Origin of the sequence: Sneathiella aquimaris, assembly GCF_026409565.1 — a bacterium.
Classification (GTDB): domain Bacteria; phylum Pseudomonadota; class Alphaproteobacteria; order Sneathiellales; family Sneathiellaceae; genus Sneathiella; species Sneathiella aquimaris.
In genome coordinates, this window is the sequence record NZ_CP112881.1 from 2,242,032 (window position 1) to 2,472,717 (window position 230,686).

General features: G+C 48.0%; 197 protein-coding genes and 4 tRNA genes (2 of these 201 only partly in view). 80 read left to right on the forward strand and 121 right to left on the reverse strand.

From position 1 onward, the window contains the following. From OIR97_RS10625 to OIR97_RS10710, 18 genes are all read right to left on the reverse strand, one after another. On the reverse strand, positions 1-101 hold the 5' portion of the coding sequence (locus OIR97_RS10625) for a type III pantothenate kinase (RefSeq protein ID WP_169545606.1). It extends 670 nt beyond the left edge of the window; only the first 101 of its 771 coding nucleotides appear in the window; the start codon lies at positions 99-101; its stop codon lies beyond the left edge, outside the window. 11 nt (positions 102-112) lie between these two features. Continuing rightward, positions 113-892 carry a biotin--[acetyl-CoA-carboxylase] ligase gene (locus tag OIR97_RS10630; protein ID WP_169545607.1) on the reverse strand — a complete coding sequence of 260 codons (780 nt, stop codon included), beginning with the start codon at positions 890-892 and terminating at the stop codon, positions 113-115. Next, positions 889-2,334: an NADH-quinone oxidoreductase subunit NuoN gene (gene nuoN / locus OIR97_RS10635; protein WP_407696655.1), complete on the reverse strand. Its 1,446-nt coding sequence runs from the start codon at positions 2,332-2,334 to the stop codon at positions 889-891. The genes OIR97_RS10630 and nuoN overlap by 4 nt, the downstream gene beginning before the upstream one ends. A gap of 7 nt (positions 2,335-2,341) precedes the next feature. Further along, positions 2,342-3,853, reverse strand: a complete 1,512-nt coding sequence (locus OIR97_RS10640) for an NADH-quinone oxidoreductase subunit M (protein WP_169545609.1) — start codon at positions 3,851-3,853, stop codon at positions 2,342-2,344. A gap of 3 nt (positions 3,854-3,856) precedes the next feature. Continuing rightward, positions 3,857-5,788: an NADH-quinone oxidoreductase subunit L gene (gene nuoL / locus OIR97_RS10645; RefSeq protein WP_169545882.1), complete on the reverse strand. Its 1,932-nt coding sequence runs from the start codon at positions 5,786-5,788 to the stop codon at positions 3,857-3,859. Between the two features lie 14 nt (positions 5,789-5,802). Then, on the reverse strand, positions 5,803-6,111 hold the full coding sequence (gene nuoK / locus OIR97_RS10650; protein ID WP_169545610.1) for an NADH-quinone oxidoreductase subunit NuoK: 309 nt from the start codon (positions 6,109-6,111) through the stop codon (positions 5,803-5,805). 9 nt (positions 6,112-6,120) lie between these two features. Beyond that, a complete protein-coding gene (locus tag OIR97_RS10655; protein WP_169545611.1) occupies positions 6,121-6,735 on the reverse strand; it encodes an NADH-quinone oxidoreductase subunit J in 615 nt (204 codons plus the stop codon). Positions 6,736-6,800: 65 nt separating this feature from the next. Next, positions 6,801-7,289, reverse strand: a complete 489-nt coding sequence (gene nuoI, locus OIR97_RS10660; RefSeq protein WP_169545612.1) for an NADH-quinone oxidoreductase subunit NuoI — start codon at positions 7,287-7,289, stop codon at positions 6,801-6,803. A gap of 18 nt (positions 7,290-7,307) precedes the next feature. After that, a complete protein-coding gene (nuoH, locus tag OIR97_RS10665; RefSeq protein ID WP_169545613.1) occupies positions 7,308-8,396 on the reverse strand; it encodes an NADH-quinone oxidoreductase subunit NuoH in 1,089 nt (362 codons plus the stop codon). Further along, the gene (gene nuoG / locus OIR97_RS10670; protein ID WP_169545614.1) at positions 8,389-10,452 is read right to left on the reverse strand and encodes an NADH-quinone oxidoreductase subunit NuoG; all 2,064 of its coding nucleotides are present in this window, start codon (positions 10,450-10,452) and stop codon (positions 8,389-8,391) included. The genes nuoH and nuoG overlap by 8 nt, the downstream gene beginning before the upstream one ends. A 26-nt stretch (positions 10,453-10,478) precedes the next feature. After that, positions 10,479-11,759, reverse strand: a complete 1,281-nt coding sequence (gene nuoF / locus OIR97_RS10675) for an NADH-quinone oxidoreductase subunit NuoF (protein WP_169545615.1) — start codon at positions 11,757-11,759, stop codon at positions 10,479-10,481. Beyond that, the gene (gene nuoE, locus OIR97_RS10680; protein ID WP_169545616.1) at positions 11,759-12,361 is read right to left on the reverse strand and encodes an NADH-quinone oxidoreductase subunit NuoE; all 603 of its coding nucleotides are present in this window, start codon (positions 12,359-12,361) and stop codon (positions 11,759-11,761) included. The genes nuoF and nuoE overlap by 1 nt, the downstream gene beginning before the upstream one ends. Next, entirely contained in the window at positions 12,358-13,536 is a 1,179-nt protein-coding gene (locus OIR97_RS10685) for an NADH-quinone oxidoreductase subunit D (protein WP_169545617.1), read from the reverse strand. The genes nuoE and OIR97_RS10685 overlap by 4 nt, the downstream gene beginning before the upstream one ends. Then, positions 13,536-14,144: an NADH-quinone oxidoreductase subunit C gene (locus tag OIR97_RS10690; RefSeq protein WP_169545618.1), complete on the reverse strand. Its 609-nt coding sequence runs from the start codon at positions 14,142-14,144 to the stop codon at positions 13,536-13,538. Before OIR97_RS10690 ends, OIR97_RS10685 begins: the two co-directional genes overlap by 1 nt. 21 nt (positions 14,145-14,165) lie before the next feature. Further along, a complete protein-coding gene (locus OIR97_RS10695) occupies positions 14,166-14,735 on the reverse strand; it encodes a NuoB/complex I 20 kDa subunit family protein (RefSeq protein ID WP_169545619.1) in 570 nt (189 codons plus the stop codon). Next, a complete protein-coding gene (locus tag OIR97_RS10700) occupies positions 14,705-15,070 on the reverse strand; it encodes an NADH-quinone oxidoreductase subunit A (RefSeq protein ID WP_169545883.1) in 366 nt (121 codons plus the stop codon). Before OIR97_RS10700 ends, OIR97_RS10695 begins: the two co-directional genes overlap by 31 nt. Before the next feature lie 214 nt (positions 15,071-15,284). Further along, positions 15,285-15,361: transfer RNA gene (locus OIR97_RS10705), tRNA-Asp, on the reverse strand. A 1,251-nt stretch (positions 15,362-16,612) separates the two neighbouring features. Next, positions 16,613-17,101: a MarR family winged helix-turn-helix transcriptional regulator gene (locus OIR97_RS10710; RefSeq protein ID WP_169545620.1), complete on the reverse strand. Its 489-nt coding sequence runs from the start codon at positions 17,099-17,101 to the stop codon at positions 16,613-16,615. Between the two features lie 76 nt (positions 17,102-17,177). Between OIR97_RS10710 and OIR97_RS10715 the strand changes: the two genes are divergently transcribed. Beyond that, positions 17,178-18,038: a DMT family transporter gene (locus tag OIR97_RS10715; RefSeq protein ID WP_169545621.1), complete on the forward strand. Its 861-nt coding sequence runs from the start codon at positions 17,178-17,180 to the stop codon at positions 18,036-18,038. 87 nt (positions 18,039-18,125) lie between these two features. Here the strand turns inward: OIR97_RS10715 and OIR97_RS10720 are convergent. From OIR97_RS10720 to OIR97_RS10775, 12 genes are all read right to left on the reverse strand, one after another. Further along, positions 18,126-18,202 (reverse strand) — tRNA-Val (locus tag OIR97_RS10720). Between the two features lie 115 nt (positions 18,203-18,317). Beyond that, complete coding sequence (locus OIR97_RS10725; protein ID WP_169545622.1) at positions 18,318-18,593, reverse strand: HU family DNA-binding protein; 276 nt, start codon at positions 18,591-18,593, stop codon at positions 18,318-18,320. 152 nt (positions 18,594-18,745) lie between these two features. Further along, positions 18,746-21,157 carry an endopeptidase La gene (gene lon, locus OIR97_RS10730; RefSeq protein ID WP_169545623.1) on the reverse strand — a complete coding sequence of 804 codons (2,412 nt, stop codon included), beginning with the start codon at positions 21,155-21,157 and terminating at the stop codon, positions 18,746-18,748. A gap of 109 nt (positions 21,158-21,266) precedes the next feature. Next, entirely contained in the window at positions 21,267-22,532 is a 1,266-nt protein-coding gene (gene clpX / locus OIR97_RS10735; RefSeq protein WP_169545624.1) for an ATP-dependent Clp protease ATP-binding subunit ClpX, read from the reverse strand. Between the two features lie 221 nt (positions 22,533-22,753). After that, positions 22,754-23,392: an ATP-dependent Clp endopeptidase proteolytic subunit ClpP gene (gene clpP, locus OIR97_RS10740; protein WP_169545625.1), complete on the reverse strand. Its 639-nt coding sequence runs from the start codon at positions 23,390-23,392 to the stop codon at positions 22,754-22,756. A gap of 78 nt (positions 23,393-23,470) precedes the next feature. Beyond that, complete coding sequence (gene tig, locus OIR97_RS10745; RefSeq protein ID WP_169545626.1) at positions 23,471-24,937, reverse strand: trigger factor; 1,467 nt, start codon at positions 24,935-24,937, stop codon at positions 23,471-23,473. A 78-nt stretch (positions 24,938-25,015) separates the two neighbouring features. Next, positions 25,016-25,100: transfer RNA gene (locus tag OIR97_RS10750), tRNA-Leu, on the reverse strand. Between the two features lie 213 nt (positions 25,101-25,313). Next, positions 25,314-25,550, reverse strand: a complete 237-nt coding sequence (locus OIR97_RS10755; protein ID WP_169545627.1) for a hypothetical protein — start codon at positions 25,548-25,550, stop codon at positions 25,314-25,316. 116 nt (positions 25,551-25,666) lie between these two features. Continuing rightward, entirely contained in the window at positions 25,667-27,133 is a 1,467-nt protein-coding gene (locus OIR97_RS10760) for an NAD(P)H-hydrate dehydratase (protein ID WP_169545628.1), read from the reverse strand. A 6-nt stretch (positions 27,134-27,139) separates the two neighbouring features. Beyond that, on the reverse strand, positions 27,140-28,555 hold the full coding sequence (locus OIR97_RS10765; RefSeq protein WP_169545629.1) for an amidase: 1,416 nt from the start codon (positions 28,553-28,555) through the stop codon (positions 27,140-27,142). 517 nt (positions 28,556-29,072) lie between these two features. Then, positions 29,073-29,149: transfer RNA gene (locus tag OIR97_RS10770), tRNA-His, on the reverse strand. A 54-nt stretch (positions 29,150-29,203) separates the two neighbouring features. Continuing rightward, a complete protein-coding gene (locus OIR97_RS10775; protein ID WP_219821730.1) occupies positions 29,204-30,418 on the reverse strand; it encodes an aminotransferase in 1,215 nt (404 codons plus the stop codon). Positions 30,419-30,459: 41 nt separating this feature from the next. Here OIR97_RS10775 and OIR97_RS10780 point away from each other — a divergent pair, with 41 nt between their 5' ends. The 7 genes from OIR97_RS10780 (at position 30,460) to OIR97_RS10810 (ending at position 35,654) form a co-directional block, all read left to right on the forward strand. Further along, positions 30,460-31,638: a pyridoxal phosphate-dependent aminotransferase gene (locus OIR97_RS10780; protein WP_169545630.1), complete on the forward strand. Its 1,179-nt coding sequence runs from the start codon at positions 30,460-30,462 to the stop codon at positions 31,636-31,638. 7 nt (positions 31,639-31,645) lie between these two features. Continuing rightward, entirely contained in the window at positions 31,646-31,858 is a 213-nt protein-coding gene (locus tag OIR97_RS10785; RefSeq protein ID WP_169545631.1) for a SlyX family protein, read from the forward strand. A gap of 176 nt (positions 31,859-32,034) precedes the next feature. After that, positions 32,035-32,349: a DUF3253 domain-containing protein gene (locus tag OIR97_RS10790; RefSeq protein WP_169545632.1), complete on the forward strand. Its 315-nt coding sequence runs from the start codon at positions 32,035-32,037 to the stop codon at positions 32,347-32,349. A gap of 244 nt (positions 32,350-32,593) precedes the next feature. Beyond that, positions 32,594-32,932 (forward strand): P-II family nitrogen regulator, encoded by a 339-nt coding sequence (locus OIR97_RS10795; RefSeq protein WP_169545633.1) that lies wholly within the window; start codon positions 32,594-32,596, stop codon positions 32,930-32,932. A gap of 84 nt (positions 32,933-33,016) precedes the next feature. Beyond that, positions 33,017-34,426, forward strand: a complete 1,410-nt coding sequence (glnA, locus tag OIR97_RS10800; RefSeq protein WP_169545634.1) for a type I glutamate--ammonia ligase — start codon at positions 33,017-33,019, stop codon at positions 34,424-34,426. A gap of 99 nt (positions 34,427-34,525) precedes the next feature. Beyond that, on the forward strand, positions 34,526-35,221 hold the full coding sequence (locus OIR97_RS10805) for an SDR family oxidoreductase (RefSeq protein WP_169545635.1): 696 nt from the start codon (positions 34,526-34,528) through the stop codon (positions 35,219-35,221). Positions 35,222-35,348: 127 nt separating this feature from the next. Then, complete coding sequence (locus OIR97_RS10810) at positions 35,349-35,654, forward strand: 2TM domain-containing protein (RefSeq protein ID WP_169545636.1); 306 nt, start codon at positions 35,349-35,351, stop codon at positions 35,652-35,654. Between the two features lie 25 nt (positions 35,655-35,679). Here OIR97_RS10810 and OIR97_RS10815 read toward each other — a convergent pair whose 3' ends face one another. After that, complete coding sequence (locus OIR97_RS10815) at positions 35,680-37,284, reverse strand: SAM-dependent methyltransferase (protein ID WP_169545637.1); 1,605 nt, start codon at positions 37,282-37,284, stop codon at positions 35,680-35,682. Positions 37,285-37,332: 48 nt separating this feature from the next. Further along, positions 37,333-37,710, reverse strand: coding sequence for an acyl-CoA thioesterase (locus OIR97_RS10820; RefSeq protein ID WP_169545638.1), 378 nt, complete (start codon positions 37,708-37,710; stop codon positions 37,333-37,335). Between the two features lie 122 nt (positions 37,711-37,832). Here OIR97_RS10820 and parE point away from each other — a divergent pair, with 122 nt between their 5' ends. Then, the gene (gene parE / locus OIR97_RS10825) at positions 37,833-39,794 is read left to right on the forward strand and encodes a DNA topoisomerase IV subunit B (RefSeq protein WP_169545639.1); all 1,962 of its coding nucleotides are present in this window, start codon (positions 37,833-37,835) and stop codon (positions 39,792-39,794) included. A gap of 23 nt (positions 39,795-39,817) precedes the next feature. Here the strand turns inward: parE and OIR97_RS10830 are convergent, their stop codons facing one another. Together OIR97_RS10830 and OIR97_RS10835 are read right to left on the reverse strand one after the other, a co-directional pair. Then, entirely contained in the window at positions 39,818-40,579 is a 762-nt protein-coding gene (locus OIR97_RS10830) for a molybdopterin-dependent oxidoreductase (protein WP_169545640.1), read from the reverse strand. Positions 40,580-40,808: 229 nt separating this feature from the next. Beyond that, complete coding sequence (locus OIR97_RS10835; protein WP_169545641.1) at positions 40,809-41,519, reverse strand: alpha/beta fold hydrolase; 711 nt, start codon at positions 41,517-41,519, stop codon at positions 40,809-40,811. Between the two features lie 250 nt (positions 41,520-41,769). Here OIR97_RS10835 and OIR97_RS10840 point away from each other — a divergent pair, with 250 nt between their 5' ends. From OIR97_RS10840 to OIR97_RS10880, 9 genes are all read left to right on the forward strand, one after another. Then, entirely contained in the window at positions 41,770-43,179 is a 1,410-nt protein-coding gene (locus OIR97_RS10840) for a DEAD/DEAH box helicase (protein ID WP_169545642.1), read from the forward strand. Between the two features lie 137 nt (positions 43,180-43,316). Next, positions 43,317-43,559 (forward strand): Lrp/AsnC ligand binding domain-containing protein, encoded by a 243-nt coding sequence (locus OIR97_RS10845; protein ID WP_169545643.1) that lies wholly within the window; start codon positions 43,317-43,319, stop codon positions 43,557-43,559. Between the two features lie 371 nt (positions 43,560-43,930). Further along, positions 43,931-44,965, forward strand: coding sequence for a GGDEF domain-containing protein (locus OIR97_RS10850; RefSeq protein ID WP_169545644.1), 1,035 nt, complete (start codon positions 43,931-43,933; stop codon positions 44,963-44,965). Positions 44,966-45,121: 156 nt separating this feature from the next. After that, positions 45,122-45,907, forward strand: a complete 786-nt coding sequence (locus tag OIR97_RS10855) for an enoyl-CoA hydratase-related protein (RefSeq protein WP_169545645.1) — start codon at positions 45,122-45,124, stop codon at positions 45,905-45,907. Between the two features lie 4 nt (positions 45,908-45,911). Further along, positions 45,912-46,379: a hydroxyphenylacetyl-CoA thioesterase PaaI gene (gene paaI / locus OIR97_RS10860; protein ID WP_219821731.1), complete on the forward strand. Its 468-nt coding sequence runs from the start codon at positions 45,912-45,914 to the stop codon at positions 46,377-46,379. Positions 46,380-46,381: 2 nt separating this feature from the next. Beyond that, positions 46,382-47,584, forward strand: a complete 1,203-nt coding sequence (gene pcaF, locus OIR97_RS10865) for a 3-oxoadipyl-CoA thiolase (RefSeq protein ID WP_169545646.1) — start codon at positions 46,382-46,384, stop codon at positions 47,582-47,584. A 33-nt stretch (positions 47,585-47,617) separates the two neighbouring features. Further along, on the forward strand, positions 47,618-48,919 hold the full coding sequence (gene paaK, locus OIR97_RS10870; protein ID WP_169545647.1) for a phenylacetate--CoA ligase PaaK: 1,302 nt from the start codon (positions 47,618-47,620) through the stop codon (positions 48,917-48,919). Positions 48,920-48,933: 14 nt separating this feature from the next. Continuing rightward, on the forward strand, positions 48,934-49,632 hold the full coding sequence (locus OIR97_RS10875; RefSeq protein WP_169545648.1) for a DUF2461 domain-containing protein: 699 nt from the start codon (positions 48,934-48,936) through the stop codon (positions 49,630-49,632). Between the two features lie 133 nt (positions 49,633-49,765). After that, on the forward strand, positions 49,766-49,987 hold the full coding sequence (locus OIR97_RS10880; RefSeq protein ID WP_169545649.1) for a hypothetical protein: 222 nt from the start codon (positions 49,766-49,768) through the stop codon (positions 49,985-49,987). A gap of 74 nt (positions 49,988-50,061) precedes the next feature. Here the strand turns inward: OIR97_RS10880 and OIR97_RS10885 are convergent, their stop codons facing one another. Next, entirely contained in the window at positions 50,062-51,111 is a 1,050-nt protein-coding gene (locus tag OIR97_RS10885) for an alcohol dehydrogenase (protein ID WP_169545650.1), read from the reverse strand. Between the two features lie 265 nt (positions 51,112-51,376). On the opposite strand from OIR97_RS10885, the gene OIR97_RS10890 reads away from it, so the two are divergent. Continuing rightward, positions 51,377-52,264: a LysR family transcriptional regulator gene (locus OIR97_RS10890; protein ID WP_169545651.1), complete on the forward strand. Its 888-nt coding sequence runs from the start codon at positions 51,377-51,379 to the stop codon at positions 52,262-52,264. Positions 52,265-52,301: 37 nt separating this feature from the next. On the opposite strand, the gene OIR97_RS10895 is transcribed toward OIR97_RS10890, so the two are convergent. The 3 genes from OIR97_RS10895 to OIR97_RS10905 are packed head-to-tail and all read right to left on the reverse strand — an operon-like array spanning position 52,302 to position 54,399. Beyond that, positions 52,302-52,547, reverse strand: coding sequence for a CDGSH iron-sulfur domain-containing protein (locus tag OIR97_RS10895; RefSeq protein ID WP_169545652.1), 246 nt, complete (start codon positions 52,545-52,547; stop codon positions 52,302-52,304). A gap of 17 nt (positions 52,548-52,564) precedes the next feature. Next, positions 52,565-53,542 carry a glutathione S-transferase family protein gene (locus OIR97_RS10900; RefSeq protein ID WP_169545653.1) on the reverse strand — a complete coding sequence of 326 codons (978 nt, stop codon included), beginning with the start codon at positions 53,540-53,542 and terminating at the stop codon, positions 52,565-52,567. An 11-nt stretch (positions 53,543-53,553) separates the two neighbouring features. Further along, positions 53,554-54,399, reverse strand: coding sequence for a pirin family protein (locus OIR97_RS10905; protein WP_169545654.1), 846 nt, complete (start codon positions 54,397-54,399; stop codon positions 53,554-53,556). A gap of 111 nt (positions 54,400-54,510) precedes the next feature. On the opposite strand from OIR97_RS10905, the gene OIR97_RS10910 reads away from it, so the two are divergent. After that, the gene (locus OIR97_RS10910) at positions 54,511-55,422 is read left to right on the forward strand and encodes a LysR family transcriptional regulator (RefSeq protein WP_169545655.1); all 912 of its coding nucleotides are present in this window, start codon (positions 54,511-54,513) and stop codon (positions 55,420-55,422) included. Here OIR97_RS10910 and OIR97_RS10915 read toward each other — a convergent pair. The 3 genes from OIR97_RS10915 to OIR97_RS10925 are packed head-to-tail and all read right to left on the reverse strand — an operon-like array spanning position 55,419 to position 58,099. Beyond that, entirely contained in the window at positions 55,419-56,198 is a 780-nt protein-coding gene (locus OIR97_RS10915; protein ID WP_169545656.1) for a glucose 1-dehydrogenase, read from the reverse strand. The genes OIR97_RS10910 and OIR97_RS10915 overlap by 4 nt on opposite strands. A 60-nt stretch (positions 56,199-56,258) precedes the next feature. Further along, positions 56,259-57,218, reverse strand: a complete 960-nt coding sequence (locus OIR97_RS10920; protein WP_169545657.1) for a hypothetical protein — start codon at positions 57,216-57,218, stop codon at positions 56,259-56,261. 20 nt (positions 57,219-57,238) lie between these two features. Continuing rightward, a complete protein-coding gene (locus OIR97_RS10925) occupies positions 57,239-58,099 on the reverse strand; it encodes a TauD/TfdA dioxygenase family protein (RefSeq protein WP_169545658.1) in 861 nt (286 codons plus the stop codon). A 142-nt stretch (positions 58,100-58,241) separates the two neighbouring features. Between OIR97_RS10925 and OIR97_RS10930 the strand changes: the two genes are divergently transcribed. From OIR97_RS10930 to OIR97_RS10950, 5 genes are all read left to right on the forward strand, one after another. Beyond that, entirely contained in the window at positions 58,242-59,132 is an 891-nt protein-coding gene (locus OIR97_RS10930) for a LysR substrate-binding domain-containing protein (protein WP_169545659.1), read from the forward strand. Between the two features lie 88 nt (positions 59,133-59,220). Further along, complete coding sequence (locus OIR97_RS10935; RefSeq protein WP_169545660.1) at positions 59,221-60,477, forward strand: MFS transporter; 1,257 nt, start codon at positions 59,221-59,223, stop codon at positions 60,475-60,477. A gap of 266 nt (positions 60,478-60,743) precedes the next feature. Continuing rightward, complete coding sequence (locus OIR97_RS10940) at positions 60,744-61,589, forward strand: ImuA family protein (protein WP_169545661.1); 846 nt, start codon at positions 60,744-60,746, stop codon at positions 61,587-61,589. Then, on the forward strand, positions 61,480-63,078 hold the full coding sequence (locus OIR97_RS10945) for a Y-family DNA polymerase (protein ID WP_169545662.1): 1,599 nt from the start codon (positions 61,480-61,482) through the stop codon (positions 63,076-63,078). The genes OIR97_RS10940 and OIR97_RS10945 overlap by 110 nt, the downstream gene beginning before the upstream one ends. Beyond that, positions 63,078-66,323, forward strand: a complete 3,246-nt coding sequence (locus tag OIR97_RS10950) for an error-prone DNA polymerase (protein WP_169545663.1) — start codon at positions 63,078-63,080, stop codon at positions 66,321-66,323. Before OIR97_RS10945 ends, OIR97_RS10950 begins: the two co-directional genes overlap by 1 nt. Positions 66,324-66,361: 38 nt before the next feature. Here OIR97_RS10950 and OIR97_RS10955 read toward each other — a convergent pair whose 3' ends face one another. Together OIR97_RS10955 and OIR97_RS10960 are read right to left on the reverse strand one after the other, a co-directional pair. Further along, on the reverse strand, positions 66,362-69,238 hold the full coding sequence (locus OIR97_RS10955; RefSeq protein ID WP_169545664.1) for an ATP-binding protein: 2,877 nt from the start codon (positions 69,236-69,238) through the stop codon (positions 66,362-66,364). A 187-nt stretch (positions 69,239-69,425) separates the two neighbouring features. After that, positions 69,426-70,064, reverse strand: coding sequence for a hypothetical protein (locus OIR97_RS10960; protein ID WP_169545665.1), 639 nt, complete (start codon positions 70,062-70,064; stop codon positions 69,426-69,428). A gap of 86 nt (positions 70,065-70,150) precedes the next feature. On the opposite strand from OIR97_RS10960, the gene OIR97_RS10965 reads away from it, so the two are divergent. From OIR97_RS10965 to OIR97_RS10985, 5 genes are all read left to right on the forward strand, one after another. Next, the gene (locus tag OIR97_RS10965) at positions 70,151-70,828 is read left to right on the forward strand and encodes a helix-turn-helix transcriptional regulator (protein ID WP_169545666.1); all 678 of its coding nucleotides are present in this window, start codon (positions 70,151-70,153) and stop codon (positions 70,826-70,828) included. A gap of 140 nt (positions 70,829-70,968) precedes the next feature. Next, on the forward strand, positions 70,969-72,252 hold the full coding sequence (locus OIR97_RS10970) for an imelysin family protein (protein ID WP_169545667.1): 1,284 nt from the start codon (positions 70,969-70,971) through the stop codon (positions 72,250-72,252). Between the two features lie 46 nt (positions 72,253-72,298). Then, positions 72,299-73,828, forward strand: coding sequence for a di-heme oxidoreductase family protein (locus OIR97_RS10975; RefSeq protein WP_169545668.1), 1,530 nt, complete (start codon positions 72,299-72,301; stop codon positions 73,826-73,828). A gap of 10 nt (positions 73,829-73,838) precedes the next feature. Further along, a complete protein-coding gene (locus OIR97_RS10980) occupies positions 73,839-74,939 on the forward strand; it encodes an imelysin family protein (RefSeq protein WP_169545669.1) in 1,101 nt (366 codons plus the stop codon). Then, positions 74,929-75,993, forward strand: a complete 1,065-nt coding sequence (locus OIR97_RS10985; protein ID WP_169545670.1) for a DUF1513 domain-containing protein — start codon at positions 74,929-74,931, stop codon at positions 75,991-75,993. The genes OIR97_RS10980 and OIR97_RS10985 overlap by 11 nt, the downstream gene beginning before the upstream one ends. Positions 75,994-76,006: 13 nt before the next feature. Here OIR97_RS10985 and choV read toward each other — a convergent pair whose 3' ends face one another. Genes choV through OIR97_RS11000 form a run of 3 tightly spaced genes read right to left on the reverse strand, consistent with a single transcriptional unit; the run spans position 76,007 to position 78,860 of the window. Further along, positions 76,007-77,035 (reverse strand): choline ABC transporter ATP-binding protein, encoded by a 1,029-nt coding sequence (gene choV / locus OIR97_RS10990; protein ID WP_169545671.1) that lies wholly within the window; start codon positions 77,033-77,035, stop codon positions 76,007-76,009. Between the two features lie 5 nt (positions 77,036-77,040). After that, positions 77,041-77,874: a choline ABC transporter permease subunit gene (gene choW / locus OIR97_RS10995; RefSeq protein WP_169545672.1), complete on the reverse strand. Its 834-nt coding sequence runs from the start codon at positions 77,872-77,874 to the stop codon at positions 77,041-77,043. 53 nt (positions 77,875-77,927) lie between these two features. Continuing rightward, entirely contained in the window at positions 77,928-78,860 is a 933-nt protein-coding gene (locus OIR97_RS11000; protein WP_169545673.1) for a choline ABC transporter substrate-binding protein, read from the reverse strand. 247 nt (positions 78,861-79,107) lie between these two features. Between OIR97_RS11000 and betI the strand changes: the two genes are divergently transcribed. Next, a complete protein-coding gene (gene betI / locus OIR97_RS11005) occupies positions 79,108-79,710 on the forward strand; it encodes a transcriptional regulator BetI (RefSeq protein WP_169545674.1) in 603 nt (200 codons plus the stop codon). Beyond that, positions 79,700-81,376, forward strand: coding sequence for a choline dehydrogenase (betA, locus tag OIR97_RS11010; protein ID WP_169545675.1), 1,677 nt, complete (start codon positions 79,700-79,702; stop codon positions 81,374-81,376). The genes betI and betA overlap by 11 nt, the downstream gene beginning before the upstream one ends. A 111-nt stretch (positions 81,377-81,487) precedes the next feature. Here the strand turns inward: betA and OIR97_RS11015 are convergent, their stop codons facing one another. From OIR97_RS11015 to OIR97_RS11025, 3 genes are all read right to left on the reverse strand, one after another. Continuing rightward, positions 81,488-82,048, reverse strand: coding sequence for a hemerythrin domain-containing protein (locus OIR97_RS11015; RefSeq protein WP_169545676.1), 561 nt, complete (start codon positions 82,046-82,048; stop codon positions 81,488-81,490). A gap of 110 nt (positions 82,049-82,158) precedes the next feature. Beyond that, positions 82,159-85,230, reverse strand: a complete 3,072-nt coding sequence (locus OIR97_RS11020; protein ID WP_169545677.1) for an efflux RND transporter permease subunit — start codon at positions 85,228-85,230, stop codon at positions 82,159-82,161. A gap of 28 nt (positions 85,231-85,258) precedes the next feature. After that, complete coding sequence (locus OIR97_RS11025) at positions 85,259-86,347, reverse strand: efflux RND transporter periplasmic adaptor subunit (RefSeq protein WP_169545678.1); 1,089 nt, start codon at positions 86,345-86,347, stop codon at positions 85,259-85,261. 209 nt (positions 86,348-86,556) lie between these two features. Between OIR97_RS11025 and OIR97_RS11030 the strand changes: the two genes are divergently transcribed. Then, positions 86,557-86,898, forward strand: a complete 342-nt coding sequence (locus OIR97_RS11030) for a helix-turn-helix domain-containing protein (protein WP_169545679.1) — start codon at positions 86,557-86,559, stop codon at positions 86,896-86,898. On the opposite strand, the gene OIR97_RS11035 is transcribed toward OIR97_RS11030, so the two are convergent. Both OIR97_RS11035 and OIR97_RS11040 read right to left on the reverse strand, forming a co-directional pair. After that, the gene (locus OIR97_RS11035) at positions 86,888-88,012 is read right to left on the reverse strand and encodes a methyl-accepting chemotaxis protein (RefSeq protein WP_169545680.1); all 1,125 of its coding nucleotides are present in this window, start codon (positions 88,010-88,012) and stop codon (positions 86,888-86,890) included. The genes OIR97_RS11030 and OIR97_RS11035 overlap by 11 nt on opposite strands. Continuing rightward, on the reverse strand, positions 88,009-88,536 hold the full coding sequence (locus tag OIR97_RS11040; protein WP_169545681.1) for a PAS domain-containing protein: 528 nt from the start codon (positions 88,534-88,536) through the stop codon (positions 88,009-88,011). Before OIR97_RS11040 ends, OIR97_RS11035 begins: the two co-directional genes overlap by 4 nt. Positions 88,537-89,036: 500 nt before the next feature. Here OIR97_RS11040 and OIR97_RS11045 point away from each other — a divergent pair, with 500 nt between their 5' ends. Both OIR97_RS11045 and OIR97_RS11050 read left to right on the forward strand, forming a co-directional pair. Further along, on the forward strand, positions 89,037-90,197 hold the full coding sequence (locus OIR97_RS11045) for an iron-containing alcohol dehydrogenase (RefSeq protein ID WP_169545682.1): 1,161 nt from the start codon (positions 89,037-89,039) through the stop codon (positions 90,195-90,197). A 3-nt stretch (positions 90,198-90,200) separates the two neighbouring features. Continuing rightward, on the forward strand, positions 90,201-90,638 hold the full coding sequence (locus OIR97_RS11050; protein WP_169545683.1) for an acyl-CoA thioesterase: 438 nt from the start codon (positions 90,201-90,203) through the stop codon (positions 90,636-90,638). 12 nt (positions 90,639-90,650) lie between these two features. On the opposite strand, the gene OIR97_RS11055 is transcribed toward OIR97_RS11050, so the two are convergent. From OIR97_RS11055 to OIR97_RS11075, 5 genes are all read right to left on the reverse strand, one after another. Continuing rightward, a complete protein-coding gene (locus OIR97_RS11055) occupies positions 90,651-91,433 on the reverse strand; it encodes a crotonase/enoyl-CoA hydratase family protein (protein WP_169545684.1) in 783 nt (260 codons plus the stop codon). A 74-nt stretch (positions 91,434-91,507) separates the two neighbouring features. Continuing rightward, positions 91,508-92,029: a DUF3299 domain-containing protein gene (locus OIR97_RS11060; protein WP_169545685.1), complete on the reverse strand. Its 522-nt coding sequence runs from the start codon at positions 92,027-92,029 to the stop codon at positions 91,508-91,510. Next, positions 92,026-93,213: an ABC transporter permease gene (locus tag OIR97_RS11065; RefSeq protein WP_169545686.1), complete on the reverse strand. Its 1,188-nt coding sequence runs from the start codon at positions 93,211-93,213 to the stop codon at positions 92,026-92,028. The genes OIR97_RS11060 and OIR97_RS11065 overlap by 4 nt, the downstream gene beginning before the upstream one ends. Then, positions 93,210-93,860 (reverse strand): ABC transporter ATP-binding protein, encoded by a 651-nt coding sequence (locus OIR97_RS11070; protein WP_169545687.1) that lies wholly within the window; start codon positions 93,858-93,860, stop codon positions 93,210-93,212. The genes OIR97_RS11065 and OIR97_RS11070 overlap by 4 nt, the downstream gene beginning before the upstream one ends. Positions 93,861-93,863: 3 nt before the next feature. Further along, complete coding sequence (locus tag OIR97_RS11075; RefSeq protein WP_169545688.1) at positions 93,864-95,009, reverse strand: zinc ABC transporter substrate-binding protein; 1,146 nt, start codon at positions 95,007-95,009, stop codon at positions 93,864-93,866. A 165-nt stretch (positions 95,010-95,174) separates the two neighbouring features. Here OIR97_RS11075 and OIR97_RS11080 point away from each other — a divergent pair, with 165 nt between their 5' ends. From OIR97_RS11080 to OIR97_RS11090, 3 genes are all read left to right on the forward strand, one after another. After that, a complete protein-coding gene (locus OIR97_RS11080; RefSeq protein WP_169545689.1) occupies positions 95,175-96,344 on the forward strand; it encodes a porin in 1,170 nt (389 codons plus the stop codon). A 74-nt stretch (positions 96,345-96,418) separates the two neighbouring features. Next, complete coding sequence (locus tag OIR97_RS11085) at positions 96,419-97,009, forward strand: TetR/AcrR family transcriptional regulator (RefSeq protein WP_169545690.1); 591 nt, start codon at positions 96,419-96,421, stop codon at positions 97,007-97,009. Between the two features lie 12 nt (positions 97,010-97,021). Beyond that, positions 97,022-97,879, forward strand: coding sequence for an alpha/beta hydrolase family protein (locus OIR97_RS11090; protein WP_169545691.1), 858 nt, complete (start codon positions 97,022-97,024; stop codon positions 97,877-97,879). A gap of 8 nt (positions 97,880-97,887) precedes the next feature. On the opposite strand, the gene OIR97_RS11095 is transcribed toward OIR97_RS11090, so the two are convergent. Next, positions 97,888-99,030 carry a YbfB/YjiJ family MFS transporter gene (locus OIR97_RS11095; RefSeq protein ID WP_169545692.1) on the reverse strand — a complete coding sequence of 381 codons (1,143 nt, stop codon included), beginning with the start codon at positions 99,028-99,030 and terminating at the stop codon, positions 97,888-97,890. Between the two features lie 119 nt (positions 99,031-99,149). On the opposite strand from OIR97_RS11095, the gene OIR97_RS11100 reads away from it, so the two are divergent. After that, a complete protein-coding gene (locus tag OIR97_RS11100; RefSeq protein WP_169545693.1) occupies positions 99,150-100,031 on the forward strand; it encodes a LysR family transcriptional regulator in 882 nt (293 codons plus the stop codon). A 41-nt stretch (positions 100,032-100,072) separates the two neighbouring features. Here the strand turns inward: OIR97_RS11100 and OIR97_RS11105 are convergent, their stop codons facing one another. Continuing rightward, entirely contained in the window at positions 100,073-101,176 is a 1,104-nt protein-coding gene (locus OIR97_RS11105; protein ID WP_169545694.1) for an NADH:flavin oxidoreductase, read from the reverse strand. A 105-nt stretch (positions 101,177-101,281) separates the two neighbouring features. Next, positions 101,282-102,478 (reverse strand): acyl-CoA dehydrogenase family protein, encoded by a 1,197-nt coding sequence (locus OIR97_RS11110; protein WP_169545695.1) that lies wholly within the window; start codon positions 102,476-102,478, stop codon positions 101,282-101,284. Between the two features lie 92 nt (positions 102,479-102,570). Between OIR97_RS11110 and OIR97_RS11115 the strand changes: the two genes are divergently transcribed. Then, a complete protein-coding gene (locus OIR97_RS11115) occupies positions 102,571-103,548 on the forward strand; it encodes an AraC family transcriptional regulator (protein WP_169545696.1) in 978 nt (325 codons plus the stop codon). A 22-nt stretch (positions 103,549-103,570) separates the two neighbouring features. Here OIR97_RS11115 and OIR97_RS11120 read toward each other — a convergent pair whose 3' ends face one another. From OIR97_RS11120 to OIR97_RS11145, 6 genes are all read right to left on the reverse strand, one after another. Continuing rightward, positions 103,571-104,155 (reverse strand): uracil-DNA glycosylase family protein, encoded by a 585-nt coding sequence (locus OIR97_RS11120; protein WP_169545697.1) that lies wholly within the window; start codon positions 104,153-104,155, stop codon positions 103,571-103,573. Between the two features lie 117 nt (positions 104,156-104,272). Continuing rightward, positions 104,273-105,559, reverse strand: a complete 1,287-nt coding sequence (locus OIR97_RS11125) for a TRAP transporter large permease (RefSeq protein ID WP_169545698.1) — start codon at positions 105,557-105,559, stop codon at positions 104,273-104,275. Then, positions 105,559-106,092: a TRAP transporter small permease gene (locus tag OIR97_RS11130; protein WP_169545699.1), complete on the reverse strand. Its 534-nt coding sequence runs from the start codon at positions 106,090-106,092 to the stop codon at positions 105,559-105,561. The genes OIR97_RS11125 and OIR97_RS11130 overlap by 1 nt, the downstream gene beginning before the upstream one ends. 14 nt (positions 106,093-106,106) lie before the next feature. Further along, on the reverse strand, positions 106,107-107,105 hold the full coding sequence (gene dctP, locus OIR97_RS11135; protein WP_169545700.1) for a TRAP transporter substrate-binding protein DctP: 999 nt from the start codon (positions 107,103-107,105) through the stop codon (positions 106,107-106,109). 32 nt (positions 107,106-107,137) lie between these two features. Next, on the reverse strand, positions 107,138-108,076 hold the full coding sequence (locus OIR97_RS11140) for a hydroxymethylglutaryl-CoA lyase (RefSeq protein ID WP_169545701.1): 939 nt from the start codon (positions 108,074-108,076) through the stop codon (positions 107,138-107,140). Beyond that, the gene (locus tag OIR97_RS11145) at positions 108,073-109,212 is read right to left on the reverse strand and encodes a CaiB/BaiF CoA transferase family protein (protein WP_169545702.1); all 1,140 of its coding nucleotides are present in this window, start codon (positions 109,210-109,212) and stop codon (positions 108,073-108,075) included. The genes OIR97_RS11140 and OIR97_RS11145 overlap by 4 nt, the downstream gene beginning before the upstream one ends. A gap of 109 nt (positions 109,213-109,321) precedes the next feature. Between OIR97_RS11145 and OIR97_RS11150 the strand changes: the two genes are divergently transcribed. Together OIR97_RS11150 and OIR97_RS11155 are read left to right on the forward strand one after the other, a co-directional pair. After that, positions 109,322-110,251: a LysR family transcriptional regulator gene (locus OIR97_RS11150; protein ID WP_169545703.1), complete on the forward strand. Its 930-nt coding sequence runs from the start codon at positions 109,322-109,324 to the stop codon at positions 110,249-110,251. Between the two features lie 68 nt (positions 110,252-110,319). Next, positions 110,320-110,727, forward strand: a complete 408-nt coding sequence (locus OIR97_RS11155) for a GFA family protein (RefSeq protein ID WP_169545704.1) — start codon at positions 110,320-110,322, stop codon at positions 110,725-110,727. 2 nt (positions 110,728-110,729) lie between these two features. Here the strand turns inward: OIR97_RS11155 and OIR97_RS11160 are convergent, their stop codons facing one another. Next, positions 110,730-111,302, reverse strand: coding sequence for a helix-turn-helix domain-containing protein (locus OIR97_RS11160; RefSeq protein ID WP_169545705.1), 573 nt, complete (start codon positions 111,300-111,302; stop codon positions 110,730-110,732). A gap of 153 nt (positions 111,303-111,455) precedes the next feature. On the opposite strand from OIR97_RS11160, the gene OIR97_RS11165 reads away from it, so the two are divergent. Then, complete coding sequence (locus tag OIR97_RS11165) at positions 111,456-112,619, forward strand: benzoate/H(+) symporter BenE family transporter (RefSeq protein ID WP_169545706.1); 1,164 nt, start codon at positions 111,456-111,458, stop codon at positions 112,617-112,619. Positions 112,620-112,626: 7 nt separating this feature from the next. Here the strand turns inward: OIR97_RS11165 and OIR97_RS11170 are convergent, their stop codons facing one another. Both OIR97_RS11170 and OIR97_RS11175 read right to left on the reverse strand, forming a co-directional pair. Further along, positions 112,627-113,325, reverse strand: coding sequence for a transglutaminase-like domain-containing protein (locus OIR97_RS11170; protein ID WP_169545707.1), 699 nt, complete (start codon positions 113,323-113,325; stop codon positions 112,627-112,629). A 74-nt stretch (positions 113,326-113,399) separates the two neighbouring features. Beyond that, positions 113,400-114,035: a glutathione S-transferase family protein gene (locus OIR97_RS11175; RefSeq protein ID WP_169545708.1), complete on the reverse strand. Its 636-nt coding sequence runs from the start codon at positions 114,033-114,035 to the stop codon at positions 113,400-113,402. A 111-nt stretch (positions 114,036-114,146) separates the two neighbouring features. Between OIR97_RS11175 and OIR97_RS11180 the strand changes: the two genes are divergently transcribed. Both OIR97_RS11180 and OIR97_RS11185 read left to right on the forward strand, forming a co-directional pair. Further along, positions 114,147-114,641, forward strand: coding sequence for a MarR family winged helix-turn-helix transcriptional regulator (locus tag OIR97_RS11180; RefSeq protein WP_219821732.1), 495 nt, complete (start codon positions 114,147-114,149; stop codon positions 114,639-114,641). A 21-nt stretch (positions 114,642-114,662) separates the two neighbouring features. Continuing rightward, positions 114,663-115,334 (forward strand): glutathione S-transferase family protein, encoded by a 672-nt coding sequence (locus tag OIR97_RS11185; protein ID WP_169545709.1) that lies wholly within the window; start codon positions 114,663-114,665, stop codon positions 115,332-115,334. A gap of 29 nt (positions 115,335-115,363) precedes the next feature. On the opposite strand, the gene OIR97_RS11190 is transcribed toward OIR97_RS11185, so the two are convergent. The 4 genes from OIR97_RS11190 to OIR97_RS11205 are packed head-to-tail and all read right to left on the reverse strand — an operon-like array spanning position 115,364 to position 119,677. Further along, positions 115,364-116,275: a haloalkane dehalogenase gene (locus tag OIR97_RS11190; RefSeq protein WP_169545710.1), complete on the reverse strand. Its 912-nt coding sequence runs from the start codon at positions 116,273-116,275 to the stop codon at positions 115,364-115,366. 59 nt (positions 116,276-116,334) lie between these two features. Further along, on the reverse strand, positions 116,335-116,916 hold the full coding sequence (locus OIR97_RS11195) for a TetR/AcrR family transcriptional regulator (protein WP_169545711.1): 582 nt from the start codon (positions 116,914-116,916) through the stop codon (positions 116,335-116,337). 53 nt (positions 116,917-116,969) lie between these two features. Continuing rightward, positions 116,970-119,027, reverse strand: a complete 2,058-nt coding sequence (locus tag OIR97_RS11200) for a 2Fe-2S iron-sulfur cluster-binding protein (RefSeq protein WP_169545712.1) — start codon at positions 119,025-119,027, stop codon at positions 116,970-116,972. 29 nt (positions 119,028-119,056) lie between these two features. Beyond that, positions 119,057-119,677: a glutathione S-transferase family protein gene (locus OIR97_RS11205; RefSeq protein ID WP_169545713.1), complete on the reverse strand. Its 621-nt coding sequence runs from the start codon at positions 119,675-119,677 to the stop codon at positions 119,057-119,059. 715 nt (positions 119,678-120,392) lie between these two features. Here OIR97_RS11205 and OIR97_RS11210 point away from each other — a divergent pair. Both OIR97_RS11210 and OIR97_RS11215 read left to right on the forward strand, forming a co-directional pair. After that, positions 120,393-120,959 (forward strand): TetR/AcrR family transcriptional regulator, encoded by a 567-nt coding sequence (locus tag OIR97_RS11210; protein WP_169545714.1) that lies wholly within the window; start codon positions 120,393-120,395, stop codon positions 120,957-120,959. Positions 120,960-121,060: 101 nt separating this feature from the next. Further along, complete coding sequence (locus OIR97_RS11215) at positions 121,061-121,756, forward strand: hypothetical protein (RefSeq protein WP_169545715.1); 696 nt, start codon at positions 121,061-121,063, stop codon at positions 121,754-121,756. A 74-nt stretch (positions 121,757-121,830) separates the two neighbouring features. Here OIR97_RS11215 and OIR97_RS11220 read toward each other — a convergent pair whose 3' ends face one another. The 4 genes from OIR97_RS11220 to OIR97_RS11235 form a co-directional block, all read right to left on the reverse strand. After that, positions 121,831-122,622: a 3-hydroxybutyrate dehydrogenase gene (locus tag OIR97_RS11220; RefSeq protein ID WP_169545716.1), complete on the reverse strand. Its 792-nt coding sequence runs from the start codon at positions 122,620-122,622 to the stop codon at positions 121,831-121,833. A gap of 334 nt (positions 122,623-122,956) precedes the next feature. Then, positions 122,957-123,652, reverse strand: a complete 696-nt coding sequence (locus OIR97_RS11225; protein WP_169545717.1) for a DUF1045 domain-containing protein — start codon at positions 123,650-123,652, stop codon at positions 122,957-122,959. A 797-nt stretch (positions 123,653-124,449) separates the two neighbouring features. Further along, the gene (locus tag OIR97_RS11230) at positions 124,450-126,483 is read right to left on the reverse strand and encodes an ATP-binding protein (protein WP_169545718.1); all 2,034 of its coding nucleotides are present in this window, start codon (positions 126,481-126,483) and stop codon (positions 124,450-124,452) included. Between the two features lie 86 nt (positions 126,484-126,569). Beyond that, positions 126,570-127,820: an MFS transporter gene (locus tag OIR97_RS11235; protein ID WP_169545719.1), complete on the reverse strand. Its 1,251-nt coding sequence runs from the start codon at positions 127,818-127,820 to the stop codon at positions 126,570-126,572. A 232-nt stretch (positions 127,821-128,052) separates the two neighbouring features. Here OIR97_RS11235 and OIR97_RS11240 point away from each other — a divergent pair, with 232 nt between their 5' ends. After that, a complete protein-coding gene (locus OIR97_RS11240; protein ID WP_169545720.1) occupies positions 128,053-129,288 on the forward strand; it encodes a hypothetical protein in 1,236 nt (411 codons plus the stop codon). Here OIR97_RS11240 and OIR97_RS11245 read toward each other — a convergent pair. Beyond that, positions 129,285-130,478 (reverse strand): MFS transporter, encoded by a 1,194-nt coding sequence (locus tag OIR97_RS11245; RefSeq protein ID WP_169545721.1) that lies wholly within the window; start codon positions 130,476-130,478, stop codon positions 129,285-129,287. The genes OIR97_RS11240 and OIR97_RS11245 overlap by 4 nt on opposite strands. Positions 130,479-130,487: 9 nt before the next feature. Continuing rightward, positions 130,488-131,255 (reverse strand): SDR family oxidoreductase, encoded by a 768-nt coding sequence (locus OIR97_RS11250; protein WP_169545722.1) that lies wholly within the window; start codon positions 131,253-131,255, stop codon positions 130,488-130,490. A 157-nt stretch (positions 131,256-131,412) separates the two neighbouring features. On the opposite strand from OIR97_RS11250, the gene OIR97_RS11255 reads away from it, so the two are divergent. Further along, positions 131,413-132,060: an alternative oxidase gene (locus OIR97_RS11255; protein WP_169545723.1), complete on the forward strand. Its 648-nt coding sequence runs from the start codon at positions 131,413-131,415 to the stop codon at positions 132,058-132,060. A gap of 4 nt (positions 132,061-132,064) precedes the next feature. On the opposite strand, the gene OIR97_RS11260 is transcribed toward OIR97_RS11255, so the two are convergent. The 9 genes from OIR97_RS11260 to OIR97_RS11300 all read right to left on the reverse strand — a co-directional run bounded on the left by OIR97_RS11260 (position 132,065) and on the right by OIR97_RS11300 (position 141,709). Beyond that, positions 132,065-132,721, reverse strand: coding sequence for a class II aldolase/adducin family protein (locus OIR97_RS11260; RefSeq protein ID WP_169545724.1), 657 nt, complete (start codon positions 132,719-132,721; stop codon positions 132,065-132,067). Positions 132,722-132,723: 2 nt separating this feature from the next. Then, positions 132,724-133,794, reverse strand: a complete 1,071-nt coding sequence (gene mtnA, locus OIR97_RS11265; RefSeq protein WP_219821733.1) for an S-methyl-5-thioribose-1-phosphate isomerase — start codon at positions 133,792-133,794, stop codon at positions 132,724-132,726. Positions 133,795-133,875: 81 nt separating this feature from the next. Next, entirely contained in the window at positions 133,876-134,931 is a 1,056-nt protein-coding gene (locus OIR97_RS11270) for a sugar ABC transporter substrate-binding protein (protein WP_169545726.1), read from the reverse strand. A gap of 35 nt (positions 134,932-134,966) precedes the next feature. Beyond that, positions 134,967-135,947: an ABC transporter permease gene (locus tag OIR97_RS11275; protein WP_169545727.1), complete on the reverse strand. Its 981-nt coding sequence runs from the start codon at positions 135,945-135,947 to the stop codon at positions 134,967-134,969. Positions 135,948-135,957: 10 nt separating this feature from the next. Beyond that, positions 135,958-137,493 carry a sugar ABC transporter ATP-binding protein gene (locus OIR97_RS11280; RefSeq protein ID WP_169545728.1) on the reverse strand — a complete coding sequence of 512 codons (1,536 nt, stop codon included), beginning with the start codon at positions 137,491-137,493 and terminating at the stop codon, positions 135,958-135,960. After that, on the reverse strand, positions 137,490-138,764 hold the full coding sequence (gene mtnK / locus OIR97_RS11285) for an S-methyl-5-thioribose kinase (protein WP_169545729.1): 1,275 nt from the start codon (positions 138,762-138,764) through the stop codon (positions 137,490-137,492). The genes OIR97_RS11280 and mtnK overlap by 4 nt, the downstream gene beginning before the upstream one ends. 27 nt (positions 138,765-138,791) lie before the next feature. Beyond that, the gene (locus tag OIR97_RS11290; RefSeq protein ID WP_169545730.1) at positions 138,792-139,511 is read right to left on the reverse strand and encodes a GntR family transcriptional regulator; all 720 of its coding nucleotides are present in this window, start codon (positions 139,509-139,511) and stop codon (positions 138,792-138,794) included. Positions 139,512-139,801: 290 nt separating this feature from the next. After that, positions 139,802-140,770 carry a M14 family metallopeptidase gene (locus OIR97_RS11295; protein ID WP_169545731.1) on the reverse strand — a complete coding sequence of 323 codons (969 nt, stop codon included), beginning with the start codon at positions 140,768-140,770 and terminating at the stop codon, positions 139,802-139,804. Between the two features lie 24 nt (positions 140,771-140,794). Then, complete coding sequence (locus OIR97_RS11300; protein ID WP_169545732.1) at positions 140,795-141,709, reverse strand: LysR substrate-binding domain-containing protein; 915 nt, start codon at positions 141,707-141,709, stop codon at positions 140,795-140,797. Positions 141,710-141,909: 200 nt separating this feature from the next. Between OIR97_RS11300 and OIR97_RS11305 the strand changes: the two genes are divergently transcribed. The 6 genes from OIR97_RS11305 to OIR97_RS11330 all read left to right on the forward strand — a co-directional run bounded on the left by OIR97_RS11305 (position 141,910) and on the right by OIR97_RS11330 (position 148,356). After that, positions 141,910-143,574, forward strand: a complete 1,665-nt coding sequence (locus OIR97_RS11305) for an ABC transporter substrate-binding protein (protein WP_169545733.1) — start codon at positions 141,910-141,912, stop codon at positions 143,572-143,574. Positions 143,575-143,641: 67 nt separating this feature from the next. Next, positions 143,642-144,616, forward strand: coding sequence for an ABC transporter permease (locus OIR97_RS11310; RefSeq protein WP_169545734.1), 975 nt, complete (start codon positions 143,642-143,644; stop codon positions 144,614-144,616). Continuing rightward, complete coding sequence (locus OIR97_RS11315; protein ID WP_169545735.1) at positions 144,616-145,512, forward strand: ABC transporter permease; 897 nt, start codon at positions 144,616-144,618, stop codon at positions 145,510-145,512. Before OIR97_RS11310 ends, OIR97_RS11315 begins: the two co-directional genes overlap by 1 nt. Continuing rightward, positions 145,509-146,492, forward strand: a complete 984-nt coding sequence (locus OIR97_RS11320) for an ABC transporter ATP-binding protein (RefSeq protein ID WP_169545736.1) — start codon at positions 145,509-145,511, stop codon at positions 146,490-146,492. The genes OIR97_RS11315 and OIR97_RS11320 overlap by 4 nt, the downstream gene beginning before the upstream one ends. After that, positions 146,485-147,495 (forward strand): ABC transporter ATP-binding protein, encoded by a 1,011-nt coding sequence (locus OIR97_RS11325; protein ID WP_169545737.1) that lies wholly within the window; start codon positions 146,485-146,487, stop codon positions 147,493-147,495. Before OIR97_RS11320 ends, OIR97_RS11325 begins: the two co-directional genes overlap by 8 nt. 3 nt (positions 147,496-147,498) lie before the next feature. Continuing rightward, positions 147,499-148,356: an N-formylglutamate amidohydrolase gene (locus OIR97_RS11330; protein ID WP_219821734.1), complete on the forward strand. Its 858-nt coding sequence runs from the start codon at positions 147,499-147,501 to the stop codon at positions 148,354-148,356. Positions 148,357-148,668: 312 nt separating this feature from the next. On the opposite strand, the gene OIR97_RS11335 is transcribed toward OIR97_RS11330, so the two are convergent. The 4 genes from OIR97_RS11335 to OIR97_RS11350 all read right to left on the reverse strand — a co-directional run bounded on the left by OIR97_RS11335 (position 148,669) and on the right by OIR97_RS11350 (position 152,521). Further along, positions 148,669-149,046, reverse strand: a complete 378-nt coding sequence (locus OIR97_RS11335) for a DUF427 domain-containing protein (protein WP_169545738.1) — start codon at positions 149,044-149,046, stop codon at positions 148,669-148,671. Positions 149,047-149,131: 85 nt separating this feature from the next. Next, positions 149,132-149,497: a YdbL family protein gene (locus OIR97_RS11340; RefSeq protein WP_169545739.1), complete on the reverse strand. Its 366-nt coding sequence runs from the start codon at positions 149,495-149,497 to the stop codon at positions 149,132-149,134. Position 149,498: 1 nt separating this feature from the next. Further along, on the reverse strand, positions 149,499-149,720 hold the full coding sequence (locus OIR97_RS11345) for a YnbE family lipoprotein (protein ID WP_219821735.1): 222 nt from the start codon (positions 149,718-149,720) through the stop codon (positions 149,499-149,501). After that, positions 149,717-152,521 carry an intermembrane phospholipid transport protein YdbH family protein gene (locus tag OIR97_RS11350; protein WP_169545740.1) on the reverse strand — a complete coding sequence of 935 codons (2,805 nt, stop codon included), beginning with the start codon at positions 152,519-152,521 and terminating at the stop codon, positions 149,717-149,719. The genes OIR97_RS11345 and OIR97_RS11350 overlap by 4 nt, the downstream gene beginning before the upstream one ends. A gap of 788 nt (positions 152,522-153,309) precedes the next feature. Between OIR97_RS11350 and OIR97_RS11355 the strand changes: the two genes are divergently transcribed. Together OIR97_RS11355 and OIR97_RS11360 are read left to right on the forward strand one after the other, a co-directional pair. Further along, positions 153,310-153,963: a Crp/Fnr family transcriptional regulator gene (locus OIR97_RS11355; protein WP_169545741.1), complete on the forward strand. Its 654-nt coding sequence runs from the start codon at positions 153,310-153,312 to the stop codon at positions 153,961-153,963. Positions 153,964-154,034: 71 nt separating this feature from the next. Continuing rightward, on the forward strand, positions 154,035-154,223 hold the full coding sequence (locus OIR97_RS11360) for a YgaP family membrane protein (protein ID WP_169545742.1): 189 nt from the start codon (positions 154,035-154,037) through the stop codon (positions 154,221-154,223). A gap of 210 nt (positions 154,224-154,433) precedes the next feature. Here OIR97_RS11360 and OIR97_RS11365 read toward each other — a convergent pair whose 3' ends face one another. From OIR97_RS11365 to OIR97_RS11385, 5 genes are all read right to left on the reverse strand, one after another. Further along, the gene (locus OIR97_RS11365; protein ID WP_169545743.1) at positions 154,434-155,612 is read right to left on the reverse strand and encodes a CaiB/BaiF CoA transferase family protein; all 1,179 of its coding nucleotides are present in this window, start codon (positions 155,610-155,612) and stop codon (positions 154,434-154,436) included. 160 nt (positions 155,613-155,772) lie between these two features. Continuing rightward, complete coding sequence (locus OIR97_RS11370; RefSeq protein WP_169545744.1) at positions 155,773-156,354, reverse strand: NAD(P)H-dependent oxidoreductase; 582 nt, start codon at positions 156,352-156,354, stop codon at positions 155,773-155,775. A 65-nt stretch (positions 156,355-156,419) separates the two neighbouring features. After that, positions 156,420-157,232, reverse strand: a complete 813-nt coding sequence (locus OIR97_RS11375) for an SDR family NAD(P)-dependent oxidoreductase (RefSeq protein ID WP_169545889.1) — start codon at positions 157,230-157,232, stop codon at positions 156,420-156,422. An 18-nt stretch (positions 157,233-157,250) separates the two neighbouring features. Beyond that, the gene (locus tag OIR97_RS11380; protein WP_169545745.1) at positions 157,251-158,348 is read right to left on the reverse strand and encodes an alpha/beta hydrolase; all 1,098 of its coding nucleotides are present in this window, start codon (positions 158,346-158,348) and stop codon (positions 157,251-157,253) included. A 130-nt stretch (positions 158,349-158,478) separates the two neighbouring features. Next, entirely contained in the window at positions 158,479-159,093 is a 615-nt protein-coding gene (locus tag OIR97_RS11385) for a TetR/AcrR family transcriptional regulator (RefSeq protein WP_169545746.1), read from the reverse strand. Between the two features lie 223 nt (positions 159,094-159,316). Between OIR97_RS11385 and OIR97_RS11390 the strand changes: the two genes are divergently transcribed. Both OIR97_RS11390 and OIR97_RS11395 read left to right on the forward strand, forming a co-directional pair. Continuing rightward, positions 159,317-160,642: a DEAD/DEAH box helicase gene (locus tag OIR97_RS11390; protein WP_169545747.1), complete on the forward strand. Its 1,326-nt coding sequence runs from the start codon at positions 159,317-159,319 to the stop codon at positions 160,640-160,642. A 136-nt stretch (positions 160,643-160,778) separates the two neighbouring features. After that, complete coding sequence (locus OIR97_RS11395) at positions 160,779-162,119, forward strand: PAS domain-containing protein (protein ID WP_169545748.1); 1,341 nt, start codon at positions 160,779-160,781, stop codon at positions 162,117-162,119. A gap of 99 nt (positions 162,120-162,218) precedes the next feature. Here the strand turns inward: OIR97_RS11395 and OIR97_RS11400 are convergent, their stop codons facing one another. Together OIR97_RS11400 and OIR97_RS11405 are read right to left on the reverse strand one after the other, a co-directional pair. Beyond that, on the reverse strand, positions 162,219-162,767 hold the full coding sequence (locus OIR97_RS11400) for a thioredoxin family protein (protein ID WP_169545749.1): 549 nt from the start codon (positions 162,765-162,767) through the stop codon (positions 162,219-162,221). A 77-nt stretch (positions 162,768-162,844) separates the two neighbouring features. Beyond that, entirely contained in the window at positions 162,845-163,411 is a 567-nt protein-coding gene (locus tag OIR97_RS11405) for a carboxymuconolactone decarboxylase family protein (RefSeq protein WP_169545750.1), read from the reverse strand. A 212-nt stretch (positions 163,412-163,623) separates the two neighbouring features. On the opposite strand from OIR97_RS11405, the gene OIR97_RS11410 reads away from it, so the two are divergent. Beyond that, positions 163,624-164,226, forward strand: coding sequence for a TetR/AcrR family transcriptional regulator (locus OIR97_RS11410; RefSeq protein ID WP_169545751.1), 603 nt, complete (start codon positions 163,624-163,626; stop codon positions 164,224-164,226). 167 nt (positions 164,227-164,393) lie between these two features. On the opposite strand, the gene OIR97_RS11415 is transcribed toward OIR97_RS11410, so the two are convergent. From OIR97_RS11415 to OIR97_RS11430, 4 genes are all read right to left on the reverse strand, one after another. Next, on the reverse strand, positions 164,394-165,428 hold the full coding sequence (locus OIR97_RS11415) for a TRAP transporter substrate-binding protein (RefSeq protein WP_169545752.1): 1,035 nt from the start codon (positions 165,426-165,428) through the stop codon (positions 164,394-164,396). A gap of 64 nt (positions 165,429-165,492) precedes the next feature. Further along, the gene (locus OIR97_RS11420) at positions 165,493-166,815 is read right to left on the reverse strand and encodes a TRAP transporter large permease (RefSeq protein WP_169545753.1); all 1,323 of its coding nucleotides are present in this window, start codon (positions 166,813-166,815) and stop codon (positions 165,493-165,495) included. Beyond that, complete coding sequence (locus OIR97_RS11425; protein WP_169545754.1) at positions 166,816-167,322, reverse strand: TRAP transporter small permease subunit; 507 nt, start codon at positions 167,320-167,322, stop codon at positions 166,816-166,818. It abuts the gene before it with no gap. After that, positions 167,322-168,095, reverse strand: coding sequence for an N-formylglutamate amidohydrolase (locus OIR97_RS11430; RefSeq protein ID WP_219821736.1), 774 nt, complete (start codon positions 168,093-168,095; stop codon positions 167,322-167,324). The genes OIR97_RS11425 and OIR97_RS11430 overlap by 1 nt, the downstream gene beginning before the upstream one ends. Positions 168,096-168,238: 143 nt before the next feature. Here OIR97_RS11430 and OIR97_RS11435 point away from each other — a divergent pair, with 143 nt between their 5' ends. Next, positions 168,239-169,105 carry a MurR/RpiR family transcriptional regulator gene (locus tag OIR97_RS11435; RefSeq protein WP_219821737.1) on the forward strand — a complete coding sequence of 289 codons (867 nt, stop codon included), beginning with the start codon at positions 168,239-168,241 and terminating at the stop codon, positions 169,103-169,105. 21 nt (positions 169,106-169,126) lie between these two features. Here the strand turns inward: OIR97_RS11435 and OIR97_RS11440 are convergent, their stop codons facing one another. Then, complete coding sequence (locus OIR97_RS11440; RefSeq protein ID WP_169545756.1) at positions 169,127-170,122, reverse strand: cupin domain-containing protein; 996 nt, start codon at positions 170,120-170,122, stop codon at positions 169,127-169,129. A 177-nt stretch (positions 170,123-170,299) separates the two neighbouring features. On the opposite strand from OIR97_RS11440, the gene ggt reads away from it, so the two are divergent. Continuing rightward, positions 170,300-172,048: a gamma-glutamyltransferase gene (ggt, locus tag OIR97_RS11445; protein WP_169545757.1), complete on the forward strand. Its 1,749-nt coding sequence runs from the start codon at positions 170,300-170,302 to the stop codon at positions 172,046-172,048. A gap of 2 nt (positions 172,049-172,050) precedes the next feature. Here ggt and OIR97_RS11450 read toward each other — a convergent pair whose 3' ends face one another. From OIR97_RS11450 to OIR97_RS11465, 4 genes are read right to left on the reverse strand one after another with little or no spacing between them, the layout of a single operon-like run. Next, positions 172,051-172,815: an SDR family NAD(P)-dependent oxidoreductase gene (locus tag OIR97_RS11450; protein ID WP_169545758.1), complete on the reverse strand. Its 765-nt coding sequence runs from the start codon at positions 172,813-172,815 to the stop codon at positions 172,051-172,053. Continuing rightward, complete coding sequence (locus tag OIR97_RS11455; RefSeq protein ID WP_169545759.1) at positions 172,812-173,750, reverse strand: SDR family oxidoreductase; 939 nt, start codon at positions 173,748-173,750, stop codon at positions 172,812-172,814. Before OIR97_RS11455 ends, OIR97_RS11450 begins: the two co-directional genes overlap by 4 nt. Beyond that, positions 173,747-174,649, reverse strand: coding sequence for a bile acid:sodium symporter family protein (locus OIR97_RS11460; RefSeq protein WP_169545760.1), 903 nt, complete (start codon positions 174,647-174,649; stop codon positions 173,747-173,749). The genes OIR97_RS11455 and OIR97_RS11460 overlap by 4 nt, the downstream gene beginning before the upstream one ends. Beyond that, positions 174,646-175,962, reverse strand: coding sequence for a flavin-containing monooxygenase (locus tag OIR97_RS11465; protein WP_169545761.1), 1,317 nt, complete (start codon positions 175,960-175,962; stop codon positions 174,646-174,648). Before OIR97_RS11465 ends, OIR97_RS11460 begins: the two co-directional genes overlap by 4 nt. A 73-nt stretch (positions 175,963-176,035) precedes the next feature. On the opposite strand from OIR97_RS11465, the gene OIR97_RS11470 reads away from it, so the two are divergent. Together OIR97_RS11470 and OIR97_RS11475 are read left to right on the forward strand one after the other, a co-directional pair. Continuing rightward, positions 176,036-176,701: a TetR/AcrR family transcriptional regulator gene (locus OIR97_RS11470; RefSeq protein ID WP_169545762.1), complete on the forward strand. Its 666-nt coding sequence runs from the start codon at positions 176,036-176,038 to the stop codon at positions 176,699-176,701. Between the two features lie 84 nt (positions 176,702-176,785). Further along, positions 176,786-180,607, forward strand: a complete 3,822-nt coding sequence (locus OIR97_RS11475) for a DNA topoisomerase (protein WP_169545763.1) — start codon at positions 176,786-176,788, stop codon at positions 180,605-180,607. Positions 180,608-180,662: 55 nt separating this feature from the next. Here OIR97_RS11475 and OIR97_RS11480 read toward each other — a convergent pair whose 3' ends face one another. Next, positions 180,663-182,924: a DEAD/DEAH box helicase gene (locus OIR97_RS11480; protein WP_169545891.1), complete on the reverse strand. Its 2,262-nt coding sequence runs from the start codon at positions 182,922-182,924 to the stop codon at positions 180,663-180,665. Positions 182,925-183,462: 538 nt separating this feature from the next. On the opposite strand from OIR97_RS11480, the gene OIR97_RS11485 reads away from it, so the two are divergent. Next, on the forward strand, positions 183,463-185,160 hold the full coding sequence (locus tag OIR97_RS11485) for a hypothetical protein (RefSeq protein WP_169545764.1): 1,698 nt from the start codon (positions 183,463-183,465) through the stop codon (positions 185,158-185,160). 306 nt (positions 185,161-185,466) lie between these two features. On the opposite strand, the gene OIR97_RS11490 is transcribed toward OIR97_RS11485, so the two are convergent. From OIR97_RS11490 to OIR97_RS11510, 5 genes are all read right to left on the reverse strand, one after another. Next, the gene (locus OIR97_RS11490) at positions 185,467-186,183 is read right to left on the reverse strand and encodes a PDC sensor domain-containing protein (RefSeq protein WP_169545765.1); all 717 of its coding nucleotides are present in this window, start codon (positions 186,181-186,183) and stop codon (positions 185,467-185,469) included. A 19-nt stretch (positions 186,184-186,202) separates the two neighbouring features. Then, the gene (locus OIR97_RS11495) at positions 186,203-188,383 is read right to left on the reverse strand and encodes an ATP-binding protein (RefSeq protein ID WP_169545766.1); all 2,181 of its coding nucleotides are present in this window, start codon (positions 188,381-188,383) and stop codon (positions 186,203-186,205) included. Positions 188,384-188,642: 259 nt separating this feature from the next. Further along, positions 188,643-193,019 (reverse strand): translocation/assembly module TamB domain-containing protein, encoded by a 4,377-nt coding sequence (locus OIR97_RS11500; RefSeq protein WP_169545767.1) that lies wholly within the window; start codon positions 193,017-193,019, stop codon positions 188,643-188,645. A 2-nt stretch (positions 193,020-193,021) separates the two neighbouring features. Continuing rightward, a complete protein-coding gene (locus OIR97_RS11505; RefSeq protein ID WP_169545768.1) occupies positions 193,022-194,854 on the reverse strand; it encodes an autotransporter assembly complex protein TamA in 1,833 nt (610 codons plus the stop codon). Positions 194,855-195,206: 352 nt separating this feature from the next. Further along, complete coding sequence (locus tag OIR97_RS11510; protein ID WP_169545769.1) at positions 195,207-197,741, reverse strand: methyl-accepting chemotaxis protein; 2,535 nt, start codon at positions 197,739-197,741, stop codon at positions 195,207-195,209. Between the two features lie 412 nt (positions 197,742-198,153). Here OIR97_RS11510 and OIR97_RS11515 point away from each other — a divergent pair, with 412 nt between their 5' ends. The 14 genes from OIR97_RS11515 to OIR97_RS11580 all read left to right on the forward strand — a co-directional run bounded on the left by OIR97_RS11515 (position 198,154) and on the right by OIR97_RS11580 (position 220,388). Continuing rightward, positions 198,154-198,774: an invasion associated locus B family protein gene (locus OIR97_RS11515; protein WP_169545770.1), complete on the forward strand. Its 621-nt coding sequence runs from the start codon at positions 198,154-198,156 to the stop codon at positions 198,772-198,774. A 157-nt stretch (positions 198,775-198,931) separates the two neighbouring features. Continuing rightward, complete coding sequence (locus tag OIR97_RS11520) at positions 198,932-202,042, forward strand: autotransporter outer membrane beta-barrel domain-containing protein (RefSeq protein WP_169545771.1); 3,111 nt, start codon at positions 198,932-198,934, stop codon at positions 202,040-202,042. A gap of 189 nt (positions 202,043-202,231) precedes the next feature. Beyond that, entirely contained in the window at positions 202,232-203,098 is an 867-nt protein-coding gene (locus OIR97_RS11525) for an alpha/beta fold hydrolase (protein ID WP_169545772.1), read from the forward strand. A gap of 344 nt (positions 203,099-203,442) precedes the next feature. Then, positions 203,443-204,669: an APC family permease gene (locus tag OIR97_RS11530; RefSeq protein ID WP_169545773.1), complete on the forward strand. Its 1,227-nt coding sequence runs from the start codon at positions 203,443-203,445 to the stop codon at positions 204,667-204,669. 293 nt (positions 204,670-204,962) lie between these two features. After that, the gene (locus OIR97_RS11535) at positions 204,963-206,024 is read left to right on the forward strand and encodes a type 2 periplasmic-binding domain-containing protein (RefSeq protein WP_169545774.1); all 1,062 of its coding nucleotides are present in this window, start codon (positions 204,963-204,965) and stop codon (positions 206,022-206,024) included. Positions 206,025-206,060: 36 nt separating this feature from the next. Continuing rightward, entirely contained in the window at positions 206,061-208,262 is a 2,202-nt protein-coding gene (locus OIR97_RS11540; RefSeq protein ID WP_169545775.1) for a hybrid sensor histidine kinase/response regulator, read from the forward strand. 222 nt (positions 208,263-208,484) lie between these two features. Beyond that, positions 208,485-209,075: an ANTAR domain-containing protein gene (locus OIR97_RS11545; protein WP_169545892.1), complete on the forward strand. Its 591-nt coding sequence runs from the start codon at positions 208,485-208,487 to the stop codon at positions 209,073-209,075. A 12-nt stretch (positions 209,076-209,087) separates the two neighbouring features. Continuing rightward, positions 209,088-210,326, forward strand: a complete 1,239-nt coding sequence (locus tag OIR97_RS11550; RefSeq protein WP_169545776.1) for a CmpA/NrtA family ABC transporter substrate-binding protein — start codon at positions 209,088-209,090, stop codon at positions 210,324-210,326. 338 nt (positions 210,327-210,664) lie between these two features. After that, positions 210,665-212,026, forward strand: coding sequence for an ABC transporter substrate-binding protein (locus OIR97_RS11555; protein WP_169545893.1), 1,362 nt, complete (start codon positions 210,665-210,667; stop codon positions 212,024-212,026). 61 nt (positions 212,027-212,087) lie between these two features. Then, complete coding sequence (locus OIR97_RS11560; protein WP_169545777.1) at positions 212,088-213,167, forward strand: ABC transporter permease; 1,080 nt, start codon at positions 212,088-212,090, stop codon at positions 213,165-213,167. A gap of 9 nt (positions 213,168-213,176) precedes the next feature. Further along, on the forward strand, positions 213,177-214,940 hold the full coding sequence (locus OIR97_RS11565; RefSeq protein WP_169545778.1) for an ABC transporter ATP-binding protein: 1,764 nt from the start codon (positions 213,177-213,179) through the stop codon (positions 214,938-214,940). A 5-nt stretch (positions 214,941-214,945) separates the two neighbouring features. Beyond that, entirely contained in the window at positions 214,946-217,393 is a 2,448-nt protein-coding gene (gene nirB, locus OIR97_RS11570; protein WP_267177714.1) for a nitrite reductase large subunit NirB, read from the forward strand. Continuing rightward, complete coding sequence (gene nirD, locus OIR97_RS11575) at positions 217,390-217,734, forward strand: nitrite reductase small subunit NirD (RefSeq protein ID WP_267177715.1); 345 nt, start codon at positions 217,390-217,392, stop codon at positions 217,732-217,734. Before nirB ends, nirD begins: the two co-directional genes overlap by 4 nt. Beyond that, a complete protein-coding gene (locus tag OIR97_RS11580; protein WP_169545779.1) occupies positions 217,731-220,388 on the forward strand; it encodes a nitrate reductase in 2,658 nt (885 codons plus the stop codon). The genes nirD and OIR97_RS11580 overlap by 4 nt, the downstream gene beginning before the upstream one ends. Before the next feature lie 88 nt (positions 220,389-220,476). Here OIR97_RS11580 and OIR97_RS11585 read toward each other — a convergent pair whose 3' ends face one another. Continuing rightward, the gene (locus tag OIR97_RS11585) at positions 220,477-221,676 is read right to left on the reverse strand and encodes a cupin domain-containing protein (RefSeq protein WP_169545780.1); all 1,200 of its coding nucleotides are present in this window, start codon (positions 221,674-221,676) and stop codon (positions 220,477-220,479) included. 320 nt (positions 221,677-221,996) lie between these two features. Between OIR97_RS11585 and OIR97_RS11590 the strand changes: the two genes are divergently transcribed. Beyond that, positions 221,997-224,168: an OsmC domain/YcaO domain-containing protein gene (locus tag OIR97_RS11590; RefSeq protein WP_169545781.1), complete on the forward strand. Its 2,172-nt coding sequence runs from the start codon at positions 221,997-221,999 to the stop codon at positions 224,166-224,168. 220 nt (positions 224,169-224,388) lie between these two features. Here OIR97_RS11590 and OIR97_RS11595 read toward each other — a convergent pair whose 3' ends face one another. The 7 genes from OIR97_RS11595 to OIR97_RS11625 form a co-directional block, all read right to left on the reverse strand. Further along, positions 224,389-225,165, reverse strand: coding sequence for a LamB/YcsF family protein (locus tag OIR97_RS11595; protein ID WP_169545782.1), 777 nt, complete (start codon positions 225,163-225,165; stop codon positions 224,389-224,391). Next, positions 225,162-226,229, reverse strand: coding sequence for a 5-oxoprolinase subunit C family protein (locus OIR97_RS11600; RefSeq protein WP_169545783.1), 1,068 nt, complete (start codon positions 226,227-226,229; stop codon positions 225,162-225,164). Before OIR97_RS11600 ends, OIR97_RS11595 begins: the two co-directional genes overlap by 4 nt. A gap of 1 nt (position 226,230) precedes the next feature. Then, positions 226,231-226,971: a 5-oxoprolinase subunit PxpB gene (gene pxpB / locus OIR97_RS11605; protein ID WP_169545784.1), complete on the reverse strand. Its 741-nt coding sequence runs from the start codon at positions 226,969-226,971 to the stop codon at positions 226,231-226,233. Between the two features lie 64 nt (positions 226,972-227,035). Further along, positions 227,036-228,319 carry a TRAP transporter large permease gene (locus OIR97_RS11610; protein ID WP_169545785.1) on the reverse strand — a complete coding sequence of 428 codons (1,284 nt, stop codon included), beginning with the start codon at positions 228,317-228,319 and terminating at the stop codon, positions 227,036-227,038. A gap of 4 nt (positions 228,320-228,323) precedes the next feature. Then, positions 228,324-228,986: a TRAP transporter small permease subunit gene (locus tag OIR97_RS11615; protein ID WP_169545786.1), complete on the reverse strand. Its 663-nt coding sequence runs from the start codon at positions 228,984-228,986 to the stop codon at positions 228,324-228,326. A gap of 28 nt (positions 228,987-229,014) precedes the next feature. Next, a complete protein-coding gene (locus OIR97_RS11620) occupies positions 229,015-230,079 on the reverse strand; it encodes a TRAP transporter substrate-binding protein (protein WP_169545787.1) in 1,065 nt (354 codons plus the stop codon). Positions 230,080-230,115: 36 nt separating this feature from the next. Continuing rightward, a protein-coding gene (locus tag OIR97_RS11625; RefSeq protein WP_169545788.1) for a putative hydro-lyase crosses the window boundary here: on the reverse strand, positions 230,116-230,686 show its 3' portion. The gene runs 254 nt beyond the window's last position; only the last 571 of its 825 coding nucleotides appear in the window; its start codon lies off the right edge, out of view; its stop codon occupies positions 230,116-230,118.

The following is a 230,686-nucleotide window of genomic DNA, read 5'->3' on the forward strand; positions in this document are numbered from 1 at the left end:
CGCGTTCCGGATGTCGCAATACGCCATTCATTTACAAGGCTTTTTCCTGAAAAAGCAGCGAAGGTGATATTCGTATTTCCAACGTCAATTGCCAACAGCATGAGACCCTCACTTAATCATTGGGCAGAAAAAAAACCTCTCCTGCCGTTACCATTCTTTGTGATCCATCTTCTAACTGAAGCACAAGTGCCCCCGCTGTATCAAGATCTATAAATGTTCCATTAAACGTTTCATTGGGCAAGCGGACGGTAATTTTTTCGTTGATCCCAGATGCATATTGTAGCCATTCCCGGCGAATAGGGTCAAAACCTTCTTTTTGCCAAACCCGATAAAGCGCCAGAAAATGATCCGCATACAAAGCCAAAACCTGTTCGATAGAACAATCACTTCCCTGCTTTTGGAACGATGTCGCTGGCAATCCGTCAGTATGCTCGGGAAAGAAAGCAATATTAACACCCGTACCAACAACCAGCCATTCAAGATTGCCGTCAGATGCGCTTTTACTTTCAAGCAGGATCCCCGCCACTTTATGACGGTTAATTAATAGATCGTTGGGCCATTTTAATGAAAGATCCGCATCGTTTGGCAGGACCTCTTTCGCCGAACGGTATAATGCCAACGCAATGAGAAAGGAAAGTTTGGCGCCTTCCTGAACGGAACAATTTGGTCGAAGCATCAAAGAGCAATAAAGATTGCCTTCCGGGCTGCTCCAGCCTCGGCCCCTGCGACCGACACCCTGATTTTGAGAACGCGCCCATACTAGCTGACCTTCAACGGCCCCTTTATCAGCAAGTACCCGCGCTTCTTCATTTGTACTGCCTATACTGTCAAAGGCATGAAGGGTAAAAAAGGGCGGCAGGCTAATCTGTCGGCCGCCCTGATCCTTGGTCACTGAAACAGGGCTCCAGCGGCTGAAGCTGCGCCCGCCAACAATGGAGCAGGATACACAAAGAACAGCATCGTGAAGACACCAGACGCCCCCATAATAACAGCCAATGTTTTGTTGAGAGGTTCAAAGCCTTCTGCTTCATCATCAAAATACATGATTTTAACGATACGAATATAATAGAAAGCACCCACGACCGACGCCAACAAGCCGATAATCGCAAGGGCATACAGGCCAGCATTGATTGCCGCTACGAAGACATAGAATTTACCGAAGAACCCGGCCAACGGCGGAATGCCCGCCAGGCTAAACATAAAGATCATCAACAAGAAGGCCATCATCGGACGGGATTTACCCAGACCAGCCAACTGCGAGATGTCTTCCACCATACCATCTTTCTGACGCATGGACAGTATAATGGCAAACGTTCCGATATTCATCACAACGTAGATGGTCAAGTAGATCAGGACCCCTTTAACACCTTCTTCGGTGCCAGCGGCAAGACCAACAAGCGCATATCCGATATGACCGATCGACGAATAGGCCATCAGGCGTTTGATATTCTTCTGGTTTATGGCGGCAAACGCCCCAAGGACCATGGAAAGAATGGACACAAAAACAATGATCTGCTGCCACTGATCGACCATGTCACCAAATGGTGTCAGGAACGCCCGCATAAACAATGCCATACCGGCGACCTTGGGCGCGGCTGCAAAGAAAGCCGTTACAGGAGTTGGAACCCCTTCGTAAACATCTGGTGTCCACATGTGAAAAGGAACCGCAGAAACCTTGAAACACAGTCCTGCAATCAGGAAGACCAAACCAATCAACAAGCCGATATTTGGACCGTCATGCCCTTCAGTCAATGACTGTGCAATCAGATCAAAATTCGTAGTCCCGGTGAAGCCATATATCAGGGAACAGCCATAAAGCAGCATTCCTGAAGAAAGGGCACCCAAGACGAAATATTTCAGACCCGCTTCTGTCGAACGCAAGCTGTCTCTTCTGAAGGCCGCTGTTACGTAAAGCGACAGGCTCATCAATTCAATACCCAGATAAAGTGACATCAGGTCATTGGCCGAGATCATCAGCAACATACCCAGTGCCGCGATAACGATCAGTACCGGGAATTCAAACCGGTCAATCCGCTCCCGCGCATTGAAATCCATGCTCATGATGATCGCCAATGCCGACGCGCCAAGGGCAAGAACCTTCATGAAAGAACCAAAAATGTCGACCTGAAACAAACCATTAAAGGTTACGGCTGAATTGCCATTGCCCAGTAGCACCAGAACGGCTGCTATGATCAGGGAAATCGTTGCCATCCAGGAAACGGGCTTTGTCGCCCCCTTCCCTTTATACACACCGAACATCAACAAGGCCATTGAGGCCAAGGCCAGAAAGATTTCCGGAAGCGCGATTGAAAAGTCATGCAAATCCATTGTCAAATCCTACCTATTTAGCCGCTTGAACGGCTGTTTTGGCGGCATCTAGCGCCAGTTGATGCTGTTCCATGAGGTTCGTCACAGAAGCATGCATGATATTAAGAAACGGTTCCGGGTAAACGCCGATCCACATTGCGACAACAATCAAGGGCGCGAAAATCAGAAGTTCGCGTTTATTGACGTCCAGAATGTTTTTCAGGTCTTCTTTAACCAACTCACCAAAAACAACCCGGCGATACAGGTACAGACTATAAGCGGCCCCCAGAATTACACCGGTGGTCGCGAAGAAAGCCGTCCATGTGCTGACTTGATAGGTTCCAACCAGAATAAGGAACTCGCCAACGAAGCCACTTGTTCCGGGAAGACCAATCGTCGCCATCGTAAAGATCATGAAGATTACAGCGTATTTCGGCATCCGATGAACCAGTCCGCCATAGCGAGAGATTTCACGAGTATGAATACGATCGTAGATCACACCCACACATAGGAACAAAGCGCCGGAGACAATACCGTGACTGATCATTTGCAGTATGCCGCCTTCAAGCCCCTGTTGGGTGAAAGTGAAAATACCGATTGTGATGAACCCCATATGCGCGACAGAGGAATAAGCAATCAGCTTCTTCATGTCTTTCTGCACCAAGGCCACCAGGGATGTGTAAATGATGGCCACCACACTCAGGGCGAAGACCATCGGTGCAAAGTAATCTGATGCTTCTGGGAACATCGGGATTGAGAACCGTAGGAAGCCGTACCCACCCATTTTCAGCAAAACACCTGCCAGGATCACAGAACCGGCCGTTGGGGCCTGAACGTGCGCATCGGGCAACCATGTATGAACTGGCCACATCGGCACTTTCACAGCAAAGGATGCGAAGAATGCAAGCCACAACCAAGTCTGCAATTCACTGGCAAACTGAGTTTCCATCAGGACCTGAATATCCGTTGTACCAGCGATCTGATACATGGCGATCATCGCTGCCAGCATCAAAACCGACCCGACCAACGTGTACAGGAAGAATTTGAAACTTGCATAAACCCGGTTCGCACCGCCCCAGATACCAATGATCAGGAACATAGGGATCAAACCGGCTTCAAAGAACAGATAGAACAGCACCATATCCAACGCACAGAACACACCGATCATCAGTGTTTCCATGATCAGAAACGCAATCATATATTCGCGAACCCGAACCGTAATGGCATCCCAACTGGCGAGAATACAAAGGGGCATCAGGAAGGTTGTCAGGATGATGAACAGCATCGAAATACCGTCAACGCCCATCCTATACCGAATGGTTTCACCGAGCCAAGCCGCATCTTCTACGAGCTGGAAGCCCGCTTGAGAGGGGTCAAAGTAAACCCAGATCAAAAGAGAAACAGCGAAAGTCGCAACGGTTGTCCAAAGGGCAACATGCCGCGCATTCCGGTTGGCATCTTCTTTTTTACCGCCGGTAAGCAGGATCATTAACGCCCCTGCTAACGGAAAGAAGGTCACAAATGAGAGTATATTCCAATCAGCCATGACTTAGTGTCCACCTGCGAGGAAAAAGAAGGAAACGAACGCTGCAACACCGATCAGCATTGCAAATGCATAATGGTAAACATATCCGCTTTGAAGAACCGATGCCCGCTTGGCAAGGTCAACGACACGGGCCGCAACACCATTGGGTCCCAGTCCGTCGATAATTTTGCCATCACCGAAGGTCCAGAATTTATTGCCAAGCCAACGGGCGGTTTTGACAAACAAGACATCATAAAGTTCATCAAAATACCATTTGTTGAGCAGGAACTGGTACAGGGCAGAATGGGTTTTTGCCAATTGAACGGGAATGTCTGTACGGCGAATATACATATTGAACGCCACCAGCAAGCCAAGGAAGCCTGCGATAATCGGCAGAGCAATCACCCAGGTTGGAGGATGATGGAAGTCCGCCATTACAGTATTGGCTTCTGCGATAAAGATCGCATCTCCCCAGAATTCCTTATATCCGTCGCCAACCATCGGGCCATAGAAGAAGAAACCTGCAAACAAAGCGCCAATTGCCAACACATAGAGCGGGAACAGCATGACAAACGGGCTTTCATGCACATGTGACATAACTTCTTTATCAGCCCGTGGTTCACCATGGAATGTAAGAAACGCCAGACGCCAGGAATAGAAAGCTGTCAAAACCGCGGCAGCCACACCACACCAGAAAGCATATTCACCAACACCTGTTCCAGCAGCATATGCGGCCTCAATGACAGCATCTTTGGAATAGAAACCAGACAGGAACGGAAAGCCGGTCAAAGCCAGAGTACCGATAAGCATCATGGCATAGGTGATCTTGATGTGTTTTCCAAGGCCGCCCATTTTCCGCATATCCTGTTCATCAGACACGGCATGAATAACCGAACCGGACCCCAAGAACAGCAACGCTTTAAAGAAAGCGTGGGTGAACAGATGGAAAATCGCAATCGGATAAGCACCAACGCCAATGGCAAAGAACATATAGCCAAGCTGTGAACAGGTTGAATAGGCGATCACCCGTTTAATGTCATTTTGAACCAGACCAACGGTTGCTGCAAACAACGCTGTCGACGCACCGACAACCGTTACAACCTCCAGAGCGATTGGCGCAAATTCAAAGATCGGCGAGCAACGCGCAACCATGAAGACACCCGCCGTCACCATCGTCGCCGCATGGATCAGCGCAGACACAGGGGTCGGGCCTTCCATCGCGTCTGGCAACCAGGTGTGCAGACCAAGCTGGGCTGATTTACCCATTGCACCCAGGAATAACAGCAAACAGATTGTCGTCAGAACATCAACGTCATAGCCAAGGAAACCAAAGGTTTGGCCAACCATATCCGGCGCTGCCGCAAATACAGTATCGAAACTGATGGATCCGAAAGCCAGATAAATGCCCATGATACCAAGGGCGAAGCCGAAGTCACCAACACGGTTCACAACAAACGCCTTGATAGAGGCCGCGTTGGCTGAAGGTTTTTTATACCAGAAACCGATCAGCAGATAACTTGCCAAGCCAACGCCTTCCCAGCCGAAATACATCTGCAGGAAGTTGTCAGAGGTGACCAGCATCAACATGGCAAACGTAAACAGTGACAAATACGCCATGAAACGTTGTCTGTGCGGATCGTGGCTCATATAGCCCACGGAATAAATGTGAACCAGAGCGGAAACCGTATTAACAACAACCAGCATCACTGCTGTCAGGCTGTCAATACGCAGGACCCAGGACACATCGAACGTACCCGAAGAAATCCATGTAAAGAGCTGAACCGTCTGCGGATCACTACCAAAAGCCACCTGTATAAGGGCGACCCAAGACAGGATGGCACTGATGGCAACAGCACCGCAGGTAACGATCTGACTTCCCTTTACGCCAATCTGACGGCCAAAAAAGCCTGCCAGCATTGCTGCGATCAGAGGAAGGAATACAATGAGGACGTACATCATTTTCTCTAGCCTTAGCCTTTCATGTGATGGATGTCCTCAACCGCAATCGATCCACGGTTTCGGAAGTAAACAACGAGAATGGCAAGACCGATCGCAGCCTCACCCGCCGCGACAGTCAGGATAAAGAGGGTAAATACCTGCCCCACCATATCGCCAAGGAAAGAAGAAAACGCAACCAGATTGATATTCACCGCGAGGAGCATCAACTCCACAGACATCAGAATAACAATCACGTTCTTTTTATTCAGGAAGATCCCGAAGATACCAAGTGTAAGCAATATCGCTGACACAGTAAGGTAATGGGCAAGTCCGATTTCCATCTCGCTCTCCTAAATGCCTTGGCCGGGTTCGACTTTACGAACCGCCATTGACTCTTCTGGACGACGATAAACCTGATCGGCAATCACCTGTTTCTTAACACCTTCACGTTGACGGTGTGTCAAAACGATCGCCCCGATCATTGCAACAAGCAGGATCATGCCCGCAGCCTGAAACAGGTAGGCATAATCTGTATAGAGCAGCGACCCCAATTGCTCGGTATTGGTAAGGTTGCTATCCGCTGTCACCTTCGCTGTCGCAAGCTCGATGGCTTCGGGCGACAGTGACCAGCTACCAACAACCAGAAGCAGCTCTACAAGCAGAATAAGCCCGATCAATGCGCCGATTGGAAGATACTGAAGGAAGCCCTGCCGAAGTTCAGAGAAGTTGATATCCAACATCATCACAACAAACAGGAACAGGACAGCAACGGCACCGACATAGACAACCACAAGGATCATCGCCAGGAATTCCGCGCCAAGCAGAACAAACAGACCTGCTGAATTAAAGAAAGCCAAGATCAGAAACAGTACCGAATGGACCGGATTTTTTGACGCAATCACCATGAAGGCGGCGGCAACTGTCAATATGGCAAAAAGATAGAAAGCAAGAGTAGCGATTATCATTACTTTCCCCCCCCTGTTGATGAAGTCAACATTTTGATCACTGGAGACACAGCGTTCATCCTACCTTATCTGTATGGTGTGTCGGCGTTCAGGTTTTGAGCGAGCTCTTGCTCCCACCGATCACCGTTGGCAAGTAGTTTTGCCTTGTCATAGAAAAGTTCTTCGCGTGTTTCAGTCGCAAACTCGAAATTTGGGCCTTCCACAATGGCATCCACCGGACAGGCTTCCTGACAGAAGCCGCAATAAATGCACTTTGTCATATCAATGTCATACCGTGTCGTCCGGCGGCTACCGTCTTCACGAGGTTCGGCATCAATGGTAATCGCCAGTGCAGGACAGGCCGCTTCGCACAGTTTACAGGCGATGCAACGCTCTTCCCCATTGGCGTAACGGCGCAACGCATGCTCGCCCCGGAAACGCGGACTCAATGGCCCTTTTTCATAGGGGTAATTGATGGTCGCTTTTGTCCGAAACATATACCGAAACGTCATGGCAAACCCGGAGACAATTTCCCCAAGAAGCAGACTACGTGCCTGTTTATCTATAAAGCCCATTATGACAAGCCTTTACCGTTAAATTTTCTTTTCCAGCGTCTGCTCAATAACAACAGACACCTTCTCATTCATTCTATCACTGTCCTTTGGCGCTTTATCAAACGCCACGAGGAAACCTGCTGTCGCAACAACCCAGAACAGGGACAGGGGGAGGAATACTTTCCAACCCAAACGCATCAACTGGTCATATCTGTAACGGGGCAGCGCAGCCCGCGCCCAGATAAAGACAAACAACAGGAACGCAACTTTCAGACCGAACCAGACAACGCCTGGAATCCAATTGAACGGCGCAATATCCACGATCGGCAACCAACCGCCCATGAACAGGACAACACAGATACCGCACATCAGGATCATGTTCACATATTCGCCAAGGAAGAACAGTGCGAACGCCATGGACGAGTATTCTGTTTGATACCCTGCCACCAATTCTGCTTCCGCTTCAGGAAGGTCAAATGGGTGCCGGTTTGTTTCTGCCAGAATTGAAATGAAAAACACGATGAACATTGGGAACAGGGGTACAAAGAACCAACTGAACAGTCCAAAATCACCCTTCTGAGCCAAGACAATGTCCGTAAGGTTCAACGAGCCCACACATAGCAACACGGTAACAATGACAAAACCAATGGAGACTTCGTACGATACCATCTGAGCCGCAGAGCGCAGAGCACCAAGGAAAGGATACCGAGAGTTTGACGCCCAACCAGAAATGATAATGCCATACACACCAAGAGAGGAAATCGCAAACAGATACAGAACGCCCACATTGATGTCAGACAGAACCATGCCTTCATCAAACGGGATAACCGCCCATGCAATCAGTGACAGGAAGAACGTAATCATCGGAGCCATCAGGAACAAAACCTTGTTCGCGCCGGATGGAATGACAGTTTCCTTGAAGAAAAGTTTGGCACCGTCGGCAAAAGGCTGCAACAGACCAAAAAGACCAACAACGTTCGGTCCGCGGCGCAATTGCATGCCCGCCATGACTTTCCGTTCGTACAGGGTCAAATAAGCCATCGCAACCAGCATAGGCACAACAATCAGCAGGATCTTACCGATGATAATCAATGTCGGTAAAAGATATGTATCCCAGAACTCAACCATTGGTGCCGGTCCCCTCTTCGCTGTCCGCTGCAAAAGCAGCACTACATTCGGCCATGATACCGCTGGCCCGTGAAATGGAATTGGTCAGGTAGTTGTCTTTAACTGGATTGACAAACGGTGCATCATCCACGTTACCGGCTTTACCAAAATCACCCCATTCCGCTGAAGTAATTTCGTCAATCTGCGCAAAATGAGGAGCCGCTTCCACCATCTTACCCCGCAATTCAGCAAGGGAATTGTAGGGAAGTGTTTTGCCAGCTTCTTCAGACAACGCCCGAAGGATCGTCCAATCTTCCCGCGCATCGCCAGGAGGGTAAACCGCCCGGTTGCCAAGTTGCGGCCGACCTTCTGTATTAACCCAAAGGGCATCTTTTTCAGTATAGGCAGCGCCAGGCAGGATCACGTCAGCCACATGAGCACCCGCATCACCGTGGCTACCCTGATATATCACGAAGGCTTTTTCCAGTTTCGACGTTTCAATTTCGTCTGCACCCAGCAGGTAAACAACGTCGAGGTCCCCGCTCGCTGCTGCCTCCAGCATTTCGGCCACTGATTTACCGCCTTCACCCGGTGTTAATCCAAGATCAAGACCTGCAACACGGGCTGCGGCTGTATGAAGAACGTTAAATCCGTTCCAATCATCAGAAATGAGACCGAAATCATCCGCAACCTTTTTAGCCAATGCCAAAACCGCTGCGCCGTCTGCTCTGTTCAGTGCGCCCTGACCCAAGATAATCATTGGCCGCTCGGCTTTTTTCAGAACCTCTGAAAAGGAATGTTTGCCATCGGCAACTTCCTGCAACGTAGACGCACCGGCTCCCAGATACTCGTGATTGTACGTGAGGTCGACCTGCTCGCCGATCAATGCGATGGGGAAGTTCCCTTTTTTCCAACGTTTGCGGATGCGGGCATTCAGAAGTGCCGCTTCAACCCGTGGGTTTGAGCCGACGATCAACAGAGCATCTGCCTCTTCAATTCCGGCAATTGTTGTATTGAAAAGATAAGAGGCCCGGTTTGACGGATCCAGAGCAGCACCATCCTGACGACAGTCAATATTTTTGACATCAAAGGCATCCATCAGATCTTTAAGCGCCTTCATGCTTTCTGCGCAAGCCAGATCTCCCGCAATGGCACCGACTTTTGACGCCTCTGTCGCATTCAGCTTCTCAGCAACGACGGACAATGCCTCGGACCAGCCAACAGCCTGCAATTTACCTTCTTTGCGGACATATGGTGTATCAAGACGCTGACGTTTCAAACCGTCATATGAAAAACGGGACCGGTCAGACAGCCATTCTTCGTTCACATCTTCGTTCAGACGCGGAAGAACTCGCATTACTTCCTGACCTTTGGAGTCAATCCGGATATTGGCACCGACGGCATCGAGAACGTCAATGCTTTCCGTTTTGCGAAGTTCCCAAGGCCGGGCGGTAAACGCATAGGGTTTCGACGTCAGCGCACCGACGGGGCAAAGATCGATGATGTTCCCGGACAGTTCTGAATTCAAAGCCTGTTCAAGATACGTAACAATTTCAGTATTTTCACCGCGGTTCAGAGCGCCCAGATCATCGACACCGGCAACTTCCGTTGCAAAACGAACGCAACGCGTACAGTGAATACAGCGGGTCATGGTGGTTTTCACCAATGGCCCCATATTCTTTTCTTTAACAGCGCGTTTATGTTCCAGATACCGGCTGTTGCCTGAACCATACGCCATGGACTGATCCTGAAGATCACATTCACCACCCTGATCACAAATCGGGCAATCCAGCGGGTGATTGATCAGCAAGAATTCCATCGCGCCTTCGCGACCGTTCTTTACCTTTTCTGTGTTGGTGTGAATAACCATACCATCGCCGGCAGGCATCGCACAGGAAGCCACCAGTTTCGGGGCTTTCTCCATTTCGACAAGGCACATGCGGCAGTTACCGGCAATCGATAACCGCTCGTGATAACAGAAGCGGGGGATTTCTGCGCCTGCTTCTTCGCAAGCCTGCAGAATTGTCGCTCCGTTCTCGACTGTGACTTCTACACCATCAACTGTAAGTGTCGGCATGTTTCGCTCCTTAAGTAGCGTGCCAATCAGGCCGCTTTCACGGCTTTCTTGTTTTTGATTCGCTCTTCCACCAAGGGGCGGAAATGACGGATCAGACCCTGAATTGGCCATGCAGCCGCGTCACCAAGGGCGCAGATTGTATGACCTTCAATACGTTTCGAAACGTCGATCAACATATCGATTTCTTCAATTTCCGCATCGCCTGACACAAGCCGCTGCATCATGCGCCACATCCAGCCGGTTCCTTCCCGGCACGGTGTGCACTGGCCACAGCTTTCATGCTTGTAGAAATGCGACAGGCGTTCGATTGCCTGAATAACGTCCGTAGATTTATCCATCACAATAACGGCTGCGGTTCCAAGACCACTTTGCACTTCGCGCAGGCTATCAAAGTCCATCAGCACATCATCGCAGATGCTTTTAGGCAGAAGAGGAACGGAAGAGCCGCCCGGAATGATTGCCAGCAGATTATCCCATCCACCGCGCACACCACCGGCATGCTTTTCAATCAATTCACGCAGCGGAATACCCATCTCTTCTTCAACATTACAAGGGGTGTTCACATGCCCGGAAATACAAAACAGTTTTGTTCCAGTGTTATTCGGGCGGCCAAGACCGGCAAACCAGTCAGCACCGCGACGCAGAATTTCAGGACCAACGGCAATGCTTTCCACATTATTCACAGTGGATGGGCAACCCCAGGCACCAACATTCGCTGGAAAAGGAGGTTTCAAGCGTGGCTGGCCTTTATTGCCTTCAAGGCTTTCAATCAGGGCTGTTTCTTCGCCGCAGATATACGCACCGGCTCCGCGATGAACATAAATGTCGAAATCGTATCCGCTGCCGCAGGCGTTTTTACCGATCAGGCCGTCTGCATAGGCTTCCTGAATGGCTTCGTTCAGATGAATGGCTTCATTGACGAACTCGCCCCGAATATAGATGTAGGCGGCCACTGCCCGCATGGAGAAACCAGCGACCAGACACCCTTCAAGCAACCGATGCGGATCAAAACGCATAATTTCCCGATCCTTACAGGTACCAGGTTCAGATTCGTCCGCATTAACGATCAGATAATTCGGACGACCATCTGATTCCTTGGGCATGAAAGACCATTTCAGGCCGGTCGGGAAACCCGCACCACCGCGGCCCCGAAGACCACTGGCTTTCACCTGTTCAATGATTTCGTCCTGCCCCATTTCCATGAGTTTTTTAGTATTGTCCCAAACACCTCTGGCTTTAGCCCCGGCCAAACGCCAGTCCTGCTGTCCATAAAGGTTGGTAAAAATACGATCCTGGTCTTTAAGCATCAGGCATCTCCCGCTTTTTCAAGCAACGTCGTTGGACCGCCCACTGGTGCAGAATTGATCCGATCAATCTGCGGTCCGTGATCCGGCACGTCGCCTTTAGCAAGTTTATCAAGCAGAGTTTCGAAATTCTCGGCGTTCAAATCTTCGTAGAAGTCATCGTTTACCTGAATGACCGGCGCATTTACACATGCCCCCAGACATTCCACTTCCAGAAGCGTGAATTTTCCGTCTTCTGTCGTTTCTCCGTTTCCAATACCAAGCTTGTCTTTACAAACCTTCTCAAGATTATCGGACCCGCGAAGCCAGCATGGGGTTGTCCGGCAAAGCTGCAGGAAGAACTTACCAACAGGTTTCAGGTTATACATGGTGTAGAAGGACGCAACCTCCAGAACACGCATATATGGAACATCCAGATACTGACCGACATACTCGATCGCTTCTTTTGACAGCCAATTTTCGTTTTGACGTTGCGCCAGATCCAAAAGCGGCATGACAGCACTTTGCTGCCGACCTTCCGGATATTTTGCGATAAAGACATTGGCCTTTTCAATATTCTCTGGCGTAAACTCAAACGCCTTGCCAGTTTTAATGACCTGACTCATCGATCCACCTCGCCAAATACAATATCCAAACTACCCAGAATAGCTGATGCGTCAGCCAGCATATGCCCCCGTGTGAGGAAGTCCATGCCCTGCAGATGGGCAAATCCTGGCGCCCTCACCTTGCAGCGATAAGGCTTGCTGCTGCCATCTGCGACCAGATACACGCCAAGCTCGCCTTTCGGCGCCTCAATGGCCGTGTAAGTCTCTCCAGCAGGCACCCGAACACCTTCGGTATAATGCTTAAAGTGATTGATCAAAGCTTCCATGGAGGTCTTCATATCGGACCGCCGCGGAGGAGCAATCTTCGGATCTTCGCTCAAAACAGGTCCTTCAGGCATTTTATCCAGACACTGTTCCATAATTTTCAAAGACTGACGCATCTCTTCCAGACGCATCAGGTACCGGTCATAACAGTCACCGTTCAGCCCCACCGGAATATCAAAGTCCAATTCACCGTATACATCATACGGTGTCGCCTTACGAATATCCCAAGCCAGACCTGTTGACCGCAGCATGACGCCTGAGAAGCCCCAAGCCATAGCTTCTTCCTGGCTAACTACGCCAATATCAACATTCCGCTGCTTGAAAATCCGGTTTTCAGTCAGCAGTGTTTCAATATCGTTCAAAACCTTTGGAAAGCCTTCGATAAAGGTACGAATATCGTCGTCAAGACCTGCAGGCATGTCCTGATGAACGCCGCCAATCCGGAAATAGGCGCCATGCATCCGGGCACCGCAAACACGCTCGTAGAATTCCATCAGCGTTTCACGCTCAACAAACCCCCACAGCATCGGGGTTGTTGCCCCAACGTCCATGGCCTGTGCGCAAACATTCATCAAGTGATTCATCAAGCGAGAAATTTCCGCATACAGAACACGAATGAACTGGCCCCGGCGAGGCACATCACATCCGAGCAACCGCTCGGCGGCCAAAACAAAAACATGCTCCTGCGCCATCGGTGCGGAATAATCCAGCCGATCAAAATACGGCATGGCCTGCATGTAGGTTTTGTTTTCGATTAGTTTTTCGGTGCCGCGATGCAGAAGACCGATATGCGGGTCAACCCGCTCAACGATCTCGCCATCCAGTTCCAGAACCATCCGCAAAACACCATGGGCGGCTGGATGCTGCGGACCAAAGTTCAACGTATAGTTTTTAATCTGTACTTCAGCCATTAGCCCTGCTCCGTCGCTTTTTCATCACCCGGAAGAACATAATCGGTCCCTTCCCACGGGCTCTGGAAGTCAAATTTACGGAATTCCTGAACCAGGGAGACAGGTTCATAAACAACGCGTTTTTCATCTTCACTATACCGCACCTCAACATGGCCGGTGAGCGGGAAATCCTTACGAAGGGGATGGCCTTCAAAACCATAATCCGTCAGCATCCGTCGTAGATCCGGATGGTCTGAGAACATGATGCCGTACATATCCCATGCTTCACGTTCAAACCAGTTGGCTGTCGGGAAAATCGGAACGACGGTTGGCACAGGCGTGCGCGCGTCCGTTTGAACTTTCACAGTAATCCGCTGGTTGTTGCTGAGGCTTAACAAATTGTAGACCACATCAAAACGCAGTGGGCGTTCAGGATAGTCGACGCCACAGACATCACACAATACCTGAAACTTACATGTCGAATCATCACGAAGGAAAGCCAGCACTTTATCAATCACGTCCGCACGAACTTCAATAAAAAGTTCATTATGAGCGACGTCAGTCGATATCACCTCGGATGACAATTCACCTGCGATGTGGGCGCCAAGTTCCTTTAAAGCGTTTTCCATTTGTTTTCCGATCTTCGCGCTTTATCTGACGAAAGTACCGGTCCGGCGAATCTTCTTCTGCAATTGGAAGATACCGTAAACCAGGGCTTCTGCTGTTGGAGGACAACCCGGAACATAGACATCAACCGGAACAATCCGATCACATCCACGAACCACCGAATAAGAATAGTGATAATAGCCGCCACCATTTGCACAGGATCCCATTGAGATCACATACCGAGGCTCAGCCATCTGATCGTAAACTTTACGAAGGGCTGGCGCCATTTTATTGGTCAGCGTTCCGGCGACGATCATGACGTCAGCCTGACGCGGTGACCCCCGCGGCACAACGCCCAACCGTTCCATATCGTACCGAGGTTGCCATGCATGCATCATTTCAACAGCACAACAGGCCAGACCAAAAGTCATCGGCCAAAGAGATCCGGTACGGGCCCAATTCACCAATTTGTCAACTTGAGTAACAACATACCCTTTATCGTCAAGCTGGCTGCTCAAATCCCGGAAAAAATCGTCTTGATCATCTCCTGGGATTGCTGTTGGCATTCCCGTTGTTGAAGGATTTACTCCCATTCCAGGGCTCCCTTCTTCCATTCATAAACAAATCCGATCGTCAGGATGCCCAAAAACACCATCATCGACCAGAAGCCAAACATACCAACATCGCCCAAGGACACAGCCCATGGGAAAAGGAAGGCAACTTCCAGATCAAAAATAATGAAAAGAATGGCAACCAGGTAAAACCGAACGTCAAACTGATTCCGCGCATCATCGAAGGGTTCAAAACCGCATTCGTAAGGAGAAAGTTTTTCCGCATCAGGATGCTGAGCCGCTACAATCATCGAAGCGATAACGATAACGGCGGACAAACCGACGGCGATTCCCAAGAAAATCAGGATCGGCAAGTATTCTAAAAGTAGTGCTTCCATATCAACGACAATGACAATTTCCAGCAAATGGACGCTGGTTTACGTCACTCCCTCTAGCTCAATTTCGGGCGCATTATAGTGCTGGGTTATACGGAAAAATAGCCGCTTGGCAACATAATTTCGCCAAATTCTTTTAACGCATAAATCCAAGCATACCAATACTTGGGGCGCATTAATTATGTATTAACTATCGGAAAATTCACAGCGGGGAAAGTGGCGGGAGTGACGGGACTCGAACCCGCGGCCTCCGGCGTGACAGGCCGGCGCTCTAACCAACTGAGCTACACCCCCGCTGTGAGGCCGTGTTTTATTGAAGGAGGGCCCACCTGTCAAGCAACATAAACAGAATAATGAAAGAAAAATTACATCGCGGTTTCTCGAAGGCGAAAATCGCAGTTTTAAAGGTGTCCAGAATAGTTTACTTTTCTGATATGGGGGCCTTCTACAAATTATATTGGTCTTCAAAAGATTTTATTTCCGTCGATATAGAAAGAAAGTCTCGATTTTTTTGAATCACACACAAATCCAATTGAATCAGTTTTCTTCAAACCCGGTTTTATGAAAAATAAGAAATCTGCAAAACAGGTCAAAATGTGATTTTTCTAATAGAATCCGAGCGTTGCTATTTAGACACACATGGTTAACGTTCCCGTTCATTTTGGCAGTCAGTAAACCCGACCCGATTCAAATTTGAAGTCAGCACTCGAAACGACCCCTGCTTTTTCGCTCCGTTTTATTTCATTCAGCAATAACCCCCCAAACACCAAACCGGATTGAGAATGACATAAACGGATCAGATGGTCCTTATTCCGGCGCACGGTCTGACATCGACCTTTTTTATTGTAAACCTAATGACCTGGAACGACGTTCAGGCAAAATAAGGCTGCTGGGGATTACCCTCAAGGGGAGTGTATGATCACCCTATCGATTACACCGAACAGAAAATGTTGCAGACCAGATAGGACCTTTCCCAATTCCGGGATATCCGGGAAATTCGAGCCCATGACAGATAGGCCCGTACTGTAAAGCCCCATTGTTATAAAGGTGGACCTGACCAATACCGTTCTAGGTGCCCTTCACTATATCGGTGAATTCACGAACCCAGATGCCCCGCCCTGCTCTTCACTTCACCCTTCATTGAGCATACTGGTCGAATAGCGGGATACCCACTGACGCGGCGGCCGAAGTCATGCTTACCGTTCTCATGACGTCATGCACAACAGAATATGGTCTATCGGGGTTGGGATAGGATACACTCCAACCCGGTATCCCCTGACACCAACGGGAGGCGCCAGGGCGGCGAAGATTGACTTTAAATCACAGACCACAAAGCCGCAGATCTTCAGCCACAGGGTCCAACCACAAGAGAATGCCAGCATCGCATCGTTTCAGGCGGGCGGAGCGTCCAGCTTCAAGACCGATCAATCGCTTTTATCGGCGGTGGTTTTTCGATCTTGATAGATACCTGCCACATAATAGAGGGCGGCCCCTAAAAACGGGTCCGTCTCATCTTGTCTATTGGCCGTTCTACACAACAGATCCCTATGGAATTTGCGAACCTTTCTGCCATTCTTTCAACAGACCCGTGAGCCTCCCTCTCTGCTCTATATTTAGAGTTGAGACAAGGGATGCCTGCGTAATCAAATGATCTTCAAGCGTCGCATTGATGACAGTCAGGCCTTTTTCCGTCAAGGTCACGACCACGCTTCGCCTGTCCCTGTCACTTCGTTGACGTCTCACCAACCCTTGCTTCTCAAGCTGGTCTATCCGGTTGGTCATCGTTCCCGAAGTGACCATCATGCGCGCAAGCAACCCGTTAGGTGTCAGCGAATGCGGGGGCCCTTCCCTGACAAGAGTCGCAAGGACATCAAATCCTGCCTGGTTCAAGCCGTGTTTTGCAAAGGTGTTTTCCATTTGCTGAGAAACAAACTGAGAGACCCGCAACAAGCGACCAATTAATTCTGTCGGCTTGGTATCAAACTCTGGTCTTTGATCTGCCCATTGTTGTTTTATGTGATCAATATCATCCATTCGGTGATAGGTAGTGGCTTTTATCTTGATGTCAAGATATTCTGGTTTTTTGACATGAAAAGTTAGTGTGGACCCAATGAATAAAAACAGCACTCTTCTGATTACGGCACTCGCACCTATGATCTGGGGCAGCAGCTATATTGTTTCCACACAGTTTTTAATCAATCTAAGCCCTTTGACCATTTCGTTTTTCAGGGCTGTTCCAGCCGGCCTGTTGTTGCTGTTACTTGTGCGTGAACTCCCGAAGGGTATCTGGATCCCCAGAATGTTTTTGTTAGGAGCCTTAAACTTTTCAATTTTCTGGTCCCTGCTCTTTTTCGCAGCGCACCGTCTTCCAGGAGGCGTAGCCGCAATTCTTGGCGCACTTCAACCCTTTATCGTCATTTTTGCAGCGCGGTATTTTTTAGGAAGCCCCATCAGAATATGGTCATTGGTTGCTGTATTAGCGGGGTTTATCGGAGTTGCTCTTTTGATACTAACGCCAGATGCCACACTAAACTTTTCGGGTGTCATTGCCGGAATCCTGGGATCAGTTTCAATGGCTTTGGGCACTGTTTTAAGCCGTAAGTGGCATCCGCCGGTATCCTCCCTAACGTTTACCGCTTGGCAGTTAACTGCCGGGGGCCTTTTATTGCTCCCTTTCCTTCTTCTAAATCCCTCCGAATTAACCGAAATAACGACGAGAAATATCTGGGGATTAGCCTATCTCGGGTTGATCGGTGGGGCTATCACCTATGTCATCTGGTTGCGGGGTGTTAAACTCATTCACCCATCAGCCGTCTCTATTTTGGGATTTCTGAGCCCCACAACAGCAACTCTTCTGGGCTGGCTTCTGTTAGAAGAAGCATTAAGCGGCATACAAATCGTAGGAATACTTACTATTCTAAGCAGCGTATTCTGGGGTCAGTATACCTTGCGGGAAAAGAGCCCCGCGTAAAGGAACACTCGGTGCGATGAACCTTCATCCATGATGGGAGCCGTAGAATCAAAAAGGCCCGCAAAGAGCGGGCCTTTTTTGAAAGAATGGTGGGTGATGAGAGATTCGAACTCCCGACCCCCTCGGTGTAAACGAGGTGCTCTAACCAGCTGAGCTAATCACCCATCGTACGGTGCGAGGCAGTGTATAACAGGCCCGAAACACAAAGGGAAGATAAAAAAAGAGGCCAGCACCATTTTTTTTGGTCTGGCCTCATTTTATCGGAAAAAACGGGAGTTTTTAGCCGTTTACAGAGTCTTTCAGAGCTTTACCAGCTTTGAATTTTGGCTGCTTTGACGCAGCGATCTGGATAGTTTCGCCTGTACGTGGGTTACGACCCTCGGAAGCTTTACGTTCAGCAACGCTGAATGTACCAAAGCCAACCAGACGAACGTCATCCCCTGATGCCAGAGCTTTTGTTACTGCTTCCAGTACAGCGTCAACACCTTTACCTGCATCCGCTTTACCAAGACCAGAAATTTCAGCCACCGCGGCAACGAGATCGTTCTTATTCACTATAAGCCCCCTTTAGTTTTAATGACGTTTTTTACGTCGCATGTATTCCAACAAAAGACCGATGAATACTAGAGCGCACATTCCATTCGGTCAAAGGGAAAATGAAAGATATCCCCAGCTTTTCTGCGCATTTCAGAGAATTTTATTAAAACTTAGTGCGTTGTCAGGCCGTCTGTTCCTTTTTGTGCAGATGCAGCACTGGCCAGCTCCTGAGCAAGACGCTCTTCGCTCCAATTAAGAGGCTCTAACGGCTTAGTCAAAGCGACTTTTAACACCTCACTAACGTCAGATACCGGAATAATTTCCAACCCTTCTTTTACGTTATCGGGAATCTCTGCCAGATCTTTCTCATTATCATGAGGAATAAGAACTGTTTTGATACCGCCGCGTAACGCTGCAAGCAGTTTTTCTTTCAAACCACCGATCGGAAGAACACGGCCCCGAAGAGTAACTTCGCCCGTCATCGCCACGTCTTTATGTACAGGAATATCTGTTAGCACAGAGATGATGGAGGTAACCATCGCGATACCGGCAGACGGTCCATCTTTGGGGGTTGCCCCTTCAGGAACGTGAACATGGAAATCGTGTTTGTCGAAATCTGTTGGCTTAACACCCATTTCAAGACAACGAGATTGCACGAAGCTTTTCGCTGCCTGAACAGATTCCTGCATTACATCGCCAAGCTTACCCGTGATTTGCATCCGGCCTTTACCATAAAGCTTTACCGCTTCAATTGTCAGCAATTCGCCGCCAACTTCTGTCCAGGCAAGTCCTGTTACCAGACCAACGCGATCTTCTTCTTCGATTTCACCGAACCGATGACGACGAACGCCAGCATAGGTTTCAAGATTTTCCGGTGTAACCGTGATGGATTTGGTTCCATCGGTGATGATCTCTTTAACGGCCTTACGCGCCAGTTTCGCAATTTCACGCTCCAAATTACGAACGCCCGCTTCACGGCAATAATAGCGGATCAAATCCCGAACGGCTTCATCCGTCAGCGTCCATTCACCTTCTTTCAGGCCATGGTTCTTACGTTGTTTCTTGATCAGATGGCGTTTTGCAATCTCTACTTTTTCATCTTCCGTGTAACCGGACAGATTGATAATTTCCATACGGTCGCGAAGCGGTCCGGGCATGTTCAGCGAATTTGCGGTGCAAATGAACATAACTTCTGACAGATCGTACTCAACTTCGAGATAATGATCTGCGAAATGTGTGTTCTGCTCCGGATCGAGAACTTCCAGCAATGCAGAAGATGGATCGCCGCGGAAATCATTCCCCAACTTATCGATCTCATCAAACAGGAAAAGTGGATTTATCGACTTTGCCTTCTTCATGGACTGGACGACTTTACCTGGCATAGAGCCAATATAAGTCCGTCGATGACCGCGGATCTCCGCTTCATCCCGCACACCGCCCAAGGCAACACGCACGAAATTACGTCCTGTCGCCTTCGCAACAGATTGCCCCAATGAGGTTTTACCAACACCGGGAGGGCCAACAAGGCAAAGAATGGAACCTTGAATTTTACGAACCCGCTGCTGAACAGCAAGATATTCCAAAATCCGTTCTTTTACTTTTTCCAGGCCATAATGGTCGTCATTCAGGATTTTCTCTGCAAGCGCAAGATCCTTTTTAACACGGGTTCTTTTGCCCCACGGAATTCCCAGAATCCAATCCAGATAATTACGAACAACCGTAGCCTCGGCTGACATAGGGCTCATGCTCCGCAGCTTTTTCATTTCCTGCTGACACTTCTCACTCGCCTCTTTTGTCAGTTTGGTTTTACTGATTTTTTCTTCAAGTTCAGACAGCTCATCCCGGCCATCTTCGCCTTCGCCCAGCTCCTTTTGAATGGCTTTCATTTGCTCATTCAAATAATACTCGCGCTGAGTTTTTTCCATCTGCCGTTTTACACGGCTGCGGATTTTCTTTTCTACCTGAAGAACACCGATTTCGTCTTCCATCAAACTATAGACACGCTCCAAGCGCTCAGAAGTTCCTTCAATTTCAAGGAGTTCCTGCTTCTCAGAAATTTTCAGCGCCATGTGGGACGCCATTGTATCAGCAAGTTTAGACGGGTCATCGATCTGATTTAGAGAAACCAGGACCTCTGGCGGGATCTTTCGGTTTAATTTCACATATTGCTCAAACTGAGCAATAACGGAACGAGCCAATGCTTCCAGTTCCGCGGATTCATTTTCTTTATCGTCGATAACTTCCGCATGCGCCTGAAAGAATTCTTCGTTCTCTGTAAAGTGATGAATACGAGCGCGTTCGACACCTTCGACAAGAACCTTCACTGTTCCATCCGGCAATTTCAACAATTGCAGAACGGAAGCAATGGTTCCGACGCGGTGAATATCATCTTCGCCCGGATCATCCTGATTGGCATTTTTCTGCGCGACAAGAAGGATCTGTTTGTCATCCTTCATCACGTCTTCCAGAGCCCGAACAGATTTATCGCGGCCTACAAAAAGCGGAACAATCATGTGAGGAAACACCACGATGTCCCGAAGAGGCAGCACTGGAAAAGATTGAGTATGAGGTGTGTCGATCATTATGTTGCCTTAAAAGACACCATCGCCATTCTTTGCAAATGGGCAAATGATGGTCGTCCGAAGTGGAAAAATTGACTAAGGGACAGGAACGCCCCTTAGTCGAAAATAGTTAAGCACTACTGGTTGCGTCTTGCTTCTCAGCATAGATATAGAGCGGCTGTCCTGTTCCTTCAACAACATCACCACTAATCACGATCTCTTCGACGCCTTCCAGTGTTGGAAGATCATACATTGGATCTAGCAGGATATTTTCAAGGATTGAACGAAGTCCACGGGCACCAGTTTTACGTTCGATCGCTTTCTTCGAAATCGCGGACAAAGCATCTTCGCTAAATGTCAGCTTAACATCTCCCATTTCAAAAAGGCGTTGATACTGTTTTACAAGCGCATTTTTGGGAGTTGTCAAAATTTCTACGAGCGCGTCTTCGTCAAGATCTTCAAGCGTCGCAAGAACTGGCAAACGACCAACAAATTCCGGGATCATTCCAAATTTTGTCAAATCGTCAGGCTCAACGCCTTTTAGCAATTCACCAACATTGTGATCTTCTTCGCCGCGCACATCGGCGCCGAAACCAATAGACGTGTCTTTTCCGCGCGATCCGATAATTTTATCAAGACCGGCAAACGCACCACCACAGATAAACAGAATATTGGTTGTATCGACCTGCAGGAATTCCTGCTGAGGATGTTTACGGCCGCCTTGCGGTGGAACAGATGCAACTGTTCCTTCCATAATTTTCAACAAAGCCTGCTGTACGCCTTCACCGGACACATCCCGTGTTATGGACGGATTGTCTGATTTACGACTGATCTTGTCGACCTCATCGATATAGACGATACCCCGTTGAGCCCGTTCAACATTGTAATCCGCTGACTGCAACAGTTTCAGGATGATGTTTTCAACATCCTCACCCACGTAACCAGCTTCGGTCAGGGTCGTTGCATCTGCCATCGTAAAGGGTACATCCAGTATCCGCGCCAATGTTTGCGCCAGAAGTGTTTTACCACACCCGGTTGGCCCTACCAGCAGGATATTGGATTTCGCCAGTTCGACATCATCCGACTTAGCACTATGGTGCAAGCGTTTGTAATGATTATGAACTGCAACCGACAAAACCTTCTTCGCATGCTTCTGACCAATAACATAGTCGTTCAGCACTTCACTGATTTCAACGGGAGTCGGTACACCATCACTAGACTTAACCAGGGTACTTTTATGCTCTTCGTGAATGATATCTTTGCAGAGTTCAACGCACTCATCACAAATGAATACGGTAGGCCCTGCTATCAGTTTGCGCACTTCATGCTGGCTCTTGCCACAGAAGGAACAATACAGGGTATTATTTTTCGAATCTCCGCCACTCGTTTTGCTCATAGGCACTCCAATTATTCTTTGGGCAGTTCCATATTAGCCGCCGACCAGACAGTGGACAACAAGAATGTGTAATTCTTGTCACGAAGTACTGAAAATGACGACTTCCTTGCCCATAGAGGCCATCATATTACAGACGGCCTCAACATTTCGTTAACATCTAGATAATATCGGCCCTTGAAAGGCACAAGCTCACAAAAATAAAATAATGTGTGAAGCAACAATTATGATGATGTATCAGTCGCGAGAGAATCCGGGCGCTTGGAAACCACCTCATCGATCAAACCAAAATCTTTGGCTTCGTCGGCGGTCATAAAGTTATCACGCTCCATCGCATTTTCGATAACGTCCAAGGCTTGGCCTGTGTGATGAACATAAAGGTCATTCAGGCGGGCCCGGACTTTAAGAATTTCCCGAGCCTGAATTTCAATATCGGTCGCCTGCCCTTGTGCACCGCCTGAAGGCTGGTGAATCATGACACGGGCGTTCGGCAGCGCATACCGCTGGCCCTTTGTGCCTGCTGTCAGCAGGAAAGAGCCCATTGAAGCGGCCTGACCAATACAAACCGTTGCAATATCAGGTTTGATATATTGCATGGTGTCATACATCGCCAAACCAGAGGTAACGACACCCCCCGGTGAGTTGATATACATCGAAATCGGTTTGTTTGGATTTTCCGCTTCAAGGAAAAGGAGCTGCGCGGTGATCAGGCTTGCCATGCCATCATGAACTTGCCCGGTGATAAAGATAATTCTCTCTTTCAACAGACGTGAGAAAATATCATATGCCCGCTCTCCCCTTGCGGATTGCTCCACAACCATCGGGACCAGAGTGTTCATATAAGTATCAATCACATCGACCATCACGCATCTTCCTCAAAATAATAAGTGGTTATTTCAATTTGCATATCGTTTCAGAAATTACCACCCAAAATCCGAAATTTATTTTTCGGATTTTTTAGCTGCTGCTTTTTTAGGGGCTGCTTTTTTGGCAGCTGGCTTATCGCCATCCGCTTTTTTCTTAGCAGGCGCCTTCTTTGCAGGTGCTTTTTTAGCCGCAGCTTTTTTCTTTGGCTTCTCTTCTGTCGCTTCATCTGGATCCGCTGTCAGTTCCTCTACAGAAACTTTCTTTTCGGAAACAGTTGCAAGCTCAGCGATGAAATCGACAACTTTGTCTTCAAAGATCGGTGCGCGAAGTGAATTCTGCATCTCAGGATTTTTCTGGAACATTTCAAAAATCTGCTGTTCCTGTCCTGGGAAATTACGAGCCTGTACAAGCATTGCCTGCTGTACTTCTTCGTTGCTTACATCAATGTTGTTCAAACGACCAACTTCCGCAAGTAGCAATCCCAAACGAACACGACGCTCTGCGATTTCTGTGTATTCCGCTTTCAGCTCTTCTTCAGACTGGTCCTGATCTTCCATTTTCTGGTTAGACCGTTCCAGTTCCTGTTTGAACTGATCCCAAATGTTGTTGAATTCGGACTCTTTCATTCCAGGAGGAACTTCGAAAGAATGACCGTCAGCCAACGCATCCAGCATGTTACGCTTCAATGTCTGACGTGAAAGCTGGTTGTATTCGTCTTCCATCCGACCCCGCACGGCATCTTTCAATGCTGCCAGATCATCAAGGCCAAGTTTCTTAGCGAAATCGTCGTCGATCTCAACCGGAGCCGCTTCCTGTACTTCGTGAACAGTCACGTCAAACACAGCGTCTTTGCCGGCAAGATCCGCAGAACCGTAATTTTCAGGGAATGTCACATTAACAGCAACTTCGTCGCCGCCTTTTTGACCAATCAGCTGCTCTTCAAAGCCAGGAATGAATTGTCCTGAACCGAGCTCAAGCTGGTGTCCTTCTGCTGTACCGCCATCAAACGCAACACCATCCACTTTACCGACAAAATCGATCAGGACGGCATCGCCTTCTTTGGCTTTACGGTTACGGGCTACTTTTTTGAAGTTTTTCTGCTGACCAGCAATCTGCTCCAACGCTTCTGCTACTTTTTCGTCAGCAACATCGGCAACAAGCTTTTCAAGCTTCAGCTTGGAAAAGTCCATTGGTTCGAATTCAGGCATGATTTCTACTTCAATCGTGAATTCGAGATCCTCACCTTCATCAAATTTGGTGATTTCGATTTTCGGCTGCTGCGCAGGACGAAGTTCGTTGTCTGTCAAAGCTTTCTGGCTGGTTTCATTAACCGTTTCTTCCAGAATTTCACCCATGACTGAACGGCCAAAACGCTGACGCAGAATGTTCATGGGAACTTTACCTGGACGGAAACCAGGTAGTTTTACCTGCTGACCAACTGTGGTCAGTTTTTCTGTCACTTTGCTTTCAATTTCTGCCGCCGCAACAACGACTGTGAAATCCCGTTTCAGCCCCTCGGAGCTAGTCTGTGTAACCTGCATGAACGATTACCTGTCAATTCTGTTAAAAGATCTATTTTGGCACCGGCGGCCGACACATTCGTCAGCCGCGAAAATTTTTGGTGCGGGTAGAGGGAGTCGAACCCCCACGCCTCTCGGCACCAGAACCTAAATCTGGCGCGTCTACCAATTCCGCCATACCCGCATTTTTGTCCACACAGCCAACTGAAAAACAGCCGTTTCCACATGGAGCGGCAGTCTATAGCACAACATTTCTTCAATTGACTAGGGGAATTGTGGACTTCTGGAAAAGAAATCTGAAAAAAGCAACCGCGGCCGATTAAAAACCGCAGTTTTCTGCCAACTCATAAAATATGAAAATCGGAAAAAAATTACAGGAAAACAGGAATAGACCGTCTCAGTTGGTTAACCGGAAGTCTTTAACAAACGTATCCAGTGCCAAAACGCGCACGCCCTGTGGATCCTTATACCCACTTCCAAGAAGCGTTCTTTCAAAGTGAACGTGCGGAATGCCAAAATCATCGTCACTGACATACAGCACTTTTGCTTCTTCCTGAGCGTTAATCTGCATTGCTCTATAATAGATATCGCCTTGAACGATTTTCTCTCTTAAATCTATCTTCTTAAACAACATGGCCAATCCAAACGTTCAATGTAATCCGGTATTCTTTTGTAATATAAAGGAAAATCGTAAATAAACCCTTTATACGACAAAAACCGGTTTTTTGGTTGGATATACAGAACCCTTTATTATAGAGACTGGAGGATTGCAGGAATTTCCTTTTCGATGTCTTCAGCAATCAGTCCGGGCCCAAACCGATAGCCCGCCTGACCATGCACCCAGGTTGCTGCCATCACCGCCAAAAAGGGCTTCATCCCACCCGAGATAAAGCCTGCAATAATCCCGGCAAGGGCATCGCCTGAACCTGCCGTTGCCATCCACGGCGGTGCATGAACATTCAAGGCAACCGTTCCATCCGGGTCCGCGATTACGGTTGTCGCTCCTTTCAACAAAACAATTGCGCCAGACAGACGGGCCGCAGCCCGGACTGAAGCAATTGCATCGGTCTCTTTTTTGAACAAACGGGCAAACTCTGCACTATGCGGTGTCAAGACAACGGCACCGATTTTCTTTTTCTTAATGGCCGCAAACAGACGGTCAGGTTCTTCCTGAAAGACAGTCAGGGCGTCTGCATCAAGAACAACCTCTACATCTGATGAAACTGCCGCCAAGGCATTTTCTCTCGTCTTTTCAGTTACCCCATTCGCAGGCCCGACAACAATTGTCCCCAATCGTTTTTCTTCGATAATCTGTTCAAGCGGCTGATTGTCCTGCTTTAATAACATCACCGCTTCCAATGCTGCGCTATAAGTCATTATTGCAGACGGCGGCGATATAACAGAAACAGCTCCCGCTCCGGCTCTAAGCGCACAGCGGGCCGTTAATCGTGCCGCACCAGTATGGGTCATTCCACCGCCGCAAATTCCAGCATGTCCTCGGTCATATTTATGGCCGCTTCGCTGCGCAACGGGCATGGCATCAACCCATAAGCCAGGCTCGTTCAACCAACACAAATCGTCCAGCTTGTCGAGCACATCCTCCGGGATTCCGATATCAATCAGCTTCAAAAGGCCAATATGATCTTTGCCAGGATCCAGATAATGCCCACGCTTAGCCCGAAAAAAACTGACCGTCAAAACCGCTTCCGGGGTACCCGGACTGATCGCCCCTGTATTACCATCCAATCCACTGGGAACATCGACAGCAATAATGTCAGCCTTCTCGCGACGGATATGCTCAAAAGCTTCCACGACCTCAGCGGGGAGCGTTCCTCGAAACCCTGTCCCGAAAAGAGCATCGACAAAAACACCCGCTTCAAACTGCCCAATCTCAGAGAGGGGTGCTGTTGCAACAGAGCATTTTTCGTACATTTCCAACGCATCACCCGACAGTTTGGAAACATCCCCATAGACGAAAACCTGAACAGGCCAGCCAGCATCAAAGAGCGCCCGGGCAACGACATATCCGTCCCCCCCGTTATTGCCTGGCCCGCATAAAATTCCGATCGGGCAGAGATCCCAGCCTTCCTCAATGAATGCTGCAACCCCCTGCCCTGCATTTTCCATCAACTCTCGGCCCGGAACGCCTTTTTTTATTGCCCAGCTATCACACTGGTACATTTGTTCAACCGTTAATATTTCAGGACCAAGAGTCATTTTATATTACACCAGTCTGGAAAGGTCCGGGCGCGCGCCACGTGCCGGAGACATTTCTTCAAAAGCCGCAGCAGCAGCCAGCACCACGTCATCACGGTGCATAGGACCAACGATTTGTAATCCGACCGGCATTCCATCATCTCCGAACCCACAAGGGACAGAACAGGCAGGCTGCTGTGTCAGGTTAAAAGGATAAGAGAACGGCGTCCAGTCAACCCATTGCCCCCCTTCTGGACGAACGTCCGGCGTAAGCTGTGAAACCGGGAACGCGGTGACGGAAAGGGACGGCGTTAACAGCAGGTCATATTGTTGATGGAATTTACGCATCTTAATGCCCAGCTCAGTGCGGGCGACAGAAGCATCCATCACATCATTTATGCCATACCCTGCCGCTTCTTCAATTACTTGTTTAAGTCCGGGATCCAGCATATCCCGTTTATCTTCAGGAACATCTTTCATGGCGTAGGCCGCGCCGGAATACCAAAGTGTTTTGAACATTTCGATCGGATTTTCAAATCCCGGATCGACTTCCACAACATCCACGCCAGATGCCCGGATTAAATCGACCGCCTTATCGACGGCTCTGGCAACATCGTCATTAACAGAGGCATAGCCAAGATTTCGACTATAGGCCACTTTGCGACCTTTAAATCCGTCCTTGAGGGATGTTCGATAATCCACATCCGTGGCAGGAAGGGAAAACCAGTCGCGATAATCAAATCCGATCATACTTTGCAGCATTAACGCTGCATCAGCAACGGAACGGGTCATTGGCCCAACATGTGAGACAGTCCCAAAAGCCGACGCTGGCCAGACGGGCACCCGACCGAAGCTTGGCTTTAGACCAAATATCCCTGTAAATGCGGCTGGAATGCGAATGGATCCCCCGCCATCGCTTCCCGTATGAAGAACCCCCATACCCGCGGCACAGGCCGCGGACGCACCGCCACTGGAACCACCTGGCGTCATTGCCGGATTCCATGGGTTTCTGGTCGCTCCGCTTAACGGACTATCCGTAACGCCCTTCCATCCAAATTCCGGAGTTGTCGTCTTCCCCAATAAGACAGCGCCCTGCTCGCGCAGTCTTTGAACCGCTGGCGCATCGTCATCCCAGGGGCCTGCAGGATCAACGATGCAGGATCCCTTCAATGTAGGAAAGCCTTTCATCAGCATTATATCTTTGATGGTTGTTGGAATACCGTCAACTAACCCCTGAGGCGCGTTATTTTTCCATCGACCTTCCGACTGTTTTGCAGCAGCCAGCGCCCCTTCTTCATCAACAAAGACAAACGCATTTAACGCACCATCATACCGCCTGATTTGATCCAGTGCGGCTTGTGTCGCCTCAACCGGAGAGATATCTCCGGATGCATATCCTTCTAAAAGTTCTGTCGCCGATGCATAGGCCAATTCTTCCGACATAACGCCCCCATATTTGTTTTTATTTGCCATTTTCAAAGAAGAATAGAATTCAACACGGTCACATGCAATGGAAGAGACGTTGGCAAAAGAATATTCTTGGGAAAAACGTCGAACGGTTATATATGCAGGGGGTTAGTGACTTACCCAATTATGGCCTTATGAAAAATTTCAGAGAAAAATTTAAAATACCGAAAAAGAAGTCTCACAGGCTTCTCTTGGGCTGGGCTCTTATGTTTGGCGGGATTTTCGGCTTTATGCCGATTGCCGGCTTCTGGATGTTACCGCTTGCCATTATAGTATTGTCTGTTGATATCCCGTTTGCTCGGCGCTTGCGCCGCCGGATAGAGGTATGGTGGGGCCGCAGAAAACAGAATAAAACGAAACTTCACTGAACCAAATTGACACGTAAGGCCCGGAAACGGGCACAACAATCAAGGCAAATTGGACCTAAAGAGTAAACCTACACTTCCCGGAAGCAAAAAACCCCCGAAAAACCGAAGCTTTTCAAGGGGTTGTTTGGGGCGAGTGACCGGGATTGAACCGGCGACCTCCTGAGTCACAGTCAGGCGCTCTAACCAACTGAGCTACACTCGCCATCGGGTGGCGCTTTATTTACCGATCATATCCCTACCGGTCAAGCAGGTTTCTTCAATTGTTAGAAAAAAAATCATTCAGTCGGGACACTGCATCTGACAAGACTTGCTCTTTCTTACAGAAACAAAAGCGGACAAAATGATCAACCGCGTTATCGGACGTATAAAAAGCGCTCACAGGCAGGGCTGCGACACCGGCCTGCTCGATAATCAACTGACAGAATTCAGCATCCGTTCCCTTAAAACCTGACGCCCTGATATCCGCATTGATAAAATAAGTTCCGTCGCAATCTGCTGTTTGAAGACCCGCAGATTCCAAACCAAACTTCATAAAGTTCCGTTTCGCCTGCATATCTTCTCGCAACGTTTCGTAATAATCATCATCTTTGTTCAAGCCATAGGCAACCGCATGCTGTAAAGCAGGTGGGGTTGTAAAGGTCACAAACTGATGGGCCTTCGCAATCCGTGCGATCATTTCGGTGCAGCCGGTCACATATCCCACCTTCCATCCGGTCAACGAAAAGGTTTTGCCCGCCGAACCAATACGAACAGTTCTCTCTCCCATCCCAGGAAGGGTCGCAATCGGAATATGGCGGGTCAATCCAAAGACGATATGTTCATACACTTCATCACAGACAACATAGGCATCATTTTCAAGCACCCGGTCCGCGATCATCTGCAATTCATCCAGATTAAACACTTTGCCAGTGGGGTTCATGGGAGTATTCAACAGAACAAGTTTGGTTTTTTCAGAAAACGCCCCTGCAAGCCGGTCCGCATCCAGAGTCCAATGAGGAGGATCCAGACGGACAAATTTTGGAATACCCCCGGCCCGCAGGACAAGCGGTAAATAGCAGTCATATAAGGGCTCGAATAAAACAACTTCATCGCCCGGCTCGATCAATGCCATCAGACTGTCATTCAATGCCTCAGTCGCGCCAGACGTGATCAGAATATCTGTTTCAGGATTAACGGCGATTCCATAAAAACGGTGATTATGATCGGCAACAGCTTGCCGCAACTCCATTGTACCCATCATCGGCGGATACTGATTGGGGCCGTCCATTAAGGCTTTTGCGGCGATGGCACGAATGTCTTCGGGCCCATCCTCATCCGGAAATCCTTGCCCCAGATTAATCGCCCCTTTTTCATTTGCGAGCGCGGACATGACTTCAAAAATTGTTGTCCCGAAACCTGATAAGGCACTGTTTGTCTGTTTAACCATTGCTGCTCTCAATCTTCCCTTGCGGTCATTGATTTCAACAGGCATATCTTTCCCTGTCAATGGACGCAAGCAATAAGGACACAGGAATGGGCATCTCATCAAAAATCTCGCTTTTGGGTACTGAAACGGCTTTTGATGTCCTGGCAAGGGCTGCAAAGCTGTCCGCCTCGGGCATGGATGTTATCAATCTGGGCATCGGGCAACCCGATTTTCCTACGCCCGATGCGATTGTGCAGGCCGGCATCGACGCCCTGAAAAATGGTCACCACGGTTATACGGCGGCCAATGGCACTCAGGAACTTCGCGAAGCAGTGGCGCAAGACATTTTAAAATATCGCGGCGTCCCTGTCTCTGCGGACAATATCCTGATCATGCCCGGCGGAAAGCCGACCATGTCCTTTGCCATTGAGCTTTTTGGCGAAGCCGGCGCAGAAATTCTATACCCCAATCCGGGCTTTCCCATTTATGAAAGCATGATCCGATATTCCGGGGCAAAGCCTGTCCCCATTCCACTTCTGGAAGAACAGGGTTTCTCCTTTGATGCAGACCAGGTTCTCTCTCTTGTGAATAACAATACAAGACTGATCATCCTGAACAGCCCGGCGAACCCCACCGGCGGTATTGTCGACAAAAGACAACTGGAAAAGTTGGTGGATGGCCTTAAGAGATGGCCAGATGTCTATATTCTTTCGGATGAAATTTACAGCAGGATGACCTATGATGGGCAGCAACATGTCAGCCTTCTGTCCTTCAGTGATCTTCGAGAAAGATTGATCATTCTGGATGGCTGGTCAAAAACCTACGCCATGACAGGATGGCGTTTGGGTTGGGGACTCTGGCCTGAACATCTGGTGCCGGAAGTCACTAAACTATGCGTCAACTATCATTCCTGCGTGAATGCCGCAGCCCAAATGGCGGGCATCACGGCGCTGACCATGGACCAATCCCCAGTTAACGAAATGATGTATGCTTTTAATGAACGTCGTTTGCTTATCCATCAACGGCTCAATGATATGCCGGGTATCTCCTGTGTGCTCCCAAAAGGCGCCTTTTATGCCTTTCCCAATATACAAGGAACCGGAAAAACCGCTAAAGAGTTGCAGGATATCTTATTGAACGAACAAGGTGTGGCCAGTATTGCCGGAACGAGTTTTGGATCTTTCGGTGAAGGATATCTCCGTTTTTCATACGCCAACTCGCTGGATAATATCAATAAAGCCATGGATCGTGTCGATGCCGTCGCCCGGCAGCTTGCAAAAGGATAAATACATAATGTCAGAGATTGAAAAACGCCTTATGACCCTTGAACTCAGCGTTGCTGAGCAGGATCAGGTCGTGCAGGATTTAAGCGATATGGTCAATAATCAGTGGCAGGAAATAGAACGACTGCGCGCTAAACTCACAACCGCTCATCAACGGATCGTTTCTCTGGAAGAAAGTGTCCCAACGCAGGGCGGCCAACCTGAAAAACCACCCCATTATTAATGTCGGACCGTGAACCGGGCCCTGCCACACGATTTTTGAACCTCGGACTCTCTCTCGGTATCTGGATTATGTAGGCTGAAGACCCCACCTCTATTTCAGCATATGCTTGCTTTTCTTGACAGTTGGACGTACAAGCCCATCTACTTTTAAATGGATGAAATGGCAGGTGAAACGCAATGGCATCAGATAAATCAAACAATACTTCTGATCAGGATCAGGAAAACGCTCCCGAGGATCCGGTGGTTACCTACATTCTGAATGCCGTGGACGGCGGCGGAGAAGTATCCCCCAATCACATCGCTCAGAAAATTGCATCCGACCGGTCTAAACCAACGGATCCCAATGATATCTGGCGGAAATACATGACCGCAGTTCGCCAGCAGGCAATCCATCTCGCCCGTACAGGCCGGATTGAAATCGTAAGAAAAGGTGTGGCCGTAGATCCAAACGATTTTAAGGGTCTCTATAAATTGAGACTGCCTCAAAAATAGTCGTTTCGCTTCGGTTTACCAACGCATCGAGACCCTTTCATTGCACATTATTTAGGCGATTGATGAAATTTTGATCAATTTTTTTGACCAACTTTTAGTCATTCGTAGTATCCAAGGGGAAAATTTCGCAGTTTTCTGCCTTTGTATTTTTTTTAAAACAACCGACAAAACTGGCACGCCTCATGCTATATAGAAGGTAGTTTTGAAAATATCCCCTTTGCGGCACCAACTGAAGAAGTGAACGATGAAAAAAATTGAAGCGATCATTAAGCCCTTCAAACTGGACGAAGTTAAAGAAGCCCTGCATGAAGTAGGCCTTCAAGGCATTACTGTCACGGAAGCCAAAGGCTTCGGTCGTCAGAAAGGGCATACTGAACTCTACCGCGGTGCTGAGTATGTGGTAGATTTTCTACCCAAAGTTAAGATTGAAATCGTTCTGGAAGAAGAACTTGTAGAACGGGCTTTGGAAGCCATTCAAACCGCTGCCCGAACCGGCCGAATTGGTGACGGAAAGATCTTCGTATCTTCCGTGGAAGAAGTCATCCGTATTCGTACGGGCGAAAAAGGCCCTGAAGCAGTTTAATCTTAAAAATAAAAAGGCTGTCCGATTCAGGTTAGCCAATGAATAAGTTCGTCAAACTCTCAAATCAGAAAGAAAGACATAGATATGAGCACGGTTTCTGAAATTCTCAATGCTATTAAAGAAAATGAAGTCGAATATGTAGACCTTCGTTTTACCGATCCAAAAGGTAAATGGCAGCATCTTGCAATGCATGTGGATGCCGTTGACGAAGACATGTTCGAAGACGGCGTGATGTTTGACGGCTCTTCCATTACAGGGTGGAAAGCAATTAATGAGTCAGACATGACACTGATGCCAGACGTTACTTCTTTTGTAATGGATCCGTTCGCAGCCCGTCCAACAATGATTGTCTTCTGCGACATTCTCGATCCAACAAGCGGCGAAAGCTATGAGCGCGACCCACGGTCTGTTGCTAAAAAAGCAGAAGCCTATCTTGCAAGCACAGGTATCGGTGACACTGCCTATTTCGGCCCTGAAGCTGAATTCTTTATGTTCGATAACGTTCAGTTCTCAAATGACAGCCACAACACATTCTTCAAACTTGAAGATGTAGAAGCACCAATCAGTTCAGGTGAAGAGCTGGAAGGCGGAAATACAGGACACCGTCCTCGTGTTAAAGGTGGTTACTTCCCAGTGCAGCCTGTTGACCAAGGCGCAGACATCCGTTCAGAAATGGTTTCTGTTGCTAAAGAAATGGGTCTTTCTGTTGAAAAGCATCACCATGAAGTTGCTCCTTCACAGCACGAACTTGGTTTTAAATTCGGTACGTTGGTCGGCGCCGCCGATGACATGCAGAAGCAGAAATATGTAACGCACAATGTTGCACATGCTTATGGCAAAACAGCAACCTTCATGCCGAAACCAGTCGCCGGTGATAACGGCTCTGGCATGCATGTTCACCAGTCAATCTGGAAAGATGGCAAACCTACTTTCGCAGGCTCAGGTTATGCGGCGCTTTCTGATACAGCCCTTTTCTACATCGGCGGTATCATCAAGCACGCAAAAGCAATCAACGCCTTCACAAACGCTTCTACAAACTCCTACAAGCGTTTGATCCCTGGTTTTGAGGCACCGGTTCTTCTGGCATATTCAGCCCGCAACCGTTCCGCATCATGCCGTATTCCGTTTGCACCAAGCCCGAACGGCAAGCGTGTTGAAATTCGCTTCCCAGACTGTACTGCCAACCCATACCTTGCTTTCGCAGCAATGATGATGGCTGGCCTTGACGGCATTCAGAACAAAATTCACCCTGGTGATGCAATGGACAAGGATCTGTATGATCTTCCAACAGAAGAATTGGCAGACATCCCGACTGTTGCCGGTTCACTTCGTGAAGCTTTGGAAGCCCTCGATGCAGACCGCGAATTCCTGAAAAAAGGTGGTGTTTTCACTGACGACATGATCGACGGTTACATCTCCATGAAATGGGAAGATGTTTACAAATTCGAACATGCACCTCACCCAGTAGAATTCGATATGTATTTCAGCGTCTAAGCGTTCGAAACAAATAAAAGAAAAGGGCTGCCATCTGGTGGCCCTTTTTTTATGGGCTCGCTATACTCGAACAAACAATAAGCTGGAGGGATAGCAACAATGCAAACAGCACTTATCACGGGCGCCAACCGGGGAATTGGATTAGGCATGGCAACCAAATTCCTTGAAAGCGGGCAGTGGAATATACTGTGCTGCTGTCGAACACCGGAAACCGCTGACAAACTACAGTCATTGAAATCATCCGCACCGGATCGAATTGAAATTTATCAACTGGATGTATCCGATCCTAAATCAATCAATGCTTTGAAACAGGCATTACACGGCAGGCCGATCAACCTACTCCTGAACAATGCTGGCATTATGGGCGGGCGGTCGTCCTCAATTCAGGAAGTTGATTTTGACGCTTGGGAAGATGCCCTTCGCATTAATACCATTGGTCCCTTTCGAATGGTTCAGGCATTTGTTGATAATTTGAAGCAAAGCCATAATCCGCGGGTAGTTACAATTTCAAGCCAAATGGGGGCGCTGAACCTTCATTCCACGGGTGCCTTTGCCTATCGCTCTTCCAAGGCTGCGGTCAACAAAATAATGCAGACCCTTTCATGCGAACCCGAACTAACGGGCATCATTTTTACACTGTTTCACCCGGGGTGGGTTCAAACTGATATGGGCGGTGCCTCCGCTGACATCACCATTGAACAAAGCACATCAGGTCTGTTTGACAAAATCATGTCTCTTGCAAAAGAGGATAATGGAAAGTTCTTCAAATGGAACGGTGAGGAACATCCCTGGTAACAAAATCCAGACATAAAAATTACGCATTATCGGGCAATTTATCGTAATTCCCGTCACAAAATAGTGAACTTGATACTGACCTTCTACCATCACCGCACTAACGTGACAGCCGTTGAGGAGGCGTATTATGGAACAGAACACCGTTGACCAGGACTATCGGGACGCACAACGCCGGGTTAGAAGGCTCCGGCATTTTCTGCAACACCTTACGACCTACTTTGTGATGATTGCCTTCCTGCATATCATTAACCTTCTCACCTCAGATTATTACTGGGCCAAGTGGCCGGCGCTGGGTTGGGGTTTGGCCGTGGTTTTACATGGTATCCGGCACGCAAGATACTTTCCGTTCTTTGATAAGGAATGGGAAGAGAAAAAAATTCAGCAGATACTGGAAAAAAAATCAGCTGATCGCGGAACATCAACGCACAGGTAAGGAAGGATCTGTTCTACCCAGATAATCAGGAAATCTGCGCTTGATACAACGTTAAACGCTCAGTTGCCTGTGTGAAGTCAGGCTCCTTGATCAAAGCCTCTTTCAGGCTTTCTACTGCGTCCTCTTTCTGGCCCACTTCCCAATATAGAATACTCATCAAATACTGGACTTTGGCCGTCAAACCAAAATGACTGGCCGATATTTCAAAAAGTCGCAACGCCTCATGATACTCACCCATTTTTCCAAGCAGATGACCACATTGCAGATGGATATCAGTTTCCTGATCGGCTCTGTAAAAAAGAGTTATGACGGAGTGGATCACCTGTTTTAAATACTCTCTCTCCGTCGTTTTCATCGTAGGGACAGCCGCGTTCAACTGATCGAAGATCATAAGAAAAACTCTTGAATCAAATTGGCTCAAACGTAGAAAAGACATCATATGCTTTAAATCAAGCGTTTCGTTCGGCGCCTCCAGCACCTCTTTCATCAAATTGAAATCATCCGGACTAAAATCATCAATATAATCCTGATAAGCCTGTAGAAGATTTGGGTAAGCATCATCGTGATTACCGAAAAGATAACCCACGGTGGCAATGGCACTTGGTTTGCAGGCAGGTTTCAGAAAAATTCCGTTCCCTTTCTCGCTCAGTCGGCCGATGAAATCAAAATTCGCGGGCACAGTGTAGGCTTTGTTCATCACGACTTTAATCTGACTGTTATGTTCCTGCATCGCTTCTTTGGATAAGGGCCCAAAATCACTGGCCAGCACAAACAGGGGACCACTTGTAAAGGATTTCAATGTTTCAAGGCACCGGATAAATCCGATGGGTACCGCGAACCCAAAGTCATTTTCCCCCTCAACATACCCCTCCAATATCTCTTTCAGATGTTCATTACCATACCAGTCTGACGGACAGGGTGTGTCCTTATAGGCAATAAAAGTCTGATCCAGAACCTTTTGAATATCTGGTTCGTTCTCGTTTATTCTGGCTGCCGCCAGTCTTTGATGAAGCTGGTTGTTCCTTATCTGAAACAGATCTGACGGTAACGTATCGATCAAATAATTCGCGACAACAATGATTGGAACCCGCCCACAATCTGACGTCAAACATTCCCCGGCTTCGATCAATTCGATCTGGCGCTGCTCGCTGGCATCGAAGTAAGCAAAATCAAGTTCTCCTGACGTTACAAAGGGTTTTAGTTTCTCGTGTTGCCGCCAAAAGTTAATGTTCGCTTCGCTGATATCAGTCATTACGTAGCGAAAGGGTTGGGTTACGCTCAGTTCTGACAAAGCCTGTTGAATGTGATGCAGGAAAAAGTGCGCAAAACGTCCAGACCCGGCGCCCAGTTCAAGGATATTAACGGGCTCGTCTTTATTCCCGTGCTTCAGGCACCAGTCTCTGATCATCGCCGCGACAACCCGGGCATAGCGATGCGCGATGAAAGAATTTGTCGTTATAAAATTGGGCACCTGTTGCGGACGCCAGGCATCCATGCCCAGTTTTTTATAGAAATCCTGCTGGAACTTCCAAAGCGGAGACTGTGAAAGAGGCTTAAACTCAGAAGCTTTAAAATCAGAAGTCTGATAGGGCACCGCCGTGACGTTGGCCGCTGATTTGTCATCTTTCACAGGACACACTCATTGTTGTTCAATTGCTTCGCCGTTTATCTTCAGGCCTTATTCTGCAGGAACTTCCCGGGGATTCCCCTCGTCATCAATCGCGACAAAAATATAGGTTCCCTCAGTCACCTTGATTTCCGCTGGATCCAGCTTGCGGGCAACAATTGTTGTCAGCTTGATATGCATGGACGTTCTTCCAATTTTTATGATGTCGCCGTAAATACTCACCACATCCCCGGTTTTGATCGGTTGATGAAAGGTCATCGCTTCGACAGCGACAGTGACAACTCTTCCCTTTGCCCGCCTTGCCGCAATGACACCGCCTGCAATATCCATTTGGGATAAAACCCAGCCACCGAAAATGTCTCCATTGTTATTACAATCACGGGGCAATGGGGCTGTTCTGATAATTGGGTCACGGAATTCCGCAGTCATATTTTTTACATCCTGAAATAACTTAAACACTTAATCTGAAATTATACACTTTCCTTGAGCGTAGAGAACAGTATTCTATAGTCTGCAATTTTCAGTTCTTCAGAGTAGTGATCGCATAATCAATGTCAGACCTTTTTCAGACGCCAAAATCAGAAACTTCCGATTATTCAGCAAAGGATATTGAGGTTCTCGAAGGGTTGGAGCCTGTCCGTAAACGCCCTGGCATGTATATTGGCGGCACGGATGAACGGGCCCGGCATCATTTGGCTGCCGAAGTCCTCGACAATTCCATGGACGAAGCTGTGGCCGGTTTTGCAACCCGCATCGATGTTGAACTCTTTGCCGACGGGTCTCTTTGCATTCGCGATAATGGCCGAGGCATACCGATCGACCCGCACCCGAAATACAAAGATAAATCTGCTCTGGAAGTTATTCTGACGACCCTGCATTCGGGCGGTAAATTTTCCAACAAAGTATACCATACAGCCGGTGGCTTACATGGTGTGGGTGTTTCTGTCGTCAACGCGCTTTCTTCCAAAACGATTGTCGAGGTTGCGCGCGATAAGGTTCTTTGGCGGCAGGAATATTCTCGTGGTTTACCACAAACCCCACTTGAAAAAGTCGGCGCCGCCCCCAATCGCCGAGGCACGTCCATCCATTTTCATCCGGACGAAGAGATTTTCGAAGCAGGTACGGCCTTGCGCCCAAACCGGCTTTATAAACTGGTCAGGTCCAAAGCGTATTTGTTCCGCGGTGTAGAAATTCGCTGGAAAGCCGCGTCTGAGCTGATTAAAGATGAAACCCCGGCAGAGGCGACCCTTCATTTTCCGGGCGGATTGTCGGACTTTCTATCGGCCACGATAGAAGGCCGTCAAACAGTAACAGCGGAACCCTTTTCCGGACGGGTCGAAATCGAAGGTGATCGGGGCCGTGTTGAATGGGCAATTGCTTGGCCAGCTGACAACATTTCTTTTTTGAATTCATATTGTAATACAGTTCCAACACCAGAAGGTGGCACCCACGAGGCCGGTTTCCGTATGGCACTTGTGCGCGGTCTGAAAGCATACGGCGAACTTATTAACAATAAAAAAGCGACCCAGATTAATGCCGATGATATTCTGAACGGCGCAACCTCGGTTTTGTCGGTTTTTATTCCGGAACCGCAGTTCCAAGGGCAGACGAAAGAAAAACTGGCGACGCCGGAAGCATCTCGTGTGGTTGATCTTGCCATCAAAGACCATTTTGATAATTGGCTCGCCTCTGCCCCGGATCAGGCAAATAACCTGCTGACCTGGATTATCAACAAATCTGAAGAAAGACTGCGCCGCCGGGCAGAGAAAGAAACAAGTCGTAAAACCGCGACAAGCCGCATAAGGCTGCCAGGAAAACTGGCCGACTGCTCCCAAAATGGGAAAGAAGGCAGCGAACTGTTTATTGTGGAGGGTGACAGTGCGGGCGGCTCTGCCAAACAAGGGCGCAATCGGAAAACGCAGGCTATTTTGCCATTGCGCGGTAAAATCCTGAACGTCGCGTCCGCTGTTTCTTCAAAAATCAAGGCAAACCAGGAACTTTCCGACCTGATGCAGGCCTTAGGCTGTGGCAGCCGCGACAAGTATCGTGAGGAAGACCTTCGGTATGACAAAGTCATCATCATGACGGATGCGGACGTTGACGGCGCGCATATCGCATCGCTGCTTATGACGTTCTTTTATCAGGAAATGCCTCAGCTAATCACGGATGGCCATTTATATCTGGCCCAACCTCCCTTGTACCGGATCAGCCAGGGTGCGAAGACGTTGTACGCCATGGACGATCCGCACCGTGAAAAGCTGTTGGCAACGGAATTTACGGGCCGCGGGAAAATCGATATCAGCCGATTTAAGGGTTTGGGGGAAATGCCACCAGCCCAATTAAAAGAAACCACAATGAACCCGGAAAAAAGAACGCTATTAAAAGTGCAGGTTCCGATGGAAGAATATGCAGAAACGTCTGAGCGGGTTGAAAGCTTGATGGGCAAAAAACCAGAACTACGCTTCACATTTATTCAGGAAAATGCCCGTTTCGCGGATAATCTGGATATCTAGCGCGGCGCAGTACAGCGTCGTTTTCAAGACCCTGTAACAACAGTTTGAACGGCGGAGGCCACGGCTGGTATCAGTTGTGGTTTTCCTGTGTCGCTATGATAATTGGTTTGGGCTCTGCCGTGGAGAAGATCAAGGATAATATGCGGTGCATTTTCACCATCAATAGCCGGTCGATCCAACGGCTTACGCGAGAAAAACCGCCCTTCCCTTGCGCCCATTTCCTCTGCCAGCAGCGGCCCCAGTCCAAACAGGATTGCACCATAAATCTGCGCCCGAACCTGCCCAACGAACTCAACACGTCCACATTCTGCAACACAAAGAATTTTTTTAATCTTCAGGACCTCGCCCTCAAGTGACACGTCGGCAACCTGGCCAAAAACACATCCATTTTGTTCAATCAGCGCAACCCCGGCGGAGGCTGAAAAAAATTCATTCTCCAGCTCGCCTTTTAATGTTTCAAGCCGGTCCAAAACGGTTTTATGCCGGATTGACGTGGGTTTCAGGCGTGATTTACGAAATGAAATCGGATCCACCTGTAATGATGCCGCCCTGCGATCCATCAGGCTTTCAATACTATAAGGATTATCAAACCGCCCCATCGTGGTCCAAAACCAGGTAAGTACAGCACTGTCCCGCCCAAGATCATCAATTTCATCTGCTGACAGGGAATAAGGGCATGCCTGCTGGGGGAAATGTTTAAAGACATATGCCGACAGGTCACTCTGATCCGCTTGACTATTGCCGTTTTCGTTTTTTTCAGGTGTATATGATCGTAACGTTGTCACTGTAGCCTACCCTCGCCCTCGTCCGGTTTGTTGCGCCAAAGCTTTGCAAAAGGGAAGATCCCATTTGACCTTCCTAATGCATTAAACCGGCTTTGCTCGTTATTCCGTCGCAATAAATCGTTGAGCGCATCTCCATCAAGTCATGGATCACTTTTATCAAAGACGTTTGAACAGATCAGTGGCAATTAATACAATTGGTAAAGAATTAAGCGGGATATAAGACCTGTGATCAGCTTGTCCAGCTTAACCATTCACGAAACAGAGTATTGACCTCAAACGGGCGCTCCATCGACGGCAGGTGGCCACATTCGGCAATCAGATGAAATTCTGCGTCTGGAATGGCATTGGCCATTTTTTCTTGCAGATCCGGGGAAATCAAGGCGTCTTCATTCCCTGAGATAACGATAGTTGGGCATACGATTTTACCCAGTTCAGCGTTCCGATCCTTTCGGTTCATGATTGCCGTTTCCTGACGGATGAACCCTTCCTGACCGATATCTTCAGCCATCTGATAAATCCGCGAGGTCAAAGCATCATCCTGAAAACGACTTGGATGGATCAACATCGGCAACAGACTTTCAGTCACGCCTTTAAAGGTTTTACCCCGTTGAACGAGCCGAATGAAATCTTCACGGCGCTTCCGGTCTTGCGGAGAGTCCGCATCTGCGCGAGTATCCACCAAAGCAAGATGCGTCACCCTGTCTGGTGCCTGAAGCACAATTTCGAGTGCAATATAACCGCCCATACTGAGCCCTGCGAGCGCAAATTTTTCTGGTGCATCCTTTAAAATCCTGTCCGCAATAAGCGAAATATCATCATCCAGATGATGCTTCGGAATTGAAACGTCGGAAATGTCGGATAACGCCTGAATCTGATCACGCCAGAGTTCATCCGTGCATAACAGGCCAGGAATTAAAATCAGGGGATGTTTATCACTCATACTGCCAAAAACTTTCGCTTAAACAGGTTCAAATAAAAAATTAACCATAATAAAAGAACGAATTACTTACTTCATATCGAATAATCACGTAACTTCAAAGTCACCATTTTGAAACAATTTCGCTTTATATTGCTTCTGGAACACTTGGAAATCCTTGAAAAATAGAGGAAACGTTTGACAGGGCAGGTTATTTCACTAAATTGCCTTTTTGTTTTAAGCATTTTAAAATATTGGTGGTAGCGCTTTACGCATGACTTTTGCAAATCTAGGCTTGAGCCCTGAAGTTCTAAAAGCAGTTGAAGATTCTGGTTATAACACCCCTACTCCTATCCAGGAAAAAGCGATCCCGGTCGTTTTGATGGGACGGGACGTGTTGGGAACAGCACAAACCGGAACCGGTAAAACTGCAGGCTTTACACTTCCAATGATTGACATTCTGGCATCCGGACAGACAAAAGCCCGCATGCCTCGCTCACTCATTCTTGAGCCAACCCGCGAATTGGCGGCCCAAGTCTCAGAGAACTTTGAAAAGTATGGCAAATACAGCAAACTTTCCATGGCATTGCTTATTGGCGGCGTCTCGTTCGCCGATCAGGAAGCAAAACTGGACAAGGGCGTTGATGTGCTGATCGCAACACCAGGCCGTCTGCTGGATCATTTCGAACGGGGCAAAGTCCTGCTCAATGGTGTTAAAACCCTTGTGATTGACGAAGCTGATCGCATGATGGATATGGGTTTCATCCCGGATGTCGAGCGGATTGTCTCTTTAATGCCGCCCATACGCCAGACATTGTTCTTTTCTGCAACCATGTCAAAAGATATGCGCAAACTCGCTGATCAATTCTTGATGAACCCTAAAGAAATTGAAGTTGAAGCCCCTTCTTCTGCGGCGCTCACTGTAACGCAGGGGTTGGTCACCGTTAATAACAAAAATGAAAAACGGCCGGCTTTGCGCAAAATGCTGGCAGAAGAAAACGTGAAAAACTCGTTTATTTTCTGCAATCGGAAAAAAGACGTGGATATCCTTTTGGGATCCCTGACAAAACATAAATTTAATGCCGGTGCACTTCATGGCGATATGTCCCAGTCTCACCGGATGGAAACTCTAGAAAAATTTAAAAGCGGCGAGATTCGGCATTTGGTCTGTTCTGATGTCGCCGCCCGCGGTATCGACATTTCAAATGTCAGCCATGTTTTCAATTTTGACGTTCCTATTCATTCAGAGGATTATGTTCACCGGATTGGTCGTACGGGCCGTGCCGGTCAGGAAGGCCACGCCTTCACACTCGCCACTAAAATGGACAAGAAATATCTTGCTGCCATCTACAAAACCATTGGTCGGGAAATCCCAGCCATTGAAATTGACGGTATGGATGAGATTGCTGAGGAAGCGCGTGAAATCGAAAGCCGTTCCAAACGCGTCTCAAAAGACGATGGCCCTAAACGCCGTGGTCGAGGTCGCCAGCAATCAAATGCGCCGGTAGAAAAAACCGATAGCGCGAATGCCAAACCGGAAAATGATGATTGGAAGTCAAAAAAGAATACGCGTCCAAAACGTTCGCGATATTCCAAGGACGAAGACGACGTCCCTGTCATGGGATTGGGCGAACATGTTCCCGCCTTCTTCAATATTCCTTTCCGGAAACCAGCCACCAAATAAAAAGAGAGGCTTCGGCCTCTTTTTTTTGCCCAATTCAGTCTGATTTTCAGACAATAAGGTTGTGTTTGGGCCGTTCAAAGAACTGTAGTATGCTTTCAGGCATGTTGCATTAGGATTAATCTGAAAGGGATCTTACAGTGAAAACAATCTTTATCATGGTCAAATGCCAGCTTGGAAAAGCCTATCATGTGGCGAATGAAGCAGTGGAAAAGGTTGAGAAGGTCTCCGAAGTATATTCTATTTCGGGAGACTATGATCTGATGATGAAGTGTTATCTCGATGACGATCAGGATATCGGTCATTTTGTAAACGAAGAGATTCAAACGCTGAACAACATCAAAGACACTTTTACTATGATCACCTTCAAGGCCTTTGCCTAAATCCTCTCACCCCAACCGTTGAACCTTTAACAGGGAACCTTTCAGAGATTCTCTGTTAAAGAAGTGTGTGCGGCGATCAAAACGAACCTTAAAAATGCATATTAATATTCCTAATATAATTAAATAAAAGAAACTTTATTATTACGATATTATAATAATAACCAGAATCGGTTACTAAAACACACCTATAACAAGAAAATATACACTTCCTTATCCCAATATACCTAGTACTCACACTAGAAATACGACAGTTTGTAACATTTTTATATGTTAGGTAATACGAATTAACGCGTTGGTAAGTATTTTGTTGTCTTTTAGGGGCCAGTAAAGAACCCCTCGTAAAATGAATTTTAAAGGACATAGCCGTGAGAATGGACGATAGCTTTAAAAAAGCTTCTCTCAACGCTTTAAAAACCATGGCATTGCTTGATGACCGGCAAATCAAGAAAGTTCCGCAGAACTATACGATTTGGTACGAATATCTAAGTGAAGAAAACCCGGCCATTAAAGAAGCTGTTAACAGGCTGATGAAAGAAAACGGCAAATTCTCGGAAGAGGTCGCCAATCAGATTTACAATGAGTTCTTCTCTCATGAAAAAGAGGGAAAAGCCATTCGTGAGACCAATAAACTTGTCCAAAAATCCATGGAAGCCGTCCTGAGAGAGATCAGGGCCTCGTCAACCGGGCTTGAAGCATATGGAAACAAGTTGGAGAATTTTGCGGATAACGCGAATGACATGACCTCCGACGATTTTACGACAATCGTGCAGCAGATCATCGGTGAAACCCGAGATATGTCGCAGCGGTCCTTTCACCTTAATGAAAGCCTGAGTAAAGCGTCTGCTGAGATCGACGAATTAAGAAAACGTCTCAAAAATGTTGAACAGGAAGCATTGACAGACCCACTAACCGGCATTGCCAATCGCAAGCGTTTTGATCGCGAACTTCAGGTTGCTTCTTTGCATGCGAAGGAAAACCAGTCCAAGCTTTGCCTGATTATGTCAGACATTGATCATTTCAAGCTGTTCAATGATACCCATGGCCATTTGTTTGGCGATCAGGTCCTAAGGCTGGTTGCCCATACGCTCAACAATGAAATTGAAGAGACGGCTACGACCGCACGTTACGGCGGGGAAGAGTTTGGTATCATTCTGCCAAACACATCGATAGCAAACGCCATTCAGATTGCGAATAAACTCCGTAAAAGCGTGTCGTCGAAAAAACTTGTGAAACGCAATTCAGGGGATGATGTCGGACGGATCACCATGTCCTTTGGTGTTGCTCAGTTTGATCATCGGGAACATCCGACCAACCTGGTCTCTCGTGCAGACGATGCGTTATACAATGCCAAAGCAAGTGGACGTGATCAGGTTAAGTTCGAAATGCCGGAACTGGCCTCTGCATAATTCTTTTTTATTCGAATTCTCAACAAAAACAGCTACCCTCGGGCTAGCTGTTTTTTTATTACCCAAAACGATACAAAAATCACAACATTACCGATAATTTTGTGTTATTTAGACAATGAATAAATACAGAAGATCGGGAAAAGGGAGAGATAAATAATGACAACGAGCGACCATACCTACAAAACAATCCGTCTTGATCTCAGTGAAAAAGTGGCAAAAATCACTTTGAATCGCCCAGAAAAACTGAACGCTTTCAGCGTCGAGATGCATGAAGAACTCAGGGCGATCATGCCAATCCTTGAAAGTGATGACGTCAGATGTGTGCTTATTACAGGGGAAGGCCGGGCGTTCGGCGCGGGTGCCGACCTCAGCGATGACGACACGAACGATGCTGGCGATACTCTTGAAAAGAATTATAACCCGTTGATCCGGTTTCTGCGCAACCTGGACAAGCCGGTCATTTCTGCGGTGAACGGGATTGCAGCAGGCGCAAGCATGTCCCTCGCCCTTGCTGCCGATATCTGTCTGGCTGCGCGCTCTGCGTATTTTTTACAGGCCTTTTGCCATATCGGCCTTATACCAGATGCGGGAAGCACCTATTTTCTGCCGCGCCTGGTCGGATCCGGAAAAGCAATGGGGCTTGCCATGCTCGGTGATAAAGTTCCTGCGGAAGAAGCCGAAAGGCTTGGCCTGATCTGGAAAGTTTATGACGATGATGCGCTCATGAACGAAGCTGAATTGCTGGCTAAAAAGATGGCGTCCGGCCCTACCCTTGGCTTTGCATATATAAAACAGGCAATGAATGCCAGCCTTTCCAACACACTGGATCAGCAACTGGATGTTGAACGCGACCTTCAAAGCAAGGCAACAAAGACATCTGATTTTGCAGAAGGTGTTGCCGCTTTCACGGAAAAACGGCCCGCGACCTTCAAGGGGAAATAATTAAGTGACAGATATTCCAGAACTTGGTCCACAGGAAGTTGCGAATGCAGTTTCCGAAACCATGTACAAAAAAGATAAAGCAGCTCAACATCTTGGCATTGCACTGAAGTCCATCAGTCCTGGCGAGGCAACCATGACAATGCGCGTTACAGATGAAATGTTGAACGGGCATAACATCTGCCACGGGGGTTATGTCTTTACTTTGGCAGACACCGCTTTTGCTTACGCGTGTAATGCTTATAATCAGAGCACGGTGGCCCAGGGAGCACAGATTGATTTTCTGAGACCCGTGGCACCGGACAGCCTGCTTACTGCCACTGCTATTGAAAGATCGCGGTCTCGGCAGACAGGTGTTTATGACATAACTATAACGGATCAGGATGATCGGACCGTCGCTTTGTTTCGTGGGAATTCCCATACAATAAAGGGGCAGATGATCCCTGGCCTTAATGCCAATAAAGAAGAAGAATGAAAATGAAAAACGTTTTTATCTGCGATGCTATCAGAACCCCAATCGGCCGTTACGGCGGCTCACTTTCTTCTGTTCGTACAGACGATTTGGGTGCGATCCCCCTAAAAGCACTGATGGACCGCAACGCCAATGTCGATTGGACGAAAGTCGATGATGTCATTTATGGCAATGCCAATCAGGCTGGTGAGGACAACCGGAATGTCGCCCGCATGGCCTCGTTACTGGCAGGTCTTCCGCAAGACGTCCCAGGCTCCACGGTAAATCGCCTGTGTGGATCAGGTTTGGATGCCACGGCCTCTGCCGGTCGCCAAATCATGACAGGAGAAGCCCAACTGACGATATCAGGGGGTGTTGAAAGCATGAGCCGCGCTCCTTTTGTTATGGGTAAAGCAACGACAGCTTTTTCCAGAAATGCTGAAATTTTCGACACAACAATCGGTTGGCGTTTCGTCAATAAATTGATGAAAGAAAAATACGGTACAGACAGTATGCCTGAGACGGCCGAAAATGTAGCCGATGACTTTGGTGTAAATCGGGAAGACCAGGATCTATTTGCGCTTCGCAGTCAGGAAAAAGCAGCGCAGGCACAGGCCAACGGGAACCTGGCAGAAGAAATTGTTGCTGTCAGCATCCCGCAACGTAAGGGCGATGCCATTATCGTTGATAAGGATGAGCATCCGCGGGCAACTTCCCTCGAAAAACTAGGCGCACTGAGACCAATTGTCCGCCCTGACGGGACCGTTACGGCCGGGAATGCATCGGGTGTCAATGATGGCGCCTGCGCGTTGTTGTTGGCCTCTGAAACGGCAGCAAAAGATTTTGGCCTGACCCCTAAAGCCCGGATCATTGCGACGGCTACAGCCGGTGTCGCACCGCGCGTAATGGGAATTGGTCCGGCCCCTGCGTCGAAAAAAGCGCTGGCCTTGGCAGGTCTTTCGATTTCAGACATGGATGTAATCGAATTGAACGAAGCCTTCGCCGCACAAGGACTGGCGGTCACCCGTGAGCTTGGCATCGCTGATGATGACCCCCGGGTTAATCCGCAAGGCGGCGCAATCGCGCTTGGTCACCCACTGGGAATGTCCGGCGCCCGTCTTGCGACAACAGCAATGTATCAATTGCAAAGAACAGGTGGCAAATACGCTTTATGCACAATGTGCATTGGCGTCGGCCAAGGAATTGCCATGGTTATAGAAAGGGTCTGATAAAAGACCCAGGTTACAAATATCGGAGGAAAAATGTCACGCTTAACACCGCCGCGAAAATCAGATCTTGATCCGATCGAGATTGCAAGTCGCGACGAAATAACAGATCTGCAAACGACCCGTTTGAAATGGTCAGTATCCCACGCCTATGAAAATGTGGAATTGTTCCGAAAACGGTTTGATCAGGCAGGCGTGCATCCCGATGATATTAAATCTCTCGAAGATCTTGCCAAACTGCCCTTCTGTAACAAGCAGGATCTTCGGGACAATTATCCCTTTGGCATGTTTGCCGTCCCCCGCTCTGAAGTTGTTCGACTTCATGCCTCCTCCGGGACAACGGGGCGCGCAACTGTCGTCGGATACACAAAAAATGATATCGACAACTGGGCCGATCTTGTTGCCCGTAGCATTCGCGCCTCGGGTGGCACCCGGGACCATATGGTTCATGTGACCTATGGGTATGGACTGTTTACTGGTGGTCTGGGCGCCCATTATGGTGCTGAACGTTTAGGATGTACGGTTGTCCCCATGTCCGGCGGACAAACCGAACGTCAGGTTCAAATCATTCAGGATTTTCAGCCTGACATTATAATGGTCACCCCCTCCTATATGATGGCACTGGCAGAAGAATTTGATCGACAAGGCATTGACCCCCGCAGCTCATCCCTGAAAGCTGGGATTTTCGGCGCCGAACCCTGGAGTGAAGCCATGCGCGACCAAATCGAAAGCCGATTTGATATCGATGCATTGGATATCTATGGCTTATCGGAAGTCATGGGCCCTGGTGTTGCAAATGAATGTCTCGAAACAAAAGATGGCTTGACCCTTTGGGAAGACCATTTTTACCCGGAAATTATTGACCCTGAAACCGGCGTTGTTTTGCCTGATGGTGAACAGGGAGAGCTGGTCTTCACCTCCCTGACAAAAGAAGCGTTCCCGGTTATTCGCTATCGAACGGGCGACCTGACCCGGTTGCTACCCGGCACCGCCCGGTCCATGCGGCGCATTGAAAAAATCACCGGCCGCGCCGATGATATGCTGATCATTCGTGGGGTTAATCTTTTCCCAAATCATGTTGAAGATCTTGTTGTCGCCACGGACGGGCTAACGGCTCATTATTTGATTGAGGTTACCCGTGAAGGTATTCTGGACGAACTGACGGTCAAGGTGGAACGTGATCCCACAAAAAACACAGATGAAAGCGCCGCGGCCTACCTTCAAAAGCGAATTAAAGGTGTTCTTGGGGTTTCCACCAAAGTCGTCATCTGTGAACCCGGCGAAATTGAGCGTTCCGTTGGCAAGGCGAAACGCGTTATAGATCACCGAAAACTTTGAGCGAAGGGCCAATAATGAGCCAGAATTTCAGTGGTTTTTCTGAGGATTTCCAAGTTTTCTTCAAGGAACTCAAAGAAAATAATAATCGGGACTGGTTTGCAGCCAACAAAAAACGCTATCAGGATATCGTTCAATATCCAATCAGTGATTTTGTCGCCGATCTAGGCCCTAAACTGGAAGAAATTGCCCCTTGTTATGTGGCCGATCCCAGACCAAACCGGGGGTCCATGTTCCGCATTTACAGGGACATACGCTTCTCCAAGGATCAACGCCCTTATAAAGATCACGCGGCCTGCCAGTTTCGTCATCAGGCGGGAAAAAATGCCCACGCACCCGGTTTTTACATTCATCTTGCTGACGATGGTGTTCATTACGGCGGCGGTATCTGGATGCCACCCTCTCCAAAACTGGCGCTCATCCGGCAGGCAATCGATGAAAATCAGGATAAATGGCTTTCCATTACGCAGGATGAAACATTTTTAAAAACCTTTGGCGCCCTAAATTCGGAGGGTGCCTTAAAGCGTCCGCCAAAAGGCTTTTCAGAGGACCACCCTCTGATTGACGATTTGAAGAAAAAATCCTTTTTCGCCATGCATCGTGCGCCAGCCGCCAATTTACAAAAGGCATCCCTTGTGGATGATGTGATTGAAACCTATGAAAAAGCGGTTCCCCTGATGCGGTTTTTAACCAACGCCGTTGGTTTACCCTTTTAGGTTTTCGTCTTTTTTGTCGCCTGACCATCCTGTGCATAACTAAAATTTCGCCCTGTTTAAATCTACTTACGAGTTATTAATAATTTTCCTCTAAGTTGAGGATCAGGACATTAATTGCGTAAGGAGTGGTATCATGATGAATGTTGTTGAATTTCAGCCAGAGTCTGCTGTCGATCTATACAGCACGGCCCATTACATGATCATGCACCAAGGAGAAAACGCTGTTGAGCTTCTGGACGACGAGGCAAACAGCCTTCGTCAGCTAGGCGCAGAAGACGAGCTAAACGCTTGCCTGCATCTGCTGCGCGTTGTCAAAGAACTGATCCAGATGGAATATAAAGGTCCTATTCACTAAAAAAGCGGCCCTGTTTCCAAGTCCGCTTTTTTATTCGATCAGGTGGGTTTCGGGGAAGAAACACCAGCTTTCGATCAGTTCTTAAGCACAACACGCCCTACGACATTTCCTTTTTGAAGATCTGTCAGCGCATTATACGCTTCGTTCATTGGGCGTTCATCCAAAGTAAGGGCATTCAATTTGCCCGCTTTGGCAAGCTCCATTAATTCATGCATCTCGGCAAGGCTTCCGACCATGGAACCTTCAATCCCGATTGCCTTAATGGGAAACATGGGAAGCGGAAGAGAAAAATTCCCACCGAACAAACCGACGATCACCAATCTGCCTGCTTTTGCCAGAATGCTGGCGCCAAATCGGGCACTGCTTTCTGCACCCACAAAATCAATGGCCGCATTGACGCCGCCATCTGTCAGGCGCATGATTTCCTTGAACTGATCCCGGTCATTTGGATCAAACGCTGCTTCTGCACCGGCATCAAGGCCTGCCTGGCGTTTCTCTGGATCAATATCGGCAACATATACTTTTGCGTTGGTCACTGATTTGACAATGGCCATACCCGCCAGCCCGACACCGCCACAACCAATGATCATCAATGTGCCATTATCAGCCAAAGGTTTTACCTTTTTAATCGCGCTATACGCGGTCAAACCCGAACAGGTGTAGGTACAAGCAAGTTCTTTAGGAAGATCACCATAATCCAGAAGATATTTTTCATGTGGCACAAGCAAATGATCGCTATATCCGCCGTCCACATCAACGCCCAGTGCCCGCGGGCGATTACACAGATGACCGTTCCCGGCGTCGCAAGTTGGACATTCATCACAACCGATCCACGGATAGACAACATGTTGCTCGCCAACCTTGACGGACGTCACATCGGGACCAACCGCAACAACCTCTCCTACAATTTCATGTCCAAGAGTAAAAGGGAGTTTGCGCTTCCCTTTAATATCTAGTTTCTTGTCTCCTCCAAGGCCGAAATATCCCTCCCAAATATGGATATCACTATGGCAAACTCCACAAGCTGAAATTTTTATAAGAACCTGTCCCCCGGCGACAGACGGCTCTGCGGCTACATTTTCAACCAGTTCTTCGCCATATTCCTCGAATTGATAGCTTTTCATTATTATTGCCCTTTTTTATAATGTCAGATAAGAATCATTCCGACTTTTTTTTCTTCTTGTTGTCAGCATACCCAATACAACATTTGAGGGAAAGACCTAGTTCCATCTCCCGATCGTTTCAGGGAGAATTCAGTAGCTTAATCTGTTTCTAATTTCTGGTTTTCTTTTACAAGAATGCCAGTAAGCGTTTTCTCTTGTATGGCCCCCATACACCTTATCGAACACACAAGCTGAATAAGCAATCGAACAACAGGCAGAGCATTGTATGGCTGAAAATCTTAGTATTACACAGTTGAGAACCTTTTTATGGGTCGCAACACTGGCAAGTTTTAACAAAACTGCGGAAAAAATGAACACGACACAGCCAGCCATTTCCTCGCGTATTGCCAAGCTTGAGGAAGTTTTGGGTGCCCGTTTGTTCGACCGCGATACAGGCAACATACAGATTACACCAGCCGGAGAAGCCCTTCGCCCCTATGCAGAAAACATAATTGCAACAGCAGAGCAACTTCCCGTCATTGTGCAAGGAGATGTATCCAGTTCTGGTCGTATTCAAATGGGAATTACCGAATATGCCGTCGCAACCTGGTTTCCTGAATTTTGGGAAAGTCTTTCAACAGTTTTTCCAAATGTCCAAATACAGCTTCATGTGGATGCTTCCCGTAACCTGCAAATTGGACTTGAAAAAAAATCACTGGATGTTGCGTTCCTGATGGGACCTGTTCAGGACCATCGGATCAATAATCTGGATTTTGCCACCTATAAACAATCCTGGGTCGCCGCACCCTCCACCGGATTACGCAATGACCTCCCCTATAATCTTGTTGATCTGAAAAAATACCCGTTGATTACCGGCGCCAAACTCTCTCAACAGTATCTGGAAGTATCGGGGCATTTGAAAAAGAACCGTCTCGATCAGTTGACCCTTTTCCCGTGTAATTCGTTTGTTGCCACCATGGAGCTTGCCAAGCAAGGCGTTGGTATCGGAATATTGCCTGAACATTATACGGATCAGGAAGTTGCAAAAGGCTCCTTGATCCGACTGACATGCGACTGGACACCGGCGCCCCTCATTTTTACGGGCTCTTACACAGATGGCCCCAATTCAGAGCTGACCAAAAAGCTTATAAATTTCGCTAAATCACTGATATGAAAAAGGCCGCTGAAATAGCGGCCCTTTTCTTTAAATTTCACTTTCTTAATTCCTTGTGAGTGCCATCGCACAAGGGTTGCTTCGACGTCTTCTTGCAAGTGCAAAAATAAGCAAAACCATCTTTTTTGGCTTCATATTGAACGGGTGTAAACTCGGTTCCACTGTGAGAGCCATCGCAAAAAGGTTGCTTGCTTGAACGACCACAAGCACACCAAAAATAGGTCTTTCCTTTTTTTACATCAACGACTGCCGGGGCCGTTCCTGCTACTAATGGTTCACTCATCGCACACTCCAGAAATTTTATATTTTTTCGCGGTTATGGCGGGCACTCAAATCCATCAACGGTCCCATTGGCACTACCCGCGTTGGGTTGATTGTATCATGACTTTCGTAATAATGCTTTTTGATATGGTCCATATGAACCGTTTGGGCAATATTTGGACGTTGATAAAGATCCCGCAGATAATTGGACAAATTGGGATAGTCGGCAATACGCTTCAGGTTACATTTAAAATGTCCGACATAAACCGGATCAAATCGCACGAGTGTCGTAAACAAACGCCAGTCGGCTTCGGTCAGGCGATCACCGGTCAGATACCTTTGCCTGGAGAGTTTTTCCTCTACCCAATCCAGTGTTTCAAATAACGGAACGACCGCTTCATCATAGGCTTCCTGCGTTGTTGCAAAACCGGACCGGTAAACACCATTATTCAGGGTTTCATAAATCCGTTCGTTAATGGCATCGATTTCAGATCGAAGATCTTCCGGATAATAATCACCTTCCAAAGCACCAACCTGGTCAAAGGCCGAATTAAACATCCGAATGATTTCAGAGGATTCATTGGACACAATTGTATTCAACTTTTTGTCCCACAGAATAGGAACCGTAACCCGACCAGAATATTTCGGATCGGCTGCTGTATACACCTGATGCAAGAATTCTGCACGGTGGATCGGATCCTGCACGACACCTTCTGCTTCCTTAAAAGTCCAGCCATTTTCTGCCATATACCAATGTACGACGGAAAGGCTGATCATCTTTTCCAGGCCTTTCAAGGCTCTGAAAATAACGGTCCGGTGCGCCCAAGGACACGCATGTGAGATATATAAATGGTAGCGGTCAGCCTCAGCTTTAAACCCGCTCTCACCGCTGGGGCCTGCAGTCCCATCAGGCGTCACCCAGTTTCTGAAAGCAGACTGTTTTCGAACAAACCGACCTTTGCTGGATTTTGTGTCATACCACTGATCGACCCAAACACCTTCCTGAAGTAAACCCATATTCGTCGCTCCTAAAATTTATTTGACTGATAATCATGAAAGGCCTGCATGACCTCGGCTCGCGTATTCATCACAAAAGGGCCGCCTCTGGCGACAGGCTCTTTTATCGACTTCGCGGCAACAATCAGAAAACGGGCACCGGTGTCAGAAGCTTGAACGACTGCGTCTCCAGTATCACTCAGAATGCCAAGCGTGCCTTTAATTAGGGGCGCCTTCTGCTCTCCCACCAGGGCACGCCCTTCAATCACGAAGATAAAGGCAGAATGATCGGCCTTAATGAACTGTTTAAAAGTCTCGCCTGCAGGCAACGTAACATCCATAAAAGTGGGGGTTGTATTTTCGTTGGTGACGGGCCCAACCGTATGGTCAGCAAGCTCACCTGCTACCAGGCGGACCGTTCCGCCATTCTCAAGGGTCACCAGCGGAATACTTTCTGGCGGGAACTCCTGATACCCTGGGGCTGTCATCTTTTTCGATGCAGGTAAGTTGACCCAGAGTTGAAACCCTTTTAACAGGCCATTTTCCTGTTCAGGCATTTCAGAATGAACAATCCCGCGCCCGGCAGTCATCCACTGAACGCCGCCCGGAACTATCACACCTTCATTGCCTGCATTGTCCTTGTGGCGCATTTTTCCAGCGAGAAGATATGTGACTGTCTCAAAACCCCGATGCGGATGGGATGGGAACCCGCCAATATAATCATCTGGTTGATCGCTTTCAAAAACGTCCAGCAGTAGGAAAGGGTCCAGCATTTCAAGTTCCGGTGATCCAATAATCCGGGTCAATTTGACACCATCACCGTCAGAGGCCGGGATGCCTTCTGATTGATAAATGAGCCTGCGTGTCTGTTTTTTCATGGTTCGTCTATCTCCAACCGATGCCAAGGGATGCGATAAACATAATATTTCTTATAATCAGAATAAATATAAGATATTGAAAAATACTGTTCTATATTTTAGAACAATAAAATGGGACAATTTGAAGATATGTCACTGTTCATCCGCATTGCGGACACGGGCAGCATTACAGAAACCGCCTACCAGCTGAATATTGCGAAATCGGCTGTCAGTCGGCGCCTTATGAATCTGGAAGACCGTCTTGGCGTCCAGCTGCTGAACAGAACCACTCGCAAATCCAGCCTGACGGAGGCCGGGAGGCGGTTTTACCGTCAATCTCAGGTCATACTGTCCGATATGGATGAATTATCCAATTCAATGCAACAGCGCACCACAGAATTATCAGGAACCCTTAAAGTTGCGGTGCCGTTATCTTTTGGTCTGATGCATCTGTCAAAAGCGGTCATTAAATTCTCTGAGTTGCATCCTGAACTGGACATTGATCTGAATTTTGCAGACCGACAGGTTGACTTGGTGGAGGAAGGGTTCGATCTGGCGCTTAGGATTGCTGATCTAGCAGACTCGTCCCTCGTTGCCCGTAAGCTCACGACTATTCGCCACACTTTGAGTGCCAGTCCTTCATATCTTGAAAAGCACGGGGTTCCTGAAAGCTTTCACGATTTAAAAAACCACTCCTTACTCAAATATTCCAGTCCAACGGGCTTAACGCATTTTCTGATGGATGGAGATGGCAACCGTCATGAAATTAAAGGTAAAACAATCATGACTGCCAACAACGGAGACTTTTTAAGGCAAGCTGCTGTTGAAGGCTGCGGTCTGGTTTTTGGGCCAACCTTTATTGTCTGGAAGGACATTCAGGCAGGATCCTTGATCCCTGTCCTTCAAGAGTATGAATATTTGGAATTAGGGGCATTTGCCGTTTACCCACAAACCCGCTTTTTATCCGCACGCGTCCGACAATTTATAGACTTTCTGGTCGATTATTTTGGCCCGGAACCCTATTGGGATGCCGCTATTCCCTAGCTGACCCGGATCGCCATTCCACCGTCTACCATCAATTCCGCCCCATTTGTATGGCGGGCTTCATCGGAGGACAAAAACAGAATAGAACGGGCGACATCATCGGGCTCTCCAGCGCCGCCATAACCTTTCACCTTCTCAAATTCACGCCAGCCTGCGACGGGATCGCCACCGCCCATTTGGCTCATCAATTCATCCCCCATGGCCGTTTTGATCGGGTTTGGATGAACCGAATTACACCGGATGGGGTAACCTTGGTATAAACAATGACTGGCGACAGATTTGGTAAGATGAGCGACCGCGGCTTTTGAGGCGCCATAGGAAATCAGGTTTGGTGTCGATTGGTTTGCCGCCACGGACGCGATATTAACGATCACACCGCCCTTTTCCTTCATATGCCTGACCGCCGTCTGACATCCCAGAAAGACGCCTTCCACATTCACACTATTCACGGCCCTCCAATGGGCGAGGTCCGTCGTCATAAGCGTTTGCGTAGGAGCGGTTTTCAGCAATCCAGCATTATTCACAAGTATATCGATCCGGCCAAATTGTTCGATAGTCTGTTCGAAAACAGACTTCCATGCATCTGGTGACGTCACATCATGCGACAAGAACATGGCACCTGCTTCCAGCGCGTTTAATGCAGCCTTTCCAGCCTCTGCATTTTTGTCCGTGACGACAATCTTTGCGCCTTCAGCCTGAAACAATTTTGCTGTCGCCAGACCAATCCCACCGGCACCGCCCGTTATAAGGGCTACTTTCTGATTTAACCGTCCCATACTCTCCCCTTATTTATTCTGTGTTCAGAAGAGAGTAGAATCAATTCCGCTTGAAAACAATCAATAGCGCTGACCACCTTCAGGCGGAGCGTAGTTTTCTGTGATGACTTTTTTCCATGCCAGATCTGTCGCGAAATCACCCGGTTCGCGGAAATCAATGCCACGGCGCTTCAAATCCGCAGAGAAAATATCTCGAACTCTTTCCGCCGTCAGATCGTCCGAATGATCGTCATAAATCGCAGCCAGCCGTTCATCTTTAAAGCAATGGGCTTTCCAAAGAATTGAGATCCGCACCTGTCCATAATCGAATGACGCCCGCGTTTCCCCGCCCTCTTTTACATGCCACTGATCATCCGGTCCCAATTCCAGCAAAGCGTCGTAGCGAATATCATCATATTTTCCATGCTCTGACGCGGGTCCGATAGCGCCCACTCGATGGAACATATATTCGTTATCGGCCAGTACACATCGGTTGGTAAATGGTGGGCTTTCAGTCAAGGACGGATGATCCAACCCATCCGGCCAATATTCAAACTCACCCCCTTCGCCCTCATAAAACCAGGTAACGGCGGACGCGATGGGAATTGCCCAATCCTGAAACAGGTTGGAGTACCGCATGGGCGTCAGCATCCAGCTGGGAACTTCTTTATTTTCAGCGCCCCGATAAAATGGCAGGTCCAGATGAAACGGCGCCCCTGCCGCTGGCAAATTCAGATTTGTCATCATGGCAACCGGTCGAATGACCTCCGCCCTGTAGGTTTCTTTTGCGGCATCGATAAAACGCTGGTTATTGAAATACGGCTCCGCCCCCTTAAAAACAACTTTACCACCCAGCGCCCAGAAATTTCGGAACCACCCCCCTGTCGTCTCTCCTACATTTCTGTGAACGGCAGCCAGTGTTTTATAAGGGCCGCCTTTGCGAATAAGCTTTTCTATTCCTTCCGGATTATCAAAAGCCGGCTCCATAGCGACTGGCTTGGTAAGAAATTGATCACTGCGTAATTTGACTTGTGGTTTCATTATTATTATCCGTCAAAAAATTAATAAGGTTTATCTCCAGAAACAGTTGTTCTGTTAATCACACGATAGGCATCTGGTGGTAGGGTTCGCGTCGTTGCCCGGTGCATCAGGCAACGATTATCCCACATCGCCATATCCCCCTTTTCCCAATTTAGGCTAAATTTGAACCTGTCTTGCAGACAATGCTCATACAGGGCGTCAAGGATCGGTTGGCCCTCTTTTTCAGTAAGGCCCTTTATTTTTTGTACAATTCCAGGAAAAGAAAAGATTGATCGGGTGCCCGTTTCAGGATGCGTTCGCACGATAGGATGAACGACCTCTGGTGTTGCGGCCAGTTGGGTTTTTGATAGCGTTACTGATGTACCTTTATCCTTTGATTTATTCGACCGGTAAGCATGGATGGCAAATCGGTCCTTAATTTTCTCCCGCAAATTATCCGGTAACGCCTCAAAGGCCGCCTGCATATCAACAAATTCTGTATCGGCCCTAATGTCCGGAATTTCTTTTGCATGTAGAATTGTCGCCTTGGCCGGACACTCGTTATAGGACAAGTCAGAATGCCAATAAGACCCTCCATCCGCCGCCCCGAGTGGATTTCCATTGGCATCTTTTCGATTGCTCAATCTGAAAATTTCGGGATACAGCGGGTGATTAAACTGGGAAATAACATGTATTTCCAAAGACCCAAACTGTTTGGAAAATTGAATTTGTTCCGGCTCAGACAGGTTCTGATTTTTAAATACCAACAGTTTATGGCGGAGAAATGCACGATTAACTGCGTCCTTCAATTGTTGATCAAAAGGAGTCGCCAAGTCAATTCCCCCAACTAAGGCGCCTGCCACTGGACCAAGTCTTTCAGTACTAAACAGATAATCGTGCATCGTCTCACCTTCAGACCGCTTTATGAAATACAAAATCAGTCTTCTTTTAATTTATGAGGTGAAATCAAATCGATCAAACGACTAATTCTTGCTCAAGGGTAAGAAAATGTTATGCTTCCATTAAAATACTTGTGGATTATCAATGCAACGTAAACTTCCCCCGCTCAACCAGGTTCGCTCCTTCGAAGCTGCGGCCCGCCATCAGAGTTTCTCTGTTGCGGCCAGCGAATTGGGAGTTACAGCCGCCGCAATCAGCAGTCTTGTAAAATCTCTGGAAGATTTTTTAGGGGTTCTCCTGTTTCACAGAGGCGCAAGCCATATCCGTCTGACACAATCGGGAAAGCGATATCTGTTACGCTTGACACCAGCCCTTGACGATATTGCAATTGCCACAGCGGAAGTGACGGGAGACTGGAGGAACAGTTTTACCATCGCAGCGTTTCCATCTGTCGCCCAGCGCTGGCTTATTCCAAATTGGGCTGAATTCAAAAATGAGAACCCCGAACACACCATTCACATAAAAACCGTTCTTACGGCACCGCGCAGCAATCAGGACGATATCGACGCTGCGATCCGGGTCAGGCCACCTGATGATACAACGATGATCTGGGACAAAATTCATGACGACGAATTGATACCGGTCTGTCATCCCAAATTTGCTGACGCTCACCCTGCAACAGTACAAAGCTTAATAACCCTTCCCCGACTGAAAGTAAGGACACGGCAAACAGACTGGGTAAACTGGTTTCGCCATATGGATATTGACTATGATCCGGTCCTGTTGCGCGATGACCCGGAATTTCATGACCTTCCCATGGCGATTGCTGCGGCTGTTCAGGGAATGGGGATTGTCATTGCCATCAAAAGCCTGATCCAACCCGAACTCAGTTCTGGTCTGCTGGTTCCTTTCATGAAAGATACAGCCCGGATGCTGTGCCCCTTTTACCTGACCTACCCACCGGACAAGGCCCATCATCCGTCCTTGCAGGCCTTTCATCACTGGATTTTGAACAGTAAAACAAATCAAATGTGACGGCGGGGGGATTGCTCTTGTAAAAAGGGGAGCCTAATATCGGGCCTGCTTATCTCTTTTTATCCTCCTTCTGAATTGGTCCCTGCCAATGCCACCTTCCTTCAGTACAGCCTCTCAACAGGGGGTTTCATCAACAGACTATCTGGATAGCCGGTATTCATGGGTCCGTTTGTTTGTGTCTGTCTTGCTTGCGACCCTTGGTAGTGGCGGGATGTGGTCGATCATTGTCATTCTTCCTCAGGTCCAGGACGAATTCGGAATTAACAGAGGGGAAGCCTCCCTTGCCTTTACGGCTGTGATGATCGGTTTTGGTCTTGGAAACCTGATTGTTGGAAGACTGGTGGATCGATTTGGTATTTTCATCCCGCTCTTGCTGTCCTGCCTGTTAATCTCTGGCGGTTTTTACCTGTCTACGGTGGTCAGTAGTTTCTGGTTGTTCTCGGTCATTCAGGGCACGATGATTGGCCTGGGAACCTCGACCCTGTTTGGCCCCCTGATGTCAGATATTTCCCACTGGTTTTTTAAAAGACTGGGGATCGCAATCGCAACAGCGGCCAGCGGCAATTATTTTGCCGGCTGTTTTTGGCCATTATTTATAAAGGATATCGTTGCAACAGAGGGCTGGCGAGAGGCGTATAGCCTCGTTTCCATTATTCTGTTGGCAACAATGCTGCCATTGGCGATGATGTTAAGAAGAAAGGTTCCTTCAAAGATCCCTACTGCCAGTGCCGCAGACCAGCCCACTCAAACCATGAGGGGGAAAACCGACCTTCAACCGAATATGTTACAAGGTTTGCTGGTTATTGCGGGGATTGGGTGTTGCGTTGCCATGTCAATGCCTCAGGTTCATATCGTGGCCTATTCTGATGATCTGGGATATGGGATTGAGCGAGGTGCGGAAATGCTTTCCCTGATGCTCGCCGGTGGTATTGTAAGCCGCCTTGCGTCAGGATTCCTCGCAGATTTATTTGGTGGTATCAAAACCCTCCTTCTTGGATCCGTTCTACAGTGTATCGGCCTGATCCTTTATATGCCATTTGATGGGTTAATGGCCCTATATATCATTTCTTTCATTTTTGGCCTGTCCCAAGGGGGGATTGTCCCAAGTTACGCCATCATTGTCCGTGAATATTTACCGGCCCACGAAGCTGGACAGCGTGTAGGGCTGGTTATTCTGGCGACGGTCGCAGGGATGGCTCTTGGTGGATGGCTGTCTGGCCTGATTTATGATCTGACGCAATCCTACCGGGCAGCGTTCATTAACGGCATTGGCTGGAATTTGCTCAATATTGGCATTATGACATTCGTTTTGTGGCGGTCTCGCCTGACATTACAGCCCGGCTAACCTGCAACCAGCCAGAACAGGGGCGCATATTATTGCGTCCTGTTCTGGGTTTCTGCAAAAAGGGTGATCTTACCGACACGCCTCCTGTTTTTTTGAGAAATTACAGGCAAGCCTACACCCCTTATATTGTCACGATTTTTAACAAAAAAAATCCTCTTTCTACGGAAAATCCTAACCGTTCACCTGTTCTTTTTTCTTGAAATGTTCTCTTTTTGTTCTATTTTATTATTACCCAGAACAAACACCAAAACAGAAGAAAGATTTTAATGCCCCCTTTTTCACAGCATCAAAAAACAGACCTAAAAAAGAGCCTGCGCGCTCTTGAACGCTGTTCTGATGCGCAAAAAAAGGAAAAAAGCCCGGCAACAACCTCTTTGGGATTATCTGCCCTTGATGATGCTTTGCCAGATGCCGGGTTAGAACATGGGGTTATTCATGAAATAGTTCCTCAGAACCATACGGATTTTCCGGCAGCCCTTGGATTTGCCGCAGGATTGGTAGAGCGCCTTTCCAAAGCACACAACCTTCCTGTGCTTTGGTGTAGCCTGGGGCGGGGACTGGATCACCCGCCCCGGCTCTTTCCGCCTGGATTGCCCGCCCTTGGTCTTTCACCGGATAAAATCCTGCATATTGATGTTCAGAATGAACGAGAGATGCTGTGGGTTCTGGAAGAAGCCCTTTCCTGCCCCGCGTGCCCCTTATTGATTGCCGCCCTGAATCAGCCTGAAAAATTATATGATTTTACAGCGAGCCGGCGCCTTTCTTTAAGGGCCGCCCGTCATCAGGGAACATTATTTCTGATCCGTCACCATTTGGCCAACCACCATTTGAAAGGCCGCGGGGCAACCGCAGCCGCAACCCGCTGGTCCATCGCAACCCGCCCCAGCCAGCCCTTTTTTTTTACCAATGCAAAAATGCCCGGATTTTCCCGCCCGCGCTGGCAGGTGGCACTCACCCGTTGCAAACGGGGCCGTCCCAATCTTTGGGAACTGGAATGGGATCATGAGACGTTTTCTTTCCGTTTGGCTGCCCCGTTGGCCGACCGAACGACAGCACCTGACCTCCCCGCAAGCACAGAGGCCGACATCTACAAGATCAGCGCGTTCCGATAAAACAGCCGGCCTTTCCCCCTTTGCCTTCACCACGCAGGTTGGGAACACCGTTCAAATTACAGCCGTCAATGAGACGGCCGAGAAAATGGGCGTACATCCTGATATGTCCTTAACAGATGCGCGGGCCCTGTACCCGGCGCTTGAAACACGCCAGGCCACACCAGAAGACGACCTTTCAGCGCTGCATCGTCTGACTTTATGGTGTCTGCGCTACAGCCCTTTGGTGACCCTCCATCCGCCTGATGGCTTTGCTCTGGATATTACCGGATGTGCCCACCTTTTTGGGGGCGAAAAAGCCATGTTTCTGGAAATCGAAAATCGTCTGTCAGATTTTGGATTAACCTGTAAAACAGGGGCCGCCGATACCATCGGTGCGGCATGGGCCGCTGCGCGTTATGGACGAGAAAACCAGACCCTTGTCCAATCGGGGAATCATATTGCTTTTTTATCCCCCTTGCCGCTTGGCGCCTTAAGGCTACCAAAAGCTCAGATACAGCGCCTTAATCAACTGGGATTACGGAAAATTGGTCACCTGATCAGGGCCCCGCACGCTCCGCTCACCAGCCGGTTTGGCCCTGATCTTATACGGCATCTGCAACAGGCAACAGGGGCCACGCCTGAAACGTTCAATCCACTTTCTGTTCCCCCCACCTATACAGTGCGGCATCCGTTGGTCGAACCTGTCCAGCATCTAGCGGCTGTGGAGGCCACCATTGAAATTTTAGCCCGCCAGATTGAAGAGCTTTTAAAAGCGCGTCAGGAAGGCGCTCGGCTGCTGAATGTTTTGATTTTTCGCGTGGATGGACATCTGGAAACACTAAGCGTTCAAACGAGCAGCCTGTGTCAGGAAGCGGACCATATTACCCTGCTCTTTCGGGAAAAAATTGCGATCCTTCATGACGAGCTGGATACCGGTTTCGGTATTGACCTGATCTGCATGTCAGCCTTGAAAACCGAATTTATGCCAGATCAACAATCCTCGCTTTCGGCTTCAACAACAACATCCCCGGTTGATGTAGAAACCGATCTTGCCACACTTTTGGATCGCTTTGGAAACCGTCTGGGCTTCAACCGCATTACCCGTTTTATTCCTTTTGAAAGTTATATTCCCGAAAAATCCGTTCGCTCTTGCCCGGTCACAACCCTGTCGTCACAGAAAAAATCACCCGCCTGGGAGCCACCGCACTCCCCACGTCCTTTTCTGCTGTTTTCCCCGGCGGAACCTATCACTGTTATTGCAGAAGTCCCGGATGGCCCACCCCTTCAGTTCAAGTGGCGCCGCCTGCATCATCATATTACCCGCGCCGAAGGACCAGAACGTCTGGCGCCAGAATGGTGGGATGTTGGAAACCCTCTCTCCGGGTTCAAAACACGCGATTATTATCGTGTTGAAAATGCCTTGGGGCATCGTTTCTGGTTATACAGGGATGGCCTGTATGAACGAACAGACGATCGCCCCCGCTGGTATATGCAAGGGCTGTTTCCATAATGACAATTTCCCCCGACGCTGCCCGCTATGTTGAGCTGGCGGTCACCAGCAATTTCAGTTTTCTAAGGGGCGGCTCCCATCCACACGAACTGGTTCTGACCGCCGCAACTCTTGGACATACGGCGCTTGCCATAACGGACCGCAATACATTGGCAGGCATTGTTCGGGCTCATATTGCCGCTAAAGATATGGGGATACGGCTGATTGTCGGAGTTCGGCTGGTTTTCATGAACGGTTTTGAATGCCTGTGTTTTCCAAAGAACAAAGGAGCCTATAGCCGACTGACCCGCCTCCTAACCCTTGGAAACCGCAGGGCGAATAAAGGAGAATGTCATTTATTTTTATCTGATCTTGCACATTTCTCTAAAGATCAGGTTTTTGTGGTCATGCCCCCTGCTATCCTGACACCAGTATTTGAAGAACAGCTGTCAGAATTTTGCACCCTGTTTCCTGAACAAGCCAGCCTCTCCTTATCGCGGTTATTCTCCGGGAAAGACCAGGAAAGGCTGGAACATCTATCCACATTATCTGATCAGTATAATTGCCCCATGGTCGCAACAAATGACATTCTGTATCACATTCCAAACCGGCGCCCCTTGCAGGATGTTCTGACCTGCATCCGAAATCATTGCACAATTCAGCAGGCCGGTTTTCGGCTGCAGGCAAATGCCGAGAGATATCTCAAAAAAGCTTCAGAAATGTATCGGCTGTTTTCCGGATTTGAAGCGGCTGTTCAGCGCAGTCACTTGATTGCTGAAAAATGCACCTTTTCAATGGATGAATTGGCGTATCAGTATCCGGAAGAGCCGAACGGCGAAAGTCTGACCCCGCAGGCAGAATTATCGCGGTTAAGCTGGATTGGTGCGAAAGAACGGTTTCCTGATGGCATTCCTGAAAAAGTAAAACAAGCCATTAAATATGAATTGACGCTGATTGATCAGTTAAAATACGCGCCTTACTTTCTGACGGTCCATGACATTGTTCGATACGCCCGTTCCTTAACACCGCCCATCCTGTGTCAGGGGCGCGGGTCCGCCGCGAATTCCACGATCTGTTACTGCCTTGGCATTACGGCCGTCAATCCTGCCGAAATTGATCTTCTTTTTGAACGTTTCATCTCGGCGGAGCGCGATGAGCCTCCTGATATTGATGTCGATTTTGAACATGAACGGCGCGAAGAGGTCATTCAGTATATTTATGCCAAATACGGGCGGCACCGGGCAGGACTGGCGGCCACTGTCATCACCTATCGGTCTCGTAGTGCCGTCCGTGAAGTTGGCAAAGCCATGGGGTTGTCGGACGATGCGGTCAGTTCATTAGCCGCAAGCGTCTGGGGACGCAGCTCGTCCGGTATTCAGGACCATCAGGTTACAGAAAGCGGACTTGCCGCTTCTGATCCCACGTTAAACCAGATTTTGAAACTCACACAGCTGTTGATCGGCTTTCCCCGGCATCTATCACAGCATGTCGGGGGGTTTGTCATTACCCGTGGTCCTTTGGATGAACTATCCCCCATCTCCAATGCTGCGATGGAGAACAGAACCGTTGTTGAATGGGATAAGGATGATCTGGATGCCCTTGGTATCCTGAAAATCGATGTTTTATCACTGGGAATGCTCACCTGCCTTCGAAAATCCTTCGATTTACTGGAACAGCACTATCATAAGCCCATGCAACTTGCCCATATTCCAAGGGATGACCCACCAACCTACAAAATGATCCAAAAGGCTGATACCGTCGGTGTTTTTCAGATCGAAAGCCGGGCCCAGATGTCCATGCTTCCCAGATTACGACCTGAAAACTTCTATGATCTGGTTATCGAAATTGCCATTGTCCGACCCGGGCCAATCCAGGGGGAAATGGTGCATCCCTACTTGCGCCGCCGGCAGGGGCTGGAACCGGTTGAGTATCCATCAGAAGAATTAAAAGCGGTCCTTGAGAAAACAAAAGGCGTTCCGTTATTTCAGGAACAGGCCATGAAGATTGCGATGGTCGGTGCAGGCTTCACTGCATCTGAGGCAGATCAGCTTCGCCGGGCTATGGCAACCTTCAAAAAAACAGGCGATATTGGCAACTTTCGGGAACGGTTTATCAATGGCATGATCAATAAGCGATATGATCCGCACTTTGCCGAACTGTGCTTCAAACAGATTGAGGGGTTTAGCGACTATGGCTTTCCTGAAAGTCATTCAGCAAGTTTCGCCTTGCTAGCCTATGCATCAGCCTGGCTTAAATGTCATTACCCCGATATATTCGCCGCAGCCCTGTTAAATTCACAACCAATGGGGTTTTATTCCGCCTCCAGTATTGTCCGGGATTTTTTAAGCCATGGCGGCAAGGCGCTGCCTGTCGATATCAACGAAAGCGATTGGGATTACACGCTGGAAACACCGGGTCGTGGCGACAGATATCACGCACTGCGTTTAGGGTTCCGTCAGATTAGCGGCCTTAAAAAAGCCGCAGCCCTCACCATAACAGAACAACGCGCAACCGGTTATGACAGCGTACGGGATTTATATTTTCGTACAGGGATTGATATGAAATCTCTGGAAGATCTGGCCCATGCCGATGCGTTTCGTTCCATTGGTCTGGACCGACGAGAAGCGCTTTGGGCTGTTAAAGGGCTGGGCGGTTATTCAGGACGGCGCGCGGCGTTGGAAGAACTTCCCTTGTTTGCGGCCGCTCATGATGCGGCTTCTGAACTCCAGAATGAAGTGGAAATGCAGCTTCCTACAATGCCTCTTGGACAACATGTGGTCGAAGATTACGCAAGCCTGCGTCTTTCTTTAAAGGCGCATCCGGTTTCTTTCCTGCGCCCCCTTTTTGATCAACGAAGGGTCTTAAAAGCATCTGATTTACCGCATTGTAAATCCGGCCAAAAAATACAGATCGCCGGGTTGGTTCTGGTCCGTCAGCGCCCCGGAACGGCGGCAGGCGTAATCTTTATGACATTGGAAGATGAAACAGGCACCTCAAATGTCATTATATGGCCGAAGAAATTTGAACAATATCGTCGCATTGTCCTTTCAAGCCGCCTCCTGCTGATTAGAGGAGAGCTTCAAATGGAACAGAATGTAATTCATATCATAGCCGATCAAATCAACGATATGAGTGCACAACTAGCCACATTGACCGAAGAAGGCAACATCCAGCAATCCGACATGAAGAAAAGCCTGGAAAAGCCAAATCTGTGGCGCCATCCTCGATCGTCAAACGTCATGCCGAAAGGACGCAATTTTCATTAACGCCTGAAGAACCCCAAAGACGGACCTTCAGAAAAGCCTCAAACCTCTTTCGTGCTACCCCACCAATGGACCGTTTCCTGAATGGTCCTCTCAAAAGACGGTAAGGAGCCAGATATTTCAGCCCAGTCATCGGGCCGTCCTTCTATAAGTTGTGCCTGATTGGCCAGACGTACGGCACAAAGAGAACTCGCCACCCCTTTAATCGTATGGGCCGCTCTTCCCACCCGCTCGGTGTCACGACTAGATAGACCTTCCTTGAGGCTAACAAGCTCATTATTTATAGAGTTTGGTGCCTTCTCAAGGAGTACCGACACAACATCCGTCCCAAGCTGTCCTTGAAAGTCACTCATATTCTCATCACTTCCGATCGGATCTCGCAACGTTGCTTCGAACAATTCAGGGGCTCCCATATCATCGACGGTGCGGTCGCTCTCGATCTCATCCTGCTGGACTGATGCGCCCGCAGTATCGCGCCTGTTTCGCGAAATGATATCGTTCAACTGTTTTTCTGTAAAAGGCTTTGTCAGAACGCCATCCATTCCAATTTCGCGGAACAAAGCATGGCGTTCAGCGAAGGCTTCTGCCGTTAAGCCCACAATCGGAATATGCGCGCCCTTCTTTTGGGCCCGTATCTTCTTGGTTGCTTCAATTCCATCCATTTCAGGCATATGAACGTCCATCAGAATGAGATCGAAATGACCGGATGCCATTTTTTCAACAGCAACCTTCCCATTTTCTGTCGCCTCAAAACTATGTCCCAGCTTTGTTAAAGAGGCTTCCAAAATCGCCAAATTAACATCATTGTCTTCGGCAATCAGAATATGAAGCGGCGTAATTAGCGCCGTATCCGGTCTGGAAAGCATGTCTGCCAGTCCCACATCACCCCGTTCTAATGCAGCCGGCCCCTCCTTACAGATTTCCAAGGGAAGCAGGACATAAAACCTGCTCCCTTCTCCTTCTTTACTTTCAAGGCGGATTTTCCCACCCAATATTCCAATTAGTTTTTTTATAATTGTCAGGCCTAAACCTGTTCCTCCAAATTTCCGGGCAACCGAATTATCGACCTGAGAAAAAGAGTCAAAAATTGCAGATTGCCGATTGGCAGGAATACCCACACCCGTATCTGAAACAAGTATCTGTATGTTTTGCCTGTTTTCGTCCCCTCCCGGTTCGACAGAAACGCTCAACGTCACATAACCTACCTCTGTAAATTTAAAGGCGTTACTCAACAAATTCATTATGATCTGACGGATACGGGTTGGATCAGACTTGAATCGGGAAGCAATATTGGATGAAATTTCAGTGTTGAACTGGATATTTTTTTCACTCGCTAAAAATTCGAAGGGAGATTTTACCGTCTGGATAACTTCCAATAAATCAAATGAAATACATTCAACCTGCAATCCGCCCGCCTCGATTTTACTCATATCCAAAACATCGTTGATCAAATCAAGCAGCACATTGCCGGATCGCAAAATGGTATCCAGCATGCTCTTTTGTTCTTCATCAAGCGTCGTATCCCCCAGCATACGCGCGACACCGATAACACCGTTTAAAGGTGTCCTGATTTCATGGCTGATCGTTGATAAAAAATCTGTTTTCGCCAGATTGGCGGTATTGGCCTGTAGCAACAGGCTTTCCAGTTTTTCAGCGTCCCTCAGTCGATCGGTAATATCCATATAAGTGGAAACAAAACCGCCACCGGGCATCGGGCGCGTCGACACCTCAATCTGATGATCCGTTCCAAAATTACTTACAAAGCTTGTCACATGCGGGTTGCCGGCAAATTCCAATTGTTTGTCAAAACTATCCTGTTCGTCAAACTTGCCAAAATCCTCCCGCCCGACAAGGTACCCAAGGCAATCCTCAAAGCTGACACCAACTCTAAGCATGTCACCGGGCAGGTTAAGCATATTCTGGGCAAGTTTGTTCACAACGGTCAGTTCCAGATCTGCATTGAAAACCGTTAAGCCGACAGGCACATTTTCTTTTGTTGTTTCGAGTATTTCACGGCCAAACCGCAGCGCGTCTTCATCCGCTTTTCTTTGTGTTACATCCCGAATGATGCCCGTGTAAAGCTGCCTTCCGTCCACTTCCATTTTGCGAACCACAAGGTCCATAGGAAATAAAGTGCCATCCTTGCGGCGGCCCCTTAATTCATTAAGGGCTTCCCGTTCATTCTGTCGTGTTTCACCAAAAAATATTTCGATAAATCCATTCCAACCGCCATGCCCCAGATCCGGCATCAGCTGATTGAAATTCATGGTTTCCAATTCATATGTCTCATACCCGAATATCTTGCCAACTCTAACATTGAAACTTTCGATTTCTCCCTGGTCACCAACGGTAACAATACCATCTGCAATTGTATCCAGAAGCGTATTCAACCGTGACGTTTGCGAGACAAGAAACTTTGCATCATTTTGTAATCTGGACTGGTGAAGCTGCTGTTCAACGCTGGCACCAAAATCGTTGAGAGCAATAAATTCGTCACTTGTAAACGTGCGAGGCTTCGTATCCATCAAACAAAGTGTCCCGACAGTCAGTCCCCCGCCCACTTGCAACGGATAGCCGGCATAAAAGCGTATTTCTGACGATCCTAAAACAAATCTTCTACCCTTGAAACGTGGATCCAGTTCTGTATCGTGCACATAAAGAATGTCGTCACTCAAAATGGCTTCTGCACACAGTGAACCTGCACGTCCAACCTGCTGCACATCAATTCCCTGACAGGATTTGAACCAAAGGCGGTTTTCATCTACAAGGCTGACAAGGACAATAGGGACATCAAAATATGTTTTTGCTAATCTTGTTAAGCGATCAAACCCTTCCTCGTGAATAGTATCCAGCAATCCCAATTCCTGGAGAACCTCCAAACGCTGTTCTTCATATTCGGGGATCTCGGATACCGTCACAATCAACCCTCCCAAGGGTGTCGCAAAGTGCCAATCAAAGTTGATTAAAATAGAAATTTTGCTCGTTTATTTTATTTTTTCTTAATTACGATAACGTTAATTTAGCAAAATATCGAAAAACGTCTCAGATCCGTTCTACACCTTGCACCGGCCCGATCAAAGGCATAGTGCAAGGCGGCAAAAATGATCAGGCGACAGGAACCCAAAAATCGAATTCACTGTGTTTTTCATCAAACAGCTGAAGAAAGCCGAGGCACTGATCATTTTTCAAATATCCAAAACAAACTTCTCTGGTTTCCGCCAACGAATGACCGAAGGTAATCTCACAAAAATCAACTTCGCTTGTTTGCCCAATTACATGACTGAGTGTATTGGAGGTTTGAGACAAATACGCGCTTTCCATTCGTTCTGATTGAGACAAAACCTGCCGCTGGCCAATGAGTTTCTTGTTTTCTACAGTCATAAAACCAACTTCGATACATCCAAATTTTTCAGGGGGCTGAAACCCGTTTTGGAGGATCTTACCAGACCGAAGAACAATGCTTTCCGGATTAATTAGTGACAACAATGCCCGCGAACTATCCGCTTCGGAATATTGTTCGTGCATTTGATCAAAAGCCGATTGGTTTTCGAAAAAAATGATATCCGCAAACCCGCCCTTCATATTGGACAGCAGGGAATGAAACCCAACCCCTTCAATTGGTGCCAGAAATGATCGTTGCCATTGAAGAGAGGCAGCCAGTATCTTCTCAGTCGTCGCGGTTTCATTCATCTCAAATTTTGCAAAACCAAAAACGGAATAATCAGTTAAATTTTTGTTCAGCATCCAAGGGTCTCCTATAATGGATATCGTTATAAATCGGTGCCAAAATTAATAGATGTACACCCTGACAATTTGTGTCAGTATTGGATATGCGCTTAACGAGACTTTTTAAAATTCTGGATCTTCTTCGTACCTTGCGCCTGCCCATTTCGGCCCAAAGCCTCGGACAGAAGTTTGGGGTCTCAACACGAACCGTTTACAGAGATATCGCCACACTTCAGGAATTAGGCGCGCCGATTAGAGGCGAAAGCGGTCTTGGATATCAGATCGAAAAAGGCTATTTTCTACCACCCCTGCATTTCGATACAGACGAGCTGGATGCGCTGTCACTGGGCATCCATCTGGTGACCGCCCGCTCAGACGACAACCTGAGCAACGCAGCAAAAAGTGCGTCTGCGAAAATAGCAGACGCCCTTCCCGAGCAAATGAAAGGCCAATTCGAAAATGATCCCTTTTGGGCTTACTCCCGAGAAAAAGAGGAAAAACCCCAACAGTTTTCATATCTTACTGACATCCGTACAGCCCTTAGGAACAGAAACAAACTGGACCTTCACTACAAATCCCTCAAAGGCGTTCATAGTCGAAGAACAGTTTGGCCTTTGGGATTAACGTTTTTTGACGACGCATGGCTTCTGTGCGCTTGGTGTGAAAACAAACAGGATTTCCGGAATTTTCGGGTGGACTTAATTCAAGAGCTTACACGGCTGGAAACGCTGTTTCACCCCACTCCGGGGCGGACGTTCAACGATTATTTGCGTTTGTGGTAAGCCACCAAAAGATCAGTTTTAAAAAAGTTCATTTTTGATATTGATAATCATTCTTATTAGTAATAAGGTGCCCTCAATAGGGTATCTGCTGCTTTTGGCGATGCCTTTCTCCACATTGATTACTTTCCAACGGGATATCCATGTTTTCACTTCGCAAAACAAAACACTCGCTATTGGCGATTTCAGCTGGTTTGTTTATGGCCACTAATTCAGCTACCGCCGATCCGGTCTCTAAAGACGCCGTGTTAGAAACCTATTCAAATATTGCGCATGCCATTTTTGAAGACAGCGTGACTACGGCCAAGGCATTGGAGGCCAGCATTCACGCCCTTATTGCAAATCCGTCCAGTGCAACCCTCAACGCCGCTAAGGCGGCCTGGATTACGGCGCGGATGCCTTATCAGCAAAGTGAAGCCTATCGTTTTGGTAACCCGATTGTTGACGACTGGGAGGGTCGCGTTAATGCATGGCCTTTGGATGAAGGATTAATCGATTATGTGGATCAATCTTATGGAACCGAAGCGGACTCCAACCAGCTTTACACAGTGAATGTGATCGCCAATAAAATACTTTCCGTCAACGGAAAAAGGATAGATGCCTCCCTGATAACCCCGCAATTTCTGGCAGAGACACTGCACGAAGCTGAAGAGGTAGAAGCGAATGTCGCAACCGGGTATCACGCGATCGAGTTTTTATTATGGGGACAGGATACTAATGGTACAGGCGCTGGCGCAGGTGCCCGCCCGGCAACGGATTTTGACCTTGAAAACTGTACTGGCGGAAATTGTGAACGGCGCATTCAATATCTAACATCTGCCACGACATTGTTGATAAATGACCTGGAAGAAATGCAGGGCAACTGGTCAGAAAATGGTGCAGCGCGGGCGCATCTATTAAATAATCACGACGCCGGAATTGCCATTATATTTACCGGAATGGGGTCTCTTTCCTATGGCGAACTTGCGGGTGAACGCATGAAGCTTGGGTTATTACTGGGAGATCCGGAAGAAGAACATGATTGTTTTTCCGACAACACCCATAATTCCCACTATTTCGATCAGATTGGCATTCGCAACGTCTATACCGGACATTATAAGCGCATCGATGGCCGCGTTGTTTCAGGTGCCTCTGTTGCTGATCTGGTAAAGGCTCAGGATGCAACCGTGAATGCCGACCTTTTGGAAAAACTGGACCAAACCGTCTCCGCCATGGCCCGGTTAAAATCCCGCGCCGAAAGCATCGAAGCCTATGATCAAATGATCGGTGAAGGAAATGCCGCTGGAAATGCTGTTGTTCAAGCTGCGATTGATGGTTTGATTGATCAGACCCGATCCATCGAGCGGGCTGTATCAACATTAGGGTTAAAAGCCATTGAAATTGAAGGCTCCGATAGTCTGGATAAACCTTCCTCTGTTTTCCAATAATATCTGAGAGGGCGCATGCCCCCTTTGTTCATTCTGAGTACAGACAATGAAACCTTTAAAATTTGGAGTGTTGGGTGTCGGGATCCCTCTTGCTCTGTTGTTGGCACATACTGTAGCCGCCGCGCCTGCAAACAACCACCGGACGGATTTGTCACAGAAAGATCAAATACGCGTGTTGTCAGTGACCCGCCCCACGAATGATTTCCAAAATGCCGAAACTTTCGAGGAAAAATCTGCGGGGGCCACAACCGATACCGCTCGTCCTTCCTCAAATGCTTTTTCTCAAAGCTCTGCCAATCTTGATTTTGAAGGCCAAAGAACCTTCAAACTTGGGAACGGTCTGTTTCGTAAAATATGGGTATCATCCCCATCCTCGACACAGGCATCTGATGGCTTAGGTCCCCTTTTCAATGCGCGTTCCTGCCAACGTTGTCATTTAAAAGATGGGCGCGGGCATCCACCCGAAAATGCATCTGATCACGCCACATCCATGTTTCTGCGACTATCAGTTCCCCCCAAAACAGAACAGGAAAAAGCCGATATAGCCTCTGGGCGAAAGGCGCTTATTCCAGAGCCCACCTATGGTGGACAGCTACAGGATTTTGCAGTCTCCGGCCTGAAGGCAGAAGGTAAAATGGTTATCCAGTATACGGAGGTTCCGGTCGAGCTCGGTGATGGAACTGTTGTCTCGTTAAGAAAGCCTGCTTATTCGGTAGCGGATCCGGGATTTGGGGATCTTTCAAACGACGTTCTTTTATCGCCGCGCATTGCACCGCAAATGATCGGGTTGGGTCTTCTGGAAGCCATACATCCGATGGACATCAAATCTCAGGCCGATCCTGAAGATCAGGATGGAGATGGGATCTCTGGTCGTATCAGTGAAGTATTTGACTCCGAAAGCGAAGAGAAAAAGCTTGGGCTTTTTGGTTGGAAAGCATCAACTCCGACGGTTCTTTTGCAATCGGCCAATGCCTTCGCTGGAGACATGGGCATTTCAAGCCCGATGGCCCCGCGTCATCATGGGGATTGTACCGCCAATCAGCAAGACTGCCGTAACTTGCCAACCGGTGTACAAAGCCGGCTGGGCGATACCGAAGCCCCCGACCCTGTTTTGGAACTTGTCGCCTTTTACGCTCGTAACCTCGCTGTTCCGAAAAGGCGCAATGTCAACGACACCAGGACATTGAAGGGCAAGGAGATATTCTATACAGCCGGCTGCACCGCCTGTCACACCCCTAAATACGTGACGCGCCGAGATGCCCCGCAAAAAGAGCATCGCTTCCAACTTATATGGCCCTATACAGACATGTTATTGCACGATATGGGTCCGGGCCTTTCTGACCAACGTCCTGTTGGTAGCGCCTCCGGATCTGAATGGCGAACAGCCCCTTTATGGGGAATTGGACTAACGGAAACGGTAAACGGGCACACTTTCTTTTTGCATGATGGACGGGCGAGAAACCTGCTGGAAGCTATTCTCTGGCATGGCGGAGAAGCGCAGGCATCACGGGATGTGGTTGCCGATCTGGATCAGGAAAACCGGGAAGCTCTTCTTTTCTTTCTGAATTCCTTATAAGGAAGGCAACATGTTTTTTAGAAAAAAAGCAAGCGCGATTGTCCTTCTCGCCATATCGCTCAGCCTGACCATAAGCCCTGCGCAAGCGCAGGAAAAATTGTACAAAACCGTTATTCATAACGCGATTTCAAAGGCCATTTTGCCAGGCTATACGCGCCTGCAAAACGCGTCCCGATTGCAGGTTTCAAGCCTGAAGTCGCTGTGCACTCAAAAAACAATCGCCAATCTGGAAACCGCCCAATCTGATTTTAAAAGCCTTCTCATCGCATGGTCTAAAGTGGAACTGTATCGGTTTGGTCCCGCCCGCGTTGACAACAGACAGGAAAAATTGTTTTTTTGGCCAGACCGGCGATCCCGCGGATTGAAACAGATCAAATCCATTTTATTGCAAGAAGATAATCAGGTTCTGATCCCGGAAAATCTAATCGGGAAAAGCGTGGCTGTCCAGGGTTTAACAGCCTTGGAATATGTGCTGTTTGGAAAAGGAGCCAAAACGCTGTCAAAGTCAGAAAGTAGCCCCTACCGATGTTCATATGGTCTGGCTATCGCCAAAGTGATTGAACAGAATGCAACCTTTCTGAAAGACGGATGGCAGGAAAACGCGCGCTATCCGTCTATCCTAAGCAATCCTGGTCCGGCAAACCCGATTTATAAATCCGCAAAAGAGGTTATTCGTGACTTGCTTCAATATTCCAACGAAATCCTGCAAATTGTGGAGATGCGCAAAATCCAACCGATGCTAAAGAAGGGTTTTGACAGCGCCGCGCATAAACCGGCTCCGTTCTGGCGCAGCAATATGACCATCCAAACCCTTGTTGCAAACCTTCAGTCCGTTGCAGAACTACAAACCCTATCAGACATGCAAGTCCTACTTCCGAAAGATGAAAAGGGTCAGGTATCATCATTACATTTTGAAATTTCTCAAGCCTTGAAGATGCTCAAGGTGATTAAACAATATGGGACCTTATCCCATATTCTTCAAAATCGCGAAGCCTACGAAAAACTTGTTTATCTTAAAAATCCGATAGGCGGAGCCCAGAATATTTTGTCTGAATATTATCCTGAGGCTCTGGGGATTACGATGGGGTTTAACTCACTTGATGGAGATTAACAGGCGTCAATTTATCTGTGCATCAGTCGCCAGCCCGTTTTTTACAGGATCCGTGATAGCTGCGGGTACCCCTGCTTTCGTGTTAGCCGGAAAAGACAAAGATGGCGGTTACTATTCTGTTCTGTTGGACCAGAATGCACGGATTTTGCGTGCTGTTCCTTTGCCTGGCCGGGCTCATGGGGCCGCCTATTGCAGGCAGTCGAACACCCTCATAACATTTGCTCGAAGGCCAGATCAATTCGCCGTCGCCTACGCGGTTGAAACCACCTCCCCAATATCCGTTATTCAGTCAGCGAAAGGGCGTCATTTTTATGGGCATGGGGCATTTTCCAAAGACGGAAAATTTCTGTACGCAGCCGAGAATGATTTTGACAATGAAACTGGCGTGATTGGTATTTATGATGCGCAAGACAGGTTTAACCGTCTTGGTGAATGGCCGAGCGGTGGCATTGGCCCCCATGAAATCAGATGCTCCAACGATGGAAAAAGGCTCATTATTGCGAACGGCGGTATTCTGACCCATCCGGATTATCCCCGGCAAAAATTAAATCTGCCAGACATGAGGCCATCCCTGACGATACTGGACTTGCCCACTGGCGATCTGGTCAAACAGGTTGTCCTTGACCCTACATTGCGGCAGGTTTCTCTTCGGCATTTTGCTGAAGATCATCAAGGAACAATTTGGATTGGCGGTCAATATCAGGGACCGCTCATCGATGACGTGCCGCTTTTATTCAAACTTGGAAAAGCATCCTCTGTGCTGGAACCCCTTATCCTGCCGCGCTCCCTAGGACAGGGCATAAAGCACTATATTGGCTCGGTCGCCGTCAGCAAACAGGGATCAAAAGTTGCATTTTCCGCACCGAAGGGCAATCGAGTGTTGATTTGGAACCATCAGGAAAGTTCTTTTGAAACCGGTTATTCTGAAAGCGATATCTGTGGGTTGGCCCCAATGGGATCAGGCTTTCTCATGTCCACAGGGCCCGGTAAGCTCATTCATGAAACCACCGAGCAACTCCCCTTTCAATGGGATAACCATATCACTGCGCTATAGGGTTCAGGAACTTCTAACGGGCCAATGCTTTAAAAACATCCTGCGGAGAAATACTACCAACAGCCTGTTGGCCTTCAACCACCTGAATAGTCTCAAGCTCCCCTTCCATATGGCTAACCAGCACCTGCAAGGGCGTATCGACGGACACCGCTGCCCCGTCGCCGGCCTTCAAGCCCGAGGTCAGAGGACGCATCACGTCCTTTGCTCTCAGAACGTTCATCGGGTTCATGTGAGCAACGAAGTCTTTCACATAGTCATCTGCCGGTTTCAGAACAATTTCCTGTGGGGTCCCGAACTGAACAATGCGTCCGCCTTTCATAATCGCTATTTTATTTCCAATTTTCATGGCTTCATCAAGATCATGACTGACAAACAAAATCGTTCTTTTGGATCGCTGCTGAAGATCCAGCAATTCATCTTGCAAATGCGCCCGAATAAGAGGGTCCAACGCACTAAAAGGTTCATCCATCAAAAGAATGGGGGCTTCAGTCACAAAAGCACGGGCTAGCCCCACACGTTGACGCATTCCCCCAGACAATTCGGTTATTTTGCGATCTTTCCAGTCAGACAAGCCGACGAGCTCCAGCTGATGATCCACTTTCGCCGCACGTTCTTTCTTGGAAAGGCCGGAAAGCTCCAACCCCAGGCCAACATTCTCCGCGACCGTCCGCCAGGGCAGAAGCGCAAAATTCTGAAAGACCATGGACACAATATCGCGGCGCAAGTGCTGTAGATGCTGTTTATCCGCACAGCCGATATCAATCAGTTCATCACCATTGTGAACCTGAACATTTCCATTTGTGATCGGATTAAGACCGTTTACTGTCCGCAACAACGTCGATTTTCCGGATCCGGACAGTCCCATCAACACAACAATCTCGCCACGTTCTACAGACAACGTGCAATCAGAAACGCCCAGGACATTGCCAGTTTGCTGTTCAATTTCTTCACGTTCTTTACCGGCATTGGCAAGATCGAGCGCCGGTCCCGTATCTAGACCAAAAATCACCGAGACATTGTCAAATTGAACTGCAATATCCATCCGGATTAATCCTTCGAAGAACGGATCAGTCGATCCAGAATAATGGCAACCAACACGATAGCCACGCCGACCTCAAAGCCTTTTGCGATATTCACCTGATTAAGGGCGCGTAACGTTGGAACACCAAGACCGTCGGCACCAACCAATGCTGCAATCACGACCATTGAAAGAGACAGCATGATTGTTTGCGTAATACCGGCGCGGATTTGTGGGAGCGCATAGGGAATTTCAATTTTCCAAAGAACCGCCCAATGACTGCCGCCGAAGGCAACACCGGCTTCCTTAAGATCAGGCGGCGTGCTTGAAATCCCCAACTGTGTCAGTCGAATAGGCGCTGGCAGGGCAAAAATCACGGTTGCAATCAGTCCCGGCACCATCCCTAAACCAAACAGAATGAGCGCAGGAATGAGATAAACAAAGGTAGGAATAGTTTGCATCAGATCCAAAACAGGTCTGATTGCCGAATAGAACCAAGGCTTTCGAGCGGCATAAATGCCAAGTGGTATCCCCAGCAGCATGCACACAAAGGTAGAACCCAGGACCAACGCCAATGTTTCCGTGGTTTCTTCCCAATAGCCCTGATTAATAATCAATAACATTCCAAGCAGGACAAAAATTGAAAATCCGATCGAGCGGCGTAAATACCATGACAGGGCAACCGTTACGCCCACAATAATAAAGGGGTGCGGACCTTGAAGGATAAAAAGGATCCCTTCAATAAAGCCTTCAAGTGCGAAGGCCAGTCCGTCAAAAAACCAAGCACCATTCTCAGTTAGAAAATTCACGAAGGCCTTGGCCCACTTGCCGATCGGAATTTTCTCTTCGGTCAACCAGTCCATTCTATCACCCCAAAAGGTAAAGGCCGGTCAAACACCGGCCTTTAACGCATAAATTATAGACCCAAGCTAGCTTTAACAGCGGCAAGGCCGTCTTTACCGTCAAGGGTTTTGACTCCGGCAAGCCACTTCTCGAGGACCTCCGGATTTTTCTTTATCCACGCTTTCGCGGCTTTTTCCGGGTCTTCATCATCATTCAAAATGGCGCCCATGATCTCGTTTTCGAGCTTCAGGCTGAATTCAAGATTTTTAAGAAGCATGCCGACATTTTTGCATTCTTCTGAATATCCTTTACGCGTATTTGTAAAAACTTCGGCACCCCCAAAATTTGGACCAAAGTAGTCATCGCCCCCCGAAAGATAGGCCATTTCAAAATTCGCGTTCATTGGGTGCGGCTCCCAACCTAGGAAAACAACATGTTCCTTTTTCTTTTTGGCGCGCGCCACCTGAGAAAGCATTCCCTGTTCTGATGATTCAACCACCTTAAAACCATCCAGCCCCATGGATTTTTCTTTGATCATATCCTGAATAAGACGGTTCCCATCGTTACCAGGCTCAATACCATAGATTTTACCGTCCAGCTGATCTTTGAATTTTCCAATATCGGCAAAAGACTTAAGTCCAGCGTCGTACGTGTATTTGGGAACCGCGAGCGTATATTTGGCACCTTGCAGATTTCGGGCAACGGTCTCGACTGTGCCCGCATCCCGATACGGTTTGATATCCGCTTCCATTGTCGGCATCCAATTCCCAAGGAAAATATCAATATCGCCGTTTGCAAGGGATGTATATGTCACCGGAACAGACAATACTTTGACATCGGTTTCATAACCAAGTCCCTGAAGGACAGTTGATGCGGTTGCTGTGGTCGCAGTGATATCGGTCCAGCCAACATCAGAAAAACGCACAGTTGAACAATCTGCATAGGCAGATGCAGATAACGCGGTAAAGCCAGCAACAAATAAGGATGTTTTCAGTGTTGTATTCATTTAGCAGCCCCCCTTGAGGTCAGTTTTGTTCCGTATCGGTCCTGCGATACAGATGGTGCATGTCTTCAGCAAAATCCAAGATCGGTGTCTATCAGCGAAGAAGCGTCTCAATCATTTATACCCTGTTCCCTTATGCCAACATATTCACCCGCCAAAATCAATGTTTTATTGATTGACCAGTTAATCAAAAAAAAAGTATAAAAAATACATCATAGAATTTCTTGTTTTCAGCCACTTAAGGAACATTATGCCTAAAGTTGGAGTTGAAGATTTCCGGAAGAAAAGTCTTATTTCCGCGACGCTTCATACAATTCAGGACAAAGGAACAATCGACATTCGGGTTAGTGACGTCGCCCGACATGCTGGTGTTTCATCAGGTCTGGCACACCATTATTTTGGTAATAAAAATCAGATGATCCTGGCTGCGCTCCGATTTTTATTAACGGAGTTTCGCGGGCAAGTGAACCATGCGCTGCGGTCAACAACGACCCCTCGCGGCCGGCTGTCCGCGATCATTTCCGCCAGTCTCAATCAATGCCAGTTCAGTCAGGAAAATATTACAGCCTGGCTTATTTTCTACGCACATGCGCAGGAAAATATCGAGGCACAGAAGTTATTGCAGGTTTATGTCCGCAGACTGCGCTCCAATTTACTATATGATTTGAAAAAATTAACAGGGGAACAGGCTGGGCCTATTGCCGAAATCGTCGCTAGCCTGATTGACGGGTTTTATATCCGGCAGGCGCTTCGAATGGGCAAAGCAGATGGTGACTATGCCCGTTCATTAATTGAACATTCTCTTGATTTACATATCCTGGCAGCTGTTGAAGGACCCGGGCATGACGTATGATTACATTGTTGTTGGTGCGGGTTCTGCCGGCTGCGTCCTTGCAAACCGATTAAGCGAGGACCCCAATAATTCGGTATGCCTAATCGAGTTTGGCAGTTCAGACAGCAGCATTTTTATAAGAATGCCTACCGCTCTTTCCATCCCCATGAATATGGATCGGTTTAACTGGGGCTTTGAAACAGTGGAAGAACCAGGCCTCAAGGGACGCAAACTGGATTGCCCACGGGGCAAGGTCCTTGGCGGCTCGTCGTCGATCAACGGTATGGTTTACGTTCGGGGCCATGCATGCGATTTCGAGGAATGGAAAGAAGCGGGTGCAGACGGTTGGGGATATGCCGATACCCTCCCCTATTTCAAACGGGCAGAAGACTGGATTGATGGCCCTGACCCTTATCGCGGGCAAAAGGGTCCATTAAAGACGAATAAGGGGAACAACATGTCCATGAACCCCCTTTACAAAGCATTTATCGATGCTGGTGTCGAAGCAGGATATCCCGCAACGTCTGATTATAATGGTCAACAACAGGAAGGTTTTGGCCAGATGCACATGACCGTTGGAAACGGGAAACGGGCATCGACCGCACAAACCTATTTGAAAGCCGCGAAAAAGCGCCCGAACCTGACGATCCTGACACAGTGCCTTGCACATAAGATCGTTATTAACAACAAACGGGCCACTGGTGTCGAAATTTCTCAGGCCGGTGCAAGAAAAATCCTGAACGCCACAAAAGAAGTCATCCTGTCCGCTGGTTCGATCGGGTCACCAACACTTCTGCAACGTTCAGGGATCGGCCCGGCAGAGGATTTGAAAAAAGCAGGGGTCGATCCTATCCATGATCTGCCCGGCGTCGGCCAAAACCTGCAAGATCATCTGGAAGTATATTTTCAATTCAGATGCAAAAAACCGATTACCCTGAACAGCCGTTTAAACCCGCTTTCCAAAGGTCTGATTGGCGCGAGATGGTTGTTGTTTAAAACTGGCCTGGGCGCGACAAATCACTTTGAATCCTGCGGCTTCATTCGCTCTGACGCGGGCCAGAAATGGCCGGACATTCAATATCACTTTCTACCTGCTGCCATGCGATATGATGGCCGCACGGCCTTCGATGGGCATGGTTACCAAGTGCATGTGGGTCCCAATAAACCGAAAAGCCGGGGCTCTGTCATGATCACGTCGGACAAGGCCGAAGACAAACCTGAAATTCGCTTTAATTACCTGACCGAAAAGAAGGATATTGAGGACTGGCGCAAAGTTATTCGATTAAGCCGCGAAATATTGACGCAACCTGCATTGGATGAATTTCGGGGCGACGAAATACAGCCCGGTGACAGCATCAACAGCGATGAAAAAATAGATCAGTGGGTTCGGGAAAATGTCGAAAGCGCCTACCACCCGTCCTGCACCTGCAAAATGGGGGCAGACAGCGACCCTATGGCCGTTCTGGACCCTGATTGTTCGGTTAAGGGCATTCAAAATCTACGGGTTGTGGATTCTTCTATTTTCCCGACGATTACCAATGGAAACCTGAACGCGCCCACAATTATGGTGGCCGAAAAAGCATCCGATCATATACTGGCCAAACCGCTTCTTGCACAGTCTAATGCTGACTACTGGCTAGACCCTGAATGGCAGACCCGACAACGGCTTGGAAAACCGGCCCGATAGTAAGCCCGGGCAACTGGGTGTCTTGTGAAAGGCTTAGATGTGCCTCCCCTTCTGACGCAAACTCTGTAAAGAGCCCGGGAAGCAGGACCCGATGAAAATCAAAAAAGCCGGCTAGGTCACATGACCATGATGCCAACTTAGAATATCGGCTTTCAGTTCGTCCAGTTCATCCTGTTCCAGTTGTTCAAACTCAGGATCATGATGGTCAGCTAAATGCTTGGAAACGTTTTTCCAGTCTTCCCGCTGTAACGCTTGGCGGGCCAATGGAAAAAGAGCTATCTCCTCCATTCGCAGGTGATTTTTATGGGCCGTACTATATTCCTGAGCGACTGAGGCAAACCACATCCGGGGGATCTCGTTATCCTGTTCGATATTATCAACGGCCTCCAGCAAATGATCGGCCAGGAAAGATAATTTTTTATGCTCTATGGGAAGGTCCTCAATTTTCGAGGCTTTTTCCGGACTTCTGACTTTCACCCATTTATAAATCTCGTCTTCCGCCTTGTGGTGTTTAAACTGACTGGTGCGGGTGAGAAACTCCAAGATAGATTGCACAAGGTGATAATCCAGAACTTTGCCTGATGTAAACTGGTCGACTTCCTGATCGAGTAAATAGAGAAGCTTCGACATCGTTTTATGATCTTTGGTAAGCTGATCGATAATGACTGACATTGAACAAACTCCCATTTGTTAAGGATCGATCATCTAACCGTACCCAATGCGGTGTCCAATACATTGATTGAAATCAGCGAACGGTAAATATAAAAATAGCCGCCTGAGGATTAGCCCGTTTCTGGACGAATGTTGAAGAATACCGCATATAACGTCGGGACCACCGCCAAAGTCAGGATGGTTCCCACGCCCAGTCCAAACGCCATGGCGCTTGCCATTGCATAAAATAGTGGGTCCTGCGAGATAATCAGCGGCAACAATCCCAAAACAGTTGTCAGGGATGTAATCATGATCGGCTGCAAACGGGCAAGGCATGCCTTCACCAATGCGTCATAAGCCGACTGGCCACGGTCCCGTTCAAAATCAATCCGATCGATCAGAACAATACCATTATTAATAATAATCCCCGCCAAACTGAAAAACCCAAGAATTACCATAAAGCCAAACAAGGCGTTCAATGCAAAAAGGCCCGCCGTTGCCCCCACCAGTATCAAAGGGATCGTTAAAAAGATGATGACCGGTCGGCGGAACGAATTAAATTGCCAGACCAGCAGTAACACAATGATCCCCAGACAAACTGGTAAATTGGCAAACAGCTTTTCGTTGGCTTCTGCCTGACTTTCAACTTCACCCGCGATTTCCCAACGATGGCCGTCGGGTATATCCAATCCGGCCAGATACCCATCCAAACCGCTAAAGATTTCAGCCGCCGACAAAGTTTGATGCTTTGCCGTCACCATGATTGCTCTTTCCTGATCCCGCCGTTTGATACGCGCGGTTTCCCATTGTCCATTTATCGTGGCAATCTGATCCAACGGGACCCATTCCCCTCTTGAGGATGAGAAGACGACAACGTCAATCAAACCATTAATTGTTCCTCTTTCCTTTTCATCGGACTGGATAACAACGGGAATAACCGTGTTCCCTTCCCGAAATTCCGTGATGGCGCTTCCTGAAAAATAGATATTCAGGGCATTTGCAACATCTTCCGATGTAACACCGGCTTGCCGGGCCCGCGCCTGATCCACATCAACAATGATTTTGATAACCGGATTTTCCCAGTTTTGTTTCGCCACCAGCATTCCCGGAATTTTCTTTAGAGTTTCAACCAGGTTATCGGCCTGGGACCGCAGAAGCAGACTGTCATCGCCGACAAACCGCAACTGGAAAAGTCCAGCTTCAGAGGCCCCCATCCACATTTTTTTCGCTTCGCCGCGCGCTTCGGGCAAAGCATCCAACATATAGCGCCGTGTTTTAGCAACAAGGCCATCCACATCTTCGGTTGATTTTGTTGTCACCAGAATAAAAGCCCGATGCGGGTCAGGATCCATTGCTGCAAGCGACAAGAAAAACCGAGGGCCGCCATTGCCCACATAGGCGATATTACTTTCAATCTGGGGATTTATCTCCTGATCAGATAACCAGCCCGTCAGTCTGCCGACCACGGCATCTGTTTTTTTAACAGACGTTCCCGCAGGCAAATCCAGATAAATCAAATATTGGTTGCGATCCCCGAGCGGGAAAAATTCCTTGCCAATGAAATTAAGGAGATAACCGGACAGAAGCAACAGCCCCACCATCCCAAGCAGGAAAAGATAACGAAACTTCAATACAGCTTCCAATATAGATCGATAAAGCTGTTCAAACCCACTTTTAAAGCTGTTGGTTTGTACCTGTCCTTCTTCTTTGGGTACCGTTGACTTCGGTGTTTTCATAAACCAGACGCATAATACAGGCGTCAGAAACAGTGACAGAAACCACGATGACAACAGAACAATTGTAACAACCTGCGCCAAAGAGCCCGTAAATTCACCAGCTCCGCCTTCAGAGAGGGCCATCGGGACAAAAAACAGGATGGTTGTCAAAGATGAGGTTAGCAACGGCATCGCCAGTGTTTTTGACGCTTCAATCGCCGCCGCTCGGCGATCTTCTCCCTTCTTCAGTCGCACGCCAATATCTTCTGCGATCACAATGCCATTATCAACCAGCATCCCAAGCGCAATAATCATTGCCGCAATCGATACGCGCTGCAATTCAACATCGAACTGGCGCATAATGATGATGCTCATCAACATGGTTATGGGAACAAAAGAACCGACAATCAGCCCGGTTCGCACCCCCAGGAAAAGCATGACAATAACAAGGACGATCACCAGTGTCTGATAAAGGTTGTTAACCGCTCCTTTAACCGCATCATCCACCAATTCTGGCTGGAAAGTCGCGAAATCCAGGACATAGCCCCAAGGAAGCTGTTGTTGCAGTGCGTCCACTTTCTCAACAAGCATCTCGCCAAAGGCAACACTATTGATCCCTTCTTTAATGGACAGCGAAATAATGATGGCGGGCTTACCGTTGAAATAAACCGGATCTTTTGGCGGATCAATGTAATCCCGTTGAATTACGACTAGATCCTTTAGGCGAAAGACCTGATCCGTTTCCGGGATATCGATAAAGGTATTTTCAATTTCTTCAACCGTATCAAAATTTCCACTGGGCTCCAGAATGATATTTTGACCCGCAGCGTCGATTTTTCCGCCGGGCAGAATAATATTCTGTTCTCTCAGCGTGGCAATAACGGTATTCAGATTGATGCCCAACTGTGTGATACGAGAGCGTTTAAAATACAGATAGACCCGCTCATCCTGCTCACCAAATCGCTCTACTTTGCTGATCCCGTCCAGCGTATAAAATTTTTCACTGAGATTTTTGGCGGTCTCCTTCATTTCTGACAATGAAAAACCATCGCTCCACAAGGCAATCGTAGCGACCGCTGTTTCCCCCACCTGATCATTCACCAGTGGACCGATCGTGCCATCGGGCAGTTCAGATGTAATATCTGTCATTTTATCCCGAAGATCTGCCCAAACCGGTGCCAAATCATCGACCGAGTCATGCAGGGTAATTTTGATCAGGGAAACCCCGGTTTTTGAATCCGAGTCGATATGCTTAACTTCGGGTATCTGACGGATTTTTTCTTCCAAAGGGCGGGTCAAAAGGTCTTCAACGCGCCCCGAAGACATTCCAGGGAACTGGGTGGTTATGTTCGCATTTCGAATAACAATGGACGGGTCTTCACGGCTTGGATACGTCACAAAAGTCAAGACCCCCATGATCACAATTGCCAGAACCGACAAGATCGTAATTCGCGAGTTATTCAGCGCAAATTTAGTGATATATGCCATGCCGATATTCCCTATCCTGAACGCTGCTTTAATTCGCTACAGTGGTTATTCGTTTGACTTTCTGACCATCCGACAAAAATGAAACGCCTGCAGAAACAACCAGATCCCCGGCATCAACCCCTTTCACCGCGATCAAATTCCCCCGGACCGTTTCAGGAATAACAGGACGCCGTGACAGCGTTTGAGAAGCCGGATCAAAAATATAAACAAAACTGTCTTTTAAGTTCTCCGACGCAGAAATTGCGGTCAGGGGAATTAAAAATCCATGTTCTCCGGGCGCATTCTGGGTCACCAGTAATATCTCACCACTCATACCAGCCCGTAAAGCAGAGGGTGGTTCAATTAAACTGACTTTAACGGGAAAAACATTACCGGCACCGGCAACCCGCGAGATTTCCGTAACACGCCCCCTGACAGTTTCTCCGGGTAAGGCGCCAAATTTTGCCGTTGCGACCATCCCCATATTGAGATTTGAAATGACATTTTCAGGCACCGAAATCGATACTTCAAGAGCGCCTTCAGCATCCAGCGACAAAATCTGCTTTCCGCCGCCAACCTCTTCATTTGGTTCAGCGAATTTCTCGGCGACGACCCCTTGATAGGGAGCCGTCAACACGGCATCCGCCCGTGCCCTTTTAGCCTGATTTAACCGGGTTGTTTTAAAGTTGACCTCGCCAAGTGCAGTTTCCAACGCATATTGCGCCTGCTCTAACGCCGCCTTACTTACCCAACCTTTTTCAAACAACTGCTTGTTGCGCTTGAAATCTTCTTCCTTTTCCGCTGCCGCGGATCTGGCCTTACCAAGCTCCGCTTCAGCCGCCTCTACATCCAACTCAAACGGGACAGGATCCAACGTTGCAAGGGTCTGGCCTTTCTCGATTTTGTCACCAATATTAACCGAAATACTTTTTACCGTTCCGGCCAGCGGAAAGCTTAAATTTGCGGTATTAGCAGCAATGATCTTACCTGAAAAAGTACGTTCGTTTCCGCCCGCATTCTGCGATACGTCGAACAGTTTAACCGCTCTAATCGGTTCGGATTGGTTGATTGCGGGTTCATCACACGCACCAAGCAAAAGAGACGTAACACTGAGCAGAATAACCGACAATGACTTCATTCTTGCCTCCATAGGTAGCGTGAATAGCCGTTTGCAGGATTAAGCCACCACCCAGACGCAAGAACAAGTATAATCTGTCTGAAATTGCTGAATATCCAAGTCTGCTTTGCCCTCACACGATACTGGCGAGGCCCGTTCTTACTTTTGAAATTAACCATCAGAGCGGCATCATGAAAAACATCTGCAGCAAATGTGGGCAACCCAATTCAATGCCCCCTCAAGAAAGTGGACGCGGCAAGCACGCCCTGACCGTAGACAATGGGGTGCTCGCAGGATTTGGCCATAAAATCCGTTTATCACCGATCCTGTTTAGACTATTTCACCTGTTATACAGGTATCCGTCGAAAACAATCAGTCACGACTTCATTATGCATTCTCTGTATCAGGAAAGACTGGATCAGCCGTTTAGAAGCGCTGTAAAAATGCATATCATGAAACTGCGCCGGAAGTTGGCCCCAATCAACATTAAGATCAAATCTGATTGGGGCTATGGGTATCGATTGGAACTTCCGAAACAACCTGAAAAATCTAAAAACCGGCTTAACGACTGAGAACCTGTGCCAGTATATCGGCTTGCGCCTTTAAATCACTGGCGACATCCTGTACTTCCTTGGCACTCTCGCTCACTTGCATCACATTCTGATTAACCTCACCAACGCTGAAAGTGACTTTTTGAACGCCCGAAGCCGCCTCCTGAACGTTTCTCGAAATTTCGTGAGTCGCCGCCCCCTGTTCTTCTACCGCAGACGCGATTGCAGACGACACCTCGCTTAACTTCCCGATTGATCCACTGATACTCCCAATGGAAGAAACTGCATTCCCTGCTGCAAGCTGGATGTCCTGCACTTGTTTTTTGATGTCATCGGTCGCTTTTTCAGTTTGTGCTGACAGGCTTTTCACCTCACTTGCAACAACAGCAAACCCCTTGCCGGCATCTCCAGCACGGGCGGCTTCGATTGTGGCGTTCAGGGCGAGGAGTTTTGTTTGCCCTGCAATGTCATTGATCAGATTAACAACATCGCCAATTTTGTCAGACGCATCGGACAACCCAGAGACCAACTCATTGACCTCTTTCGATTGGGCAACGGCCTCTGCGGACATTGTCGCGGAATTTGAGACCTGCCTGTTGATTTCCTGAATGGAGGAATTTAATTCCTCTGCCGCGGATGCGACCGTCTGGGTGTTGTTGCCGGCTTCATCTGCTGCGGCCGCAACAGTTCTGGTTTTTTGGCTCGTCACATCAATTGTTTCTCCCATAACCGAGGAACTGGCGTTCAACTGCGCTGATGCACTGGCAATTGACTCAACCACCTCCGAGAAACGTTTGATTTTCTGTTCAATCCCATCGGCGGCGGTATTGATCTTTTGTGCGGCATACCCGTAAGAGCCGAGCAGGCCTTCAGGTGCAATTCGTCTAAAATACTGATTGTCAGCAATGAACCCGAGGCACGCAGTCGACTCTCGAACATAAGCGTCTGATCGATCAATCATTTCGTTGATTTTCACACATAGATGACGCTCTAAAGACATTTCGGTCGGTATGTTCTTGATCCGGCTGTCAAAATTACCCTGACAGGTATCTTCAACAACTTTGATAATTTCTAAAATTCGCTCATAGGGTATCGATGTATCACTTGATACTTCCGTTTGTGAGTAAGCATTCATTGTGGCACTCCCCACATGATTGACGAGACAAATTCGTCATAGGATTTTCCGGCCTTCGTCAGCATTCCGTTCAAATGAGCGACAGAGTTCTGAATTCCTGTTTTTCGATCAGAAGAACGAGCTTCAATGGTATTTAGCTCCTCATACAAAGGTTCAATCGTAGATTTGATCACGGTATGATCTGGAACTCGTCTCGTTGAATGATATCCATTAACGCGCCCATCGTCATAACTTGGCGTAACATGTGCGACAACCCAGTAATGATCTCCGCTTTTTGTTGCGTTGACAACATAGGCAAAAATCTCCTGTCCGTTTGCAATCTGTCGCCAAAAAAGTTCGAAAACCCCTCGCGGCATATTTTCGTGCCGGATCAGATTGTGGGGCTGGCCAATAACTTCAGCCTCATCATATCCCGCGATTTCTAAAAAAGTGTGATTGGCATATGTAATATGCCCTTTTAAATTGGTTTTGCTCACAATCAGATCATTCTGATCAAAGAAAACCTCTGTCCCCTTGTAATTCACTTTTCCATTCCCCCGATACAACCGAAACAGTCTATCAAAAACCGATCGATTACTTCAAAAACCCTGTCTTGGTAGAATTAAATTTTTTAAATTTTGTGTTTTATAGGGAGAGATTGGGAATCTATTGTTAATTAATAGTAAATCTATATTTATACAATTATAGTCTATTCTTATATAAAAATTATTGTTATTTGCTAATTATATAACCAAAACAAATAAAAATTACGACATAAAGCCTATGAAGAAAGTTAAAATTTTGGATAAAATTTTAGAAAACCGCCCCCAAAAGATCTAGTTTTTGAGTGGGTTGTCACTTTAGAAAATAAAAATAAAAAAACTTCAAAAATTACGGAGAATCTTTCAGTGCCGGTAAAAAAATACCGCTCGCACACCTCCAGAATACCAGCTGAAGAATCATCTCCACCAATTTTATAATTGATGGTTTTCGAAACCGTATAAACAGGTTAGGCTGTCTTATCCGGTTACAAGAAAAAGAGAAAATGACCCCATTTACATTTAACACCACACCGCAGCTGATTTGTAATCCTGGCGCCATGTCAGGCTTGGGTGAGCTCGTGAAATCCAGCATTGGAAACCATATCCTGATCGTAACCGATCCGGGGATTGTTAAATATGGCCTCCTCGAAACAGCTTTGAAAAGCTTAAAAGCAGCAGACATTCAGGTTTCCATCTTTGAGGATGTTGAGGCGGACCCAAAAGAAAGCATTATCCTCGCTGCGACAAAAATCGCCTTGGAGCGCAAGGTAGATGCGATCATTGGCTTGGGCGGCGGCTCATCCATGGATGTCGCCAAGCTGGTTGCCCTGCTGGCAAAGGGAGATGAACAACTCGGTGATGTTTACGGGATCGATATGATTAAGGGAAATCGTTTGCCACTTGTTCTGATACCGACGACCGCCGGAACCGGTTCTGAAGTAACACCCATTTCTATTGTAACTGTCGGTGCAGAAACCAAAAAAGGTGTGGTTTCCCGCAAACTGTTGCCAGACATAGCCATATTGGACGCTGATCTGACCTTGGGGTTGCCGCCGCATGTGACAGCCGCTACCGGGATCGATGCAATGGTACACGCCATCGAAGCCTTTACCTCTCGCGGTGCGAACAATAACCCTCTTTCGGCAACATTAGGAAAAGAAGCCCTCAGACTTCTAGGTGCCAATATCCGAACAGCCGTCAAAGAAGGTCAAAACCGCGAAGCCCGCTCAAACATGTTGTTAGGTGCCTGCCTTGCCGGACAGGCATTCGCCAATTCACCTGTCGCTGCTGTTCATGCTCTTGCCTATCCGATCGGTGGAATTTTCCATGTTCCCCATGGACTTTCGAACGCGCTGGTTCTTCCGGAAGTAATGCGGTTCAATGCACCGGAATGTGGGGAAGATTATGCGGCTCTGGCGCCGTTGGTTTTTCCGGATATCGACCAGACAGGCGGTTCACAAAAAATATGTCAGGACTTCATTGACCGCCTTGCTGACCTGTCGCGGGAACTTGGGCTCGAAACTACTTTGCGCGAAGTCGGCATTCAAGAACAGGACCTTGTTAAACTGGCGGATGCGGCGATGGAGCAAACACGACTTCTGGTCAATAATCCACGGCCCGTCACGCATCAGGATGCCCTGACCATCTATCAGAAAGCGCTTTAATTTATGAACGCCAGAAAAGATCTGAGTTCCCGCAGGGATTATCCGCATTTCCTGACCATCCCAACACGCTGGATGGATAATGACGCCTATGGACATGTGAATAATGTTCAGTATTACAGTTACTTCGATACCGCCGTGAACCAGTTTCTTGTGGTAAACGGTGCGCTGGATATTCAAAAAAGTACAGTGATTGGTCTTGTTGTCGAAACACAGTGTCGTTACTCGAAAAGCATCGTCTTCCCCGATATTGTGACAGCGGGCGTCCGAGTCGCCCATATGGGAAATAGTTCCGTACGATACGAAATCGCCTTATTCAGGGATAAGGAACAGGAAGCCGCCGCTGAAGGTCACTTTATCCACGTATATGTGGACCGAATAACCAACCGCCCTGTTCCCTTACCTCAATTTATGAGAGATATCCTCAAAACCATTGCTGTTTAATCAGGCATATCTTTATATTTTAGAAAAATCCCCGCTTCGCCCTAATCCTGAGGCGAAGCGCGCCGCCCCTGTTTGTGCTTCCTGTTTCAAGGCTTTTTCGCCCTCCACTCCTTCAAGACGAAGGGCGTCTTCCACACTCATCCCCCATTGCCGGTAAGACGTCAACCGGTCCCCCTGCAAACAGGTTTGCGGGAACGAACATAATTGTTCCGCCAATTTAACCGCTTCCGTATAAGCCTCTCCTTCCGCCGCCAGACGGTTCGCCAGGCCCATCCGTTCAGCTTCGCCTGCGTCCACTTCACGCCCGGTCAAAATCATATCAAGCGCCCTGCTATGGCCAATCAATCGAGGTAAACGAACGGTACCGCCATCAATTAACGGAACGCCCCAGCGACGGCAGAAAACGCCGAAACGGGCGGCTTCAGCAACCACTCTCAGATCACACCACAGCGCAAGTTCGAGCCCTCCCGCGACGGCATATCCCTCTATCGCAGCGATAACGGGTTTACTGAGAAGTCTGCGTGTCGGCCCCATCACCCCATCACCCTCCGGTTCGTAAGAAAGCTCACTTGAAGACAGGGATTTCAAATCAAACCCGGCACAGAAATATTTTCCCGCTCCCCGCAGGATTGCAACCGATTGGCTATCGTCGGCATCGAAATTATCAAAAGCCTCAAGCAAAAGCTGTCCCGTGCGATAATCCACTGCGTTACGCCGTTCTGGCCGATTTATTGTTACTGTGGTGATGGCACCCTTTTTTTCAACCAAAACGGTTTCGTTTTCTTGTGCTGGCATGGCGGCTTCCTGATTTTTTGTAAGTTTCGTTGCCCAGAGGATACCCCGAAGCCGAAAACCGTCAACCATACAACTTACAGCGTTGTCGCGTTTTCCAGAAAATAGAAGACACCGGTTTCCTGTTCATATCGCACAGATAACGTGCCACGGATTGTAATCGGGTCGAAGGAGAAAGCGATGCCCTTTGGCGCGATCACTTCAATCACATTTTCGGGGCCGATATGATAATGATACGGACAGCTTAATGGATACGGTCCGATTAAAAAATTCTTCTGTTCTGCTGTTTGCTCCAAGGGAAACATATATCCCATGATTGTAACCGTGGTTCCATCCAGATTTCTAACATCATCGCCATAAACTGGTTTTAAGTAACAGGTATCATATCCGTCTTTTTCGGTCTTGCAGACTTCAAAGGATTTTGTCGCTGCAAAGATCGTCCAGGGAACTGCATCCCCCGTTACCGCAAGCGGTTTCCAGTTTTGTTCAAAATCCAACCGTTCCTGCTCGGTCAGTTCCTGTTCACTTAAGGCTTGAACCTGCAACGAACCGGCAAATGAAAACATCAGGATCAGGCTCAAATAGAAAAATTGCTTCACACCTGCCCCCCCATCAAGGAATGCCGAATGTCGATTTTATAGGCCCTATAGGCCGGCACAAGGCAGATAAGCGCTGATATAACCACAACACTTCCCCATAAATAGAAAAGCTCTGCCTTGTGAAGGAGGGTTTCAACATTCAGTCCCTCTCCTTTCAGAAATACAGTTACCAAAATTTCAAAACCTACCAGCCCGCCAATACCCCCTAGGATACTACCAATAACGGCAATAAAAAGACCCTGCATCAAAACAATGGCAAAAATTTTGGAAGGCCGCGCCCCCAGAACACGATAAAGAGCCAAGTCGTATTTACGCTGCTGGATCGCGGACAATAGTCCAACAAAAACACCGCCCAGTGACAATAACAGCAACCCTCCTCCGATCCAATTCAACACCGTTTGACCGATACCGATCATGGATGAAAGTCGTGTCATCGCCAAGGAGGGACTAACCGCCTGGAACGGTGTTTGGGTATTAATTTGACGCGGCAAACCATAGGCAGCCGCCCGGGTTCGATAAAAGACCAGCAAGGCTGTGATCTCTGGCTTGGATGCCGTACCCTCCGATTGGTGAATATCCAGCACCGATTGCACGGGTGTTACAATCAAACGGTCAATGATACGGCCTGTTGGCTTTAAAATTCCAACCACACGATACGGGTGGTCGTCATGACGATGCGCGCCTTTCTGCCCGACAAGACCATGGTTCCCCGAAAAGGCAGAGCCTATGACCATCCCCGTTTCTTGCGCTACGGTAGAACCAAGAACCACCTGCATCGGATTTTGCCATATGCCGCCGTTTGCAAATTCAGATTCAAAATATTCCAGATATTCTGAGCTGGTGCCGACGATCCGCCGCCCCCTATATTGATCCCCAAGTGCGAGCGGAATGACTTTCCTGACATGTCGGTTCTGCTTTATCGCCATAGCCCGTTTATAATCGATATTTCCAGGGGGAATATCCAGATGATAAATTGACGACAGGACCAGCTGTAACGGACTTCCTTTAGCACCAACCACAAGGTCAATTTCGGCGGCTTCGTTGAGAAAGCGATGCTGCAAGTAGTCAGAAAAAAGCAGCAATAAAGTAACCATCGCCATTCCAACAGCCATGGAAACGATATGAAGGGTTGTCGCGAAAGGCCTAAAGCGTAAATACTGCAAGCAAAGCGTTACAAGGGTCATGCTTTTTCCCAAATTTTTAGATCCAGTCGCTGATCATTTGGAAACATCGCTTTCAAGCGACTGTCATGGGTGACGATGATAAGGGACGCCCCAACTTTCTCCGCCTCTGCCTTCAGTAGATTGACAGAAAGATTTGCTGAATTATCGTCCAGCGCAGAAGTTGGCTCATCACACAAGATCCATTTAGGACGCCCGATAACGGCTCTGGCAATGGCAACCCTCTGACTTTCACCGCCGCTCAATATACTGGCTTTCTTTTGCAAGAGATGGCCTATTTCCAACCGTTCAAGCAACGAAATGATCGCTCCTTCTTCGGGCTCTCTGCCGCTCATCAAGCCAGGCAGCATCAAATTCTTTTCCACAGTCAGAAACGGAACCATGTGATGGGATTGGAACACAAACCCCATATTGGTTCCGCGAAACCTGTCCACCTCAGTGGCAGACAGGTGATGAAAAGGAACACCATTAAAATGAATAGTGCCTTCAGTGACCGGGATCAGCCCCGCCAAAAGTGACAAAAGCGTAGTTTTTCCAGAACCGGACGGCCCATGAACAAGCAGATGAGCTCCCGACTCCAAGGTGACATTCACATCCCTTAATATATGTTGATTATCAAAATGATAGAATACTTTGTTACATTCCAGCATAATCTATTTCTGTGACTTAAGACAGTCCTGCAACCCGCGCGACAAGCTTTTTAACAGGTCTGTATACTGATTTTCTCCAACCGCTATTTCTGAACCGATAGGGTCCAGCGTTCCGCTTTTGGCCTCAGTCCCTTCCAAAACGGTCTTAACAAGTTTATCGGAGAATTGTGGCTCCCTGAAAATGCAAACCGCTTTGCTGTCGATCAGCTTACGACGAATTTCCCGAATGCGACCAACACCCGGCTTTTCATCCGGCTCTAACAGGATCGATCCCACAGCAGTCAGCTCATAGTGTTTTTCAAAATACTGGTAGGCATCATGAAAAACGATATAGGGAATATCCTTTATTGCTTCCAGTTCTTTTGCCAGTTGTTGATCAGTCGCGCGAATACGGGCAATCATTGCTTTGGCATTCCGTTTATACAAATCCTGATTTTCGGGATAGACAACAGACAGCTCGCGCGTAATGGTTTTTACAATTTCCACGGCATTGTCTGGATCAAGCCAAAAATGATGATCGTCACTGGTGCTGTGCATATCAGCGTCATGGCCATCAGATGAGCCGTGTTCGTGTTCGTGTTCGTGTTCGTGTTCGTCCTTATGCTCAACTTCACCAGCGTGTTTATGGTCTTCTTCATCAGCATGTTTTTTATCATGGCCGTGATTTTTCGCATGGTCTTTCTCATGATCATGACCCTCATCTTTTTGATGTTCATGCTCATGCTCTTGGCCGTGCTCACTATCGTGTTCATCTCCTTCATGCGCGTGACCCGAATGCGCGTGCGCCTCCCAAGCCCCTCCTGCCCGATTTTCCAGAACTTCCAGTCGGGCTTTATTCGCCATACTGATTTTTCGAATATGCGAGGGTAATGTTTCCAGCGTTTTAGAAAGAAACCCTTCGAAGCCGCCTCCAATGTAGAAGACAAAATTAGATTTTTGCAACTTGCGGATTTGCGAAGGCTTTAACTGATAATTGTGGGGGGACGCATATCCCTGTATTAACAATTCAGCCTCTCCCGTTTCTCCCATGACCCCTTGGACCAAAGAATGTAACGGAGCGATGGTTGTCATCACACCTTTGGTTTCTGCCGCAAAAGACAGGGAAAAGGGCGCACATGCGACGGCAACTGCCAGTACGTATTTCTTCATCACTTTACCTAAAAAATTTTGGTTATGTTATAATATAACTATTCCAAGTCAAGACTATTTAGCAACCTATTTCAAAGGGGTTCAGACCCATATTTTAAAAAAGGCGTTGACAAATTCGCCCATCTAGATTTGTTATGTTATAACATTTCATAAAGTGGACTCACAATGCAACCTTTATCTTTTAAAATCTATTCGCTCGTCACTGCACTCAGTTTTCTCCCGGCTCTGGCTGTTGCCGGTGACGGACACGATCACGATCACGGCAATGCCTCGTACTCCCCTCACGGTGCCGCTGGATTCTATGGACATCTGGATACCAAGATACACAGCGATGTTGTCTATAAAGCCGAAGAAAAAGACGAGGAAATTTCAGAAACCTATAGCCATACTCATCTGGATTTGGGGTATGTTTTCTCTACCGGCCTCTCGCTCAACAGTGTTATCGAACTGGAAGGAGAGCCTGCGGGCCATGATCATGGCGGCGGCGGAAATGCAGCGGAAGGTAACAGTCGGTTTTTTGACGATCACACCCTCAAAATCAGAGATCTGAATATTCGCTATGAAACCGACCATTTTGGGTTGTTGGCCGGTAAATTTTCTCCTGTGGTTGGTTTCGATTATCACCAGTTTCCGGGCATTTACGGATATCAGATTATTCATGAATATGCGCTACGTGAGAAAATTGGGCTCGGTGCAAATCTCAAACTTGATGCGGGAGATTTCGGACGGCATAAACTCGAAGCCAGCAGCTTTTTTGCAGATACAAGTTTCCTAAGTGGTGCGTTATTAAACCGCCAAGATCCGGTCGAAAAGCAAGATGGCGGTGTTTCAAATACAGAAGATCTGTCCTCGTTTGCAGTCTCATTAGGCGGGCAGGATTTCTATTCATTAAACAATAATATCGTACAGGGGCTATCCTATCGGATTGGTTTTGCTCATCAGGCCGCCGGTAAAAACAATGAAGAGGATGAAAACCGGTATTCTGTTTCGTTGAACTACAAACACCGCTTTACCAAGGATTTCGAAGGCAGAATGATCGGGGAGATCATGCATATTCAGCACTTGAACGGCGAAGCCGCCCACGATCGTACCTGGCATACAGCAGGTTTGGAAATCACCTACAAAAATTGGAATGTCGGCTCTACATGGAGCCATATCCGCAATGACAACCCTGTAGAAATCGACGAAGCCATTGACGGAGACATCGTACAAGCGTCGATCGGTTATGAATTCGATAGCGGGGTGTTTCTGGGAGTTGGTTACAAATATCAGGACGAAGAAAATGAAGAAAACCACCGGGTTGGTGCACTTGTAAGCTATTCACACCATTTCTAGAAGTTGACAAATGATTTGACAAATTTAGACCAGTCGGTACATTTAAACCAACTGGTCTAAATTTGGAAATCTTTGTGTATTCAAAATCATCAAAAACCCGTGAAAAATTACTCGAAGCAACATCCCTGCTCCTGCGGACAAAGGGTTATAATGCGATGGGGTTATCTGACATTATTGGTCAAAGCGGGGTCCCTAAGGGCTCGCTCTACCACCATTTTCCAGATGGGAAAGAAGGATTGACCGCTGGCGCCGTCGATTTCGCGGGTCAGAAGATGCTGATATCCTTGCAAAAACTAATCGACAAAACGGGAAGCCCGGTGGCGGGTATTCAGGCATTCTGCGATTATTATATTCAGCAGCTGGAGGAAAGCGGCTACCGAAAAGGATGCCCTCTTGCCACTGTTGCGTTGGAAACGGCTGCAGATGTTCCGATGGTACAAAAGGCCTGTGCCAATGCGTTTTCATCATACGAAAAATTACTCGCCGAGCAAATCCATGTCTTCGGCGCTCCAGAAGAGAAAGCCAATCAATTGGCAATTACAACGATATCTGCCATCGAAGGGGCACTTTTGCTTGCAAAAGCACAAAACAGTACCGCCCCCCTGCAAATCATGCGGGACCAGTTGTCAGATCTCCTGAAACCGTTTCAGTCATCTCAAAAATAAGGACATAAACCCATGACTGTTATTCAAGAGAACCTTTCGCTTCCGGCAAAAGACGGATACCCACTCAGTGCGACCCTTTTCACAGCGAATATACCGTCCTCACATTTTGTGCTGATTAACAGCGCAACTGCCGTTCCGCGTCAGTTCTACAAAAACTATGCGGAATTTCTGGTTCAGGAGGGTTTTTCCGTTTTGACATACGATTACCGTGGCATTGGCGGCTCCCGGCCTGCAAATCTTCGTGGTTTCACTGCGCGTATGAGGGACTGGGCATTGCAGGATATGGCCGGCATGGTCGACTGGCTCAGGTCCGAGAAATGCCCGGACAAAATTTTTATGATCGGCCACAGCTTTGGAGGTCAGGCCGCCGGCCTTATGGATAATATCGACAATATCGCCGGAATGCTGACCGTATCTGCACAAAGCGGTCATTGGCGCCTGCAGGGCGGGGAACAGAAATTGATGGTTCTGCTTCACAGTTGGGTTACACTCCCGGTTACCGGTTTCCTTTTGGGATACATGCCATGGAGTTGGTTCGGGGGCGAAGATTTACCGGGTAAGGTCAGTTCAGAATGGGCCGGTTGGTGTCGCCATCAGGACTATATTCTAGGCGACAAAACCCTACCCCTTGATCGTTACAATAAATTTAACATTCCTGTTCTTGCCTACAGCATTGACGACGATAAATGGGGCACTGAAAAATCTGTCGATGCCATGATGAAAGCTTACCCAAATCTTGAAAGACGCCATATCGTCCCTCAAACAGAAGGGATCAGCTCCCTCGGTCACTTTGGATATTTCCGTGCGAAATCCGAACCTCTTTGGAAGGAAGCTGTGTCCTGGTTAAAAGGACTTCAAGCAGTTTCCTGAATGCTACCTTATTTTCGAACCAGAAATGCGGTTCCGAACAAAACAGCACTTGTCAGCACGAGGGACAGGGTGAATGTACTGTTCACCTGATATAATAAACCGGCGATTAACGGGCCAAACATCTGACCGGCGGCAAATGCTGCGGTCATCGCCGCAATATGGCGAAGCGCATCCGAGGCTGGTGCCAATCGGTGCGCTTCTTTCATTCCCATCATGGTAATAATCATAAACGTACCGCCAACACATAACCCGGACAATAAAATCATCCCGATATGGCCGGATATCAAAGGCAACAATAGCCCCGCCCCCAAGACAAGCTGACTGATCCGCCAGATGGTGGCATTTGAAAAGTGACGTTGCAACCGGGCTGCAAGAATGGTCGAAACAAACGCAGCCCCTCCAAAAATTGGCCAGCTCCATCCGAAAATCAGCGGATCATTGATAACGGTGCGCGCCATTACTGGCAAATAGGTTGCCGGTATGACATACCCCACCCCCGTAGCACCATATGCTATAATATTCCGCCAATTCAAAGGGGTCTTTTCAGCGGTAAGCTCAGCGGATTTCGTCGTTTTTTTTCCAGGGATCTCTTCACCTATCAAAAGGAAAAGAAACGCTGCCGCGATCAATATGACAGCGCCGAAGATAATCCAGCTTTGTGAACTTCCAATGCCCGACTGCATAATCACCAAGGCGGCCAGGCCAGATAAGGCAATCCCCCCGCCCACGCCAGAAAAAACAACCCCCTGCATCGCCACTTGCCCGTGCCTGGCCAAATACTCGATATAAAAGCCACCGACCATCACAAGACAAAAAGCGCTCAAGGCACCGGCCAGAAATCTCAGAATTAACCAAAGGGAAATAAGGTCGGTCAGACCCATCAACAGGGTTGTCAGACCAATGATCACAAGGGATACCTTAAGGACCAGTTTTGGTGCCAGCGGAAGCCGGGAGGCAACCGTCGCGCCAATCCAGTACCCAAGAAAATGAACAGAGGCGATCCATCCCCCTTCCGATACCGTCAATAGATTTTCATTCTGCATCAACGGTAAAATCGGGGTAAACACAAAGCGGCCTATCCCCATCGCAATGACGAGGGTTGTAAAACCAATAACCGTAATTCTCAGCGAATTATCTTTTTCCATTTCCATCAACGCTACTCTTGCCCACCATACAAACCCGAACTTGATACTTGCCGATTATGCCAACCATCGTATATCTTTAAAAGTGAATAATAGTGATAGTTGGTTTCTATAAAAGAGATATTAAAATGCAAAATATAAGCCTTCAGGCCTTGGAAATTTTTCGAACTGTTGCGGCGGAGGGCAGTGTTTCAAAAGCTGCTCAAAAGCTGGGGCGTGTACAATCCAACATCAGTACGCGGATCAAACAACTTGAAGAAAACCTAGGCAAATCGCTGTTCTTACGGAAGAATAGAGGTCTGGATCTCACGGCCGACGGGAAATTGCTTTTATCTTACGCAGAACGTTTTCATTCTTTGTCTGAAGAAACCACAGAAGCATTTCGCGAGGGAAAGCCTTCCGGATCGTTCCGGATTGGCGCAATGGAAAGCACAGCGGCGGCCCGCCTGCCCGCTTATATGTCTAAATACCACGCCCTTTACCCGGCAATTGAGATTGAGTTGGTGACGGGAACCGCAGGCGCGTTGCTGACCCGCCTTCAAAAGTATGAAATTGAAGCGGCGTTTGTTGCTGAGCCACTGACGGACCCGACCCTTGATAGCCTTTCGGTTTTTGAAGAGCAACTGGTACTGATTGCCCCATCTAACTACCCTTCTTTGGAAATTGGCGTTAATTTAAATGGTCGCCCGTTGATCGCGTTTGAAGTTGGCTGCGCCTATCGACGTTATCTGGAGCGATGGTTGATGGAGAATGAAATTTTTCCGTCCGCAACACATTCGTTAAGTTCTTATCTGGCTATTCTTGCCTCCGTCTCGGCGGGAAGTGGCTTTAGTGTGATCCCCCAGTCCGTGTTGTCACGGGTGCAATTGGACGGTACATTTCAGACGCTGCCTCTAGACGGTGAGTATGCTCACATTCAGACCCTCCTAGCTTGGCGAAGGGATTTCTCTTCTCCTCGCCTTGACTGCCTGAAGGCTCTTCTTACACAACAAAATACTAGATCTCGTTGAACAGACAATACTCAACGAGATCAATAGGGTACGTTTATTTTTTAGACCAATTCTGCAAGTGATTTAGCAGAGTAATCTTCCAGTTCATCCATGCGGCCTTCGCGCACTTTCTTTGGCCATTCCGGATCCTGAATAAGGGCGCGGCCAACGGCCACCAGATCAAATTCATCTGTCTCCAGCCGGTCGCCGAGATCCTCAAAACTGCGGGTCCCGGAGTCTTCGCCCTTAAACGATGACATCATGTCTTTGGACAGACCAACACTTCCCACCGTGATAGTTGGCAGACCTGTCAGTTTTTTCGTCCATCCTGCAAGATTTAATGGGCTACCCTCAAATTCCGGTTCCCAATATCGGCGGGTTGAGCAGTGGAAAATATCGACTCCCGCCTCAACCAGTGGCTTAAGAAACGCGGCCAGCTCTTCTGGGCTTTCGGCCAAACGGGCACTATAATCCTGCTGCTTCCATTGGGAGAACCGAAAAACAATTGGATATTCATCGCCCGTTGCGGCCCGAATGGCAGCGACAATTCTGGCGGCAAATGATGTCCGTTTTACTTGGTCACCACCATATTCGTCTTCCCGCCGGTTCATCTGTTCCCAAAAGAACTGATCGATCAGATATCCATGGGCACCATGAATTTCCACGCCGTCAAATCCGATATTCTTGGCGGCCGTTGCGGCATCCGCATAGGCCTTGACCAGAAACTCAATCTCGTCTTCTGTTAAGGGCTCGGCGATTTTCTTTTCATTGTGCAAGATGCCAGAGGGACTGGCGTTCGGCAGTTCAGGATTAGGTGCCTCGTTTGCCCGCCGTGCCATTCCAACATGCCAGATTTGCGGCATAATCTTGCCGCCAGCTCCGTGAACAGCCTTTACCACATTTTCCCAGCCGGCCAATGCTTTTTCACCGTAGAAATGAGGAACATTGGGGTGTGGAGACGCAACAGGATCGTTCACCACAGTCCCTTCCGTAATGATAAGCCCGGTTCCCCCTTCTACACGGCGACGATAGTAGTCGGCCACATTCTGGCCCGGGACGCCATCTGGCGAAAAAAACCGGGTCATTGGTGCCATCACCAACCGATTGGGCAACGAAAGTTTTGGAGAAGAAAACGGCGAAAAGAGTTTGTCAAGTTTACGGGGCACAGCTTGTTCCTATTATTTATTCATCGTTAGACTGTTTTTTAATATAGCTACTAAAAACGTAGTTAAAAGTATAGCTTTTTTTCAATCCCCTATTTCACCGCCTCTTTATAGCTGGGCAGTGTTTGTTTCCACGCCGACAAATAACCTTCCGACCAACTCCAGCGTCGCGTCGCTGACCATCATATGCTGAGTCGCTACATGGACGTCTCTGAAATGGCGCTGCAACGGGCTTTTAGCATAGACAGACGTTCCTCCGCCCAACCGATACATTCGGTCAATAACCCTGGCGGCCGAGTTGGTCGCATGGGTTGTCGCCAATCTGATATCCCGGCGATCCTCAATGCTCGGCTCTTCTCCTTGCGTCGCCTTTTGCCAACTTCTTGAAATGGACTCATAGAAAAACAGGCGGGCCGCCCGCAATTCCGCTTCCGCTTTGGCCACCTGACTTTGAGTTGATGGTTTTAGAGCAAGCGGCTTGCTACTTCCCTGCGGCGTCTTCTCGCTTGCAAATCCGACCAGTTCATCCAACGACGCCCGCGCAAGACCCAAAGCAACGGCGGCAATTCCAATGCCAAGCAGTGCAAAAATAGGAAATTTATGAATGGCACCGTCTGGGGCGGACATCCGGGTGGCATCAAATGTCATGTCTTCAGGCACGAACAAATCCCGCACCCGAAAATCGGTTGAACCGGTCGCTTTCAACCCTGAAACCTGCCAGGTATCAAGCAACTCGATCTCAGTCGTTGGCATAAAGAAGGCTCGTTGATCCGGGCGGCCATCCGATGTCTTGAGAATTGTACCTTCAGAGTCAGTTACAAACCCTCCTCCCGATATATAAGCCGCATTTCGGGACCCTGACCCCCACTGCCACTGTCCGGTTAACCGATACCCTCTCCTGTCACCCTGAACCGTTTTGACAGCCCGCCCCATTGGCGCGAAGACACCAGCGGTAATGGCCTTTGGATCCGAGTGAAAAATCCGCCGGGCTGCGTCCTCTGGCAGGTTTGAAACGGATATTGCCGAGGTAATACCAATAAAAACAACCCATGCGACCGAACCATCTGCATAGGCCAGATATTCTGTGACTGCCGCATAATCTAGCGGAGATTTCTCCAATCCATGGAGGCTTTTTGGTGTGCATAATCGATAAAGACCCGTTTCTGCAATCCGATCGGCAAGATCCTGTGAGACATATCCCTGTACCTCAAACTCGCTTGCCCGCGTCCGAATTTCTTCAGAAAAGCTTTTGGCAATATTCATCACATCCTCTGACGGATTTAGCATGGTTTGAAATGCTGTCATTTAGTCCCCCGATTAATTTCTGTTTTCATAATGCGGATAAACGCGTTACACAAAAAGGGCAAAAAGGGACAACATGATAGGCAATACAGGACATGATAAAGCGCCTCGCTTTTGAAAATTCGCTTTTTTCTTTCCTTGAAAAGGAACGAATACCCACATTGCCAATCAAGCAGCAGCTTGAAACATGCAATGAGGACCGCCTTACCAGACTGAGACTTCTTGCCTATTATGCCGTTCAAGAGAGTCAGGAAAAACGCCTCGGTTTAATCGTGGGCCTTAAAACCACTACATTATCCTATGGCATCTTGGGACATGCGATATTGCATTGTGATACCCTTCTAAAGTCACAGCAGTTAATGCTGGATCATATCTGGGTTTTACAACCGACCCCGCGAAATCCTGTCAGTCTTGAACTTTCCGGGCAGCGCATGGCAATTCGCTATTTACTGCCTCCTCTCTGGCCTGAAATACCGGATTTCTTTCTGGATCTGTTTTTTTCGGCAAATCTGGCACGGGCACGCGAACTCACGGGGCATCCTTTAGACACCTGCCGACTGGAACTTACAAGGGACAAGCCCGATGATTACAGTCGCTATGAAAAACTGTTGGGGATTCCGGTCTCCTATGCGCAGCCCCATGATCGGTTAATATATGACCGGGCCTTTGCAGAACGCCCTTTGTCAGCATCCTATATTTCTCATTCGGCCGCTTATCGGGAACAATGCAAATTAATCCTGTCACGGATGCATTCTTCTTCAGGGCTCACTGAACATATTCGTAAAATAATCATGGAGGATCGTTCGCGCTCACTCACCATGCGAAACGTGGCGGATCTCCTCAATCAGGATACCAGAACCCTGCGGCGTCATCTTGAAAAAGAAGGCACCAGTTTTCGCGACATTCAAAATGAAGTGCGGTGTCATATCGCCTGCCAGTATTTAACGGATACTGATCTGTCGGTAGCCGATATTGCCGTGCTATCCGGTTATTTCGACGCCCCCACCTTTAGCCGCGCCTTCAAAGGATGGACCGGAAAAACGCCTCCTGAATACAGAAAAAATAAAAACTAATTCAATTATTTAAACAAAAACCCTAAATCAATTTCTGAATTCTCTCCTGAAGCATAGGAATGACATCAACTTCAAACCAGGGGTTGCGTTTCAGCCAAATATTATTTCGAGGACTAGGGTGTGGGAGGACAACAATATCTGGCCAGTATTCCTGCCAGTTTTTGACAGTGTCAGTCACTGTTTTTCGCTTCCGGTCCCCCAAATGCCAATCCATCGCATATTGCCCGATAACAAGCGTAAGGCGGACAGAGGATAATTTTCTCATCAGCCGCGAACGCCATGCTTCTGCACATTCAGGCCGCGGGGGAAGATCTCCTGATTTACCCGTTCCTGGAAAACAGAACCCCATTGGAACGATGTTGATTTTCGTATCGTCGTAAAATTGGTCCCGTTCTATGCCCATCCATTGACGCAGTCGATCCCCACTGGGGTCATTAAACGGGATCCCGGTTTCATGTACGCGGCGCCCGGGCGCTTGACCAACAACAAGAATGGGCGCCGAAGCGGAGGCCTGAACAACCGGCCGCGGGCCCTCTGGTAAAACAGAATGACACAGACGGCAGGCCTGAATTTGAGTAAGAAGTATGTCGAGTGTTTCTGTGCTCATTTTGGCTCCTTCGCAAAAACCATAAGCCAGAGAAACACTTTCGTCTTGCGTTTTTTGACCGCCGGACAACAGGCATAAAAATTTGCCCGGCCCGACGGAAACAAAAACCAATGGTGCTTAACGGCCAAACCCTGCGATTTCAGGAAGCCACAACGCTAAACCGGGTATCATCATTACAAGGAACAGCCCCAGCAGCATCAACAGGACATACGGCAAAGACCCCCGTATGACTTCGGCCAAGGGGGCATTGGCAATGCCTTTGATAACAAACAGGTTCATGCCAACCGGCGGGGTAATCAAGGCAAGCTCCAGATTGATCATTAACAAAATGCCGTACCAGATCAGATTAATATCCAACTGAATAAGAGCCGGTAAAATGATCGGTGTTGTAATCAGAATGATGGAAATGGTCTCGAGAAACATACCCAACACAAAGATAACCAGCATTACCACCAGAATGAAACTAAGTGGAGACAATCCAAGGGCGGTCACACTTTCCATAAGCTCAATTGGCAGACGAATAATTGTCACCGCATGCCCAAACATGGCTGCCGCTGCCAAAATCATAAACAGCATTGCGGTTGTACGAACCGTTTCATACGCCGTTTCACCCAGCTCTTTAAAACCGAAATTCCGATACACAAACGCACCGACAAGAAGCGCGTAAATACAGCCAATTGAAGCCGCTTCCGACGCGGTAAATATCCCTGAATATATGCCTCCAAGGACCAGCGGTGGCATTAATAACGACCAGATTGAACGCTTTAGGGCAGAACCACAATTTTTCCAGCCAATCCAGCTGCTATCTTTCCGTTCTTTCTGGAAATAGGCTTGCGAAATGCAATGAAAAGCAAAGATCAGGGCCATTAAAATACCCGGAACAAAACCCGCTAAAAACAAGGCGCCAATGGAGGTTTCTGTCACAATCGCATACAGAATAAGGGGCCCCGACGGCGGGATAAGAATACCCAACGTTCCGCCCGCAGCGATGACACCATAGGCATCCCTTGGTCGATATCCAAACCGTTGCATCTGCGGAATAGCACTGGAACCAATGGTCAACGCCGTTGCAACCGATGAGCCGGAAATGGCGGCAAAGATTGTGCAGGAGAGAACGGTCGCAACACCCAATCCCCCTTTAAAATGCCCCACCATCGCGTTTGCCGCTTCATAAAGATCATCCACTACTCTGGATTTGATCATTACATGGGCCATAAATGCAAACATGGGGATTGCTGTCAGCAAACCATTATCCAGTTTGGCAAAAACCGTATCTGCGACGCTGGAAATGCTGCCTTCTGTCACAAGCATGATTGCAACGGAAGCCAGGCCGAGGCCTGCAAAAATTGGCATCCCCGTTAATAAAAGAACGATCAGAAGACAGAGAATAAAAAACGTTGCCATTATTTCTGCCTCTTTCCGACAAGTAAATCAATCGCACGGGAAATCGCGAGAAGCATCAATAAACCGCCCCCAACCAACAGGAATGACTGCGGTATCCATAAGGGAGCCTCAAGATAACCATCCGAATACACGCCGATATTCCAGGAAAACTCTACAGCGGCCCAACCGCTAATTAACAGAACGCCTGCGACAAAGGCAGTAGATACGTATCCCCAAATCCCCAATATCTTCGCGGAAATACCCCGCGCTTTTGAAGACAATAAATCAACGCTGATATGCTCGCCCTTGCGCAAAGTTTCGGCCGCCCCCAACATAACAATCGCAACGACGAGAAAACCAGACAGCTCATCTGTCCAGGTGAGCGGGGTTCCAAACACATAGCGTTGAAGAACGCTATATCCTGTAATTGCCAGGGTAAAAACAATAAGGACAGCGCTCAACACCGCCGCCAGCTTTGCAAGAAAGCCTAAAGCCCTGCCGTGAAAAGAAGGGGAGTTATCCCCCCCTTCCTCATATTCATCTGACATTTTCATGAAAAGTGATCAGATTATAGTTTACTGATAAGCTCAAGCAGCTTCTTACCATCGTCACCAGAAGCTTCTCCGAACGCTTTATCGAAGGCCGGAGACATTTTTGCTTTCAAGGCTGCAATATCTTCGTCTGTCGCGATATGAACCTTCATGCCTTTTTCTTTCAACTGACCCGGTGCTTTTGCAGCAGACACTTCAGAGGCTTCAATCGCCCAGACAGCGGCTTTTTTGCCCGCTTCATCAACAGCGGCTTTTCCTTTGGCAGACAGGCCGTCATACCATTTTGGATTTACATAGCCATGGAAATAGATGCTGAACAAAGGCAACACGGTGACATGATCCTGAACTTCAAAATATTTCCGCGAAACAGCAGCAGAAACGTCGGTCAGACCGGCATCGATAACACCAGTTGACAGCGCCTGATAGACTTTACTGCCAGACATCGCAGATGGCGCGGCGCCCATTGCAACAAATCCCGCATCCGGAACCGGACCCAGTCCCCGAATTTTCACACCTTCAAAATCCGCAGGCTTGATCAGGCTTTTTCCACTGGACGTGATGGCTGTGCTGCGTGTTGTAAACAGCCAGGTAACGTTTTTAACGCCCTTCGTCAGCAATTTTTCTTCAAGGAAACCAGCAGCTTCAGAACCATCCCATTTTTTCAGGGCATCCAGACTGGATACCGCGAACGGGCCAAGCGTCACATTCATCAATGGAAGCGTTTTGCCCCACTGAGGATTAATTGAAAAAGCGCAATCGATATCACCTTTGGCAACGGCTGTTGCATTTTGTTTTGCGCCTGTCAGGCTGTTGGCACCAAAAACCTGAACGTCGATTTCACCGGCTGACAGGGTTTCAATTTCTGCCGCCCAGCGGTCAATGACCTTGGCAATATGATGGGCCGGTGGCAACTGATGGCTACAGCGCATCTCGGTTGCGGCAGTTGCTTGTGTCACATTACCAAATGAAGCGGCAACAGCTAGAATACCTGCTGTTAACCCGAGTATTTTTTTCATCGTTTCTCTCCCTAAAAAATTCGATACTGATATCAAGCCGGCCAGGATTTTGGCAGGCCTGCTTTCGCCACTGCCCCATAAAGAGGTTCTGTTGGCATTTCTTCTACAATAATTTTTCTGACTTCACGCAGGGCTTCGATATCGATCCCGGTCGCAAAACCACTACTTTCACACAAAAAGACAAGATCTTCAAAAACCACATTTCCAGTGGCATTTGGGGCAAACGGACAACCACCCAGCCCCCCCATTGCGCCGTCCAGCAACCAGACACCATTATCAAGCGCCGCTGATGCATTGGCGATGCCCATGCCGCGCGTATCATGCAAATGTACCCCGAAAGGACGCCCGTTAGAAATTCGGTTCAAATCGGCAGTGAGCGCTGCGATCTGTTTTGGTCCGGCATATCCCACGGTATCCGCCAGACTAACAAGATCGGCCCCCACTTCATAACATTTCTCTGCAATCCGCAGCGTTTCTTTTGGGTCCACCGAACCGGCAATCGAACATCCGAATGACATCGCGATCCCGACATTGACCAACGGCTTATGATCTGACTGGTCCCGCATCCGGCACAAATTCTCGACTTCAGAAAGGGTTTCGGCCCGGGTCCGCCTTGTATTTGCAAGATTATGCTCTTCAGTCGCTGAAACCACGCATCCGATTTCACCGACACCACTTGCAAGAGCATCGATGGTGCCGCGCTTGTTAAGGGCAAGAGCGGCACCATGCGCCCCGTCCAGTCGATTGATCGTGTCAATGACAGAAAGGACATCTGCAAACATGGGATATTTGGCGGCAGGTAAAAACGATCCGACTTCGAAATGCCGAACACCCGCCTGAAACTCCAGTTCAATCCAGCGTTTCTTGGCCGCGCTGTCCGGAAATGTTTTTACCATCTGAAGGCCATCGCGAAGACCTACCTCTCGAAGGCTGATGCGGTTTTCGGGATAAACCTCAAGAACATCGGTCATTTTAATGCTTCCAATTCTGCCAGTATCGCATCTGTGTCCGCGCCTAAAACCGGTACATCCAACCCTTCCCCAATTCCTCTTCCGTCCATTTCAAGGGGCAAGGCCGGACTTCTGAATATGTTGCCATCGGAATTGACAGATGAAACAAGGCCCCCCTCGCGCAATACATGAGGATCGTTAAACAGATCTTCCGGGCTGTTTATTTTCGCAAAAGGAATGCTCAGCTGATCCAGTTTCGACACAAGATCCCCGGCGTTTATTGTGGCGATCGTCTTTGCCACAACAGGAATTGTCCACGCCCGTGCTTCAATACGATCCGTCGCCGTTTTCAGCCGTTCGTCTTCCAGTAATTCGTGAAGGTCGTAACTTTCACAAAATGTTTGCCAATGTCCGTCCGTTACAACGCCGATGAAAATTTTCTGATCATCCGCCGTTGTGAAAATATCATAAACAGGCCACGCATGGGTTCTTTGCGGCATTGGTGTTGAAGGAACACCGGTCATGTCAAACTGCACCATGTGCTGGGCAACCATGAACAGGCAATTTTCAAACAATCCGATGCGAATATTCTTCCCTTTACCGGTCTTTTCCCGCTCCCATAATGCGGAAAGGATACCGATCACGCCGAACATTCCGCCCATGATATCGTTCGCGGAAGAGCCAACCCTCAATGGGCGCTCTCTGGATCCTGTCATCATGGCGAGCCCAGACATCATCTGAACCACTTCGTCCAGCGCGGGCCGATGTTCATAAGGCCCTGACAGGAACCCTTTATGCCCGGCGATGATCAGTTCGGGGAATTTTTCCTGAAGAAGCTCAGGGTCCAAGCCCTGCTTTGCCAGCAAGCCGTCTTTGAAATTCTCCAAAAACACATCGGCAGTCCCAAGAAGCGCCTGAAAAGTCGCTTGGTCTTTTTCAGTATTCAGGTCCAGAACAACACTTTTCTTTCCTCTGTTAAACAAAGGAAAAAAGGAAGTTCCCATACCCCTCAAGTCACGTGTTTTGTCCCCTTTGGCGGGCTCAACCTTGATCACTTCCGCCCCAAGCTGGACAAGGATCATACCGCATGCAGGTCCCATAACCATATGGCTCATTTCGACGACACGAATGCCGGCAAGTGGAAGGGGTGACGTCATAAGAGAACTCTACCTGATTAAGGAAATTTATATCAAATAGCCTATTGCCAGACACGCCTTCTTAAAAATATAATCTTTTGAACAATACGTTCTAATTTTTAGATATCATATGAATATTCGCCAACTTACCTATTATATTGCCATTTTTGAGCAGAAAAATCTTTCAAGGGCTGCCAGTCATTGCAATGTCGCACAATCCGCGATCAGCCATCACCTGGCCAATCTTGAAGAAAATCTGGGTGTTACGCTATTCACCCGGAAACCAAGAGGCATGGAACCAACCGCCGCCGGGATCAAGCTGTACGATCATGCAAAAATGATCCTGAAGGCAGTAAAGTCGGCCGAACAGGATATACGCGGCCAGTCTGATGCAATCGCTGGCGAAATTGCAATTGGATTACCGTTCACTGTCATGAAGGCCGTCGGACTTCCATTTATGAAGGCGGTTCTGCGGGACTATCCTGATGTGCGTCTGTCGATTGTGGAAAGCCTCTCAGGCGGTACTTTCGCGAACCTTCTTTCGTCAGAAGTAGATATCGCCCTGTTTTACAACCCTCAAAAGGATGACCGTGTGACGTCCCGTCAAATCCTGGCTGAGGAAGTGTTATGCGTTGGCAAACACTCGATTATTGGCGCATCTGACACCGTTCTTACCTTTGATGATCTCGTTAAATTCCCCATACTATTGCTCCGTCAAGGTGTCTCTGTTCGGGCTGTTGTTGACCGACCCAGCATCCTGAACCGGCTGGAAGCGCAAGTCCCAATCCATCTGAATTCTGTAAACGGAATAACGACAGGGTTGCTTGCCGGGCTGGGATGTACGCTTGCACCGCATGTTTTTGTCTCTGACTATCTAAAATCCGGTGAATTGCATGCCCGCCCGATCGAGGGCCCTCTTGTCAATCGGCGGCTGTTCATTGGACAGTTAAAAGACAGACCTGCAACCCGACTGGTTGAGGCCATGACAGATCTCCTGTTATCCCTGATTGCCGAAGAGGTGAATTCAGGACGGTGGCAGGCCGAAAGCAATCTGGGATAACAGTTTTTATTGGATACTGCCACGCGGATGGTGATAGCATTTTTACTCAACAGGCAAGGGAGAATAGCATGACAATCACAGGACGATGTTATTGCGGGGAATTGACGTATCGGGTTGAAAGCGAACCGATTATGAAAGGAAACTGCCATTGCCGGGAATGTCAGTATTTTTCAGGCGGCCACCCAAACGCATTTCTTGTTATGTCGGACAGCACTTTCCAATACACAAAAGGGAAACCTAAGACTTTCACCCGTTCTGATCTGGAAAAACCCAGAACACGTGAGTTTTGTAGCAACTGCGGGACACATATTTGCACAAAATCAGAATTTCGGCCGGGCGCAATCGTTTTAAAGGCCGGCACACTGGACGATATGTCGCTTTTCGATAAACCAGACATGGCAATCTTTACGATCGATAAGCAACCCTTTCATCATCTGGATGCCGATGTGCCATCCTATGAAAGAATGAAGCCCTGAAATCACGGATCGCCGGGATCATTGATAACGGTTAGGACCACAGCCTCATTCGCTGAACCATTCCGATATCCGTGTGGTTGGTCGCCATGCAGACGAATGGACTGACCTGCCGTTAATGGATGCCAGGTATTTTCCGACAAAACTTCCAGCCCGCCATTTATAACGGTCAGAATTTCGACAACCCCTGCCTTATGAGGCTCAGACAATCGTTCATACCCTGCTGGGAATGTGAGCTCGAAATACTCAAACTGTAACGTTGGATCATAGGGAAAAAGTGGTGCCACCAACATCGTATCATCCGCGATCTGCCGGCGCAAAGCATTTGCATCCCGAATAACAGTACCCGCCTCCCCGATAGGGGTGGATACTGGTTCCAGCAAAGACGAGAGCGACAGATCAAACCCCTTCACAATCTTCCATAAAGTTGCAATGGTTGGACTGGACTCTCCCCGCTCGATTTGACCGAGCATTGCCTTGCTCACACCCGTTTTTTCAGCAGCCTGGCTTAAACTCCACTTTTTCTGCTGACGAAACCATTTTACATTTTTCGCAATATGTTCAGTTGGATTTATCACTTTATTTCCCAGAGTCCCACACCATCCACTTATTCACAAAATACTTGTGCGCTATAACGCACGAATGTTATAGAGTGACCTGGACGTTATAACGCACAACACAATCGCAGGTCCAGCCCATCTGTCTGATCTGATTTACACAAAGGATCCGAAATGCTGAAATATTTCTCGCTTCCTCATATTTCTGCAGGGTTTGTATCCATACTGGTAGGATATAGCAGTGCGGCGGCGATTGTGTTTCAGGCAGCAGCTGCCGGCGGCGCATCACCTGAAGAAATTGGCTCATGGATGTGGGCATTGGGCATCGGACTGGGTTTAAACTGCATTCTATTATCGCTTTGGTTTAAAACGCCAATCGTAACCGCCTGGTCCACCCCAGGGGCCGCCCTGTTGGTTACAAGTCTTCCCGGCATTCCTATGGCAGAGGCCATCGGGGCTTTTCTTTTCTGTTCTGCCTTGATCACCCTTTGCGGAATCACAGGCTGGTTTGAAAAAATCATGCAAATCGTCCCGCAGTCCCTCGCCTCCGCCATGCTGGGTGGGGTATTGCTTCGATTTGGTCTGGACACATTTATCGCCATGCAAAGCGAGTTCACTTTGGTGTTTCTAATGCTGTGCGCTTATGTACTTGGAAAACTGTTCTTGCCAAGATACTTGATCCCGCTGACCTTTCTCGTTGGCATCTTATATGCGTTTGGTATTGACCTCATGACATCAATTCCCATGCATCTGAGTTTGACACCCCCCATCTTTGTCTTTCCCCAGTTCAACATAACAACACTCATTGGTATTGGCATTCCGCTCTTTATGGTCACGATGGCCTCACAAAATGTGCCCGGACTTGCCGTCTTAAGGGCTCACGGATACAAAACACCGGCCTCCCCATTGATCACATGGACCGGAATTACAGGCCTTGTTCTGGCCCCATTTGGTGGTTTTGCCTTCAACCTTGCTGCCATTACGGCAGCGATCTGTATGGGGCATGTTGTCGATCCCGACCCGACTAAACGCTATCGTGCCGCCATCTGGGCAGGCGTATTCTACATACTGCTCGGACTATTCGGGGGAACTGTCGCGAGTCTCTTTACGATCTTCCCGAAAGAGCTTGTCATGAGTATCGCTGGCTTGGCGTTGCTGGGGACCATTGCCAACAGCCTTAAAACAGCAATGGACGAAGAACAGGAAAGAGAAGCTGCCATCCTGACCTTTGCCATGACAGCGTCAGGTGTGACGCTGCTGGGCATTGGAGCCCCCTTTTGGGCACTGCTCTTTGGAATGGCACTGCATTTTACGATGCGCAGACGGCACACGGCCTAAATAACAATCAGGCAGAAAAGCCCGGATCATTTGCTTCGCGGGCCCCGCTTGCCGTTTTATGTTTCAGTTTGGGGTAAAGCTCGGCTAGATCGCTTAATATGCCTTCAATTGGCGGCTCTTCAAATATGCCCCGGTCCTTCACATATTCCATATGCTGTCGTTTTTCAGCATCAAATTCATGAAACAGAGCATCAGATTGACCATCAAATTCAATCGGTTGAACACCAAAGCGGTCACAAAGCTCCTTATTAAAGGTTGGTGTGACTTTGTATACCTTGCCGTCAAGTTTCAAAGCGACAAACCCATGATAGGAAAATAGATCGGTTTCCATTAATTCCGCCAATTTTGGCGTATTAAGATGATTTTGCACATCTGCAAAGCCGACAGCCGCCGGTATCCCAATAGAGCGCAGCGCTGCCGTTAATAAAATCGCCTTGGGAACACAATACACCGCTGGCTGCTGTGCAATATAACTGGCCTTATATGTCGGGGCGTCGAACGTCATCTGATACGGATCATATCGTAAATCGTCACGAACCGCTTTAAACAGGATGATCGCCTTTTCTGTTTCAGAGGCGTTTTCATGGCCGCTTAACGCTTTCGCCACAAACGCCTGCACTGAGGGGCTTTCATAATCCAGATATGCATTGGATGTTATCCAGTCACTCTCCAGGTCCTGCGCCGGTATACCCGTCAGATCTCTCATTTTACCCTCATTCCATCATTTTCCACCAATTATGAAACAGGTGTTGCCTGTGTCAAGCAACACCTGAAAGACAATTAATCAGCTTTCTGTGCAAAGGAGTATTCGCCCCCTTTTTCCAGCGCTTTCAAATAGGCTGGACGGGATTGGATCCGCGCAACAAAGTCAGCAATCGCAGGAAAGGCGGCTGCGGCGCCGCGTGCATTTGCAGCCTCCAGCGGAAAGGACATCATAAAATCGGCACCGGTCAGGCTATTCCCAATAAAGAACTCCCGCCCCTGCAAATGTTTGTTGATGAAACCAAAATGGTTCATCGTTTCACTGTCAATGCGCGGATTTAACGGCGCGGCAGCGTCGCCCAGACGACTTGTGTATAAACGCAGCAACAACGGCAACATGGCCGAGCCTTCAGCATAATGAAGCCATTCAACATAATGTGGGTAATCAGCGCTATCCTGTGCTGGCTCGAATTTTCCATTTCCATAACGGCGAATAAGATATTCAGTAATTGCACCGGATTCATGCAGCAGCAAATCACCATCTTCCATAAGCGGTGATTTCCCTAACGGATGCACAGCTTTTAATGTTTCCGGCGCCAGGCGAGTTTCAAGATCCCTCATATACGGGACAACTTCATAATCGACGCCCATTTCCTCTAAAAGCCAAAGTATCCGCTGAGAACGCGAGTCATTTAAATGATGAATTTTGATCACGGTTTTTTCCTTATTTAGTCTCTGACAAGAGGACATATTTTTTTGTATATCTGTAGGAGCCGACAGCCTGGCCATGGGCTTCAGTAATTATATATCATGGAATTAAATTTCATGATATATAATTGTGCAAGTGGGATGGACAGCCATCTTGCTGCCCGTTCATTGGAGAGAGATATGGCGAATAAGTCATTGGTTATTGAGTCAGAAATGGCGCTGGAACAAAAGGTGCTGACCTTGATCGGCTGTATTGCTCATGAACAAAAGGCAAGCCTTGAACGCCTGATCGCACCAATGCGCCTATCACTACTGCAGTTGAATATTCTGCATACTCTGGACAAATCCTCGACCGGCAGGCTGACTGTCAACCAGTTAAAGGCGGCCATGTTTGATGAAAACGCGAATGTGTCACGTACGCTGAATAAACTAGGCGAAAACGGCTTAATCTCTAAAGAACGCTGCCTGACCGATCAGAGAACCGTTTATGTATCCATTACACCAAACGGCCGAAAAGCGCATAGAGATGCGGACAAGTCTCTACTGACCCACTCGACCGGCTTAGATCAAAACGATTTGCAAACCCTTTATACCATTCTGAAAAAATTATAACCGATCAGCAAAGGATCCCAAATGCTGTCTGTACATCACTTGGAAAATTCCCAATCCATTCGGGTTGTCTGGCTTCTTGAAGAATTAGGTGTTGAGTATCGCTTAAAAACCTACAAACGTTGCGGCCCCCATGATCTTGCGCCAGAAGACTATAAACAATTGCACCCGCTTGGTACCTCTCCTACCATTTCAGATGGTGATCTCGTGCTGGCAGAAACAAATGCCATCATCGACTATATTCTGGATAAATACCCGGAAAGCAGTCTTCGTCCCAAAGCAAGCGCCACGGATCGAGCAGACTACCTTTTCTGGTTACACTCTGCACAAGGAACGCTAACGCCCCTTCTCATTGATCTGCTCATTTTCAAACGGGTCATCACGGGTGTACCCTTTTTTATCCGCCCGATTGCCAAAATGATCGCCGGGCAAGTAAAAGCATCCTTCATCGAGCCCCGCCTTTACCGCATTTTGGGATATATGGAAAAAACGCTGGAGAAGCGGACCTGGTTGGCAGGCAACCAGTTCACAGCGGCCGACATTGTCATGGGCTACTGTCTGGAAGTCGCTGAAGTACGGGTCGGATTTGAAAATAGGTTTCCCCACATAGCTGATTTTCTAACAAGGATACGAGAGCGCCCGGCCTACAAAGTGGCGATTTCAAAAACCGGTAAATTTACACCCCTTCTGGATTGAAACCGCCAAGTTTACAAAATTTGAACTCCTTAAATTGGGTTTTTCTGCATAAAACGGATCATGACATTGGCAATTTCAGGCCCTTGATCTTCCTGCAGAAAATGCCCGCCATTTTGGATGGTGACATGGTCCTGTCCTGCGGCGCCGGGGATCAATTTCTGTAAAATGCGATCCCCACCGCGTGTGATAGGGTCCTGATCACTGAAGGTTGTCAAAAAGGGCTTATCCCATGCCTTCAACACCTCCCAGGCATCGCGATTTGCCTGAGATTCCGGATTGTCCGGAGATGATGGGACCAACAAAGGGAATTGACGCGCCCCTTCCTTATACCGCTCCTCAGGATAAGGGGCGTTATACCCGGCGACAACATCCTCGGAAAGATCAGAAACTGTCGCACCCTTGATAATTCCCCCAGCTGGAAATTCAGGTACTGTTTGGGAAAAATCCTGCCACTTGAAAAAGGCTTCAGATGGTTTTTGATCGCCGGTGGGCAAAAACGTATTTCCAGCAACAACGCGCGCAAATCTATCCGGCCGTGCCGCCACCAAACGTAAACCTATTAAACCGCCCCAGTCTTGACAGAACAGAGTAACGTCCGAGATCAACAGCTGATCAAAAGCGTCAAGCATCCATGCAACATGACGCGCATAGGTATAATCTTTACGGTCGGCAGGCTTGTCAGATCGCCCAAAGCCGATGAGGTCAGGAGCGATCACCCGATATCCCGCATCAACAAACACGGGGATCATTGTCCGGTAAAGATAGGACCAAGACGGCTCGCCATGCATCAGAAGAATTACGTCCCCATCTGGTGCGCCCTCGTCCACATAATGCAGTCTTAGCTGTCCGCCTTCAGTATCATCAATCATCAGATAGTGCGGCTTGTATGAATAGCCGGATAGAGTGTCGAAACAACTGTCCGGCGTCCTGAGCGCGTGCATAACATCCTCCATTTTAAAGTAACCGTTCTAAAATACGGCAAAAAATTTTCTTATTGATTTTAGTTGTTTAGTAAATTTGACACCAACTCCAGTGTACCCTTATGCCAGTCTGTTTCATGGTCATAGCGCAACCTGACCAGTAACCCTGATAGCAGCATCGCCAAATGCTGGGCCACCTGATCAGGAGTCCTGTTTGTAAAAATCTGTTTATTTTCAAGCCCCCGCACAACTGTATCCTGCAGGGCTCGCGTTACTTTTTTGTGCGCTAGTTTCATTTTTTCACGCACATCTTGAGAATGCAGATGATTTTCAACGCTGGTATTCACCAGAAGACACCCTAACTCCCGCACACTGTCAGGCTTATCCAAGCAGTCTTCGAAAAAATCAAGAATGCCTCTTTTGGCATTATCCTGGTTCAGAAAAACTTCGATGCGCCGATTGATAATCGTTTCCACGTAATGGTCCAGTGCACGAACAAACAAGCCATCTTTATTGCCAAAACTATTATAGATGCTGCCTGTACTTAAGCCCGTCACCTTCTCAAGATCCCGCATACTGGTCGCCGCATATCCCTGTTTCCAGAAACACCGCATTGCACCTGCCAAAACCTTCGTTTCTTCAAATTCTATTGGACGTACCACAGGACCCTCGCTTCAATTAGAGCAAGTGTTTCAAAACGGACGCAGCGTGTCAATCAGATCTTAACAGTAATGTCGTCCGTCCCGATGGCCGGCCGGGAGCAGCATAACAAAACCTGTCCATCGTCTGGAACAGCATCTGGTTGCCGGCCATATACGACAGATCCCGATGCCATGGGAACGGCACAGGTCCCACAAACACCATTTCGGCAACTGAAATCAGGCGCAAAACCATGCTGTTCAGCAAACTCTAGAAGAGTGCCATCTTTTTCCTGCCAAAGATGTACAGTTTCTCCGCCAGAATGCTGAAACCGGACAAGCGCTTCTTCAGCCGGTGCAGGATCGCTTTTCCCCTCAACATTTCGTTTGATAGCCGCCGGGCCAAAGGCTTCTGCCTTTATATCTTCATCTTTTACGCCCATCTGAACAAGCAAATCATACACTGATTGCATAAAGCGATCAGGGCCGCATAGAAAGAATTCTGCCCCCTCGCCCGGAAGAACCTCCTGCAAAAGTTCCTGGGTTATATATCCTTGGTCATGATAGTGGATGCCCGGCTCTTCTTGCGGCGCAACCTCTTGCAACAGGGACACATATTGCAGGCTGCCATCCGCACTGTTCACCAGATCCTGAATTTCATCAAAAAAGCCACGTTCGCGGCTGTTTCTTGAAGAATGGATCAAAGTTACAGGACGCAAGGCACGCGTACGGAAACCATCCTGCAATGCGGCCCGCATCATAGATACCATGGGGGTAATGCCAACGCCCGCCGATAATAATATCGCGGGTTTGCGCTCGGACGTATTCATTGAAAACGACCCCCGTGGCATTCGCACAGCCAGCGTGTCCCCCGGCTGCAAATTGTTGTGCATAAGGCGCGACGCGCCCTGTTCCTTTTTAACGGAAATCCGAATGACTTTATCCAACGGCGAAGAAGAAACGGTATAGGTGCGAATAAGGGGCGCCCCCCCTTCCACCGGGACTTTAACCGGCAGAAACTGTCCGGCACTAAAATGCGGGACCGCCTCCCCATCTTGAGGAGATAGATAAAATGATCGAATAACCGAACTTTCATCCACACATTGTAAAATCTTGTAGTCGCGCCATTCATTTTTACGGGCGGACAATTGTTCGACCGAAGCTGCATCCTGCCAAGTACCAGTCAGGTTGGAATTTAAAGAAGCCACACCACCCGACCAGCGAACAGGAAGCACATCCTTTAGAAAAATTCCTTTTTCCAGTGTAAACACCCAACCACGTTCCGCACCCTGAAAATGCTCAAACCCTTCGTTATCCCAGCAAACTTCAACTGTGCCTGTCAATTGGACCATATCACCGGTCTGGAAATCAATGAACAATAGACCGGCTTTGGGGTTTACCAAAAAATTTCCGATTGTATTGAAATGAAAATTCCCGACAAAATCAGGAACAAAAAGACGCGTGCCGTCAATTTTTACAAAACCGGGCCGCCCCCCGCGATGCGACATATCAACGCCACCTGTAGCATCCGCAACATCATCAGAGGCACTGCTGGATACAAAGAAGGTATCAGCCTCTTCAATCAGCATTTTTACCAGACCATCAAATTCATGAAATACACGTCTCTGACTGCTCTCCACAGCGGTGCCCAACGGCCTCTCATAGGAAAGTTCCCGGGTATGAATATATTGCGGACAATTGCCAAAAGATTGATCAACGGATAATAAAAAACCGTCAGTGTCTACTTTATCAACAGTAGCATTCAATCGATTACGCCGCCTTGTATGCATTTCAAGGCCCAGCAAACCGAGCCGGGTTCTTACCTGCAGATTTTCAGACAATGGATCCAGAGGATGCGGCCGGGCATTTACCCTAAGTGCGGCAGAGGTATCACTTTGCAAAAACCCGGCCTCTCCGACCAGGGCAGTCGCCCATGGCCATCCGTGAGCATCAACATGACCGACATAAACAATCGGCAACTGACGGAAAAAGTCGCGGTGCTGATCAGGCAAATATGGGCGCACAATACGCCGGGCAAAACGACGCATTTGCTCGGCGACGCCCACTTTGCGTTGCGCTTCAATTTCACCTTTGTGAAAAGGTGTATCGGTCGCAGTCCAACCAGTATCCTGCATAACGCTCTCCGTCAATTCACACGAATTTCTTACACCGCCAGACCAACCTTGGTCTTTTTCATTCCAACAAACCCGGGAAGCCCTTCAACACGGGATAGCCAAGCGCGGATATTCGGATAACCGCTTAAATCGACATTTCCTTCCGGGGCGTGTGCCGTATAGGTGTAAACAGCAACATCAGCAATCGTTGGTTCATCCGCTGCGAGCCAGTTCCGCCCCGCCAGATGAGCTTCAAGACGATCAAAAGCCCAACTTGCGACAGCGTGTGCGCGTCCGGCATCCAAGCCTGCACCAAAGACTGTGATCAACCGTGCTGATGCAGGGCCGTAACTGATTTGACCAGCGGCCAGAGATAGAAAACGCTGAACCGCTGCAGCACCTTCAGGGTCTTCAGGAAGCCAGTTTGGCGCGTATTTTTTAGCAAGGTAAACAAGAATAGCGTTTGAATCAGACAGGACAATATCCCCGTCTTCGATAACCGGAACCTGTCCAAAAGGATTTAAGGAAAGAAATGGCTCTTTTTTGTGGGCCCCGTTCGGCAGATCAACCACAATCGCTTCATAAGGAATATTGGCAAGATTTGCGAACAGCTCCACTCTATGGGAATGACCGGATAATGGGAAACCATGGATTTTAATTGAACTCGTCACTTCTTATCTCCTGAAAATACGGACGTTAATTTTATCGATTGGAATTGGAAGGGGTTGGCATAGGTTGAGGGGAACTTCAGCCAATTTACCCCCTTCCAGAAGGAAAGAGTATTGAGCCTGTAAAGTCTGGCTGTGACCAGATTCACCTCATGACATTGGGGATTCATGCTTCGGCTTTTCATACTCTGTCCCTTCATTTTTTGATCCATTTGTATCTGACCTCATTCTCAAACGGATCCATTTTCAGTATTCAATAATGGTTTTTCATCAACTCACCTGAACAAAACAAAACTCTTTGCATAAACAAACATCAAGGCTCGGACACACGCCTGCAAACAATCAGGTGCAAACTCTTTATCCGATTAAAACCAAGAGAAACGACAAACAATCCTATCTGGCTGGATCGAACCTCAAAAATAACCACCCTTCAAACAACAACCACAAATTTTACTTGCATAGATTCTAATGAAGTTTTTTTGATTCTTGCTTAAAAAAGAAAAAACCACCGCCATCCCTCCAATTTTTAATGCCACCTTACGATAAAATATAAGATTAATATGTACAGATCAGTACATTTTGTCAATAGAATTTTTTCGAAACTGAACCAAAGAGTTTCTCCAAAAAAATAGAAAACGTTATTTTTCAAGAATTTAAAGATTGAAATTAATTCTATTTTTTTTAAATATATACGTACAAATCAGTACATGAGGATATTATGCGCGCTTCAAAAAGAGAAGAACTGGTTCAAAAAGCTCTCACCATTTTTTATCGGGACGGCTACCACAAGACAGGCATGGACACATTGGTTAAAGAAACCGGTATTTCGAAAACGTCCATGTACAAACACTTCAGAACCAAAGAAGATTTGATCCTGGCGACATTGCGCCTGCGCGATGAAGTTTTCCGAAATCATTTCGTAAGGCGTGTGGAAGAACTTGCAAAAACGCCGAAAGATCAACTTCTTGCCATTTTTGATGTTTTAAAGGAGTGGTTTGTCAGCGACGAGTTCAGTGGCTGTATGTTTGTGAAAGCTTCAGGGGAATATCCTGACGCAAGTACGCCCATTATTAACATTGCTCAAGAGCATAAAAAACTTCTTTTCAACTATACAAGAAATCTTGCAGAATCTGCGAACGCGACGGACCCCGATCTCCTTGCAGGTCAACTGATGATTCTCAAAGAGGGGGCGACGGTCCTGGCTCATATTAACGGTGCCAGCACTTACTCAGAGACCGCCAAGCAAGCCGCGCAGATCCTGATTGACTCACATTTAGAGAAATAGTCCCAACTTACTGTACAGACCTGTAAATAATAATTTTTATTGTATGTTTAAATTTTTTTAACTTCTATTTATATTAGAAATAACAATGAATAGAGGGGCTCATGAAAATACTTAAAAATTTAAAACTACTAATAAGCGTACTACTTTTCTCAACTGCATCTTTTTCTGCACACGCACTGTTAGTACCGGTTGCTTATACAGGTTCATATGACGAAGCTGGAAATGCGCCTGGAAACGATTATGATGCAATTGGGGGAAGCAGCGATGTCGCTGTCTTCGACTTGATCGGAACTCCGACAGGAACAAGTAATACCTTCACGGGTTCAGTCTACACACCGGTAGACTCTTCGGATGCTTTCTCCATCCGTTTGTCAGAGGGTCAGACCCTGACAGGCGCCCGTATTGTTTTTGGAACAAACCTGAACCCGTTCAATCCACTCTTTTCAGCACCGCCGCCGTTTTGGACCATGACTTATACATCCGGAACAAACCCGGCAATTTTCAATATTCCCGTTGCACCGGATATGGGCATTCCGAACCCTCCTCCGGGCGCGACAGCGCCGATTTCTTCGGCCTTGATCCCATTAAACCTGGGAGAGGGTGTCTATAACATCCTGCTTGGGAACGGAACCTTCGGGACAAATACTGGGGAACCGGTTGGCTACGTCATGACATTCGATGTGACTGGAAGTCCGCCCCTCTCAACAGTGCCACTTCCTGCTGCGCTGCCATTATATGGGGCTGGCCTGGGTCTGATGGCATTTGTTGGATGGCGCAAAAAACGCAAGTCTGCCTAACGGCGGGAAAATGCTAAACACATAAAATAAGGCGGCCAATGGCCGCCTTTTCTTTTTGCAAAAAGCGCCCGTTGCTAACGGGCACTCCATCCACCATCCATTGCAATGGATGTGCCTGTCATATTTGCACCGCCCGGACCGCAGAGGAACAACGCTGCTTCGGCGAGCTCTTCAGGGGTCGTAAAACGCAAGGATGGCTCTTTCTCCAACAAGAGTGCTTTAGCAGCAGCCTCAGTATCTAACTGTTCCTTTTCAGCCAACGCGTTGATCTGCTTTTCCACCAAAGGTGTACGCACCCAACCAGGGCAGATGGCATTGCAGGTTATATTGGCTTCAGCATTTTCTAACGCTGTTACTTTAGTCAATCCGATTATTCCGTGTTTCGCAGCCACATAGGCTGACTTTTCTACTGAGCCGACTAAACCATGCACAGACGCAATATTTATAATCCGACCATAATTCCGGCTTTGCATTCCGGGCAAGGCCGCTGTCGAGCTATAAAATGCACTGGAAAGGTTAATTGCCAGAATGTCTTCCCACTTCTGTGGCGGAAAATCTTCAATTGGGCAAACATGCTGAATACCCGCATTATTCACCAGAATATCAACCGACCCATGCGCGGTTTGCACATCCAACACCATCTGCTGAATGGCGCCTGCATCAAGCATGTTGGCACCGTTATAACTGACACCACACGAAGATACTGCGGAAACCTCGTCCTTGGCAGCTTGGATCATGCCTTCATCGCCTAAACCGTTCAAGACAACATGGGCACCGTTTTGGGCGAACATTTTCGCCATAGCCAGACCAATACCGCTTGTTGAGCCCGTCACCAAGGCTACCTTGCCGGACAGATTAACTGTCATCGTAAGTCTCCAGATTAAAAGAAAATTAAATTGGGTTTATGCCATGCATATTGCTTAGCGACCATTTTATCGTCAAGAACAAACTTACCCGGCTCAACCTCGCATCATTCAACAAGCAACTGAACACGATCACTGGTAAAACTGGTGCTTCCATCTTCTATGGGCCTGCCGTTTTTCATCAGCAACAACACCTTGCGTCAACAGGGTAGGCCAAGTTTTCCGCTGGCAAAAAACCGTTGAGGACGACATCGTTCAAATTGACGCTAGCGGTCCACCTGAAGGGGCTGACCAGTTCTTCATCCACCTGATTTCCGATCCATTTTAATCGACGGTGTTATGATAAACCGAACCGCCTGATCAATCGAAATGGTGACCCATTCCCCGGATCCCCAAACAAGCAGAGTTGGTCCAGAATGAAAGGCGAACGTCTCAAATCTTCAGTCTCACGCTCTAATATTTCTGTAAGCGGCTCTTTCTCGCTTTCATCGAGAATATCGGTCAAGGTCAAGTGAAACTGAAAATCCTCCAGGATGTAAGGATATCCCCACGAAAGCAGATTATCTTCCTGTCGATCAGTGAGCTTTTCTCTCCGCCTGTATTCCAATTCCTCCTGACTGAGAGGTAACCGGAATTTGTCCAGCTCCTTCACACAGGAGGCCGCCACAGTGTTCAATGCTGTCAAATCCCCCGCAGGACAAAGCGCCATGAAATCACCAATAATCTTTAACGTAAGGGATCCCACCTCGACCGCGGTTAATCGCTCAGACAAAGCCTTAAGGGCATCCTCCAGATGCCTTTGATTGAAATCCGGTTTCATAAAAAAAGGAGGCTTCAATGTCCCGTGAAAACCGTAATGTGTTGGCGCCCGGGTAAGATCCTGAATTTGTTGAAATGACAATTCAGGGATTTGGGGTCGTGGTATCATTAACCCGGTAAATGGGTCCCTACCCAGCCAGCTATTGCCAAACTCTGACAACAGCGTATCAAACTTAGGGGCATAGTATATGGCATAACGCTTATAACTGTTCATGAAGCTCCTATTCGACATCAACTCTGCGACAGGATTCCTGCGCAAATAATTCTCGAGAACCTGACAAGCGCACCCTTAGCAGGTCATGAGGCCAATACCATCATCGAATGTTTAACAGACTATCCGAACATCCTGAGAATATCGCTCTCCCATCACAGGCCTTCGGAACGCCTTTTATAATGGTATAGGGCGGTAGGTTCTTTGTGACAACCGCTGCCAACCCGGTGAACGGGCCGGTTTCCATTCGAACCCCGCCCTGTATCGTTACAGCATGCCTGATCCAGACACCATGATCAATCAAGACTTATAACAAGCGACATCTTAAAATAGTCCTGATCCCTGTCGTCCAACTCATCCATCTTACGGCGGCAATGACAATTAACGATTGGGCACGGTCTATCGCCAGTTGGCCCTGATTGCACAGGATTTCGGTCGCAAGATCAAAAAGTTTTCCGATTTGAAATAAATGGTGTCCCACCATTCACCCCATCGGAGTAGTCACCTATCGATGTTGCAATGATTTTAGCCCGCTCTCCCACGTAAGTACCAAACTCAAGATTGTCGCTGTCGACTGGAGGATCGGCACAAGGCGAGGTTTCTTCTGATTGTCTGGCAATCTATCGCTCATCGGGCACCCTGTTCTTCAAGGGGCTGAGACAGATTATTCAGCAAGTTGGTACTCCCAATAACGAGATTCATATAGAAACGTAAAGTTTGCCGCGCGGATATCTACCTTCTCCGCATTTGTCTAGACCCCTTTCGGAAAAAAAGCCCAAAGAAAAGCTGGTCGGCGAAGATTACACGGCTGTTTTTTCTGAGGCATCCAGTTCGTGTTGCCTGGATAAATAGATAAGATGCATCAGGCAATCATTACCAATGGCCATCCCGCAGAGTGACGCGCATTGTATGGCCATCAAACACGAACGTTTCTCTTCATCCGGCAACTGATTAAAGTGATCCTGAGAAACCGCCTGCCCATTAATGCCAAACCTTTCCCGTTCGGACTGACCTTCAGCCCATTCAGCATCCGCTTCTTTATCTGCCGAATATAAAATGCCTTTTTTACAGACCCGGGTGAGCAACGAAGCCGCGGCTTGCGTTTGTTCATTCGCAAGGTCAATGCCTTCATCCAGAACCAAGTAATCCGCCTGCTCAAAGCCCAAGCCATGGTTATAAATCGTATCCACACTATTTTGCAGTAAAGCGACATCGACAGACGGGTTCCAGAGAACAGCCTTAGCCGCATCAGGCGGTGTGCCCAATCCAATAAGAGGACTAGCCCCGACAAACGCATTTTCGTCGTTTTGAAGACCCACTGTTAAGCCGTGATAATCGAAAATAGCCTGCAACCAATATGAAACACGGGAAGTGCCGTTGGATAAGACCGCAACTGTCGGGATCTGAGCATCCTCCCCTTGTGGCCACATAAGTTCAAAAACCCGTTTGAACTGCTGTAGCTTTTGATCCCCCGGTCGTTCAATATCGAAAATTGCAGGCATGACATTGACTTCACAAATTCGACCTTCCGCTTCCCAATAAGGTCTGCTGATATCTTCGGTCAGGAAATCAACGCCTGCGACCTGTAACCCAATCGCAACCGCGGCCTGTTCCGCCATTGAGATATTATCCGGGTGGACCTGATCTGTGACATCGTCAAAGTTGCCCCCCTGGCTAAGGTTAGGCACTTGTTGCAAATAAATGATTTGACCATCATCGGGGATAATGGACCAGTTCAGTTCCTGTTTTTCAAGGTTGCGGGTGGTGTCTTCTGAAATGGGAATACCAAAAATCAATTTACCATCCGGCCCTTTACGCCAGTCAGCTTCATTGGCCTTTTCAACAAGCACCCGAATGCTATCCTGCCCATTCCCCGTCACATTTGCCCGGTTCCGGCGAATACATAATTGAAACTCCCCATCGACAATATGAAATCGGTAATCTTCGCCCGTAATATGCTCTTCAATCAGCACATGCTGATGAAATTTTGAAGCCCTGTGAAACGCATCCCTCACCTCCTCAAGGCTGCTGGCTTTTGGTGTTATCCCAAAGCCTTGAAGTCCAAACAAAGGTTTTACAGCAACTGGAAGACCAATTCGTTTTGCCGCCTGTAGGGCTTGTTGTTCAGATCTGACAACCTGCTGAGGCGCAACGGGCAGACCTGCAAGGCTCAATAATTTTTGAGTTTGCTCTTTGTTATTTGCGGCAGACGCCGCAATATGGCTTTCCTGATGAACAATAGACCGGTCACAACTTTTTCGGTTTCTGCCATATCCAAAAAATACCAACTTGTGATTTGCCGATACTTTTCGCCAGGGAATTGATCTTTGCTCAGCCAGTTTAATGAATTCAATAACGGGCCGACCTAAAGACAGCCGTTTGTTCAAAACTGAAGCTTCTTGCTGAATTGCCTCCAGACGTTGGGCGAATTGGGCAAGACTATTTTCAAATTCATCGGGCGTGAGTTCATTAAACAAACCGTAAAGCAGGAACATCACCCGTCTGCACACTTCGTTCACTGTAAAAGGAACATAACAGGTAAAATAACCGGTGTCTTCTTCCTGCTGAACATATCCGTCTGCGATTGGGCCGCAAACCGTCTTCATGAGCGTTGCCGATATCTGGACCAAGGCACTGCATATCAGGAAATCGGGAAATTCCTTGGCTTCTGGCCGAAAATCGACTTTTCCTGCTCCACACAGCTTTTGCGCAAAATCACCGGGTTCAGGGAATGAGCGGACATCCACATCAAACACGTATTTAAGTACCGGTCCCTTCGCAAAAAGGTTAGGGCCATCATATATCGTAACGCTTTTAGCCAGTAGAATGCTCACAGAAATCCCCCTCTTTCAGGTATAAACTACAGGGAATTTCCGTGAATGCGAACCTTATTCCACCACCGCTCTGCGACGCCACGGCATCAGGCCGGTGCAAGCGCCCTTTCGTGAATGGGTTTCTCTTTCACTGGAAGATGAATGATGGCTGAAAAGGCTCCCACACCCACGCCAACCCACCAAACCGCATCATAGGATCCAAACTGATCATATAATGTCCCACCGAGCCATACGCCCATGAAAGAGCCGAGCTGGTGTGAGAAAAACACGATCCCATAAAGCGTGCCCATATATCGAAGGCCGTAGATATGAGCCACCAATCCGGACGTCAGCGGCACTGTTGCCAGCCACAAAGCTCCCATAACAATCGAAAACAGGACAACACTTGTTGGCGTCATCGGGTAAAGAATAAACGCGGCCGAGGCAACTGTGCGCCCAACATAGATCCAGACGAGAAGGTATTTTTTCGCAAAATGCTTACCCAATGCCCCAGCGACAACAGTTCCAATTACATTTGCGGCACCAATGATGGCAATCGCAAAGGCGCCAAGGGCAGAGGTGGAACTGATCCCCAGACTGCGCATCATACTATCAGGGGCAATGGCCGCACAGACCTCGGTAATATACGCAGGAAAATGGGCTGTAACAAAAGCCAGCTGAAAACCACACGAGAAAAATCCCAGAAAAATCATACAATAAGATGGATCATAGAAGGCCTTTTTTAACACCGCCCCCATACTTTCGTGCAGCTCTGCTCGTGTCGCCATTGGCTGTTCAGCGCGCAGGAAAGGCAGGGCAAACAAGACCAAAAGAATGACCCCGGCAAATACCAGAAACACTGAGGACCAGTTCATATATTCCAACAGGAAAACCGCAGCTGGCGGTCCGATAATCTGCCCGGCCGAACCAGCGGCAGTCGCAATCCCCAAAGCCATCGATCTGTTCTCTTCAGACGCCGCCCGCCCCACAATCGCCAGAATGACGCCAAAACCTGTACCCGCAATACCAAACCCAACAAGGATTTCCAGCAGTTGATGGCTTTCCGGGGTGACAGCATAACTGCTCATTATCAACCCGATGGAATATAAAACTGCCCCCAGAATAATGGCGCGACGTTCTCCAAATTTCTCCGCAAAAGCACCAAAAATTGGTTGCCCAACACCCCATGCCAGATTTTGTATTGCAATCGCTAATGAAAATTCTGACCGTAACCAGCCAAATTCCTCAGCGATTGGAATTTGAAATACCCCAAAGCTGGCGCGAATGGCGAAACCTGTCATCAGGATAAAACATCCCGCAATCAAAACAGGCGTAAACAGATTTGAACTTTGACGCATTGGGGCCTCACAAACTGGAAATCGCTGATCCGTGAAATTCCGAAAGAGATAGAAGTTACTTTTAATAATGTACCAGTCCTTCTGTCTCACCATACCCGCAAATCGGATGCAACCTCTTCTTTGTCCTAGGGACAAAGTTGGCAGGATTTCTATTACTTTCGTCACAAAAAGTGGGCTTTCCCACATAAAATTATTAAATTATAATATACTCGTTCACTGAGGGGGAAAGCGAATGCCGGATTTTGCAACGATAAAAAAAACATCAACAAACCGAATATCCATTGTCATCGCTTTGCTCTTGCTTTGGACCTTGGGCGTCACATTCATCGTTTCGTATATCAGCCCATTGGAAGAAATCATCGCCAGCGCCCCGTTAGGCGAAGAGGAAAAGAAAACCGCTCAAAAACAACTGGATAGGCTAACCCTGCAAAGTGACAGCGCGACGGTCCTTGCAAAATACAGTGATAGCCTTCTGGTTGCCTATAGTGACGCAACTCAACAGATAAAAAAGTTTCTTAAACATGACCCCGCCGAAAGCGCTTATCATAATTACCAGACGATCGTTCACGCCGTAACCAGTATCGAAACCAACAAAAGCGTCATTTTAACTGACAGTCGCGGAAGCCGGTCAAACAAGGTCCTATCAACAGATTACCGGTACAGCAATTACGACACACAAGAAAAACCGGCAACACTGAAAGAATTATCCCTTCATGTATGGCAACCCCTCGTCACAATGGCACAACAGAAAGGAGGAACGGATAATTACAGAACCAATCCAGTGGATTTGGCGTCTCTTACACCAGTGTTGCGGGAGGGGATGGAATATAAACCCATTATTCTGGGAAACGACGCCTCTTACGCGAACCGGATCGAGGCGGCGATGATCTTTACCGAACAGGACGGCAACATTTCAGTACTCCCAAAAGGAGACAGGGAAACCCCGCTTTATGCATTTCTCGATTGGGTGTCAGAGGGAAAAACTTCAGACAACCTGAACAATAGAGCAGAGAAAAACATCCAGCAGATCGTCACGGCCCTTGAGACGCATATCGAAAAGTTACAGAAACAAAAAACACAATATGATCAGGCCAAAATCAGTTACAACAATCAACTAAAAGGCCTGCAAAGTCGTTTACGCAGCTCTGAATCCCTGTTTTTTGTCGCGACCTTTCGTGCCTTTCTCGTCACCGTCGTCATCATTTCGATCGGTTTTGTCCTTATTCGCGCATTTGCGGCGGAATTGACGCAAATGCGTAGGGTCAGTTATCTCGAAATCGCGGCTGACCTGACCTCCCAATATCCAGCGGAAGTGTTAAAACATATGCCAGACATTATTCGTGCTGTTGGCGGTGACAAAGCAGGCGCCCCGACCCTTTCAGATGGATCGCCACCGGACGCGATCACGGTCGCGGAAAAACTTGGGAACGCTGTATCAAAATTCTCAACGGCGTCAAAACCGCTCTAACCCCGTTTGGCGGCCTTCAGAAAGGAAGCCGACAGGAATAAGGCAAGTCCAACAATCGGTGCACAGATCAGCACCTTCAGGACAAGCGTATATCCGCCCACCGCCCAGATTAGCGAGGCAATCAGCCCGGCAAATGCTGATCCAATCATATAGGGGACCGATTGAGCTCCGGCCTTCAGCCCGAAGTTTTCAGCCCCGAGAATTTCACGCGTAATAATCGGCTTCATAATACTCATAACGCCGATCCCACTTCCTTGCAGGATAATGAAGGCAATCAGAAAAGCCGGCGAAAGACTTGTTCCGATCAAGGCAAGATTTCCAAGAATAACGAAGGAAAAACACAGACAGGTGACGATCAAATTTGAAACATGCCGTTCGGCGAACATCATGGCAAGGCGCCCCAATACCTGCATTGGGCCGATAAAGGTTGCAGCCAGAATGGCGAGACTGGTCTCAAACTGACGTTCTTTTAACAAAAGCAACAGGTGATTAATCACCGCGACATGGTTCATGTACAACAACGTGAAACCTGCAGCGAGTAACCAGAATGTTGGTCCCAGCAGAAAACGGTATTGGCCTTCCCGCGGGATTTCTGTTGTAGGCTCGTCTTTGTCTTGAGGAACTGCGTGGCGGTCGAGATATTGACCTCCAAACCACATAAGGGGCACGCCAATGACACAAATCAGCAACGCAAAAAACGTTGCAGCTAAGCGCCACCCTGCATAATCGGAAATCAAATGAGACACGGGAAATGAAACTGTCCCCGCAAGCCCCGCAATCAGGGTTACCAGTGTGATCGCCCGTTTTGCTTCAACACCGCGCGTGCGGATCAGAAAAGAAAAACACGGGTCATACAGGCAACACCCCATACAGATGCCAAGAACGATCCAGATCCCATAAAAGGCAGGAAGGGTCTCTATAAAGGAAAGAGAAAATAGAAACACGCCTCCCATAAAGCCGCCACTGGCCAAAATATGCGGCCCATAGCCTTTATCTATCAGGCGCCCTGCAAAAGGGGCGATGAGCGCAGAGCTTACAATCGACGCCGTTAGCGCCCCTGTCAATTCAGCTTTTGTCCATCCAAAATCTGTTTCCCAACGCACAATCAAGGCCGGGAAGATATAATAGATACCTGCCCAGAACAGTGTTTCCCCGAATGCCAGAAACAGAATAGCCCGCCGGATCGTCATCCAAATCCCCTATTGCGCCAGATATCCGCCATCGATCGGGATAGACGTTCCGGTCATGAATTTTGCTTTTTCAGAAGCACAGAAAAGAACACCTGCTGCGATATCGTCAGGTTCCCCAAAATGCCCAACAGGGTGTAGTTTTCTAAGCTTTTCGGCAAGGTAGTTTGGGTTGCCCTGTTTTTCCAGCGCGTTTTGCACCATTGGTGTATCAATATAGCCAGGCATCACTGCATTGATGCGGATTTTATAGCCATATTGCGCACAATAAAGGGCGGCTGCCTTGGTGAAATTTTTTACCCCTGCCTTTCCAGCGCAATATCCGGTTGCTCCAAAAAAGCCAACATCCGCAAGGATAGACGCGATGTTCACAATGGCTCCCCCTTCGTGCTTCATCTCGCGAATAGCGTTTCGAACCCCCAGAAAAGTACCATCCAGATTTATCGAGTTTTGAAACTGCCAGTCTTTCAATGGCATTTCTTCAAGTGGCTTATCGATCGAAATTCCGGCACTGTTGACCAGAATATCAAGGCGCCCGAAAGTCGCTTTATGAAAGGCGATTGCGTCTTCCCAGTTCTTTTCCGAAGCAACATCAAGCTTGAAAAACTGAGCCCGTAATGGCTCGTCAAGATAACCCACCAATGCCCGGCCATCTTCTTCATTGATGTCGGTCACAAGGACATTTGCGCCTTGTTCAAAAAACTGGCAAACCGTCGCTTTGCCGATACCAGATGCCCCGCCTGTTACTAACACTGATTTTCCAGAAAATTCCCCGCTCATGTGCATCCCCTCTTTCTTTTTTTATTGGGCTGAACCGTTTATCATTCACAGTAACCTGACTTGTTTGATGCGTCTACTTGCCACAGTGCGTACCCGTTTATTCTCACCATATACTCTTTATGGATGAAAACACGTTACAGTGTGAAAGGAAATCACCATGACGAAAATGGACGGTGTTAAATTGGACGTTCATGTCAAACCTTCCGGTGCCAGCGATCAGTTTGCCTTTGCTTTCGTAAAGCTTTTGCGCTTCTGCGCCGACTTGTTTTTCCGCAAACAATATGGTCACCGGGCTGTTGTTCTGGAAACAGTCGCTGCGGTCCCTGGAATGGTGGGCGGGCTGCTTCAGCATCTGAAAGCCATTCGCCATATTCAGAACGATCAAGGATGGATCAAAACCTTATTAGATGAGGCGGAGAACGAGCGAATGCATCTGATGACATTTGTGCAGATCGCAAAACCGTCTCTTTTCGAACGTTTTCTGATTATGAGTGTTCAGGCTGTATTCTATAACTGTTTTTTCTTTCTGTACCTTCTGGCACCAAAAACAGCCCATAGAGTTGTTGGTTATTTTGAAGAGGAAGCTGTTATCAGCTATACGCGGTATCTTGAAGAAATTGACGAAGGGCGGCACGAAAATGTACCTGCGCCCCAAATAGCGATCGATTATTGGGATCTTCCCCCAACGGCTCGCTTGCGGGATGTTGTGCTTGTCGTCCGCGAAGATGAAGCTGGACACCGGGACGTTAATCACAAATTCGCGGACGAACTTGCCGGTAGACTAACGCCCGCGGCATCCCAATAACCGATTAAACGGCAGCTTCTTTTTTTGTGAATTGCCCATAGCTTTGGAACTTTTCGAGGATGTGATCCATTTCAGCATCCTCGATCATATTTCCGCCACCCAGTTGCAGGACCCGCCAATAGATCTCGCAGAGCTTTTCCACCTCAACGGCCATGGCCAGCGCTTTTTTCAGACTCGGTCCAATTGCAATCATACCGTGATTAGCCATCAGGCAGGCCTTGCGGTCGACCATTGCCTCAACCACATTATCAGACAGTGCCTGGGTGCCGAACGTATGATACGGCGCACACCGAATGGTCTTACCCCCTGCAACCGCCACCATATAGTGAAAAGAAGGGACCTCTTTTCCAAGACAGGCGAGGGTCGTCGCAAAGGTGGAGTGCACATGCACGATGGCCTGTGCATCCTCACGGGCCTTATACAGATCCTGATGAAACCGCCATTCACTGGACGGTTTACGTCGACCAGAAGCGTCTCCCGACAGGGTCATTTTAGCCATATCCGCAGGAGAGCATTCATCATAAGGCATCCCTGATGGTGTAATCAGATACCCCCCATCATTTCGAACACTTACGTTTCCCGCTGATCCCTGATTGATCCCGACAGCGTTCATTTGTAATGCTGTATCCAGCAATTCTTTACGCAAGATAGTATCCGACATGGTCAGTCCTGCCCGAAAATTCTGTTGATATTTTCTGTGTAGGGCGCGGTAATGATCTGTTTTTCCGTAATCAATCCGGCAACAAGTTCGTTCGGCGTCACATCAAACGCGGGGTTGCGCACTTTGATATTTTCAGGGGCTGTCCGGCGCGCTCCGAAATTCGTTACCTCATGATCTTCCCGCTCTTCGATCGGAATTCCCGCACCTGTTGGTGTGTCATGGTCAATTGTTGAGGACGGGCAGGCGACATAGAAAGGAATGCCAAAATGTTTTGCCAAAATGGCAACCCCCATGGTTCCGATCTTATTGGCAACATCACCGTTCGCGGCAACACGGTCTGTCCCGACGATCACCATATCAATCAGTCCCTGGGACATGATATGGGCCGCCATATTATCGGTTATCAAAGTTACATCGATCCCAGATTTTTGAAGTTCCCAACTGGTCAGCCGCGCCCCTTGCAGTAAGGGCCGGGTTTCATCGGCATAGACGCGAAATTTGACACCCTGACTATGGGCGACATACATGGGTGCAGTAGCAGTCCCCAGTTCAGACGTTGCCAAAGAACCTGCGTTACAATGGGTTAGAATGCCCATACCTTCTTTGATCAGCGGGGCACCATTATTGCCCATTCCCCGGCAAAGACGCTTGTCTTCTTCGTGGATGGCGACGGCTTCGGTCACCAGCACTTTATAAAGTTCTACGGCAGAAGAAACCTTGGCGGATTTGGCAATACGAACCATACGCCGCAACCCCCATCCCAAATTAACGGCGGTGGGCCGGGAGCTGTCCAGATAAGCTGCCTGCTTTTCCATTTCAGTGATGAAGTCAGTAAGCCCCAGATCCTGGAACCCTTTCATGGCAACACATAAGCCATAGGCGCCCGCGACACCAATGGCAGGAGCACCACGCACCTTTAGCACGCGAATGGATTCCCAAACCTGTTCGGCTGTTTCCTGTTTTTCCATAACGGTTTCCTGAGGAAGCAGCGTCTGATCCAACAGATACAGTTCTCCATCGCTCCAGGTTACAGCTCTCGGTAAAGTTTCGGCTATCAATGTTGTATCAAGCACTGATGTCTCCTGCATTCATCGGACAAAAAAATAATAATATAGTATGGGGCGGTTATATCGAAACCGCCCCGCAGTCAGGCTTTAAAACAAGCCTTTTTTATCAACAGGTATCCAAGGCGCTGTCGCCCGTTCAACATGGTTGAATTTCGGGAATTTGGTCCGCAACTGTTTCATATTCTTAACACCTGCTTCTTTTAGCATATCCTGAGTAAACAGCATGGGTGGAATTGTGATATCATGTTCCAGTTCTTCACCAGCAATTTTCTTGGCAATCGCACGAACACTAACGGCCCCAATTGCCGCAGGGTTTGTTGCTGCGGTTGCTGCCCAAGGGCTCCCTGGCTTAATCATCAACTGAATATCCTGTGTTGAGATATCCGCAGTATAGACCTTAACTTTATCCGTCATGTTATTTTCTTCGAGCGCCATAATCACGCCTTTACCAAATTCATCAAACGGCGCGAAATACGCATTGATGTTTGGATTTGCCCGAAGAACGGCTTTTACCTGCTCCGCATTTTTGACGGAAAACGGAGATTCCAGTGTTCCCGTGCGTGCAACTTCCACAACACCAGGATTATCTTTTTTCACCTTCTCAAAGCTCACATGACGCTTGTCCAAGGGCAGAATACCGGCAACATAAACATAACCAACATTCGCTTTACCACTGTAGTCACGCAGCATGGCTTCGAGTGACATCGCACCAAGCTGATGGTCATCCTGTGCAATCTGATTAATTTCAGGATGCTTCAAATCCACATCAAAAGCAACGACAGGAATTCCTTTGGCAACCGCATCAGCCGCCGGTTTTTTCATGGTTTCAGTCAGACCATGATCAATGATGATCCCATCAACGCCCATATTAATGGCTTGATAGACGAAATTTGCCTGTGCCTGATTGTCCATATTCTTGCCGAATGTGGTCAATTTCACGCCTAACAAATCTGCCTGACGATCGGCACCAGCCTGATACATCTGCATAAACTCGCCTTCCACCATCTGGCGGATCAGGGCAATATGGACCTTCTTTGATCCATCAAAGGGTTTCGGAGCATCGGCGGCCCCTGCTATTCCCATCAAACCGGCGGCCAATCCACCGGCAAGACCCAGGGTCTTCAACGTGCCTTTTACTGTCATTTTTTCCTCCTCAATTGATTTTTTTAATCTTTTTACTAACGCTGTTTGGCCAGACTGAAAGTGAAGGCGAGCGCGGAAACAAGCACACAGCCTTTGATAAAGTCTTGCCAGAAATATGGTAAATTCAGCATGGTCAAGCCGTTTAGCAACATGCCCACAAAGATCGCACCAACGATGGTTCCGAAAGCGTTTGGCTTACGCGCCCCCAGTACGGCAAAGCCGATCAGAGCTGCACCGACCGCATCCAGCAAAAGACCGGACCCGCTTGAAACATCGCCGCGCCCCACACGGGCGGCCAGCAATACGCCGCCGAAAGAGGCAATCAAACCAGATAGGACATAAGCCATGATCTTATAACGATCAACATTGGCCCCAACCAGGCGGGCTGCTTCTGAATTCCCGCCAATTGCATAAAAAACGCGGCCCCAACGGGTATGCTCAAGCACAAGATAAACAACAAGCGCAAGGGCGATCATGAAAATAACCGGCGTAGGGATTAAATCGAAAACCCGTCCCTGCCCCAAATAAAGGAAGCTCTCGGAAAACTCGCCCATTGCTTCATCACCATTGGGCAGCATCATCCCTGTACCGATAGAGCGTCCCCCTGAAGGGATTAACTGCAAGCCTTGAATAAGAAACATTGTGCCAAGGGTCGCCAGCAGATCCGGGATCTTAATCTTTACGATCAGCAAGCCGTTTACCAACCCGATCAGCGCGCCAATTGCAAGGCAGGTAAATAAAGCGGACAGACCGCTCATTTCCAAAACAACCATGCAATAAGAAGCCATCATCACCGACATGGCGGCGGTTGATCCAACGGATAGATCAAGGCCATCTGTAACAAGCGTAAAAGTGACGCCCAAGGCCAGTATCCCATAAATGGTCACACCAAGCAGGATCGAAAACAAATTATGCCAGCCCCAAAACGCAGGCTCGGCCAGACCAAATCCAATAAAGGATGCGATCATAACAATAATAAATCCGTACTTGATGGAAAAGGACGTTAATTTTTCCATGATTACTCCACTAGGCCTGCAATTTGAGATCTTCGGGGGACTGAGACGTCCAGTGCAGCAACACTTCCCGATCAATTTTTGTAATATGTTGTTCGCCAACGATCTGACCGTGGTTCATCACCACAACGCGATCAGCCACCTCAAGAACCTCGTCCAGATCCGCGGCAAGCATCAGGATCGCCCGGTCGCCCCGGTTGGCATGGATATAGGCGTTGATGTCATGACGGGACCGAATGTCCACCCCTTGAAAGGGCTCGTCCAGAATGAGTAGGTTAAAATCAGTGAGCAACCACCGAGCCACAACGACTTTTTGCTGATTGCCACCGGAAAGATCCCCAATGTTTGTGGTCTCACTTTCACATTTCACCCCCATGGACTGGACCATTCGGGTTGCTTCTCGGCTTTCAAAACCATGTCGAAGCAAGCCCAACGGGTTAGAGAAAAATTTCTTTAGAAAGGGAAGCGTTATATTCTGGCGAATTGAGAAATCGGGTACGACGGCGTTGTTTGCGCGGTCCTCTGGCACCATGAAAATACCGTTTTCGATTGCTTCAGAGACAGATCGGTTTTTGATTGAAACGCCGTCAATCAGAATATCACCGGATACTGGCGCGACAAGCCCGAAAAGGACATTTGCCAGCTCGCTTTTACCCGCACCGATCAAGCCCGTAATACCGACGATTTCTCCACTGAAGATTTTGAGGTTTAGGGGCGCCTGACCTTTTTCAACAACCAGATCCCTGATTTCAAGCTTAGGCACACTTTGAGCCGAAATATCAGGCGAATGCCGCTCAATATCCTGCTCAAGCTCACCCACCATTGTGGTGACAATCTGTTTAACATTAAAGGGGCGATCCAAAACGCCACCAAACTGCCCATCCCGTATGACGCCGACCCGGTCGGCAATCCGTTCAATTTCATGCAACCGGTGGGACACATATAAAATGCTCACCCCCATCGCCTTTAGCCGGAACAGCGTCTCAAACAAAAACTCTGTTTCACGTTCCGAAATGGAAGATGTGGGCTCGTCCAAAATAAGAAGCTTGGGATCAGTTGCCAAGGCGCGGGCAATCGCAATCATTTGTCGCTCGCTTTGCTCGAGCTCTGAGACTTCCTGATCAAAATCGATCCCTTGAAGGCCCATTTTCTCGGCAATTTCGCGAGCACGGGCATCAATCTGCTTTGGTCTGTACCAGACAGAACCGCCCTCACTGGACAGCAGTTCGGCCAAGGCAAGATTTTCACGGACCGTCATTGTCTGGACAACGCCCTGATTGATGATCTGGTGAACCGTCGCAATTCCCTTGGATGTAGCATCATGCGGCGAGGAAAATCGGACCGGTTTACCGTCAATCAGGATTTCACCTTCATAGTCCGGATAATAGCCGCAGATAATCTTGATCAACGTTGATTTACCGGCCCCATTTGCACCAACCATGGCGAAAATCTCGCCCGGTTTAAAATCAAACGAAACATTGTCCAACGCCCGTGTTGCGCCAAAGCTTTTCCCGATGTTGCGGACCTGAATCCCTTTTTGATCCGTCATGACGGGGTTGCTCCCCCGGAAAGAGGAGAGATTTCAATGGCGAGCAATGCAAGCTCTTCAAACGATGCATACTCATGGCGGCGAACAACCATTTCAGCCCCCATGCGAAGGGCATTCTCTTCTGCTTTTGCCCGTTCTTCAGGATCTTCGATATCTGCTATATCCGCGACCTTGGCGAGGCCGACAATACGGCGCATCATCTTACAGGCGGCAAAACCGATCATATCAGCAAACAATCGCTTCATGAATTTCTGACGGAACGCTTCTGCACAATCGTCGTTCAAGTCTTTGCCAAAGAAACTTGTTCCCTGTTTTTCGTCATGGGCCCGCCATAACGCGAGGAATTTCTCTTCAAATCCGTTCCAAACCTGCTCGGCACACTGCAACAGCCACTGGCGATATTCAAACGGATCATTTCCCATTTTCCGTTGGCGATAATCATGGGAAAAATAAGCAAGAAACAGGTTTCCGATCATTGCCCCCAAATCAAAGCCCATAGGGCCATAAAAGGAAAATTCAGGATCAATAATGTAGGTTTCTTGTTCATTCGCCATGATCGAGCCAATATGCAAGTCACCGTGAAGCAGTGCTTCGGCTTTTGTCATAAAGGCGTATTTCATCTCGCCAACCGCGGCGCGGACATCGGGGGATCGTTGGATCCGGTCAATCGCATCTTTTGATAAAGCCGGATTATATTCGTTGGTTTCGTTGTCTTCAAATGGATGGGTAAAGACAAAATCTTCTGTGATCTTACACAGCTCAATATTGATGGTCTCGCCAACCAGTTTTTTCTTTTCATCATGTCCCAGATACAGGTCCGACGAATAAAAAAGAGTGCGCGCAACAAAAGTTGAAACGTGATCGGCAAGCTCTGGAAACACAGTTCCCTTCATGATCGACCCACGGATAATTTCATGCTCGTTCAGGTTCTGCATGATGACCAGGGACATATCATCAGACGAATGATAAATTTTGGGGACCAGACCCGGGCAAATACTTTCCTGAAATTTCAACGCCCTGACTTCAGACTGCATCCGCTCACGGGACAAGGGCCAAGACTCGCCAACAACCCGCAGAAAAGGAACCGCCTGCTTTAAAACAACTGTTTCAGAAGGGGTCTTCCGATTGGTAACAATAAACACGAAGTTGAGGTTTCCGTCCCCGACCTCCTGAATGTCCAAATCCTCAAAATCCGTAAAAAGATCCTGCATTTCCGGGAGGTCCCGCACATATTCTGCTGCAGTCTTTATGTCCAGTTGACGATATTCCATACTGAATTTTGCCTCTTAATTCTGTTGTTAACGACGACGAACAATTCGAAAATCAAAAATGTCAGCGCTGTAATAATCGTTGCTATAACAAAGCGCGACGCCCCGGCTGTCGTAAAAAACTTCATCGAAAAGCAGAAAGAGCCCTATCTCACTTTTAAGTTCGGGGAGGTCACGGCGGGTCAATACCGTGGGATGGAGGACACTTTCCGCATGGGAAACAATACGGTCGTGGTCATCGAATAACTCAAACAACGATCCCGCAAACTCTTCTTCGGTTACCTGTGGTAATAGTTTTTTGGGCACGATATCGATGCAATATGCCGCCAATGCTTTATCGGCACGGCGCACACGCTCGATTTTTGCAACTTCGTCCCCAACGTCAATCCGCAGTTTTTCAGCAATCGCTTCATCCGCCGCCAAAAACGTAACTTCCAAACGACTGGTAGAAGGGGTAGCGCCGACAGATCGGATATGCTCTGAAACGGATCGTAATTCATCCAAGCCATTTTCAAGCAGAATAGGAATTTGACGAATGAACGTGCCCTTCCCCTGAATGCGCTCAAGAATTCCCTTGGATTCCAAGTTGGCCATCGCTTCGCGCAATGTAGAGCGGCCCACGCCCAAAAGCTCCTGAAGCTCTGGTTCAGTCGGCAACCGGTCCCCACCTGTCAGCTTTTTGTCCGAGATGAAATCAATAATCGCATCCTGAACTCTTGCTTGAAGCGGTTTTTCCATATGTAAATTCATCTGATGCCCCAAGAATCACACACACATTCATCTGACTAATTTTGAACAATTATCCGCTTAAACCTTATTTTTATGTGTTTTTCAGCAGTAATTCAAAATTCATCTGATGAATATGATGCAAATTCATCTGATGAATGTCAATAATAATTCTGACAGTTTTATGAAAGTTCCCCCCCTCACCCTTTTTTAATGAGCCACAACACCCGAAAATCAGGGTGTACACCAATAAAAAAGCGGCGGGACTCTATCCCGCCGCTTGAACGCTCAACCACTCTTACTGGAAGGGTCGTTTACATATCGAGTATTTTACCATACCGAACAGCGCTTTCCCCTTTTTTGATATTCAGCGAGGGCATGACCATCACGCAATTGTCATACGGGGTTTCGACCGGGTCATTCCCATCATACCCGATCACTGTGCCGGCCTTTTCCAGAATTTCCATGCCTTCATAAGCGTCAGCATAGCGGAAATCATCTGTTTGTACCGTATAGGGACCACTTACCTCCACGAAGGTTTGTTTGGGCAGGTCGTCTGCGGTCGGGCCGAACGCGTTGAGCAGATCGTCAGAGATCATGCCAAAGACATGCAGGAACTGATAGGCAGATTTAATCGCCAGCGCGCCTGTTTCAGCGGCCCAATGAGTTCCGCACTCAACAAGCAACGCGTTTTTTGGACTATTGGGATTAATAAAGTCCCCATAATCCCGCATACGAGTACCATTTTTATGGCCCGCATCAGAAATCACGAATTTCGGCAAACCAACATCTTTAGCAAGTTTACGGCCTTTCGCGACGGGCCCCGCCATCATCAACGGGGCGGGCGAAATCAGCATCGAATGAATGTCCAGAACGAAATCTACAGCATCAACAATCGGACGCACTTCCCGTGCCCTCTTCAGCTCGACGCTATCCCGCGGTCCGTCCAGTGTCTCTGCGGTCCAAACCCGGTTAAAATCCTCATCAACAAATCGGGATTTAGTGGGATCTTCCGGATTGAAGCTATGAAAGGCCGCGACATTCATAAAAGCAAGCGTAAGCTTGCCCCGAAGCGGGCGCACCTTCTGTTTATGCAAATGATCAACCGCGATTGCGCCGCAAAGCTCGTTTCCATGAACAACGGCACTGATCATCACATGAGGACCATCCACCCCTGAATCATAGGTCGAAATATAGTCGATACCCGTATTTCCCTCTTTATAGGCACTGATATCAGGAGCCTGCAATTCAACGTCAAATTTGGGTACTTCTGTATTGCTCATGGTTCTGCTTTCTATTTTACAGTTTTAATTATTGAAGTTCTTTTTCACATATTCTTTGACATATGTGACGAATATTCGGGTGATTTCCGAGGGTGGATGTTTTGCGGGAAATCCGAAGGCGTAAGCATAATTCATGGACTGTTTAAACGGTATCAGCTCCACCCCAAACCGGCGATGCCGCGCGGCCGTAATTTCGTTCACAATTGTAATGCCAAGGCCCTGCTCCACCAAAACGCAGGCCATTTCAATGGTTGACGTTTCCAGCTTGAATTTTGGCAAATACCCCTCTGCGGCAAACAACTCTTCCAGACGGTGGCGGGAATTATGCCCCTGCATCATTGGAATAAGGTTCTCGCCGATAAGATCCTCTATCCCCACGACTTCTTTTTTTGCCAATCGATGCTCTTTGGGAACAACACAAACGGCTTTAGGAGAATCCAATATTTCCATTTTCACGCCAGGATGAGAAATCGGCATCGATACCAACGCCACATTCACCCGCTGGTTCGCCAGCATCTCAAGCGACGTCCGGCTTGTTCTTGTTTCAATCGAAATAGAGACTTCTGGATAGTCCAGAATAAATTCTTTGATCGCTTTGGGAAGGAAACTTAGGCTCAGACTGGGAACCGCCGCAATCTGAATTTTACCGCTTTGCACGGTGTCTTCATCCTGCGCATCCTTGACCACCCTTTCGATACCCATAAAGGCTTTCTTCGTTTCCGCTTGTAGCCTTAACGCAAATTTTGTCGGCACCAAACGCCCGCCCACGCGGTCGAATAACGCGAATCCGATATCATTTTCTAACTGATTAACATTTCGACTGACCGCTGGCTGCGAGATACCCAGACGAATGGCCGAGCGTGTGGTTGACCCTTCTTCAACAACGGCGTTAAAGATTTCGAGCTGGCGGAAGTTTAAACCGGCTGAAAAATCAGGCATTTTCCCTGTCCGTCTCACTTAAAATGAGACTTATTATATTGTTGGTAGTATGCACTGGATGCATAAGATAAAAAAAGGACTATACATATACGCATAATTTTGTCTAGAGTGCGGTCAGATCAATGCAGGAATTTTGATCGTCTTATAAAGTGAGACCATCCAGAAGAACTGGATTTTACTACCTGTGCAGGGAGCATAAAATGTTTAATCAAAAACGGGGCCTGGCAGCGGCTGCCTTGGCCGTTACGCTTGCGTTACCCGGCGTTTCACACGCTGAAACACTTACGATTGGGTTGCCCGCTGAGCCAAGCGCCATTGACCCTCATTACCACAACCTGGGACCCAATAATGCGGTCCGTCGCCATGTATTTGAATCATTGGTCAATCAGGACGAAAAACAGAATCTAGGCCCACTGCTGGCTGAATCCTGGAAACCAACAGGCGAAAAAACCTGGGAATTCAAACTCCGTAAAGGTGTGAAGTTCCACGACGGAACTGAATTCAAGGCAATTGATGTCATTTATTCAGCGTGCCGCATCCCAAACGTTCCAAACAGCCCTTCCAGCTTTGAAAGCTTTACCAAAGCAATCAGCGGCTTTGAAACACCTGACGATTACACACTGATTGTTAACACTGATAGCCCAACGCCTCTTCTGCCCACTTACTTTGCCAACTGGGGCATTCTGTCGGCTGCAGCAAACGGCGTTACAGGCCCGATAGCCTATGATAAAGCAGATTGCGGAATTAAAAACTTCCCAAGCACTGCTGATTTCAACAGCGGCAAAGCAACAATTGGTACAGGCGCTTTGAAATTCTCAGAATTTGTCAAAGGCGATCGTCTCGTTTATGAGAAAAACAATGACTATTGGGGTGCAAAAACCGAATGGGATAAAGTTGTTATCAAGCCGATTACCAATGCAGCAGCCCGTATGTCAGCATTGCTCGCGGGTGACGTCGACTTTATTGCGGCACCGCCAACGCAAGATCTGGACAAGCTGAAATCCAATCCAAAGTTTGAACTGTCCCAAGGACTGTCAAACCGTGTCATTTACCTACACATGGATCAGTTTGGGCCAACATCAAACGGTGTTAAAGGCACTGGTAAAGCAACGGCTAAATATGAAGGCGAAGGTCCTTGCGCTTCGAAAGAATGCGAAAAGAACCCGTTCCTTGATATCCGCGTTCGCCAGGCTTTGTCCAAAGCCATCAACCGCGATGCCATTGTTTCAAAAATCATGGGCGGCGTTGCTGTTCCTGCCGGCGAGTTACTGCCGCAGGGTTTCTTCGGCACCAATCCTGGCATGAAGCATGAAGCTTATGATCCAGAAGGCGCCAAAAAACTTCTGGCTGAAGCAGGCTACCCAAATGGATTTGAACTTGTTCTTGGCACACCGAATGACCGGTACATCAATGATGCAAAGGTTGCGCAGGTTATTGCACAGATGTTCACACGCATCGGCGTCAAAACATCCGTCAATGCCATGACAAAAAGTGTTTTCTTTAAAACACGGAACAAGTACGAGTTTTCAATCTATCTTGCAGGTTGGGGCGCCGGTACGGGTGAAATGTCGAACCCATTGCGGGCTCTCGTCGGGACACGCAGTAAAGAAACCGGCCTTGGCGGTACAAACCGTGGCCGTTACAGCAACCCTGATCTGGACAAGAAAATCCTGACTGCTCTGGCAACTGTTGACGAAGCCAAGCGCGAAAAAATTCTTCAGGAAGCCAGCCGTCAGGCAATGAGTGATTACTCTATTTTGCCGCTTCATTTCGAAGTGACGACCTGGGCGCATCGTAAAGGCCTGACCTACAAAGCGCGGGCAGACCAGTATACGATTGCTACTGGCATTACGTCTGCAAACTAATACCAAGTACTGAAAACCGGGCTCTATATCCAGAGCCCGGTTTTTATTAAAATTCAGGAGAAATCCCTTGCTCGCCTTCACCATTCGACGCCTATCGCAAAGTGTCGTCGTCCTGTTCGTGATGTCCATTATTGTTTTTGCCGGGGTTTATGCCATCGGTAACCCGGTGGATATTCTCATCAACCCTGAAGCCGATATTGCGGAACAGGAAGAAACAATGCGCCGCCTTGGGTTAGATAAACCCATATGGACACAATACGGCCTGTTTCTATCCAATGCTCTAAGTGGTGACTTGGGAAATTCGTTTGTTCATAACACACCAGCCCTGGACATAATTTTAACGCGCCTGCCAGCAACGCTCGAACTTGCTGTTGTTGCGGTCGGCCTCGCGGTTATTATTGGCGTTCCACTGGGCATGATTGCCGGTCTGAAAGACGATAGTTTTATCGGACGAACGATCATGACCGGCTCTATTCTAGGGTTCAGCCTTCCAACATTCTGGGTGGGTCTTATTCTGATTATGCTCTTCTCAGTTTCCTTGGGGTGGCTGCCGGCCTCTGGTCGTGGCGAAACAACGGACCTGTTCGGTATTCCAGTCAGTTTTCTGTCCTGGGAAGGGCTATCCCATATCCTTTTGCCCGCTTTTAATCTGGCATTATTTAAGATGTCACTGGTGATCCGTCTGGCCCGGTCCGGCACAAAAGAGGTTCTTTTGCAGGATTACATTAAATTTGCCCGCGCCAAAGGGGTCTCAGACACACGGATTATCTGTGTCCATGTGCTTAAAAACATCATGATCCCTGTTGTAACAGTTCTTGGTCTTGAGCTTGGTAATGTTATTGCCTTTGCCGTAGTTACTGAAACTGTTTTTGCCTGGCCTGGTATTGGAAAGCTATTGATCGATAGTATCAGCAATCTGGACCGCCCTGTTGTGGTGGCCTATCTGCTGCTGACGGTGACAATGTTTATTTTGATCAACTTTATCGTCGATATTCTTTATTCAGTTCTTGATCCACGCGTTCGTTTGGGAGGGTCCAACTAATGTCAGCGACCCTCACAAAAGAAAAAGGCGTAAATCCATGGCGTCAGTTTATCTCTGAGTTTGCAGAAAAAAAACTGGCCGTCGTTGGCTTCATTGTTTTTGTCAGCCTTATTTTTGCGGCTGTCTTTGCCCCTTGGATCACCCCGCAAGATCCGTATGATCTGACCCAGATTGATTTCATGGACGGCCGTTTGGCCCCCGGTTCAGAAGGCGCTACCATGACCTATTGGTTGGGAACCGATGATCAGGGTCGCGATTTGTTATCCGGCATATTTTATGGCTTGCGGACGAGTTTGGCCGTAGGGGCCCTGTCGACGTTGATTGCGTTAATTTTTGGCGGTGCCCTTGGACTGATTGCCGCTTATTTTGGTGGACGCGTGGATACGCTGATCATGCGTATTGCCGATTTGCAGCTGAGTTTCCCGGGGATCTTGATCGCACTGATCCTTGTGTCTGCCCTTGGGCAGGGGATTGATAAAATCATCATTGCACTGGTCGCGGTTCAGTGGGCTTACTACGCCCGAACAATCAGGGGAACCGCCCTTGTAGAGCGCCGAAAAGAATATATCGAAGCCGCAACCTGTCTGGCGATCGACCACAGACGTATTGTGTTCAAACATCTTATGCCAAACTGCACACCGCCGCTTATTGTCGTCGGGACAGTTCAGGTGGCGCATGCCATTGCATTGGAAGCGACACTCTCTTTCCTTGGGATCGGTGTTCCGATTACCGAGCCGTCACTCGGTCTTTTGATCAAGAACGGTTTTGACTACATGCTAAGCGGTGACTACTGGGTGAGTTTTTACCCCGGTCTTGCGCTTCTCATCACAATTGTCAGCATCAATCTTGTCGGCGATCAGCTGAGAGATGTCCTAAATCCGAGGCTGAAAAAATGAGTAATTCTGAACCAACACTTGAAGTCAAAAACCTGCAAACGCAGTTTTTTACCAAGGCCGGCATTGTTGACGCTGTTAATGATGTCAGTTTTTCAGTAGATCGCGGGGAAGTCCTCGGGCTCGTCGGCGAGTCCGGTTCTGGTAAATCCGTGACGGGCTTTTCAATATTGGGGCTTGTTGATGCGCCCGGCAAAGTGACCGGCGGACAAATCCTTTTTAAAGGAGACGACCTGACCCAGTATTCCGAAGATCAGTATCGGAAAATCAGGGGATCAAAAATTTCAATGGTCTTTCAGGACCCAATGATGACCCTCAATCCGGTATTGCGGATTGATACCCAGATGATTGAGGCCATTCGCGCCCATGAAAACATCTCAAAGAAAGAGGCTTTCAGCCGCGCAAGAGATGCCTTGGGTCAGGTTGGCATTCCTTCACCTGAAGAACGCCTCAAATCCTATCCCCATCAGTTTTCAGGGGGCATGCGTCAACGGGTGGCCTTCGCAATTGCCCTTCTGAACAAACCTGATTTGATTATCGCCGACGAGCCAACGACGGCTCTTGACGTTACCATTCAGGCCCAGATCCTGTTTGAAACACAGAAACTCTGCCGGGAAACCGGCACAGCCCTTGTCTGGATCACCCATGATCTGACAGTTGTTGCAGGTCTTGCCGACAAAGTATGTGTCATGTATGCCGGTAAAGTTGTCGAAACGGGTCCGGTGGATGCGGTTTTGGACAACCCCAGACACCCCTATAGTGAAGGGCTGATCGGATCCGTTCCAAGCCGTAACAAGCGCGGTCAGGCGCTTAATCAAATTCCGGGCATGACCCCCTCTTTGTTAAACCTGCCCGCAGGATGTGCGTTCAGCCAACGCTGCAAATACGTGCAGGATGAATGCAATATAGCGCCGGAAATCAGTATCTTGGAAGATGGCCGTAAAGTAAGATGTCATCGTGCAAAGGAGATCTCCGGTGTCTGATAAAGCTACGGAAACACCCATTCTGGAAATTAGAAACATTTCCAAGAAATTCGTTAAACCGCTCGACTTTGCAGAAAAAATTGCTCAGAAACTGGGCTCGGATATTAAAGAAGAAGTCGTTCATGCCGTTGATGATGTGTCCATCAGCATCAAAAAGGGCGAAGTTGTCAGTTTGGTCGGCGAGTCTGGCTGCGGCAAGTCAACGCTTGGTCGCATGGTTGCTGGCATTCTTCCCCAAACCGCAGGCAATATCTATTTTGAAGGCAAAAAAGTTGACGATCTAAGCGGCGCAGCGGCCAAGGAAGTGGCCCTGAAAATCCAGATGATTTTTCAGGATCCCTTTGCCTCCCTTAACCCGCGATTGAAAGTCCGCGAAATTTTGGGGGAAGCGCCCCAAATCCATGGGCTTGTCAAAAAACGAGACATTGAAGAATATCTTGATGATGTGATGATGCGCTGCGGTTTGGACCCGGACTATAAAGACCGGTATCCGCATCAGTTCTCAGGGGGTCAGCGCCAACGGATTGGGATTGCACGTGCGCTCGCGGTCCAACCTGAATTCATAGTTTGCGATGAAGCCGTTGCTGCATTGGATGTTTCAATTCAGGCACAGGTTCTCAACCTGTTCATGGATCTGCGGAAACAACTGGATTTGACCTATCTGTTTATCTCCCACGATCTGGGTGTGGTTGAACATATTTCAGATCGCATTGTCATCATGTATCTGGGGCGTGTGGTTGAATCCGCGACCACAGAAGAATTGTTTGAGAACCCTAATCATCCGTATACTCAAGCGCTCCTGCGTGAAATTCCGAGGCTGAATACCCGGCATTCCGATTTCACCCCGATCGAAGGTGAGATCCCCTCTCCGCTGGACCCACCAAGTGGGTGCCACTTCCATCCTCGCTGCCCGTTTGCAAAACCCATTTGCAAAACGGAAATCCCCACCCTTAAATCCCTCAATGTGGACCACCAGTCCGCCTGTCATTTAAACGAGAATTAACCCGTGCAAGATATCAACAAACCGGGCGTGCTTTTTTTAAACGCGCCGAAAAACACATCTGTTCCCCTTGTTTTGGACAGCCCTCATAGTGGGACTACCTATCCTGAGGATTTTAATCACGCCTCTGATTTCATGGTCCTGCGCCGGGCAGAAGATACCTATGTCCACGAACTCTATGCCAATGCCCCTAGTGCAGGCGCTGTTTTGATGGGGGCTCATTTTCCCAGAAGCTACATTGACGTTAATCGTGGTTTGAACGAGATCGACACCTCGATTATTGATGGTAGCTGGACCGGTCCTGTTACACCGAGTGAAAAAGCAGAGGCTGGGATTGGATTAATCTGGCGTGTTAATCAGCTTAATGACGCGATCTACGATCGAAAGCTTAGCGTTTCTGAAGTCCAGAACCGGATTGACCATTACTGGCAGGCCTATCATGACACCCTGAAAGGGGCCCTCGACCAAAGCGTTCAGCAGCATGGCAAAGTTTACCATATCAATTGCCATTCCATGCCTGAGATAAGCAACGAGTCCTCTAAAGAGGGTCCCGGCGTTCAACGTCCCGAATTTTGCTTGGGAGATCGCCTTGGGACAACCTGTGATGCCGCTTTTGTAGATGTGACCAAAACAACTCTGGAAACCCTGGGCTATCAGGTTGCCGTCAACGAACCCTACGCAGGTGTTGAACTTGTCAAAGCCTACAGCGATCCCTCTGAAAACCGGAACAGCCTGCAGATTGAGATCCGCCGAGATTTGTATATGGATGAAAAAACCCTCGAAAAGTCCGACAATTTCGAAAAATTGAAAAAAGATCTGGATATTCTGGTTCAAAAATTGGCTGAGTTCAGTCTGACAGCCTAATCAGTGTGGCCTTCTGCCTTCGATAAGCTAAGCGGGCGTTTCAAAAGAAGCGCCCGTTTTTTTGTTGCCGATCTGGCCCCGGATACCCCGTTGCTGAATAGCGCTTTTATAAGCTGTCAGCGGGTCCCCCCAAGTCACTTCGCAGGTTCACTGCCAAACGGGTTTCCTCCACTCTACTCTACTGCGCCCCACAAAACACAAGCCCGCCTCTTGCCCTCTGGTTCTCAACAGCCCATGGAATACATAATCAATACCGATATAGTTGGGAAATTGCCAAAGGTCAGCAGGACCCTTGCCCTTCTTTGCGATCTCTCAGTCCGCTCGAAGGTCAAGCCCTTCCAGTTCTGTATAAAAACTGACATATCCTTTTAAATCCGCACATTCCCTAAAAGGATCATCATAACCCCAGACAGCGTTCTTTATTTTCCTGCCTCCAACCAAAAGAGACCAATAACGCGCGTGCCCTTTGAACGGGCAGTAAGTTGTATGATCTGAGGGAACAAAAAAGGACTGAGTACAATCACTCAGTGGGACATAATATCGTGTCGCGCAACCACTTTCATGCAATTCAAGGGCTTTTTCTGTCGCAGCAATCCTTTGATTTTCAAAGAAAACACGCCACTTCTTTGTTGAAGGACTGATCACAATCTCATGCGCTGGATTTTTTATGAAACCAGGGGCCGATTGCATGGCACACTCCTATTCATAGGGCCTTGCACACCATCAGGCCGCGCAAGGCAATGGAGAACTCGCCGCTGAACTTCAGAAACAGCGTTTATTTTTGGCTCCAGCTTCCGTCTTCAGCAAGAAACCACGTTCCGGCAGGCGCACTTCCGGCAATTTGATTGGCATATACCCGGCCCACCTGCTCAGCACTAACGCCCTGACTTTTAGCACGGGCAACATAAATAGAACGGCGTTTGCTATTCACCTCAGACACAAACCCGGCGGCACTGTCTTTGCGGGCGCGCGCGTATCCGTCATACGCCTCTCCCACTGCGCCCGAGGCACGAAGAGTATCCAGATCATCTGCATGGGCGTTAGAAGAAGGGAATATTGCCAACCCTGCAAGGAGGACACTGACACTCAGAACAGAGGTTGCAAATTTTCTGCGGGTGATTTTAGTGTTCGTCTCACGCATCTTAGAAAATCTCCGGATTATTTTTGATGTCGCTTTTCGCATTTTCTTCAATTTTAAGGCGGACTTCCGCATCCAGCTTAATGTTCAAATTAATCGTTATGGGTTCTGAAGGCGCTTGAACTTTGACGGTTGGCGTACACGCCTGAAGGACAACCATCAGTCCAATTGCAGTCATCGACAGGGCCGCAAGTTTTGATCGTTCCACAGACTTTCCTTTGCTCATTTCCGTTTCCTGCCGACGGTAGCACGGAGTGCTTTTTCCGACAAGCGATAGCCGTCCAATACGGTATTTAGAATTTTGTCCAAATTCGTCTCCAGGTTAATATTCAAAACAACGGCTCGATTATTTTCAACATCAGGGTTGGCCCCTTTCGTATGCAGGGTTACTGTATCCGTGCCGCTTTCCTGCTTTCGAATTTTTATACTCAACTCGGAATATCGGAAATTCTCCAGAATATCGAATAACAGCTTGGTCTGCTCTCCCCCTCCTCTCAGGGCACTTCGGGCTTTTTCGGATTTCAATTGCAGGAGTCCCGGTCCCGCTGCCTCCAGATAACCAACGTCAATCAACACGCGATCTCCGTCAAACAATAACGGAACTTTGCCATTTAACGTGCCCGAAGCGGTAAAATCTTCAACGTCACCAAGGGCCATCACCTGTTCCAGATCAAGATTTGCAAGACTAACCATGACCTTGTTCTGAACCGCGCCAATATCAATCTTCTCATTTTCAATGACCGCCGTACCGCCCACCAGTCCCACATTCATCTCATCAAGATAAAGAATTGGGCGCTCCCCTTCTACCAACACCCGAAACTTCAGACGTGGATTAATGATTGTGACCGCAGAGACGATTTCCCGAGCAACAATCTGTTGTGTTTGGCGAATGGTGAACGGAAACAACTCGTCCACTTTGACGGTCCCGTTTAATCCGATCACCGACACCGCCTCCTGAGCAATATTCAGGTTACCAATTTCGAATTCTGCTTTTGAGTTTACGCCAGATTGAGACCATTTTAAGGCGCTTTTCGCACTAACAGTACCGTTCACCTTTAGGGATTTATCAATTCCGGACACGAAATCAGAAGGTTGTATCCCTTCTTCTTCAAAGCGAAGCGGCTTCAGAATAACCTGTCCCACTCCCGTTCCTGCAGAAAGATTGTGCTGCCCTTCGAAAGCCAGAAACGGTCCCAGAAAGTCGTTACTCGCCTCTATATTAACCTCGGCGGTTTCCCCGATTATGGTTGCACCGCCGGTGAATACGGTTTCCTGTTTTAATCGGGCTCCTTTTAACGGAAATAAAACCAGCTTGCCGAGGCTCAGCTTTATGGCCTCCCATCCCTTGGTGACCTCTGCTTTCAGCGTGGCGCCACGAAATCCCAGTCGCTCACCAGACGCATTTAAAAAACCTTGCAGATTTGTAACCGCCACTTGAAAGGGCTGCGCCACCGAAATATTCTTTGCCTCAACTTTTGCTGAAACAGGAGAGAGATTAATATGCCGGTCCAGATATCCCAGCTTCTGCAGTTGGGCAGTGAGAAGACTAAAACGCGGGCCCGCTTCCGCACTCCAGTTCAGAGTGAAATCCAAATCCACATTCCCACTTATTCTGCCAGGAATGTCAGCAAGATAGGCTGAAAAGTCTCCCGGCTGCAAATGGCCAGGCGCGAATGCCTTATGACGAAAACGCCCCGTCAGTTGTGCTGTATTATTTGAAAAATCATACTGCGCATCAAAAGGAAGCGATAATGTCTCTTGACGATCCTGCATCTCTCCCTTCATCGAGAAAATGTCCTCGTCGCGCTGGCCCGTCATCGAAAGAATAAGCGGTGCGAAATAAGGCGTTTTTGATTGGTGGCTGACGGTCACCCTCAATTGTTCCAGTGCCAGCTGCTTTCCGGCGCCCCCCCCCTGAACACGAAGGTCCATTCCCTGAAAGGAAAAGCGATCTGCGTTATAAACAATGTTTCCGATCTGATTCAGGCCGGTCATGGCCACCGTATGCTCATAACTTTGCAAATCCAGATGACTGCGCGCTGACAGGGCAAGGGACTTTGACTGGAATGAATATCCAGGTCCGATCACTTCGATGTTTTTAAACTGAAAATCAGACATGGCTGTGATGGTTCTGGATGACCAATCGAGCTGTGTCTGACTTGACACGATGGCATTAAGCGGAGGTATATCCTTTGCCAAAGACGAAAGGTCAGAAGGCTGCAACCCTTCCTTGTCAAAGGCAATATCCTGAATATCAAAAACCGCTTTCCCGTCCCCGGTCTGCACGTTATGCGTCCCTTGTAACCGAAAAAGAGAGGCCGTGTCTCCAAGCCCTGTCGTGACATAAAAATTCAGTGCGCCCCCAGTTGATGTTGCCTGTCCCGACAACTGAACGGCAGACCATTTGGGGACAGGAGCCTCATGCCGGATAACGCCGCTCTCAATAACCGCTTGCCCCGTCAACGATGCCAGATCGCCCCGCACATTAATCGACAGTTTTTCAAGGAGCACAGGACCGATCTGCGTCTCAATCGCCCCCATCGCACGAATTTGCCCGGCAAATCTGTTATCACTGGTCACCAGCCCATTCACGATCGCCTCAAACTGACGCCCGTCAACCCGCTGAACAATGGTTGCATTTGTCAGATTAACAAGCGGAAAGAGACGTTCTGTTTCAACCTCTACTGTGTCTGATGCTGATTGTCCGACAAGCCGCCTGATTGCCGCAAAACTGCCCCCGGCAAGTTCAGAAATATCCGCATAGATTCCGTTCAGTGAGATCCATTCTACTTTCCCATCCAGCAAAGCTGGAATAGAATATCCTGCCGCCACCTCTTTGACACTCAAGTCCGGCCCGAACTCAACGCTTGAAAGCCGAATTTCGTTAAACCCCACATCCTCAATTTCAATCTGTACCACCGGAAACCCGTTGGATTTCAGATAAGTCGTCGCCGTCAACTCAGCAATGGGAACCCGCGCCAGAAAAAACGCAAGCAGGACAACCAAAACACTGCCAACAATGATCAATATTTTTCGGATTTGCGCGATCTCTTTATCCCCTGTCTTTTAAGTCATCTCAATGAGCGGTAAAACAACCGCTCCCGCGTTGCTATGCTGCCCCATGACTAATCATTACGTCCGTCTCAAACTGGTTATTTTTGTTAAAACATTATTCCAATTCAGGAACAAACCTTCAAACGCAACCCGTTCAGTTTAGAGCAGAAATACAACCTGAATTTCAAGCTGATCAACCTTACTTCGCCGAATAATCAACGGCCACTCTTTTGCTCTTTGTTGACCTCTTGTTGGGCATAATTCCCACACATAACGAACTAAATAAGTATTGCTTCTCATCACAAAAAAACTCTATCAACAGATGACACACAGTCAAAGAAAATGCCGCATGTTGAAAAAATCCCCGTACTGTCCTTGACCGGTACAATGAAGAAACATTTTTCTCGGCCTTTGAACAAGAAACCTTTTGCAAACCCTTGATATATGGCAATTTTTTATTTTCTAAAACAATATCCTGCGACGGTATTCTGGACGTAAAATTTTCAAACGACAAACGATAATTGAATTACCTAATCCCATTAAAAATGCGTCCGCAGAAGACATTGGCAGACAGTCCGCCCACCAAATGCAATGCCCTTCACAACGCCAGAACACCAGCACAATATTCTGTTTAGATCCGCGCAGATAAACCAATATGACCCAATTATAGCGCCGTCACCTTATGGTCCGTTTTCTTGAATAAATTCCGGGACAGGCGTAATAGTGTAACTGTATCGCCATACTCAGAACGGAACAATAAAATGAATTGGGTAAAAGAGATTACACCGCTTGCTGATTTATCATCGCAGGACATGGCTTTGCTGAGCGCCCATTGTGAAACCGTCACCTTGCCAGCCGGGCAAACCATTTTTTCTCCTCAAACAACCGCCCGGCAGTTTATTATTCTCGTAGAAGGTTCGGTTCTGGTTCGGCAAACCGGTCAGCATGGGCGCGATATCATTCTGTATCGGTTGTCGGGTGGTGAAACCTGTATTCTGACAACATCCTGCCTACTTTCCGGGGAGGTTTATAATGCAGAGGCCATTACCGAAACAGAGGTCCGCGCCCTCCTCCTGCCAGAAGGTGCGTTCAATAACCTTCTCGCTGCATCCATCGAATTTCGCAAGTTTGTATTTTCCAGTTATGCCAGCCGGATTGCATCGCTTATCCATTTGATTGAAGAGGTCACATTTGAGAAAATTGAAACGCGCCTCTCCCATAAACTTTTGCAACTTTCAGATAACGGTGCCACGGTCCATGCAACTCATCAAACGCTTGCAACCGAATTAGGATCAGCCCGTGAAGTCATCGGTCGCCACCTGAAAGAGTTTGATCGCAAGGGGTGGATATCGTTGTCCCGCGGGTGCATAGAAATCGTCGACCGGGAGGCCCTGCGTCACTCCGCCGCAGATTGAAAGTGACTAAGTCACAGACCCCGCCTGCGCTTTTTCATAGAATACTCTGAGACACCTATCTGGAGGTTATTATGATAAAGAACGAAGGCTTTATTGACCGTGCATTAAGAGTAATAGTAGGACTGGGCATTTTATCACTCGCCTTTATCGGGCCGCAAACCCCATGGGCCTATATCGGCTTGGTACCCCTGCTTACCGGCCTTGTTGGCTATTGCCCGCTTTATAGCTTATTTGGGATCTGTACCCATAAAAAAGCATAGACTGTTTATCTACCCCAACTTTCTAGTGCCAGCAGAATTTGTCGGCCTAAAAAACTACATCATATCGGCTTACTCTGCTGGCAAAAAATCTGTGCTATTACCGGCTTATACCAGTCAGCAGCAGATTTAGGGCAGTGCAGGCAGTAAGATTGGCCATGACAGAAAAAGGGCCCCGCAAGAGGCCCTTTCTTCATCTTTATACTGTCCTGTTTATTTTTGCAGAACGGCACCTTTATCGATCATGGCTTTAATCTGTTCATCCTCAATTCCCAAACCTTTCAGGATTTCGGTTGAGTGTTCACCAACAATGGGGCTATGCGCCAACTCATCACCATTTTCAAAACCGGCAAACCCCGGAATGCGGGGAAGCGGGATTTTTCCAACGACGTCGTGATCAATCCAGTTATAACTGTTCACAGCTTTGACCTGTTCGTCGGCCAGATAGTCGTCATAGGTATTGACCCGGCTATGAATAACACCCGCTTCGGTCAGTGCACGACACCATTCCTGAGTGTTCTTTTTCAAAAACTCTGCGCGAATAATTTTCATAATCGCGTCTTCATTTTCGATCCGTTTATCCCGCGTATTATAATCCGGGTGATCGATCAAATCTTCCCGTCCAAGCACCTCACATAAAGACGCGTAATGCTTTTCTCGCATGACAGAGAGACCAATATATCCGTCCGATGTTTCCACAGTTCCGACAGGCACATATAATACGGTCGGCTTGCCGCCCTCCAAATGATGCTCCAGAATTTTTGCACTTTGAAAGGCAGCGGCCGTCTGCATCAGACTGGCATCGACATAAGTCCCTTTACCATTGATCCCCCGACCGATCAAAGATTTCAAAATCGTCTGATAAGCAAAAATACCGGTCAGGAAATCAATTGCGACCATTCCTGTTTTTAACGGCATTCCCTTGTCATCTTTTGTCATGGTCATCCAGCCGGAAAAAGCCTGAATAGCCCCGTCCGTAACCGGACGATCATTATACGGGCCTTCCTGACCATATCCGGTGACAGACAAATAAATGATGTTCTTGTTCGTCGCTGATACCGAGGCGTAATCAAGGCCGAACTTTGCCATAACACCGGGACGAAAAGACTCAATCAAAACATCCGCTTCCGCAGCAATCTGTTTAGCAATTTTCAAGCCTTCTGCTGTCTTCAAATCCAGTGAAATCGACTTTTTACCTAGATTGACCACGATTGAATGAGCACAATGATCATCAATCATCGTACCCAGAGTACGCGCCCAATCCCCGTCCAGTGGTTCAACTTTTGTAACATCTGCACCGCCTTGAGCGAGCATCATAGCTGAATAGGGTCCGGCAACCCCTTGGCTGAAATCAGCAATTTTTAGGCCGGATAATGGTTTACTATCGTTCACAGCACTTTCCTCTTGATGGGACCGTTATTTTAATTATTTGCCAAGTGTTCTGCCTTTTTATACTGAATGACGCAATTTTCCCACCCGAAAATCGGCCTCATAACATATGATTGAACAGAACCAATTTAATACAAGTCGCGTTATGCGCGGGCCAAAAATTCTAAAGAAACCGCCGAATTCGCATTTTAAAGCGATTGATCTTGTCCTGCGTCAGATTTTCACAGTCATACAAAGACAGCATTTCAAAATCACATCCCCGGCTACAGGCCCCAACGACGCCATATTTAAGTGCCCTTTTAATGGGTTGCCTTAAAATCAGACGATCAACCCACCACGGAGAGCCAAGCGTGGTTATCACTCTAACCTTTTTAAGCGCGTTCAATTTTGGTGAAATGGATTTGTTATCGACAGAATGCGCATAGGCAGCCCCCGGCACCCAGACTCGATCCAACCAACCCTTTAAAATAGCAGGAAGGCCGAACCACCATGTTGGAAAAATCAGAACCAGATACTCCGTTTCGCAAAGCTGTTCGATATCCTTTTGCGTCCCGGACGGAGCATATTCATTACCGTAGTAACTCGCCCGTTCATCACGAGTTAGAACCGGATCAAACGCTTCTTCATACAAATCCTTGATCCGGACTTCATGATTTTTACGTTCAAGTTCATCCGCAACTTCATCCAACAAGTCATTGCAAAGACTATCTTTTAACGGATGAGATATAACAGCAAGGCATTTCACGGTTATTCGGTGCCCCTTCTATGAAAACAAATATCGGCCGCGTAATGCCGAATGTTTACCAGACACTACTTTAAAACAAACGACAGAAACTCCGGGTATTTTTCAGGCATCAAGCGCTGAACAACATCTAGAAAGCGAGCATCCCCACCAATCAGAACCCGTTTCTTTTTACGCGTAACGGCCTTCAGGATAACGTCGGCCGCCTGATCGGCTGTTGTGCGAGCCATTTTCGCAAATCTTGTTTCCATATCTGATTTTTGAATATGCTTGCTGCCGGGATTTATGAAACGCGCATTTTTCACAATATTGGTTTTTATGCCGCCGGGATGCACACTGGTTGCATAAATTCCCGTACCTTTCAATTCTTGGCCCATGGCATCCGTAAATCCACGAATGGCAAATTTTGAAGCGTTATATGCGCTCTGCCCCGGAACGGCAACCAACCCAAACAGGCTAGACACGTTTATGATACGGCCTTGCCCCTGTTGTTGAAAATAAGGCAGAAAAGCCTTCGAGCCATAAACCATTCCCCAGAAATTGATATTCATCAACCACTCGAAATCATCATAAGAAACAGTTTCAACCCGATCAATGAGTGCCACTCCGGCATTATTAAACACAAAATCCACTTTGCCAAATTGATCCACTACCGACGCGGCCAGACTTTCAACCGCGTTCCGATCGGTAACATCCAAAGGATCAGAGCGAACCTTCACGTTATATGGGGCGAGCAGGGCCACTGTTTCTGCCAACTCGGCCTCATTGATATCACTAACACAAACCGAGCAGCCCTTGGAGGCCAGCCCAAGCGCCAAGGCCCGACCGATACCGGACCCCGCCCCCGTAATGGCGGCCACCTTACCTTCAAAAGTCATGATACAATCCTGTTCTTTTTATTATTGGGCCGCCTCAGTGTCCTGCACGTCGCCTGCCACGTATTGTGTGTGCTTATTAATAAATCTGGCCAGATCCGCAATCATCGCATCGACATCTTTAAGGATTGCGGACGCACCAATAAAACCGTGATAGAGATCTTCAAATTCCGCGAAGTCTATGAGGGCACCCAGCGTCTCCAACTGATTTGCGACCAATTGCCCATCGTCACGAAGGGGATCAAAGCCGCACACACGGATCCAGGTGGGATTTATTTTCCCTGAGATGGCGTGATCCATCGGTGACAAAAGCCTCTCCTGCCCATTTTTGGTTTGCACGACAAAATGACTGGAAAACCAGTCTAGTAGTTCTTGTGTTAAAACGATGTTTTCTTTTGCCAGGACGTCCCGGGAAACCGTTTTTGGGGTATTCATCATCGGCGGATAGACTAACGCAGTCGCCACCGGAATATGCCCCAATTCTCCCTTTGACGCCTCACTGGTGACGAGCAACGCAAGCCCAGCCCCGGCACTGTCCCCTGCCACTGAAATTTTTGACGCATCTAACCCAAGGGTTTCTGAATGCGCCTGCACCCATTTCCAACTGTCCAGAGCATCAAATTGCGGAGCCGGAAATTTATGCTCTGGCCCCAGGCGATAGTCTACAGCAATTACCGGATTTCCGGTTTCTAGTGCAATTTTCCGGCAAAACCGGTCATGGCTTTCAAGGCCGCCTATGACAAACCCGCCACCGTGGAAGTAAACAAGGCCCGGACGCTGTTGAACACCAGGATTTGGATCGTACAAACGCCCCTTGATGTCGCGTTCAGGCAAAGAAATGGATATATCTTCCACCTTTTTAAGGGGATGCTTGGGACCATCAAAAAGTTCCATGGATTTGTTATATCCACCGCGCAACATGGGCACCGTCCACTGTGACGCAGGAACGCCGAACTCACCCTGCAACTCAATCAGCGCCTGCGCCCGGGGATCAAGGGTTCGACCATCGATACACAATGCGCGCGAGCCAATCTTGCGTTTCCAGTAAGCATCGCTCGCTTTCATTAATAGAAACCGTTTATACAGGAAATACGGGACTTTAAGCACTTGTGGCAACGACATTTCCACCCCTCCATATTGAGCGCCGTTTCGGCTTCATTGGTCGGGCGTTTGCACCGCCCCTTTATTATTTTTTATGATCTACCGAGATTAACCAGAGTTTTTTTTAAGTCAATTGCCTTAAACATATCGGTCAGGCCAACAACAACCCTTCTGCTGTTATAACAAGTTCTTCCAAAAGGCGGTCTCCCTCCCATAAGGCGGATTGTCGATGATTTGTCAGCGCCATTTCCCGAATGGACAGGCTATGGAACACATATACCTGCATCAAGGACAGGCGCATTTCAATAACATCTGGCTCCAGATGCTGCATGAACGTGCGCATATAATCGAGACATCGGAAGAAAGCACCACCGGAATGGGCTTTAATCGCTTCTGATACAAGTTTGGGCTCTTCTTTAGAGGCCAGCAAAAACAATCTCACATTGCTTAAATTGCGAGGATCATCGCCGGAAACAACAGCACATTTAATGAAGATGTTGAGAATCTCGATCAAAGTGGCAGGACCTCCCTGCTTTTCCAGTTGATCGAGCAAAATCGTCCGCTCATCCTCCATTGCCTTGGAGGCATCGAGGAGGAGCTCTTTGACAAGCGCTTCTTTCGTTTTGAAATAGTAGTGCAAAGAGGCCATATTTTTTTGACCCGCCGCATGAACAATCTCTCGCACACTAACAGCTTCAATTCCATTATCTGCGAATAAAGTTTGTGCAGCGATTTTAATTTTATCAGCAGTCTTCGTCTTTTTCATATCATTCCTCTTGGCGAAGAAACATCCGGCTGTTCAAAGCGCGCGATGACAAACGACAATAAAGCGTATTCAATCAAGTGACTACCCCAACAAACCAGACAGTATGCAATCCCCCCTTAACACATCCAACCTGCACCAGTAACGGCGTTACTGCTCTCTTTTCCAACTGTGATGCCACGCGAGTTTAATTGACTTCCCCTCAAAAGACAGGTAACCGGCATCCATGACAAAAAATGAAGTACAGAAAACCGATCCGTCTCGCCTGTTTGCTGACCTTGATCTGGACCCCTCTATCCTGCGCGCCGTTGAGGAGCAGGGGTATGCGGAAATGACGCCCATTCAACAAAAAGGGATCCCCGCAATTCAGGAGGGAAAGGACCTTATCGGGATTGCCCAAACCGGCACTGGTAAAACGGCCGCTTTTTCACTTCCGATTATCCACAAAATCATTTCTGACCATCAGGAATATGTCGGAAAAACCACCCGCGCCCTGATCCTTGCCCCAACACGGGAACTGGCCGTTCAAATCGCTGAAAATGTGCGTAAATATGCGGAATATGTTTCGTTGCGGACAACCCTTGTTTATGGCGGTGCCTCAGCCAAGCCACAAATCAAAGCCCTGTCCAGAGGTGTCGACATCGTTGTTGCAACGCCCGGCCGCTTACTTGACTTGTTCTCAGATGATTATATCTGGTTGGGCAAAGTTGACTATTTTGTTTTGGATGAAGCGGATAGAATGCTCGACATGGGTTTTATTCACGATATTCGCAAGATCGTTGCCCAGCTTCCCAAAAAGCGACAGACCCTGCTTTTTTCTGCAACAATGGCCAAAGAAGTTGAGAAACTGGCCGCCGGCATTTTGAAAGACCCGGTCCGCATTAACATTGCCCCGTCCGCAACAACAGCGGAAAAAGTCAGCCAAACGGTTTTAATGGTATCAAAGGACAACAAACGCCCTCTTTTACAACATCTTCTGAAAGATCAGAAGATGGAGCGGGTCCTTGTGTTTACTCGGACAAAACACGGCGCCAATCGACTGACCCGTTTTCTGGAAAAACTGAACATCGACTGCAGCGCCATCCATGGCAACAAATCGCAGAATACACGGCAAAAAGCACTTGAGAGTTTCAAAAACGGCGATATCAGGGTTCTTGTCGCAACGGATGTCGCTGCCCGTGGGATTGACGTTGATAACGTGACGCACGTCATCAATTACGATGTTCCTAATGATGCAGACAATTACGTTCACCGTATTGGCCGGACAGCCCGCGCGGGTATGACAGGCATCTCGATTACCTTCTGCGATCACGATGAGATGGATTACCTAAAAGCGATCGAAAAAATCACCAAACAATCCATTCCAGTATCCACCGAGCAACCTTTCCACGCCACTCATTCCTCGACAGCGAATTCTGGTCCTGCAAAGAGTTCGATACCGAAAAATCAAAGGTCCAGAAGTCGTCACCCCGCAAGCGACCGTTCAAACGGGGAGAACAGCAACAATAAAACCACCAGACGTCCCAATCGACACAAACGCAGGGCAAACTAACCCTAGGGCACTATAATTTTGTGGCAATCCAGAAAAATGTATGACTATTAGTGTAATTCAATCGTTGGGCTAAGTCTTAATATGATTGACCTATAATATTTTCTAAAATACGCTCTGATTTTTGAATGTCGGCTATATGTCACGCAAAGTATGGGCTGTTATATTATTTGGAATTCTTTGCCTTCTCCTGATTGCAACAATTTTCGCCATAGGCGTTAACGCGAAAAATGCCATCACAATCAGAGAATTGGCGTTGCATCGCTCCGCAGCGATAGAAATTGCACATCAATTACGACGCAGTTCAGACAAGCTTACCCAAATGGCGCGCCTGTATGTTGCAACCAATGATCCTCGGTATGAAGCCTATTTTTATAAAATTCTGGATATTCGAGATGGCAGGGCTCCCCGCCCTGAAAATTATGGTGCTGTTTACTGGGACTTCATTATGAGCGGTGATGCCGTTCTGGATACACAAGGCCAATCAGCTTCGCTCTTATCATTGGTGAACACCCTAGAACTTACAACACATGAATCAGAGTTGTTATTACTGGCTGAAAAACATTCGGAGCATCTGATCCGTTTGGAGAAAATAGCCTTTGCTGCAATGAAGGGAGTTTTTGAAGACGCTCATGGCAATCTGGTTGTCAAAAAGGAACCAGACCCGGTTTTGGCCAGCACCCTTTTAAATGGCAGGGAATATCTGACCCAAAAATCAAAAATCATGAAACCGATAGACCAGTTTTTTCGTCTGATAAACGAAAGAACCGAGCAGACAATTCTGGCAAAGCAAGAACGGGAGAAGACCCTCCAGATTTATATTATCGGGCTCGTTGGTACGGGCCTGTTTCTCTCTTTTATCCTGTTATTAATCGTCAGATCGGTTTGGTGGCCTGTTATAAAAAAACGACCACTTCAGTCGGACCCTTTGGAACCCACCCCTTATCAGCCGCAAAGATCCCTACAGCCCAGATCTCAGAACGCCGGTTTAAATAGCGCTAATGCGCTCATGCTCCTTTGGGTCGAAAGTATAATCGAACAGCTGGAAAATGAACTTCAAACGCAAGAAAAAATCTTCAATGCAATCAAGCAAAATAATATCAACCTTCTGAACGTCCATAAAGTTGCAAAAATTGGATATTGGGAACTTAATTTCGAAACAAACGAAGAAAAATGGTCTGACACAATTTTTGACATTTATGGCTTAACGAAAGAGACCGTCCCAAGCTTTTCTGCCTTTAAAAAATGCATCCACCCGGATGATCGGGACTCTTTGCTGGCCAGTCAGGAAAAAAGCGTAAAAACCGGACAATCCTTTTCTTTTGATTACCGAATACAACATTCAGATGGCACCATCCGATATGTGACCAGTTACGGCAGTGTTCTTCTCAATCGTATCGGGCAACCAAAGATGATTTATGGATTGCTGCAGGATATGACGGATTATCGAAAACAGGATCCCGCTTTAAACTTCCACTGAGGGTGCGTTTGATGGAACAAAGCCATCTTAAAAAGGAAAAGCAGGGATTAATCCTGGCTCATATGGTGTGAAAAGAACGTTCCTAACCATCCGATATGATCAATCCGCCCATTTGATTGAGCACCCCATACTTGGAACCTGGACCAGCGGCCCCTTACCTGTTTCCGCAATCTGCCGCATGGCATTTAGAAGCTCCGGGATACGGACCCGCGCCTCTCCGAGCGCGGCATCATCCAGCCGCCCACGATATTGAAGGGTCCCTTCTTTATTAAAACCGAAAAAATCAGGCGTACACACGGCGCCATATTGACGGCCGACGGTCTGACCCTCATCGATCAGATAGGGAAAGGTAAAATGATGCTGCTCTGCAAATCGTTTCATATTGGATGGCTGGTCAGCAGGCACATACCGATAATCATTCGACATCACAGCCAGAACATTGATACCTTCTTCCATCAAGATACGAGCATCTGACACAAACCGTTCCGCAATTGCCTGCACATAGGGGCAGTGGTTGCAGATGAAAGCCACCAGCAAGCCTTTCTCGCCCATATGCTCTGTCATCCTGAATTCTGCACCATCAGGATCCTTCAAGGCAAAATCCGGTGCTTTCCAGCCGAAATCACAGACAGGTGTATCAAGAAGCATATCGTATCCTTTTCCTTTAATCCGAACCAGATTATTGCCCGCCCGCCATCTATTCGTGAAAGCAGACGGGCAAAAAATCAGGCCGCAGCCCGAGACTTAGAAACCCAGGCGTTTGGCGTAAAAGCATCATCCAACTTTGTTTCAGCAATATGGTTTGTGTAGTTTGACATGACCTTCAGACTTGTACCAAGAATAACTTCAAGCACTGACTGCTCAGTGTACCCTGCGGCCAGGAAAGCACTAACATCATCGCGTGTCGGCCAGCCGCGTGTCTGATTAATGACAGTTGTAAACTCGCGCAGGGCTTCAAGTTTCGGGTTTGAAATCGGCGTGTCATTTCTCAGCGCCTCGATGACATCAGTTGGCACGTTCGCCATCTGTGAGATCGACGTATGGGCCGCCATGCAATATTCACATCCGTTCAGGCGATTGTTCGTCATCAGAATGATCTGACGTTCTGTTTCGCTGAGATCTGTTTTGCCAAAAATATCAGCTAGTGCGAGATATCCATCGAGAATGGCAGGCGCTGTCGCCATCGTTCCCAAAAGATTAGGCACAAAACCATATGCTTTGTTCGCTTTTTCAAGGGATGGTTTAGCAGCGGCCGGAGCGGTTTCAATTGTATGAGTTTTAAATTCAGTCATGTGTAATCTCCTGTGGTGAAGAGCGTCAGCTCAGCATGTTTATAACGATCGGTATAAACTCACTTAGTAAGTCTGTACCGATCGTTCAACAAAAAAATTTTCGATTTCAATTTATTTTTCCCATCATCCATCAAAACCGCGAAAGTCTTGAACAGTTGGTATAAAACTTCTATATCTTGAAAAGGTAAAACAAACTTTTTGGTGCGAAGCAAATGCCTTGGGAAAAGTCTTTTGATCTTGATGACGCGGTAGATCGCGCACAATTTGTATTCTGGTCGAAGGGCTATGAGGCGACCTCCATTACTGACCTGACCAAAAGCATGGGAATTAACAAAGGTAGCCTTTACAACGCTTTTGGCAGCAAAAAGGACCTCTTTACGCGGGCGTTACTGAAGTATGACCGTGATAATCGTCAGGCGTCCATAGCAACACTTGAAGCTTACGAAAATCCTCATGATGCCATTGAAACCCTGTTCGATGGCTTAATCGCGCAAAGTCTGGCGGACGATGCCTATAAAGGATGCTTTTTAGTCAATACCGCATTGGATTTACCAAACCATAGTGACGATATCCGGGATATGGTGAATGCCGCCCTTGATGATTTCGTGAAATTTTTTGAACGCATGATCACAAAAGGCCAAACACAGAATGTTATTCCATCATGCGTGGAGGCCCATACAACCGCAAAATCGCTGTTGTCTCTTGTTGTCGGCTTACGTGTTCTGGCGCGCGGTGCCTATGACGAGGCAGGCCTAAGAGCCATCAAGCAGGATGCTCTAAAACTGATTTCAGAGCCTAAGTCATTGGCAAATTAAAGGGGAGGCATTCCTGCGATAATTGCGTGTGCCATGCAAAGCATAAATACATTTCCGCCAATCCTTCGCACCCTCCGCTAATAGATTTAAACGGCGGTCTGCTCCCCGTTGGATAAACAAAAAAAGCGCCAGAGAACTGACGCTTTTCGTTGTTTTGCAGAAGACGCTTAACCGTAGCGGTATGGGCGACCTGCTTTTTGCATATCAGCGTTATACTGTTTGAAAATATTCACAACTTTGGCCTTTGTTTCAGACTCAGCTGCGATTTCATCCCAGAATTTAAACGCAGCAGCTTCAACTGTTGCCCATTCTTCATCTGGAATGCTTGTCAGTTTCATTTTGGTACCGTTCACACGCAGGTTGGCTTCACCGCCCCAGTACCACCACTGACGGTAATAATGGCTTTGGTCCATACATACTTTCAGAAGTTCCTGAAGATGGGCCGGAAGCTCATTATAACGGTCCATATTGGCAAAGAACGATCCCGCCCAGGCACCGGAAATATTGTTTGTCAGGAAGTAGTTCGTTACGTCAGCCCAACCAACAGTGTAATCTTCGGTGATACCGGACCATGCGATACCATCCAGTTCGCCTGTCTGAACAGCAACTTCAATATCTTCCCATGGAAGGGTCACTGGAACAACACCGAATTGTGTCAGAAAGCGGCCCGCTGTCGGGAATGTAAAAACACGCTTGCCCTTCAGGTCAGCCAGGCTGTTGATCGGATCTTTCGTTGCAAAGTGACACGGATCCCATGCCCCTGCAGAAATGTGCTTCACACCGACTTTAGAATATTCAGCATCCCAGATTTCATTCAGGCCATACTGATTGAACAGAACCGGAACATCCAAAGAATAGCGTGATGCAAATGGGAAATAACCACCGAATACAGTAACTTCGGTTGGGGATGCCATTGAGTCATCGTCGGACTGCACAGCATCGATTGTCCCTTTTTGCATGGCACGGAACAATTCGCCCGTAGGAACAATCTGATCCGCAAAATACAATTCAATTTCCATTTCATCGCCAGCAATTTTGTTAAAGCTGTCGATGGCTGGTTTGATTACATGCTCAGCGAGCGCTGCACCAGCATATGTCTGCATCCGCCATTTGATTTTTGATTGGGCAATCGCAGGTGTTGCGAAAGCCGCTGCCGGTGCGGCTATTGCAGCACCTTTAATAAAGTTACGCCGTGTTGTCATCTCTACCTCCTAGTAAATTCCATATTTGGCTTATCGTCGTTATCGGTCTCTTTTAAGACTCTCTCTATTTTCCATACACCGTTTCTGGCAGCCAGAGCGCAATATCAGGAAATACCATTATCACGATCAAAGCAAACACCATCACACACACAAACGGCAGGATGGAACCGTAAATATCTTTCAAACTGATTTCTGGCGGGGCCATGGCACGCATCAGGAACAGGTTATACCCAAAGGGTGGTGTCATATACGCAATCTGTGTTGTGATTGTATAAAGGACGCCGTACCAAATGAGATCAAAGCCGAGAACACTGACAAGCGGCACGTAGAGTGGCGCAACGATAACCAGCATTGCTGTATCGTCCAAAAACGTTCCCATAACCAGAAAACTGACCTGCATTATAATCAGGATCATCCATGGATCGAGACCCAGTTGTTCTGTAAAGAAACCGCTGATTGCCCGAACAGCCCCAAGCCCGTCGAACACTGCCCCAAACCCCAGGGCCGCGAGAATGATCCACATGAACATGCACGAAATCGCCAGCGTTTGACGCACAGATGTTTCGAAAACCTGTTTTGTCATCCGCCGTTTAACAACAGCTGCAATGAAAGCTGTCATGGCACCAATGGCCGAACTTTCAACCAGGGACGTCCAGCCATTTACAAACGGGATCATCATGGCAGCAAAAATAACGATCGGCAGAAGACCGGCCTGAAGCAACCGCAACTTTTCCTTTAACGGAACATTCCGTTCCTCTTTCGGCAATGTTGGGCCCAGTTCCGGATTTATTTTGCACCGAATATAAATATAGGCAATGAAGAAAAAGGCCATCAACAGCCCGGGAATAATACCTGCAAGCCACAGTTGACCGACCGGTTGACGGGAAATCATTGCATAAAGCACAAGAACAACCGACGGCGGCACGAGGATCCCCAAAGACGATCCGGCCTGAACAACACCCGTCACCATTTTTTTATCATAGCCACGCCGTAACAGCTCTGGCAGAGCAATCGTCGCACCAATGGCCATACCGGCAACGGATAGACCGTTCATCGCAGAAATCAAGACCATCAAACCGATCGTTCCGATCGCCAAACCGCCACTGACAGGCCCCATCCAGACATGGAACATTTTATAAAGATCATCGGCAATTTTGGATTCTGATAAAATATAACCCATGAAAATAAACATGGGCAATGTCAGCAGAGGGTACCATTTCATAAGCTTCATCGCCGCCGAGAACGGAATATCCGATCCGCCCGTTCCCCAAAGGGTGAGAGCCGCAATGGCTGCAACCGCACCAATAGCGCCAAAAACCCGTTGCCCCGTCAGAAGCATGACCATCATGGAAGCGAACATGAAAATCGCAATCATTTCATAGGACATCTAGAGTTCCTCCCCGCGCATGCGTGCAACGTCCTTGAAAAATTCCGAAAACGCCTGAAGCAACATCATAAAAATCCCGAAACACATAATAATCTTGATTGGCCAGAGATAGGGTCTCCACGCCGTTGGACTGCGCTCGCCATATTGTAAGGAATATGCCGTACTATCGATTGCGCCATAAAGCAAAACACCAAGATAGAAGATCAGAATGAAGATCGTGATCGCATCAACCTGTGCTTTTCTCTTGTAGGACCATTCGCCATAGAACAGGTCCATGCGCACATTTGATCCCAACTGAATGGAATATGGCCCGCCCATAATGTAATAGGCAACCATGGCAAACTGCGCCATCTCCAATGTCCAAAGTGAGGGAAGGAAAAATGTCTTGGACACGGATGACCAGATAAAAATACCGACCATTACAAAAATACCATACATCATCACGCGACCAATGCGCCTGTTGATGGCATCCACTATTCGAACGTATGAGCGGATAAATCCCGGCATTACGCCCCCTTTACCTGTAAATTAATATCCAACCGGCTCAACGCCGCCCGGATCAACGTATCCAGTTTTTCTGCCATTTCCTGACATTCTTCATCATTTGAAACAAGATCGTTGCGGATTTCAAGCATCACATTCCTGAGCCCGAATGCCGTCGCCTGTTCCTGCAATGTATGGGTCACCCCATCGGACGCCTGATAGGGTTCGTTCAACCGGATATCCAAAGAAGAACTTTTCTCACCCTCAGCCAAAAGCGCGTGTGCCAATTCAACATCTTCGTCATGAAGAATGCCCAGTTCCACCTGCCGTTTTTCGCCAAAATAGATGGGAGTAAAGCTATGTATCGTAATAACAACGGGCGAGACTGCAAAAGAAGTCCGAACGTCCGATACGGCCTCACAAAAGGGATAATAGAAGCTGTTTGCACGTTCTGCTCTCTGGCTCGCTGTCAAACGCAGATTACCAGGGACCGTTATCGTTTCACTTTTTTCCGGGATTGAGTCCGGTGCTTCCGGTGGACGATTGCAATCGTATAACAACCGGGAATAATTCGAGCTGACAAGCGGTGCCTTCAGCAACTCGGACAGCGCAAGAGACGTTTTGAGTGCGCCAGGATCCCACGCAATATGGCTGTGCGCCTCTTCTTGTGTCAAACCCAGGCGATCATATGCCGCCGGGATAAAAGAAGAAGCATGCTCACATATAAGCATGACAGGATTTTCAGCCCCTTGATTGGTTATTCTGGCGGCGGGAACTTCCTCTAGACTTTCGTCCACTTTTAACATCCGTGTAGACACCGTAACTCATAAAAATGTAATATTTTCTTCAGAAGACAATACAATGTTATTTTCTTTTCTGAAACAATTTATTCACTTTGCCTCTAAAAATGGATATCTCTTCAGGGTGGAGGACAAAAAGAGTGTCACAACAAACAATCGCGGATCGACTGCAAAATCAATCGGGCTCCCTTACCCGGGCAGAACGCCAGCTTGCTGATATTATTCTGAAGAACTATCCTGTCTCTGGTCTGGGAACCATTACAACGCTGGCAGAAGCTGCAAAAGTGTCTACTCCAACCGTTGCGCGTCTGGTTCAGAAACTCGGATATACCGGATTTCCGGAGTTTCAAGCGTCCCTAAGACAGGAACTGGATGCAAAAATTTCCGGCCCGATCAGAAAACGCGACATTTGGGCGAATAAAGCACCTGATGAACATATCATCAATCGGTTCACTGATGCCGTGATCGGAAATATCCGGCAATCTCTCAATCAGATAGATCTTGAGGCTTTTAACCGTTGCTGCGAATATTTGTCCGATACGGACAATACAGTTTATATTGTCGGTGGCCGGATCACTCGAACCCTCGCGGATTATTTCTTCCTGCATATGCAGGTCATTCGGGAAAAGGTTATCCATATCAGTTCCAGCTCTAACGCTTGGGCACATTATTTGCTGGATATCAAGGAAGGGGATGTTGTTGTCATCTTCGATGTTCGCCGATATGAGACCAGCACCCAAAAGCTGGCAGAGATGGTGTCCGAAAAAGGGGCCCGCATCATTCTTTTCACGGATCAATGGCATTCACCGGTCGCCGGAATTGCGGATGTTTTATTCAGCAATCAGATTGCTGTTCCCTCTGCGTGGGATAGTTCTGTCACATCATTATTAATGATGGAAATTATCATTGCAGAGGTACAGGAGAGAAACTGGTCGCAAACCCGAAAAAGAATGGAAACACTGGAGGATATGTTCGATCGTACCCGTTTTTTCCGAAAGTTCACCTAAGCACGGTCCCTTTTCGACCTGTCAGTCTCCCGCCCCGAGCATCATAACATCACAACTCTCCGTTTTTGGGACAGGACAATATTCTACACCTTGAGGGATAATGATGAACTCTCCCTCACCGACAGTTTCATCCCGATCCCGGAATTTCATTGTCAACGTCCCCTTATGGACAAATATCATTTCATCCATCGAGGGATGATAAGACCAGTTTCCCTCATGCTCTATACGCTCCAGCCTGACCCGCATATTGTTCAATCGCCCCTCGATAACATCTGAAGAAGCCGCCGCCGCAGCACTAAACGATTGAGCAAGGCTCTGTTTTCGATAGGGAGAGATATGATCGTTGGTTTTTGCAACATCTTTCATAATGGCACGAAGTTGTTTTTCCAGTCCCGGCTCATGACTGTACTGATCATTTAACGCAGCGGTACCGATCGTAAAACCAGCCCCACCAGCATCTTTAATATCTTGAATACGCCCGCGATTATCAATGGAGCCCGCCATTATCACCGGTTTATCCGTTACTTTACAAACCGCCGTCATCAGCTTTTGAACATTTTCGCCTGATCGATAGGCCAGCAGGTCGAGGCCGTCCACCCCATCCTTTTGTGCCAGCCGCCGGGCATCCTCGGAAATCTCTTCAATCGTGCCCTCTAAAACGCTGGGATGCCCAACGATTTTACCCGGAAAGGGAAAATATTGGATCTCGCTGCCTTGTAAAAGAGGAAGGACATCGTCCACATGGGTCCCGCCCAACAAAATATCAACACCAATTTCCAGCGCCGCTTTTGCCGATCTTATTTCGCTGGATTTATCCAGTGAGACAACTTCAAGATAACTTGTTGCACCCCCATCCTTAATGGCTTTATTCAACGTTTTCAACTGGTTAAAGGGCAGCCCCACATCCTTGAATCCGATATGATGGATCCCTTCATTAAGCGCCGTTTGCAAATGAAGCCGGGCGTCCGTCACGGTTTTATCATCGCGCGTAAGCATAAAGATAAATCGGAGTCCCACTGGTCTTTCCCCTTGATACTGGCGTTGCTGAAGTTCGGATCAATTTACGATCGTCCCTGTAAATATCGTCACTGACGCGAAGATTGTACATTTTATTTTTCCGCACTAATATCCTCAAACAAACTTTGTTTTCGCTTTTTTGTTTCCCGTCCCACTCTTCACCTCATGAGGCTTAATATGCGTATATTCGCTCGAAAAACCATCTTGGTAGCCTTTTGCAGCCTATCGATGATGACATCCTTTACGGTCGCACAGGAAACTGTCCAACCAGAGGCGACAACTGCCCTTACACAGAAACAATCTGTTAAGGCCAAGAAGTTCATGATTTCAGCCGCCAACCCTATTGCTGTTCAAATCGGTTATGAAGTTTTGGAATGGGGGGGAACCGCGGCGGACGCGGCTGTCGCTGTTCAATTTGCTCTTAATCTGGTGGAACCTCAAAGTTCTGGCATCGGCGGCGGGGCTTTTCTTGTTTATTGGGACGCGAAAAACCGAAAATTGACAACATTTGACGGGCGGGAAAAAGCGCCCTCGGCGGCAACACCTGATTATTGGATGGGCGACGATAACAAGCCAATAAGCTGGTTTAAAGCCGTCGTTGGCGGACGGTCCGTCGGCGTCCCAGGCACTTTGAAATTAATGGAAACCGTCCATCGAAAATACGGCAATCAGAAATGGGGTGACCTCTTGGAGCCAACGAGAAAACTGGCTGATGGTGGCTTTCAGGTATCGCCGCGCCTTGCTGCACTGATCGATAAAAGCAAAGGTAAGCGTCAGTTGGATGCGTTTGCAAAAACTCGCGCCTATTTCTTTGATAAAGAGGGGGCGCCGTTGAAAGCAGGATATCTGCTTCGTAATCCAGAATTTGCAAAGACGATCTCCCTCATTCAAAAAGAAGGAGCGACAGCCTTTTATGAAGGAACGATCGCGGCAGACATTGTTGAGGCCGTCAAAACAGAAGTAAACGGCGGCATTTTGACCCTTGCGGATTTGAAGAATTACACTGTCGTCGAGAGAGCGCCGGCCTGTGCGCCTTACCGGCAGTATGAAGTTTGTGGCATGGGCCCTCCGTCATCTGGCGCACTGACGGTTGGTCAAATTCTCAATATTCTGTCCAATTTTGATCTTCCGAACATGGGCCCCGGACTGGAAAGCGCCCATTTATATCTGGAAGCTGCCCGGCTCGCCTATGCTGACAGAGGCCTGTATATGGCGGACTCCGATTTCGTGAAAATGCCAGAAGGACTGCTGGATACAACCTATCTGAAAAGCCGCGCGGCCCTGATTGACCCACTAAAATCCATGGGCAAGGCAGAGGCAGGAACACCCCCTTGGAAAGAGACCGCTCTTCGCTCTCCAGACACACAACTGGAGCGGCCCGGCACCAGCCACATTTCAATTGTCGACGAATATGGAAATGTTGTCTCGTTAACGACAACCATTGAAACTGGCTTTGGCTCTCGGGTTATGACCAATGGCTTCTTGCTCAATAACGAACTGACCGATTTCTCAAGGACCCCTGAAAAAGATGGTAAGGTCATTGCGAACCGCGTCGAGGGCGACAAACGGCCCCGGTCCTCTATGGCACCGACCATTGTCCTGAAGGATGGTCAACCTGTTCTTGCTATCGGCTCCCCCGGTGGGTCCCGCATCATCAATTATGTTGCCCATTCTATTATCAGAATTCTCGATTGGAACATGGATCCGCAAGAAGCGTTAAACTACCCGCATATTGTGAACCGGAACGGCACCACGGACATTGAAGAAAACACCCATGCACAGAAAATGGTTCCTGAACTGGAAGCCAAGGGTCACAAAGTCGCTGTCAAAGATTTAAACTCTGGATTGCATGCCATCCTGATGCAGGACGGCCTATTGGTCGGTGCCGCTGATCCGCGCCGTGAAGGCGTTGTGATGGGCGATTGAGGTTACTTTTTTGTCCCGGCGATCTGTCGTTCCATGATCCGCTGAAATAACTGGGGAGACAGGCGATTGATCCACCACGCAAATTTTGCCACTCGGCCGACCAGTATCATTGGCTGTTTTTTGGCAAAGCCTTTCAGGATTGCGCGCGCAGCCGTGTCCGGGTCCATATAGTCTTTACCATCTGTTGCGGACCCGGGCCTTGCAATGCCCTCTTCTGTAGTTTCAGAGTGCCCGATATTGGTTGCAATAAACGAAGGAGCCGCGATTAAGACAGACGATCCGTTTTCTCTCTCCTCTGACCGAAGGGATTTAAAAAACCCTTCCAAGGCATGTTTGGAGGCGGCATAGGCCGTGCGATGATATAAAGGCGTAAAGCCGGCAACCGAAGAAATAACCAGATGGGTTCCTTTGGCAATCCGCACCGCCTCTAAAAAGTGTCTGGCCATGGACACCGCTGCGAAATAATTGACATCGAACACTGCTTTTTGGCTGTCTTCTGTAGATTGATCAAAGGCCATGATCTGTGTGACGCCAGCGTTATAAATGATCAAATCAAGGGATCGGTGTTTTTCCAAAACCCGGTTCGCTGTTTTCTTTAAATTTTCGGGGTCGGTCAAGTCACAGGCAATGGGCCACAGCGTATCACTTTCGCACAAACTGTTTATATCCAGATCCAACGCGATCACCCGCCAGTTCGCCAATTGCAACTGCCGGATCAGGGCTTTTCCCAACCCGCCAGCTCCCCCTGAAATCAACGCCGTTTTCATAAGCCCGCCTGCTTTTTCCACAACACAAATACCTGTTCACTGGTGAGTTCCGGGGTATATCCAAATTCTTCCTTCAGCTTAGTATTATCCAGAACCGGACGGTATTGAAGGAACCGTACTTGCTCAGGACCGTATCGTGACAAGCCAATGGGGCGGGCGATCCCTAAGCCGAGCTTTAAGAGCCAGGAAGGTACACGGCGTATTCTCTTGCCTAATATTCGCCCAAGGTCACTCACCCCTAGCGCGCCATCCCCAGCGACATTAAATATTCCGCACGCACCATCGGTCGCAGCCCGGATCAGGATACGCGCCAAATCCTGTGTCCAAATAAAAACAAAGGGACTTTCATATCCTGAAAGACCAAGCAAGGGGTCTTTCTTAAACAACGCCGTTATCTGATTGTCTGTTTCGGCCCCCAGAATAGTCCCCACGCGCAAAATCACCTGCTGTAAATCCGGCGACTGTGAACGCGCCTCTGCCAGCATTTCCTCAACAAGCCTCTTGTGATGTGCATAAGCGAATTCAGAATTTCCTCGAATTGGATCCTCCTCTTTCAACGGCACAGAATTATCGGCATGATAGCCATAAGCCGCCCCCGATGACGTAACAACCAAACGCTGAACCTTGTACTTGATTGCTGCCTCCAGCACACGCCGGGTGCCGCCCACATCCACGCCATAGGCCAGACGATCAGTCATTCCTTTAGGCGGTGATACAATAGACGCCAGATGAAGGATCACATCCGGGCGTTCCTCGCCAATAACGTGCTCAACCTCCGGCGACGTGACATCCATTTTCCGAAACCGGATGGGATCGGGCAACGTCGAAACAGGAACAATATCGGTGGCAATAATCTGAATTTCGTGGGATTGCGTCCATTCCGTCAAAACAGCGCGGCCCACCAGTCCGGCAGCACCGGTAATCAAAACCTTCATCGTGCTGCCTCCGACCGGGAAAACAGATACGCCAATGCCAATCCCGAAATTGCGTGCCAGATTCCCCAAAAAGCGGCAACAACGGCCATCCCGCCCAAACCATCAAAAAAGGCAAAGATGAGCACCAGTCCCAACGCTGAATTCTGAATGCCTGTTTCAATTGTAACAGCGCGCCGGTCAAAGGGTGATAATTGTCCAAGGGTGGCCGTTATCCACCCCCCACCCAAGGCCAGCGAATTGTGCAAAATAACCAAAGCGGCGACCGCCCCGGCAAATTTCACAAAAAATTCCCAGTTCACCGCCAGCGCGATGACAACAAAACTTACGAAAATTGCCATAGAAACCCATTGCAAAGGGCGGCGCAAACGGGCGCTAAAGTCAGGAGCCCGTCCGTTCAGCTGCACACCAAGAAACAACGGCAACACCAGCATAAAGCAAACGGTAATGCCGATTTGCACTGGATCGAGAGTTGTTTTTCGCAAAATTTCTTCGGTTGGCCCATACAAGCCGCCCCAAAAAGCAATATTTATGGGCGTCAGCAAGATCGCAGCAATTGTCGCAACCCCTGTCATCGAAACGGACAGTGCCGCGTTCCCACCAGCACGATGCGTAATGAAGTTAGAGATGTTCCCCCCCGGACACGCTGCAACCAGTATCAATCCAAGCGCAATGGACGGGCTGGGCTGTATTAGCCAGACCATTCCGAAGGTTAGAACCGGCAATATGAAAAATTGAGAAAACAATCCCACAAGAAGGGGTTTTGGGGCCCGGCGCAGCCGATGAAAATCATCTGGGGTCAGGTCCAACGCCACCGAGAACATAACAATTGCCAGAATAGCGTTTAGCAAGGTTAGGGATTGTGGACTGAAATTCAAAAGTACATCATCAATACCGGTCATGACGCAGCCCCTTTTAGCGTCTCGATCCATCCAGTCACCGCATTACGATATGTTGCTTTATCGACATAATAGGCCATGCGCGGTAAATCGAGATAAGCCATACCGCCTGTAGCCCGTTCAAATCCTGAAGATTTCTTTTCTTTTAAGGCATTGGCGGCCGCGGTCCCCTCTTGCAGTCCCTTGAGGTAGCGACCCACCATTTCAGCTTGCTCATGGCGCCCCTGCCAACCCAAACCGCTTGCTTCAACCATGCCTAAAACGAATAAGTCATCCCGCACCGGATGGAAGCAATTTAGATATAAATGCGGCGCATCATTCTTCCAATTCAGGTATTTTTTTTCGATAAACGGGTAATGCAATTTATACCCCGTCGCCGTCAGGATCATATCATAATCGCTGACACTACCATCCTTGAAGAAAACTGATTTCCCCTCAACTCTTTCAATGTCTGGCCTAATATTTATATCCCCGTGACCCGCATGATACAGCACCAGGGAATTTACAATCGGATGGCTTTCATAAAGTTTGTAGGTCGGTTTAGGGAACCCGTATTTCTGCGGATTTCCGACAAACCAGCTGAGGATAAGTTGATCAATCGGACGCTTTAACCACATGGGAAGTTTAATCATACCCCCCAGCGTATCCGCAGGTTTTCCAAATACATATTTTGGCACGAAATAATAACCGCGACGCATGGACAGATCACAGCTTTTGCCGTGATGAATAGCGTCCACAGCAATATCGCAACCAGAATTACCCGCGCCAACAATCAAGACTCGCTTGTCTTTGAATTGCTCCGGGTACCGGTAAGAGCACGAATGTATGATCTCGCCCGCGAAATCACCCGAAAATTCAGGGTTATTCGGTTCAGAAAGCGTCCCGTTTGCAATCAGCACTCCATCAAAAACCGCGTCTGCTGCCGTCCCGCCTGTTTGCCAACCGACCCGCCATCCGTCGCCGTTTTTACCAACAGGCTCGACGCGGGTAACTTCTGTGCCAAAAAGATAATTGTCCCGTAACTTATAATGATCTGCAAAAGCCTGAAAATATGATTTCATTTCTCGATGAGATGGATATTCTGCGGCTTCTTCAGGCATGGGGAAGTCAGAAAACTCCGTCATTTTTTTTGAAGAAATCAAATGCGCCGTTTCGTACATCGTCGATTTGGGAGCTTCAATATCCCACAAACCACCCACATCCGTATGCAATTCAAACCCTTGAAATTCGATCCCCAATTCCGATAGTATTTTGGCCATTGCCAAGCCCATCGGCCCTGCACCAATCAGGGCGTATTTTTTATTTTTTTTGTTCATCCATCCTCCCGGTTGATGATTAGATTGAACAATTGTATAACATTAGGCAAGTGTTTTTTAGCAGGAGAGATTTTTGTCATCCCCCAGAAAAAGAGCCCCCTCAGCCCGATCCTTGGAAACAAAAAGGCGCATTCTGGACGCCGCCGAGCGCATTTTTTCGGAAAAAGGGTATGATGGCTCTAACTTACGAGAAATAGCCACGCTTGCGGATGTCCCCGTTGGATTGGTCCAACATCATGGTGGGAACAAGGAAGAGCTGTTTGCCAAAACAGTAAAGCGTCGCGCAGAAGAACTATCGGACATTCGAGTACGGGAACTGGAAAAACTAAAACAGACTGGGGAATTGTCAGTTCGAACCATCATGGACTGTTTTCTAAGGACCCATTTCAAAATGCTGACGCAGGATGGGCCGCACTGGCTTTATTACGGGCGGTTGATTGCCCATGTCTCAGCCAATCCAAAATGGCAGCCCCTTGCCTCGGAATGCTTTGATCCGACAACCCATTTATTTTTGGACGAAATACTAAAGCTCTACCCGCTTACTGTTCGCTCTCGCGTGGCGACAGGCCAGATTTATTCCGTCGCCGCGCTGCTGGCCTTTTTCAACGCAAGCTGGCGAATTGAGAGCTTGAGTCCCGGAACCACCGAAATGGATATCGAAGATATGATTGATTTTTGTGTCGCCGGCATGGAAGCTCTTTTAACAAAGCAGTCTGGGCATATAAACCACATTTTATAGATAAATTCCCCTTCTGTGCTTTGCCTGTATTCCTGGATGATGTAGAAACCAAACCATGGGAATTAGTCGTTAAGGGGCGCATGTGTGACGACACTTATTATTACGGAAAAAACGTCACAGAAGAAAGATCTGGCGGCCGCAATTGGCAATGAGTACGGTCAAATACTCCCCGCTGAGGGGCATCTTTTAAGTCTGCAGGAACCTCTCAGTGTGAACAGCACTTGGGGGAAATGGTCTTTTGACCTGCTGAAACCTGATGATTTTTACCCAACCTGCCCGGCGCCCGATGCTTCCCCTTCGGCACGCGCGAAGCTAAAAGCGATTGAAGAGGCCCTGAAAAAAGCAACCCGGGTCATTCTGGCGACCGACTGTGACCGCGAGGGACAGCTGATCGGCGAAGAACTCCTGCGTCATTACGAATTCAAGGGCCCTGTAGGACGCGCTATTTTCACGGCACAAGACGAGAAAACCCTAAGGCAAGCCTTTGAAAATCTGGAACCCAACGAAAATTATCTCAATTTGGGTCAGGCGGCTCTTGCCCGTCAACAAGCCGACCAGGTTTACAATTTATCACTGACACGCGCCGCCACAGTAGCGCTGAAACAACCCGGTGAATATGGAGCGATCGGTATTGGTCGGGTCAAAACACCAACCATGGCGATTGTCTGTATTCGAGAACTGGAAATTCTGGATTTTAAACCCGCCGATTATTTCCACCTTGTCGCAACAGCCAACACAGCGGCAGGAAAACTGGACCTCAGATACGCACCTAAAGAGAAAATTCTGGATCAGACAAAGGCAGAGGAACTTTGCCAACTGGCTGATGGCTTTGAAGCTCCGATAAAGGCCGTAATGAAGGTCAAGCGGACCAAGCCGCCAAAATTATTGGATCTGCCCGAACTTCAAAAAATCTGCGCCCGCAAATGGGGGTGGTCTGCCACAAAAACGCTGGATGTTGCGCAAGAGCTCTATGACGGTGATGGCAAGAAAATTCAAACCTATCCGCGTGCAGAATCCAGATATCTTGCAGAAAACCAGATCGCCGACATTGATGAAATAGTCAAAGGCCTTAAAAGTCTGGAGCAGTATCAAAAACTGGATGTGGGAAAACCCGAAATTCGCAAAGGTAAAAGCGGGCATTTTTCCGATGCCGGTTTAAAAGGCGTATCCCACCATGCGATTATTCCCAATAAAAACACCATGGATCAAATTGCCAGAATTTATCCACGCCTTTCAGATGATGAGAGGAAAATGTTTGATCTTGTTTCAAGTTCCTATCTGGCCATCCTGCTTCCTGATTACGTATATCAGTCCACAACCGTTTCCCTTTCTGTCCCTACCCCTGAAGGCGAAGAGCTTCTGTTCAAGGTAACAGGGAACATTCCCAAAGAGCTTGGCTGGCGTACCATATTCACAGATGAAATGGAAAAGAAAGAAGATCATGCAGGAGAACTGCCCCCTGTGCAAGACGGTGATATTGTTCGTCTCTCCCCCGTTATCCTTGACACGAAGAAAACGAAAGCCCCTTCCCGTTTCAATGAAGGTTCGTTAATTGACGCCATGCAAAATGCCTGGCGGTTCGTCTCTGATAAATCGCTTCAGGAACGCTTGAAAGAAGCAAAAGGCATAGGCACGCCTGCAACACGTGCGGCAATTATTCTAGGGCTCAAAAAGCAGAATTTCATCACCCAGAACGGCAAACATATTGTGCCGACACCGGCTGGCTTAGCATTATACAAAGCCCTTAAACAAGCCGCGCCAGAACTTGTTGACCCCGGCGTTACGGCCCTATGGGAAATGAAACTTGATGACATTCTCGAAGGAAAGCAAACCGCCCGGCAGGTTTGGGATGAAATCGGCGATGCAACCTCTCGCCTGATTAGCGTTATCCGGGATAATGCGGCGCGCGTTCCTAAAATTATGACGGGCGTTGCCCCTCCGAAAGACAGGGCGACGTTTGGTAACGGCAAACCCACAGATAAAATGATCGCAACAGCGACCTCAATTGCCACCCGTAAAGGGATCAAAACCCCTAAGAAATTTGATACCAGTTTTCAGGTCTGTAAAGATTTTCTGGATGAGCATCTAGGCGGCAACCCATTGATTGCAATTGAAAAACGATTGGGGAGCGGCTTAATTCGCGGCTTGGGTCCCGTCGCGGCAAAGGCGGTCGTCGCAGCCTTTGGGGTTGATGCGTTTTCCATTGTTGAAGACACGCCGGAAAGACTATCCGAAATTAAAGGGGTTGGCCCCAGGATTGTCGCCGCGGCCGTAGAAAGAAAACAGGCAAAAGAAATCGGTAAACAATTGGCAGATTACGGGGTCCCACGCCAATTCGGACTGCGGTTATCCCGCTGCTTCAAAGAAGAGGCGCTAACACTGGTCCGCGAAAAGCCATACGAAATCCTGAAAACAGTCAGTTGGTTTGGGTTCGATAATGCGGACAGAATTGCCTACGCAATCGGATTAAACCCTGACGATCCGGCGCGGCTGCAGGCGGCATTGCTTCAAATGCTCAACATTCCTCGCGAAAAGGATACACTGGCTGCCCCGTTGGCCAAACGTTTGAATGTCAGTCCGGTCAGTGTTGAAAACATGCTAAAAACAGCACTCTCCGAGAATTTGATTGTTGAAGAAGAACGAGACGGCATTCTGTATGTTGAGCGCAGAGACGCTGCCGAAACAAAAGAAAACCTGGGCACGCTTTTGAAAAGCCTGAACGGCCATACGCTACCATGGCAACCGTTTGATACAATCAAAGCTGTTCAATGGGCACAGGAACAGACGGACACAGTGCTAGAACCGGACCATACCGAAATTCTGGCGTCTATCCTATCACGGAAAGCAACCGTTCTGTTGTCCAACAAAAACGACGCTTTATCATTTATTATCAACCCATTAGTTCACATTCTTAACGCAAAGAAAGTAACAACTAAAATTGTTACGGCGTTTCAATCCGTTGCCACTTCAGTGAAAACTGCTTTGGACGAAAAAGCTGAACCCGTTTTAAGAGCTCTGGGGTGGGATGAAGCTACGCAGGATTTTAAACATTCCGACAAAAAACCTCTCAAATGCCAATTTCTCATTCTCTTTTATTCTGATGATATGGATCCCGAGCATTTACGGGCCTTATTGACTGCTACCCCGAAAGAGTCTGCCATTCTCATCATCAAAGAAGAAAGGAACACTTTCTTCGAAATGGCCGCCTACCCGCTGGAAAAGTGTTGCCATCACCTTCAATGGACAATACTGAAGGACCCTTCGAAACCTGTCGACAACAACAGTCAAAAAGCACGGGCGCTGGCCTCTCTCTCCCAGACAGGGGAATGTGTTGAAGAATTTCCACCGTCCGCGGAGGCCGACTTTTTCATTTTATCAACACCGTCAGAAGAAAAAGCATCAGCAACGGCACTGGAACTTATTCACAATCGGTTGCCAGCAAAATTTGAAGTTGATTCAATTACAGACATCCAGCTCCTGTGCGATAAAGCGGCAGGACCCGCCGGTGTCAACGCGTTCAACAAACAGGCAATCCAGCTTCCTCAGAAAGAGAAAAATACGTCCTCTGTAAACCGCTTTGGCCATCTGTTTAAATCGAAAAGCAAGGTCATGCTCACACAGGACGCAATGGATAAAGGCCTCGGTAAAGGTGAAGTTGGCATCATTAAAAAAATTGATGCAGAAGCCCAGTTAGCCAAAATCAGTTTTTCAGGAAAAACGCTGGAGTTTGAATTTGATGAATTGGACATCGTCGTTCCTGCCTATGCAATACTCGCAACGACTGGCACCGTTTCAGAAACAAAAATTATCGTCGTCATAAGTAAATCATCGACGAGATCAGCCCCACTGTATCGCGCCTTAAAAAATGCTACCGAGCGGGTTATCCTTGTGGAGTATCCTGCATAAAAAAAGGCGACACTCCAATGGACTGCCGCCTTCTCGTTAGGAATTATTTTTCGGACTAATCTGACGCATTTTTCTTATTGCGTTTCAGGGCGCGAAAACCACCATCCTTTTTGCCGCCATCAGCCGAAGGTTTTTTCTTCAGGCTCAGCTTTTTGTCTTTCGGTTTCCGGTTGAACTTGCCGAATTCCTGATCTGTATCTGACGCTTTAGCACGCTTCGCAGTGTCTTTTTTAGAAACCTTTTTAGGGGCATCCGCATCAACCGTCTTTTCTGCTTTTTTAAACCGCTCTGATGGATCTTCAGGTTTTCCAAAGCGCTTGTTGTAAGCGAAATCTGCACCACTTGACGGTTTGGCATTCCGGTCGGTCATTCCAGACTTGTCCCGGGATCGATCGTCACGCCCCTTAGCCCCATCCTGCTGATCGTTTTTCTTAAAGGGTTTCTTCCCTTCTACGTCCCGATCATATTTTTTCTTCGGGCGATCGAAGGCTGCATCGGGTTTACGATACTCCTTCTTTTTTGCATCATCACCAGCATCAGATTTCTGATGATAGTCTTTCCCGGTATCCCGGTTCTGACGAGGCTTTTTATCAAACTCGCGACGCGGGCCGCGACGTTCAGATTTTTCACCGCGCTCCGGCCGTGGTCCGCGATCGGCGCGCGCCGGACGCTCAGAGCGTTCCGAGCGGCGTGGGCGACCTCCTGCTTCTTTAAAAACAGGTTTTTTGTCCAGTTTTTGAACATCAACTGTTTTTTCCATCTTACGGCTGGGGCCCAATGCTTCCAAAAATGCATCAACGCACTTGGCTTCCAATTCAACGAAGGTTTTCTCTTCCTGAATTTTAATGGAACCAATTTCGTTTTTAGTAATATGCCCAGCCCGGCACAGCATCGGCAGCAACCAACGCGGCTCCGCTGTATGCTTACGACCCACAGAGAGTTCAAACCAAACGCCGTTGGTAAAGTCCTGGCGCTCTTTTCTTGTGCGCTCGCGATCAGGGGCTGCCTGATCCAACAACTCTTCAGCAGCAGGTTTTGAAGTATGATGGATGCGAACAAGCGCTGCTGCGATCTGGTCGGCGGAATGTTTTTCCAGAAGCTCTTTAACGATCTCCTGCTCATCTTCCTTAACCGGTTCAGTCAAACAGGCATCGTTCATGAACCGCTCGCGGTCCTTCGCAATGACATCTTCCAATGACGGCGGTTTTTCCCATGTGGCTGTTACTTTAGCATTGCCAAGCAATCGTTCGGTTTTACGGCGCCAGTTATACGGAACGATCAGGGCGCTGACCCCTTTCCGTCCGGCGCGTCCTGTGCGGCCACTTCTATGCAGCAGAGGCTCCGCGCCACGGGGCAGATCTGCATGAATAACCAGTTCAAGATTAGGCAGGTCAATACCACGGGCGGCAACATCAGTTGCCACACAGACCTGTGCCCGTCCATCCCGCATTGCCTGAAGCGCATGACTACGTTCGTTCTGGCTAAGTTCGCCAGAAAGTGCAACAACCGAAAACCCGCGGTTATTCAAGCGACTTGTCAGTTGATTCACATTTGCGCGGGTACCGCAAAAAACAATGGCGTTCTTGGCATCATAAAACCGGAGAATATTGATAATCGCATTCTGACGATCATTCGGCGCAACCGTCAGTGCTTTATATTCGATATCTTTATGCTGTTTTTCTTCCGCTGCGGTAGAAATACGCATGGCATCCTGTTGATACCGTTTTGCCATGCTGGCGATCGGCCGCGATACAGTCGCCGAAAAAAGCAGAGTCCGACGCGTTTTTGGAGACGTATCCAGGATATATTCCAGGTCTTCACGGAATCCCATATCCAGCATTTCATCTGCTTCATCCAGGACAACGCATTTCAGACCGCTTGTATCAAACGCCCCGCGTTCGATATGATCCCGCAACCGTCCGGGTGTCCCGACAACGATATGCGCTCCCCGATCCAGGTTTCTACGCTCTGTCCGGATATCCATCCCGCCAACGCAGGAAACTACGGAAGCACCTGTTTTGGCGTACAGCCAATCAATTTCACTTTTAACCTGCAAGGCAAGTTCTCTGGTTGGGGCGATTATCAAAGCAACCGGCACTTCGGCCGGTGCGAACCGATCCTGCGCCTCCAATAAAGTGGGGGCCATTGCAAGACCAAAAGCCACAGTTTTACCGGAACCGGTTTGGGCGGATACCAGCGCATCCCGTCCATTTAGTTCAGGGGTTAGCATTGCCGTTTGAACGGGGGTCAAGTCCGTATAACCGCGTTCTTCCAACGCGGTTGCCAGTGGCGTCATAACGCCATCATAATTTGTCATCATTTATCTTTCGGATCACAGGTCTCTTGCCCTGAAGTCATATATAATTTTCAGGAGGCTGAACAGACCGTCTGATCCGCAGCATCAAGCAAGTTACTGGAGTTCTAATACTAGAATACAGGAAAGTAAAGAAAAGCTGACGTCCAAAACAATATTTCGTATTTTCAAGATTAAGAAGAGGCAGTGAAAAAATATCAAGCCCTATTAAAAAGGCGATCCGAAATGAACCTCTCAAGCCTGCATTATAGTATCGACCTTTTTTACAATAGTGCATTTTTTGAGCCTGTTTGACAAAATGAAAAATAAAATTACTTTACTATTCAGCCTGTATCACTAAGTAATATTTTTGTGGAATAATACGTTAAAATCACACCAAAAGTCTTAATTCCATGGTGTGTATTCTGTTTGCTTACTTACGGTTTGTTAACAGTCTTTCGGTAACATCTGTTTTTTATGATGTACGTTAGCTAACAGGCTAGCCCTTTCACTGTATTGGACGAAAAACAAAATGCTTCTTAAGGCGTTAGGCTTTCACAAAATGAAGAGTAACTGGAAACAGTTCTCAAAAAAAGTTCTCAAGACAGGGCCCGCAACTTTCGACGCACCGGGCAAACAGAACGATCCCGTCAAAACAGCAGGCGCCAACCAACCGACAACCGAAGACCAGATGCTTGAGGATCAAATAAAGCATTTGATTGATGGGAATGAGTTTTTGGTCAATGGAAAAATCAGCCTGATTAATCTGGCTACCATTAAGGCAAAACTTGGCGACAAATGGGAAAAGTATTCCAGTTACATTCACACATTTGCAGAAAAGGTATTTCAACAACGCCTGACCCCTCAAGATATCTATTACAGGGTTGGAGATGATGCTTATGTCTTCGTTTTTGATAGCCTTTCAGAAGAAGAAGCCATTATTAAATGCTCTTTGATAGCGAAGGAAATTGGCGAACAGGTGATCGGTGATGAATGGTCCACCTCTCAATATGGGGCGACTGTTTCTGTTACCAGCTCTGAAGGCGAAACACTTCTTGAAGAAAAATCCATGGCCGCGAGTATTGTGCAGAGCCTGGAAAATGCTGAAAAATTTAACCCGTCTGAAGTTCTTAAGAATATCAGTCCTGAATATCTGGACAATACGGCATCCCGCATTTCAAAGACTTTTGAAGCAATAGAACAAGAAAAGAAATCTTCGAACACAGAAGGTGACGAAGGAATTGGCTACTTCTGTGACGCGATGAACGGAATCGGAAAAATAGAGAGCTGGATTTATGATGCCGAACAGGTTTCAGAAATGCAGAACAATTCTCCTAAATGGGAAGCTTTTGTTTATGACGGTTTGCAGACTGAAGAGAAAAAAACAACGAGCGTGTCTGAGAAATTAGCCGAACTGATTGGCGAAACTGAAAAGTTATACAACGTTCTACAGGACGACTTATTGGTCTTGTTTGAGGACGAGGAAGAGATTGAAGAAGAAACGGACGAAGGCGAAGAAGACTATGATCCCGAGATGGTCTTTTCTTATTGGCCTGTATTGCAACCAACGTCCAAAAGAGTAGCGGCTTACGCAGCATCCTCCAAATTTGTGCTCGAAAATTCACTCTGGAATATAGATGACCTGCCTGAAGACATCCATCCATCCACAACGGCTGTTTTTGATCAGCTGGTGCTTAGACGTACGATCGTTGATTTAGTAAATTGCGCCCAAAAAGAAATCATCAATATGGTGATTATTCCGGTGAATTTTTCGACCTTGAATACGGCAAGTTATCGAAAGGCCTATCTGGAGATATGTGGAACAATTCCTAAAAGCATGCACAAGCTTATTGGCTGGCAAATCGTTAATAGTGGCGTGCAAAACTGGCATTCTCAACTACTGACAGCTGTTTCAGCAGTTAAGAAATATGGTCGTATGGTCGGGTTGGAAGTCAGCTGCCAAAACCCGCAATTCACAGACTTAAAAGCCATCGGTGTCGATGTTGTCGGGTTCGATTGGAAAAACGCCAACCTATCACCGGACGCTTTGAGAAAAAATCTGGAAAATTTCAAGAAACGGGCGGACACAGAGGGACTTAGGGTTTTTCTTTTTGGTATACCGACCGAACAAATTTTCAAGACCGCCATCGAGATTGGTATTGAGTATATGGCTGGGGAGTTCGTCGATGACAGCGTCGCAGAGCCTAAAGGTGTTTACAGTTACGATAAACATTCGAATATTCATTCCCTTTCCGCCTGAAGTTGCCCCGCGCACCTAAATATTCGTTTTACGACGATTTTTCAGGTCGCACCGGCGGCGCAATCCATACAAGTCGCCGAGGCAGCAGTTAAGCCTATCCTTGAACCGGGAAAAAACCGCTAAAACCAGACTCCTTTATTCTCTGTTGCCTAAACAGCGACCGGAAGGGAACCCGGCACAAAACGAAATAGCACGTGGTTCTGCAGTTGGCTTCAAAAAACGGCCTCTCTAAAAACCGGGATGTTAAATCCGGGAATAGCCGGGGACAGGGGTGGGTCAGGTCCCCCTTTGGTTTCCGTAGGATCGTCAGGTTTTTTGAAAGATTACCACCTCAGCGTCAGAGGCCCCCGGAAACAGCTTATAACGGGCGATCTCAATTCGGCGCCCCTCTCCTGGAATAGCCAGACGACCGGTTGCAAAATAACTGAGTAAAGTACCACTTGCGTCCTGTAACTCAACAATCAGGCTCTCGTCAAACTTATTATTTTCGGCTAAAATGCTTTCAAGCCACTTGGTTTTCAACCCCGCGACAAGAATATATTTAAGCGCTCCGTCCCCTTCGAAAAAAGGTTGTGCCACAGCAAGGACAGGTAGGCCTGACACCTTTCCAACCAGAAACTCACCGATAACAAAGTCTTTCTGCTCGATCACTTTTTTATAATAAATTCGATCAGAAAAACTGACGCCGCTGACCGCGGATTTAGGTGTGCAATCCAATTCTCCGTTTGGCTTCACTCTCAAAAAGACATCAAAAACATCCTTTTTTTCATTTAGGTAAGCCGCAAGCGGGATTGCGCAGTCATCATTTTTTGCGCTCAACGTATGTTCTTCTTCCCCCAGCCTTTTGAGAGTATCCTTCGCCTGTTCAGCAACGGTTGCAACTCTGTCCCGAATAAGAGCGTAGATTTGCGAAGCATCTTCCTGCGCTGGCGAAGTTTTTACCTTAATCCCATAAGCGAATGCAATAAAAGTAACAATTGCGACGAAAACTGCAATTATAGGGTATAACTGGCTTTTCTTCAAAATCGTCTCCCTTCAAGATTTAAGGCTGGGAAAATTGGAAGGCTGAGACCTCTGCCTCATAATGCCTTATAATATCATCGGCCTCTTTAAAATCGGATGTAATCCAGATCTCCAATTCCTGATATAGGCGTGTAACTTCGTCTGTATTTTTAGTATTTAACTGCATTTGTTTTGATACTTCGGCTGATTTCAAAAATCCAAAATTAGAAATCATTCCTCTTAGCTCATGAGAATACACTTCCACGTCATCAGGCTTATCCAGCGAACCTTCAAGCCCTTTCATGATAATTTGCACACGTTCCTGTGATTTGCTTAACAAGTCCCGTACAACATCCACACCCAACATTTGGCACATTTCTTCCAACTTCTGTTTTTCAAAAGTATGCATCGCCTGCTGCTTTTCCTCCACCAGAACAGGTTTTACATTTTTCAACAGACGAGTTAATACGATTATCAGGTCCACTTCATTAATTGGCTTCGTCAGAACGTCTGTCATACCAGCCTCCAAATAGCTTTCCTTCTGTTCGGTAAAGGCATTTGCTGTTAAGGCAACAATTGGCAAATCATCTCTGACTTGCGGCATTTCTCTGATTTTTCTTGTCGCTTCAATACCGTTCAAAACAGGCATTTGAATATCCATTAAAACCAGATCGAATGAGTTTGGCATTGCCGTTATCATCTCAACTGCTTCTCGTCCTGTCGACACGATATTAACATTGTGCCCTTGCGTCTCCAGCATACCGCGAACGACCAACTGATTGACGGTATTATCCTCTGCAACCAGGATAGAATAGGCATTCGTTAAGCGCTCAACCGATTGAGCCGACGACGGTTCACGCATATCCGATGCGGCAACAATACTCACAGGAATTCGAACAGAAATTTCCGTCCCGTCTCCGACCCGGCTCTTTATGGATATGGTTCCGCCCATATCGTGAACGAGGCCATCGACAATAGAAAGCCCCAATCCGCTTCCTGCACGGCTCTCTCCATCGATCGTACTTTGTTGAAACTCTTCAAATACCTTGTCAATATCCTCTTCCGGTATGCCCGGGCCCGTATCGATAACACGAAAGTTCAGCCATGTCTGTCCCTCAACATTTTCCTCTTCTACAAGAAGCTTCACATAGCCTTTTTCAGTAAATTTAGCTGAATTACCCAGGAGATTAAACAAGACCTGCCTGATATGCTCAAAATCACCACGATAACAACGGGATTTATCCGAGTATATTTTGGTCAGGAATTTCAGGTTTTTCGTCGACATTTGAAAGGCAAAAATCGAACTCAGTCCATCAACCAATACGCCGATACGAAACTCTTCCTCCACAATCTCTGTTTTACCGGCTTCAATCTTAGCGAAGTCTAGAATTTGGTTAAGAAGGCCCAACAGGAAAAAGCCAGACTCTCGGGCCAATTTCAGATCACTCTCAATTTTTTGAGGCAATTGTTCCTTCAAGGTTAATTGAATTATTCCCAAAATACCGTTTAAAGGGGTCCGAATTTCATGGCTCATTGCTGCTAAAAACTTTGCTTTTGCAAGCGATGCTTGGTCCGCTCGATGGCGCTCTCGGATCAAACGTGCCTCAGCCACTCGCCGCTCGCGTTCCTTGCCCATCAACGTGGAAAGTATCCAGACACCAATTAGATTGGCGATCCAAAGTTGTGGCCAAACACCAACCAGAACGGCGTATTGAATATGGGCAGGAAATGTAAAAATCAGAGGCATTGTGATAAAAGTTGAAACTGTTGTCAGCGCAACGATCTGGATGAAGTCAAACGGGTTCTGTTTATTTTTCCTGCAAAACCAACCCCAGAACACGCTGATAACACCAAAAATGATAACATAGGATACTCCTGAAGGAGCCCCTATCCCACCAACCATCCAGCGGGTGAATGCCGCTATGACGACCGTAACGGTTGCAGAAATTGGCCCGCCAACAATACCAGATATCAGAATGGGGGCACCGCGCGCATCTCCGATAATGCCGGGTTGAAATTCAATGGGAAGATTAATCAATAAGGCAGCGGCTAAACCGAAAACCAACCCTAACCTGAAGGAAATCCATCCATTCAAACGAGGTTTATCAGAAAACAGGGCTGCACCGAACAACGACACACACCAGGCAAGCATTGCGAGCAAGCCTAGATTTGCGATCAGTGCAACATATCCCCGAGCCAGAGCCTCCAGAAAACCATCCAAAACAGCGTCCTTTTCTTTCTTAACAACACTTATGGTTTCTTAACACCAATAGAAATGAAAATTAATCTGGATAAAAACCGCTAACTTTACCTAAAATAATACCATTCTACCTTATTCGTATCCCACTTGAATTACTAATCTATTAATGAAGACAATATACAAGTGGGTTGCCGTGAAGGATTTGGCGTTAAATGCCGGTAGAAAGGAGGAGGAAATTTCGGAAGGCTAGAAGAAAAACATTGATCGAGCGTCGTGGCCTTTAGTAATCCCATTTCCAGAAAACGCCAACACTGCTATTGCTACTCTGATCAGTTTTACTTTCGACTTTTACATTCGGTGTGACTTCGATTTCGACTTTCGCGGAAGTGCTTCCAGCGGTGCCCCCCTGTGAAACGCCGACATAAATCTGATCAGTAATATATTTTCCAGCCGACACCTCTGCACTGCCCGTATCTTCGTTAATGCCAGCAGACAGAACATCAACACCTAGCGCCTGACGGGCAAAATCTGTGATACCGCCAAACCCAGCCCCCCCAGAAACACTGGAAATCGCCTGCGCAAGTTGAACGGCCTCTAACGCAGACAGCTTAGCGGCAGATTTTCCGAATAAGACACGTGCCAGCACTTCGTCTTCAGGCAGATCATCGGGTGACGAAAATCGAATAATCGGATTATTGGCAGTCCCTTCAATGTGAACCACAGCGGTCACATTCTTCCCTTCATATTTGGCGGAGAGAGACAGTTCCGGATTTATGTCTTTATTGCCGAGCAAGCGGATTGATCCGTCTTGCAGTTTGAAATCCTTACCAGAAAAACTGAACTGACCGCGAACCGGACTTAGGGAACCTTCGATAATCGGCGCATCAGAGGTACCTTTCAGCGTAAATTTTCCTGCCCATTCTGAATCAAGGCCCCGCCCTCTGATAAAAAGTCGCTGGGGTATATCAACAGCAACCCCCAAACGGACGGCAGGGCCAGCGGGCGGCTCGTCCTGCGGATTTTCCTGCGCCAGATCCTGCGGAAAATTGGTCAGTGTGACAGGCATGTCGACGACGTCTGCAGCCAGCGTCCCTGCGATGCTGACATCGATATCGCGTGTCCGGACATCTCCTGTAACTGAAAGGTCATTGGGCCCTCCAAGCATCCTTAAATTTGCGTCCGTTGCAACTTTCAGGGCATCCTGGTAGATAAGTTGCATCTGTTCCAATGTCAGCAACATATCTACAGAAGGTTGTGTGTCTTCATCCAGAAAAATACGACCCGATAGCGACGCGCGCCCGTCTTCCCGGTCCGTTGCCTGTGCACGAACATCAAAGATAGAAGCGTCTTTCGTTATCATGGATAATTCCAGGTTTTTCAGGATCGTCCCATATTGTATTTCTTCATACCGACCACCTTCCAACTGTACCTGCCCGAAATATTTAGGTTTTGATACGGTTCCCTGAACACGACCATCCGCTGTTAGTATTCCTGACAACAGATGTTTATCCAAGCCCGCCAGATCCCAGATTTTTCCGATGTCACTCTTTATTGCTGCCTGTATATCAATCGCCCCCTCTGCCGGCAGTTCGGCGCCCAATGGCTTTAAAGAAACACGGAGCGGAACGTTGCCTGACGCCTGAATGGCGGTTTCATCAAGCCCGGCAACAGTCCAGTCGAAATCGACAGCCCCATTCTTAATGGCGCCGTTCAAGTGACTGGAAAGGGCAGGTAAGTCAGGATAGTCTTCGGTGACAAGAACTGCCTTATTCAGGGTCAATGAAAAATTCCCGTTGGTTTGCTGTTCGGCAATCTCCACACTTGCCTCAGCGTCCAAAACCCCCTGAAAAGAGCCTTCAGGCATTAAAACATTCAACAAATCCAGCGGCAGCGCCTTTATGAGGAGTTTCGCCTTGGTCTGCTGATCATTTAAATTCCCTTGCGCCTGCAGCTCCCCATCTCCAATCGATAGGGACACTGGTGACAATGCCATAGAGCCCTGATTGTATTCAGCCGTAACAGGGGATTTCATATCAACAGGCTTGTTCAGAAACTGCCCGGAAAAAGTCTCCAGAAAGAGTATTTTTTTGGTCTCTGCGGCTCTAATATGACCGATCGTGTTTATGTTATAGGTTGGCGTCAACGGACTGGTGAAAGAGGCTGAAAACGCGAGTTCTGTCAGTTGCCCCTCCGCCTTCATTGTCACGTCTGGCAATGCGACATTTCCCGCTGTCATCGTGTTCCCAGTCAAAGAAAGCAGGATTTTCGGGTCTGAAAAAGCACCGACGGCTTCCGCCTGTCCGTCTAACGTTCCAACAGACAGTTTTTCTTGCGGGTAGGCTAAGTCACGCACATTCACAGAGACACTGGTTTTTTGATTTTCCAGTGAATTAGAAAGTTCCACCCGTCCGGAAAGACGACCTGATGCCTGCTGCCCTGCTATGGATGCAAGTCCCGCCAAATCGGGAAAATCGATTAACAATATCCCTGAATGAGGGTTGCTGTTTAACGAAATATCCAGCGCGCCCTTTATCGAATTTCCCTTTTGTTCAACAAGGATATCCAACAGGGAGACAATCGATGGATTCGGCGTTTTTATGGTGGCCGATAGGTTTGTATCAATTTTGGGTCCTGATAAAGCACCGCTTACCTTTGCATTCAAAGAGCTTGTCGGGTTCTCTACCTGAAACTCGGCTTGCAACTGACCTAAGGGTAGCCCGTCAATGTGAAGAGAAGAGACTTGCATGGCCCCGTTAATATCCGGGTCCATCAACGGACCCGACAAGTCACTTTGCACGAACGCCGTTCCGCGGAGGGCAACACCCGCGATAGCATCCAGTTTTTCAAGTTGGGGCACCTCAACCTGAAAGGCTCCTGTGATCGTTTCAAAGGATCCAGAAAATTGAACCCCGCCCTGAATACGCCCAATGGCCAGAGGGGCGTTTAAGTCTGAAACAATGATATTTTCGCTATCAACAGAAAATTGAGCCCCCATCTCAAGAGCGGTCCCAACAAGCCGTTGAATATCCGGATCCCCAACATTGAGCCCAGATACAGAGAGGTCAATCTTTCCGGCTAGCCCTTCTGCGAGGTTCGCACTTGATGCCGTTACATCTGCCTGAACGCGCCCTTCAATCGACGGGATAATCGTTTGCATCTGATCTAGCGTCACAGATGCTGTGGCCTTGGAGGGCCCGTTCCCCAAGGCAATGCTTCCGCCGCCAAACATCGTTAAATGAGAGGCCGCAGCAGAAAGTTCAAAAATATCGATTTGGTTTTGCTCACCAGAAAAGTGTCCTTTTGCCTCCGCCGTCAGAGAGGTGCCCAAAAGCTGCGCGGCCTGTGGGGGAAGATTGGTTATTCCAGTCGCAGTTACAAAAGTCTCGAAGGGCACAACCACCAAATTTTCGGGCTGGATTTCAGTTATCAGCCTGTTGGTGATAGTTTTTACTTGAAGAGAAGGCTGCCCCTCTCCTTGCGCGATGGCGAGACCGTCTGCAGCTGTATTTGCCTTGATGGAGATCTTTTTCAAACCTCCGCTCAGGTGCATAATTGAAGAGGCCGCCTGTAAAGACGCATTTGACAGCAGGGCGTTCACCGCTGAAATATTCTTCACTGTACTGCTGACATCCAGCGCACCCTTTACTGCCGCCAGATCAATCTTACCCGTTAAAACGGTTTGCAGGTTTGGGTTCTCAATCGTCAGAGAATTCAGCGTCACATCCTGCTTATCAGCATCAAAAAGAAAAGAGCCAACAATGCTTATCCGTCGGTTATCGATCAAAGGAATGGACGTAGCGACACTTTCCTCCAAGTGAAGTCCACCTGATAGTTTAAGGCTCGTTTGGTTCAGGCCATCCATCTCCACCAATAGATCACTGGAAAACAGACCGTCAGCCTGCGCAATCACCTGCCCCCGCCAACCCTCAATTGGTCCATCTCCGACGATCGATCCGGAAAGAGCTGGCAAGCCAGGAAGTTTTAGCAACCGACTGAAAAAGCCACCCTGTGCCCCGTTTAATTCTGCGGTAACCCCTAAATGATTTTTCGCTGGATCAAAAAAGACTTCACTATGAACACTGTCTTGTAGAGCATCCAAGGGAACGATGGAAAACCGGCTGACCAACGTGTCATCCAGCCGAGAGTTTAAGGCCAATGAGACGCCCAGAATACTCTCTTGTCCCAAAACCGGCTCTTCAAGAGAAAGTTTATCTATAGAAAATTTCGACAAGGAAAGACGAACGGGCAGCTTTGGAAAGCCTGTTGTTCCCTCATCGCTTTGCGAAGAAGCCGGCAAGTCAGGCTGGCGTTGAACTGTAACGCTGTTAAAAGAAATTTCCGCGATCTGCAAACGACCTTGCAGAAGGTGCAACGGCGACCAGGAGATCGTCCCCCCCTCCAAACGCATCCATCGGCCGACTGGATCATTTAACGTCAGGGACGCGATGCTGAATTGATCAAAAACGTTTCCCTGTAGGCTGCCTACACCAATTGACAGCCCCCCTTCCTGTTTTGCCGCCTCTTCAACTTGCGAAACAAGAAAATTTCTACCAGCCTGTGTTTGCAAAAACGTGTAGGCGCCAGCCATTGCCAGAACCATTACAGCAACCAAAGTCAGCAAACTCATGCCAACTTTTCGAAAAAACGATCGCACCATTTCTAAAATGCCTGCCCGATGCTTATATAGAATTGAAACGCGTCATCTTTATTGGCCCGGCGGTTCAGCGGAAGCGCTACATCCAACCTTAACGGTCCGAAAGGCGTATAATATCGGGCGCCTAATCCGGCGGCCCATCTGAACTCTTCATCAAAATCGGGCATCATGCTTTTGTAGACATTGCCGCCTTCAATAAAAGGGACGATTCCGATTGTCTCCGTGATCCGAATGCGCGCTTCCAGCCCCACCTCAACGACCGATCGCCCCCCGATGGGATCATTGCTATCATCCAATGGTCCGACTGATTGCAGCTCATACCCCCGAATGGACCCCCCGCCGCCGGAATAAAAACGTTTTACGGCAGGAACATCCGCCCGGCTACTTCCCATAATACTGCCAACGCGGGCCCTTGCGGCAAAGATAAGGCGCTTATCGGCCAAGGCGGAATAGTAACCAGACCCTTCGATATCTGTTGTCACAAAGTCCGAGGAAACATCGTTTAGCCCAAGATACGATGTCAGCGTTGTACTGAAGCGAAAACCTGTTGACGGATCCAGCAAATCATCGGTTGAATCGTAAGCTGCGGTAATCGGGACACCAAAATAAAAGAAATCGTCACTAACGCCGTTTTCCTCGATTTGAGAGAGTTCAAAAAAAGCGCCACCGCCAACGGTCCAGTTTTTTCCGTAGGTTCTATCAAGACCGACATAAACACGAGCAGCCTCTTCTGAATAAGCGTCGGTATCTTCTATTCGTAAACTGGCTTCTGCTTTTAAATTCTGATGACGCCTGTAAACATTTGGTTTGACGAACGACGCAGATACCTCCTGTGTAATTTCAGAAAGCCTTAAATCCCCACGTAGCTTCTCCCCTTGCCCGAAAAAATTCCGGTTCTCCCAATAGGCAGAGACACCAGCACCATCACTTGTCGAATAGTCAGCACCAACGCCGATTGACCGATGTTTTCGTTCTTTGAACTCGAAAGTTACGGGTACAACCGCGTCATAAGTCACGGCTTTTGGAATAGAATACCGGACAGCTTCAAAAAGGCCTGTTTCCAGAAATATCTGTCGAACCCGTTTTAAGGTTTTTTCCTGATAAATTACATTTTCTTTCCATCCAGACAAACTCAACAGATATGCCTTGTTTATTTGCTCCAATCCGGTCAGTTCCAATTTCCCAAAGTATACAAGCGGGCCTGACTTGATGGTCTGCACCACCTGCATTTGTCTGGTCGTATAATCAACAACGGCATTCTGGCGCTCAAACCGTGCAAGGGGGTATCCTCTGTTTGCCAAAAGAGAAATCGCTTTTTTCTGTGCATCTACAATTGGTTGGGCTTCTGCTGGTGCGCCAATATCAATCCCGAGATCTTTTGGATCAAGAGGCCCCGGGCGAGACTGCAGAGCATCGAACTCAACCCGAAAAGCACCAATGGTATAGCGCGGCCCCGGGTCAATATTAAAAGTTACGAGTGAAGGATTTACTGAGCGATCAACTTCATGAGTAATGCGGGCAGAATAATACCCTTCAGAATTCATGACTTTTTTAAAGCCTTCCAGATCTGTATCGATCCGCCGCCGAAGCGCCGCAAGACTAACCGGTGGCTTGTCTTTTAATTGATACATTTGCGAAGATAGCGCTAGCAATTCAGAAAGTGGCTCATCCTCAGGCAGATTAATGACCGTATCATATGCCCACCTGTCCGCCTCTTCCTGAGCGTAAGCAGCCGAACCGCTCGCCACAAGAAAAGAAAATATAGCAGCCAATAAACCGAAAAACAGAGCGGTTGCCTTGACCTCCTTTGAGGGGGATACATAAATGCAGAAGGTCACGTATTTTGGTCCGCGTAGAGAATTAGGAAAACATTTTCAAAGCACAGAGGATTAATTTCTATCATTTAACATAGTGTAGTTTATTCAATACTGATGTCCAGCAACCCGAATGCAGAACGCCCTCTTTATATTTAGATCGTTCCCTTCTGATTAATAGTCCAGATAATCGTATTTACGACAATGCCGCCAAAAAAAACCTGGCTTCCCTGAAATTTCCCAAACAGTTGCCCGCAATTTTATAAGCTTACCAGATCGTTTTCAAGATCCCGGTCTCGGTTTAATTGTGGATTTCAAACGCCTTTTCCGCCGGATTTATCCAAGAGTGCAGAAAAGGCGCTTTCTTAAAAATAAGCTAGGCAATCTTGAAGAAAGAAACCATTTCCCCAACCTGATCTGATTGCTCCTTCAACGATAGCGCCGCCGCTGAGCTTTCTTCGACCATCGCTGAATTTTGCTGTGTCATTTCGTCAATATAACCCAACGCGGTATTTGTTTCGGAAATGTCATTAGCTTGATCATTATTGGCGATGGAAATCTGCTCAATTGTTGCCGCTGTCGCTTGAATAGACTGGGCCATATTATCCAGAAACTCACCGGTATATTTAACTTGCTCAACGCCCTTTTCAATTTGATGGCCACTATTGGCAATCAGAGATTTTACATTGGAAGCTGCCTCGGCAGTCCGTTGAGCCAAAACACGTACCTCTGTGGCAACGACCGAGAACCCGCGACCGGCATCACCTGCCCGCGCGGCTTCAACACTGGCGTTTAACGCAAGTAAATTGGTTTGAAACGCGATTTCATCAATAACGCCTATAATCTGACTGATTTCTTCTGAGGAAGACAAAATTGCTTCCATCGCCTGAATGGCTTCCTGCGCAACCACCTGCCCTTTTTCAACTGACGTCCGTGACTGCTTTGCCTGCTCGTTCGCCTGAGCGGCATTTTGCGCATTCTTGTTCACCTGCTCTTGCAGACTGGCCATCGACGAGACAGTTTCTTCCAACATACTCGCCTGAGACTCTGTTCGTTTGGCAAGGTCACCGCTGCTTTGTGAAATATCACTCGCAACGGCATGGGCATTATGGGTTGATTGCTGAATTTCTTTTACAATTTCAAGAAGCTGCGCAGATGTTTTGTTGCTGTCTTCTTTAAGCGTTCCATACGTCCCTTTGTAATCGGCTGTAATTTCATGTGTAAGATCACCCTTGGCCAACGCTGCAAAGGCTGTCGTCGCCTCTTTCATAATACTGCTCACCGTATCGTTTAACTGGTTCATTGCCTGGGCAAGCGATTTCATGAACCCTTCTTTTCCCTCAAGTGACAGTTTCTTGTTAAAGTCGCCTTCTACGACGGCATTGACCATGGCATCAATTTCGTGCTGAACAATCAGGGCCTCTGTCAGATCTTCCCACTCAACTGTTGTGCCAAGCCGCATGTTCCCGTCTCCGATCACAGGGCTGAACGTTAAATCAAAAGTTTTCTGCCCCATCTCTGTCCGAACAGATTTAGGTATGTTCAATTTATACTCATTTCCCTTACAGAAATCCTTAAGTGTACTTCCGTTAAGGTTCTCGACTTTGAAACCAGGAACATATTGTGCGACATCGACACTCGCCTTACCCAGCATCTTCAGCAACGACTGATTACAATAGATAATTTCATCCTGATCATTCGCGACCATAATATTAGCAGCGCAGGTATCCAACGCCTCTTTTATCCGCGCATTTGCTTCAGCTTCTTTAAGGCGGATTTCATTTTCCGCTTTTTCTTTCTCACGCCGCTTTTCGTCAAGCTCTTCCTGTTTTACTCTTTCTTCCTCCAGACGGCTCTTTTCAATTCCGTTTTCCTTGAAAATCTGAACGGCATTCGCCATCAAGCCAAGTTCATTGGTTAATTGTAGCCCCGGCACTTCAACCGAATAGTCATTATTCGCCAGTTGGCGCATTACATGAATGATATTCGCAATCTGACGGCTCAACCGATCGCCGATAAGAAACGCAACCGCCCCCGCCATCAAGGCCGAAATGATCATGGTAATTACCATACCCACGACGGTTGTCGTCATGGACGTTGTCAGGTTCTCACCTGCAACCTTATCCTTTTGCTCACTCTGTGAAATCAGATCTGCTAGAATTGGCTCTGCGACAGCAAACAATGCGCTCATTTGCGTGCTATCCGGCTTCAATTGCAGAGTCAGATCCGCAAGTTGACGAAACGAAATATAATAGTCGTTCACCAAGCCGGACAACTTCACCTGTTCCGGATCTGGTAACGAGGATTGTTCAAGCAGTTGACTGAACTCAGTAACTCTGTCCGTCATCCGTTCCACATATTTGACATCTTCACGAAGAATAAAATCTTTTTCATGACGACGCATCATGAGCATGGTCAACATCAGGTTAGTGCTGTTATATTGTTTCAGTGCTTCCTCGACCGCATGAACCTTTTTGCGCAAGGTCCCCCGCAGACCTTCTTTTTCGGTTAAACCAATGTTCACCCAACTCTCTTTCACTCTGGCAAATTGGGCTAAATAGCGTGTAAATGTATTTTCAACTGCTGAGACCTGATCCAGTTGTTCAAGGGATGACAAAGCCCCTTTTAATTGTTTCAGATTGTCCAGAACCTTCATGCTGGTAGCAGCATGGTTGTCCGCATATTTCAACTTTAGTCGAATTAGGAAATCTTTTTCATTTCGCCGGGCATTAAGAAAATAATATTTAATATTCGAAGTGATTTCCAAAGTATGTCTAGCCGCTTCTCGCTCTGCCAGCGCCTTGTCGACAACGTTCTGATTGATAAAAAAGATGCCGCCCGTTACGACAAATCCAATCAGGATGATCAGCAAGATAAGAATGATCTGAACACGGATTTTTAAGTTTTTCATTTTCACGCCTTGTTGAAACAAAAACAGAAGTTGTTTTTACGGTTATGACAAAACTGTAGTTTAGTTTATTATTATATTGCGAAAATGTTAATAGAGTGCGAATATATTCAATATTATTAATCGCTATTGATGTTTATGGCATTCAAGGAGAGGAAGGGTGCACGACGCCCGCACACTCGCCCTGCAAGGGTAAAAATTAACACAAAACAATTATTTGATTATTGATCATCGTTAAAATATTCATCCGCCGCGATAAAAAACGACGGAAATATTCGCGGGACTAAATAAGATCAATAAAACAAACCAGAAACTCCTGATTGATGAGAAACATTGATTGGTAAAAAGCCGCCTGACCGGCATTCAACCAAATCAATCAACGGACGTAACGACCTGAACAGTCTTTTATTTTTCAATGTTACATTCAACGCTCATATCGAGTAGATTAACCGAATTAACAAATCACACTATAATAAGTGTAATTTCTATAAATCCAAAAACAGACAAGGCTTTCGCAATGCTGCCACCAATATCCGCCCTCATCATCCTTGTTAGTTTAAGCATCGCCTGGGCGACATCTGCATCAGCACAGTCAGGTAACGTCTGGAAAACAGTCTGCACGGACACCCAAAAGCCAGAAACCTGCAGGATCTCTCAGCAAATATTCTTAACTAAACAGTCAAAATCCGGAGAGAAGAAGGTTGCTGGTCGCGTTTTGGGCCTCAGTGTCCTTTATGCAACCGGTACAAAAACACAGAAGCGCGGTCCCTATTTAAGCATTTCAATGCCGCTTGGCGTTGACCTCAGACCCGGCGCGGTTCTAAAGATTGACGATGGTCAAGATATCTCGGTGAAATATCTGCGCTGTACGAAAGCCGGCTGTGATGCCAGCTTGCCGTTAACATCAGCGGTCTTGCATTCGATGAAACAGGGAAATACGCTTTTTGTAGGCTTCAGAGCGTGGGGAGACAAAAAGGTAAGTGTGCTAAAAGCGTCTTTGAAAGGCTTCACTAAAGCTTTTCAAAAGATACAATAATACAAACTATAAGCGTGTTGCGCAAACAACACATGCTATTCCCTTATTTGCTGAAGCATCTGATTTACCTAAAAATTTTTAGAATACGTATGCATAGTTCACATAACATAACATATCAAACCATAACAAAACTAAACAGAGTGGGAAATAATCTTAAATGGTTAACAAAACACAGCGCCAGACATTAAAGAATGCTCTTCTCAGTGGCATGTCTATCATCGCGTTCACTGCGATGATAGGTATCGATCATGCTGGCGCCGCGGCGTTAACACCGACATCTGGTGCAAATACGGCAACAGGCGCGGATACTATTGACGCGGCAGCTCAAGCAGGTGCTACAGATGCTGACTTGACCTTTGATCAATCCGGTGCCGGAGCGACAACCGTCAGTGTAACTGTCACCGGTGCGGGCACAACAAATCTTCGTGCCATAAGTGTGGCCGGTGATGATGATGCTGGTGATACTGCTGATCTGGTCATTGGCGATGGTAACGCGAACACTGTTGTTATTCTGAATGGCGCCGTCACTGGTGACGCACAGAATAATACGGGCGGCGGCACGACCCACGATCTGGACATTACAATTGATGCTGCTGATGGTGCTGCTGCTGCGGGCAACAGCTCGCTCTCCATCTTCGGGAACACCGATGCTGCCACCGGCGTAACAATGCAGGGTGATGCAAACGGTACGGCCACATTGACCATCGGCGATGGTACAAATGCCGCAAACTATGCGGGTACTATTGATATGAGTAACCTCGCAGGAACCGTTTCGGTCCTTAATGTTGCTGCTGCTTCTACTGTGTCAGGAGCGATCGACCTGTCGTCTGCAAATGGCGCAACCTCAACAACAATCAATCTAGGTGCTGGTTCTACTTTATCCGGGGCGATTTCAGACACGGCAGATGCCACACTCTTTACATTGAATGTCGATGGAAACGCAACTGCTAGCGCGGCAATTGACGCAGCGACAACAACGTCAGCAAATATTGAAATTGATGACGGTGTTACTTTAACTGCAACCGGCACTGGCGCTATTACAGTTGATAGTATCGATCTTGATGGCGGCACATTACGGCTAGACGGCGCAAAAACGATCACCGGTGCGATTGACGGTAACGATGCTGTCGAAGGAACATTGGATGTAAACGCTGCGACAACGCTTGTAAGTGCCGTAGGTGCAACAAACGCTCTCGCCTCCATTGATATCGCGGCAGTAACATTGACGGCACAAACCAACGTGAAAGCAACGGCGATCAACTTCTCCGGAGATGGCACCCTTCAGACAACAACAGGAACCCCTGTTATCGAAAGTGCCATTACATCGACAACGGACAATACCGGTACGCTGGACCTTGACGTTGCAACAACGATTACAGGAACTGTCGGTTCATCCACAGCAGCCCTTAAATCAATTGATGCAGCAGCAGGCTATTCAGTCTCTGGCGATGTTTATTCACGATTGATTTCTGGTGCAGGCGCAGCTGATTTCAATGGCGATGTAACCGCTGCTACCAGTATTACGACAGGTGCAGGGGGCATGACTTTTGCGGGCGACGTTACCGCAGGGGCCATCAATATGGCAGGCGGCGCTCTCACCTTTGATGGCGGCACCACCGCTCAAACGATTACCGGTGCAATTGATGGGGCTTCAACTCTGACTGTTACCAATTCTGCCGGCGCTACCTTCGCCAGCGCTGTTGGTGACGCTGTACAACTGACTGAAGTTGCAATCGCAAGTGGGCAAAGTGCGACGTTCCAAAGTACAGTTGACGCGGCGACAGTAGATGTCGACGGAACGATCCAGTTGGATGTTGACGGCAATACGGCAACAACTCTGGAAATACAAGACGGCTCAACGGTCACTTTGGGAGCGGGAGTTGCGGCAGGTGAAACGGTCTTTACCGGCACATTGGCCCTGGACTCCGGGGACGACAACGACGCGGAAATTACCCTTGTCATGCCGGCTTCCTTCAACACCGGAACAATCACACTTGTTTCAGCAGGTGGTGCTGCGGGACTGACCGACGAGTTTTCTTTAACCGATACCGCCCTTGTTAGTTATTCGATCGGATCTACCGCCGGCGATATAAATATTACTGCTACGGGTAAATCGACAGCAACGACAGCGTCTGAACTGGGCGTCACCACTCAAGAGGCTCTCGCACTCAGTAGTGCAAGCACTGCGGTGGCAACGGGCGATACTGAGGCTTCTACAGCGTTGAATACGGCATTAACAGGTGGTGGTGCTGGCGCCAAGCTGGCCGCAGAACAAGTTGGTGTGCAAGCTGACACTCTTGGAGCTGGCAGCACCGTCGCAATCGCAACAGGCGGCAGAGCAATTGGTGTTGCGTCAAAACGCCTAGCGGCACTTCGGTCAGGCAAGCAGTATGCGTCAGCCGATCAAACAGGCTTCTCTTCAGGAGATACTGGTATGGCCAAAGCTGCCTGGATTAAGCCTTTCGGTAACTGGGCGGAACAGGATGCCCGGGATGGCGTTGCCGGCTTTACGGCCAGAACGTATGGCTTGGCAGTTGGTCTTGACACAGAACTAGCGCAAGGCTTCACATTAGGCGGATCATTTGCTTACGCGAATTCAGACGTTGACGGTAAGGGAGCCGGTGATTCACAGGTGGATATCAACAGCTATCAGGTAACTGTGTATGGTGATTATACAACTGATGCTTTCTATATTGAGGGTATGCTTGGTTACGCCCATAATTCGAACGATGGTAAACGCAAGTTTACATTTGGCGGATTGGATCGGCAGGCTAATTCTGATTATAATTCAAGTCAGTATATGGCCAGTATCGGCGGCGGTGTTCCAGTTCAAATCAAAGGGAATGCATATATCACTTTTGAGGCAGGACTGGATTATACGCATGTGAATACAGACAGTTATACTGAAACAGGCGCTGGAAACCTGAACCTTAATGTTGATAGTGATAACATCGACGCCTTGATTGCTTCATTGGGTGCGCGAGTACACACCAGAATGAAACAGGGTGAAGGCGTTTTGATCCCTGAATTCAATGCAGGGGTTAGTTATGACCTCTCCGGAGATGAAGCTGTAGCAACAGCTACCTACACAGGTGGCGGCGCGGCATTCAAAACGACCGGTGCTGACGTTGAAGAATTGGCGGGTAACGTTGGATTTGGTATGACCTATGACACAGGTGCCTGGTCTGTTGGCGCTCGTTACGATGCTGAGTTCAAATCTGAGTATATCAGTCACTCTGCATTGGTCGAAGCACGCTTTAAATTCTAAAAACCCCAATTTGGTTTTATAACAGCAAGCCCCGAAAGATTTGTTCTTTCGGGGCTTTTTTCATGTCAAATATATGATCCCATGATCAGGCCCGTTTCTTTTTCTTAAAGAAAATCAGGAATATGGTAAAATCCTGTCAGAGATTACAATGGCCCTGCGTTCCAAAGATCGCAAAATACAGGAATGACAGTGTTTAAAATTGCACTCCGCGAAGCGCCCCACACCGCGCCCCTCCTTACAACAATAGCAACAATAGCGGCCCTGTTGTCCGGTTGTGCCCTTACAAGTGTTGAGGAACGACAGACAAACGCGACCAAACTTGCCGCATCCGCCAATCTTCAGCCATTTTCAATCAAGACAAAGGTTTTTACCTTTTCTGGCCACGGCAAATACGCTGCGCGGGGTCAGGAACCGGTCGTATATATAGAAGGAGATGGATTTGCCTGGATAGATCGGTACACCATTTCGAAAAACCCGACGCCGATCAATCCCATTGCATTAAAACTTGCCCGCCTTGATCCTTCTCCCACTGTGATCTATCTCGCCCGCCCCTGCCAATATGTTGATCTAAGGTCTGAAATCAATTGCACCTCCAAATACTGGACAAGTCACCGGTTCGCACCAGAAATCATCGATAGCTATGATCAGGCGCTCACACGCCTAAAAACAAATCTGAACGTCACTGGGTTTCGGTTGGTAGGATTTTCAGGGGGCGGCGCAATTGTTGCCCTTCTATCCGCCAGGCGAAATGACATCTCGTCGTTCAGAACAATTGCGGGGAACCTTGACCATGATACTTTAAACCGGGAAAAACGTGTCTCGAAACTCTCCGGCTCTTTAAATCCGAAAAACCATGCCGCACAAACCTCTCATATACCGCAGATCCATTTTGTAGGCGATCGTGATGCCATAATCCCGGAATGGGTCGCAAAATCTTATGCAGAGGCGGCTGGAAATCCCCGTTGTGTACGCTATCAGGTCATCCATGATGTTGACCATACAAACGGCTGGGAGCGTGTTTGGCGCACCTTAAGCAGCCACCTCCCTGAATGTTAAAAACACAAACGAAGCGACAAGGAATACCGACCGCGATTTAGTGTTTCTTTTCTCAGCTCGTAAGTTCGACAAAATCAATGAGCCGGACCAAAAGGCTTGTTCTTTGCCCGTTCCCTACAACACCCCGGCGCCCGCTGACCTATGGCATAATGATAAGCACCAATTGTCATCCTCTTCTGGCAAACGGTCCTGAATATTGATAGGCTGTTTGTGTAGCGTCGCCAATCAAAGAAAAAGCCGTTGATCAGTCTCATAAACAAGACATATTCTCACCTGGTGCTCTGTATCAAAAACAACCTTCAAGCCTAAACCATATTTTCTTCTGCAATCAGGCCTGCATACCAATGAACAGCAATCCAAGAACACGGCCCCAACTGGTAAGGCGGCTAACGTTACCGCTCCTGATCCTTTACGGATTAGGCGTCACGGTTGGCGCGGGAATTTATGTTTTGGTTGGCACGACAGCGGAACGGGCTGGCATATATGCTCCGATTTCCTTTATTTTGGCAGCAATTACAGTTGCGTTTACGGGCCTGGCCTATTCAGAACTTTCCAGCCGATATCCCGTCAGCGCAGGAGAGGCTGCATATGTTCAAAAAGGCTTCAACAGTAAAACGCTTTCCTTGATCATCGGGTTATTGGTGATTGCATCCGGTACGGTCTCTGCTTCTGCAATTTCAATCGGGGCAGCCGCCTATCTTGAAAACTTTATCCCCATTGCACCTTCAATTCTGACATTCATCGTGGTTATTTCAATTGGTCTGGTTGCGATTTGGGGGATTTTGGAATCTGTTTTGCTTGCCGCTGTGCTGACGGTCATCGAACTCGCAGGCCTCGGCCTGGTGGTGATCTATGGGCTGTATGACGAGCCGACTATGCTCACGCGAATACCAGACCTTATCCCACCGTTTGATCCATCCGTTTGGGGCGGTATCTTATCCGCTTGCCTGCTGGCTTTCTTCGCATTTATCGGGTTTGAAGATATGGTCAATGTGGCTGAGGAAGTCAAAAACCCGAAAAAGACAATGCCCCGCGGGATCTTGCTGACCTTACTCTCTGCATCGGTTATATACTTTCTTGTGGTCTCGGTCGTCGTACTGACCGTCCCGTTGGATCAACTCAGCCAATCAGCAGCTCCCTTACAGCTTGTTTTCCACGATTCCGGCGAATTTATTTCCGTTCTATTCGGCGTGATCGCTATTTTCGCCACCCTGAACGGGATCCTGATCCAAATCATTATGGCATCACGGGTTATTTATGGATTGGCGACACAAGAGAAGCTTCCGGCTTTTCTCGCGCAGGTGAATTCTATCACTCATACCCCATTGAAGGCGACAATCCTTGTCTGCGGCATTGTTTTACTGCTCACATATACTCTACCGATTGGTAAGTTGGCCGAGGCCACATCATCCATCGTCATCATCGTGTTTTGCCTCGTCAATGTAGCGCTGATCAAAATCAAAATTTCAGAGAAAACCAAACCAGTTGACCTCTATCAGGTCTCGATTTTGGTCCCTATTCTGGGCCTTTTTACCAGCCTATTTCTTCTACTCGCTCAATTCTGGTTATAAAAATCCCGTCATTCAAACCCCTGATTTGAACATCCATCCTGTCACACCATCGCCCGCGCATGATTTTATTAAAAATTTTATGTCCTTCAACGCTTCGAAGGGATACCTTTCCTTTTCACTGAACTATCTGACAAAAAAGACGTTTTTCGGAATCTCATCGCTTCTTTTTTAATCCGTGGTTCGGGAAATCCCTGACATCCAAAATCAATACATAAAATTTTATTTTTGATTAACGTAAATGGAATAGTATGGAAGCTTCAGTCCTCTGATTTTCATTGTACAGGTACAAGTTGATGCCTCTTAAAAACCTCTCATATTTTTTGCTTTTCTGTGCTGCGTTCCTTATTTCCGGATGTATTGAAGAAGAGACAAAAACATACTCTTGGAAACTTCAGAGCCATGCAGTCAGTACCAGTCTTGATTATCAAGAACTGGTTGTCATGACCGATAACATTCGCACCATGAGCGGCGGAAGACTGGACATTACACCTTATCCAGCCGGTGCGGTCGTAAGCGGCCCCCGTATTTATGAAGCAGTTGGCGATCGAACCATTGAAATGGGGAATGGCTGGCCAAACTGGTGGTCGGGCCAACATCCTGCTTGGGCTGTAATGAATGCCGGCCCGTTTGACTTCATGAACCTGGATGCCTCAATGATGTTCTTTATAGCAGGCGAAGGGACCGCCCTTGCAAATGAACTGTCGGAACAAAAGGGTATAATCTGGCGCCCGGCCTGGTGGCCGGGTATGGAGTTTGGTTTACTGTCCAAAAAACCTATTCGAGGCCTGTTGGACTTAAATGAAAAGCGCGTCAGAATAGGTCCAGGCCTCCCGAGTGAGGTATTAGCAGCGGCATCAGGTGCCTACACTATCCCGCTTGTGCCCAGTGAAATCCGTCCGGCACTTGAAAACGATAATCTGGATGCCGTTGAATGGACAACAACGGCAGGCGCCTGGAATTTAGGGTTGCAGGACATAAGTCGTTACGCCATCGTTCCTGCGATCTGGCAACCCTCGGTTCTGGCAGACTTCCTGATTAATAAAAAGGCCTATGCTGAACTCCCAATAGACCTGCAAGCCATTCTTGAAACAGCGATCAAAAGTTATACGCTGACAACAACAATGAAAGCCAAAAAAGAGGATATCAACGCCCTAAAACTGTTCAAGGACAATGGAACTGTTTTCAGCCAATGGTCTGAGGAAGATCTTTCCCGTCTGCGCGAAGCGTCCGATCAGATCTTGGAGACCTACAAAGCAAAGGATGTATTTTCCCGCCGTTTGATTGAAAAAAAACAGGCATTCAAAGCAGAATATAATACGTATTACGAAATGTTCGGCCCATACGAGAAACAGTAGAACCAGAACGCGAAGCGTAATGTTTGGGCCTCCAAGATGAAAAATGAACTAACCGTCAAACTTGCCATGCAGCTTGTGGTCATCACGATCACAGTAATGGCCGTGTTCATTGGTGCCCGCCTCTGGATAAATCTGTACGAGTTTAACAAGGAAATTGAAACAACCCTGGAAGAAGTAAGCGCACGGATTGCCACGACCGTTAACCCGACCATTTGGGACATCTACAAAAAATCACAGGATCGGAAGTATTCTCATGAAGTTGCGAACGCAATCCTGGATGCAGAACTTAAAAATCCCTATTTGGTCGCCATCAAAGTATACGGCAATTTTGGCCATCTTTTCATGGGAAAAATCAGATTGGAGGACGGACAAAACGTTAATTATGACGACAAAACCTTCGAAGATGTTTCAGGATTAATTGATCGCCACCAACGATACCCTATTCGACTGGACCAAATGACCATCGGCAATGTTGACATCTTTTTTACAGAAGCCCCGTTACGGCAAAAACTACTAAGGAGTTTTCTTGTCGACCTGCTACAGACATTTACCATCGGTTTGGTAACAATGCTGTTTCTGTTTTATGCCCTGCGAAAATCCCTAGTAAAGCCATTGATAGAGCTGCAAACGGCGAAACATGCACTGGAAAGCATGTCAGATGGCGTCGCCATCCTATCGCCGGATGGCAATGTTTTGGAAATTAACAACGCTTTCAGTCAACAAACCGGATATGACATCAGTGACCTATTAAACAAGAAACTGTTCATGTTCAAAAACACCGCAAACGGCAAGAGCAAAATTGACAGCATATGGAAGGAAGTTGAAGGCGAAGGGTCCTGGACCGGCGAGGTTGAAACAACTCAAAAAAATTCAAAGCTATACTACGCAATTCTTTCATTTACGACGATCTACAGCGACAAAGGCGATATCATCTACAGAGTTCTCGTTATTCGCGACAACACTAACGAGCATCGGCTGCAGCACTCCCAAAGAATGGAAACTGTCGGTGCCCTTGCCGGTGGTATCGCACATGATATCAACAATGTCCTCACACCCATTATGGGTTGGGCAGAGCTATTGTCAGAAGATCAGCCTAATCCTGACATCTCGAAGCGTGGGTTAGAGCATATTCTGCAAGGAACAATTCGGGCAAAAGGCATGATCGACCAAATCATGAATTTCTCTCGAATGAATAAAAACGCAAGACCGGAAAACATTGATCTGAAAGCTCTGATCGTGGACTCTATTAGCTTTGTGAAAACCACATTCCCTGCCTCTATTCACATCCAGACCAAATTGTGCGACGAAGAATTGCGGATTTTCGCAGATCGGGGGAAAGTAGAACAGGTCCTGATCAATTTGTATACCAACGCCATGCATGCCATGGAGGAGAACGGCGGCCGCTTGACAATTGGTGCCGAAATTGTTGAAGACGATACGCATACAGTGAATAGAAGAGATCAAATTCACCTAACCATATCGGACACCGGCCATGGAATTCCTGAGGAAATTCTCGATAATATTTTCGAGCCATATTTTACCACAAAAGGTTCGGGAAAAGGCAATGGATTTGGACTATCAACGTCCCTTGGTATCATTGAAAAAATGGACGGCAGCCTGCAAGTTGACACAAAAGTTGGTGAAGGTTCGACATTTCATATCTGGTTACCCTTTGATCTGTCCGTGCTCCTGATTGAAAACGGAGCTCCCACTGAAACCACCCTTCACGAAAAAGGGAAAGCCACCAAAAGAGAACGGATTGAGGTTGAGGAAGAAGTTGAAGAAGAGGAAGAAGAGGAGGAAATAATCGACGACAATCAGGACGCCCCGGACAGTGCCCTGAAGAACAAAAAAATACTTTTGGTGGATGACGAAGTTGAAAACCTGAAATTAGGGGAAAGCCTGCTAACCTATCTTGGTTGCCAAACGGAGAGCTATGACAATAGCGAAGAAGCCCTAGCCGCGTTCAGAGCGACACCGGAACGTTTTGATTTTTTAATTACCGATCAGAGCATGCCAAATATGCAGGGACATGAACTTGCGCTGGCCGTCAGACAAATAAAACAGGACCAACCGGTCATTGTCATAACAGGACAGAACCTGACCAACATCCTGAAAAAATACCATCTACTGAACAAAGTCGCCTATGTACGAAAACCGTTTCGTATTACAGAATTAAAACGGGCGATGCAGAAATTATTGACCCCTTCAGTGATCACTGAAACGAACGAGCGCTAACGGCCGAAGCAACCAAATCAATCGCTCTCCTATACGGATTTCGACTTGCAACCCGATAATATCAAGAACCGTCCTCGCAGTTTTTCCGGAGTTTTTCTGCGGGTTTAAATTTCCATGTGTTTCATTTGCGTCAGACGGTCCGCGTATGGTGCAGGAAAGCAAAAATCACGAGAGTCGAAATATTGCATTGCACAAATTATTGTGCGTGTGCACAATATCATGATGGCTATCCAGGATTTTAGAATTTTAGTAATTGATGAGAACCGCATACGGGCGTCCATTATCAAGGATGGCCTGGAAGATGCGGGACATTCTCATGTCACTGTTCTAAACGAGATCAGGGGGGTCGCCGGGCAGATCGAACATCTGGATCCAGATGTCATCATTATTGATCTGGAAAACCCCAATCGGGACATGCTGGAATCCATGTTTGCCCTGTCCAAAAGTGTCAAACGCCCCATTGCAATGTTTGTTGACAATTCTGATCAGCAATCCATTGAAGCTGCTGTAGAGGCTGGCGTCTCTTCCTATATCGTAGACGGCTTTCGACAGGACCGGGTGAAACCGATCATGGATATGGCCATAACACGCTACCGGGCTTTCTCGAAAATGGAGAGAGAGCTGGAGACAGCCAGAAATGAACTGGCGGAACGAAAAACCATCGACCGCGCCAAAAACATCCTGATGCGAACAAAGAATATTGATGAAGAACAGGCTTATAACCTGATGCGCCGAACCGCGATGAACCGTAATCAGAAAATCTTCGAAATTGCCGATAGTATTATCATGGCAGCATCCTTGATGGACGAATAGAAGGGTAACGCGATGAATAATAATAAACAGCAAAATACAATCTGTGCAGGTTTCCTCCCTCTAATGGATGCGGCAATTTTAATTGCGACAAAAGAAAAAGGATTTGGTAGCGCGGAAGGTATTGACCTTGTTCTGGTAAAGGAGAGTTCCTGGGCAAATATTCGCGATCGCATGGCCATCGGACATTTTGATGTCGCCCACATGCTGGCTCCTATGCCCATCGCTTCAGCATTAGGCTTGATGCCTTTGCCCCTTAAGATTATCGCACCAATGGCCATGGGTCTCGGCGGCAATGCGATTACGATATCCCTTACAATCGCCAACGAGATGGCCAGTGATCAGACTTTAGCCGACCTGTCCGCCCGGGACGCAGGCAAACGGTTATCAGATCTTATTGTTGCCCGGCAGAAAACGAAAAAAGAGCGGTTGGTTTTTGGGGTCGTTCACCCCTATTCAGGGCACAATTATGAATTGAGATACTGGTTGGCAGCCTGCGGAATTCATCCTGATAAAGACGTCGACATTGTCGTTATTCCACCCGCCCTGATGCCCGATGCCCTCTCTTGCGGGATGCTGGATGGGTTTTGTGTCGGTGAACCCTGGAACAGCATTGCCATTGAGCAAGGAGTCGGGACGCTTCTGACAACCAAATCCAAGATCTGGCGAAATAGCCCCGAGAAGGTTCTCGGCGCCAGCGAAAGCTTTGCCACCCAACACCCTGAAAAGCTCGCAGCGTTAATCCGGGCCCTGTACCGGGCTGCCAAATGGTGCTCTGATCCTGCAAACATTCCAGAATTATCAGCGATCCTGTCTACGAACCAATATATTGGTGTGCCGCCGCATATTCTTGAAAAGGCCCTTCTTGGTAAATTCAAAACCGAAACCGGTCAATTCGGGGATATTCAGGATTTCTTTATTCCCTATGAAAGAGCCGCGACCTTCCCTTGGCTGAGCCACGCTTTATGGTTCTATAGTCAGATGGTCCGTTGGGGCCATGCGGATTGGTCACCAGAGTTTGTCGAACAACTGAAAAACTGTTACCGACCCGATTTGTATCGATCAGCCCTTTCAAAAATGAACGTTCCCATCCCTTCAGCGAATGCAAAGGTTGAAGGTGCGTTGGAACAAACTCAATATGTCGGGACCATGCAAGGACAACTTTCTCTTGGCCCCGATGGCTTCTTCGATGGCAGAGTTTTTGATCCAGATGATTTGGCGGCCTATATCGAACAACAACGCACCGATCAATAAACAGGCGCTTGTTCGCTGCAGCGCACAAAAATTATGCACGCCGCACAACAATTAATCTGACCTACATATGGGCGATTAACGCGCAAAAAGACAACCCATTGAAATAAAACAATCTTTTTTCACCAACCAAACTGGCACACTGTTTGCTTTGTTAGGAACATAGACATTACCGTGCCCAACGACGGGCACACTGGCAAAGCTGCCATGCTGTTTCGATGGTCATTCATGACTGTATCGAAGCTGCATTGCAGCTTTTTTTTATGAAAATTTTTGAACCAAGTAACGACAGGAGGCTAAAAATGGGTGCTTTAAAATATGCAAGACGTACCTTTCTAGCGATGAGTACGGCCCTTCTAGCCACAGCGGCCACGGTTTCAGTTTCTCACGCTGAAATGCTGGATGTGGAGAAGGATGAGTTAAAATTCGGGTTTATCAAACTAACCGATATGGCCCCACTCGCCATTGCTTATGAAAAAGGCTATTTCGAAGAAGAAGGCCTTTACGTCACTCTTGAACCTCAAGCCAACTGGAAAGTCCTGCTCGACCGGGTGATCACCGGTGAACTGGATGGTGCGCATATGCTGGCTGGACAGCCGCTGGCCGCGACAATTGGTTTTGGTACCAAAGCCCATATCGTTACGCCCTTTTCCATGGATCTGAACGGGAACGGAATTACCGTTTCGAACGAAATCTGGGAAATGATGAGAAAACATATTCCGTCTGGTCCTGATGGTAAACCTGTCCATCCCATCAAGGCCGATGCTCTGAAGCCAGTCGTTGATCAGTTCAAAGCGGAAGGCAAGCCTTTCAAAATGGGTATGGTTTTTCCTGTCTCCACCCATAATTATGAACTTCGTTACTGGCTGGCTTCAGGCGGTATTCACCCCGGATTTTACAGCGCGGATGATGTCTCTGGTCAAATCCAGGCGGACGCCCTGTTGTCAGTAACACCACCGCCGCAGATGCCTGCAACACTCGAAGCCCAGACCATTCACGGTTACTGTGTGGGGGAGCCGTGGAACCAGCAAGCCGTATTTAAAGGGATCGGCGTTCCTGTAATTACAGATTTCGAAATATGGAAGAACAATCCTGAAAAAGTCTTTGGCTTAACCAAAGAGTTCACAGAAGCCAATCCGCAAACAACTCTGGCCCTGACAAAAGCCTTGATCCGGGCAGCCAAATGGCTTGATGAAAACAACAATGCAAATCGAATGGAAGCCGTCGAAATCCTGTCGCGATCTGAATATGTAGGGGCCGACAAAGAAGTGATTGCCAATTCCATGACCGGCACCTTCGAATATGAAAAAGGGGATAAACGTGACGTTCCTGATTTCAACGTTTTCTATCGGTATTATGCAACCTACCCCTACTATTCCGATGCTGTGTGGTATCTCACTCAAATGCGCCGTTGGGGCCAGATCAACGAGCATAAAAATGACGCTTGGTATGACGAGGTGGCCAAATCTGTCTACCTGCCAAACGTCTATCTTCAAGCTGCCAGGCTGTTGGTTGAAGAAGGCCACGCCGATAAAGCCGATTTTCCATGGGACTCTGATGGTTATCGCGCGCCTACCCCGGCGGCCGATATCATCGATGGCATCCCCTATGACGGTAAAAAGCCCAACGCTTACATCAACTCTCAAAAAATTGGCTTGAAATCCAAACAGATGGTCAAGGGCGACTCTCTGGTTGAAGGGTAACCCGACACAAGTGGCCGCAACGGCGGCCACTTCCCCGACGATGAATTAAGGACCCCCAAAGATGACAAATACTTCTGAAGTGATGACAACCGGTGACGCCGGAAAGAAAAGGGAAAAGGTTTTTTCCATAATCAACCGTGCGTCAGGCTGGTTGAACGCACTCGGGTTTTCCTGGCTGGTTCCCATCCTGAAGATGCTGGCAGGCGATAACTTTCAGGAACAGCTGACTGAGCTGAGAAAAGTTCTTCTATATCCGATGCTGGGTATCATTGTCTTTCTGGTGGCCTGGACCGCGCTTGCCCCGCGCGTTCAAACGTCTCTTGGGGCAATTCCGGGCCCCACCCACGTTTGGGAACAGACCGGCAATCTTTGGGCGGACCATATCCGGGAAAGAGAAAAAGCTGATGCGTTTTATGACCGTCAGGACAAACGGAACGAAAAACTGATTGCCGCCGGCAAGGCAGACAAAGTCAAACACCGCACCTACACAGGTAAACCGACCTATTTTGACCAGATCGTCACCTCCTTGGCGACTGTGGGGCTAGGCTTTCTGATTGCTACAATTGTGGCGGTACCATTGGGCATTGCATCGGGACTGTCAAAGGCAGTCAATGGCGCGGTGAACCCGCTTATCCAGATTTTCAAGCCCGTCTCTCCTCTTGCCTGGTTGCCTATCGTCACCATGGTTGTATCCGCCCTGTATGTTGAACCTTGGGGATGGATGCCAAAATCCATGATGATTTCGGCGGTCACTGTCACGCTTTGCTCCTTATGGCCAACCCTTATCAATACAGCACTGGGCGTTGCCTCTATCGACAAAGATCTGATGAATGTGAGCCGAGTCCTGCAATTACCAACGGCCAAAACAATCACAAAACTTGTTCTCCCCTCTTCACTGCCGCTTATTTTTACCGGCTTGCGCCTGTCGCTTGGGGTCGGATGGATGGTGTTGATTGCTGCCGAAATGCTGGCTCAAAATCCTGGCCTTGGAAAATTTGTCTGGGATGAATTCCAGAACGGCTCTTCACAATCTCTGGCCAAGATAATCGTTGCAGTCCTGACCATTGGTATCATTGGCTTTGTATTGGATCGCATCATGTATGCGTTGCAAACAGCCTTCACTTTTTCTGCAAATCGATAGGTGGAGCGCATGTCATTTTTAGAAATCACAGGATTGTCAAAGCATTATGGAGACGGTGCAAACCGAACCAACGTGCTGAAAGACATCAATCTAAAAGTCGAGGACGGCGAGTTTATTGCGATCCTCGGCTTCTCAGGCTCTGGCAAAACAACGTTGATTTCGGCCTTAGCAGGCTTGATCGAACCAGACACAGGCGGCGTGATCTTTCGCGGGAAACAAATCACAGGCCCCGGCCCGGAGAGAGGATTGGTCTTTCAATCATATTCCCTGATGCCGTGGCTATCAGTGCGTGGAAACATAACGCTTGCGGTTGATGCGGTTCACACAACCAAATCCCGCAAAGAAAAGACAGAAATAACACAACATTATATCGACATGGTGGGTCTCTCCCATGCGGCCGACAGACGACCAGCAGAGCTTTCTGGTGGCATGCGTCAACGGGTTGCTGTTGCCCGGGCACTTGCCATGCAGCCCGAAGTCCTTCTTATGGATGAGCCACTATCCGCACTGGATGCGCTGACCCGCGCCAAGCTACAGGACGAGTTCGCAGATATTTCTCAAAAAGAAAAGAAAACCATCATCCTCATTACAAATGACGTGGATGAAGCGATCCTTCTCGCCGATCGGGTGATCGCGCTAACCCCTGCACCAAATGCCACTTTAGGGCGGGAGTTTCGCATTGATCTGCCACGACCAAGGAACCGTGCTGAAATCAATAGCGACGCAGAGTTTATCCGCCTGAGAGGTGAGATTACACAGTATCTGATGGATATAGGTGCAGAACGGGGGGTTGAGGCAGAACGCTGTATCGCGCTTCCGGAAATCGTTCCGATCACGCAGCGGGACAAAATTCCCCCAGCCTACCAAAAAGCTGCTGAGTCAGTGCGCAACAAACGGTATCTGGACTTGAGTCAGATTAAAAAGATTTACCCCACCCCACAGGGGCCGCTAACGGTAGTCGACGGGTTCGACTTGAAAATGAACAAGGGCGAATTTGTTACGCTGATTGGTCATTCAGGATGCGGAAAATCAACGGTCCTGTCGATGATTTCTGGTCTCAATAGCATCTCTGAAGGCGGGATTATTCTGGACGGTACCCATATTGAAGGGGCTGGTCCAGACAGAGCCGTTGTTTTTCAAGCCCCATCCCTGCTGCCGTGGCTCACGGCACACGAGAATGTCTGCCTCGGTGTGGATAAAGTATATCCGGACGCTGACAGGTCTGAACGCAAGGATGTGGTTGAATATTACCTTTCAAAAGTCGGCCTTGCCGATTCCATGCATAAATTGGCAGGCGATTTATCCAACGGAATGAAACAACGGGTGGGCATCGCCCGGGCATTTGCCCTGTCTCCCAAGCTTCTTCTATTGGATGAACCTTTTGGCATGTTGGACAGCCTAACCCGTTGGGAATTGCAGGATGTTCTGATGGATGTCTGGAAACGGACGCAGGTGACGGCTGTTTGCGTCACCCATGATGTGGATGAAGCCATTCTGCTGGCCGACCGGGTTGTGATGATGTCAAACGGGCCCCATGCGAAAATCGGCAATGTGATGGATGTAGATCTTCCCCGGCCAAGATCTCGCAAAGCCCTGCTGGAACACCCGGACTACTACGCCTATCGCGAGGAGCTTCTGGAATTCCTGGATGCCTATGAAGGCGGTGCAAATCCAAGTACCGAGCAACTGTCCAGAATTACCGCAAAACGCAAAGAAAGAATTGCCCGGCAGGCAGGGCAAGAAAAACCGAAAGCAGTGTTATCAGCGGGGTGAGTAAAATGAGAAAAAAACTAGTAATTATTGGAAACGGAATGGCCCCTGGCAGAATGCTGGAGCATCTGTTTGAGGCAGATATAGAAGCATATGGCGTCACAATTTTCAACGCTGAGCCCCGAGTAAACTACAACCGGCTAATGCTGTCACCTGTTCTGTCCGGCGAAAAAACCTATACCGATATTATCACGCATGATGATGACTGGTACGCCGAACATGGCGTGACCCTGCATAAAGGTGCGCGCATTTCTAAAATCGACCGGACTAAAAAAACGGTGACATCAGAAAACGGTATCATCGCTGAATATGATAAACTGGTAATCGCCACCGGCTCCAACCCCTTTGTCATTCCCGTTCCGGGTCACGATCTTGACGGCGTCATGGTTTATCGGGATCTGGATGATGTTGAAAAGATGCTGGAAGTCTCCAGAACAGGAGGACGTGCGGTCGTCATCGGCGGTGGTCTGCTGGGTCTGGAAGCGGCTGCAGGGTTGAAAGAACAAGGGATGGAGGTCACCGTTCTGCATCTGATGCCAACCTTGATGGAACGACAACTGGATATTGCCGCGGGCGCCTTACTGGAAAAATCTATTCTGGCCCGTGGGATCGATGTTATCACAGGCGCTAATACCAAAGAAATTATCGGTAAAGATCAAAAAGTAGCAGCGGTAAGCCTTGACGACGGCACCCTGATCGATGCAAAAATTGTTGTAATGGCGGTTGGAATTCGCCCCTCTATCGATCTTGCAATCCAGTCAGACCTTGCATGCCAGCGGGGCATTCTGGTGAACGACAATATGCTTACATCAGATCCCGATATTTACGCGTTGGGGGAATGCGTTGAACATCGGGGACAATGTTATGGTCTGGTCGCGCCCCTTTATGAGATGGCAAAAACGTTGGCCGCAGACTTGCTCGACACCTCTCTGCCCTATAGCGGCTCGCAAACAGCAACAAAACTGAAAGTCAGTGGTATTGACCTGTATTCCGCTGGAGATTTTGAGGATGCCCCGGACCGTGAGGAAATTGTCCTTCGGGATGGAATTGCAGGCCTCTATAAACGTCTCGTAATCAAGGACAATAAAATTCTGGGCGCCGTTCTTTACGGGGACACGACAGAGGGGCCATGGTTCTTTGATTTACTGAAAAAAGGAACCGATATTTCGGACATGCGCGACACCCTGATTTTCGGACAGGCCTATCAGGGAGGCGCCCCTCTGGACCCCATTGAAGCCGTTGCAGCCCTGCCAGATGATGCAGAAATCTGCGGTTGCAACGGCATTTGCAAATCCACAATCGTTACAACCATCAACGACAAGGGTCTAACCTCCCTCGATGACGTCAGATCCCACACAAAAGCATCAGCCTCCTGTGGAACCTGCACATCGCTTGTCGAAAATCTACTACAGTTGACCGCGGGAGATGCCTACAACCCGTCCGCCGTTACACCGGTTTGCACCTGTACAGATCTTGGTCATAGCGATGTGAGAAATGCAATTCGAGCCCAGTCGCTAAAATCAATTCCTGACATCATGCAACGACTGGAATGGAGAACATCCAGTGGATGTGCCAAATGTCGCCCAGCGCTGAATTATTATCTGATTGCCGAATGGCCCGGAGAATATGAAGATGATAACCAGTCCCGGTTTATTAACGAACGGGTTCACGCCAACATTCAGAAAAATGGAACCTATTCTGTTGTACCGCGGATGTGGGGCGGCTTGACAACAGCCGATGAACTTCGCGCCATTGCGGACGCGGCAGATAAATACAACATCCCGACGATCAAGGTGACCGGAGGACAACGGATTGACCTTCTGGGTGTTGAAAAAGAAGATTTACCCAGTGTGTGGGCGGACCTTGGCAAGGCTGGCTTTATATCGGGCCATGCCTATGCCAAGGGGTTGCGCACGGTGAAAACCTGTGTCGGGTCGGACTGGTGCCGATTTGGAACACAAGACTCGACCGGATTGGGCGTAAGGCTGGAAAAATTCCTGTGGGGCTCCTGGGCGCCGGCAAAGGTAAAGCTGGCCGTTTCAGGGTGCCCAAGAAACTGCGCTGAGGCAACCTGTAAGGATGTGGGCGTGATTTGCGTGGACTCTGGTTTTGAAATCCATTTCGCAGGGGCCGCCGGGCTTGACATATTGGGGACAGAAGTTCTCGGTCTGGTGAAAACCGAAGATGACGCCCTTGAGTATATAGCGGCCCTTATCCAGATGTACCGGGAGCAAGGGCATTATCTTGAGCGTATCTATAAATGGGCGCGCCGGGTCGGACATGACGTCATTCGAGACAGTATTATGGACGACACCGAAAGGCGCAAAGCCCTGTACGACCGTTTTGTCATCTCCCAAAAATACTGCCAATCGGACCCATGGTCTGAACGTGTTTCCGGAAAAGACAAGCATGAATTCAACCCCCTAAAAACCATTGAACTGGAGGCCGCAGAATGACGTCAGAAACCATGAATTGGACAGAGGTCGGTCAACTTTCGGAAATACCGGTTCAGGGGGCCCGTTGCATAAAATTGGGAGAGACGACGATTGCCCTTTTTCGGACAATTACAAATGACGTCTTTGCCATCGAAGACAAGTGCCCCCACAAAAAAGGGCCCCTCAGTCAGGGGATTGTGCACGACAATTGCGTCACATGCCCGTTGCATAATTGGGTAATTTCCCTGGAAACCGGTACCGCGCAAGGGGCCGATGAAGGCTCAACATTAACTTTCTCAACACGTATTGAGAACGGGATCGTTTCAATTGCCCTTAGTGCCCCTAAAGAGGTCGCCGCGTGAGTCGTTTAAAAGAATGCAAAACCACCTGTCCTTATTGCGGGGTAGGATGCGGCATAGTCGCCAAATTCAACGAACAGGGTCTGGTCTCTGTTGAAGGAGATCCGGACCATCCCGCAAACGGGGGGCGCCTCTGCTCCAAAGGATCCGCATTGGCGGAAACCATGTCTGACACCCCCCGTTTGCACGATCCAATCGTTGACGGCAAAGTTTCAGACTGGAATGAAGCACTTGACCTCATTGCTTCGAAATTCAGCGATACCATTTCCAACTTTGGGCCGGACTCCGTTGCTTTCTATGTCTCTGGCCAGCTGCTGACAGAAGATTATTATGTGGCCAACAAACTGATGAAAGGTTTCATTGGCTCGGCAAATATCGATACCAATTCGCGTCTCTGCATGGCGTCAAGTGTCGCAGGCTACAAGCGCGCCTTTGGTAGCGATACTGTCCCCGTCTCCTATGCCGATCTTGAATGCTCGGACCTTGTTGTTCTGGTCGGAAGCAATCTCGCATGGTGTCATCCCGTTTTATATCAACGCCTGGCAGCTGAAAAAAAACAACGGCCAAATCTGAAGATCGTGGTAATTGATCCAAGAAAAACCATGACAACTGATATTGCTGATTTGCATCTGGCGATTAATCCCGATGGCGATGCTGCTTTATTCATGGGTCTTTTCGCACATCTGCAAAAAACAGGGGCCTGTGATGATGGTTTTATTGCTCGCCATACCAACGGGTTTGACGAAACACTGAAACAATGCGCCCCCTTAACGATTGATGAAATCGCTAAAAAAAGCGGTCTGGAACCCGCTGAAATCATTAGTTTCTATGAGCTATACCGGACCACCCAAAAAACCGTTACAGTTTACAGTCAGGGCGTCAATCAGTCCCGTGTGGGCACCGATAAAGTCAACGCTATTCTAAACTGCCATCTGATAACCGGCCGGATTGGCAAACCGGGTACAGGTCCGTTTTCGATCACCGGTCAGCCCAACGCCATGGGTGGCCGGGAAGTAGGCGGTCTCTCCAATATGTTGGCCGCCCATATGGAACTTGATAACCCAGCCCATCGCAACTCTGTTCAATCCTTCTGGAAGGCGCCTCACCTTCCTGAAAAACCGGGGCTTAAAGCCGTCGATCTGTTCAAAGCGGTGGACAAAGGGGACATCAAGGTTCTGTGGATTATGGCGACCAATCCCGTTGATAGTTTACCGGATTCTGACTTTATCAAAGAGGCCTTGAAAAAATGTCCCTTTGTCATTGTTTCTGATATCTATCAAAACACCGACACAAACGCCTTTGCCCATGTTCTTCTTCCCTCCTCTGGTTGGGGGGAGAAAAATGGGACTGTCACAAATTCCGAGAGACGAATTTCGCGCCAACGTGGCTTTCTACGCGCCCCCGGAAATGCAAAACCAGACTGGTGGCAAATGGCTGCTATTGGCAAGCGGCTGGGGCATCACGGCGCTTTCGACTACTTGAACGAAGCAGACATTTACCGAGAACATGCGGCGCTATCTGCGCTTGATAATAACGGCTCACGGGATTTCGACATTGGAGAACATTCCAGACTATCGAACGACGGCTATGATAATCTGGCACCGGTTCGATGGCCGGTTCCGATTAAAAAGAACCCATCAGAACGCCCTTTCTTTTCAGATGGACACTTCTTCACAGCCAACAACAAGGCAAACATTATCCCCGTCGCGATGCCCACAAAAGATCCCGAAACCGGACCGTATCAATTAAATACCGGTCGGATCAGAGACCAATGGCACACGATGACCCGAACCGGCAGGTCCCCCCGGTTATCTGCGCATTTGTCTGAACCATTTGCAGAAATCCATCCCGTTGATGCCCAGAAACTTGGCATTGAATTAGGTGATATTGTTGAACTGACAAATAAACATGGTCGCCTTCTAGCCAAAGCCACGATCACGTTCAGGCAAAAAAAAGGTCAGGTTTTTGTACCGATGCACTGGACGGATCAATATGCATCAAATGGCCGCGTCAATAGCCTTATTCCATCGATCACAGATCCTGTATCCGGGCAACCGGCATCAAAAAACACAGGCGTTTCCATTCAAAAATATGAAGCCAGGACCTTTCTGTTTCTGCTTACCCGGAAAAAGCCCGTGTTACCCGCTCGCGGATATTGGGCGACCTTCGAAACCGAAGGAGGATGGGCAACGGAATTTGCAGGAAAAGAGGATCTATTCGAGAAATTGGACGTTATCAAAAAAATGCTGAACGTCGATCTAAAAACCGCGCCCCTTGCCTACGAAGACAAGAAACGTGGGGAATATAGGCTTGCTTTGTTTCATGGCCAAAGGCTTGAAGGAATATTGTATGCTTCAGGATCCCCCCTTTCGGTTTCAAGAAGCTGGCTCTGTTCCAAATTTGAAGGCGACTTCAATGATCCGAAGGCACGGTATTCTGTGGTTGCCGGTAAAGCCCCCGTCAATGAAATAGACAAAGGCGCCATTATCTGTTCCTGTTTCGGCGTCGGAATCAACGAAATCGCAGACGCTGTTCGATCTGGCTGCTGTAGTGTCGAAGCCGTTGGAGATGCGACGCAGGGCGGCAGCAATTGCGGATCTTGTCGCTCTGAAATCGCTGAGATCATCAACAAAAATGCTCTTGTCGCGGCCCAGTAGCCTGTACACGCAACCATCCTCTTCGTCTCCACTGATGACAGGAGATTCCCGATCTCTCTCGAACAAGGACTCCCGCAAAACCAACTGACTATGCGTCAATGATTTCGAGGCAATGTCCATCCAGTAGCTGTTGAAGAATATCCACGTGTTTGGCGAAAACCGTGGCAGGAAATGGGGTTTCCTGCGCCATCATATTCACAACACCCAGATCGGAAAACGCCAAGTCAAAGAAGAGATCCCCTACTGAAACCGCATATTGTTGGGGCGACTTTAGCGGAGTGATCATAATTTTCACGAAAGGCGGCTTTATCAACTGACCATCACCATCGATCAGCGTCTTAGCTGTTTCATGAACGCCCTCATAGACTGCACCGAACGGGCCCTCATCCGCACCATCGCTGTCAAATTCGTCATCAAATTCACCGCCAAGATTTTGCGCAGGCTTACTGAAATACTGCGCCAGCCATTTGACGAAATAATCTTCGTCAAAGACATCGGTCATGAAGCTTCTGAAATCACGAATATGGTCGGCTCCAACCTGAAACGGCACCGCACTTTCTGTAAGATTTTGTCCCAGATAACGTGGCATATCCTGGTAATTCTCTTCCAGAAAATGGCCAAACTCAATCAACATTTCAGATAGGGCAGGCCCTAAAAAGCCAACGGAATACGTCAAGGACGGTTGTAAGCTGACCCCTTCATGAGGGAACAGGGGCGGAATGTAAATGACATCCCCCTCTGAGACCGTAACCTCTTCTCCGTCAAATGAGGTTTTCAGAATTTTAAGGGGAATGTCCTCAATATGATCTTCCTTTTCAAGCGCTTCATACGCAACCTTCCAGCGCCGTTCGCCTTTGCCCTGCACCAGAAAAACATGATAACTGTCCGAATGTGACCCCACAGTGCCGCCTTTTGGCGAATAACTGACCATAATATCGTCAAGCAACCAACGAGGGCAAAAGTTGAAATGCTTTAGAAGTTCCGCTGTTTCTTCATGGTACAGATCAACATTCTGGACAAGCAGGCTCCAGTCTTCTTCGCCGAGTTCTGCAAAAACCTGTTCGGCCAAAGGACCATAATCACATTTCCAGTCGCTTTGTTTTTTACCTTTTCGAACAAGACGGGACTTCACCTCTTCTTCCATTGCAAGTCCGGCAACATGATCCTCATCAATAAGTGTTTCCGTCACTTCTGTTGGGATCAAGCCCCGAACGACAAATGGCTTTTTGTTCCAGAATTCAAGAAAAAATTCTTTGGACGTTGGCAAATGATCAAGAATAAGAGACATGGATTTGAGTCTGTTCATAAGTAAAAAATGGTTGATAGACGCATACACGATGCGAGTAAAGCCGGTTTAACAAAAGCAGACACACAAACATCGATACGATGGTCTGAATTTCAATCGAATCACAGTGCAAGCCCAATCGCCGTTAAACAGCAAATTCAAGCGCCCATCCTCACTCCCTCATCGCTGATAGCCCTATGTAGAGGGCCATATATAGCGTGGGGACAAATAAATGCCCAGATCTCCCACGTATAGTTTGACAAACAAACAGATGCAAACAATGACCTATGGTGAATGTCACGTTTTCTGGAAAGAATAGTCATATGGAAATCACTGTAAATTTTTTGGACAACCTTCGGCTTGAGGCAAAGTTTGATGATTTTACAATAACTACTGATCAGCCAATCCGGTATAAGGGCGATGGAACCGCCCCTAGTCCATTTGACTATTTCCTTGCGTCTTCTGCCCTTTGTGCCGCCTATTTCATCAAGGTATATTGCCTGTCTCGTGATATCCCGACAGACGATATTCGAGTGTCTCAGAACAACATCATTGATCCTGAAAATAGATACAATCAGACCTTTCAAATTCAAGTGGAATTGCCGCCCAGTATTTCAGAACGGGATCGGCTGGGAATTTTAAGATCTGCGGATCGCTGCACCGTCAAGAAAGTCATTCAGACAAGCCCTGAATTCAAGATCGATGCAGTTGATGATTTAAACGACACACCGTTGCTAGATGCCTACGAAGGCGACGGTAATACCATGATTATTGGTAAAGACCTGCCGTTGGAAAAAACGATTAAGAACATGACCTCTATCCTGTCCGATATTGGCATCAAAATCGAAATTGCATCCTGGCGTAATATTGTCCCAAATGTCTGGTCGCTTCACATCCGCGAAGCGGCATCCCCCATGTGTTTTACCAACGGTAAAGGGGCGACACAGGAAAGTGCCTTATGTTCAGCACTCGGTGAATATATCGAACGGATGAGCTGCAACTTCTTCTACAATGATTATTATTTTGGAGAAGAAATCGCCAACAGCGAATTTGTTCATTACCCGAACGAAAAATGGTTTAAAGCCGGCGACGACGATGCCCTGCCGGGCGGCTTGCTGGATGATAGATGTCTGGAACTCTATAACCCGGAAGGTGATTTAAGGGCATCTCATTTAATTGACACGAATTCAGGACGGGCAGACCGCGGGATTTGCGCCCTGCCCTTTATTCGTAATTCTGATCAGAAAACGATTTACTTCCCATCAAATCTGATCGAAAACCTTTTTGTCAGCAATGGTATGAGTGCAGGAAACACGCTGAATGAAGCAAAGGTCCAATGCTTGTCCGAGATTTTCGAGCGTGCCGTCAAACGCCGGATTATTGAAGAAGAGATCATTCTGCCCAGCGTCCCAAAGGAAGTTCTCGCAAAATATCCCCATATCCTGGAGGGAATAAACGAGCTTGAAAATAAAGGTTTTCCTGTTCTGGTTAAAGATGCGTCATTAGGGGGCAGGTTCCCTGTCATGTCCGTCACTTTAATGAACCCGAAAACAGGGGGCGTTTTTGCGTCTTTTGGTGCCCATCCAAGTTTTGAAGTCGCCTTGGAACGATCCCTTACTGAATTACTGCAAGGACGTAGTTTTGAGGGGTTAAATGACGTGCCACCGCCAACTTTCAATAGTCATGCCGTCAGTGAACCGAGTAATTTTGTAGAACATTTCATTGACTCAACAGGTGTTATTTCATGGAAATTCTTTAGCGAAAAAGCAGATTTTGCATTTTGTGAATGGGATTTCAGCGGTACGACAGAGGAAGAGAATGAAACCCTCATGAACATTCTTTCAAGCCTTGATAAAGAAGTCTATATTGCAACCTATCAGGATTTTGGCGCGCCTGCCTGCCGGATTTTGGTTCCCGGCTATTCCGAGGTTTACCCCGCAGAGGACCTGATTTGGGACAACACCAATAAAGCATTGATGTTCCGGGAAGACATTCTGAACATTCATTCCTTATCCGACGAGGAGCTGGAAGATCTGCTAGAGCGCTTCGAAACCGCCCAACTGGATCATTATACCCTTATCTCAGAAGTGATCGGCATTGAGTTCGATGAAAACACCGTCTGGGGCAAGCTGGATATTGGAGAGTTGAAGATCCTGATTTATCTTGCCCTAAACTATTTTGAAGACGCAAAAGAGATCATTACTGACTTCTTGAATTTCAATGATAATACCGTTGAGCGCGTTCTGTTCTACCGGGCCATGAGCGCCGTTCTGGATATTACACTTGATGACGATCTGGACATTGAAGACTATTTACCCAACTTGACCAGAATGTACGGCGCCGACGTTATAAAGAACACGGTTGGATCCGTGACTGGAGACGTCCGCTTTTCCGGCTTAACGAAAACAAGCCTGAAACTTGAAGGGTTGGATAAGCATTTGAGATTGATTGAAAGCTATAAGAAATTGCACACGGCGCGGGCACGCCAACAATAACGGAACCTCAACCTCCGTTTATCAAAGACCAGATCATATCGCTGTGGGCTTAAAAAATGAGGATTGAAGATCAATCCTCACCCTTGGCTTCTAACGGCCCTATTGTAATTCACTGACCTGCAAAGAAAATCAGGAATATCTCCGGGTTCTTCAGCCCGGCTTAAGCCCCTTCTTTTTTGGAAGACATTAAACGGTCGTTGACGCAAACAGACTGAACCGTTCAATTATTCAATACCTCAGGCAGGCCCACCAGACGATATCCAGCGTCTTTCAGTTTTTCTGTGACGCGATTTGCGATCGCCAGGGCGCCCTCGCTGTCACCGTGCACACAGATACTGTGAATTGGTGTTTCAATCCCACTTCCAGACGGCGTCATGATCTTTCCAGCCTTTAAAAACGAAAGAACCTGATCGGCACTTTGTTCGGGGTCGTGAATAACGGCGCCGGGCGATGACCGCGGGGTCAGGTTTCCGTTTTCCTGATAGGTTCGATCTGCAAAAATCTCAGCGGCAGTTGGCAATCCGGCCTCTAGCCCCGCCTGATAGAGACAGGATCCCGCTGGTGCCAAAAGCATCAGCGCCGGTGACATCCCCTGAACGGCCTTCGCAATAGCCTGCGCCATCCCCATATCTTCGCAGGCCATATTATTAAGCGCCCCATGGGGTTTCACATGGGTAACGCAACCACCCTGACTTTCCGCAATCCCTTTCAGCGCACCGATCTGATATGTGACCATTGCGGCAAGTTCTTCCAGAGAAATAGACATTCTACGCCGACCGAACCCCTGAAGATCAGGAAAGGCGGGATGGGCTCCGATACTCACCCCTTTTGCAAGCGCCAGCCGGACTGTTTCCGCCATAACCAGAGGATCACCGGCATGATATCCACAAGCAATATTCGCAGTACCAACAACATCCAGCATAGCGCCGTCATTGCCAATGGAATATGCCCCGAAACTTTCCCCCATATCTGCATTTAAATTGATTTGCTTCGTCATGATAGATCCTCTAAATGGCCTGGAAAAAGCCCCGGTTTTTGTGCATCGACAACACCCCCGATCAGGTTGCTGGCATACAATGCCTTCAGGTCAACGGCCCCTTCGCCATAATAATCGTGAATGCTATTGATACTTTTCTCTATTTTACTTTTCAGCAATTGGCGAGACGCCCCTGCCTGTTCCAGGTTAACGGCCTTGAATTTTATTTCTTTGCCCGGCGTCAATTGGCCCAGACGGTGAAGATCTGCGCTGATGATCGTTGCCACTTTCGGATACCCGCCAACAGATTGGCAATCAACACATAGAATAATCGGATGACCATTACCGGGCACTTGAATGGCTCCGGCAACCAGCCCATCGGAGATAAGATCACTTCCCTTTTCCGGCTTTGGAAAAAGCGCATTTCCTTCCAAGCGGATCCCCATCCGATCCACGTCACTGCTGACCTTGAAGGCGTTCAACAAGAAAGATTGAACGGTATCCTCTTCGAAATAGTCCTCTTGCGGGCCAAAAATAACATTGAAGGGCTCTTCTGAAAGCGACACAGGGTTAGCCATCAGTCTCTCATATCCGCGAACGGAGGCAGCCTGTTTAAGCGACAATATATCACCGACCTGAAGAAGGCTTCCCATATGCGCGCGGGCATAGGTTGAACAACTATCCAACACGGGATCAAGATCAAGCCCCCCTTCAATCGTAAGATATCCCGTTGCCCCCTTCGACATCGGGTTCACTTTAAGGACATCCCCTTCATTGAGTGTCACAGTCTGCCAGGGTGATATGGGTGTTTTATCCCCACTTTGGGCATCAATAAGTTCGCCTCCAACGTGACAGGCGAGCGCAACCCGCAACGAACCCACCTGCGCTTTAATCGTTGGGCCCATAAACCGAAATTCTATGGCTGTCTCAAAAGGATCATTTCCGACCAGCGCGTTCCCTAATCGCAACGAAACCGGGTCAATCGCACCGCTTCGGGGGACACCAAACCCGCCATAGCCAAACCGCCCTTTATCCTGAAGAGAGGCCAGCATACCCGGTGATACAATTTTCAGTTTTGCTGTCATCCTAGCGTCCCTCCTTCATAAATGAAGTCGGCATCAGACGACCCGCGGCCAAGTCCTCTTTTAATATCTCGAAATCATGACTATTTACCGCTTCGAAGGAAACCTTTTCACCAGGCGCAAGCAAGCTTGGCTGGTCCCAGACGGGATTGAACAGAGGGACAGGGCAACGTCCAAGCAAATGCCATCCCCCTGGGCTTTCCCACGGATATATCGCGGTCTGATCATTCGCGATAGCAACCGAACCTGCCGGTACCCGCACACGCGGACTGGTGCGCCTTGGAAAACGTAATATATCGGGAACCTCCGACATGAAAGGAAATCCCGGTAGGAACCCGATCATCAGAATATCAAAGACCTGCCCACTATGAAGTGCAATTACTTCCGCAACAGACAAATTGGCGTCCTTTGCGACCTCCTCAAGGTCCGGCCCGTATTCCCCCTCGTAGCAAACAGGTAATGTCCACAAAGTGAGTTTTTCTTCATCGGCACCATCAGGCTCAACCGCCAGATCTGAGACCGTGTCCTGAACCGCTTTGTAATCCGCCTTTGACGGATCAAGGCAGACCGTTAAAGACCGGGATGCTGAAACCAGGTCAACAACACCGTTCAGGGCCCCTTTATCAATTTCACCCTGAACCTTCGATCGAAGGGAACGCACGGTTTTTGCACCAACCGCCCCCTTCAAATTCGGATATTCAATTGTGAACGCTGTGTCACCCAGCATTAACACGCGGATGTCCATGACCAGATCCTATTCTCAAAATATGACTGACAAAAGTTCAGGTTCAATTATGACATGGCGCCGCTTAATAGAACAGGCTAGGCAACCATAACGCCAACTGCGGGAAGGCAATCAAAATTGCAATCATGGCGAACATGGTTGCAACAAAAGGCAGCGCCCCAATCATAACATCTTTCAAAACACCGCGGGAACGAATGGATTGTACGACAAAAAGGTTGATGCCAATGGGCGGCGTAATCAACGCTGTTTCCAACAAGACCATGAGCAGGATACCGAACCAAACCGGGTCATACCCCATGCCCACAACAATCGGCGTTACAATGGTTGCTGTTGTAATCAACATGGAAAAGGTTTCCATAAAGCAACCAAGGATCAGGTAAAAAACGACAATCAGTAATAGTGTTCCAAGTGGCGTCAGGCCCAGTGAAACGATAAAGTCGGTTAATTGTGTTGTCAGGCCAATTGCTGTGAGAACAAAGTTCAGAAAAACAGCGGCAATAATGATCAACATGATGATGGCGGTTGTCCGCATGGTACCGCGAAACACTTCACGCATCATGTTGAAAGACAGACTTTTATGAAACGCAGCAAGAATAAGGGCTGCGACTACCCCCAATGACGCCGCTTCCGTTGGTGTTGCCCAACCTGCATAGATAGAACCCACAACCACAAGGAAGATAAAAATTGGCGGCACGAGATTAATCAGGCTGGCAAAGCGTTCAGACCAGGAATAGTGAACTTTCTCGCCGCCCCATTGAGGTTTGTAGACACAGGCAATTCCAACGGTTCCCATAAACAGGGCTGCCAATAGAATACCGGGGATAAAGCCCGCAAGATACAGTTCTGAAACCGACGTATTGGTCAACAGTCCGAAAACAATCAGATTGATAGAAGGCGGGATCAAAATTCCTAACGTACCGCCAGCGGCAATTGTTCCAAGGAACAAAGGCTCGTTGTATTTGCGTTTATGCATTTCAGGTTCGGCAACCGTTCCAATGGTCGCAGCCGTTGCGACACTTGAACCAGATGTTGCAGCGAATAACGCGCAAGCACCAATATTTGAATGCATTAATCCACCCGGTAGCCACGACAACCATTTGGCCATGGCGTCATACATACGCGTCGTAACTCCGGATCGCAGAAGGATCTCACCTAACATGACAAACATCGGAATTGCGACAAGCAGAAACTCGATCGAGTTTGTCCATACAATGTCGCCGATCGCACGGTGGATGGGCATACGGGTAAAGAAATGCCCCAAAAACAGACCAAGCCAGCCCAGCGCCGCAGCGACTGGAACACTTAGCCCAATTAGGGCAAGAAGGACGATTACAGTGACAGGCAACATGTGATTAGCCCTTCCCGCTTAAATGTTTTTCTGATTGAGAGGGATCTTCTCCGCCATGTAATTCTGCCTGAATTTCTTCATCGAGAGACGGAATACCGATCAGTTCGTTTACGCGGTTATAGTCGCTTTTCAGCAAGGCTGTAAAAGACATGACCGTTAAAACAATTGCGGTAAACAAAGCAAAGCACAATGCCGCGAACCAGATGGTTTGTGGAATGGCTAAAGGGGTCTGCAACGGCGTGATGGATTTACTGCTATATTCAATGGCATCTGAAACCAAGCCGAAGGCGAAGTAACAGATGACGGCGAGAAACCCTGCTGTAAGAACCATGCTTAAGGCATCAAGAATACGCTGAATTTTAATGGACAGCTTATTATAGATAAAATCAATACGTATATTTGCCCGGGTGAGGAGTGCATAGGAATAGGCACATGCCGTTGAAATGGCAAACACATACCCAGAAATCTCATCCGCGCCCGCGATCGAGATATTCAGCAGCTTCCGGGTGATAACATCATAGGTCACCAGAAAGGCAGCTGATAACAATGCCCAACCGCCGACTTGCACAATAATATGAATGAATAAGTTTATTGGTTTGAACATTGGTTTTCTCAGCGCTTCCTGAAAGATGAATTTCCAGATACCCGATCCGGATCGACGCGCCAAGCATCGATCCGGTGAAGGATGGGTTGGTTTACTTGGCCACCGCTTTCATATTAAGAACTTTACCGACAGTGGCGTTCCAGTTGTCAGCACATTCTTTACCGCACCGTTCAGCCCAACGCGCTAGAACCACGTCATTTGCAACCTTGTCACGGGCAGCCAGATCAGCTTCAGTGGGTTCAACCAATGTCATGCCACCCAAAGGAGCATCTTTTCCGATCGGGCATTCATTGCTGGTCAGGCAGGCAATTGCAACATCATCTTCTTTCGCCGTTGCGGCCCACATTTCATCTGTCAACTTGTCAAGACGGGCTTTCATGTCTGTTTGTTGCGTTTCAGACATAGAGTTCCATTTGTCCATATTCATCGCACCAAATGCGAGGCCCCAACCAACACGCATTGAATATACGTATTTTGCGGCCTGATACCATTTCGCCGTGTAGGCAGACATGGTTCCGGTAATCGCACAGTCAACGACGCCTTTTTCAAGCGCAGGAATCACTTCACCAAACGACACGGTCACAGATGTTCCGCCCACGCCTTCTACAAAATCACCAAGAGATGTAGCATAAACACGGATTTTTTTGCCTTTTAGATCACCAATGCCGGAAATTGGGTTTTTGCAATATAAAATTTGGCTGGGAAAAGGATAAAGTTGCAGCAGTTTTGCATTGTAATATTTCGCGAATGCTTTTTCCAAGGTTGGGAAAGAGGCTTCCGCTACTTTGCGCTGAGTGACAATATCTTGCGTAACAGAAGAAAGGTCGCCCCCTTCAAACACGGCATTCTCAGCCGCAACATATCCCGGAAGACCGTATGCATAATCAAACACACCGGATTTCAGCATACGCATCACTTCAAAGCCTTTCAGGCCAAACTCTGAATATGACCCGATTGTCGCAATCACGCCACCTTTGGTTTTCTTCGCAATACCCCGCCAGAAAGGGGCTTCCCGATCATTGTAATTGGTCATGCTATTCCATGTACCAATCACGCTCATTTTAGTCGGTGCATCAGCAGCCTGCGCGCTCGCTCCCATGGCGAGTGCTGTTGCAAAACCTGCCGCAACGCCCACCGTTTTCAATGATTTCAACATATTTAGTCTCCCTATTATTAAATACTATTTCAAACGTTAGTGTAGGTTGGTATTAAATTGTTCGCGTCCCGCACCGGCCCCCCGAATATCAGTGATCAGCATATGGCCGGGGGCGTGTGTAATACAGATTGAAGGCTTTGCATTCCGAATGGCGACTTGCGGTGTAACGCCACACGCCCAAAAAACGGGCACTTCGCCTTCTTTTATCTCTGTAGGATCTCCAAAATCTGGAATATTTACATCCTCGATCCCAATGGCGGACGGATCCCCGAAATGGATGGGGGTGCCATGGGCTTCTGGAAAACGACTGGTAATTTCTACTGCACGAATGGCGTCCTTCACGGTCATCGAACGCATTGAGACGACAAATTCACCCTTAAAAGGCCCCGCTTCGACTGCCTGAATGTTTGTCCGGTACATCGGCACCGTTTTGTTTTGGATGATATGACGAAGCGGAATGCCGTCCATCATCAAAGCGTCTTCAAACGAAAAAGAACACCCTAATATAAAGCTAACGAAGTCATCCCGCCAGTATCCTCGTATATCATCAACCTGTTCAATAAGGTTGCCGTTTTCAAAGATCTTGTATTGAGGCACATCTGTCCGG

Excerpts from the sequence above, each read along its gene's own strand:
- OIR97_RS10640 (WP_169545609.1), bottom strand. The coding sequence starts at position 3,853 with ATGGCTGATTGGAATATACTCTCATTTGTGACCTTCTTTCCGTTAGCA.
- nuoL (WP_169545882.1), bottom strand. The coding sequence starts at position 5,788 with ATGTACGTCCTCATTGTATTCCTTCCTCTGATCGCAGCAATGCTGGCA.
- nuoK (WP_169545610.1), bottom strand. The coding sequence starts at position 6,111 with ATGGAAATCGGACTTGCCCATTACCTTACTGTGTCAGCGATATTGCTT.
- OIR97_RS10655 (WP_169545611.1), bottom strand. The coding sequence starts at position 6,735 with ATGATAATCGCTACTCTTGCTTTCTATCTTTTTGCCATATTGACAGTT.
- nuoI (WP_169545612.1), bottom strand. The coding sequence starts at position 7,289 with ATGGGCTTTATAGATAAACAGGCACGTAGTCTGCTTCTTGGGGAAATT.
- nuoH (WP_169545613.1), bottom strand. The coding sequence starts at position 8,396 with ATGGTTGAGTTCTGGGATACATATCTTTTACCGACATTGATTATCATC.
- nuoG (WP_169545614.1), bottom strand. The coding sequence starts at position 10,452 with ATGCCGACACTTACAGTTGATGGTGTAGAAGTCACAGTCGAGAACGGA.
- nuoF (WP_169545615.1), bottom strand. The coding sequence starts at position 11,759 with ATGCTTAAAGACCAGGATCGTATTTTTACCAACCTTTATGGACAGCAG.
- nuoE (WP_169545616.1), bottom strand. The coding sequence starts at position 12,361 with ATGAGTCAGGTCATTAAAACTGGCAAGGCGTTTGAGTTTACGCCAGAG.
- OIR97_RS10685 (WP_169545617.1), bottom strand. The coding sequence starts at position 13,536 with ATGGCTGAAGTACAGATTAAAAACTATACGTTGAACTTTGGTCCGCAG.
- OIR97_RS10690 (WP_169545618.1), bottom strand. The coding sequence starts at position 14,144 with ATGGAAAACGCTTTAAAGGAACTTGGCGCCCACATCGCAGGTGAATTG.
- OIR97_RS10695 (WP_169545619.1), bottom strand. The coding sequence starts at position 14,735 with ATGGAAGAAGGGAGCCCTGGAATGGGAGTAAATCCTTCAACAACGGGA.
- OIR97_RS10700 (WP_169545883.1), bottom strand. The coding sequence starts at position 15,070 with ATGGAAGCACTACTTTTAGAATACTTGCCGATCCTGATTTTCTTGGGA.
- OIR97_RS10710 (WP_169545620.1), bottom strand. The coding sequence starts at position 17,101 with ATGGATGATATTGATCACATAAAACAACAATGGGCAGATCAAAGACCA.
- OIR97_RS10715 (WP_169545621.1), top strand. The coding sequence starts at position 17,178 with ATGAATAAAAACAGCACTCTTCTGATTACGGCACTCGCACCTATGATC.
- lon (WP_169545623.1), bottom strand. The coding sequence starts at position 21,157 with ATGATCGACACACCTCATACTCAATCTTTTCCAGTGCTGCCTCTTCGG.
- clpX (WP_169545624.1), bottom strand. The coding sequence starts at position 22,532 with ATGAGCAAAACGAGTGGCGGAGATTCGAAAAATAATACCCTGTATTGT.
- clpP (WP_169545625.1), bottom strand. The coding sequence starts at position 23,392 with ATGGTCGATGTGATTGATACTTATATGAACACTCTGGTCCCGATGGTT.
- tig (WP_169545626.1), bottom strand. The coding sequence starts at position 24,937 with ATGCAGGTTACACAGACTAGCTCCGAGGGGCTGAAACGGGATTTCACA.
- OIR97_RS10755 (WP_169545627.1), bottom strand. The coding sequence starts at position 25,550 with ATGTTGTTTAAGAAGATAGATTTAAGAGAGAAAATCGTTCAAGGCGAT.
- OIR97_RS10760 (WP_169545628.1), bottom strand. The coding sequence starts at position 27,133 with ATGACTCTTGGTCCTGAAATATTAACGGTTGAACAAATGTACCAGTGT.
- OIR97_RS10765 (WP_169545629.1), bottom strand. The coding sequence starts at position 28,555 with ATGTCGGAAGAATTGGCCTATGCATCGGCGACAGAACTTTTAGAAGGA.
- OIR97_RS10775 (WP_219821730.1), bottom strand. The coding sequence starts at position 30,418 with ATGCCTGTTGAAATCAATGACCGCAAGGGAAGATTGAGAGCAGCAATG.
- OIR97_RS10780 (WP_169545630.1), top strand. The coding sequence starts at position 30,460 with ATGGGCATCTCATCAAAAATCTCGCTTTTGGGTACTGAAACGGCTTTT.
- OIR97_RS10785 (WP_169545631.1), top strand. The coding sequence starts at position 31,646 with ATGTCAGAGATTGAAAAACGCCTTATGACCCTTGAACTCAGCGTTGCT.
- OIR97_RS10790 (WP_169545632.1), top strand. The coding sequence starts at position 32,035 with ATGGCATCAGATAAATCAAACAATACTTCTGATCAGGATCAGGAAAAC.
- OIR97_RS10795 (WP_169545633.1), top strand. The coding sequence starts at position 32,594 with ATGAAAAAAATTGAAGCGATCATTAAGCCCTTCAAACTGGACGAAGTT.
- glnA (WP_169545634.1), top strand. The coding sequence starts at position 33,017 with ATGAGCACGGTTTCTGAAATTCTCAATGCTATTAAAGAAAATGAAGTC.
- OIR97_RS10805 (WP_169545635.1), top strand. The coding sequence starts at position 34,526 with ATGCAAACAGCACTTATCACGGGCGCCAACCGGGGAATTGGATTAGGC.
- OIR97_RS10810 (WP_169545636.1), top strand. The coding sequence starts at position 35,349 with ATGGAACAGAACACCGTTGACCAGGACTATCGGGACGCACAACGCCGG.
- OIR97_RS10820 (WP_169545638.1), bottom strand. The coding sequence starts at position 37,710 with ATGACTGCGGAATTCCGTGACCCAATTATCAGAACAGCCCCATTGCCC.
- parE (WP_169545639.1), top strand. The coding sequence starts at position 37,833 with ATGTCAGACCTTTTTCAGACGCCAAAATCAGAAACTTCCGATTATTCA.
- OIR97_RS10835 (WP_169545641.1), bottom strand. The coding sequence starts at position 41,519 with ATGAGTGATAAACATCCCCTGATTTTAATTCCTGGCCTGTTATGCACG.
- OIR97_RS10840 (WP_169545642.1), top strand. The coding sequence starts at position 41,770 with ATGACTTTTGCAAATCTAGGCTTGAGCCCTGAAGTTCTAAAAGCAGTT.
- OIR97_RS10850 (WP_169545644.1), top strand. The coding sequence starts at position 43,931 with ATGGACGATAGCTTTAAAAAAGCTTCTCTCAACGCTTTAAAAACCATG.
- OIR97_RS10855 (WP_169545645.1), top strand. The coding sequence starts at position 45,122 with ATGACAACGAGCGACCATACCTACAAAACAATCCGTCTTGATCTCAGT.
- pcaF (WP_169545646.1), top strand. The coding sequence starts at position 46,382 with ATGAAAAACGTTTTTATCTGCGATGCTATCAGAACCCCAATCGGCCGT.
- paaK (WP_169545647.1), top strand. The coding sequence starts at position 47,618 with ATGTCACGCTTAACACCGCCGCGAAAATCAGATCTTGATCCGATCGAG.
- OIR97_RS10875 (WP_169545648.1), top strand. The coding sequence starts at position 48,934 with ATGAGCCAGAATTTCAGTGGTTTTTCTGAGGATTTCCAAGTTTTCTTC.
- OIR97_RS10880 (WP_169545649.1), top strand. The coding sequence starts at position 49,766 with ATGATGAATGTTGTTGAATTTCAGCCAGAGTCTGCTGTCGATCTATAC.
- OIR97_RS10885 (WP_169545650.1), bottom strand. The coding sequence starts at position 51,111 with ATGAAAAGCTATCAATTCGAGGAATATGGCGAAGAACTGGTTGAAAAT.
- OIR97_RS10890 (WP_169545651.1), top strand. The coding sequence starts at position 51,377 with ATGGCTGAAAATCTTAGTATTACACAGTTGAGAACCTTTTTATGGGTC.
- OIR97_RS10895 (WP_169545652.1), bottom strand. The coding sequence starts at position 52,547 with ATGAGTGAACCATTAGTAGCAGGAACGGCCCCGGCAGTCGTTGATGTA.
- OIR97_RS10900 (WP_169545653.1), bottom strand. The coding sequence starts at position 53,542 with ATGGGTTTACTTCAGGAAGGTGTTTGGGTCGATCAGTGGTATGACACA.
- OIR97_RS10905 (WP_169545654.1), bottom strand. The coding sequence starts at position 54,399 with ATGAAAAAACAGACACGCAGGCTCATTTATCAATCAGAAGGCATCCCG.
- OIR97_RS10910 (WP_169545655.1), top strand. The coding sequence starts at position 54,511 with ATGGGACAATTTGAAGATATGTCACTGTTCATCCGCATTGCGGACACG.
- OIR97_RS10915 (WP_169545656.1), bottom strand. The coding sequence starts at position 56,198 with ATGGGACGGTTAAATCAGAAAGTAGCCCTTATAACGGGCGGTGCCGGT.
- OIR97_RS10920 (WP_169545657.1), bottom strand. The coding sequence starts at position 57,218 with ATGAAACCACAAGTCAAATTACGCAGTGATCAATTTCTTACCAAGCCA.
- OIR97_RS10925 (WP_169545658.1), bottom strand. The coding sequence starts at position 58,099 with ATGCACGATTATCTGTTTAGTACTGAAAGACTTGGTCCAGTGGCAGGC.
- OIR97_RS10930 (WP_169545659.1), top strand. The coding sequence starts at position 58,242 with ATGCAACGTAAACTTCCCCCGCTCAACCAGGTTCGCTCCTTCGAAGCT.
- OIR97_RS10935 (WP_169545660.1), top strand. The coding sequence starts at position 59,221 with ATGCCACCTTCCTTCAGTACAGCCTCTCAACAGGGGGTTTCATCAACA.
- OIR97_RS10940 (WP_169545661.1), top strand. The coding sequence starts at position 60,744 with ATGCCCCCTTTTTCACAGCATCAAAAAACAGACCTAAAAAAGAGCCTG.
- OIR97_RS10945 (WP_169545662.1), top strand. The coding sequence starts at position 61,480 with ATGAGACGTTTTCTTTCCGTTTGGCTGCCCCGTTGGCCGACCGAACGA.
- OIR97_RS10950 (WP_169545663.1), top strand. The coding sequence starts at position 63,078 with ATGACAATTTCCCCCGACGCTGCCCGCTATGTTGAGCTGGCGGTCACC.
- OIR97_RS10960 (WP_169545665.1), bottom strand. The coding sequence starts at position 70,064 with ATGCTGAACAAAAATTTAACTGATTATTCCGTTTTTGGTTTTGCAAAA.
- OIR97_RS10965 (WP_169545666.1), top strand. The coding sequence starts at position 70,151 with ATGCGCTTAACGAGACTTTTTAAAATTCTGGATCTTCTTCGTACCTTG.
- OIR97_RS10970 (WP_169545667.1), top strand. The coding sequence starts at position 70,969 with ATGTTTTCACTTCGCAAAACAAAACACTCGCTATTGGCGATTTCAGCT.
- OIR97_RS10975 (WP_169545668.1), top strand. The coding sequence starts at position 72,299 with ATGAAACCTTTAAAATTTGGAGTGTTGGGTGTCGGGATCCCTCTTGCT.
- OIR97_RS10980 (WP_169545669.1), top strand. The coding sequence starts at position 73,839 with ATGTTTTTTAGAAAAAAAGCAAGCGCGATTGTCCTTCTCGCCATATCG.
- OIR97_RS10985 (WP_169545670.1), top strand. The coding sequence starts at position 74,929 with ATGGAGATTAACAGGCGTCAATTTATCTGTGCATCAGTCGCCAGCCCG.
- choV (WP_169545671.1), bottom strand. The coding sequence starts at position 77,035 with ATGGATATTGCAGTTCAATTTGACAATGTCTCGGTGATTTTTGGTCTA.
- choW (WP_169545672.1), bottom strand. The coding sequence starts at position 77,874 with ATGGACTGGTTGACCGAAGAGAAAATTCCGATCGGCAAGTGGGCCAAG.
- OIR97_RS11000 (WP_169545673.1), bottom strand. The coding sequence starts at position 78,860 with ATGAATACAACACTGAAAACATCCTTATTTGTTGCTGGCTTTACCGCG.
- betI (WP_169545674.1), top strand. The coding sequence starts at position 79,108 with ATGCCTAAAGTTGGAGTTGAAGATTTCCGGAAGAAAAGTCTTATTTCC.
- betA (WP_169545675.1), top strand. The coding sequence starts at position 79,700 with ATGACGTATGATTACATTGTTGTTGGTGCGGGTTCTGCCGGCTGCGTC.
- OIR97_RS11015 (WP_169545676.1), bottom strand. The coding sequence starts at position 82,048 with ATGTCAGTCATTATCGATCAGCTTACCAAAGATCATAAAACGATGTCG.
- OIR97_RS11020 (WP_169545677.1), bottom strand. The coding sequence starts at position 85,230 with ATGGCATATATCACTAAATTTGCGCTGAATAACTCGCGAATTACGATC.
- OIR97_RS11025 (WP_169545678.1), bottom strand. The coding sequence starts at position 86,347 with ATGAAGTCATTGTCGGTTATTCTGCTCAGTGTTACGTCTCTTTTGCTT.
- OIR97_RS11030 (WP_169545679.1), top strand. The coding sequence starts at position 86,557 with ATGCCCCCTCAAGAAAGTGGACGCGGCAAGCACGCCCTGACCGTAGAC.
- OIR97_RS11035 (WP_169545680.1), bottom strand. The coding sequence starts at position 88,012 with ATGAATGCTTACTCACAAACGGAAGTATCAAGTGATACATCGATACCC.
- OIR97_RS11045 (WP_169545682.1), top strand. The coding sequence starts at position 89,037 with ATGACCCCATTTACATTTAACACCACACCGCAGCTGATTTGTAATCCT.
- OIR97_RS11050 (WP_169545683.1), top strand. The coding sequence starts at position 90,201 with ATGAACGCCAGAAAAGATCTGAGTTCCCGCAGGGATTATCCGCATTTC.
- OIR97_RS11055 (WP_169545684.1), bottom strand. The coding sequence starts at position 91,433 with ATGCCAGCACAAGAAAACGAAACCGTTTTGGTTGAAAAAAAGGGTGCC.
- OIR97_RS11065 (WP_169545686.1), bottom strand. The coding sequence starts at position 93,213 with ATGACCCTTGTAACGCTTTGCTTGCAGTATTTACGCTTTAGGCCTTTC.
- OIR97_RS11070 (WP_169545687.1), bottom strand. The coding sequence starts at position 93,860 with ATGCTGGAATGTAACAAAGTATTCTATCATTTTGATAATCAACATATA.
- OIR97_RS11075 (WP_169545688.1), bottom strand. The coding sequence starts at position 95,009 with ATGAAGAAATACGTACTGGCAGTTGCCGTCGCATGTGCGCCCTTTTCC.
- OIR97_RS11080 (WP_169545689.1), top strand. The coding sequence starts at position 95,175 with ATGCAACCTTTATCTTTTAAAATCTATTCGCTCGTCACTGCACTCAGT.
- OIR97_RS11090 (WP_169545691.1), top strand. The coding sequence starts at position 97,022 with ATGACTGTTATTCAAGAGAACCTTTCGCTTCCGGCAAAAGACGGATAC.
- OIR97_RS11095 (WP_169545692.1), bottom strand. The coding sequence starts at position 99,030 with ATGGAAATGGAAAAAGATAATTCGCTGAGAATTACGGTTATTGGTTTT.
- OIR97_RS11100 (WP_169545693.1), top strand. The coding sequence starts at position 99,150 with ATGCAAAATATAAGCCTTCAGGCCTTGGAAATTTTTCGAACTGTTGCG.
- OIR97_RS11110 (WP_169545695.1), bottom strand. The coding sequence starts at position 102,478 with ATGACAGCATTTCAAACCATGCTAAATCCGTCAGAGGATGTGATGAAT.
- OIR97_RS11115 (WP_169545696.1), top strand. The coding sequence starts at position 102,571 with ATGATAAAGCGCCTCGCTTTTGAAAATTCGCTTTTTTCTTTCCTTGAA.
- OIR97_RS11120 (WP_169545697.1), bottom strand. The coding sequence starts at position 104,155 with ATGAGCACAGAAACACTCGACATACTTCTTACTCAAATTCAGGCCTGC.
- OIR97_RS11125 (WP_169545698.1), bottom strand. The coding sequence starts at position 105,559 with ATGGCAACGTTTTTTATTCTCTGTCTTCTGATCGTTCTTTTATTAACG.
- OIR97_RS11130 (WP_169545699.1), bottom strand. The coding sequence starts at position 106,092 with ATGAAAATGTCAGATGAATATGAGGAAGGGGGGGATAACTCCCCTTCT.
- dctP (WP_169545700.1), bottom strand. The coding sequence starts at position 107,105 with ATGAAAAAAATACTCGGGTTAACAGCAGGTATTCTAGCTGTTGCCGCT.
- OIR97_RS11140 (WP_169545701.1), bottom strand. The coding sequence starts at position 108,076 with ATGACCGATGTTCTTGAGGTTTATCCCGAAAACCGCATCAGCCTTCGA.
- OIR97_RS11145 (WP_169545702.1), bottom strand. The coding sequence starts at position 109,212 with ATGACGTCACCCCTTCCACTTGCCGGCATTCGTGTCGTCGAAATGAGC.
- OIR97_RS11150 (WP_169545703.1), top strand. The coding sequence starts at position 109,322 with ATGAATATTCGCCAACTTACCTATTATATTGCCATTTTTGAGCAGAAA.
- OIR97_RS11155 (WP_169545704.1), top strand. The coding sequence starts at position 110,320 with ATGACAATCACAGGACGATGTTATTGCGGGGAATTGACGTATCGGGTT.
- OIR97_RS11165 (WP_169545706.1), top strand. The coding sequence starts at position 111,456 with ATGCTGAAATATTTCTCGCTTCCTCATATTTCTGCAGGGTTTGTATCC.
- OIR97_RS11170 (WP_169545707.1), bottom strand. The coding sequence starts at position 113,325 with ATGAGAGATCTGACGGGTATACCGGCGCAGGACCTGGAGAGTGACTGG.
- OIR97_RS11180 (WP_219821732.1), top strand. The coding sequence starts at position 114,147 with ATGATATATAATTGTGCAAGTGGGATGGACAGCCATCTTGCTGCCCGT.
- OIR97_RS11185 (WP_169545709.1), top strand. The coding sequence starts at position 114,663 with ATGCTGTCTGTACATCACTTGGAAAATTCCCAATCCATTCGGGTTGTC.
- OIR97_RS11190 (WP_169545710.1), bottom strand. The coding sequence starts at position 116,275 with ATGCACGCGCTCAGGACGCCGGACAGTTGTTTCGACACTCTATCCGGC.
- OIR97_RS11200 (WP_169545712.1), bottom strand. The coding sequence starts at position 119,027 with ATGCAGGATACTGGTTGGACTGCGACCGATACACCTTTTCACAAAGGT.
- OIR97_RS11210 (WP_169545714.1), top strand. The coding sequence starts at position 120,393 with ATGCGCGCTTCAAAAAGAGAAGAACTGGTTCAAAAAGCTCTCACCATT.
- OIR97_RS11215 (WP_169545715.1), top strand. The coding sequence starts at position 121,061 with ATGAAAATACTTAAAAATTTAAAACTACTAATAAGCGTACTACTTTTC.
- OIR97_RS11220 (WP_169545716.1), bottom strand. The coding sequence starts at position 122,622 with ATGACAGTTAATCTGTCCGGCAAGGTAGCCTTGGTGACGGGCTCAACA.
- OIR97_RS11225 (WP_169545717.1), bottom strand. The coding sequence starts at position 123,652 with ATGAACAGTTATAAGCGTTATGCCATATACTATGCCCCTAAGTTTGAT.
- OIR97_RS11235 (WP_169545719.1), bottom strand. The coding sequence starts at position 127,820 with ATGCGTCAAAGTTCAAATCTGTTTACGCCTGTTTTGATTGCGGGATGT.
- OIR97_RS11240 (WP_169545720.1), top strand. The coding sequence starts at position 128,053 with ATGCCGGATTTTGCAACGATAAAAAAAACATCAACAAACCGAATATCC.
- OIR97_RS11245 (WP_169545721.1), bottom strand. The coding sequence starts at position 130,478 with ATGACGATCCGGCGGGCTATTCTGTTTCTGGCATTCGGGGAAACACTG.
- OIR97_RS11250 (WP_169545722.1), bottom strand. The coding sequence starts at position 131,255 with ATGAGCGGGGAATTTTCTGGAAAATCAGTGTTAGTAACAGGCGGGGCA.
- OIR97_RS11255 (WP_169545723.1), top strand. The coding sequence starts at position 131,413 with ATGACGAAAATGGACGGTGTTAAATTGGACGTTCATGTCAAACCTTCC.
- OIR97_RS11260 (WP_169545724.1), bottom strand. The coding sequence starts at position 132,721 with ATGTCGGATACTATCTTGCGTAAAGAATTGCTGGATACAGCATTACAA.
- OIR97_RS11270 (WP_169545726.1), bottom strand. The coding sequence starts at position 134,931 with ATGACAGTAAAAGGCACGTTGAAGACCCTGGGTCTTGCCGGTGGATTG.
- OIR97_RS11275 (WP_169545727.1), bottom strand. The coding sequence starts at position 135,947 with ATGGAAAAATTAACGTCCTTTTCCATCAAGTACGGATTTATTATTGTT.
- OIR97_RS11280 (WP_169545728.1), bottom strand. The coding sequence starts at position 137,493 with ATGACGGATCAAAAAGGGATTCAGGTCCGCAACATCGGGAAAAGCTTT.
- mtnK (WP_169545729.1), bottom strand. The coding sequence starts at position 138,764 with ATGGAATATCGTCAACTGGACATAAAGACTGCAGCAGAATATGTGCGG.
- OIR97_RS11290 (WP_169545730.1), bottom strand. The coding sequence starts at position 139,511 with ATGAATTTACATATGGAAAAACCGCTTCAAGCAAGAGTTCAGGATGCG.
- OIR97_RS11295 (WP_169545731.1), bottom strand. The coding sequence starts at position 140,770 with ATGAGCAATACAGAAGTACCCAAATTTGACGTTGAATTGCAGGCTCCT.
- OIR97_RS11300 (WP_169545732.1), bottom strand. The coding sequence starts at position 141,709 with ATGCCTGATTTTTCAGCCGGTTTAAACTTCCGCCAGCTCGAAATCTTT.
- OIR97_RS11305 (WP_169545733.1), top strand. The coding sequence starts at position 141,910 with ATGTTTAATCAAAAACGGGGCCTGGCAGCGGCTGCCTTGGCCGTTACG.
- OIR97_RS11315 (WP_169545735.1), top strand. The coding sequence starts at position 144,616 with ATGTCAGCGACCCTCACAAAAGAAAAAGGCGTAAATCCATGGCGTCAG.
- OIR97_RS11320 (WP_169545736.1), top strand. The coding sequence starts at position 145,509 with ATGAGTAATTCTGAACCAACACTTGAAGTCAAAAACCTGCAAACGCAG.
- OIR97_RS11335 (WP_169545738.1), bottom strand. The coding sequence starts at position 149,046 with ATGCAATCGGCCCCTGGTTTCATAAAAAATCCAGCGCATGAGATTGTG.
- OIR97_RS11340 (WP_169545739.1), bottom strand. The coding sequence starts at position 149,497 with ATGCGTGAGACGAACACTAAAATCACCCGCAGAAAATTTGCAACCTCT.
- OIR97_RS11345 (WP_219821735.1), bottom strand. The coding sequence starts at position 149,720 with ATGAGCAAAGGAAAGTCTGTGGAACGATCAAAACTTGCGGCCCTGTCG.
- OIR97_RS11355 (WP_169545741.1), top strand. The coding sequence starts at position 153,310 with ATGAATTGGGTAAAAGAGATTACACCGCTTGCTGATTTATCATCGCAG.
- OIR97_RS11360 (WP_169545742.1), top strand. The coding sequence starts at position 154,035 with ATGATAAAGAACGAAGGCTTTATTGACCGTGCATTAAGAGTAATAGTA.
- OIR97_RS11380 (WP_169545745.1), bottom strand. The coding sequence starts at position 158,348 with ATGTCGTTGCCACAAGTGCTTAAAGTCCCGTATTTCCTGTATAAACGG.
- OIR97_RS11385 (WP_169545746.1), bottom strand. The coding sequence starts at position 159,093 with ATGAAAAAGACGAAGACTGCTGATAAAATTAAAATCGCTGCACAAACT.
- OIR97_RS11390 (WP_169545747.1), top strand. The coding sequence starts at position 159,317 with ATGACAAAAAATGAAGTACAGAAAACCGATCCGTCTCGCCTGTTTGCT.
- OIR97_RS11395 (WP_169545748.1), top strand. The coding sequence starts at position 160,779 with ATGTCACGCAAAGTATGGGCTGTTATATTATTTGGAATTCTTTGCCTT.
- OIR97_RS11400 (WP_169545749.1), bottom strand. The coding sequence starts at position 162,767 with ATGCTTCTTGATACACCTGTCTGTGATTTCGGCTGGAAAGCACCGGAT.
- OIR97_RS11405 (WP_169545750.1), bottom strand. The coding sequence starts at position 163,411 with ATGACTGAATTTAAAACTCATACAATTGAAACCGCTCCGGCCGCTGCT.
- OIR97_RS11410 (WP_169545751.1), top strand. The coding sequence starts at position 163,624 with ATGCCTTGGGAAAAGTCTTTTGATCTTGATGACGCGGTAGATCGCGCA.
- OIR97_RS11415 (WP_169545752.1), bottom strand. The coding sequence starts at position 165,428 with ATGACAACACGGCGTAACTTTATTAAAGGTGCTGCAATAGCCGCACCG.
- OIR97_RS11420 (WP_169545753.1), bottom strand. The coding sequence starts at position 166,815 with ATGTCCTATGAAATGATTGCGATTTTCATGTTCGCTTCCATGATGGTC.
- OIR97_RS11425 (WP_169545754.1), bottom strand. The coding sequence starts at position 167,322 with ATGCCGGGATTTATCCGCTCATACGTTCGAATAGTGGATGCCATCAAC.
- ggt (WP_169545757.1), top strand. The coding sequence starts at position 170,300 with ATGCGTATATTCGCTCGAAAAACCATCTTGGTAGCCTTTTGCAGCCTA.
- OIR97_RS11450 (WP_169545758.1), bottom strand. The coding sequence starts at position 172,815 with ATGAAAACGGCGTTGATTTCAGGGGGAGCTGGCGGGTTGGGAAAAGCC.
- OIR97_RS11455 (WP_169545759.1), bottom strand. The coding sequence starts at position 173,750 with ATGAAGGTTTTGATTACCGGTGCTGCCGGACTGGTGGGCCGCGCTGTT.
- OIR97_RS11460 (WP_169545760.1), bottom strand. The coding sequence starts at position 174,649 with ATGACCGGTATTGATGATGTACTTTTGAATTTCAGTCCACAATCCCTA.
- OIR97_RS11465 (WP_169545761.1), bottom strand. The coding sequence starts at position 175,962 with ATGAACAAAAAAAATAAAAAATACGCCCTGATTGGTGCAGGGCCGATG.
- OIR97_RS11480 (WP_169545891.1), bottom strand. The coding sequence starts at position 182,924 with ATGACAAATTATGATGGCGTTATGACGCCACTGGCAACCGCGTTGGAA.
- OIR97_RS11485 (WP_169545764.1), top strand. The coding sequence starts at position 183,463 with ATGAAGAGTAACTGGAAACAGTTCTCAAAAAAAGTTCTCAAGACAGGG.
- OIR97_RS11500 (WP_169545767.1), bottom strand. The coding sequence starts at position 193,019 with ATGGTGCGATCGTTTTTTCGAAAAGTTGGCATGAGTTTGCTGACTTTG.
- OIR97_RS11510 (WP_169545769.1), bottom strand. The coding sequence starts at position 197,741 with ATGAAAAACTTAAAAATCCGTGTTCAGATCATTCTTATCTTGCTGATC.
- OIR97_RS11515 (WP_169545770.1), top strand. The coding sequence starts at position 198,154 with ATGTTACATTCAACGCTCATATCGAGTAGATTAACCGAATTAACAAAT.
- OIR97_RS11520 (WP_169545771.1), top strand. The coding sequence starts at position 198,932 with ATGGTTAACAAAACACAGCGCCAGACATTAAAGAATGCTCTTCTCAGT.
- OIR97_RS11530 (WP_169545773.1), top strand. The coding sequence starts at position 203,443 with ATGAACAGCAATCCAAGAACACGGCCCCAACTGGTAAGGCGGCTAACG.
- OIR97_RS11535 (WP_169545774.1), top strand. The coding sequence starts at position 204,963 with ATGCCTCTTAAAAACCTCTCATATTTTTTGCTTTTCTGTGCTGCGTTC.
- OIR97_RS11540 (WP_169545775.1), top strand. The coding sequence starts at position 206,061 with ATGAAAAATGAACTAACCGTCAAACTTGCCATGCAGCTTGTGGTCATC.
- OIR97_RS11545 (WP_169545892.1), top strand. The coding sequence starts at position 208,485 with ATGGCTATCCAGGATTTTAGAATTTTAGTAATTGATGAGAACCGCATA.
- OIR97_RS11550 (WP_169545776.1), top strand. The coding sequence starts at position 209,088 with ATGAATAATAATAAACAGCAAAATACAATCTGTGCAGGTTTCCTCCCT.
- OIR97_RS11555 (WP_169545893.1), top strand. The coding sequence starts at position 210,665 with ATGAGTACGGCCCTTCTAGCCACAGCGGCCACGGTTTCAGTTTCTCAC.
- OIR97_RS11560 (WP_169545777.1), top strand. The coding sequence starts at position 212,088 with ATGACAAATACTTCTGAAGTGATGACAACCGGTGACGCCGGAAAGAAA.
- OIR97_RS11565 (WP_169545778.1), top strand. The coding sequence starts at position 213,177 with ATGTCATTTTTAGAAATCACAGGATTGTCAAAGCATTATGGAGACGGT.
- nirB (WP_267177714.1), top strand. The coding sequence starts at position 214,946 with ATGAGAAAAAAACTAGTAATTATTGGAAACGGAATGGCCCCTGGCAGA.
- nirD (WP_267177715.1), top strand. The coding sequence starts at position 217,390 with ATGACGTCAGAAACCATGAATTGGACAGAGGTCGGTCAACTTTCGGAA.
- OIR97_RS11585 (WP_169545780.1), bottom strand. The coding sequence starts at position 221,676 with ATGTCTCTTATTCTTGATCATTTGCCAACGTCCAAAGAATTTTTTCTT.
- OIR97_RS11590 (WP_169545781.1), top strand. The coding sequence starts at position 221,997 with ATGGAAATCACTGTAAATTTTTTGGACAACCTTCGGCTTGAGGCAAAG.
- OIR97_RS11595 (WP_169545782.1), bottom strand. The coding sequence starts at position 225,165 with ATGACGAAGCAAATCAATTTAAATGCAGATATGGGGGAAAGTTTCGGG.
- OIR97_RS11600 (WP_169545783.1), bottom strand. The coding sequence starts at position 226,229 with ATGACAGCAAAACTGAAAATTGTATCACCGGGTATGCTGGCCTCTCTT.
- pxpB (WP_169545784.1), bottom strand. The coding sequence starts at position 226,971 with ATGGACATCCGCGTGTTAATGCTGGGTGACACAGCGTTCACAATTGAA.
- OIR97_RS11610 (WP_169545785.1), bottom strand. The coding sequence starts at position 228,319 with ATGTTGCCTGTCACTGTAATCGTCCTTCTTGCCCTAATTGGGCTAAGT.
- OIR97_RS11620 (WP_169545787.1), bottom strand. The coding sequence starts at position 230,079 with ATGTTGAAATCATTGAAAACGGTGGGCGTTGCGGCAGGTTTTGCAACA.